Here is a 198878-nt window from a genome sequence, read left to right as displayed (position 1 = left end):
ACGCTCGTGAGCCGCGAACTCGTCAGTTTCATCAACTCCGCTCGCTCGTCCTCGGTCAAAACAATCTCGGGCGCAACTCGCATTCGATTCTCCGTCTTGCATGCATGAAGCATGATAACGGATGTCGTAAATTAAGTCTTTTCAAGAGCGCAGCACTACACTAGCAGCCGCTCGGCGCGCCCGAGGCGCCGCTGCAGCTCGCGGTGGCGACCGCCGCCGGGCTGGCGAGCTTCGTCGACAACCTCATGCGGCGGCCTGGTGCGGCATGAAGAAGCGTTGCCGCGCCTCGTCCGGGAGTTCCATGCCGGTGTTGCGCGCGCGCTGCAGCAGCTCCCAGTAGTAACGATACGAGGCGCGGTCGTGCAGGCGACCCTTGTGCTGGATCGGTCCCCAGGCGGCGTCCTGGGCGGCGACGAGGATCTCGGACGCTTCCTCGACCTCGGTGAAGTCGGGCTGCATCGCGGCGATGATCGGCAGGATCTGGTTGGGGTGGATGCTCCACATGCGCAGGTAGCCGAACTCGCGGCGGGCGCGCTCGGCGTCGTGGCGGATCACCGCGACGTCCTGCAGCTCGGTGGTGACGTTGTGCGAGGGCACGACGCCGTTGGCGAGCGCAGCGGCGGCGATGTCGGCCTTGGCGCGGACGATCAGCGGGTGCTCGAACTGTCCGGGGCTCTTCATCGCGCTGCCGGGGATGGCGCCGTGGTGGCCGGAGACGAAGTCCATCAGACCGAAGTCGAGCGACTCCACGCCGTCGAGCGCGGCGATCTCCCAGGCCTCGCGCAGCGCGCCGTGGGTCTCGATCAGCACGTGAACCGGCAGTGGACGCGCCAGGCTGCAGGCGGCCTCGACGCGGCGCAGTTCGCGGATCTGCTCGGCCGCGTCGGCTGCCGAGCGGACCTTGGGGATGGTCACGAAGGCGAGGCGATGTCCGGCGCCGCCGACCAGGATCTCCAGGTCGCGCTGCCAGTGCGGATGGGTGATGTCGTGGATGCGTGCGCCAACGCGGCCGAAGTGGTTCTCGGCGCCATTGACGACCTCGACCACCATGCGTGCGTGCTCCGCTTCGGCGCCCGCACGGGCACCGTCCTCGCAGTCGCAGGTGATGTCGAACACCGGCCCGAGTTCCTGCTGCAGCTTCAGTGCCTTAAGCATCAGCTTCTCGGCACCGGCGTAGTGGTCGACGGCGGGCAGGGCGGGGAAGGGCTTTTCGCCCGAGAACAGGACTTCGGCGGGGTGAAGGTGCATGTCGGACTCCTCGTTGGCGGCAGCGAGTGCCCCGGGCTGCCCCGCCGGACCTGGATCGCCGCGGAGGGCGAGGAAACGGGCGGGAAACAAGACGGGCGGGACAACATGAAAAAAGCCACGGGATTCTACCCCCGTGGCTTCTGGCGAAGGCGGCCGGCGGCCGCGCTTGCGCGTCGATTACTTCAGCATGTCGGCAACCGCCGCGCGCTCTTCCTCGAGCTCCTTGAGGGTGAGGTTGATCTTGCCCTGGGAGTACTCGTCGATCTCCAGGCCCTGGATGATCTTGAACTGGCCGTCCTTGCATTCGCAGGGGAAGCCGAACACGACGCCTTCGGGGATACCGTAGGAACCGTCGGAGGGCACGCCCATGGTGACCCAGTCATTCGAGCCGAGCACCCAGTCGCGCACGTGGTCGATGGCGGCGTTGGCAGCCGAGGCGGCCGACGACAGGCCACGGGCCTCGATGATGGCGGCGCCGCGCTTGCCGACGGTGGGCAGGAAGACGTCGTTGTTCCAGGCGTGGTCGTTGATCAGCGCCTTGACGCTGTCGCCGTTCGACTCGCAGAAGCGGTAGTCGGCGTACATCGAAGGCGAGTGGTTGCCCCACACGACCATCTTCTTGAGCGAGGACACTTCACGGCCGGATTTGGCGGCGAGCTGCGACAGCGCGCGGTTGTGGTCCAGGCGCAGCATGCCGTGGTAGTTGTTCGGGTTGGTGCGGCCGACCTTGATAGCGGCGGCGCGGGCGATGTAGGCGTTGGTGTTGCAGGGGTTGCCCACGACCAGCACGCGCACGTCTTCCTTGGCGTTCTCGGCGATGGCCTTGCCCTGGACGGTGAAGATGGCTCCGTTGGCGGTCAGCAGGTCGGCACGCTCCATGCCGGGGCCGCGCGGACGGGCACCGACCAGCAGGCAGACGTCGGCGTCCTTGAAGGCGACATTGGGGTCGTCGGTGGCGACCATGCCGGCCAGCAGCGGGAAGGCGCAGTCTTCCAGTTCCATCATGACGCCCTTGACGGCCTTCTGCGCCTGCGGCAGGTCGAGCAGTTGCAGGATGACGGGCTGGTCCTTGCCCAGCATTTCGCCGCTGGCGATGCGGAACAGCAGGCTGTAGCCGATCTGGCCGGCTGCGCCGGTGACAGCAACGCGCATGGGGGCTTTGCTCATGTGGATACTCCCTCAAGTAAGACGGTCTAGGTTGTCCAGAAATCCTGCCCGGTGCCTGCAGCGAAACCCGGGGTTCGCCGGCGGTCCTGGCGCCATGGAATTGCGCCAGGAGCGAGCGCGGGGATACTAATGCGAAGCGCCTGCACTGTCAAATGTGGTCTTATGTCTTATATAAGACATAAGACAGGGTATGGACGACTCGGAAATTTTGTGCTCAAATGCGCGCATGTCACACGAAGCGCCGACCTTCAGCCCGCTTTACCGCCAGATCAAGGCCCTGATCCTGCAGGCTCTTGAGGCTGGGGAATGGCGTCCCGGTCAGGCGATCCCGAGCGAGCAGGAGCTCGCCGCACGTTTCAGCGTGTCGCAGGGCACCGTGCGCAAGGCCATCGACGAGATGGCGGCCGAGAATCTGCTGGTGCGCAAGCAGGGCAAGGGGACTTTCGTTGCCTCCCATAACGACCCGCGTGCCTTGTTCCGTTTTCTTCGTCTCGCACCCATTGATGGTGACCTCGCGCCGCCGCAGAGCATACCGCTGGATTGCTGGCGGGCGAAGGCCGGCCAGGAAGCGTCGCGCATGCTCGGCATCGAGCCGGGGGCGCCGATCATCATCGTGCGCCGCTTGCTGAAGTTCGCGGCCAAGCCGGTCGTGATCGACGAGATCTATCTTCCCGGCGAGATCTTCCAGGGGCTCACGGCTGAGGTGCTGCAGGGCTGGAACGGCTCGCTCTACAGCCTGTTCGAGACCCGATTCGGCTTGCGCATGATTCGTGCGCAGGAGCGCATCCGCGCGGTTGCTGCCGATCGCGGCGCAAGCGAGGCGCTCAAGGTGCCCGAAGGCACGCCGCTGCTGTCGGTCGAGCGCGTGACCTACACCTACGGGGACAAGCCGGTCGAATGGCGACGCGGCCTGTATTCGACGGCGGAGCATTTCTATCTTAATGAACTGAGTTGAGGCCGCCGAAGGCGGAATGTCGGCGTCCTGCAGCGCTATAATTACGTGCTTTTTTTTCGGAGTCAGCGACGGCCGTTCGTCGCACATGCAAGAGGGGAGTCTTCATGTCAGAAGTGACAGTGCGCAAGCCGAGGCCGAAGCATCTGGCCTTGAATCAAATAAAGCAGCCCTTGCCGGCCATCGTCTCGATCCTTCACCGGATCAGCGGCGCAGGGCTGTTCCTGCTGCTGCCGTTCCTGCTGTATCTGCTCGATCGTAGCCTGGGTTCGCCCGAAACCTTCGAGACCTTCAGCGCGGTCGTTGGTCATCCGCTCGTCAAGTTGCTTCTGATCGGCTTGCTGTGGGCCTACCTGCATCACTTCTGTGCGGGCATCCGCTTCCTGCTGCTCGACATGCACAAGGGCGGGGATCTGCCGGCCGCCCGCATGTCTTCCAAAATCGTTCTCGGCGTGAGTATCGCGCTGACCTTGATCATCGGGGTGACACTATGGTGAAACAGCGTATCGCAGTCGGCGCGCACTACGGCCTGAAGGACTGGATTGCCCAGCGTGCGACCGCCGTCTTCATGGCGATCTACACGGTCATCTTCGCCTTCGCCGCGCTCGGATTGTCCGAGCTGAGCTATGAGGCGTGGTCGGGTCTGTTCTCGGGCGGTCTGTTCCGCTTCCTCAGCTTCCTGTTCTTCCTGTCGCTGTTCTATCACGCCTGGATCGGCGTTCGCGACATCTGGATGGACTACGTCAAGCCGACCGGCGTGCGCCTGGCACTGCACCTGGTCACCCTCTTCCTGCTCGTCGGCTACGCCGGCTGGGCTGCCCAGATCCTGTGGAGGCTCTAAGCGTGAATGTCGCGAAGCGTACCTTTGATGCTGTCATCGTCGGCGCGGGTGGCGCCGGCCTGCGTGCGGCACTGCAACTGTCCGAGGCCGGCCTCAAGACCGCCGTGCTGACCAAGGTCTTCCCGACCCGCTCGCACACGGTTGCTGCGCAGGGCGGGGTGGCAGCCTCGCTCGGCAACTCCACTGAGGACAACTGGCACTGGCACATGTACGACACCGTGAAGGGGTCGGACTGGCTGGGCGACCAGGATGCCATCGAGTTCATGTGCAAGAAGGCGAACGAAGTCGTCATCGAGCTCGAGCACTACGGCATGCCCTTCGACCGTACCGACAACGGCAAGATCTACCAGCGCCCGTTCGGCGGTCACTCCATGAATTACGGCCAGGCCCCGGTGATGCGCTCCTGTGCCGCCGCCGACCGCACCGGCCACGCCATGCTGCACGCGCTCTACCAGCGTAACGTGCGCGCCAACACCCAGTTCTTCGTCGAATGGATGGCGCTCGACCTGATCCGCGACGCCGACGGCGACGTGCTCGGCGTCACCGCGATGGAAATGGAGACCGGCGAGGTCTCGATCTTCCATGCCAAGGCCACCATCTTCGCCACCGGCGGTGCCGGCCGCATCTACTATTCCTCGACCAACGCCTTCATCAACACCGGCGACGGCGTCGGCATGGCGGCGCGTGCCGGCATTCCGCTCGAAGACATGGAGTTCTGGCAGTTCCACCCGACCGGCGTGGCCGGCGCGGGCGTGCTGATTACCGAGGGTGTGCGCGGCGAGGGCGGCATCCTGCGCAACGCCTCGGGCGAGCGCTTCATGGAGCGTTACGCGCCGAACCTCAAGGACCTCGCCTCGCGCGACGTCGTCTCCCGTGCGATGACCACCGAGATCAACGAAGGTCGTGGTTGCGGTCCCGACAAGGATCACGTGCTGCTCGACATCACGCACCTGTCGCCCGATACCATCATGAAGCGCCTGCCGGGCATTCGCGAGATCGCGATCCAGTTCGCCGGCGTCGATCCGATCAAGGCGCCGATCCCGGTCGTGCCGACCTGCCACTACCAGATGGGCGGTATTCCGACCAACTACAAGGGCCAGGTCGTGGTGCCCAAGGACGGCAACCCGAACAGCCCGGTCGCCGGCTTCTATGCCGCGGGCGAGTGTGCCTGCGCCTCGGTGCACGGCGCCAACCGCCTTGGCACCAATTCGCTGCTCGACCTGCTGGTGTTCGGCAAGTCGGCGGGCGAGACGGTGGTCGAGGACTTCCAGTCCGGCCAGCTCAAGCTCAAGCCGCTGCCGGCCGATGCCGCCGACGTGTCGCTGGCCCGCCTGGCCCGCCTCGACGGCCAGACCAAGGGCGAGAGCGTGTTCGATGTCGGCCTCGAGATGCGCCGCACGATGCAGAAGCACGCCGGCGTGTTCCGCTTCGACAGCCTGCTGCGCGAAGGCGTGCAGAAGATCGGCGAGGTCGCCGAGCGTGCCAAGCGCACCGAGATCGCGGACAAGTCCAAGGTCTGGAACGTGGCCCGCATGGAAGCCCTCGAGCTCGACAACCTGATCGAAGTCGCGCGCGCCACCATGGTGTCGGCCGAAGCCCGCAAGGAATCGCGTGGCGCCCACGTGCGTGATGACGCGCCGGATACGCCGGAGAATCCGAACGGCCGTGACGACGCCAACTGGCTGAAGCACACCCTGTGGTACAGCGAAGGCGACCGACTCGACTACAAGCCGGTCAACCTGAAGCCGCTGTCCGACGATGTCGAGCCGATCGCGCTCGCCAAGCGCACTTATTGATCAGCGTGATGAGCGCACGGGAGAAACACACATGACCAAGCGTACCGTTCAATTCAAGATCTACCGCTACGATCCGGACAAGGACGAGAAGCCCTACATGCAGGACATCTCGGTCGAACTCGAACCGTCCGACAAGAAGCTGCTCGACGCGCTGGTCCGCCTGCGCGCCAAGGACGATTCGATGTCCTTCCGTCGTTCCTGCCGCGAAGGCGTGTGCGGTTCGGATGCGATGAACATCAACGGCAAGAACGGCCTGGCCTGTCTGACCGATGTCGACAGCCTGCAGCAGCCGATCACGCTGCGTCCGCTGCCCGGCCTGCCTGTCATTCGCGACCTGATCGTCGACATGACGCAGTTCTTCAAGCAGTACCACTCGATCAAGCCCTACCTGGTCAATAACGACCCGGCGCCCGAGCGCGAGCGCCTGCAGTCGCCCGAGGAGCGCGAGGAGCTCAACGGGCTCTACGAATGCATCCTGTGCGCGTGCTGCTCGACCTCCTGCCCGTCGTTCTGGTGGAACCCGGACAAGTTCGTCGGCCCCGCGGGCCTGCTGGCGGCCTATCGCTTCCTCGCCGATACCCGCGACCAGGACACCAATGCGCGCCTCGACAACCTCGAGGACCCGTATCGGCTGTTCCGCTGCCATTCCATCATGAACTGCGTCGACGTCTGTCCGAAGGGGCTGAATCCGACCCGCGCGATCGGCAAGATCAAGGACATGATGGTGCGGCGTGCAGTATAAATCTGGACGAGGGGCGTGATCATGAACAGAGGGCGTGTGCGCTGGCAGTGCCGGAGGGCGCTGCTGGAACTCGATCTGGTGTTCACGCGCTTTCTGGAGCGGCATTTCGATCGTCTCACGGACGATCAGGTGGCGGACCTGGACGATCTGCTGCGCTGCGACGACTACGACATCTGGGCGATGGTCAACGGCAGCAAGGCATGTGAAGTGGACCGCTGGAAGGAGATGATCGGTCTGCTGCGTCAGCCCTGACGCGGCGGCCCCGATCACAACACGACAAGCAGTTAAACCGGCAAGTAGAAGGGACGATCTATGAGCACTGAACGCACTGCAACGCTAACCGTCGATGGCAAGACCGTCGAATTTCCGGTGATGGTCGGCACCCACGGGCAGGATGTCATCGACATCCGCACCCTGGGTGGCAAGACCGGTCTCTTCACGTACGACTCGGGTTTCCTGTCGACTGCGAGCTGCAAGTCGAAGATCACCTTCATCGACGGCGACAAGGGTGAGCTGCTGTATCGCGGCTATCCGATCGAGCAGCTTGCCGAGAAGTGCAACTTCCTCGAGGTCGCCTACCTGCTCAAGAACGGTGAGCTGCCGAACGCGCAGCAGCGCGTCGAGTTCGAGAACGTGATCAAGAACCACACCATGGTTCATGACCAGCTCACCCGCTTCTATAACGGCTTCCGCCGTGACGCCCATCCGATGGCGATCATGGTGGGTGTTGTCGGCGCGCTGTCGGCGTTCTACCACGACGCGATGGACTTCTCCGACGAGGCGCATCGCAACGTCTCGGTCAATCGCCTGATCGCGAAGCTGCCGACCATTGTGGCGATGGCCTACAAGTACAACACCGGCCAGCCCTTCATGTACCCGCGCAACGACCTCGGCTACACCGCCAACTTCATGCACATGATGTTCGGCACGCCGTGCGAGAAGTACGAGCCGAACCCGGTGCTGGTGCGTGCCCTCGACGTCATCTTCACCCTGCATGCCGACCACGAGCAGAACGCCTCGACCTCGACCGTGCGTCTGGCGGGTTCCTCGGGTGCCAACCCGTTCGCCTGCATCTCGGCCGGCATCGCCTGCCTGTGGGGTCCGGCGCACGGCGGTGCGAACGAAGCCTGCCTGAACATGCTGGAAGAGATCGGCGACGTGTCGCGCGTCGGCGAGTACATCAAGCGCGCCAAGGACAAGAACGACAGCTTCAAGCTGATGGGCTTCGGCCACCGCGTGTACAAGAACTTCGATCCGCGCGCGAAGCTGATGGGCAAGGTCTGCGCCGAGGTGCTGGGCGAGCTCGGGCTCGAGAACGACCGTCTGTTCAAGCTGGCGAAGGAACTCGAGCGCATCGCGCTGGAAGACGAGTACTTCGTCGAGAAGAAGCTCTATCCCAACGTCGACTTCTACTCGGGCATCGTGCAGAAGGCGCTGGGCATCCCGACCTCCATGTTCACCTGCATCTTCGCGCTCGCGCGCACGGTGGGCTGGATCACCCAGTGGGAAGAGATGATCACCGACCCGGAGTACAAGATCGGCCGTCCGCGCCAGCTCTACATCGGCGCTGCGCGACGCGACGTTCCGGCAGTCGAACAGCGTCCCTAAGAGGCGATGGAGAGAGGGGGGAGGCTTCGCCCACTCTGAGGATTACGGGGTGGCTGCGCGTGCGCGGTCATCCCGTTTTTCCATCCGGAGCAGGCGCGAGCCTTACCGAATACCGCAGTAGCTGAACGCATCACAACAGAACACAACAGGTGGCCTTCATCATGATGAAGCAACTCGAACAGACTTCGCATTTGTTCGGCTCCAACGCGCCGTTCATCGAAGAACAATACGAAAATTACCTTGCCGACCCGGGTTCGGTGTCCGAAGAATGGCGCGAGTATTTCGACAAGCTGCAGAACCAGGTCGGCGCTGCGTCGCGTGACGTCGCCCACGGCCCGATCATCGCGGCCTTCGAGCAGATGGCCAAGCGTGGTCCGGTGCGTACCGTGGTCGCCGCCGGTGGCGAAGACAAGCAGCAGGTATCGGTGCTGCAGCTGATCAACGCCTACCGCTTCCTCGGCAACCGCTGGGCGAACCTCGACCCGCTCAAGCGCACCGAACGGCCGCAGATCGCCGAGCTCGAGCCCTCTTACTACGGCTTTACCGAGGCCGACCTGTCGAAGAGCTTCAACGTCGGCTCCTTCCATGGCTTCTCGACCGATCACGCCAGCCTGCGTGAGATCCTCGAGGCGCTGCGCCAGACCTACTGCGGCTCGATCGGCGCCGAGTACATGTACCTGACGGACATCGCACAGAAGCGCTGGATCCAGAGTCGTCTGGAGAGCGTGCGCGGGACGCCGAAGTTCTCCGTCGACATGAAGAAGCGCATCCTCGAGCGCACCACCGCGGCCGAGACGCTCGAGCGCTACCTGCACACCAAGTACGTCGGCCAGAAGCGCTTCTCGCTCGAGGGCGGCGAGACCGCGATCGTTGCCATGGACGAGATCATCCGCGTCGCCGGTGGCCTGGGCGTGGCCGAGACCGTGATCGGCATGGCTCACCGCGGTCGCCTCAACGTGCTGGTCAACACCCTGGGCAAGTCGCCTTCGATGCTGTTCTCCGAGTTCGAGGGCAAGGCTGCGGCCGACCTCACCGCGGGCGACGTCAAGTACCACATGGGCTTCTCCAGCGACGTCATGACGCCGGGCGGCCCGATGCACCTGACGCTCGCGTTCAACCCCTCGCACCTCGAGATCATCAACCCGGTGGTGGCGGGCTCGGTGTATGCGCGCCAGGTGCGCCGCGGCGACGTCGACAAGCGCGAAGTGCTGCCGGTGCTGATCCACGGTGACGCCGCCGTCGCCGGCCAGGGCGTCAACCAGGAGATGCTGAACTTCTCCCAGACCCGCGGCTACGGCACGGGCGGGACGATGCACATCGTCATCAACAACCAGATCGGCTTCACGACCTCCGATCCGCGCGACTACCGCTCCTCGCTGTACTGCACCGACATCTTCAAGATGGTCGAGGCACCGATCTTCCATGTGAACGGCGACGACCCCGAGGCGGTGGCCTTCGTCACCGCGCTGGCGATCGAGTTCCGCCAGGAGTTCAAGAAGGACGTCGTGGTCGACATCATCTGCTTCCGCAAGCTCGGCCACAACGAGCAGGACGAGCCGATGGTGACCCAGCCGTTGATGTATCGCAGCATCCAGAAGCACCCGGGCACCCGCAAGCTCTACGCCGACCGCCTGGTCGCCGAGGGCAGCATCACCGCCGACGAGCCCGAGAAGATGATCGCCGAGTACCGCGAGCACCTCGACCGTGGCGAACTGCTGTACAACCCGGTGCTCTCGGGCCACAACCGCCAGCATGCGGTCGACTGGACCCCTTACCTCAAGCAGCCGTACACGGACGAGGCCGAGACCGCCATCCCGGCGCAGGAAGTCAAGCGCCTGGGCGAGCGTCTGAGCACGGTGCCGGAGGGCTTCTCGCTGCACTCGCGCGTCAAGAAGATCATCGACGATCGTGCCGCGATGGCGCGCGGCGAGCTGCCGCTCGACTGGGGCATGGGCGAGAACCTGGCCTATGCGAGCCTGGTCGCTCAGGGCTATGGCGTGCGCATCTCGGGCGAGGACGTCAACCGCGGCACCTTCTTCCACCGCCACGCCGCGCTGCACGACCAGAAGCGCGAGCGCTGGGACGAGGGCACCTACAAGCCGCTCGAGCACATCCAGGACGGCCAGGCGCCGTTCCAGTGCTACGACTCGGTGCTGTCCGAGGAAGCGCTGCTCGCCTTCGAGTACGGCTACTCCACCGCCGAGCCCAACGAGCTCGTCGTGTGGGAGGCGCAGTTCGGCGACTTCGTCAACGGCGCCCAGGTGGTGATCGACCAGTTCATCAGCTCGGGCGAGGCCAAGTGGGGCCGCCTGTCTGGCCTGGTGATGATGCTGCCGCACGGCTACGAAGGGCAGGGGCCGGAGCACTCCTCGGCGCGGCCCGAGCGCTTCATGAACATGGCGGCCGAACACAACTGGCAGATCTGCGTGCCGACCACGCCGGCGCAGATCTTCCACCTGCTGCGGCGCCAGATGGTGCGCCGCCTGCGCAAGCCGCTGATCATCATCACGCCGAAGTCGCTGCTGCGCCACAAGGAGGCGATCTCGTCCATCGAGGAGCTGGCCAATGGCCGCTTCCAGACCGTGATCCCCGAAGTCGAGAAGCTGGACCCGAAGAAGGTCAAGCGGGTGGTGCTGTGCCAGGGCAAGATCTACTACGAACTGCTGGCGCACCGGCGCGAGAACAAGATCACCGACACCGCCCTGGTGCGCGTGGAGCAGCTCTACCCCTTCCCGGCGGATGCGTTCGCGAAGGCGATCGAGCAGTTCCCCAACGCCAAGGAAGTGGTCTGGTGCCAGGAGGAGCCGCGCAACCAGGGTGCGTGGTACTGGCTCGCCTCGCGCCAGCACCTGGTCAACGTGCTCGGCACCAAGCGCAAGCTGCTTCTGGTCAGCCGCCCGGCGGCGGCCTCGCCGGCTGTCGGCTACTACGCCAAGCACAACCAGCAGCAGAAAGAAGTCATCGAAAACGCTTTCGGTCCGATCCAGGACACGACGCCGCAGTCCCCGAACTGACAAGAACCTAGGGAGAAACATTCATGCTGATCGAAGTCAAAGTACCGCAGCTTTCGGAGTCCGTGTCCGAGGCGACGCTCGTGTCCTGGCACAAGAAGGAGGGCGATGCCGTCTCGCGTGACGAGAACCTGATCGACATCGAGACCGACAAGGTCGTGCTCGAGACGCCGGCACCGGCCGATGGCGTGCTGGTGAAGATCATCAAGCAGAACGGTGACACCGTGACCTCGGGTGAGCTGATCGCCCAGATCGATACCGAGGCCAAGGCGGCGGGCGCCGCAGCGCCGGCCGCCGCGCCGGTGCAGGCGGTGACCCCGCCGCCGGCCAGCCCGGCGTCGGCTGCGGGCGCAGCCAGCCCGGCCGCGCGCAAGATCCTCGACGAGAAGGGCATCGCGGCCGCCGATGTCGCCGGCAGCGGCCGTGGTGGCCGCGTGACCAAGGAAGACGCCGTCGCCGCCCAGCCCAAGGCTGCCGCCGCTGCGCCCGCCCCGGCCGTGATCGCCGCCGTCGGCGACCGCCCGGAGGAGCGCGTGCCGATGACTCGCCTGCGTGCGCGGATCGCCGAGCGCCTGATCCAGTCGAAGAACGAGAACGCCATCCTGACCACCTTCAACGAGGTCAACATGGCGCCGGTGATGGCCCTGCGCAAGCAGTACGGCGACAAGTTCGAGAAGGCCCACGGCGTGCGTCTGGGCTTCATGGGCTTCTTCGTCAAGGCCGCCGTGGCCGCGCTGAAGAAGTTCCCGATCCTGAACGCCTCCGTCGACGGCAACGACATCGTCTACCACGGCTACATCGACATCGGTATCGCGGTCGGTTCGCCGCGCGGCCTGGTGGTGCCGATCCTGCGCAATGCCGAGTCGATGTCGATCGCCGAGATCGAACTGAAGATCGCCGAGTTCGGCCAGAAGGCCAAGGACGGCAAGCTGTCGCTCGACGACCTGTCGGGCGGCACCTTCTCGATCTCCAACGGTGGCGTGTTCGGCTCGATGATGTCGACGCCGATCATCAACCCGCCGCAGTCGGCCATTCTGGGCATCCACGCCACCAAGGATCGCCCGGTGGTCGAGAACGGCCAGATCGTGATCCGCCCGATCAACTACCTGGCCATGTCCTACGACCACCGCATCATCGATGGTCGCGAGGCGGTGCTCGGCCTGGTGACGATGAAGGAAGCGCTGGAAGATCCGGCTCGCCTGATCCTCGACGTCTGATCACAACGCACGAGGGCGCGTCACGCCGCACTGGGTCTCAAGGCCCGCGCGGCGGGGCAGCGCCCCGTTTTCCTGTAGGGAGAGAATAATGGCCAAAGAATTCGACGTCCTCGTCATCGGTGGCGGCCCCGGCGGCTATGTCGCCGCCATCCGCGCTGCGCAACTCGGCTTCAAGACCGCGTGCTGCGAATCCAACCCCTATGCCGACCCCAAGGGCGAGCCGCGCCTCGGCGGCACCTGCCTGAACGTGGGCTGCATCCCCTCCAAGGCGCTGCTGCACACCTCGCACCTGTTCGAGGAAGCCGGCCACAGCTTCGAGAGCCAGGGCATCGGCGTCGGCACGCCCAAAATCGACGTGGCCAAGATGATCGCGCGCAAGAGCGGCATCGTCGACCAGCTCACCGGCGGCATCAAGGGCTTGTTCAAGAAGAACAAGGTCACCTTGCTGAACGGCCACGGTGCCTTCGTCGGCAAGGGCGACGCTGGCTGGCATGTGAATGTGGGCGACGAGCTCGTCGTTGCCAAGCAGGTCATCATCGCCACGGGGTCATCCCCGCGTCACCTGCCGGGCATCCCGGTCGACAACAAGATCGTGTGCGACAACGTCGGCGCGCTCGACCTCGATGCGGTGCCGAAGAAGCTCGCCGTGATCGGCGCCGGCGTCATCGGCCTGGAGATGGGCTCGGTGTGGCGTCGCCTGGGTGCCGACGTGACCGTGCTCGAAGCCATGCCCGACTTCCTCGCCGCGGCCGACCAGGACGTCGCCAAGGAAGCGCTCAAGGTCTTCACCAAGCAGGGTCTCAAGATCACCCTCGGCGTGCAGATCGGTGAGGTCAAGGTCGGCAAGAAGGGCGTCACCATCAACTACAAGGACAAGGACGGGGCGGAGCAAAAGCTCGAGGCCGATCGCCTGATCGTGTCGGTGGGCCGCGTGCCCAACACCGAAGGACTCAACCCGGATGCCGTCGACCTCAAGATCACCGAGCGCGGCATGATCGAAGTCGACGAACACTGCCGCACCAACCTGCCCGGCGTGTGGGCGGTGGGCGATGTGGTGCGCGGCCCGATGCTGGCGCACAAGGCGATGGAAGAGGCGGTGATGGTCGCCGAGCTGATGGCCGGCCAGGCCGGCCACTGCAACTTCGACACCGTGCCGTGGGTGATCTACACCAGCCCCGAGATCGCCTGGGTCGGCAAGACCGAGCAGCAGCTGAAGGCGGCGGGCGTGGCCTACAAGGTCGGCAAGATCCCCTTCCTCGCCAACGGTCGCGCGCTCGGCATGGGCGACCCGACCGGCTTCGTCAAGATGCTGGCCGATGCCGCGACCGATCGCATCCTCGGCGTGCACATCATCGGCGCCAATGCCTCGGAGCTGATCTCCGAAGCGGTGGTGGCGATGGAGTTCGCCGGCTGCTCCGAAGACCTGGCGCGCATCTGCCATGCCCATCCGACGCTGTCGGAAGTGGTGCATGAAGCCGCACTGGCCTGCGACAAGCGCCCGCTGCACTTCTGATCGCTATCGACGCAGTGCCCGGGGTGAGGTGCGAGGGGGCTTCCCTCGCCACTCACCCCTTTTCCGTCCACCTCGTTCGAAACACCCACCATGCCCCATCGCATCCTGAACGTGGCCGAGCACGGCATGCTCGAGGCCTACGAGGCCGAACTCAAGGCCCGCGGCTACTCGTCCGATCCCGCCCAGCGTGCCGCTGCCAGCCGCCTGCAGAAGCTCTATACCGAACTCGTCGCGTTCAAGGCCGCCCGCCGGACCAGGCTGCGCAAGATGTTCGCGCGCCCGGCGATGCCACGCAGCGTCTATTTCTGGGGCGGGGTCGGGCGGGGCAAGAGCTTCCTGATGGACTGCTTCTTCGATGCCGTGCCCTACCAGCGCAAGCGTCGTGTCCATTTTCACGCCTTCATGCAGGAGGTGCAGAACGACCTCAGGCTGCACAATCACGAACCCGACCCCTTGCAGAAGGTGGCCGATCGCATCGCGGCCGAATCGCGACTGCTGTGCTTCGATGAGTTCCATGTGTCGGACATCGCCGATGCGATGATCCTCGGCCGCCTGCTCGAGGCCTTGTTCGCGCGCGGGGTGATCTTCGTGATGACCTCGAACTACCCGCCCGACGGGCTCTATCCGAACGGCTTGATGCGGGTGAACTTCCTGCCCACGATCGAGTTCATGAAGAAGCGCTTCGACGTCATCGAGGTCGATGACGGCACGGACTATCGGCTTCGCACGCTGGAAACGCTCGAGATCTATCTCGTGCCGCACGATGCCGTGGCCGAGCGCAAGCTGAGGGACGATTTCGTCCGTCTCGCCGGTGGCGAGGGCGAGGGCGAGGGTGGCGAGATCGTGGTGCTCGAGCGCCGCCTGCCGGTGATCCGCAAGGCGCTCGGCGTGATCTGGTTCGACTTCGACACCTTGTGCCGCGGTGCCCGCTCGCAGAACGATTACCTCGAGATCGCGCGCGAGCACCACACGCTCATCCTGTCGAACGTGCCCAGGATGCTGGTGGGCAACGCGGCCGAGGCCAGGCGCTTCACCTGGCTGATCGACGTGCTCTATGACTTCAGGGTGAAGCTCATCATGAGCGCCGAAGTGCCGGCCTACGAGCTCTACACCGAAGGACAGAACGCCCACGAGTTCGTGCGCACGGTCAGCCGCCTGATCGAGATGCGCACACGGGACTATCTGGCGCAGGCTCACCGCACCGACTAGCGAGGCTCCGGGCGGGGCGGCAGGGGGTTGCTGGAGGCATGTTACAATTGCGCAAATATGAATCCCGGCCTTCCTGCAGGTGCGCGACTGGACTGGCATGACTGAGGTACGGCTGCTCCATCCTGCCTGCGGGCGCATCGCCCCCGACCGACAACAAGGAGCCCTGTTTGAAGAACAAGATCACGGCCATTCTGTCTTTCGTCCTTGCCCTGACCCTGCTCGCGCTGGCGCCGACAGCGGCCCTGGCGGCCGAGTCGAACCCCGATCGCAGTGGGCATCAGCGTCTTGCCGATCTCCTCGAGGACGACGCCGCGCGCGCCGCGTTGATCGAGCAATTGCGGCAGTTCGGGGAAGAGGAGGCCGCCGCCTCCCTCGCCCCTGAGCCGCCTTCCGAGACCCTGGGCGGACGCATTGCCGCGTTCACCCAACTGATCGCTCAGGGCACGGTGCACGAGACCTCGTCCGCCTTCAGTGCCCTGGGCGAATCCTGGAGGCGGCTGGCGGCAGCCGACCCCGGCAGCCTGTTGTGGGACATCGGCGAGTTCGCGGCGCTCATCATCGCGACGCTTTTCATCTACCGCATGCTGTCCTTGGGCGCGCGCTTCATTCATCGCGCCCTCGACCGCGTCGCCACCGGTGGCGAAAGCTTCGCACTTGTCTGGCTGCGCCGCCTCGTCGCCGTACTGGCGGCCGGGGCGAGTGATCTGGCGACGATTGCGCTCACCTGGCTGGCCGGCTACGGCATCGCCCTGTTCGCATTCGGCGAGCTCGGCGTGATCCGCATGCAGGACTCCCTGTTCCTGAACGCCTTCCTGCTCGTCGAGTCGGTACGTGCGCTGCTGCGCCTCGTGCTGGCGCGACACGGCGAGCACCTGCGTCTGCTGCCCCTTGGCGGCGAGGAGGCCGCCTACTGGTACCTGTGGTCGTCACGCCTGGTGCTGTTCGTCGGCTACGGCTTGCTGCTGCTGGTGCCGGCGATCAACCATTACCTGAGCCCGGAGCTCGGCCGCGCGGCGGGGATCCTGATCCTGCTCACCGCCCTGCTCAAGGCGGCGGTGATCGTGATGCAGAATCGTAACCGGGTGCGCGCGGGCTTCGAGTCCCTTGCCGCGCGCATGCAGTCGCCCTTTGCGCGGGTCAGTCTCGGCATCGGCGGTCGCATCTGGCACATCATTGCGATCGTCTATCTGGCCGCGATCCTGGTGACGGCGATCCTGTACCCGGAGCAGGCGCTACCCTTCATGGTCGCCGCCACCGTGCAGACGCTGGTGGCGGTGGTGATCGGCATTGCGCTCGCCGCGTTGCTGACCACGGTGATCCTGCGCCGGATCCAGGTCGGTGACGAACTGCGCGCAAAGTTTCCCCTGCTCGAGGAACGGCTCAACGCCTACGTGCCGACGGCGCTCAAGATCGCCCGCTTCACCATCCTTGCCGTCGTCGTCGCCGTCATCGTGGATGCGTGGACGGTGTTCGATCTCGGTGCGTGGCTGACGTCCGATACCGGCACCGAGCTGGTTGGGCGTGCGCTGTCGGTAACCCTGATCATCGTCCTCGCGCTGGCGGTCTGGCTGGTGGTCGCGAGCTGGATCGAGTTCAGGTTGAGCCCGGATGGTGGCGGCGAGGCCAATGCGCGGGCGCGTACCTTGCTGACCATCTTCCGCAATGCGGTGGCGATCGCGCTCCTGGTGGTCACGGTGATGGTCGTGCTGGCCGAGATCGGCATCAACATCGCGCCGCTGCTCGCGGGTGCCGGCGTGCTCGGTCTGGCGATCGGCTTTGGCGCCCAGAAGCTGGTGCAGGACGTCATCACCGGTGTCTTCATCCAGCTCGAACGCGCGATCAACGTCGGTGACGTGGTGAGCGCGGGGGGCGTCACCGGTACGGTCGAACGCCTGACGATCCGTTCGCTCGGCTTGCGCGATCTGTCAGGCACCTATCACCTGATGCCCTTTTCCTCGGTCGATACCGTGGCGAACTTCAACCGCGATTTCGGCTATCACGTCGGCGAGTACGGCATTGGCTATCGTGAGGACACGGACGAGGCGATTGTGCACCTGCGCGCCGCATTCGACGAACTGCTGCAGGATCCGGCCTATCAGGGCCAGATCCTCAGCAGGGAGCTCGAGGTCCATGGCGTGACGGCGCTTGCCGACAGCTCGGTGAACCTGCGCGTGCGCATCAAGACCATCGCCGGGTCTCAGTTCCCGATCGGCCGTGCCTACAACCGCCTGGTCAAGCGTCACTTCGACGCAGCCGGTATCGAGATCCCGTTCCCCCACATGACGCTCTACTTCGGTGAGGACAAACAGGGAAGTGCGCCGCCGGCGAACCTGAGGCTGCTCGACGCCGGTGGCGGCAAGGTGGCGCAGGCGCGGGCGGGCGAGGTGCCGATGGACCTGAGCACCGCGCGATGAAACCGAGCCTGCCGCGGCCGGGAGGCAGGGGCAGGCTCGGTGGTTTCACGGCCGGCGCGGCCTGCGCGGACCCCCAACGGGAACGCGCAGGCCGCGCCGCATGTCGCCGGGCTCAGGTGCCGATCACGCCGCCGTCGTTCTTGGTGATGACGACGGTCGCCGAGCGCGGGCGGCCACCGGCGGCATCCGGCCAGCGGCTGAAAGCGAGCGGGTTGGCGGCGATGAAGTCATCCATCGATACCCCGGCCGGCGGCGTGGGGCGGTTGGGATGGCTGCCCACCTCGCCCGGGTGCTGGACGTTGATGAACATCGTCTTGCCGTCCGGGGTGAAGGTCAGGCCGGTGATTTCGCAGCCTGCCGGGCCGACCAGGAAGCGGCGGATCTCACCGGTTTCCGGGTTGGCGCACAGCATCTGGTTGTTGCCCTGGCCGGCATAGACCCCGGTGTCGCTGAAGTTGCCGTCGGTCTGGATCCACAGGCGACCGTCGGCGTCGAAGCCGATGCCATCGGGGCTGTTGAAGGTGTTGGCGCTGTTGATGGCCGACGAGCCGGCGTTGAGGTCGCCCGGCGCATACACGTTCGGGTTGCCGGCAATCACGAACAGGTCCCACTCGAAGCGCATCGCGGCGGCGTCATTGCCGGCCTCGCGCCAGCGCACGATCTGTCCGAAACGGTTCGCTGCACGCGGGTTGGCGTCGTCGACCTGGGCGGCACTGCGGCCGCTGTTGTTGGTGAGCGCGCAATAGACCTCGTTGGTCGCCGGATGAACGGCGATCCATTCCGGGCGGTCCATCTTGGTCGCGCCCACGGCGTCGGCGGCCTGGCGGGTCTTGATCAGCACCGCGGCCTGGTCGGCGAAGCTCGGGTTTGCGGCCAACACCGGGTTGGCCTGCTTGTCGAGCAGCACCCACTCGCCGGTACCAATGAAGTCGCCCGCCGTGGCGCCGTTGTCGAACTTGGCCACATAGAGCTTGCCGCTATCGAGCAGGCGGCGGTTGGCGGCGTCCTTGCCCGGCACGAAGCGGCCGTCGGAGACGAACTTGTAGATGTAGTCGTTGACCTGGTCGTCGCCCATGTACACCACGATGCGGCGGTCGGCGGTGAAGGCGTAGGCACAGTTCTCGTGCTTGAAGCGACCGAGCGCGGTGCGCTTGACCGGCATCGAGGTCGGGTCGAAGGGGTCGATCTCCACCACCCAGCCGAAGCGGTTCGACTCGTTGGGCTCCTTCGCGTAGTCGAAGCGCTCGTCGAACTCTTCCCAGCGGTAGCTCGTGCCGCGCGCGCTGATGCCGTAGCGGCGCATCGACGCGTCGCGTCCATCCACCCCGCTGGTGGTGCCGAAGTAGCCGTTGAAGTTCTCTTCACAGGTGAGATAGGTGCCCCAGGGCGTGAAGCCGTTGGCGCAGTTGTTCAGCGTGCCGAGCACACGGGTGCCGGTGGGGTCGGCCTTGGTCCGCATCAGCGCATGGCCGGCGGCCGGGCCGCTGATCCGCATCGGCGTGTTGCCGGTGATGCGGCGGTTGTACTTCGAATTGAGGACGATCTCCCACCTGTTGCGGTGCTGGCGGATGTGGATGACCGCGGCGCCGTGGGCGTTCTGGGCCTTCAACACCTTGTCGGCCGTCCACGGTTCCATGAACTCGGCACCGAACAGGTACTCGTAGTTGGTGTACTCGTGGTTCATCACCAGCAGGCCTTCCTTGCTCGACTTGCCGTGAATCGGGAAGAAGTGCATGCCGTCATGGTTGTCGCCGATCTGGCGGGCCTGATCGGCGCCGCTGTTGCTGCCATCCGGCTTCCACCGCGGCGAGTCGGCGAACAGCGCATCGCCCCAGGCCGCGAAGATCTGCGCGCTGTAGCCCGGCGGAACGACGATGGCGTCGCCACGCGAGGCCGCCACCGGGGCAAAGCCGATCTTCGGCGTCTTGCGCGGCCCATTGTTGCCATAGCCGGCGCCCATGTGCTGATGCGCTTTCTGGGCGGCCTGCGCGGCGAGCGGCGCCGCGAGGAAGGCGGCGACACCGAGACCGAGACCGCTCTTCAGGAAGCCGCGGCGCGACACCACGCGCTCCACGACGTTCTGAAAGTGCTCGTTGTCGGAAAGGTTGCTGGGCAGGTCGTCGAGGTCGAACTGACTCATTGCGGGCTCCACGGATCGGGTTGCTGAAAGGAAGCCGGATTCTCGCGAGTGCCTATTTCAGTCCCGTGACCGTGATATGAAGATGTCTCGCAGGCGCCTGAAAGTTCAGGACAAAGGAATGATCGCCGGTGTGCGGCGGTCTGGGCGGCGGGCGCTATACTCCCGGGTTTCAAAGTGCCTTCAGTGTCGATGTCCGACCCCACCCCGATCTTCGCCGCCGACGGCCCGCTCGCCGCCGCGATCCCCGGTTTTCGCGCCCGTCCGCAGCAGATCGAGATGGCGCAGAAGATCGCCGAGGCGTTGCGCGACAACCGGGTGCTGGTGGCCGAGGCCGGCACCGGCACCGGCAAGACCTTCGCCTACCTGGTGCCGGCGCTGCTGGGCGGTGGCAAGGTCATCATCTCCACCGGCACCAAGACCTTGCAGGACCAGCTCTTCAACCGCGACCTGCCCACCGTGCGTGCAGCGCTCAAGGTGCCGGTGTCGATCGCGTTGCTCAAGGGGCGCGCCAACTACGTCTGCCATTACCACCTCGAGCGCAATGCCCGCGACGGTCGCTTCCTGACCGCGCAGGATGCCGCCGATCTGCGCGCCATTGGCCGCTTTGCCAAGCTCACACAGACGGGCGACAAGGCCGAATGCACCGACGTGCGCGAGGACTCGCTGGCCTGGATCGCCGCCACCTCGACGCGGGACAACTGCCTCGGCCAGGACTGTCCGCACAAGGACGAATGCTTCGTGATGCAGGCGCGGCGCAACGCGATGGAGGCCGACGTGGTGGTGGTCAATCACCACCTGTTCTTCGCCGACGTGATGCTGCGTGACGAGGGCATGGGCGAGCTGCTGCCGGCCTGCAACGCGGTGATCTTCGACGAGGCGCACCAGTTGCCGGAGACCGCGAGCCTGTTCTTCGGCGACAGCGTATCCACCGCCCAGGTCCTGGAGCTGGCGCGCGACACGCGCTCCGAGACCGTGGCCGCGGCGCGCGACTGCGTGGCGATGATCGATCAGACGCGCAACCTGGAAAAAGCCGCGCGCGACCTGCGCCTGGTGTTCGGCACCGAGCCGGCGCGCCTGTCCGCCGCCCAGGCTGCCGAGCGCGAGGGCTTCGACGCCATGGTCGAGGCGCTCGAGAAGGCGCTGGCCGACTTCCAGGCCGTGCTCGACACCCAGGCCGAGCGCTCCGAAGGGCTGGCCAGCTGCCTGCGCCGCAGCGAGGAGATGGCCGAACGATTGGCGAACTGGCGCAACCCGGAAGCGAAGGAGCTGATTCGCTGGGTGGAGGTCTTCACCCAGTCGCTGGCACTCAACGCGACCCCGCTGCATGTGTCGGACGTATTCAAGCGCCAGCTCGAGGGGCACCCGCGCGCTTGGGTGTTCACTTCCGCCACGCTGGCCGTGGGCAAGGCCGATTTCGGCCACTATTGCCGCGAGCTGGGCCTGGCGTGGATGGATCCGCCGCCGCTCACCGCGGTGTGGGGCAGTCCCTTCGATTACGCCGAGCAGGCGCTGCTGTACGCGCCTGCCGGCATGCCCGAGCCCAACGCGCCCGACTACACCGAGCGCGTCGCCCGCGTCGCGCTACCGTTGATCCGCGCCGCGCGCGGCCGCGCCTTCGTGCTGTGCACCTCCCTGCGCGCGATGCGCCGCATCCACGAGCTCATCCTCGAGGGCCTCCAGCAGGGCGGCGACACGCTGCCGGTGCTGCTGCAGGGCGAGGGCTCGCGTACCGAACTGCTCGAACGCTTTCGGCGCCTTGGCAATGCGGTGTTGGTGGCGAGTCAGAGCTTCTGGGAAGGCGTGGACGTGCCGGGCGATGCACTGTCGCTGGTCGTCATCGACAAGCTGCCCTTCGCACCCCCTGACGACCCGGTGCTGGCCGCACGCGTCGAACACATGCAGAAGCAGGGCCTGAGCCCCTTCGTCCATCACCAGCTGCCCCGCACGGTGATCAACATGAAACAGGGCGCGGGGCGCCTCATCCGCACCGAGCGCGATCGTGGCGTGCTGTGCGTGTGCGATCCGCGCATGATCGAAAAGTCCTACGGCAAGGTCGTGTGGCGCAGCCTGCCGCCGATGCGGCGCACCCGGATGGAGGCCGACGCGGTGGCCTTCCTCGAGCGGCTGCCGCCGCCGCGACAGGGCGACTGAGGCCCGTCTGTTGTATCCTCTCGGGTCACGCAACCCGACCCCGACCGCGGCTTCTCGATGAACGTTTTCGGCTTCGCCGGCTGGTCCGGCTCCGGCAAGACCACCCTGGTGGAAAAGCTCATTCCCGAGTTCACCGGGCGCGGTCTGCGAGTGTCGGTGATCAAGCACGCCCACCACGGTTTCGATCTCGACAAACCCGGCAAGGACTCCTGGCGCCACCGCGAGGCCGGCGCCACCCAGGTCCTGATGCTGTCCAACGAGCGCTGGGTGCTGATGCACGAGCTGCGCGGCGCGCCCGAGCCGACGCTGGAGGCGCAGTTGCGCCTGCTCGAACCCTGCGACCTGGTGCTGATCGAAGGTTACAAGGCCGCCGCCGTGCCCAAGGTCGAGATCCACCGTCCGACGCACGGCAAGCCGCCGCTGTGGCCGGAGAACCCGCACGTGGTCGCGGTCGCCACCGATGATGCCGGCATCGACTGTCCGCTGCCGCGCCTGCCCCTCAACGAGCCGGCGCGCGTCGCCGAGTTCATCCTCGACTACTTGAAGATTCAATGAACGCCAACATGCTCTCCTTCGATGAGGCCTACGAGAAGCTGCTCGGCTTCGTCCGCCCGGTGCGCGAGATCGAGCAGGTGGACGCGATGTTCGCCACCGGCCGCGTCCTCGCCGTCGCCCAGCACGCCTCGATCAACCAGCCGCCAATGGACAACTCCGGCATGGACGGCTACGCGCTGCGTGCCGCAGACGTGCCGGCGGCCGGCACCCGGTTGCCGGTGAGCCAGCGCATCCCGGCCGGCAGCGTGGGGTACGAGCTCGCCCCGGGCACCGCCGCCCGCATCTTCACCGGCGCAGCGCTGCCGCCGGGTGCCGACGCCGTGGTGATGCAGGAGCTGTGCGAGCATGATGGCGAGCACGTCATCGTCAACACCATCCCCCAGGTCGGTGAAGCCGTGCGGCGCAGGGGCGAGGACATGGCGGTGGGCGAACTGGTGCTGCCGGCCGGCATCCGCCTGAGCCCGCAGGCGGTGGCGCTGGCAGCATCGATCGGTCTGGCGCAGCTGCCGGTCTTGAGGAGGGTGAAGGTGGCGATGTTCTCCACCGGGTCCGAACTCGTGATGCCGGGCGAGCCACTGCCGCCGGGCGCCATCTACAACTCCAACCGCTTCATGCTGCGCGGCCTGCTCGCCGAGCTGGGCTGCGAGATCGAGGACTTCGGCATCGTGCCCGACCGCCTCGACGCCACCCGCGAGGTCCTGCGCCGCGCCGCGCAGGGACACGACCTGATCCTCACCAGTGGCGGCGTGTCGGTAGGCGAGGAGGATCATGTCAAGCCCGCGGTCGAGGCCGAAGGCAGCCTCGACATGTGGAAGATCGCGATGAAGCCGGGCAAGCCGCTGGCCTACGGCAACGTGCATGGCGCGGCCTTCATCGGGCTGCCCGGCAACCCGGTGTCGAGCTTCGTGACCTTCCTGATGATGGTGCGTCCCTTCCTGCTCGCGACCCAGGGTGTGCGCGAGGTGGCGCCGACGGCGCTGATGCTGCGGGCCGATTTCGACTGGCCGAAACCCGACCGCCGCCGCGAATTCCTGCGCGCGCGCATGAATGCGCAGGGGGGCGTCGAGCTCTTCGCCAACCAGGGCTCGGCCGCCCTCAACTCCACGGTGTGGGCCAACGGCCTGGTCGATATTCCGGCCGCCACTGCGATCGCCCGCGGCGAGCCGGTCCGCTTCCTGCCCTACGGCGAGCTGCTGCATTGAACGAGTCCTCACGGACGAGCGAGACGATGACCATGACGATGAAGGTGAAGATTCTGTATTTTGCCAGCCTGCGCGAAGCCCTCGGCGCGTCTGGCGAGGAGCTGGCCCTGCCCGCCGGCGTCGATACGGTCGGTGCGTTGCGCGCCCACCTGGCCGCACGCGGCGAGGCCTGGCAGGCGATGGCGGGTGGCCGCAACCTGCGGGCGGCGGTGAATCAGCGCATGGCGGGCCTCGAGGCCGCGATCGCGGCCGGCGACGAAGTGGCCTTCTTCCCGCCGGTGACCGGAGGCTGAAGCATGAGCGCGCGCAATGAAGTGAGCGTTCAGGAGGAAGACTTCGATGTCGGTGCCGAGATCGCGGGCCTTGGCGAGGGGCGGCGTGATGTCGGTGCGGTGGCCAGCTTTGTCGGTCTGGTGCGCGACGTCAACGACGGCAGCGGCGTGTCGGCGATGACGCTGGAGCATTATCCGGGCATGACCGAGCGCGCCCTCGAGGACATCGTTGCCGACGCGCGTCGTCGCTGGTCGGTGCTGGGCGCCCGCGTCATTCATCGCTACGGCCGGCTCGAGCCGGCCGACCGCATCGTGTTCGTCGGCATCGCGAGTGCCCACCGCGGTGATGCATTCGCGGCCTGCGAATTCATCATGGACTACCTCAAGACGCGTGCGCCATTCTGGAAGCGGGAGGAGACGCCGCAGGGTGCGCGCTGGGTCGATGCACGCGAGGCCGATGACTCGGCCGCGGCGCGTTGGGAGGGAGCGGAGCAGGGCGCCCTCGGCACGGACAAGGGCATCGTCGAGAGCTGGGACGAGGTCGAGCAGCGACGCTGAGGCCGCGCGCAGCCAGTGACGAAAACGGCGCCTTGCGGCGCCGTTCTTGCAGATCGGGCGTGGCCCGAGACGGGCTGCTTACTTGCGGCCCTTGCTGCCCTGCTGGGTGAAGGCCTGGAAGGCTTCGGTCGAGGCGCGGGTCATCTGCTCGAAGGCGGCGCGGGTCGTGTCCATCGCCGTCTGCATCGCGCCGAGGGCGTTCTGGTCCGAGATCGGCATGCCCTTGAACATCTTCTGCATCGCCTCGAACATGTCGGTGCTGCCGCTGGTGAGCTGCTCGCCCACGAGCTTGCCGAACTCGGCCTGCGTGGTGGCGGAGATCTCGGCGATCTCACGGGCACACGCGAGCATCTTCTCGGTCGTGCTCTGCGCGTACTGCGCACGCAGTTCCATCATGCCTTTCGGGTCCTTGACGGTCGACAGCGCCTTGGCGTTCTCGACGCCTTCCTCGAACAGGCGCTTGGCGGTATTGACCTGGATTTCCATGATGCGCTGCGAGTTCTCGATCGACATCTGGGCCAGACGCATGGCGGCCTCGAGGTTCTTCTTCTGAAGTTCGTTGAACTGGTCTTGTTTGGTAGCCATAAGCAATCTCCACTCGCGCGACATTGGATTGATTAGAAGGTGGCGAGGCGTCCATTGCGCAATGCCGTGCCGATCTCCAATGCGACCGGCCGGCCGCGCCCTATCCCTGCGCCTCAGTCGCGACAATAGCACAGGCGCGCCGCGGCATCGGTTTCGGGCAAAGACAAAGACGCGAAACAGGGCGCCCGTGTTGCGTCGCGGAAACAATGCGCCGATGGCGGGGGGCGTCAGCGGATGCGGGCGCGGTTGTCAAGATTCCGGTCAGGGTCGCCGGGGGCATCGGCCGCGTGCAGCGGGAACCAGGTCTCGAGTTCGTGGCCCACGGCGTCGATCGCCGCCTCGAGCCCGGACTCCAGTCGCCCGCCCCGGCAGGCGGCGCCGAGCGGCTCGACGATGGCGTGCCAGTGCGCCGCATCGACGTGGCGCGCGAGGCCGCGGTCGGCGACGATCTCGATCAGGTGCTCGGCAAGCTGAACGTAGATCAGCACCCCATTGTTGTATTCGGTATCCCACACGCGCTGCTTGCCAAACACGGTGATTGCGCGGTCGCGAACGATGTCGCCGATCGCTTCGCCGTGACGCAGGTTGCGCCACAGGTAGCGCAGCGGCAGGCTGGCCTCGACGCACAGGCAGATCTGTCCGCTGTGGCGTCGCTCGCTCGCGCTCACACGTTGTTCGAGGCGATCGAGGCCGTCTTCGCCGAGTGCGCGGAAGGCGTCGTCGGCGTCCAGCCAGAGGTGGCGGGCGAGGCGGCTCAGGGCTTCCAGGCTCAGGACGCTCATCTACCAGCCCCCCGAGGCGCCGCCGCCACCGAAACTGCCGCCACCGCCCGAGCGAAAGCCTCCGCCGCCGCGCCCGCCGCCGCCCCGGCCACCGCCCCAGATCACCGGGCCGCTGCCGCGATGAAAGCCCCCGCTACCGCCGCCACGGCCGCCGGCACCGGTGGCGAGCACCAGCGCAAACACCGCGGCGATGACGCCGGCGATGCCCGCCAGCACGAGACTACCGGTGATGAGCTTGGCCACCACGCCGATGGCGCCGCCGGTGGCGATGGCGCCGAGTTTGCGGCCGAGCACGCCGATCAGGATGGAACCCAGCACTGGAACGGCGACGAAGAGGAAGGCGGCCAGATCCTCGAAGGCGAAATCGCCGCCGGTGTCCTGGCGGGCAGGCAGCGGCAGCTCCTCGCCGCGGATGAGGGCCATCAGGCCTTCGACACCGGCATCGAGCCCGCCGGCAAAGTCGCCGGTGCGAAAGGCTGGGGTGATCAGGCGATCGATGATGCGGTAGGCCGCGAGGTCGGGGACGGCGCCTTCGAGGGCACGTGCGACCTCGATGCGCACCTTGCGGTCGTCCTTGGCGACGATGAGCAGGATGCCGTCGCCGATCTCGGAGCGGCCGATCTTCCAGGTGTCGGCCACGCGCCACGCATAGGCCGCGATGTCCTCGGGGGCGGTGGTCGGCAGCAGCAGGACGACGATCTGGCTGCCGCGTTCGGCCTCGAAGGCGGCGAGCTTGCCCTCGAGTGCGCGCAGCTGGCTCGGATCCAGGGTCGCGCTGCGGTCGATCACCCGCGCCTGCAGTTCGGGCACCGGCTGCAGGTTCTGCGCCAGGGCCGCCGCCTGGACCAGCAGCGCCAGTGCGGGCAGCAGCAACAGCGCCAGCAGCCGATGCCAGCCGGCGCTGCGCCGCCGCGCCGCGGTCAAGGGTGCCGGCACGCCGGCAGGGTGGGGCGCAGCAGGCGAGGCGGGCAGCAGCGCCACCGTGAGGCCTGCGGACAGCGCGCTCACCGCGGTCAGCGCGCGCCGCCGCTGCCCTGGCCGCCGAAGTCCACGCGGGGCGGCGCAGCGATGTCGGCCTCGTTGGCGACCGTGAAGCCCGCCTTCGGCCTGTAGCCGAACACCATCGCGGTCAGGTTGGTGGGAAAGCTGCGCGCGAGCACGTTGTAGGCCTGCACCGACTCGATGTAGCGGTTGCGGGCCACGGTGACCCGGTTCTCGGTGCCTTCGAGCTGCACGCGAAGGTCCTGAAAGCCCTGGTTGGCGCGCAGGTTGGGGTAGTTCTCCGACACCGCGAGCAGGCGCGACAAGGCGCTGCCGAGCTGGCCCTGAGCTTGCTGGAAGCGCTCCATCGCCAGCGGATCATCGAGCATCTCGGGGGTGAGCTGTATCGCGGTCGCACGCGAGCGTGCCTCGATCACCCGGGTCAGGGTCTCCTGCTCGAAGTTCGCCTCGCCCTTGACCGTCTCCACCAGGTTCGGGATCAGGTCCGCGCGGCGCTGGTACTGGTTCAGGACCTCGGCCCAGCTGGACTTGGTCTGTTCATCCAGGCGCTGGAAATCGTTGTAGCCGCAGCCGCCCAGCAGCAGGCTGGCGCTGAGCACGGCAACGGCGCTGAAGTGACGCGCGCCGGTGTTGCGCTTTGCGGGGGGCGTCGTTGAACGTGCGGGCGTGGTGGCGGCAAGCATGGTGTGACTCCCTGGTCTGTTGATGCTGGCGTCGTCGAACTGTACCAGTGCGCGACCGTCACGGGGCCTGGCGGCCGAGCCCGAATTCTTGTTTTTCCTCAAGGCGGGCGCATTCCGGCCTGAATAGGATTCACCTCGCTGCGAGTCCGGCCGCAGGTCATGTCCGGATCCCAACCGATGGAAGAGATCACGATGTTCCAGAATGATGTTCACCCCTTCGATGCGCGTGGCGTCGCCAAGCGCTTCCGCCATGCGGCGATCTTCGGCGCCCTCGAGTCCCTGGAGGACGGCGAGGTCATGCGTTTCGTCAATGACCACGACCCCGTGCCTCTGCTGGGCCAGATCCAGCAGCGCTATGGCAACCAGGTCGGCATCAACTACGTCGCCCGCGAGCCGGGCAACATCGTCATCGATTTCACCATCCAGCTCGGCGCGCCCGCTGCAGCCGGCATTCCGGCCGCAGCGGCGGCAACGGGTAGCTGCGGCGGTGGCGGCCACGGCTGCGGCTGCTCGAGCAGCTAAGGCTTGCGGTACTTGCGGAAGATCGCGCGCGCATCGGCCTGCGCGCGCTCCAGCGTGCAGATCGACGGATCGTCGTCGTGCCCGCTGAAGAAGTCGTCGGCCTGGGCGGCCATCACCAGCTTGATGGCCGCCTCCTCACTCTGGTCGTAGCGCTCGTAGAGCAGGGTGGCGACCTCGTCGAGGTGCTGTTCGTAGCTCATCGGCATCGCGCGTTCTCCCTCAGCGCATCGTCACGAATTCTTCCGCACTGGTCGGGTGGATCGCGATCGTGTCGTCGAAATCCGCCTTGCGCGCCCCCATCTTCACCGCCACCGCAAAGCCCTGCAGCATCTCGTCGGCGCCGTCGCCGATGACGTGGGCGCCGACGATGCGCTCCTCGGGGCCGGCACACACCAGCTTCATCGCGGTCTTCGGCCGATGTTCGGTGAGGGCGTGATACATGCCGGTGAAGCGCGTCGTGTACACCTTGACGTCCGCGAGCCGGCTGCGGGCCTCGTCCTCGGTCAGTCCCACGGTGCCGATCGGCGGATGGCTGAAGATGACCGTCGGAATGGTGTCGTAGTCGAGCCGGCTGTCAGGCTGGTTCAGAAACAGTCGGGCCGCCAGCCGCCGCCCGGCGGCGATGGCCACCGGGGTCAGCTCGGCACGGCCAGTGATGTCGCCGATGGCGTAGATGCCGGGCACGGTGGTGTTCTGGAAGGCATCGGTGGCGATCACGCCCTTGTCGTCAGCGGCGAGACCGGCCGCCTCCAGTCGGAGCGCGCCGGTGTTCGCCCGGCGGCCGGTCGCCCACACGAGTGCGTCCACCTCCAGCATACCGCCATCGCCGCAATCGAGGCGGAGCGTGCCGTCGGCCTGGCGGCTGACACCCCGTAACTGGGTGCCGAAGTGCAGGCGCACGCCGTCCTCCTGCATCTGTGCCATCAGCTCGTCGCGCAGCATGGCGTCGAACGGCCGCAGCAGATGGGGCCCGCGCACGAGCATGCTGACCTCGCTGCCCAGGCCGTTGAACACGCCGGCCAGTTCGACCGCGATGTAGCCCGCACCGACCACGGCGACGCGGCGGGGCTGCTGTTCGAGCGCAAAGAAGCCGTCCGAGTCGATGCCCAGTTCGGCGCCCGGGATGTCGGGCACCAGCGGCCTGCCGCCGGTGGCAATGACGATGTGCGGGGCGCTGAAGCGCTCGCCGTCGACCTCGATCGTGCGGGGGTCCACGAAGCGGGCAAAGCCGCGCACGACATCGACGCCGGCCTTGTCGAGCATGCTGGCGTAGATGCCGTTCAGTCGCGTGATGTAGGCATCACGGTGCGCCTTCAGGGTGTTCCAGTCGAAATGCACCTCCCCCATGCTGAAACCGTAGCCGGGCGCGTCGCGCAGGGTCTGCGCGATGCCCGCAGCGTACCACATCACCTTCTTGGGCACGCAGCCCACATTGACGCAGGTGCCGCCGAGTCGGCCCGCCTCCACCACCAGCGCGCGGGCGCCGTATTCCGCCGCACGCCGTGCCGTCGCCACGCCGCCGCTGCCGCCGCCGATGGCGATGTAGTCGTAGTTCTTCATTGCTCACTCCGATCCTGTTGCGTCCGTGAAGCAGATCCCCTCGCCGGGCAGGGGTTCGCCAACGGCCGCATTTTCGCCCGGCTGCGCCGGTCTGGGGGCGTGATTTGGCGGCGGCGGGCGAGGGGCTCGCACGGCCTTGTCACCATCCTGGTCAAAGAGAATAAAAAGATAACTTTATATTCTTTTGAGATCTTTAAGGCCTCGGTTAAGGTGCTGCGATCTGAATTCTGCACCGCAACACCGAATCATGCCCCTTCCCGAAAGTGTTCATGCACTGATCGTCGGCGTCGTGTTGATCGGTCTGTTCGTCACTTTCGTGCGCGAATGGGTCAAGCCCGACGTCGCCGTCATTGCGGCGGTCGCGCTGCTGCTGGCGCTCGGCCTGCTCACGCCCGCGAAGGTGCTGAGCGTGTTCAGCAACAGCGCGCCGATCACCATCGTCTGCCTGTTCATCATCAGCGGCGCGCTCGGGCGCACCGGCTGCGTGGATCGACTCGGAGAATGGATCGGCAATCTCGCCGGCCACAGCGAGCGCCGCCTTCTCATTGCAATGCTGCTGGTCGGGGTGACGGTGTCGCCCTTCATCAACAACACGCCGGTGGTGATGGTGATGATTCCGGCCGTGATCGCCATGGCCGGACGCTTCGCGGTGGCGCCCTCGCGCCTGCTGATTCCCCTGTCCTACGCCACCATCCTCGGCGGCATGGTCACCATGGTCGGCACCTCGACCAACATCCTGGTCGACGGCGTTGCCCGCGACATGGGGCTGGCGCCCTTCTCGATGTTCGAGATCTCCGCGCCGGCGCTGGTGATGGCCTTGATCGGCTGCGCCTTCATGGCCGTTTTCGCGCAGCGCTTCCTGCCCGTGCGCGAGACCCTGACCCAGCAGTTCAGCGGCAGCAGTGACCGGCTGTTCATGACCGAGCTGTTCGTGCCCGAGAACTCGCGCCTGGCCGGTCGCACGCTCAAGGAGGCGCGGCTGTCGAACGGTGTCATCAAGGTGCTGAAGCTGTTCCGTGGCGAGGACGAGCTGTCGGCGCCGGCGCCGGAGACCCGCCTCGAGGTGGGCGACCGCCTGATCGTGCATACGCGCAGTAGCGCGATGGTGGACCTGCGCAGCACCGACCTCGTCGGACTCCGCGTGCACAGTCCGCCGGCGGCCGACCCGCATGACCTCGAGACCCTGCGCCGGCGCGACGTGGTGATCGTCGAAGCCCTGGTCGGGCAGACCTCGCGCTACGTGCAGCGCCCGATCCGCGACCTGGACCTCGCGGCGCGCTATGGCATCCATCTCATCGCCGTGCATCGCCGCAATGCCTCGATCCCGGATGTGGGCGACGACTTCCAGCTCCAGTTTGGCGACGTGTTGCTGGTCGAAGGCACGCCGACGCAGATCAAGCGCTTCTGCGACAACGGCGACCTGTTCGCGATCACCGACGGCAAGGTCAGCGCCACCCGCAGCACCAAGGCACCGGTCGCGCTCGCCACCATCGCCGGCGTGATGCTGCTGGCGGCCTTCAACGTAATGCCGATCGAGGGGCTGGCCATCATCGGCGCGGCGGTGGTGCTGATCACCGGCTGCATCCGCGCCGATGAGGCCTACAAGGCCGTGGAGTGGCCGATCATCGTGCTCATCTTCGGCATGCTCGCGATCAGCATCGCGATGCGTGACTCGGGGCTCGCGGCCCTGCTGGCGGGCAGCCTGGTGACGGTCGGGGAGGGACTGTCGCCGTGGATGATGCTCTCGCTGGTGATCCTGATGACCTCGATCGCCACCGAGTTCATCAGCAACAACGCGGTGGCGGTGCTGTTTACGCCGGTGGTCATCGGCGTTGCCCAGCACCTGGGGGTGGATCCGCGCCCCTTCGTGGTGGGGGTGATGTTCGCCGCGAGCGCGAGCTTCGCCACCCCGATCGGCTACCAGACCAATACGCTGGTCTACAGCGCGGGCAACTACCGCTTCGCCGACTTTGCCCGCCTCGGCATCCCGATGAACCTCATCGTGTGGGCCACGACCAGCGTGCTGATTCCGCTGTTCTGGCCGCTGCGCGCGCTGTGAGCGCGAGCGCTCACAGCGCCTGCTCGATGGCTTTCAGCACTTCCGGGGCGTCGGGCTTCACCCGGCTCGGGAAGGACGCGACGACGCGGCCGTTGCGGTCGATCACGTACTTGTGGAAATTCCAGCGCGGTGCCGAGGACTGGCGCGCGATCTCGCGGAACAGCGGATGGGCCTTGTCGCCGGTCACCGAGATCGGCGCGAACATGTCGAAGCTGACGCCGAAGTTGGTGAAGCAGACTTCGGCCGTCTCGGCCTCGTCGTCCGCCTCCTGGCGGAAGTCGTCGGACGGGAAGCCCGCCACCTTCAGTCCTCTGTCCTTGAATCTCTGGTGCACCGCCTCGAGCTCTCGGAACTGGCCGGTGAAGCCGCAATGGCTTGCGGTATTGACGACGAGCACCGCTTGCCCGCCGAAGCGCGCGGCCAGATCGACCACCTCGTCCGAATGCAGGCGCCGCATTTCATGGCCGAACATCGGACTGGCTGACGCCTCCTGATCGGCAAGCGCGGGGGCGCACAGCGCCGCCATGGCGGCAGGCAGAAACAGGCGGCGGAAGGTCTCGTGCAGCATGGTTTCATCTCCGGTTGGGGTGCCAGATAGACCACGGCCTGTGCTGCCGGTTCGCCCGCTCAGGCGATGCGGAAGCTGCCCACCGTCTGTGACAGTTCGCGCGCGGCATGCTCGAGGGTGTCCACCTCGCCGGCGACGAAACTTGCCGCAGCCTCGGTCTCGTCGGCGAGGCCGGCCACCGAGTCGACCGCCGCCGCAATGTGTCGCGCAGCGATGCTCTGCTCACCGAGACTGGCCGCGATCGCCCCAAATACCTGCTCGACACGGCTCGCGTCTTCGGTGATGCGCCCGATCGATGCACCCGCCTCGGCGGCGAGCTCGGTGCCCTTGCCGACGCGCTCGACGGCCGACTCGATGTTGGCCAGCGCCTGCGCCTTGCTCGCCTGGATGTCGTCGATCATGCTGGCGATCTCCTCGGTCGCGGCCGCGGTGCGTTCGGCGAGCTTGCGCACCTCGTCGGCGACGACCGCGAAGCCGCGGCCCTGTTCGCCGGCCCGCGCGGCCTCGATGGCGGCATTGAGGGCGAGCAGATTGGTCTGGCCAGCGATGTCCTTGATCAGGCCGACGACTTCGGCGACGCGGTCGGACTGGTTGCCCAGTTCCTCGACACTGTCGGCCGAATGCTGGATGGTGCCGGCGATGCCCGTGATCTGGTCGATTGCCGCCTGTACGATGCCGGCGCCGTTGCGCGCCGAGGCCCCCGACTCGGCGGCCAGGGTGCGCGCCTGCTCGGCATCGCTCGCGAGGCGGGCCATCTCGTTGGTGAGGGCGTCGACCGAGGCCGAGATGTCGCTGGTGGCGCCGCGCTGCTGGCGCATGCGTTCGGCGGCGACGCCCGAATGATGATCGAGCGCCTGCGCGCTGCTGGCGACCGCCTGCGCCTCGCGGTTGAAGCGCTCGAGCGTGGCGGCCAGCTTGCCCTGCATGTCGATGACCGAACGCAGCAGGCTGGAGTCGCTCGCATGCTTGTCGAGCGGGCGCAGGTCGCCTTCGCCGATCCGTACCGCGAACTCGCCGACCCGCGCGGCCTCGATGGCCTCGCGCTCCAGGCGCAGTGCCATGTACATCAGCATGCTGGCCTGCACCACGACGTAGGCCGCGTGCCCGAACACCCGCATCAGCGACGGACCGCTGTCGAACACATAGACGCCCCAGTTGAGGGCCTGCAGGGTGTTGAATGCAAGGTGATGGACCGCGATCAGCAGGGCGGCGAGCAGGATGGGGCGCCAGTCGCGGTAGTAGAGCAGGAAGGCGAGCAGCACGAAGATTCCGAAGTGAGCCTCGATCACGCCGCCGAACTGCTGGATCGTCAGCGCGGAGAACACCATGAAGGCCGCCGCGATCGCGCACCGCGACAGCAATGAGCCAGGGGCGAGCGAAGCCAGTGCGCTCGGCACCAGCAAGGCGGGCAGGCCGACGGCGATGCCGACCAGCCAGCTGTCGGTGTAGGCGGCGATGCCCAGCGTCAGGAGGAAATGCGCGCCGAGGAAGGCGAGCATCAGACGGTCGGCGGCAGCACGAAAGCTGTGCAGGACGTCGGGAGAGTCGGAGTGCGTGGACATGAGGATTTCCTGGATTGGGTCGTGTGCCGTTTCAGCGCACGATGCACGCATCGGCGGGCGGTGCGGTGAGGGCATGCCAGCCCAGCACCGCGCCGCTGTAGGCGATCCAGAACGCGAGTGCGACCCAGGCCAGGCGGCGGCGAACGACGCCGCCTGGCGCCGCCTGAGGGCGGTCGGGCCGGTGTCGATTCGAGGCGTGCTGCGTTCCAGCGCTAAACATGTCCGGCTTGAACGGCAGGCCCTGGCGAAACTTTAGGCGCTGAACGGCGGCGGGGCCGTCGGCGATCGAGGTCCCCGATCCGGAGCCGCGATCGCATCGACCCCCATGGCCGTGCCGATGGCGATAGGCTTGCTCTAGAGCAGCGCGACCGCGTCCTTCTCGCCACGCTCATAGACGACGTTCGCACGGCCCACCAGCAAGGGGTCGAGTGCGCCGATGCGGTCGAGGTCCTTGCTGGTGTAGGGCAGCCGGTGCAGCACGTAACGCAGGGCGTTGAGACGCGCGCGCTTCTTGCAGTCCGACTTCACCACCGTCCACGGCGAATCGGCGGTGTCGGTGTAGAAGAACATGGCCTCCTTGGCCTTGGTGTAGTCGTCCCACTTGTCCAGTGATGCGAGGTCGATGGGCGACAGCTTCCACTGCTTGAGCGGATGCGATTCGCGCTCCTGGAAGCGGCGCCGCTGCTCCTCGCGGCTCACCGAGAACCAGAACTTGATCAACTGGATGCCGCTGCGCACGAGGTTGCGCTCGAACTCCGGCACCTGGCGCATGAACTCGTTGTACTCGTCCGGCGAGCAGAAGCCCATCACGCGCTCGACACCGGCGCGGTTGTACCACGAGCGGTCGAACAGCACGATCTCGCCGGCGGTGGGCAGGTGCTGGATGTAGCGCTGGAAATACCACTGGCCGCGTTCCTGTTCCGAGGGCTTCTCGAGTGCGACCACGCGCGCGCCGCGCGGGTTGAGGTGTTCCATGAAGCGCTTGATGGTGCCGCCCTTGCCGGCCGCGTCGCGGCCTTCGAACAGGATCACCACGCGCTGGCCGGTTTCCTTGACCCAGGCCTGCAGCTTGAGCAGTTCGACCTGCAGGCGGTACTTCTGCTTCTCGTAGGCCTTGCGCGACATCAGGTTGCGGTAGGGGTAGCCGCCCTGGCGCCAGTCTTCGGCGAGCTCGTCGTCGGGGTGGGCGTCGGCTGCCGGCGTGCCACCGTCGGCGCGCATCAGGGCGCGCCGCAATGCATGGATGTCGTCCGGCGAGGCCCCGGCAAGGATCGCCTCGAGCGCGCGCGTGGCCTGTTTCGGGTCGCGCTGCACGGCGGTCTTCAGGATGTCCGTCACCGCGGTGAGTTTCGAGTCTTCTGCCGCTTCGGTCGCCTGCTCGATCTCGAACGCCTCGATTGCGGCCTTGGTCAGCGCTGGCGCAGTGTCGCCCTCGCTGACCTTGCGCACCGAGGGTCTGCGCCTGGGTTTGGCCGGCGCGGACGCGGCGGGCTTGTCCGAGGCGTATTTGTCGGGGGTGTGCACCGGGTCCTTCTGGTCCATGTGAATCCTCCTCTTACTATCTTGACATTCTATTCCTCACTGCCTGGTCACGGGTGTGGCAGGTTTGTCGGGCAATGAACGCTAGAATTGCGCCTCTTTCGCCATCCGGACCCGCGGCTGCCGTGCCGCGCCTGCTTCCATGCCGCTGACCCCCCAAGCCCGCTCCCTGCTCGACATGGCCTATCGTGTCGGCGCGCCGCGTTTTCACGACCTGGGCGAGGCCCAGGCGCGGCACTCGTTTCACAAGCTCCAGTTCGCGTTTCGCCCCGAGCCGCCGCCGGTGGCGTCCACGCTGGAGGTGCCCATGGCGCGGCCCGATGGCAGCGCGCTGCTTGGCCGCCTGTACCGACCGCTGTCCAGCCATGCAGAGGACCGCCTGCCGCTGCTGATCTACTTTCATGGCGGCGGCTGGTGTGTGGGCGACGTTCCCAGTTATGACGTGCTGTGCCGGCAACTGGCGAATGCGTCCGCCTGCGCGGTGCTGTCGGTCGAGTATCGGCTGGCGCCCGAGCATCCCTTTCCGGCGGCGGTGAACGATGCCGCGTTCGCCTTCGATTGGGCCGTCGAGCAGGCCGACCTGCTGGCCATCGACGCAGAGGCCATCGCCCTTGGTGGTGACAGCGCAGGTGGCAATCTGTCCATCGTCACCGCGCTCGCGTTGCGCGGCCAGGCGGTCCAGCCCGGCATGCTGTTGCTGATCTACCCGAGCACCGAGATCATCAGCACGCGCGCCTCGCGCGAGCGCTATGCCGACGGCTTCTTCCTCGATCGCGGCACGCTCGAGTGGTTCTTCGCGCGTTACCTGCCGGAGGGCAACACCGAGGACTGGCGGGCTTCGCCGATGCGCGCGGCCTCACTGGCCGGCTTGCCGCCGATGCTGCTGGTGAGCGCCGAGTTCGATCCGCTCGTCGATGACTGCGCCGCCTTTGCAGAGCGTGTGCGCGCGGAGGGTGGGGTGGTCGACTACGTCGAGATTCCCGGCGTGGTGCATGGCTTTCTCACCCTCGGCAAGGTCTTCCCCGAGGCCGGTGAGGTGATCGAGATGGCGGCACGAACGCTGCGCCGCCATCTGCTGCCGGGCGCCGGCTGAGCCTTGCGGATTGCGGCGGGGCTTCAGCCGCACACGGCGGCGATCATCTCCTGGCGCATCTCACGCGCCGCGGTCATCAACGCCCGAAAGGCGTCCTGGTCGAGGTCGCCGAGGCTGGCCTCGAGCAGCTCGGGGCGTCGCTGCACACCGAGCAGGGTGTCGAAGGGGTTGGGGGTCTCGGCCGCGAGGGTGGCGATGAAGATGACGTCGCCGAGCGCGGCCGGCGGCCATTCGGTGTGCGCGGTCGGGTCGGCCGCGCAGGCGTCCACGACGAGCTCGGGCAGGTCGAAGGCCTCCATCACGGCATTTCGCACGGGCTCGTCCCACAGCGAGACCACCTCGGCGAAGCGGTTCATGTTGCCTTCGATCGCCGGATAGCGCGCGGCACGGGCGAGCAGGTAGAACTGGCCGACATTCAGCATCAGGCCCGCAAGCAGGGCCGCGTCCGGTGTGTCGCGCTTGAGGTGGCGGGCAAAGGCGTAGGCCCAGGCGGCGACGTCGATGGAGTGCATCCACAGGCCGGTGGCGACCAGGCGCATCTGGCGCGAGCGGTGGTCACGCGCGAGCTGTTCGGCGGCGACCGCGTAGGCCAGGCAGCGCAGGGTGGATAGCCCGATGCGGCCAATGGCGTCGTCGACGCTGTTGATCTCGCCGCGGTAGGGGTTCAGCAGCAAGGTGTTGGCCATGCGGATGACCTTGGCCGCCAGCACCGGCTCGGTCTTGACCACGTGGGCAATGGCCGACAGCGAACTCTCGGGGTCGTCCGCGAGCTTCTTGATGCGCAGGGACAGGTCGAACACCGTCGGGAAGCTCAACACCCCGTCACGCAGTTCTTCCTCGATCTGCTGCGCGAAAGCCTCGGTCTGCGTTTCGAATTCTTCCATGTCGGGGTCGGTTCCTGCGAAGTTCGGTGGCGGTGTGCTCAGGCCGCGGCGGGCGAGATCGGCGCCTAGTCTAGCGGGCCCGCCATCGGCCGGGGCGTGCATATCCCACGGTCGCGCTCCGGTTCAGGGCTGGGTCAGACGCGCGCGTCCGTTCTCCAGTCCCTCGACCTGGGCCAGGGTGGCGACCGGCACGCCAAGCGCCTCGATTGCCGCATGCCCCTGCTTGAAGCGCTTCTCGACGATGAAGCTGGCGCACAGCACCTCGGCGCCGGCCTCGCGCGCCATCTCGATCAGCGCCACGGCGGTGCGGCCATTGGACAGGAAGTCGTCCACGATGACGACGCGATCGCTGCCCATGATGTAGCGCTGCGACAGCACCAGCTTGGTCTCGCCCCCTTTGGTCGGCGACGGGATCACACGGGAGATCGCCGGTGACTCGACCTGAGGGGCGTACTTCTTCGCATACACCAGGGGTACGCCGAGCGCCTGGGCCACGACCAGCCCGGGGGCAATGCCGCTGGCTTCGGCGGTGAGGATGACGCTGGGCTTGAAGTGGGCGACCCGACGCGCGAGTTCCTGGCCCATCTCGGTGATGAAGCCCGGTTCGATGCGATGGTTGAGGAAGTGGTCGATCTTGAGGATCTGGTCGCCGATGACCGTCGCTTCGGCTTCGATGCGACGCACCAGCGGGGCGTAGGGACGGAGGAGGGCGAGGTCGGCGTCGTTCATGCGCAGGTCCGCAAACAAAAGCGCCCCCGGGGCTCGAGGGCAGAGAGCCGCCATTCTAGCGCAGCAAGCAGATCACGCAGGCGCCCAATCCCGGGGCGCGGCGTCCGGTAGAATCGGCCCTCGATGAGGTCACCGGCAACGGACTCCGCGCCGGCGATCGAGGCCTCCAACCCAAGCGCCTTTACGACCAGTTGATGAACGAAGAAGACTACATGCGCGCCGCCCTCGAGCAGGCGCGCCAGGCCGGCGCCTGCGACGAAGTACCGGTGGGTGCGGTGGTCGTGCTCGATGGCGAGATCGTCGGTCGCGGTTTCAACCAGCCCATCCGTCGCCACGACCCCACCGCCCATGCCGAGGTGATGGCCTTGCGCGACGCTGCCGAGCGCCTGGGCAACTACCGGCTGCCGGGCTGCGAGCTGTACGTCACGCTCGAGCCCTGCGTCATGTGCTCGGGGGCGATCATGCACGCGCGCATCGCCCGCGTCGTGTTCGGTGCCCGCGACCCCAAGACCGGCGTCGCCGGCAGCGTGCTCGACCTGTTTGCCGAGACGCGCCTCAATCACCATGCGCGCATCGAGGGCGGGGTCCTCGCCGAGGAGTGCGGACGCGTGCTGTCGAATTTCTTTGCCGCGCGTCGCGGCCGGACCCTGGTGGCCTGAATGCGCATTCGTGTCGATCTTGCTGTGCAGTGCCTGTCGCTGTTCGGTGACGATGGCGCCTGCATCCGGCGCTACGTCGTGTCCACCGCCGCCAAGGGTGCGGGAGAGCAGAACGGCAGCGAGTGCACGCCGCGCGGCCGCCATCACATCCGCGCCAAGATCGGCGCGGAGGCGCCACGGGGGGCGGTGTTCCGCGGGCGGCGGCCGACCGGGGAGGTCTGGTCCATGCAGTTTGCCGCCGATCACCCGGGGCGCGACTGGGTCCTCAGCCGCATCCTCTGGCTCTGCGGCGACGAGCCCGGCCGCAACCGCGGTGGCAGCGTCGACTCGATGCGCCGCTACATCTACATCCACGGCACGGGCGACGACCAGCCGATGGGCGTGCCGCTGTCGCATGGCTGCATCCGCATGCGCAATCGCGAAGTGATGGAGCTTTTCGCGCTGGTCACAGCCGGCACACCGGTGGAGATCCACGAATGAGCACGACCGGCCTTCCTGCCATCGAGATCCACGACTGGGCGCACGCGGCGCCTTACGCCACGCCGCTGCGTACGCAGGTGTTCGTGCGCGAGCAGAGGGTACCGCTCGAGATCGAACTGGACGCGTTCGACGTGGTGAGCCGCCATGCGCTCGCCTTCGGGCCCGACGGCCGGGTGGTGGGCACCGGCCGGCTGCTGCCCGACGGCCACATTGGTCGCATGGCGGTGGATGCCGGCTGGCGCGGTCGCGGCGTGGGCGGCGCCGTGCTCGAGGCGCTGGTCGCCGAGGCGGTACGGCGCGGCTTCGAGCGGGTGGTGCTCAACGCCCAGGTCCCGGCGCTGGGCTTTTATCGTCGCCACGGCTTCGTCGAGGAGGGGGAGCCCTTCGTCGAGGCCGGCATCCTGCACCGCGCGATGTGGCGCGCGATTGGCCCGATGGAGGGGAAGCATGGCTGAAGGCGAGGCGGGCAGCGGGCTGTTCGTCGCCGAGCACGCCGGATTGCGCTCGCTGCAGTTCGACGGGCTGACCGTGCAGAGCGTGATGCTGCTGTCCGAGCCCGACCTGCTCGCCCTCGATTACACGCGGGCGATGATGGGGTTCCTGTTGTTCAGGCCGGCGCCGGAGCACATCGTCATGATCGGGCTTGGCGGCGGTTCGCTGGCCAAGTACTGCCTGCGCCACCTGCCGCAGACGCGCTTCACCGCGGTGGAGATCAACCCCGAGGTCATCGCCTTGCGCGATCGCTTCGGCGTACCGCCGGACAGCAAACGCTTTCGTGTGGTGTGCGCCGATGGCGCGGATTTCGTGCGCGAGACCGCCGAGGCGGCCGACGTGTTGCTGGTGGACGGTTTCGTTGCCGAAGGCCTGCCCGAGGGCCTCGGCAGCATCGCCTTCTACGCCGACTGCCGGCGCATGCTGGCCCCCGGCGGCGTGCTGGTGACCAACCACTGGGCGGGCGATGTGCGCTACTCCGTGTATGCGGCGCGGCTGCGCGCCGCCTTCGACGATCGGGTGCTCGCGATCGGCGCCGAGGACGGCGACAACCGCGTCAGCTTCGCGAGCAAGGACGGGCACTTTCCGCCCACGCGCAGTGAAGTGCTCGAACGCGCCCGCGCGCTGGCCCCCGGCCAGGGCTTTGACCTCGCCGCGATTGCGCGCCGCGTCGACGAGCGTCTCGTGCGTCAGCGCCGCTTCATGCCCGGCGTGCGACGTGGAAGCGGTGGCTGACCTCGCTGTACAGCTCGCCGTGGCTGTCCCAGGTCCATTCGGTGAAGCGCACGCGACCGTCCTGTCCGATCAGCAACACGCTGCTGCAGCGCGTGCCGTAACCGGGCGCACGGATGAAAGCCGGTGACAGCCAGCGCTCCCATTCCAGGCTGACGCCGGTCTCGGGCAGATGCGGGTCGGGCGCGGGGCGGGGGTCGCACAGCAGGCTGAGCAGGCGCTCGTTGAGGGCGTCCTCCTGCTGCGGCGCTGCCGATGTGCCGGCCGGCAGCGCACGAAGCGCCTCGGCGAGGCCCTGGCGTGCCTTCAGCAGCTTGGGCCAGGGGCTGTCGAGCAGGTGGTTGGAGAGCCCATACACCCCCGGCGCCAGCATGCGCACCCGGCCGGTGGTGCTCTCCAGCACGCCGAGGCTGTCTCCGTCACCGACGAGCAGATTGAAGGCCGCGTAGCGCTCGCTGGTGCCGGCCAGTTGCTGCAGCACCTCGTGTCCGCCCGCTTCGGCACTCAGTGCCTCGCGCACCAGCGCGCCGCGCGAGGGCGCGCCTTCGATGCGGCGGCTGGGGTCGCGATAATTGGTGAGGGCAGCGAAGCGGCCGGTGCGCGCCAGCCCCATCCAGCTGCCGCCCGCCTCGAGGTCGCGGCCGGCGAGCAGGTGGGGCGCATCGGTCCACCAGTGCGCCGGCACTGCGGGCCGCGCGAGGAATTCGTCGCGATTGGCCGCGACCACCAGCGGGTAGTCCGGGTGTGCCCGCCACGCAAAGACGATCAGGCACATGCGCGCCGGCGCCTTGCTTCAGCCGAGCGCATAGGGCAGGGGCAACAGCGCGAGTGCCGGGCCGTCGGGGGCGCCGAGATGCAGATTGCCGGTCTCGGCGCTGCTGCACTGGATCACCGCCAGGGCCTCGCTGCCGCCATCGGCCGTCGGTGCGGTATTCACCAGCTTGCCGGCGGACTGCTCGCCGAAGTCGGGCGCATACACATCCATGCCGGGGGAGGCGGCGGCGCCGGCCGGCAGGGCGACGCGGTACATGCGCTTCTTGAGCTTGCCGAGGTACTGCGTGCGGGCGACGATCTCCTGGCCCGGGTAGCAACCCTTGTGGAAGTTCACGCCGCCGATCAGCTCGTAGTTCAGCATCTGGGCGACGAACTCTTCCTGCGTGGGCGCGGTGATCAGCGGCAGTCCGGCGCGGATCATGCGCAACTGCCAGGCCGCGGTACCCGCCTTGACCGCGCCCTTGGCGAGCAGGGCGTCGTACACCGCCGGCGCCGACTCGGCCGGCACGGCCAGCACATGCGTCTGCGGGTCGAGGCGGATGCAGCGCACACCGGCGGCATTCACCGTCTGCCGCATGTCGGCGGCGGGCAGCTCGATGCCGGCCGCCTGCAGCGCGGCAGCAGTTTCCGGGCCGGCCACGCCGACCAGCGCCAGCGTCGCGCTGGCATCGGACAGCTTGACCTTGCTGCGCAGCACGTACATCGAGAACTTCTTGAGGAAGGCGGGCAGGATGTCGGCCGACAGCGCCATCGCATGGCCTTCGGCCTCCGCCCACATCAGGAAGCTGGCGATCATGCGGCCCTTGGGCGAATTGAAACTGTTCCATTCGGCGGCGTCGGCGGCGAGCTTCTTGACGTCGTTGGAGACCAGGTTGTGCAGGAACTCGGCCGAGTCCGGCCCCACCGAGCGGATCACGCCAAGGTGCAGCAGCGGCACGGCGATCGTGGCTTCGTCGGCGGCGCGCGCCTCGCTGGCCGGGGCGGAGAAGTGCAGGGCGGCATCAGCCAGATTGGCGCCCAGGCGGGCGAGGTGTTCGGTCCAGGCAGTCATAGGTCGGTTGTCGAGTGGGGTTGGAGCGGGAGGCGGGTTGGGGCGGGTGGTGTCGGGGCGGGTTGTCGGTTGTGGGGGTCTCGGGATCGGATGAGGGCAGGTGCAAAAGCCATGTGCGAGGCTGCATGGTGAGGCCCGGCGAAGGGTCCCGCGCACCGAGCTGCTTGCGCGATGCAGTATTATAGGCGCCCGCCGCACACCGGTCGCCCCTGCGGCCGACAGGGCCTTTACACCGTTGCAAGCGTCGATGAAGCGTCTCATCCTCCGCCTTTTCCTGCTGCTGCTCGTGCTTGCCGCCCTCGCCGCCGGCAGCATCGCGTGGTACGCGCATCGTCCGCTCGCGCTGCAGGGGGAAACCGTCGATTTCACCGTGCCACGCGGTGTCGGCATGCGCCAGGCGGCCACGCTCATCGAAAGTGCCGGGGTCGGCGTCGACGCCCGGCTGCTCACCCTGCTGGCGCGCATCACCGGGCGGGCGACCAGCATCAAGGCGGGCAGCTACGAGGTGCACGCCGGCCTCACGCCCTGGCAGCTCATCCTCAAGCTCTCCAGTGGTGACGTCACCATGGGCGAGTTGCTGCTGGTCGAGGGCTGGACGTTCCGCCAGGTGCGGCAAGCACTTGAATCGCACCCCGACCTCGAGCCCGACAGCGCAGGGCTTTCCGATGCCGAGATCCTTGCCCGCATCGGCGCTTCGGAGAAGCACCTCGAAGGCCTGTTCTTCCCTGACACCTACCTGTTCGACAAGCGCTCGGGGGCGCTCGCCTTGTTGCAGCGCGCCTACGAGGCGATGCAGGCCCGGCTCGAGCGCGCCTGGAGCGAGCGCGATCCCGCGGTGCCGCTGGCCTCGCCCTACGAGGCGCTGATCCTTGCCTCGATCATCGAGAAGGAGACCGGTCGGCCGCAGGACCGTGGCCTGGTGGCTTCGGTGTTCGCCAACCGCCTGCGCATCGGCATGCGCCTGCAGACCGATCCGACCGTGATCTACGGCCTCGGACCCGACTTCGACGGTCGCTTGCGTCGCATCCACCTCGACACCGATCACCCGTGGAACACTTATACGCGGGCGGGCTTGCCGCCGACGCCGATCGCGATGCCGGGCGAGGCCTCGCTGCGCGCGGCGCTGCAGCCGGACCAGAGTGAATTCTTCTACTTCGTCTCGCGCGGCGACGGCAGCAGCGAGTTCTCGCGCGACCTCGCCGAACACAACCGCGCGGTCAATCGTTTCATCCGCAACGGCGGCAGCCGATGAGCCTCATGCCGCCGCGCCTGCCCACCGATCTCCAGCCCATGACTGACACCCTGCTCGATCCTGCTGCAGGGCGTGCGCCCTTGCGCGCGCGCTTCATCACCTTCGAAGGCATCGATGGCGCCGGCAAGAGCAGCCAGATCGAGGCGGTGGTGGCGCTCCTGCGCGCCCGCGGCCTGGCCGTCGAGCAGTCGCGCGAGCCGGGCGGCACGCCGCTCGGCGAGCGCCTGCGCGAACTGCTCCTGCACGAGACCATGCACCTCGAGACCGAAGCGATGCTGATGTTCGCGGCCCGGCGCGAGCACCTGGCCACCCGTATCGAGCCGGCACTGGCTGGCGGACGCTGGGTCGTGTGCGATCGCTTCTCGGATGCGACCTTCGCCTATCAGGTCGGCGGCCGCGGGCTGGCGCGGGCCAAGTTCGATGCCCTCGAGCGCTGGGTCCATCCGGGCCTGCAGCCAGACCTGACCCTGCTCTTCGACCTCCCGCCCGCGGTCGCGGCCGCGCGTGTCGCCTCGACCGGCGTCGACCCCGACCGTTTCGAACGCGAGCAGCGCGACTTCTTCGAGCGCGTGCGCGCCGCCTACCTCGAGCGTGCGCAAGCGGCGCCCCAGCGCATCTGCGTCATCGACGCGGCGCGCCCGCCCGCGCTCATCCGCGCCGAGATCGAGCGCATCCTGTGCGAGCGCTTCTTTCCATGATCCAGCCCTGGCTGCAGCCGACCTGGGCGCGCCTGACCGAGCTCGGCGAGCGCCTACCGCACGCCTTGCTCTTCATGGGTCCTGCCGGCCTGGGCAAGCGCGAGCTGGCCGAGGCGCTGGCCGCGCGCCTGCTGTGCGATGCGCCGCGCGCCGACGGCCATGCCTGCGGCCAGTGCGAGCCCTGCGCCTGGCGCCTGGCCGGCAATCATCCCGACCTGTATCACGTGGTGCCGGCCGCCGAGGCGGCGGCTGCCGAGCGCACGGAAGGCGAGGGCGGAGAGGGGGGTGGGAGCGGCGGCGCGCGTGAAGCCGGCGGCAAGGCGGCGTCCGAGCAGATCGTGATCGAGCAGATCCGTGAGCTGCAGGCGGCCCTGAGCGTCACCGGCCACCACAGTGCACGCCGCGTGGTCGTGCTCGACCCCGCCGAAGCGATGAACGTGTTCACCGCCAATGCGCTGCTCAAGCTTCTCGAGGAGCCGCCGGCCGGTTGCGTCTTCCTGCTCGTGTCGTCGGCGCCGCGCCGGCTGCTGCCGACCATCCGCAGCCGCTGCCAGCAGTGGCCGTTCGGCCGTCCCGACGAGGGCGCGCTGGCGCACTGGAAGGCGCACAGCGATGCCGATGTGCAGGCGCTGCTCGCCCTCGGCGGCGGCATGCCGCTGGCGGCCGAACGCCTCGCCCTGGCTGGCGGCGGCGCCTTGCTGGCGCGCTTCGTGCGCGACCTCGGCGGCCTGCAGCCGGCCGAGGTGCTCAAGCTCGCGGCGCAGTGGGAGAGCTGGCTGAAGTCGAAGGAGGCGCTTGCGGCCGGTTTCGGCCTGCCAGAGTTGTGCGACTGGATGCAGCGCTGGGTCAGCGATCTCGCCGCCCTGCGCCTGGGGGGGCAAGTGCGCTTCTTCCCGGCGCAGGAGGGCGTGCTGTCGGCGCTGGCCAGCCGCATGAGCGTGGCCGCGGCGAGCGGCTGCTACAATGAACTCGCCCAGATTCGCAAGGTCTCCCGCCATCCGCTCAACCTGCGCCTGGTTCTCGAGGACATGTTGATGCGCTATGCCCGCGCCACTGCCGGAGCACGAGGATGAACGACACTGCCAGACCCGCGTCGGTGCGCCCCAGCGTGCTGTCGCTCAACATCAACTCGAAGTCCGCGCTCTATGCGGCCTACATGTCCTTCCTGAGCAACGGCGGCATCTTCGTGCCCACGCCCAAGAACTACAAGCTGGGCGACGAGGTCTTCATGCTGCTGCAGTTGATGGACGATGCCACCCGCCACCCGGTCGCCGGTACGGTGGTGTGGGTCACGCCGCACGGCGCACAGGGGGGCAAGACGCAGGGGATCGGCGTGCATTTCTCGGCCGACGAATCGAGCAAGGTGCTGCGCGGGCGCATCGAGCAGATCCTCGCCGGCCACCTCGGCTCGAACCGGCCGACGCATACCCTTTGAGCCATCCCCGCTGACCCATACTCCCTGACCCGCCCCCTCTGACCCTTCATTCATTCCGTCTGGCCCGTTCCGTCTGCTTGATTCCCGCAGCCGTCGGTCGGAGCCACTGGTTCAAGCGCAGCAATGTTCGTTGATTCCCACTGTCACCTCGATTTCCCCGACCTCGCCAGCCGCGAGGACGAAGTGCTCGCCAACATGGCGCGCAATGCCGTTGGCTGCGCGCTGTGCATCAGCGTCAAGCTCGAGGATTTCCCGCGCGTGCGCAGCCTGGCCGAACGCCATGCTCACCTGTGGGCCTCGGTCGGCGTGCACCCCGACAACGATGGCGTCGAGGAGCCGGACGTGGCCCGCCTGGTCGCGCTCGCCGATCATCCCAAGGTGGTCGCGATCGGCGAGACCGGGCTCGACTACTACTGGCAGAAGGATGCACCCGAGTGGCAGCGCGAGCGTTTTCGCACCCATATCCGCGCCGCGCGCGAGACCGGCAAGCCGCTCATCATCCATACCCGCAGCGCCGCCGAGGACACCTTGCGCCTGATGCGCGAGGAGCGGGCGGGCGAGGCGGGCGGCGTCATGCACTGCTTCACCGAGAGCTGGGAGGTGGCGCAAGGGGCGCTGGAGCAGGGCTTCCACATCTCGTTCTCGGGCATCGTCACCTTCCGCAATGCCAAGGAGCTCAAGGAGGTGGCGCGCCGCGTGCCGCTCGATCGCCTGCTGATCGAGACCGACTCACCCTATCTCGCCCCGGTGCCGCACCGTGGCAGGACCAACGAACCCGCATGGGTCGTGCATGTGGCCGAGGAGATCGCCCGCCTGCGCGACGAACCGCTGGAGCGCATCGCGCAGGCCAGCACCGACAACTTCTTCCGCCTCTTCCGCCATGCACAAAGACCTGCCTGACAACCGACTCGCGCCGCTTTCCCTGTCCCTTGCGCGCCGCGCCCTGCTGGCGGGCCTGGTCGCCGCCTGCGGACTGTTGGCGAGCCCGGCGTTCGCCAACAGCTACGAGGACGCGCTGAGCTCGGCACGCCTGGGTGACACGCGCCAGCTCGTCGGTCTGCTCAATCGCGGCATCGACCCCAATACCGTCGACGCCAACGGCAACACCTTGCTGATCCTGGCCGCGCGCGAAGGCCAGCTTGCCACCGTCGAAGCCCTGCTGCAGTACCGGGTGCGCCTCGACTATCGCAACCTCGCCGGCGACTCCGCGCTGATGCTCGCCGTGCTGCGCGGTCACGACGCGGTGGTCGAGGTCCTGCTCAAGGCCGGGGCAGCGGTGAATCATGACGGCTGGGCGCCGCTGCATTACGCGGCCTTCGAGGGGCGCGAGGCGGCGCTCGAGGCCTTGATCGCAAAGGGGGCCGACGTCAATGCGCCGGCGCCGAATCAGGCCACGGCGCTGATGCTGGCCGCGCGCAACGGTCATGTCGGGGTGGTGCGCCGCCTGCTCGCCCTGCCGCAGACCGATCTCAATGCCCTCAACGAGGCGGGCCTGTCGGCCGACGCCTGGGCCTCGCAGAACCGCAACACGGACATCGCCGACCTCATCGCCGCCGAACGCCAGCGCCGCGGCCTGCGCCCGCCAGCGATGAAGGTCACCATCGACTGAAAGCGCCTTGCGCCCGCGGCAGGCCGTGCCTGCGCGGGGCAAGGCGGCGGACTACAGCTGCGCGGCGAGTTCGGTGCCCTGCTTGATCGCGCGCTTGGCGTCGAGCTCGGCGGCGACGTCGGCGCCACCGATGAGGTGCACCCGCATGCCGGCTTCGAGCAGCGCGGCCTGCAGCGCCCGCTGTGGCTCCTGGCCGGTGCACAGGATCACGTTGTCGACCGCCAGCACCGTGTCCTTGCCGCCGATCGTCACATGCAGGCCGGCGTCGTCGATGCGGCGGTAGCTGACGCCGGCAATCATCTTCACGCCACGGTTCTTCAGTGCCGTGCGGTGGATCCAGCCGGTGGTCTTGCCCAGACCTTCGCCAACCTTGCTGGTCTTGCGCTGCAGCAACACGATCTCGCGCGGCGCGGTCTCCAGATGGGGCTTCATGAGGCCGCCGCGGCGCGCGTAGCGGGCGTCGATGCCCCATTCGGCATAGAACTTCGCCGGCTCAAGGCTGGGGCTGACGCCCTCGTGGCTCAGGTATTCCGCGACGTCGAAGCCGATTCCGCCGGCGCCGAGAATCGCCACCCGGCGGCCGACCGGCTTCCTGTCGCGCAGCACGTCCAGGTAGCCGAGCACCTTGGGGTGGTCCACCCCGTCGATGTCGGGTATGCGCGGCACGATGCCGCTGGCGAGCACGACCTCGTCGAAGCGGCCGGCGAGCTCGGCGGCGCCGACGCGGGTGTTCAGCTTCAGCGCGACGCCCGTCTGCTCGATGCGGCGGCCGAAGTAGCGCAGGGTCTCGGCGAACTCTTCCTTGCCCGGGATCTGCATGGCGATGTTGAACTGCCCGCCGATGCGCGCGCCGGCCTCGAACAGCGTGACCTGGTGGCCGCGTTCGGCAGCGGTGGTGGCAAAGGCCAGGCCCGCCGGGCCGGCACCGACCACCGCGATGCTGCGCGGCGCCCTGGTGGGCTCGATCACCAGTTCGGTCTCGTGGCAGGCGCGCGGGTTCACCAGGCAGGAGGTGATCCTGCCGGCGAAGGTGTGGTCCAGGCAGGCCTGGTTGCAGGCGATGCAGGTGTTGATGTCGGCGCCGCGGCCTTCTGCCGCCTTGTTGATGAACTCCGGGTCGGCGAGGAAGGGCCGCGCCATCGACACCATGTCGGCCTTGCCCTCGGCCAGCAGCGCCTCGGCGATCTCGGGCGTGTTGATGCGGTTGGTGGCGATCAGCGGGATGCCGACATGGTCCTTCAACTTCTGCGTCACCCAGGCGAAGCCGGCGCGCGGTACGCAGGTGGCGATGGTGGGGATGCGCGCCTCGTGCCAGCCAATGCCGCTGTTGATCAGCGTGGCGCCGGCGGCCTCGATCGCCTGCGCGAGCTGGACCACTTCCTCGAAGCTGGAGCCGTCCTCGATCAGGTCGAGCATCGACAGCCGGTAGATGATGATGAAGTCGCGCCCGATGCGCTCGCGGGTGCGGCGCACGATCTCGGTGGCGAAGCGGATGCGGTTGGCGTAGGCGCCGCCCCATTCGTCCGTGCGCTTGTTGGTGTGGGCGACGATGAACTCGTTGATCAGGTAGCCCTCGGAACCCATGATCTCGACGCCGTCGTAGCCGCCTTCGCGGGCGAGCTCGGCGCAGCGCACGAAGTCTTCTATGGTGCGCTCGACGTCGGTGGGGGACAGCTCGCGCGGTGCGAAGGGCGCGATTGGCGCCTGGATCGGGCTGGGCGCGACCAGCTCGCGGTGATAGGCGTAGCGGCCGAAGTGCAGGATCTGCATCGCGATCCTGCCCCCTTCGCGATGCACCGCATCGGTGATCACGCGGTGGTGCGCCGCTTCTTCCCGTGTGGTCAGCGTGGCGCCGCCGCTCCACGGCCGCCCCTCGGCGTTGGGTGCGATGCCGCCGGTCACGATGAGCCCGACGCCGCCGCGCACGCGCTCGGCGTAGAAGGCGGCCATGCGCTCGAAGCCCCCTTCGGCCTCTTCCAGGCCGACGTGCATCGAGCCCATCAGGAAGCGGTTGGGCAGGGTGGTGAAACCGAGATCCAGGGGGCGGAACAGGTTCGGGTAGGTGGGCATCGTCTCGCTCGCGTTCTTATTTGATTGGGCATGGCGCAGCGTGCGCCGGCCCCGCGGAGTGTACCCCGCAGGAGCCGGTCAAGCGCCTCGATCAGCGCGCCGAATAGCGCTCCAGCCAGTGCGCATAGGGCGCCGGCAGCACCCAGGTGGGACGCTCGATGCCGAGTGCGCGTGCGGTCTGCATCGGCCAGTGCGGGTTGGCGAGGTGGGCGCGGCCCACCATCACCAGGTCGAGCTGGCCGTCGCGCACGCAGGCGTCGGCGATCGCCGGGTTGTCGATGCCCCAGGCCGCGGCCACCGGCAATTCCGCCTCGCGCCGCACGCGCTCGGCGATCGGGGCGAGGAAGGCAGGGCCCCAGGGCACCCTGGCCTCGAGGGTCGAGAAGCCGACGCTGACGCTGAGCAGGTCCAGCCCCTCGCGCTTGAAGTTGCGCGCGAGCTCGATGGATTCGGCCAGCGTCTGCTCGTCGCGGCCGTCGTATTCGATGACGCCGAAGCGCGCCGTCAGCGGCAGGTGCTCCGGCCACACCTTGCGCACCGCCTGCAGGGTCTCGAGCAGGAAGCGGCTGCGGTTGTCGAAGCTGCCGCCATAGGCGTCGTTGCGCTGGTTGGCGTGCACCGAGAAGAAGCTCTGGCCGAGGTAACCGTGGGCGAAGTGCAGCTCCAGCCACTCGAAGCCGGCCTCGAGCGCGCGCCGCGCCGCGGCGACGAAGTCTGCGCGCACGCGGGCGATGTCTTCCACCGTCATCGCGCGCGGCACCCTGGGCAGGTTGGCGCCGAAGGCCGTCGCCGAGGGCGAGATCGTCTGCCAGCCGCGCGCATCGTCGGCGGCGATGTGGTCGTCGCCCTCCCACGGCCGGTTGGCGCTGGCCTTGCGGCCGGCGTGGCCGATCTGGATGCCGGGCACCGCACCCGCCGCCTTGATCGAGGCGGCGATCGGCGCCAGCGCCTCGGCCTGGGTGTTGTTCCACAAGCCGGTGCAGTTGGGCGTGATGCGGCCTTCGGGCGACACCGCGGTGGCCTCGACGATGACCAGGCCGGCGCCGCCGCGCGCGATCGCGGGGTAGTGCACGCGGTGCCAGTCATTGACCACGCCGTCGGTGGCCATGTACTGGCACATCGGCGGCACGGCGATGCGGTTGCGCAGGGTGATGTCCTTGAGCTTGAGGGGCTCGAAAAGTGCGGTCATGTGGGGTTTCCTTGTGGGGTGTTCGGGAAGTGAGAGAGGTTCAGAGGCAGGCTTCGAGGATGCGGCGGCTGGTGGCGAGGTCGAGGTCGCGGTGTTCGCCGAGCGCGGTCATGCCGTGGGCCTCGAGCTGGGCGACCAGCGCGTCGATGGCGTCGGCGCCGATGCCGTAGTCCGCGAGGCGCGTCTTCACGCCGAGCGACTCGAAGAATTCACGGGTGCGCGCGATCGCGGCATCGATGCGTGCGTCCTCGTCGCCGTCGCGGATGTTCCACACCCGCTCGGCGTACTGCAGCAGCTTGGCGCGCTTGGGCGCGCGGCGCTCGGCGAGCAGGGCGGGTAGCACGATGGCCAGCGTCTGCGCGTGGTCCAGGCCGTGCAGCGCGGTGATCTCGTGGCCGATCATGTGGGTCGCCCAGTCCTGCGGCACGCCGGCGCCGACCGGGCCGCTCAGCGCCTGCGTCGCCGCCCACATCAGGTTGGCGCGCACGTCGTAGTCCTGCGGCGTGGCCAGCGCCCGCGGGCCGAGCTCGATCAGGGTCTGCAGCAGGCTCTCGGCGTAGCGGTCCTGCACGGCGGCGTTCACCGGATAGGTGAGGTACTGCTCGGCGACGTGCACAAAGGCGTCGACCACGCCGTTGGCGATCTGGCGCGGGGGCAGGGTGTAGGTCTTCACCGGGTCGAGCACCGAGAAGCGCGGGAACACCTGCCGGCTGAAGAAGCCGAGCTTGGCGTTGAGGGACTTGCGCGTCACGACCGAGGCGCAGTTCATCTCGGAGCCGGTCGCGGGCAGGGTCAGCACGCAGCCGAAGGGCAGGGCGCTGGAGACGCACTTGCCCCGGGTCTGCAGGATTTCCCACGGGTCGCCCGCGTGCTTGACCGCCGCGGCGACGAACTTGGTGCCGTCGATCACCGAGCCGCCACCCACCGCGAGCAGGAAGTCGATGCCCTCGCGATGGATCAGCTCGACCGCCTTCATGAGCGTCTCATAGCTCGGGTTGGGCTCGATGCCGCCGAAGCGCTGCACGCTGCGCTGCCCGAGCGCCGCCTGGACCTCGGCCAGCGTGCCGGTGCGCTCGGCACTGCCACCGCCGTAGAGCACCAGCACGCGCGCATCGGCGGGCACCAACTCGTCCAGGCGGGCGATCGTGCCTTCGCCGAAGACGACGCGGGTAGGGTTGTAGAAGTCGAAGTTCAGCATGGGAAGGTCCTTGGTTCGTGGCGTCCGGCGACAGTGGCTGGACGGGGATGCGTTGCGATTGGATGGGTCGTCTGGCGGTCCGACAGGGCGGAATGCGGCACCGCGGTTCCTGCGGGTTTCGTTGTGGTGCGCTCGCTGCAGGATCAGTCCGCCAGCACGCGCAGGCTTGCCGTCCATGCCTGCTCGAGCGGGTCGGCGTTGCGGTGAAGCTTGGCCAGCAGGTTCGCGCCCAGCCACAGCGAGTAGAGCGTGCGTGCCGTCGGCAGGGGCTCGACCGCCGCGAGCGAGCCGTCCGCGACACCGTCCGCCACGCACTGCGCAAGCCGCGCCATGACACGCTCGGTGCCGTCACGCAGCGTCAGCCGCATCGCCTCGGACAGGTCCGAGACCTCGGCGCTGAGCTTGACCACCAGGCATTTCTGCTCGACGCATTCGTCCGCCTGGGTCGTGCGCCACTGCTGGAAATAGCGCAGCAGTCGCTCCCGCCCGGACAGGCCCGGGGTTTGCAGCAGCGTGTCGAGCTGGGCGAGGTAGTCGGTGAAGTAGTCCTCGAGCAGCGCCTGGCCGAAGAGCTCCTTGGACTTGAAGTAGTGATAGAACGAGCCTTTGGGCACTTCGGATGCCTGCAGCAGCTCGGCGAGGCCCACGCAGGAGAAGCCCTTGGCCGCGATGATGTGCTTGCCGGTGGCGAGGATGTGCTGGCGGGTGTCGGTGTGGCGGGCGGTCATGGGCAGGCAGTGTAGGCAGGAATAGACTGGTCGTCTAGATGGCGGCCGAAGTCCTTCCTTGCCTGCGCTGGCGGACAGGCCCGGCGGGTAAGGCGGGTCGTTCCTGGTCGGCGAGCCTAGGCCCGGACAGCGAGCTTCGGTGCCTGACAATTTCCGCTTGCGTGCAATCAGCCATCCGCTAGGGTGAAGTGAGGCGCTCGGGGTGCGAGGTCTGCGGCCGTCGAACATCACGGTCGATCCTGCGGGGGCAGTGTTCCTGGCTTCATTACCGAGGCCGCCGACCTGCTCGATTCCGGGAATGTGTGGGCCGGAGGAGTTGGGAAGCATGGAAGCATCGACGCGCTACCGCATCGGCTCGGCAGTCTTCGACTCGACGCGCGGCCTGCTGCTGGACGGGACGGGTCGAACGGTCGCCTTGCGTGCTCAGGCCCTGAAGGTGCTGGAACTGCTGGTCGCCCACAATCACGAGGTCGTGACCCGCGAAACACTGCATCAGATGGTGTGGCCGAATGTGGTCGTCACCGACGACTCGCTCGTTCAGTGCATCAGCGAGATCCGGCGGGCCGTGGGCGACAGCGCGCACGAGGTGCTGCGCACACTTCCGCGGCGCGGTTATTCGATCGATGCCGAGCCCGTCGCCGAGCGCATCGTCGCGCAGCGATCCGAGGTGCAGACGGTGTCGTTGAGCGGCACGTTGGAGACGGCGGAGACGGCGGAGACGGCGGAGACGGCGGAGAGGGCGGAGAGGGCGGAGAGGGCGGAGAGGGCGGAGAGGGCGGAGAGGGCGGAGAGGGCGGAGACGGCGGAGAGGGCGGAGAGGGCGGAGAGGGGGGCGCGGACGGTGTCGGCGCGCGTTCGCTTCATCGGCAGAGTCGCCGCTGCGGGGCTTGTCCTGGTCCTTCTGGCCGTGGCCGGCACGGTCTTCTGGCGTGCCTCGCCCCCCGCACAGACCGACGCCTTCGGTGCCAGGCCTGCGCTGGCGGTGCTGGCATTCCGTACCGAGCCAGTCGGTGACCCCAGCGGCCTGGGGACCAGCTTCGCGGAGGAGTTGATTGGCGACCTGGCGCGTGACGTCGACCTGCCGGTGGTGTCCGGTCGGTCCAGCTTCACGCTTGATCCCGCCCAGATGACGATCCAGGACATCGCCGCCAGGCTCGGCGTGCGCTACCTCGTGGACGGGGTCGTGCGCCGCGACGGCGACACGCTCGCGATCCGGGTCGAACTGGTTGACGGTGCCGACGGGCGCATCGTGTGGACGAGTCACAGCACCGCCGACGTGTCCCAACTGTCGCTGCAGCGTCACGAGCTGATCGAGCGCATCGTCGGCAGCCTGTCGGCGACGATGCGCTCGACGCAGCAGCGCAAGGCGCTGGCGCGCCCGGCGGCGAACCTCGATGTTTACTGGCTCACGCTGCGCGGCTACGCCGGCAAGCACCGCTTCACCGCGGATGCCTATCGCGCTGCACGCGCCGACCTGCACGAGGCCTTGCGCCTCGACCCGCAGCACGCCCCGGCGTGGGCGGTGCTGGGTTACCTGAACCTGATCGATATCGTGCTCCACATCACCGGCGAGCTGTCGCGCAATCAGCTCGACGAGGCGCTGGCCCAGGTCAACCGCGCCATCGAACTCGATCCGGTGCTGCCGATTGCCCACCAGGCGCGGTCCGTCGTACTGGGCGCAACCGGTCGACCGGCCGAGGCGCTCGTTGCGGCCGAGACTGCCGTGCGGCTCGCGCCCGGCGATGCGGACAATCGCGCCGTGCTCGCGAAGGCGCAGGTCGAAGCGGGCAGGCTGCACGAAGGGGCGGCGTCGATGGACCGGGCACTGCTCCTGTACCCGATCATGCCCACCTACATCAGTTACTGGAACTCGAACATCCGCTGGAGCGTCGGCGATCTCGATGCGGCCCTGGCGAGCGCCGACTACTGCCTGCAGCGGGCGCCGCGATACCTGCAATGCCGCATCACCCGAGCCGTGACCCTGCTCGAGCTGGGCCGCAGCGAAGAAGCCTACGAGGAAGCGAAAACGCTGCTCAGCACGTATCCGGGGCTGCCCCAGGTCGCGTTCCTGAGCTCGCTCGGGGGCGTCGCCGAGCTGAGGGAACGCCGACTTCGCGCGGCCGCAGCGCTCGGATTTGCTTCGGACGACTGAGCCGAACGAACGACTCCCCAAACCCCGGCGATCGTTCGCCGAAGAAATCCCGATAAAGGTTGCCGGCGGTCCCGCCGCGCTGGCCTCACCCCTATATTGGAATCGCGCGCCGCATCGAGCGGGCCGCCTCCGGACAAGGTCTTCCGACCAGCTCGTCCGGCCGTCGACCCGCTGCGCACCATGCTCAGCCCTGTCGAGGTGGCGAACATGGGCGCTCCCTGGAGCGCGTGCCCGCCCATCGCGGACGTGTCATCAGTCAGTCAGGAGGTCACCATGAAATCGATCTTGTTCGCCGCCCTCGCGGCCGCCTTGAGCCTGAGCTTCGGGCTGCCCGCACATGCCGGGGATGATTGTGCCGATGTGAGCATGGAGCGGACGCTGCAAGGCCAGTGGATCAATCCCTGGATGCCGGGTGCCACCGGCAACGAGCCTGCATCGACTGCGGTCTTGAGATCCGCAGCGTGTACGTGCTCGACGCCTTCGGACGCTGCATCGCAGTTGTCCATTCCGGTTCGGGGCCCGGACGGCAAGGCACTTCGCCTCGACCTGAGGTCCGGCAATGGCTGGCGATTCGCCGGGGCTCCGGGCGTCGGCGCCACCGCGCTCGATGTCGACACCGAGATACCCGAGGCGCTCGAGGCGGAGCACCAAGTGCTCGTCGAGCACCCATTGAGCGTGACCGTGGACGGACCCACCGGCTTTGTGTTCGGATGGATGCACGAAACCGCCAGCTGGGAGTTCATCGGACGCGTGGGCGCCCCCCCTGTGGCGGCCGGGCAGGACGCCAGGGCACGAGAGTAGCCATGTCTCGCGGGCCACCCCCGGCGGTCGATTGCGTTCAACGCGCGCTCCTGGTGCCCGGTATGCGGGCGTTCCCGGCCGTCGACGAGCGGTCGGGCGCGGCGTCCCGCGCCTGGCGAGGACGGCTCTTGCCGACGATCGCGCTGGCGCTATCCATCGCCGCGCACGCGGGGGACCGCCCTGACTGCGCCACGGCGCTGGCGGAAGACCCCGGACTAGCCACAGCCTGGCAAACCCTGCGTATCGTCGATTGCGCGCGTTGTCACGGCAAGCACTACACCGGGCTCGCCGCGCCCTCGATCATCGACTATGTCCGCGCCCAGGGTCGCGAGCAATTCGATCACATCGTGCTGGCGGGCGATGCGCCTCGCGGGATGCCGGGCTATCGGAGCAACGTGCTGATTGCGGAGATGATCGACGAGCTGTATCGCTACTTCCGCAGCCGTGCCGAGGGCAGCGTTTGCGCCGACGCGCGGCCGCCAGCGAGCACATGGAGCCTCGGAGACCGGGGCGCACCTGGGGGCGCGGGCTTGCCTGGCAGGTCCCGATCGGAGTCCGGCATTCCGTCGCCCTGACCGATGGTCCTGAAGTCCGGTGCGCGCACCGAACACGTCGGGCTGATCACCGCCGTTCGGCCGCCCGGCCTGATCGGGTTCGCATGATGAGACAGTGATGTTGCGCTTGAGAATGCGAACGGCGCGGTAACGAGAGGTCGTGCAGCCAGCCGACGATAAGGCGAGTCGTCAGGGATTGAGCCCTCTCAGCAAACTGGCTGGCGACGAACGTAGCTGTCGCATCAGGTACCGGGCCCCCTGGCCCAATGCAACGCCACTGACCACGACTGCCACTAGGCCGCCAATCCACCACGCGTTGCCGAGATCAAGCTCCAGGCGGTATTGCAGGAGCAGGCTTGCCAGTGCGCCGCCCGTCCCGGCGGCGAACACCGTCGTCACCCCGGCCAGCAGCAGGTATTCGAGGCGCAAGGCATGCTCGATCGCGGAGACGCGCGCGCCCAGGGTGTACAGCACGGTTGCCAGATAGATCTGCCGCACCCGGCTCGCCGTGACCACGCTGACCAGGACCAGAAGGCTTGAGAGCAGCGTGATTGCACCAACGGCGGCAAGTGCGGCCGCGGCGCGGCTGAGGATGGCACGGGCCTCATCGAGCAGCATCGAGGTGCGCACCGTGACCACGCTGGGCTGGACCGAAGCGATCCGGTTCTGGGTGGCGACGGCCTCGGCGGCGTCCATGTAGGCCAGGCCGACGTAGCGCGTGATGAAGGGGTCGAGCACGCCGTCCGAGAAGATGGCCTCGAGCCACAGGCGCGACTGCAGGCGCTTCTGCGCGTAGATCGCGACCAGCTCGGCGCTGATGCGCTGGCCGTGGATCTCGAACTCGAGCAGGTCGCCAAGCCGCAGCCCGAGCTGGTCGGCCTCACGGTCTTCCATCGCGACCTGCGGCGGCCCCTGGTAGCCCGCCGGCCACCACTGGCCGCGCGTGACGACGACCTGGTCGAAGTTGTTCTGCAGGGCGCTCATCTTGTGCTCGTCGCGCGCCTCGATCCGCCGCCGGACATCGGCGCTGTCGCGCAGGGATTCCTCCCCGACGCCCACCAGCCGGCCGAGCACCAGGGGCGCGAGCTCGAGCTGAGTCAGGCTCGGCGCGGCCCTGACCAGGGCTTCGAAGTCGGCCTTCCGCGTCGCCTCGATGTCGTAGAACACCAGCGCCGGTGCGCGCTCGGGCACCGTCTCCTCGATGGTCAGCAGCAAGGCGTGCACGACCAGCGTGGAGGCGACCAGCAGGGTGAGCGCGGAGCCGAGCGACAGCAGGGTCGGCCGCAGCGCCGAGTCCGGCCGGTAGAGGCCGGACAGGGCGATCCGCAATGCAAAGCGCCCGGCCAGGCGAGGATGATCGGCGGCACGGCGGGCCGTCTTTTGCAACAGGCGCACCAGGCCCTCGAGCAGGCCGATCACCAGTAGCAGGGCGAGGATGAAGACGAGCCCGAACATGCGGTCGGGCATCACCGTCAGCATCAGGACGACGGTGATCGTCGCGCACAGGATCGTGAGCCACCAGGCCTTGGCCGGGATGGGGGTCCCGCTGCCGAGTGCGCCCCGGAACAGGGCCGCCGGGCTCACCGTGAGGGCACGCCCGAGGGCAGGCAGGGCGAACAGCAGTGCGATCGCCACGCCGCACGCCCAGGCCAGCAGGAGCGGGCCGAGCAGGAGGCGGCCGTCGGCCGCCACCGGCAGGCGCTCGCCGGCCATGGCCGTGCCGACCAGCGCCAGCGCGCCGCCCAGAACGGCGCCTGCCAGGGCGGAGGCGCCGGCCAGGATCAGGATCTGCAGCAGATACACGGCCGCGAGCCGGCCGTCTCGCAGGCCGAGCGCGCGCAGCGTGGCCAGGGTGCCGAGCTTGCCCTGCAGGTAGGCCTGCACACTGTTGAACACGCCCATGCCGCCGATGAAGAGTGCGCTGAAGCCGATCAGGAGCACGCCCGAGCCGATCTGTCCGAGCACCTCGCCCAGCCGTGCGTTGCGCTCGATGAAGGTGCGGACCTCGGCCTCGTGATCGGGAAAGGCCGCCATGAAGGCCTCGCGCCAGGCCTGCGGATCGAGCTCGGTGCGCACGCGATAGCGAAACGCAGGGCGGCTGCCGGGTTGCAGCAGGGCGGTCTCGGTCAGCGCCGCGGTCGAGATGAGGACCGGCGGCCCGCTCCAGTCTGCGCGCAGGCTGCGGTCCGGCTGGCGGACGGTGAGTGCGCGCACCTCGAGTGCGATCGCCCCCAGTTCGACGAGGTCGCCGACCTTAAGCCCCATCCGCCCGGCGAGCACCGGATCGAGCGCCACGCCATGCCGGCCGGCAACGGCCGCGGTCGCCTCGGCGATCGATTGCGGCGGGTCGAGCAGCAGCTCGCCGTACAAGGGGTAGCGCTCATCGATGCTCTGGAGTTCGACGAGGTGCGTGTCTTCGGCCGCGCTCATCAACATGGTGCGCACTTCGACCAGCCGCGAGACCGTGCCGCGTGACTCGACCCAGGTCCGCACCTCGTCGGCGAGCGGCGCACGCGTGCGCAGCTCCACATCGCCGCCGAACAGGGCACGCGTGTCGGCCAGCAGGCTGGCACTGACCTGACGGTACAGGCCGCCGCTGGCCGCGATCAGGGCCACGCCCAGCATCAGGCAGGCGCAGAACACCCACAACGTGCGCCCGCTGCCGCGCAGGTCCCGCCACGCCAGGCTAAGCAGGCTGCGCATGGGAGGGCTCCTGTTCGGACTGCAGCTCGGCCAGGCGACCGCCGGACAGGCGCAGCACGCGGTCGCAGCGGCGGGCGAAGGCCATGTCGTGCGTGACCAGGACGAGGGTGGTGTTCGACTCGGCATTCAGATGCAGCAGCAGCTCGCCGATGGCCGCGCCGGTGCGATCGTCGAGGTTGCCCGTCGGCTCATCGGCCAGGACCAGCTTGGGTTGGTGGACCAGCGCGCGGGCAATCGCCACCCGCTGCTGCTCGCCCCCGGACAACTGACCGGGATAGTGATCCAGGCGCGCGCCGAGGCCAATCCTGTCGAGGAGGGCACGCGCGCGCTCGCGGGCGTCGCGGCGGCCGGCGATCTCGAGCGGCAGCGCCGCGTTGTCGAGCGCAGTCAGGCTCGGCACCAGGTGGAAGGACTGGAAAACGATGCCCATGTGGTCGCGGCGCAGGTCGGCGAGCTGGTCGCGGTCGAGTGTCTCCAGCGCCTGTCCGTCGACCGCCACCGACCCGCTTGCGGGCCGTTCGAGTCCGGCCAGCAGCAGCAGCAGCGAGGTCTTCCCTGTCCCCGATGGGCCGGCAATCGCGACGCGCTCGCCGGCGGCGATCTCCAGGTCGACTTCGCGCAGGATGTCGATGCGGCTGTCGCCCAGCGTGTAATGCATGCTGAGTTGATTCAGGCGGACCATGGCGGGCTCGTGTCGTCACAGAGTCAAGAGGACTGCGGGAGGCGACTGGAGTTCTGCCGGTCGATCACGTCCGGTGCCGCCCGGGCCGACCCGAGGCGGCTAAACTGTTCGAGCACGTCGCGGCCGCCGCTATCGAGCCGCGCCCCGCCTGACGGGTTCTGCGGAGACGAACTTGGACACGAGCACCCCTTCCCTTGCCGCCCCGTCGCATGCGCGAGCCGGCGAGATTGTGTGTCGCGAGCTGGATGTTGTCCCGGCTGCCGGCCTGTCGCAGGCCGACATCGCCTCGCGCCTGCAGCGCCATGGCCCCAACCGCCTGGCGGAAACGCCCCCGCGCCCCCTGTGGCTGAAGTTCCTCGATCAATTCAGGAGCGTGCTGATCGGCATCCTGATCGGCGCCGCGCTGCTCGCCGGACTGATCGGCGACATCAAGGATGCGGCGGTGATTGCGGTCGTGGTGCTGCTCAACGCCACCCTGGGCTTCTTCCAGGAGCGTCGTGCGGAGAACGCCCTGGCCGCCTTGCGCGGCATGCTGGCGCCGAGCGCAAGGGTTCGGCGCGACGGGGAAGCCCGGATCGTGCCGGCCCAAGAGCTCGTGCCCGGCGACATCCTGTTGCTGGAGGCGGGTGATCGGGTGCCGGCCGATGCCCGGGTGCTGCAGGCGCATGGGGCCGAGGTGGCCGAGGCGGCGCTGACCGGCGAATCGCAGGCGGTCGGCAAGACCGCCGAGGCGGTGGCGGCCGAGGCCGCCCTGGCCGAACGCATCGGCATGGTGTTCATGAATACCGTGATCACCCGCGGCCGCATCGAGGCCGTGGTGACCGCGACCGGCATGCAAACGGAAATGGGGCGCCTGGCTGGGCTGCTCGCACAGACGGTCGAGTCGGCAACGCCCCTGCAGGTCCAGCTCGACGCGCTGGGCAAGCGCCTGGCGCTCATTGCGGCCGTCGTCGTCGGCCTGATGTTCGTGGCCGGGCTGCTGCGTGGGGACGACCTGGTCACCACGGCGATGACCGCGATCGCCCTTGCCGTCGCCGCGATTCCTGAAGGCTTGCCCGCCGTGGTCACGGTGACGCTGGCGCTCGGCATGCACCGCATGGCCAGACGCCACGTGATCGTGAAGAAGCTGGCGGCGGTCGAGACGCTCGGGTGCACTACGGTGATCTGTTCGGACAAGACCGGCACGCTGACGCTGAACCAGATGACGGCCCGCGCGCTGCGCGCCGCAGGGCGCAGTTACACCGTGGAGGGCGAAGGCTATGCCGCCGCCGGCCGCATCCTGGACGAGAAGGGGCGCGCGGCCGGCGCCGAGCTTCACCCGCTCCTGCTGCCGGCCGCCCTGTGCGCCGACGCCCGCCTGCAGGCGGGCCTGCTCATCGGCGACCCCACCGAAGGGGCCTTGCTTGCGCTTGCTGTCAAGGCGGGGGTGGATCCTGACCTGCAGGCCGAACGTACGCCCCGCGTCGCCGAACTGCCATTCGACTCGGCACACAAGTTCATGGCGACCTTCCACCAGGATGGCGACATGGTGCAGGTCTGGGTGAAGGGCGCGCCCGACGTGCTGATCGGCCGCGCCACGCGGATGCAGGGCGCGGACGGCGAGGTCGCGCTCGACGCCGAGCTCCGCGCCCTGCTGCTGCAGGCCAATCAGGAGCTCGCCGAGGGCGCGATGCGGGTGCTCGCGCTCGCCGGGCGCCGGATTCCGGCGCGCGAGTTCGATCCCGCCGGCGACTTGATGGCCTGGGTGAGCGAACTGAGCCTGTGCGGCCTGGTGGGCATCATCGATCCGCCGCGCCCCGAGGCGCGCGAGTCGATCGCGCAATGCAACGCGGCAGGGATCCGGGTGAAGATGATCACCGGCGATCATCCGGTGACGGCCGCCGCCATTGCGCGCGAGCTCGGCCTGGTCGGCGAGGTGCATGAGGGGCGCGAACTCGATGGCCTGGGCGAGGAGGCCACCACCGCCCTGGTCGAGCGCAGCGCGGTTTTCGCCCGGGTGGCGCCGGAGCACAAGATGCGCATCGTGGAATCGCTGCAGCGGCAGGGGCAGGTCGTGGCGATGACCGGCGATGGCGTCAATGACGCGCCTGCGCTCAAGCGCGCGGACATTGGCGTGGCGATGGGCATCACCGGCACCGAAGTCACCAAGGAAGCCGCCACCCTGGTGCTCACCGACGACAACTTCGCGTCCATCGTGCGTGCAGTGCGCGAGGGACGAACCATCTACGAGAACATCGTCAAGTTCGTCCGCTTCCAGCTGTCGACCAACATCGGCGCCATCCTCACCGTGCTCGGGGCGCCTTTCATGGGCCTGGCGACACCCTTCACCGCGGTGCAGATCCTGTGGGTGAACGTCATCATGGACGGGCCACCGGCGATGACGCTCGGGGTGGAGCCGGCCCGCCCCGGGATCATGGACCAGCCGCCGCGCGCCGACGATGCCGCCATCCTGTCGCCGCAGCGCATGTGGCGCATCGCGCTGTACGGCCTGACCATGGCGGTCGGCACGCTTGGCGTCTACGCCTGGGCCATGGCCTCGGGCGACACCGCCCGCGCGATGACGCTGGCCTTCACCACCTTCGTGCTGTTCCAGTTCTTCAACATCTTCAACGCCCGCACCGAGCACGGCAGTGCGTTCAACCGCCAATTCTTCAGCAACGGCAAGCTGTGGCTCGCCTTGCTGGGCGTGGTCCTGCTGCAGGTCGTCGTCGTTCATTGGGCGCCCGCGCAGGCCGTGTTCGACACGGTTGATCTAGGCGCGAAGGATTGGCTGATCGCCACCGCGGTCGCCTCCACCACGCTGCTCCTCGAAGAATCACGCAAGGCGCTGTGCAGGCTGGCGAGCTGAGCTCCGCCTGCATCCCAGGCATCGCTCAGCGCTCCCCAGGGTCGGCAGCACGAGGCGCAGTGGTCTGGGCGGTGGCGCGTTCGGCGCCGACTTCAAGGCCCAGGGCGCGGGCTCGCTTCGACCAGCGTCACCTGGCAAGGTGCTGCATGTCGTCCACCGTGTCGCCTTCGCTTTGCGTGAGTATCGCTGCCCTGGAACGAACGCCAAGCTTTCATGACGAAAGGAGGGGTGGGCAATGGCTGGCAGCGGGCAGGCGCAGCCTTGCCGGCATGCTCAGCGATAAGGCCGTCCCGTCTGGGCGTTTCGTCTTGTTACCATCAACAAGGGTTCGCGATATCGCATGATGGAAAGTCGCCTTGGGGAACATGCATGACGATGCCAGTGAGGCAGCGGGGAATGGGAGGGGCATGCAGGCAGATCGGCTCATGGGTGTTGGCCTGCATCGCCATAGCGGCGAATGCACAATCGCCGCGGGTGGTGCTGGCTGAGGTCGAACGCGGTCCGATGATCGAGGAGATCGCCCTGAACGGCACGGTGGTGGCGCGGCGGAACGTCGATATCTCGGTATCGATTGGCGGGCTGGTGCGCGAACGCCTGGTCGATACCGGTGCACTGGTTGCCAAGGGTGAGCCCTTGCTGCGGATGGACGACGAACTCGCACGGCTCGAGCATGACCGCATCACGGCGGAACTCCGTGAGACCGAGAAGCGCCTGATGGAGGCCCAGCGGCTGCTGGAGCAGGCGCGCAGCGTGAGCGGCGGACGGGTGATCCCGGCGACCGAACAGGCGCGGCGCGCGAGCGAGGTCGGCATCGCCGAAGCGGCCGTCGGACGAGCCCGTGCTGCCCAGCGCCTTCAGGCTGCGAGGCTGAGTCGCCATGTACTGCATGCGCCCTTCGACGCCCTCGTCAGCGCCCGCGCGGCGGATGTCGGGCAGTGGCTGGAGCCTGGCGATCCGGTCTTCACCCTGGTCGATTCAGCTGACCTGTTGATCGATTTCCAGGTGCCGCAGCAGGCTTTCAATCTCCTCGGGCCCGATTCCACCGTCCTGGTCGATATCCCCGGCGATGGCAAGCGCCCCGCAGCCGTTGAAACCCGGCTACCGATCACCGACGTCCAGGCGCGCACCTTCCTGCTGCGCGCGCGCGCACCGAAAGGCGCACCGCTGGTGCCGGGCATGGCGGTCTCGGCGACACTGAGGTTGATACGGGATGTCGCGGCCTTGTCGGTCGTGCGTGACGCCATCAATCGCTACCCGGATGGGCGTATCACGGTGTGGGTGGCGGAGCCGATGGAAGACAAGGGGCTGCATCGGGTTCGTGAACAAGCTGTTCGGATTGCCGCCTCGCTAGGAGACCAAGTGTTCGTCACCGATGGCCTCATCGGCGGTGAGCGCGTCGTGACGCGAGGTAACGAGGCATTGCGCGAAGGCCTCGAAGTCAGCGCAGTGGGCGGCTAGTCCAGTGTTTGCCTACATTGTCCGCCATGGCACGCTGGTGGCCGTGATCGCGCTCATCGTGCTGGTTCTCGGCATCGTGACCGCCTTGCGCATTCCGGTGCAGATGATCCCTGATCTGGAGGTGCGGACGGTAAGCGTGGAGACGCGCTGGCCCGGAGCCACGCCACAGGACGTGGAGAAGGACATCCTGATCGAGCAGGAACGCTATCTGCGCAGCCTGCCCAACCTGCAGCGCATGACGGCGACGGCCGGCAATGGGGTTGCGGAGATCGAGCTCGAGTTTCCCTTCGGCGTCGATCTGACGCAGTCGCTCATCGAGGTCAACAACGCGCTGAGCCGGGTGAGCGGCTACCCGCGCAATGTGGATCAGCCGCGCGTCGTCGCCAGCTCCTTCTCTGCCAACGCTTTCATGCACTTCGGACTCGGACCGCTGGAGGGCGATGCCAGACGGGTCGACGTTCGGCTGCTGCAGGACTTCGCCGAGGACCGCGTGCGGCCGCGCATGGAGAGCGTTGCCGGGGTTTCCGAAGTGCGCGTCAGTGGCGGTCTGGAGCGCCAGTTGCAGGTGCTGGTCGACGCCGAGGCGCTGGCCCAGCGCGGCCTGGCCCTGACGGATATCCGCGACGTCATCCAGGCGCGCAATCAGGACATTTCCGGTGGCGAGGTCACCGCCGGCAAGCGCCGATACCTGTTGCGCACGGTAGGGCGTTTCCAGACGCCTGCCGAGCTGGCTGACCTCGTGCTCCGCCGCGATGGCGACAGCGTGGTACGCCTGGGCGATGTCGCCGAAGTGCGCCAAGGGCATGCACGTCCGAGCTTTGTCAGTCGTCAGAACGGTGACCCCCGGCTCGCCCTGCAGGTACGCCGCCAGGCCGGCTCCAACGTCATCGACATCAAGCGCGCAATGCTCGCCGAGGTGGAGGCGATCAACGCCGAGGTCCTGAATCCAGCGGGAATGCATCTGGCGTTGAATTCGGACGACGTCCGCTATGTCGAGGCCTCCATCGGCAATGTGTGGACAAACCTGGCGCTTGGCGGCGTGTTCGCCACCCTGGTGATGTTTGCCTTCTTGCGTTCGGGCCGGGCCACCGTGGTGGGGGTGATCGGCATCCCGCTGTGCGCGGTCGCCGCCTTCATCGCACTGATGCTGAGCGGGCGCACGATCAACGTGATCTCGCTCGCTGGCGTGGCCTTTGCGCTCGGCATGACCATCGACAACAGCATCGTCGTGCTCGAGAACATCGAACGCTACCGTCGTCGCGGGCTGGACCGTATCGAGTCCGCGCTCCAGGGCGTTCGCGAGGTGTGGCCGGCGGTGCTGGCTTCGACGATGACCACCGTGCTGGTCTTCCTGCCCATCCTATTCATCGTCGAGGAGGCCGGGCAGCTCTACTCCGATGTTGCGATCGCGATCTCGGGCGCAATCCTGGCCTCGATGCTGGTCGCGATCACCCTGATCCCGACTCTGTGCGCACGGGTGGATTTCGGTCATCGTGCTGGCGACGCGGGAGAGTTCCCGCGCCTGAACCGCGCCCTGCGCTGGCTGCTCGATACGTCACTGCGACGCACTGCGGTCATGCTCGGAACCGTTGCCGGCGCGGCATTGATCATTGCGCTGCTCACGCCGCCTGCCGAGTATCTACCCGAGGGAGAGGAGCCCAAGACCTTCGCCGTCATGAACGCGCCGCCCGGCTATAACCTGGAAACCATGGGCGAGATCGCTCGCCAGGTCGAGGCCCATTTCCTGCCCCACGTGGGGGCCCAGCCCGACGCCTTTCTGCGCGGCGAGACATCCGTACCCCCCGTGCGCTACATCAACCTCGGCTACGACCCGACGCGACTGCGCATCATCTCGGAGACCATCGATCCGGCCCACATCGACGCCTTGATGGATGCGATCACGGCACATTACGAGAGCTACCCTGGCATGCGCGCCTTTGCGGCGAGGGGGTCCATCATCTCGAGCAACGATGGCGGAACGCGCAGCATCAGCCTGGACATTTCAGGGCCGGATCTGCCGAGCATCTTCGACACCGCGCGTGCGATCGAACGCCGCGCACGCGACCTGTTTGACGGGCCACGCATCCAGAGCCAGCCTTCCAGTCTCACCCTCGCCCAGCCGCTGGTGCAGATCCGTCCAGACTGGGATCGCGCCGCCGAGTTGGGCCTGTCCACTGACGCCATCGGCTTCAGCGTCGCCGCCCTGACCCAGGGTGCCTATGTGGATGACTTCTTCCTCGGCGACGACAAGATCGACATCTACCTGTACGGCGCCGACGCGGCCGAGCCCCAGCTTGCGCAGGTGCCCGGCTTGCTGCTACGTACGCCCGGCGGGGCGACGCTGCCATTGTCGGCGTTGGCCGACATCGAGGAGTTGGCCGACACCATCTCGATCCGTCGTGTGAATGGGCGCCGGACCGTGACGCTCAACATCATCCCGCCCGAGGAGGTGGCGCTGGAAACCGGGGTGGCACGGGTGAGGCAGGACCTGCTCGGCGCCATGCAGGCTGGCGGCGAACTTGGCAGCGATATTTCGATCGGGCTTTCCGGTGCGAGCGACGCGCTCGAGCGAACGCGTGCGGCGCTGAGCGGCAACTTCATCATCGCGCTACTCATCGTGTACCTCCTGCTGGTGGCGATCTTCACCCACTGGGGCTACCCCCTGCTCATCATGACCACCATCCCGCTCGGCATTGCGGGCGGCATCGTCGGCCTCGCGCTGATGAACGGCATCGGTGCGCTGCTGCCTGCGCTGGGTTTGGCGCCCATTTCCCAGCCCTTCGACATGATCACCATGCTGGGCTTCCTGATCCTGATGGGCACGGTGGTCAACAACCCCATCCTCATCGTCGATCAGGCGCGGCGCAATCTGGAACATGGACAGCACTCGCTGCGCGAGGCGATTGCGGCGGCCATCGAGGCGCGCCTGCGGCCGATCGCCATGACCACGCTGACCACGCTTTGCGGCATCGCGCCACTGGTGCTGATTCCCGGCGAGGGCACCGAGCTGTACCGCGGCGTGGGGGCGATCGTGTTGTTCGGTCTGCTCGGGGCAGCTGTCGTCACGCTCACCTTCCTGCCCGCCTTGCTCGTCCTCGTGCTCGGCCTGGCGCGCCGGCTCGGTGTCGGAGGGGGCGCTTCGGGGCCAGCAACCGCAGCTTGAGCGGGACACGCTCCGGTGGCGCGCCGAGCCAGACCTTGGCTGTGTCCCGACCGTCATTGCCGGGCCGCCCCCCGCAGCAACCGATCGAGCCGGTTCGCGAAGGCCTGCCGGTCGGCGGTGCTGAATGGCGCGGGTCCGCCGGTGTCGACGCCGGTGCTGCGCAGGGTGTCCATGAAGTTGCGCAGGTCGAGCAGTTCGCGGATGTTGTCCTTCCCGTACAGCTCGCCCTTGGGCGACAAGGCGTGGGCGTCGCGGGCGACGACGTCGGCGGCGAGCGGGATGTCGGCGGTGATCACCAGGTCGCCGGCCTGCAGGTGGGCGGCGATGTACTTGTCGGCCTCGTCGAAGCCGCCGGGCACCTGGATCATCCGGATGTTGGGGGCGGCGGGCACGCGCAGGTACTGGTTGGCGACCAGGGTGAGCGGATGTCCGGTGCGCGCGGCGGCGCGGAACAGGATGTCCTTGATGACGCCGGGGCAGGCGTCGGCGTCGACCCAGATGTGCACGGGGCACCTCTCGTGATGAGTTGGCAGAAGGTGAGTTGGAAGAAGGCCGCCACCGCACGCGGGCGGGAGACGAACGGCCGGGCCGCATTGTGGCGGGTCGGGCGCCACACTGGTGTGCCGCTCAGGCCTCTTCGCCGAGGTAGGCCGCGCGCACCTTGGGGTCCTCGAGCAGGGCGCTGCCGCTGCCGGTGAGGGTGATCTGGCCCGATTCCATGACGTAGCCGCGCTGGGCGAATTCGAGCGCGAGGTTGGCGTTCTGCTCGACGAGCAGGATGGTCACCCCTTCGCGCGCCACCGATTGCACGACCTCGAAGATCTTCTCCACCACCAGCGGCGCCAGGCCCATCGAGGGTTCATCCAGCAGCAGCAGCCGCGGGCGCGACAGCAGGGCGCGGCCGATCGCCAGCATCTGCTGCTCGCCGCCCGACAGCGTGCCGGCGACCTGCGGCAGGCGCTCCTTGATGCGCGGCAGCATGGTGTAGACGCGCTCGAGGTCGGCCTCGATGCCGGCGTGGTCGCGGCGGCTGTAGGCGCCCATGCGCAGGTTCTCTTCCACCGTCAGGCGGGTGAAGATGCCGCGCCCCTCGGGCACCAGGGCGACGCCGGCGCGCAGGCGGCGGTGGGCGGGCAGGGCGTTGATGCGCTCGCCCTTGTAGTGGATGTCGCCGCCGGCGATCGGCAGCACGCCGGCGATGGCATTCAAGGTGGTGGTCTTGCCGGCGCCGTTGGCGCCGATCAGGCACACGGTTTCGCCGGCGTGGAGTTCGAGGTCGATGCCCTTGACCGCCTGGATGCCGCCGTAGGCGATCTTGAGGCCCTGCAGCCGCAGCAGCGGCGAGCCCGGATCGGTATGCAGATCAGTGCGCATGCTTGCCCCCGCCGAGGTAGGCGGCGATCACCGCGTCGTCCTTCTGCACCACGGCCGGCACGTCCTCGGCGATCTTCTTGCCGAAGTCGAGGACCGCGACGCGGTCGCACAGGCCCATCACCAGCTTCACATCGTGCTCGATCAGCATCACGGTGATGCCGTCATTGCGGATTTGCTGGATCAGCAGCTTGAGCTGTCCGGTCTCGGTGGCATTCATGCCGGCGGCGGGTTCGTCGAGCGCCAGCAGTTGCGGCTCGGTGGCGAGCGCACGGGCAATCTCGAGCCGGCGCTGGTCGCCGTAGGACAGGTTCTTCGACACCACGTCGGCGAAGCGCTGGATGCCCACGTAGCGCAGCAACTCGTAGGCGCGCTCGGTGGTCAGGCGCTCCTCCTCGCGGGTGAAGCGGCTCTGGGTCAGTACCCCCCAAACGCCGGCCCGGGTGCGGACGTGATGGCCGGCCATGACGTTCTCGAGCGCGGTGAGATCGCGGAACAGCCGGATGTTCTGGAAGGTGCGGGCGATGCCGCGGCCGACGACCTTGTGCGGCTTGCCGGTGGGCAGCAGGCTGCCGTTGAACACGAACTCGCCGCCGTCGGGCGTGTAGGCGCCGGTGAGCACGTTGAAGAAGGTGGTCTTGCCGGCACCGTTGGGGCCGATCAGGCCATAGACCTCGCCCTTGCGGATGGTCAGCGAGACATCGGACAGCGCCTGCAGGCCGCCGAAGCGCTTGCCGATGTTGCGGGCCTCGAGCAGGGTGATCACTTCGCCGCCTCCTGCTTCTGCGCCTTGCTCAGGTGATGGCTCAGGTGATGGCCATGGCAGTAGCGCGCGCGCGCCGGGATCATGCCGGCCGGGCGCAGCAGCATCATCAGGATCATCGCCAGCGACAGCAGCAGCATGCGCAGCACCTCGGGGTCGAGCAGCACGTGGCCGAACAGCGTCTGCTGCAGGGGCACGGCGACGTCGCGCAGGATCTCGGGCAGCAGCGCGAGCGCGAAGGCGCCCACCACCGCACCGGCGATGTTGCCCATGCCGCCGAACACGACCATGGTCAGCACCGCGATCGACTCCATCAGGCTGAAGCTCTCGGGGCTGACGAAGCCCTGGAAGGCGCCGAACAAGGCGCCCGCCACGCCGCCGAAGGTGGCGCCGAGCGCGAAGGCGAGCAGCTTCATGTTGCGCGTGTTGATGCCGATCGCCTTGGCGGCGAGCTCGTCGTCGCGCATCGCCGCCCACGCCCGGCCGATGCGAGAGATCTGCAGGCGCTGGATGAAGAGGATGGAGGCGGCCACCGCGGCGAGGAAGAAGTAGTAGTAGAGGAACAGCGAGTTGATGGTGAAGTCCTCGCTGAGGCGGATGTTGCGTGACAGGTCCCAGCCGAACAGCACGATCGGGTCGATCATGTTGATGCCCTGCGGCCCGTTGGTGATGTTGACCGGGTAGTTCAGGTTGAGCATGAAGATGCGCACGATCTCGCCAAAGCCCAATGTCACGATGGCGAGGTAGTCGCCGCGCAATCGCAGCACTGGAAAGCCGAGCATGATGCCGGCGAGCGCGGCGAAGGCGGCCCCCAGCGGCAGGATCAGCCAGAACGGCAGATGGATGCCGAAGTGCGGCGAGGCCAGGAAGGCGAAGGTGTAGGCGCCCACCGCATAGAAGGCGATGTAGCCGAGGTCGAGCAGGCCGGCGAAGCCCACCACCAGGTTGAGGCCGAGCGCCAGCATCATGTAGAGCAGCGCGAAGTCGAGGATGCGCACCCAGCTGCGGCCGAACTGCCAGGCGATGAAGGGCGCGGCGATGGCGATGAGGATGATCAACCAGCGCGCGGCGGTGGGGTTGCGCTTGCCCAGCCAGGGGACGGCGGCGACGAGTTCGTTCATGTGCGTGCTCGCTCAGGCCCGGTCCGAGACGCGTTCGCCGAGCAGGCCGGTGGGGCGGAAGATCAGCACCAGGCCGAGGATGATGAAGGCGAAGATGTCCTGGTAGGACGAGTTGAGGAAGCCGAAGGTGACATGCTCGATGTAGCCCGCGCCGAAGGATTCGACCAGGCCGAGCACGATGCCGCCGAGCATGGCACCGCCGAGGTTGCCGATGCCGCCCAGCACCGCCGCGGTGAAGGCCTTCAGCCCGGGCATGAAGCCCATGCCGTAGTGGGCGATGCCGTAGTTGCTGGCGAACATCACCCCGGCCACGGCGGCGAGCGCGGCACCGATGACGAAGGTGAGCGCGATCACCGCATTGGTGTCCACGCCCATCAGGCTGGCGACGCGGTGGTTCTCGGCGGTGGCGCGCATCGCGCGGCCGATCCGCGTGCGATTGACGAGCAGCAGCAGGCCGGTCATCAGCAGCGCCGACACGACGACGATGGTGACCTGCACCGGGGTGACGAACACGCCAGGGATCGGCTGCAGCGGGGTGGTCGAGATGAGCTGCGGGAAGGTGTGGTAGTTGCGGCCCCAGATGATCATGGCCAGGGTCTGCAGCAGGAAGGAGACGCCGATCGCGGTGATCAGCGGTGCCAGCCGCGGCGCGTTGCGCAATCGCCGGTAGGCGAGCCGCTCCATCGTGAAGCCGAGCAGCATGCAGATCGCCATCGCCACCGCGAGCGCGATCGCCAGCATCACCAGCGGCGACATGCCGGGCGCGATGCCCATCATGAACAGCATGGTCTGCAGCGCGACCAGCGCGCCGACCATCAGCACGTCGCCATGGGCGAAATTGATCAGCCCCAGGATGCCGTAGACCATCGTGTAGCCGAGCGCGATCAGCGCGTAGACGCTGCCGATCACCAGCCCGTTGATGAATTGCTGGATCAGGGTTTCCATGCTGCCTTCCAGAAATCTGCGGACGTGCGCCCGCCGAGCCGGCGAACCGGGCGCACGCCGCTGCGCCCGTAGGGGAGAAAGAGGAACAGGCGGAGGGGCGCCGCCCGCGCGCCGTGATCAGGGGCGAGGGCGGCGGTTCAGAGGCTTACAGTGGCACCCAGGCGCCGTCCCTGAAGTTGTAGATCGTCACCGCGCCTTCCTTGATGTCGCCGTTGGCGTCGAAGGCGACATTGCCGATCACGCCCGGGAAGTTGCTGTTCCTGAGCTCGGGCAGGTATTTGGCCGGCTCGACCGAGTCGGCCTTCTGCATCGCGTTGATGATTGCCATCGCGGCGTCGTAGGCGTAGGGGGAATAGATCTGCACGTCGGTGTTGAAGCGCTTCTTGTAGCGCTCGCGGAAGTCGGCACCGCCCGGCATCTTCTCGAGCGGCAGACCGGGCAGCGAGCAGTAGGCGCTGGACGACATGCCATCGCCGGCGAGCTTGATCATCTCGGGGCTGCAGCCGCCGTCGCCGGTGAGGAACTTGGCGGTGATGCCCAGTTGCTTCATCTGGCGCACCATCGGTCCGGCCTGGGCGTCCATGCCGCCGTAGAAGATCACCTCGGGGTTGGTGGCGCGGATCTTGGTCAGGATGGCATTGAAGTCGGTCGCCTTGTCGGTGGTGAACTCGCGCGCCACCACTTCGCCGCCTCCTTCCTTGACCGCCTTCGCGGTCTCGTCGGCCAGGCCCTGGCCATACGCGGTACGGTCGTCGATGATCGCCACCCGCTTGGCGCCGAGCGCGCCGGTGGCGTACTTGCCCAGCCCGGTGCCCTGCTGCACGTCGTTGGCGATGGTGCGGAACACGCCGGAGAAGCCCTGCAGCGTCAGCTTCGGGTTGGTCGAGGCCGGCGACACCTGCGGAATGCCGGCCTGGTCGTAGATGCGCGAGGCCGGAATCGAGGTGCCCGAGTTCAGGTGGCCGATCACCCCCTTCACCCCGGCATCGACCAGGCGCTGTGCCACCGTGGTGCCGGTGCGCGGGTCGGCCTGGTCGTCCTCGCCGATCAGCTCGAACTTGACCTGCTTGCCACCGATCGTGATGCCCTTGGCGTTGGCTTCCTCGATCGCGAGGCGGGTACCGTTTTCGAGATCCTTGCCGAGGTGGGACTGGTTGCCGGTGAGCGGGGCGGCCCCGCCCAGCTTGACCACCATTTCCTGCGCGTGGGCGGCGCTGAGGCCGATGCTCATCAGTGCGACTGCGACGACGGTTCTCTTCATGCTCTGGATCTCCGGGGTGATCAGGGATGTTGTTTGGGTGAGGCCGAAACGCGCAGCTATTGTGCCCAAAATCCGGTCCTGTGCATGCGGGATTTGAATGACCGGATAAGGCTCTGGCCTGGAAAGCTCAGCGCCGCCCCGGGGGCGAGCGCCGGCGCACCGGGCATGGACGATGTTGCGCCGCCGCAAACGTCGGTTGTCAGGGTCAGATGTTGCAGTGCAATATATCGCATGTCGCATCCATGCTTACCCCGAACCGAGGCCGAAATTGGGTTTTCGCCTGTCCCTGGCACGCGTCCGTGCCGCGCTCTCTCGCATCTTCGGCGGCAAGGCCGCCGTGCCGGCGACCTTGCCGCCGCCGCCCGCGGTCGCGGCTGCGGAGGCGGTTGTGGTCGCGGCTGTGGATGGACCGCCGGTCGCCCACGTGCCGATCGAAGTGAAGGCGTCACCTGCCGTGGCTGAGCCTGAGACCACGCCAGGCCTGGAGGTCGAGCCGGCCGCCATCGCCGCCGCGCCTGATCCGGACGCCGAACGGCTGCTCGCCCGCTGTGCCCGTCTGGAAGGGCAAAGGCTCGAGCTCACGACCCGTCTTGCCGACATGCAGCAGCAGCTGCGCCGCTACGAGCAGCAGCAATACCTGGCCCTCGGCGAGATCGTGGGCGAGTGCCTGCGCCTGCGCCAGGAATACCTCAGTCTCAAGGCCGCGCGTTCGGGCACGGCGGCCGATCGTGAACAGGCGCGCCAGGCGGACGAGGACTTCGACGCCTACCGCCGCAGCACCGAGCACACGGCCGCGCCGCTGCCCGAACTCGATGAGGATGAGCAGGACGAACTGCGCCGGCTCTACCGGGCAGCGGCGATGCGTTGCCATCCAGACCGCGCGGCGGAGGCCGAGCGCGCCCAGGCCCACGAGATCTTCCTGCGCGTGCAGGCGGCGTATCAGGCCTGCGACCTGGCGGGCTTGCGCGGCATCACCGCCGAGCTCGCCGGCTTGGCGCGGCACGCGCAGGACACGGGTGCCGCGCTGGAAGGCGCTGCACTCGCGGGCAGCGGGGTCAGGCGCCGGGTAGCCGAGCTGCAGACCCAGGTCGCCGATCTGATCCTTGCCGTGCAGACCCTGCAACTGGATGCCAATTACCGCCAGGCCGTTCAGGTCGATTGCTGGGACTCGAACTTTGCCGAGGCGCGCGCGGGCTTCGAGGCCGAATGCGAAGCCTTGCGCAGGCAGATTGCGAGCCTGGAGCCCGTGCCAGCCTGAGGCGGAGGGGACGGGGGGCGAGGCTCAGTCGCCGCCCTCGGCCTCTCGTGTCACACCTCCAGCGCGCGCACGTTCACCTTCCTGCCCTTGAGCTTGCCCGCCGACAGGCGGCGTACCGCGTCGCGCGCGATCGCGTGTTGGACCGCGACGTAGGTGAGCTGGTCGGTGACGGTGATCTTGCCGACCTGCTCGCGCTTGAAGCCGGCCTCGCCGGTGAGCGCGCCGAGCACGTCCGCCGGGCGGATCTTGTCCTTGCGTCCGCCGAGGATCAGCAGGCTCACCATCGGCGCCTGCAACGGCTGCCCTTCCTCCGCGGTCAGCTCGTCGAGCGCGTGCCACTCGGGTTCGAAGCCCATCATCTGGGCGATGCTGGCGACGCGGCGCTTGTCCGCGCTGCTGCACAGGCTCAGCGCCCAGCCGTCCTCGTCGCCGCGGCCGGTGCGGCCGATGCGGTGGATGTGGATCTCCGGGTCGGGGGTGACGTCGACGTTGATCACCGCCTCGAGCTGGGCGATGTCCAGCCCGCGCGCGGCGACGTCGGTGGCGACCAGCACCGAGCAGCTGCGGTTGGCGAACTGGATCAGCACCTGGTCGCGCTCGCGCTGCTCGAGTTCGCCACTGAGGGCGAGCGCGGCGAAGCCCTCGGCGCGCAACTGCTCGACCAGATCGCGGCATTGCTGGCGCGTGTTGCAGAAGGCCAGCGTGCTGGCCGGGCGGTAGTGGCGCAGCAGCTTGCCGACCGCCTGCAGCCGCGCCGGGTGGTCGACCTCGTAGAAGCGCTGGCGGATCTTGCTGCCGGCGTGCTGCTCGAGCAGCTTCACCTCCTGCGGTGTACGCAGGAAGCGCGCGGCCAGGCTGGCGATGCCCTCGGGATAGGTGGCGGAGAACAGCAGGGTCTGGCGGGCCGACGGACAACGGCTGGCGACGTAGGCGATGTCGTCGTGAAAGCCCATGTCCAGCATGCGGTCGGCTTCGTCCAGCACCAGGGTGTTGAGGGCGTCGAGCTTGAGGCTGCCGCGTTCGAGGTGGTCCATGATGCGCCCGGGCGTGCCGACCACGACATGGGCACCATGCTCCAGGCTGTCGCGCTGCGGCCGCATCGGCGTGCCGCCGCACAGCGACAGCACCTTGATGTTGGCCTCGAAGCGCGCCAGGCGGCGGATCTCCTGCGTGACCTGGTCGGCCAGCTCGCGGGTCGGGCACAGCACCATGGCCTGGACGGCGAGCCTGCGCACGTCGAGCCGGGTCAGCAGCGGCAGGGCGAAGGCCGCGGTCTTGCCACTGCCGGTCTTGGCCTGGGCGATGAGGTCGTGTCCGGCGAGCGCCAGCGGCAGGCTGGCGGCCTGGATCGGGGTCATCGATCGATAGTCGAGCTGGCGCAGGATGTCCAGCATCGCCAGCGGCAGGGGCAGGCCGTCGAAGGGCAGGCCCGGGTCTGCGGCAGGGGACTGCGAGGAGGGGCCGCTCGGGCTGTCTGCGGGGTGTTCGGATGAGGTGTCGTTGAGCGTGGTCATGCGCGATTATCGGCCCTGATCCGGCACGGTCGGCAGAAAACTTGCCGGCGCCCCTGCAGCCGCACCCGGTGTCAGGCGCCGGCGATCCAGCCCTCGAGCGCATCCATCGCTGGCGGCAGGCCGAACTGGGGCGGTCCGTGGCGGGCGCAGGCGGCGGCCTGGAAGAGGGCGAGCACCGCATCGAGGCGGTCACCGCTGGCGTCGTCGACCAGGCTGGCGCGCAGCGCGGCATCAATGTGCAGGGCCAGCGCCGGCTCGACCAGGCCGGCGCACAGGGCGTCGACCAGGGTTTCGCGCGCCAGCCGCCGCGCGGCGGTGTGCCTGCGCTTGTCGTCGCTCTTGTATGAATGAGGCGTGATGCGGCGGGCCAGTAGCCCGGGGTAGGCTTCGACCGCGACCCGCTGGGGGTCGCCCGCGTGCACGCCGGCGACGCTGACGTGTGCGTCCAGCAGGCGCGGCGCGCCTGCCAGAAACATCAGCCCGACGGGTGGATTCACCAGCTTGAGCGGGCTGTGCGAGCGCGCCGGCAGGTCGGTGGCGCGGTGGGCGTAGCGCCGGCCGATCGGGCGGGTCTGGCGATAGGCGTCGAGCGCGGCGCGAAAGCCGGCCTTGCCGAGTGCGGCGCAGTGGCGCACCAGTGCGGCCCAGGACTGCGGCCAGGCGAGATCGACCACGGCCTCGCGCGGCAGGCCGAAGGGAAAGTCGAAGGCCCCCAGCCAGGGGCCGGGCCGCGCCAGCAGGGCGTCGAAGGAGGCCCAGTCGGGGCAGGCCTCGATCGCCTCCAGCCTCAGGCAATCCGCCTCGAGTCGGCCGACGGCCACGGTGATCGGTTTTGCCCGCCGCGGTGCGGAGGTGAAATCCACGCCGAGGAGCTGCCAGTCCTGCGGGCTCGTCACGGCGAGACCGGGCACGGCGGCATCACCGGGCCCATGATGCGGGCGGCCGTGGTCACGGTGTTGAAGTGGATGGTGACGGTGTCGTCGATCGGCTGCGCATAGCCCCCCGCCATGGCGACCGCGACCGGCACGCCGGCGGCGCGGCAGCTGCCGAGCACCCGTTCGTCGCGGGCGGCGAGGCCCGCGATGCTCAGAGCCAGCCGCCCGAGGCGGTCGCCGGCGTAGGGGTCGGCGCCGGCGAGGTAGATCACCAGCTCCGGCCGGGCGCGGCTGAACACGATGTCGAGCGCCTCGTCAAGCGCGGCGAGGTAGGCCTCGTCGCCGGTGTCGTCGGGCAGCTCGATGTCGAGGTCGCTCGCCTGTTTGCGGAAGGGGAAGTTCCGGGCGCCGTGCAGGCTGCAGGTGAACACCTCGGACGCACCGGCCAGGATGGTCGCGCTGCCGTCGCCCTGGTGCACATCGCAGTCGATGATGGCGATGCGGCCGGCGCGCCCCTCGGCCTGCATCGCCAGCGCGGCGATGGCGGCATCGTTGAAGACGCAGAAGCCGGAGCCGAAGTCGCGATGGGCGTGGTGGGTGCCGCCCGCCAGATTGGCGGCACAGGCGCGGCCGCCTTCGCGCGCCAGCGCGCTGCGGCAGGCGGCCAGCGTGGCCCCGGCCGAGCGGCGTGAGCGCTCGACCATCGCCGCGCTCCACGGAAAGCCGATGCGGCGCACCTCGGCCGCCGCCAGCGTGCCGTCGATGACCCGCTGCAGGTAGCCGGCGTCGTGCGCGCGCAGGATCTCGGCATCGCTCGCCGCGGCCGGGACGTGGAAGTCGTCGGCGCCGAACAGCCCGCAATCGAGCAGGCGTGCGCGCAGGCGCGAGTACTTTTCCATCGGGAAACGGTGGCCCGCGGGCAGGGGCAGGACGAAATGGTCGGCGTAATACAGTTTCACGGCGGATGGCTTCCGGTTGAGCTCGCTGGGGCGGCACGGCGCGGGCGGGAACTTCGTCCCGGCGCCGGCTTCAGACCCCGCAGGCGGCAGAAAGTGCGCGAAGCATAAACCCCCGCCCGCCGCCTTGCGCCGCTGTAATACACTCGAACTCCCTGCCACACATCACAACAACACGGTGCAGCCATGAGCCTCATCGAAAGCGTCCGCCCCCTCAAGGACAAGCTGACCGCCATCCGGCGCGACATCCACGCCCATCCCGAGCTCGCCTTTGCCGAGCACCGCACCGCCGAGCTGGTGGTGCGCCAGCTCGAAGCCCTCGGCATCGAGACCCACCGCGGCATCGGCGGTACCGGGGTGGTCGGCGTGGTGCGCGGCGGGCGTGGCCTGCGCGCGATTGGCCTGCGCGCCGACATGGATGCGCTGCCGATCACCGAGCGCAACGAATTCGCCCACAAGTCCACCGTGCCGGGCTGCATGCACGCCTGCGGCCATGATGGCCATACCACCATGCTGCTGGGTGCCGCCGAGACCCTGGCCGCGCGGCGCGACTTCGATGGCACGGTGTACCTGATCTTCCAGCCCGCCGAGGAAGGCGAGGGCGGCGCGCCGGCGATGATCGCCGACGGCCTCTTCGATCGCTTCCCGATGGAGGCGGTGTTCGGCATGCACAACTGGCCGGGCATGGAGGCGGGCAGCTTCGCCATCCACAGCGGGCCGGTGATGGCGAGCGCGGACCGCTTCGACATCCGCTTCACCGGCGTCGGCGCCCATGCGGCGATGCCGCACCTGGGGGTGGACCCGGTGGTTGCCGGCGCCGCCTTCGTGCAGGCGGCGCAGACCCTGGTCAGCCGGGTGCTCGACCCGATCGACGCTGGCGTGGTGTCGATCACCCAGTTCCATGCCGGCGAGGCCTACAACGTGATCCCCGATCGCGCCGAGCTGTGCGGCACGGTGCGCACCTTCTCGGCCGAGGTGCGTGACCGCCTCGAGCGCGGCCTGCGCCAGGTGGCCGAAGGCATCGCCCGGAGCCACGGTGTGGACTTGAGCTTCGAGTTCCGCCGCGGCTATCCCCCGACCATCAATACCGTGGCCGAAGCTGCGCTGTGCGCCGAGGCCGCGCGTGCGGTGGCGGGGCCGGAGCGCGTGTTCACCGACCGTCGCCCGAGCATGGGGGCGGAGGATTTCGCCTATTTCCTGCAGGAAAAGCCGGGCGCCTACATCTGGATCGGCAATGGCCCGGGCGAGGGCGGCTGCATGCTGCACAACCCTACCTACGACTTCAACGACGAGGTGATGCCGGCCGGCGTGGCCTACTGGTGCGCGCTCGTGCGCCGTCTGCTCGGCCACGCGAACTGAGGCCGGCGACATGATGCGAACCCTGCGCCTGGCCTTTCGCATGATGCTGCGCGACCTGCGCGCGGGCGAACTGCACCTGCTCGGGCTGGCGATCGTGATTGCAGTGGCGAGCCTGACCAGCGTCGGCTTTCTGGCCGACCGCGTCGGCCGTGCCCTCGACCGCGAGGCCAACCAGTTGCTCGGCGGCGACCTCTTGCTGCGTGCCGACCGTCCCTGGCCGGCGGCCTTTGCCGACGAGGCCCGCGACCGTGGCCTGCAGACGGCGACGACGGTGCTCTTCACCAGTATGGCGAGCACCGAGGAGGGCGCTGCGCTCGCCGGCGTGAAGGTGGTCGAGGACGGCTACCCGCTGCGCGGCGCGATCCGCATCGCGCCCGGGCCGAACCAGCAGGACGAGGCCGCCGCGCGCGTGCCGGCAAGCGGCGAGCTGTGGCTGGACGAGCGCCTGTTCGCCGAACTGGGCGTCGCCGTGGGCGACAGCGTGGGCATGGGCGAGGTCGAGTTTCGTGTCGGCGCCATGGTCAGCTTCGAGTCGGACCGCGGGGCGAACTTCTTCAGCCTGCTGCCGCGGGCGATTTTCAGTCTCGCCGATCTCGAGCGTACCGGCCTGATCGCCGAGGGCAGCCGCGCCACCTGGCGCCTGCACGTGGCCGGGCCGCAGCCGGCGGTCGAGGCCTACGAGCGCTGGGCACGTGCCAAGCTCGGTCGTGGCCAGACGGTGGAGACGGTGGAGAACGCGCGCCCCGAGGTGCGCGCCGCGCTCGACCAGGCGCAGCGCTTCCTGCGCCTGGCGGCGCTGCTGGCGGTGATCCTCGCCGCGGTGGCGGTCGGCTTGTCGGCGCGCCGCTTCATGGCGCGCCACCTCGACGGCTGCGCGGTCATGCGGGTGCTGGGGGCGCGCCAGGCGCAGGTGCTCGGCATCGTGGTGGGCGAGTTCCTGCTCTTCGGCCTGGCGGCGGCGCTGGTCGGCACCGCGCTCGGCTGGAGCGTGCAGTGGGGGCTGGCCGGTGGCCTGCGCGAGATCCTCGCCACCGAGCTGCCGGCGCCCTCGCTGCTGCCGCTGGCGCATGGGCTGGTGGTGGGCATGGCGCTGCTGGCCGGCTTCGTGCTGCCGCAGCTCCTACGCCTGCACAAGGTCAGCACGCTGCGGGTGCTGCGGCGCGAGTTCGAGCTTACCGAGCCCTTGTCGGGCGCGGCCTGGGCCTTCGGCCTGGCGGCGTTGCTCGGGCTGATCTTCTGGATCGCCGCCGATGCCCGCCTGGGTGTGATGGTGGCGCTCGGCTTTGCGGTCGCGCTCGGCGTGTTCGCGCTGGCGGCGTGGTGGGTGCTGCATCTGGCCGGACGCATGAAGGGGCAGGGCAGCCTGCGCGGGGGCGGCTGGCGTTACGGGGTGGCGGCGCTGGGCCGGCGCATGGGCGGCAGCGTGGTCCAGGCGGCAGCCCTGGGCCTGGGCATGACGGCGCTGCTGCTGTTGACCCTGGTGCGCGGCGATCTGCTCGACAACTGGCGCGGCATGGCGCCAGCCGACGCGCCCAACCGCTTCGTCATCAACATCCAGCCCGACCAGCGCGCCGGCGTGGCCGCGCTGTTCCAGGCCGAAGGCCTGCCCGAGCCGACCATCCAGCCCATGATCCGTGGCCGCATGGTGAGCATCAACGGCACGCCGATCGACCCCGAGGCCTATGAGGACCGACGCACGCGGCGGCTTGCGGAGCGCGAATTCAACCTGTCGTATGCGGCCGCGCTGCCGGGCGGCAACCTGATCGAGGCCGGACGCTGGCATGGCAGCGAGCGCGCGCCGCAGCTCTCGGTCGAGAGCGGGCTGGCGCAGACCTTCGGCCTCAAGCTGGGCGACCGTGTGAGCTTCGAGATTGCCGGCGAGCGCGTGGAGGCGCCGATCACCAGCGTGCGCAAGCTGGAATGGGACTCGATGCGGGTGAACTTCTTCTTCATCGCCTCCGAAGGCCTGCTCGAAGCCTATCCGGCTAGCCTGATCACCAGCTTCCACCTGCCGCCCACGAACCACGACTTCACTACCCGCCTGGTCAGCGCCTTCCCCAACCTGACGGTGATCGACATCGCCGCCGTGATTGCCCAGGTGCAGGCGATGACCGACAAGCTGATCGTGATCGTGCAGTTCGTGTTCGGCTTTGCGGTGCTCGCCGGGCTGGTGGTGCTGTATGCGGCGCTGCAATCCACCCACGACGAGCGCGAGTACGAGCTCGCCATGCTGCGCACCCTGGGGGCGCGCAACCGCCAGGTGCGCCAGGCCCTGCTCGCCGAGTTCCTGGTGCTGGGCGGCGTGGCGGGCGTGCTCGCCGGTGTCGGCGCGAGCGCGATCGGCTGGCTGCTCGCCGAGCATGTGTTCCGCATGGCCTATGTCCCTGCGCTGCTGCCGGTGGTGGTGGCGGTGCTGCTCGGCATGGCCGGCGTGGTGGGCGGCGGCTGGCTGGGCACGCGCAAGCTGTTGTCGCGGCCGCCCCTGGCGAGCCTGCGCGCGCTGGCCTGAGGTGGGCGAATTGCAGATCGGTCCGATGCCGCTGAGTCAGGCGGAGATGTTGCTTGCGGGCTTGCTCGCCGCGATCCTGATTGCGCTAGTGTGGCTGCTGGTGCGCAGCTTTGGCACCGAGCGCCGGCTGCAGTCGGAGCTGACCGAGGCCCTGGCCGATCAGCTCGAGCACCAGCTCGGCGCCCAGCATCGCGAGATCCTGCGTGACCTGCACGAGGGCTTGGCGCGCCAGACCGACCGCATCGGCGAGCATGCGCGCGCCGACCGCGAGCTCTTGCAGCGCGGGCTCACGGCGGCCTCGGTGCAGCTGTCGCGCGGCATGCAGGCGCTGACGCAGAGCGTGGACGGCCGGCTCGACACCTTGTCCGGCCAGGTCAGCCAGCGCCTCGACGAGGGCTTTCGCAAGACCAACGAGACCTTCGCCAGCGTGATGGCGCGCCTGGCCACGATCGACGAGGCGCAGAAGAAGATCGACGGCCTCACCACTAATGTGGTGAGCCTGCAGGAGCTGCTCGGCGACAAGCGCGCCCGTGGCGCCTTCGGCGAGGTCCAGCTCGAGGCCCTGGTGCAGAACGTGCTGCCGCCCGACGCCTACGCCTTCCAGGCGGTGCTGCCCAACGGCACGCGGGTGGATTGCCTTTTGAGCCTGCCGGCGCCGACCGGCAAGGTGGCGGTCGATGCCAAGTTTCCGCTCGAGAACTACCACCGCATGTTCGACGGCGAGGCCGGCGGGCTGGAACGCCGTGCCGCGCAGACGGCCTTTCGTGCCGACGTCCGCCGCCACATCGATGCGATTGCGAGCAAGTACCTGCTGCCGGGCGTCACTTCGGACGGGGCGGTGATGTTCCTGCCCGCGGAGGCGGTGTTCGCCGAGATCCACGCCTACCACCCCGAGCTCGTCGCCTACGCGCAGCAGCGGCGGGTGTGGCTGGTGTCGCCGACCACGCTGATGGCGGTGCTCAACACCGCGCGCGCGGTGCTCAAGGACGTCGAGACGCGCAAGCAGATCCACGTCATCCAGGATGCGCTCGGCAAGCTGGCGAAGGATTTTCACCGCTTCGACGAACGCATGGCGGCGCTCGCCCGCCACATCGAGCAGGCCAGCCGCGACGTGCAGGACGTGCAGACTTCGAGCCGCAAGATCAGCGCCCATTTCCACAAGATCGAGTCGGTGCAGCTGGAAGACGGTGAAGCCGTGGAGCGGGGCTGAACTTGACCTTGAACAGGGAATGCAGGCGGCCCTTGGGTTAAGGTCGGAGCGCTCACTCACCCGCATGGATTGCCCCGACGATGTCTTCCGTTTCCCTGCCGATCCTTTTCATCATGGCCGTGTTCTTCACCATGTGGATGATCCTGCGCAGCTTTCATCGCCAGGAAGGTGCCAAGCGCGCACTGCCCGAGCGCGGTGCCTACCTGCAGGCGCATGGGCTCGAGGATCCGTCCTGCCATGCCTGCGGCGCGGCCGAACTCAAGGAGGACGGGCTCAGCCATGGCAAGGACGTGCATCGCGTCGTGTCCTGCGGCAAGTGCAAGGCCTTGCTGTACCACTTCGAGCAGCCACGGGCCGCGGAAGAGGGCGAGGTGGTGCCGGTGGATGCGCACTGGCGTCCGCTTGATTCGGCGGAGCGTCGCGAGTAAGACCGTCGCGACCCGGGCCGCGCGAGCGCGGCCTGCGCTGTATTAACATGCCGCTTTCCGGTCGCCCGAAGCTGCGCAGGGCGGGTTCATCGCCCGCTCCTTGTCGGCTCCGGCGCCGTCCCACACGACAAGGAGAGCCTGCATGGACCTGGGTACCCCGCTTTCACCCTGCGCGTTGCGCGTGATGCTGCTCGGCGCCGGCGAGCTCGGCAAGGAAGTGATCATCGCCCTGCAACGCCTGGGGGTCGAAGTGATCGCGGTCGATCGCTACCCGAACGCACCGGGCCATCAGCTGGCCCACCGCGCCCACGTGATCCCGATGACCGACGGCGCCGCCCTGCGCGCGCTGATCGAGCAGGAGCGCCCGCATCTGGTCGTGCCCGAGATCGAGGCCATCGCCACCGACATGCTGGCCGAGATCGAGGCCGCCGGCCTCGCCGAGGTCATCCCCACCGCACGTGCGACCCAGCTCACGATGAACCGCGAGGGCATCCGCCGCCTGGCGGCCGAGACGCTCGGCCTGCCCACCTCGCCCTACCGCTTCGCCGACTCGCTGGCGGAGCTGCAGGCGGCGATCGACGGCGGCATCGGCTATCCCTGCATCGTCAAGCCGGTGATGTCGTCCTCGGGCAAGGGCCAGTCGCTGCTGCGCGGGCCGGACGACGTGAACAAGGCCTGGGACTATGCCGCGGCCGGCGGGCGGGTGAATCAGGGGCGGGTCATCGTCGAGGGTTTCATCGATTTCGACTACGAGATCACGCTGCTGACGGTGCGCGCGTGCGATGCCGCGGGTGAGGTACGGACCTACTTCTGCGAGCCGATCGGCCATGTGCAGGTGTCGGGCGACTACGTCGAATCCTGGCAGCCGCAGCGGATGAGCCCGGCGGCGCTGGCGCGTTCGCAGGAGATCGCGGCGGCGGTGACCGGCAATCTCGGCGGGCGCGGCCTGTTCGGCGTCGAGCTCTTCGTCAGCGGCGACGAGGTGTGGTTCTCCGAGGTCAGCCCGCGTCCGCATGACACCGGCCTGGTCACGCTGTGCTCGCAGCGCTTCTCCGAGTTCGAGCTGCACGCCCGCGCCATCCTCGGCCTGCCGGTCGATACCGCCTTGCGCGAGCCGGGTGCGTCGGCGGTGATCTACGGCGGGGTCGATGCGCAGGCGATGCGCTTCGAGGGCGTGGCCGAGGCGCTGGCCGTGCCGCGTAGCGACCTGCGCCTGTTCGGCAAGCCCGAAGCCTTCGTCAAGCGCCGCATGGGCGTGGCCGTGGCCAATGGCGCCGATGTCGATGAGGCGCGCGAGCGCGCCAAGCTGGCGGCGAGCAGGGTGAGGCCGGTCGCCGCCTGAGTCGCTGGGCTGGGCACCGCGGGCGCGACTGCAGCGCCGGGCCGGCAGGTGCCGCGGGTGGGTTCAGGACCCGCGCCGGAAAGCCTCGATCAGCAGCGGCGTCACGTCGTGCATCGGCCCGAGCGGCGTGTCGGGCGGAACCAGCCCCGGCACGAAGCCGGCGGCCTCGAAGCGCGCGAGCAGGCTGCGGTCGTGGCTGACGATGTGGATGGGCACGTCCCACGGCTGGCCCGGCCCGGTGACCGAGCCGATCGGCTGGTGATCACCGACGATGATCGTGAACAGGTCGGCCGGCGCGTGCTGGCCGAGGTAATCGGCGAGCCAGTCGAACTGATAGCGCATCGCGGCCAGGTAGGCCGGCGTCGGGTCGGACCAGCGCACCGGCACGCCCTCGGCGGCGGCGAGCTCGTCCGCACTGTAGGCGTCGTGGCCGAGCAGGCGCGACCAGTCGTCGGTGAAGGGCGCGATGGCGCGGAAGGGGGCATGGGTGGTGACGGTCGGAAACACCACCAGCCGTGGCCGGCGCTCGCGCGATGCGCGCGCCGCCTCGATGCGCTCGGCCAGGCTGGCCGGTGAGGCGTCCACCGAGGCGGCCATTGCGGCGGCCATCGAGGCGGCATCAGCGTCGGATGGGCGCGCTCGGTCGGGATGGTAGGTCGCGAGCCGAATGCGGACGGCGGCCTCGCCGGCAATCACCGCGGCGTCGTCTGCCGCGTCCTCCGCTCCGCCTTTCGCGCCGTCCTGCGCATTGCCCGCCCCGGCCTGTTGCGGACCCTCCCTTGCCGGAAAACGCTTGCCGAACTCCTGGTGGTGAATGAGCGCCATCGAGGCCTGGTCCGGAATGCGCCAGAAGCCGAAGTGCGGCCCGAGGTAGCCGATGCGATCGGCGTCGGCGATGCGGTGGAAGCCATAGAAGGCGCCCTCCGGCCAGGCGCGCTGGATGCCCGGCGTCCACACCACGGTGTGGTAGCCATTGGCGGCAAAGTGGCTTACCAGGGTGGGGCGCCGGGTGGTGAGCAGCAACGGGTAGTCGCCGGGGTCGCGGGTGTCGATGCCGGCGAGCAGGCTGCCATGCGCGAGCCAGGAGGCGCCACCGAAGGTGGGCGAGATCAGCCGCGCCGACACCACATGGCGACCGCTGGCGGCGATGCCGGCGGCGAGCCGCGCCCGCGAGGCTGCCAGCGGCTCGGCGATGTCCGGCTTGTCGAGCGTGACCGCGCCATAGGCCTCGGCGAACACGATGAGTACATCCGAGCCCTCGAGCGCATCCACGTCGCCGGCGAAAGCCGGGCTCGGGCCCAGCTGTTCCCCGTGGGCGCTGCGCGACAGTGCGAGCGACAGCAAGCGGGATTGCTCGGCGAGCAGGCTGCTGACCGGTGGCGCGATCAGCGGGCGCAGCACCTCGCCCTGCCAGGGCTGGGCCGCCCACAGCGCGCAGCCGAGTGCGCCAAGCCCGAGCAGCGTGCGACGGGGCGCCGTGTGCTCGGCCGCGTGGGCCAGACCCTGCAGGCACAGGCGCACGATGGCGTAGAGCAGGCCCACGGCGACCATGGCAAGCAACAGGCTCAGTGCCAGACGGAGGTAGGCGCCACCGGCGGCGCCTTCGCCACTCATGCGGAGCACGGCCCACAGGTGCTGGCCGTCCCAGTAGGCATTGAGTCTGCGGCCGAAGATCGAGGGGACGGTGACGTTGATGTAGTGCAGCACCACCCAGGCCGTGCCCAGCATCGACAGCCCTGCCAGCAGGCGCCCGGCGCGTCCGCGCCAGCCGACCCAGGCGGCCAGCGCCACCACGAGCACCGCCAGTTCTGCCGAGAAGCGCCATTCCAGCCGCGGCCACAAGGTGGGCCAGTGGTTGCCGAAGCCGAGCAGCAGGTTGAGCACCAGCAGCGGCAGCAGCACGAGTGCGAGCACGCGCAGGCTGCTGGCGAGCACCGTCGCCGGCAGGCCGCGCGGGTTGCGGGCGTGGTGACGCGGGCCGGGCGTCATGGCCTTCTCGCCGCCGGACGGGCTATGATCGGCGCCTCGCCCCGCATCGTCTGGAAACCGCCGCCATGGACATCCCCGCCGCAGTCTCCTACTGGCAGGACCTGAGCCCGCAGCAGATCGCCCGCCTTGCGGCCGAGGACACGGTGGCCGTGCTGCCGCTGGCGGCGGTCGAACAGCATGGCGAGCATCTGCCGCTGTCGACCGACCTCGACATTGCCCACGGCCTGCTGCATGCCGCCCTGCCGCGCCTGCGCGCGGACGTTCAGGTGTGCGTGCTGCCCGCGCTCGCGGTCGGTCTCAGCCTCGAACATGCGGACTTTGCCGGCACCCTGAGCCTGAGTCCGGAAACCGCGCTCGCGGTGCTCCAGCAAGTGGGCGCGTGCGTGGCGCGGGCCGGCCTGCGGCGGCTGGTGCTGTTCAACACCCACGGCGGCAACAAGGCGATCGTGGATCTGGCCGCGCTGCAGTTGCGCGCCGCGCACCGCATGCTGGTGGTGCGCGCCAACTACTTTCGCTTCGCGCCGCCCGCTGAGGCCCTGCCCGCGGCCGAGCTGCGCCACGGCCTGCATGGCGGGGCGCTGGAAACCGCGATGATGCTGCATCTGGCGCCGCACAAGGTGCGGCGCGAGGCGCTGGCGAACTTCGCGTCCCTTGGCGAGCGCATGGCCGCCGACGGCCGTCGTCTCGGCCCCGAGGGCGAGGCCGGCTTTGCCTGGATGGCGCAGGATCTCAATGGCGGGGGCGCGACGGGTAACGCGACGCTCGCCAATGCGGCACTCGGCGCGCGCCTGGTCGAACACTTTGCCGGCGTGCTGGCGGGCGTGATCGAGGATGCGCAGGACTTCGATCTTGGCCACCTGCGCGACGTGCCCGCCTAGCGGCGCAGCGCGCTGCCGTGCCCGGTGTCGATGTGCGGGCGGTGGCAGGTCGCACATGGGCGCGCCTTGAAGCGTCGGTTTGCGGGGCTCAGGCGCCGCCGGCCGTGCCCGGGGCAGGCAGGCGCTCGGGTTCGTCGCTGGCGGGCTCGTCCTGCTCGGTCAACAGCTCATGCAGCCAGTGACCGTGGCGGTGCGCCTTGGTCTGCAGGTAGCGCTCGTTCTGGCGCGTGACCTCGCCATAGATCGCCTGGCGCGCCACGACGTTGATGCCGGCGCGTTGCAGGGCCTCGACCTTGCTGGGGTTGTTGGTGAGTAGCAGCACCTTGGAGACGCCGAGCTGGTCGAGCATCTCGTGGGCGACGCGAAAGTCGCGCTCGTCCTTGGAGAAGCCGATCACCTGGTCGGCATCGATGGTGTCCAGGCCCTGGTCCTGCAGGCCGTAGGCGCGCAGCTTGTTGGCCAGCCCGATGCCGCGCCCTTCCTGCGACAGGTAGAGCAGGATGCCGCCGCCCTGGGCGTTGATCGCGGCGACGCCGCGGCGCAATTGCTCGCCGCAGTCGCAACGCAGGCTGCCAAAGAGGTCGCCCGTGAGGCAGGACGAATGCAGGCGCACCGGCACGGCCTCGGGCCAGTGCGCGGCGTCGCCGATGACGATGGCGACGTGCTCGTGCACGCCATCGGCTTCGCGGAAGAGCACGAAGCGGCTGTCCTCGGCTTCGGCCAGCGGCACCTTGGCCTCGCTGATGCGGGTCAGGGTGCCGGGCCCGCTGTTGCACAGGCGCAGGGCCTCGCCGGCCTCGACGGCCAGCACCTGGCCGCGTTCGATCTCGTTGGCGACGACCGCCGCTTGTGATTCGGACACCGCGAAGGATAGCGCGGCGGGGACCAGCTGGGCGCGGCCGAGCAGGCGCAGGGCGGCGTGTTCGGCCTGGCTGGCCGCGCGCGCGCGGGTGCCCGCGGGCAGGGTGGCACCGTGCATCCAGGCCAAGTCACGCAGCGCGCGCGCGTCGGGCAGGGGCTCGAGTGCGAGCGCGACGGCGTCGGTCGCGTCGGCCTGCCCCAGCGCCGCCATGCGATGGCGGCTCAACACGAGCTGTGCCGCGGCGCCGCTCAGTTGCAGGGCGTCGTCCAGGCTGCGCCCGGTCAGGCCCTCGACGGCGAGGACCAGCGTCTGCCTGCCATGGTCACGCAGCACGATGGGGAGGCCGCGACGCAGATCGAAAATGGCACGCTCGGCTTGGCGCATTACTGTGTTCTCCGTTGGGGGTTCTGGTTCACCATCACGCAAGCCGTCCCCGGGGCGGGCAGACGCCGATGCAAACCGTGTGTGAAGGAAGGATGAATGTCAGACGAGCTTGTATCAGATTGGGGCTGGAGGTGCATATTGCAAGCGCGTGATGCCGATTGGGCCGCATGCAAGGCAACAAGTTTCACGGTGCAGGGCGTGGATATCGCGATCCGGCGCGGTGGCGCCTGGCACTGCGCGCGCGATATGGACCGGCCGACGCGGGATCTGCTCGATCTCTTCCTGCCATGGGTGGCCACCGCCGCGCCGGTGGTGATCGCGCAGATCGGCCAGAGCCTGGACGGACGCATCGCCACCGCCAGCGGGGCCTCGCACTATATCAACGGGGAGGCGGCGCGCACGCATCTGCACCGCCTGCGCGCGCTCGTGGATGCGGTCGTGGTGGGCGTGGGCACGGTCAATGCCGACGACCCGCAGCTCACCGTGCGCCACGTGGCCGGGCGCAATCCGGTGCGTGTGGTGCTCGATCCGCGCGGCCGCGCCAAGCCGTCGGCGCGGCTGTTCGGCGATGGGCTCGCGCCCACGCTGCATCTGGTCGCCGCCGGCCTGCCCGCGGCCGAGGCTGCGCCGGCGGCGGAGCCCTGCGGCCCAGGTGGCGCAGGCGCTGCGGTGTTGCGGATTGAGCTGGCGAGCGGTGAAGCCGGCTTCGAGCCGGCCGAGGTGCTGGCCCGGCTGGGCCGGCGCGGCTGGCGGCGCGTGCTGGTCGAGGGTGGCGGGGTGACGGTGTCGCGCTTCCTGCAGGCGGGGGTGCTCGACCGCCTCCATGTCATGGTTGCGCCGATGCTGATCGGCGCTGGCCCCGCAGGCCTGGTGCTGCCGCCGATCGACCGCCTGGACGAGGCCATTCGGCCGCCCTGTCGGCACTTTGCCTGCGGCGAGGATGTGGTGTTCGATCTCGCGCTGCGCCCCCTGCGGGACCCGTCGTGAGCGTTCCCGGCCGGCGGGCGCACAGGCCTTGCTAGCGCCGGCGCGGTAGCAGGAGCAGGGCGCCGGGCAGGCTGGAGAGCAGGACGACGAGGCCATAGCTGACCGAGATCGCGACGCCTTCGGCCGCATTCAGGCCGGCCAGCGACCACACCAGCGCGGCCGCGCCTTCACGGATGCCCCAGCCTGCGATCGACAAGGGGATCGCCATCGCCAGCAGCACCCAGGGCACCAGCGGCACGACCTCGCCAACCGGCGTCGTGATGCCGAGCATGCGCATGCAGCACAGGTAGACGGCCAGGTAGCTGGCGACGATCAGCAGCGAGGCGAACAACTGGCGGACGAACACCTCGCGGGCGAGCAGGGCACGGCGCACGGCGCGACCGAGGCGGCCGATCACCGTTGGCCACCGCCACGCTGCGAGGCCGACGAGCAGGGCGGCGGCCAGCAGCAGCCAGGATGTGGCGCCCGCCGCTTGCGCACCGGCCGCGCCGTCGAGCCCGAGCAGGCGGGCCGGCACGGCTTGCAGCGCCGGGGACCAGGCCAGCGTCAGCAGCGCCACCAGCAGCAGGGCAAGCTGGCCGGAGGCGCGCTCAATCAGCACGGCATGCCAGGCGCTCCCGCGCTGGCCGGCTGCCGCCTCGCTGCGCGCATGGCGCCAGGCGCGCCCGGCATCGCCCATGACGCCGCCCGGCAGCAGCTGGTTGAGGAAGGTGGCGAGGTAGTACTCGGCCACCGCATGACGCAGGCCCAGCGGCACGCCGAGCTGGTGCGCCGTGAGGCGCCAGCGCCAGGCCGACAGCAGGATCTGCGGCAGGCTCAGGCCGAGGGCGAGCAGCAGCCAGCCCGGGTGGGGCGCGGCAAAGGCCTGCGCCAGCGCGGCGGGGTCGAGCCACAGTAGCACGAGGGCGAGCAGGCCGAGGCTCAATGCGAGGCGCAGCGCCGGCAGCAGCAGGGCGCGCACACGAGACGGCTGGCGCATTTGGGTGAGCGTGCGCGACATCGGCAGCGGGCGCCGATCCTCAGCCGGCGTTGCGCACGGGGTGGGTGCGGGGGGCGGCGAAGAGGTCGACATGCCCCACCACGAGCCGGCCCGGCGAAGCCCCGCACAGCGCGCTGCGGCGCCCGTGCCAGGCCTCGATGCGTGCAGCCGCCTGCGGGCACTGCGCGCGGGCGGCGTCGCGCCAGCCGTCGATCAGCGCGCGCGCCAGGGCGGCATCGCCGGCTTCGGCGAGGTTCAGCTCCCAGGGGCTGGGGGCGAGCTCGAGCTCGAAGCCCCGCGCATCGAGCGCGGCGGCCAGCGCCGGTGCCGCGTCGGGGCCGAGCGCTGCGCCTAACCCCTTGTCGCGGCGCTGATGCGCGTTGAAGGCCTCGCGCACGAGGGCGTCGTCGGCATCGCCCGCCACTTCGCCGGGGCCCTCGAAGCGCCACTGACCGTCGACGCTGAGGGTCACGAGCACGGCGCAACGCAGCTCGGCACACAGCTCGGCGAGTCGCGCCAGCCAGCTCGTATCGACGAGGTCGAGCAGGGCCGATGCGCACACCAGGTCCGTCTCGCCAAGCGCCATGCCGCTTGGGGCGGCCAGATCGAGCTGCCGTGTCTCGATCCGGACGTGGCCGCCATCGTAGTCGTGCAACTCGGCGCAGCTCGAGCGGGCTCGGTCGAGCAGGGCCGGGTCGTGGTCGATCAGCGTCCAGTGCTGGGGGCCGGGCAGGCGCGGGGCGAGGTAACGCGGGTTGGCCCCGCTGCCGCTGCCGAGGTCGGCCAGCATGAAGGGGTGCTCGTCGTCGGCGGCAGGGCGGCGGGCTCGCAGCCAGTCAGCGGCGCGCAGGTTGAGGTGGGCGGCGCGCGCTGCACTGTCGGCCGCGGCGCGCAGCGCCAGCCAGTCTGCATCGAAGAGCGCATCGGGGTGGGCATCCCGAGGGGCATCGGCGGGGAGCGGGCTTGCGGGCGTGGGTGCGAGCATGGCGGAAGTCTCGGGCGAGGCGATCGGTCGGGCTCAGGGCCGCGCCGGGGCCGTGCGGATGCTGGCCAGCGCGGCGGCAAACTCGTCGGCGGCCTGTGTCCAGGTGCGCAGCTGCAGGCGCGCCCGGCGCGCGCCATCGCGCAAGCGCAGGCGTCGGTCGCGGTCCTGCAGCAGCGCCTGCAGGGCGCTGGCCAGTGCCGCGGCGTCATCGGGCGGCACGCTCACGCCCGCGTCGGGCGGCAGCGTGTCGGCCAGTGCACCACCGCGGGTCGTGAGCACCGGCAGGCCGGCGGCGAGGGCTTCGTCGATCACCATGCCATAGCCTTCGTAGCGCGAGGCAAGCACGAACAGGTCGGCGCTGGCATAGGCCTCGCGCACCACCCGTTCGGGGCATTCGCCGAGCAGGCGCACGCGCTCACCCAGGCCGGCGCGGCGGATGCCGTCGGCGATGGCGGCGGCGTGCTGCGGTGCACGCGTGAGGCTGCCGATGCAGTCGCAGGTCCAGGGCAGGTGCCTGACTGATTGCAGCGCGGCAAGCAGCAGGTCGTGGCCCTTGCGCGGCGTCAGCGAGGCCACGCACAGCAGGCGCGGTGCGATGTTGTCCGTGGCGGCGAGTGCGTTTGGTTCGGTGCCGGGGGCGACGACGCGCAGGCGGGCGGGACGCACGCCGAAATCGGCCAGGCGGCGGGCGGTAAAGCGGCTGGTGCCGATGACGAGGCGCGCCGCCGACAGCACAGCGCGTTCGCTGGCGAGCAGGCAGCGACGGCGGCTGGCGTGGAGTCCGCTCTCGTCCGCGAGCGGATGGTGCATCAGGACGACGAGCGCCAGCCGAGCGGCGTGGGCAAGCGCCACTTCGGGGAGTCCCCCCGCTGCCAGACCGTCGACGACGACCTGGTGCCCGGCTGGCAGGGCCGCGAGGGTGCGTGCGAGCGCCGCGCGTGCTTCATCGTCGGGCTCCGGAAAGCGCCCGGGCAGGCCATGCACCTCCACCGTCCAGCCGTGACGGCGCAGCCCGGCGACGATGCGCGCATCGTAGAGGTAACCGCCGGTGAGCTGGCCGGGGTCGCCAGGCACGATGAAGCTGAGCTGCCGCGTCATGCGCCGGTTCTCGAGGAGCGGCGGGCAGCCGCGGTCAAAGCGCGCCCTCGTAGCTGGCCCAGGCGATGTGCGATTCGTGCAGCGTGACCTTCAGCCGCTGCAGGCCCTGGCCGCCTGCCCCCAGGCGACCGCTACGGATCGCGCCGGCCATGCGGTCGAACACCACGCGCGCCATGAACTCGGTGGTGGTGTTCTGGCCGCGGAAGGCGAGCTCGTCGTCGAGGTTGCGGAAGTTGAGATCGGCGAGCAGCGTCTTGAGGGTTTCGCTGGCGAGCCCGATGTCCACCACCAGGCCGTCGGCATCGAGCTCGGCACGCTGAAAGCACACATCGACCACATAGGTCGCGCCGTGCAGGCGTTGCGCGGGGCCGAAGATGGCGCCCTGGAAGCTGTGCGCAATCATGATGTGGTCGCGGACGGTGAGGCTGTACATGGGCTGTCTCCGGGTGGGGTCAGGGGTAGCGGATGCGTTCGCACAGCGCGCCGCGGGGCTCGCGCGCGAGCCGGGCCATCAGCTGCGGCAGGTCCGCAAAGGGGCTCTCGCCGCTGATCAGCACGTCGAGCCGCTCGTCGACGAGCAGCGCAAGCGCAAGTTCCATGCGCCGGCGGAAATCCCAGCGTGGCGTGTGCGAGGGCGGCAAGTGGCCGACCTGGCTGGATTTGAGCGACAGGCGTCGGGCGTGAAAGGCGCCGCCGAGCGCGAGCGGCACGCTGCGCAGCCCGTACCAGCTCATCTCGACGATGCGGGCCTCTTGGCCGGCGAGCTCGAGCGCGCGCGCGAGTCCGGCCGGGTTGCCGCTGGCGTGCACCACGAGGTCGCATTCGGCGCTGGCCTGGTCGGGCAGCCGATGCCTGAGCCCGAGCGCGGTGGCGAGTGCCGCCCGGCCAGGATCGACGTCGACGAGCTCGACCTGGGTGCCCGGGATGCGCCCGCACAGCCAGGCCACCAGCGCACCGACGACGCCGGCGCCGATCACCGCGATGCGCTCGCCCACCGTGGGCGCAGCGTCCCAAACGGCATTGATCGCCGTCTCCATGTTGGCTGCGAGCACGGCGCGCGCGGCGGGCAGGCCGGCCGGCAGGGGCACGACCGCGGAGGCCGGCACGATGTAGCGCTGCTGGTGCGGGTGGAGGCAGAACACCGTCTTGCCGACCAGCGCCCGGGCCGCGCTGCCGCCGCCGTCCTCGACCACGCCGACGCTGATGTAGCCGTACTTGACCGGGCCGGGAAACTCGCCCTGCTGGAAGGGCGCGCGCATGCGCTGGTACTCGGAGGCGGGGACCTCGCCGCGAAACACCAGGCACTCGGTGCCGCGGCTGATGCCGCTGTACAGGCTGCGCACGCATACGTCACCATCGCCTGGCGGGGGCAGCGGCGCCGGGCGCAGTTCGCCGCGATCCGGCGGCAGGCTCCAGAAGGCGAGGTTGGCTTGGGACATGACTTGGAGGGCCGCCGCGGCGAACCCTGGCGGCTGCTTGGTGATCGAAGCTCGCATGGTAGCAGGCGGCACGGGCCGGACCGGGAGCGACAACGGCGGGAGGTTGGGGTGCGATCGATGAAGCGGCAGGACAGGACGACGGCGGGCACGGGCTGGCCGCGGGCCGGACTCGAGCTTGGCCTCGGCCTGGCCGGCGTGGTGCTCCTGGCCGGTGGGCTGTCTGCGCTCGTCGGTCTGCCCGTGATGGCGCAGCTTGCCGCACTCGGGGTGCAGGGCACGCTTTCGGCGCTGCTGTGGCGGCACTGGTCCGACCCCGGGCGCAGCCTGGGGCCGGCCAACCACGTCACGCTGGGCCGCGCGGCGTTCGTGTCGCTGCTTGCAGGGGCAGTGCTGGTCCCATCGTGGGTGCAGCAGCACGCCTGGCTGGTGGCCGGCATCGCGGGTACGGCCTTGCTGCTGGACGGCGTCGACGGCTGGGTGGCGCGGCGCTGGCGATGCGCGAGCGCGTTCGGCGCGCGCTTCGACATGGAACTCGACGCCTTTTTGATGCTCGTCTTGTGCATGCACTTGCTGTCGATGGGCAAGGCGGGGCCGTGGGTGCTGGCGATCGGCCTGATGCGCTACGGCTTCGTCCTTGCCATGCTGCGCTGGCCCTGGCTCGACGCGCCGCTGCCCGACAGCCTTCGGCGCAAGCTGGTATGCGTGTGGCAGGTGGCGAGTCTGCTGCTGTGTCTTGTGCCCCCTGTCGGTCCGGCGCTGGCCACTGGCTTGCTGGGGCTTGCGCTCGGCCTGCTCGCCGGCTCGTTCGCCATCGATGTGCGCTGGCTTTACCGTTCCGCCGCAAGGCTGCGGGTCGCCCGGCCCTGAAGAGGACGGCCGGGACCCCCACAAGGATCCAACCACCAAAGGAGACGCAAGCATGAGAGCCGAAACGAGACCTGCCACGCTGCGCGCGCTGATCAGCAGCGGGGCGCTGGCGGCCGCGCTGGCGGCCAGCCCGGTGCTGGCCGAGCCGCACACCTACCGCATCGACCCGGACCATTTCGCGATCGCCTTCCAGGTTGACCACGTCGGTTACGCAAACGTGATCGGCCTGTTCCTGAAGGCGAGTGGCAGCTTCGTGTATGACGAGGACGCGCGCACGCTCAGCTCGGGGCGGGTGGTGGTGGTGGCCGACAGCGTGTTCAGCAACCACGGCGCACGCGATCGTCACGTGCGCGACAGCGACTTCCTGGATGCGAAGCGCTTTCCCGAGATCGTGTTCGAGGCCACCGCGCTGGAACTCGGCGCGGACAACACCGGCAAGCTTGCGGGCAATCTGACCCTGCTCGGCCAGACCCACCCGGTGACGCTCGACGTGTCGCTCAACAAGGCGGCGGCCTATCCCTTCGGCCATCGCAAGCACACGCTGGGCATCTCGGCGAGCACGACGCTGCAGCGCAGCCAGTGGGGCATGAACTACGGCGTCGACCGCGGCATGGTGGGCGACGCGGTGGCGCTGAGCTTCGAGCTCGAGGCCATCCGCGACTGAACGCGGCCGGGCGCACCCGGCGCCGTGCTCAGCCGCCGATGTAGGACATTTCGATCTTGCGTAGCGCGGCGGTTTCGGCGGTGCGGATCTCGGAGTAGCGGTCGCTGCGTTGTTGCCATACATGCGCGATTGCGGCGTCGATCCCGGCGTCGTCGGCGCCGCCGCGCAGCAGGCCGCGCAGATCGTGGCCGTGCTGGGCAAACAGGCAGGTGTAGAGCTTGCCCTCGGTCGACAGGCGGATACGGGTGCAGGTGGCGCAGAAGGCCTGAGTTACCGACGAGATCACGCCGATCTCGCCCGCGCCGTCCTTGTAGCGCCAGCGTTCGGCGACCTCGCCCTCGTAGTTGGGGTCGATCGGCTCGAGCGGGTAGAGGCGATCGATGCGTGCGATCACATCGCGCGAGGGCAGCACCTCGTCCATCTTCCAGCCGTTCGAGGCGCCCACGTCCATGAACTCGATGAAGCGCAGGATGTGGCCGCTGTGGCGAAAGTGGCCCGCCATCCCCTCGATGTCGCTGTCATTGGTGCCGCGCTTGACCACCATGTTGACCTTGATCGGCCCGAGGCCGACGGCGCTGGCCGCAGCGATGCCCTCGAGCACCTTGTCGACCGGATAGTCGGCATCGTTCATGCGCCGGAACAGTGCATCGTCGAGCGCATCCAGGCTGACGGTGACGCGATGCAGGCCGGCATCCTTGAGCCGTCGGGCGAGCTTGGGCAGCAGCACGCCGTTGGTGGTGAGCGTGATCTCGACGCCGTCGAGCCGGGCGAGCATCGCGATCAGGCGCTCGATGTCCTTGCGCAGCAGAGGTTCGCCACCGGTGATGCGAAGCTTGCGCACGCCGCGTTCGACGAACAGGCGCGCGACGCGGACGATCTCCTCGAAGGACAGCAGCTCGCTACGCGGCAGGAACTTGTACTGGTCGTCGAACACCTCTCGCGGCATGCAGTAAACGCAACGGAAGTTGCAGCGATCGGTCACCGAGATGCGCAGATCGCGCACGCTGCGTCCGCGCTGATCGAGCAGCGGCGCGCCCGCAGCGGGGCGCAGCGCGGGATCGGCCGGCAGGAGCGGGGCCGCAGCCTCGTGGATTGGAATGACTTTCATGGTAGGCCAGCGGGCGAGAGCAGTGATTATCAGTACAGGGACAGCGCCATGCAAGGCATGGTTCAAGCAGCTTCCTCGCGCGTCTGCGCATGCTGCACTGCAGCGTGCGTGCGTGCGTCCGCGTCGAGGGCCCGATCCCGAGTGCCATGGGCGAGCGGTGTATCATGGCGCGCCGGAGCGATTCCGGCATCAGGAGAACAATCAGACATGGCCGAACTCGTGCCACTGCCCGCCACGGCACTGCGCAGTTATTGCGACCCCGCCTGTTTCAATTTCGACACGACCGAATCCCTCGCCGATCACGCCGGCGACCTTGGCCAGGAGCGCGCCGTGGAGGCGATCCGCTTCGGCCTCGCCATGGGGCATAGCGGCTATCACGTGTTCGTGCTGGGCGAGGCCGGCAGCGGCAAGCATGCGACCACCTTCCGGCTGCTGCGCGATCGCGCCGCCGGCGAGCCGGTGCCGCCCGACCTGTGCTACCTGCACAACTTCGACGAGTCGCTCAAGCCGCGCCTGCTCACCCTGCCGGCCGGCCGCGGCGCGGCCTTGCGCGGATACATGCAGACCTTCATCCGCGACCTCGGCCCGGCGCTGGAGGCTGCGCTCGACAGCGACGCGCACAGCGACCGCGTCGAATCCCTGCAAAGCGCGCACAAGGCGCGCGAGGAGGGTGCCTTGCGCGAGCTCGGCCAGTCCTGTGCCGAGGAGGGCATCTCGCTGCTGCAGACTCCCGAGGGTTTCGTGTTCGCGCCGATGCGCGACGGCGAGGTGATGTCGCCCGAGGCCTTCGAGGCCTTGCCCGAGGAGGAGCGCAAGACCATCGAGAGCCGCGTCACCGCCTGGAGCGAGCGGCTGGAGGACCTGCTCAACGAATTTCCGGGCTGGCGCAAGGCGGTGCGCGAGTCGATCGAGCGTGCCGAGCATGAGGTGCTGGGGCCGGCCGTGTCTCACTTGCTGCGCGAGGTGCGCGAGGCGCACACCGACCTGCCCGAGGTGCTCGCCTTTGTCGACGCGGTCGCACATGACGTGCTCGACAGCGCGATCAGGGGCACGATGCTCGAGGAGGAGGAGGACGACGTCGCCGAACCCGAGGAGAACACGCGCTACCACCGCTACCAGGTCAAGCTGCTGGTCGATCACTCGGCGTCGCACGGCGCGCCGGTGGTGTTCGAGAACAACCCCGGCTACGGCAACCTGATCGGGCGTATCGAGCACGTCGTGCAGCAGGGCAACCAGGTCAGCCACTTCAACCTCATCCGCGCCGGTGCCCTGCATCGGGCCAATGGCGGCTACCTGGTGCTCGACGCCGAGCGCCTGCTGTCCCAGCCCTTTGCCTGGGAAGGCCTCAAGCGCTGCCTGCGCGCCGGCGAGATCCGCATCGAGCCGCCGGCCGAGGCCCAGGGCTGGAGCGGCGCGCTGACGCTGGAGCCGCAGGCGGTGCCGAGCGCGCTGAAGGTGGTGCTGATCGGTGATCGCGACGTGTATTACCTGCTGATGGAGCACGACCCCGAGTTCGCCGACCTGTTCAAGGTGGCGGCCGACTTCAATGACGACCTGCCGCGCACGCCCGAGAACGAGTGCGAATACGCCCGCCTGATGGCGCTGCTGGCGCGCGGGGCGAAGCTGCTGCCCTTCGATCGCAGTGGCGTTGCCCGCCTGGTCGAGGAGGCCTCGCGTCTGGCCGAGGACGCGGGCCGCCTGTCGCTCAATACGCGCGCCCTGTCCGACCTGATGCGCGAGGCCGACCACCACGCCCGCCTGAAGGGGCGCAGCGCCACCGGCCGTGATGAGGTCGAGGATGCGCTCGCGGCGCGTGTGCGGCGCTGCAATCGCTACCCGACGCGGGTGCGCGAGTCCATTCTCGACGGCACCACACTGATCTCCACCGACGGCCAGCGTGCCGGCCAGATCAACGGCCTGGTGGTGGTCGAGCTTGCCGGCGAGCGCTTCGGCCATCCGGTGCGCATCACCGCCACCGTGCGCATGGGCGAGGGCGACGTGGTCGACATCGAGCGCGAGACCGAGCTCGGTGGCGCGATCCACTCCAAGGGCGTGCTGATCCTGTCCGCCTTCCTCGCGGCGCGCTATGCCCGCCACCAGCCCCTGTCACTGTCGGCCAGCCTGGTGTTCGAGCAATCCTATGCACCGGTCGAGGGCGACTCGGCCTCGCTGGCCGAGCTGTGCGCACTGCTGTCGGCGCTGACGCAGATCCCCATCCAGCAGCGCTTTGCGATCACCGGATCGGTGAACCAGTTCGGCGAGGTGCAGGTGATCGGCGGCGTGAACGAGAAGATCGAGGGCTTCTTCGATCTGTGCAGCGCGCGCGGGCTGGATGGCTCGCACGGCGTCGTGATCCCGGCCGCCAGCGTGCGTCACCTGATGCTGCGCGAGGATGTGGTGCAGGCCGCGGCGCAGGGCCGCTTCCACATTCATGCGGTGACCACGGTCGACGAGGCGATGACGGTGCTCACCGGCGTCAATGCGGGTGAGCCCGATGCCAAGGGGGTGATCCCCAGGGGCACGCTCAACCACAAGGTGGCGACCGTGCTCGCAGAGATGACCGCAGCGCGTCACGCCTTCTCGGACACCGAGGGCTCGGCGGGCGCCCGCCAGCACCGGCGCCGTCACGGCGTCTGAGCAGCGCCCGCCCTCGCGGGCGGGCGGTAGCAGGCGCCAGCGTCGTTCAGCGCAGGCCCACGATCATGCTCAGCAGCAGGGCGAGCACCACCATCAGCGCAAGCCAGGCGACGACGCCGGTGGTGAGCACGAAGCTGCCCAGCAGGCGCGAGCGGGCGTGGTCGTCGAGCTTGAACAGCGGTTCGATGCCGTGATAGATGAGCGCGGCCGAAGCCACCCAGGCCAGGGACATCGCAGCCACCGCGACCCAGGCCGACGGCACGAACAGCACCAGCGCGCAGATCCACAGCGGCGTCGGCGCCACCGCGGCGAGCATGAAGGCGTCGTGGAAGTCGGGGCGGGCGTTCGCAACCTCGCCGAGCTGCTGGATGATGGAGGCCATCAGCGGCACCATCACCAGTTGCGCGGCGTAGAAGCAGACGAACAACAGGGCCGCCTCGAAGCCCGTGATCTGTGGCACCGCCGCCGGGAAGACGGCGCCGGGCGTGACGTACATCGAATACAGGAACATGGCCGGCGGAATCAGCGACATCGGCATCACGAACATCGTGAACATCTTCCTGACCGACGGATGAATGCTGACCAGGTCGGACCAGCCTTCCTTGTACGAGTACAGCATCTTGGGGAGGTTATGCACATGCATGATCGTCTCCTTGAGTCTCGTTTCTCCTCATTGCAGCGGCTGGGCCCAGTCGCAGGCACGCCGTGAGCAAGTAGACCGGCGCGAGCCGGATTCGTGCCGGACATTGTGTGCCGTTGATGGCGAGGATCCGCGCCCGACAAGGAAACGAGGGCGGATCCGGTCGAGCCGGTCCGCCCTCGGATGCCCGCCTTCGGGCGGCCGAGTGCCTTCAGTGCAGGACTTGATTCACGTCGTCGATGATCGGGCCGAGCGCGCCCGCGATGCGCTGGAACTGCGCCGCGTCGATCATGCTCCCCAGCACGGCCTGGAAGCGTTCGCCCTGCACGCCCGAGACGATGTACTGCCAGCGGTAGGCGCGCAGGATGGTGGCGTGCACCTGTGCCGCCTCTTCCGCGCTGTGGCTGCGTCCGCTGGTGGTGATGAAGTACTCGGCGTCGGCGCGGGCCTGCGCCTGCAGGATGCCGTCGACCGCGGCCACCAGGCCGATGAGGTCATCGACGGCACGGTCGCGTTCCGCCGGGCTCAGGCCTGCGTCCTCGCGCACCCACTCGAGCTCGTCGAGGATGGCGTGCTGTGATTCCTCGCGCGCATGGTGCAGGAAGACGTCCTTCCACAGCTCGGACAGGTTGTCGTCCGGCTCGATGCTGCTGTGGTAGTGCAGCAGTACGAAGATCTCGATGTGGCAGATCAGGCCGAGCACGGCCCATTTCGAGGCTGACAGCACCGCCCGTGCGACCTCGTTGGGGTCGGGCACGAAGACGTAGCCCGCGGGCATGCCTGCGGCGGCCATGCGCTCGAGGCGGCGGAACATCTCCTGGTGCTTGATCTCCTCGTCGGTGAAGCGCACCAGGGCCTCGAGCGCGACCTGGTCGCCGAACCAGTGGTCACGACTCAGGTCGAGCACCTGGGCGCTGATGAAGCGCTCGACGAGGCCGAAGATGTTGGCGTAGGAGCGGCCCTGGATCTGCGACAGGAAGCGGCGCTCGGCCGGCAGCAGGAAGGGCAGCGCGTCGATGCGCGACAGGCCGTCGGGCAGGAACTTCTTGTTGAAGTCGAACTGGCGGCCGCGGATGACGTCGCGATCGATGTCGAAGCGCACGCGCTTCGAGACTTCGACAGCCTTGGCGTAACGCTGGGCGGGGTGCAGGGTGTGGAGGGTGACTTCCATGGTGAGGCTCCTTGCGGGGTGGGGTGATGGCTTCAGTACAGCGGGGCGACGGAGTTCTTTGGGCCGTGGCGGCGGCTGGGTTCAGCCAGTCCCTCGAGCTCGGCCGTCAGCGAGTCGATCTCGGCGCGGTGCACGCCAATGTCCTTCAGGGTGCGCTCGTCGAGCTCGGCGAGCAGGCGGCGCTGGGCGCGCAGGGCACGGGCGGCGCGGCGGTGCATCGCCGCTTCGCGCAGCGCGGTCGCAACGTAGCCGGCGAGCTGGGCGATATCGTCGAGGGCGCGGCGGATGCGGCGGGCGGGCTTGCCTGGCAGCGTGGTCGATGCGCTCAGGTGGCGGTCGGTCAGGGCTTTCATGTTGCGGTCTCCTCGTGGGGGCGATGGCTCGGCGACGGTCGGCTGGCAGTCCGGGCCCGGTCGTCGATGGCTGCATGCTGGTGCGTCCGGGTATCGCGCTTCTTTCGCTTTCGCGTGTGGTGGTATCAGTTTGTATTCGGCCTGTATCGCGGCCGATCACGCGCCCCGGCCGCAGGAATCGGTCCTTGATCGGGGCGCGCGTGGCGTCCACACTGGGATCAGCGCTGCGGCATGAGCGAGGAGGAGTCGGGCATGGAAGCAATCGGCCGCGTCCTGCTGGTGGACGACGATCCCGATGTCAGGGCAATGCTCTCGGAGTACCTGTCGACCCATGGACTGGAGGTGGCGGTCGCCGAAGGCGGCGCGGCGATGCTCGATGCCTTGGCGCAGGCGGTCCCGGATGTGGTGTTGCTGGATCTGCGCCTGCCCGGGGAGGACGGCCTGAGCCTGCTGCGCTACCTGCGCCAGCACCATGCGGTGGGGGTGCTGATCGTGACCGGCGCGGGCGAGGTGGTCGACCGCGTGGTCGGGCTGGAGATGGGCGCCGATGACTACATCGCCAAGCCTTTCGAGCCGCGCGAGCTGCTCGCCCGGGTCAAGAGCGTGATGCGCAGGCTGGCGCCGGCCGCCGCCGCGCCCGCAGTGGAGGCTGCGCGGCCGCCGTCGGCCGTGCAGCGCGACGAGCAGAGGGTCGCGGTCGGCGACTGTCGGCTGGATCTGCGCGCGCACCGGCTGTTCGACGCCGCGGGCGAGGAGCTGATGCTTACCGCGATGGAGTTCGAACTGCTGAAGGCCTTCGTCGAGCGCCCCAATCAGGTGCTGTCGCGCGACCAGCTGCTGACCCTCACCCGCAACCGCGAGTGGGAGCCCTTCGATCGCTCGATCGACATCCGCATCGCCCGCCTGCGACGCAAGGTCGAGCCCGACCCGGAGCGTCCGCGGCTGATCCGCACCGTGCGCGGCGCCGGCTACATGTACGTGCCGGCGTGAGGGGCGCACGGCGGTCGGTCGTGTAACCGGCGTGTTTCCGTGGTAACCCTGCGGTAACGGACGATGACGCATCGCGGCCGCCGGCTACATTGGAAGGAACAATCCAGGCGACGGGGCAGGCCATGAAACACAAGGATCGACGCCGCTCATCGCTGCGCGCGCGCCACGGGGTGCAGGCAGGGGCCGCAGCACAGGGCACGCCCGCGTTTGCGCGCGGCGACGCCACCGCCGGGCGCCTGCAGCAGGCCGAGCGCTCGCTGCGCGCCTCGGAGCTGCGACTGCGCCAGGTGCTGGACCAGAGCAAGGCGGTCGTGTTCTGGAAGGATCTCGACGGGCGCTACCTGTTCGTCAATCGCGAATTCTGTCGCCTGGTGGCCAGGCCGGCCGAGCAGGTGATCGGCCGTTGCGACGGCGACGTGATGCCGCTCGAGGTGGCCGCCCGCCTGCGCGCCAACGACGGCCAGGTAGTGCAGTCGAGGCAGACCATCACCTTCGAGGAACAGGTCGTGTTCGGTGGCCGGCCGCGGACCTATCTGGTGGACAAGTTCCCGCTCCTCGATGCCGCCGGCGCACCCTATGCGGTGTGCGGCATCGCCACCGACATCACGGCGCGCAAGCGGGTCGAGGAAGCCTTGCAGGGAGCCTCCCTCGCGGTTTCCGGGGCCGGCGGCGGCAGCATCTTTCAGGCGCTGGCGCGCTATCTGGCGACCATCATCCGCAGCGACTGGATCTTCATTGCGGTGCGCGACTCGGAGCGGGCGCACTGGATGCACGTCCTGGCGCTGTGGTGCGACGGCGAGCTGGCCGAGAACTTCGACTACGACGTGCGCGGCACGCCGTGCGAGACCGTGATCGGTCAGCAGTTCCGCATCTATCCGCAGGGTCTGGGCCAGCTTTTTCCGCTCGACGCGGACTTCGCCCAATACGGCATGGAAAGCTACGCGGGCTATCCGCTGGCCGACACGCGCGGCGAGCCGCTGGGCCTGATCGCCGCGGTGTCGCGGCGGCCGATCTCCGACCCCGGCTTCGTCGAGTCGGTGATGAAGATCTTTGCGGTGCGCGCCGCGGCGGAACTCGAGCGCGATCGCATGGATCGCGCTTTGCGCGCCTCCGAGGCGAGCTACCGCGCCATCTTCGAGGCCTCGGAGGACTGCATCTTCATCCACGACATCGACAGCGGCGCGCTGGTGGACGTCAATCAGCGCGCCTGCACCGTGTACGGCTACGACCACGACACCTTGCTCGCGATGCGGGTCGGCGACCTCGGCCCGGGCGTGGAGCCCTACACCGAGGCCGATGCGCGACGTCTGATGCAGCGTGCGCGCGATGGCGAGGTGGTGCGCGCGGAATGGCGCCGACGCAATGCCGACGGCAGCCTGCATTGGGATGAGGTCTGCCTCAAGCGCATCTGCCTCGCCGGCGTGGATCGCATCCTGGCGGTGACGCGCGACATCACCGCGGCCAAGGAATCCGCCGAGGCGATCGCCCGCAGCGAGGCGCAACTCCGGCAGGCGCAGAAGATGGAAGCGATCGGCCATCTGGCCGGCGGCATCGCGCACGACTTCAACAACATCCTGACCAGCATCAATGGTTACCTGGCGCTGGCCGAGGACCGCCAGGCCGAACTCGGTGACGCCCGGCTCGGGCGCTACCTCGAGCAGGCGCGCCTGTCGACGCGGCGCGCGCGCGACCTGATCCGCCAGTTGCTGACCTTCAGTCGCGGTCAGCGCGGCATGCCGCGCCCGCTTGCGCTGCAGCCACTGATCGAGGAGCTGGCCTTCTTTCTCGCCCCGATGCTGCCGCCCACGGTGGCCTTCGAGGTGCAGCCGCCCGGCCTCGAGGCCAGCGTGATGGCCGATCCGGTGCAGCTCGAGCAGGTGCTGATGAACCTGTGCATCAACGCCCGCGATGCGGTCGAAGGGCGCGGCCGGATACGCATCGGTGTCGAAGCAGCGCCGCCGGGCGAGGCCGTGTGCGCGTCCTGTCGGGCGTCGATGGTGACCGACGGTCAGGTGGCGCTGGTGGTGGCCGACGATGGCCCGGGGATCCCGCCGGACACGCTGGAGCGGATGTTCGAGCCCTTCTTCAGCACCAAGCCGGTGGGCAAGGGCAGCGGCATGGGGCTGGCCACCGTGCATGGCATCGTGCACGAGCACGGCGGACACATCCTGATCGACACCGCAGCGGCTGCGGGGACGCGCTTTCGCGTACTGCTGCCGATCCTGTCGCAGCCGGCCGCGCAGGTCGGTAGCCGTGGCCCGGAGCCTGATCGACCTGTCCCGGCGCGGCTCGCGGGGCGCATCCTGCTGGCTGATGACGAGGACATGGTGCGCGGCTTTCTGCGCGAGCTGCTCGAGGGCTGGGGGCTCGCGGTCGAGGCGGCGGCCGACGGCCGCGAAGGGCGCGCGCTGTTCGCGGCCGATCCGGCGGCCTTCGACGTCGTGCTCACCGACCTCACCATGCCGCACATGACCGGGCTCGAGCTTGCGCAGGAGATCCGGCGCCTGTCGCCGGCGACGCCGGTGCTGCTGTTCTCGGGCTATGCCGACGGCGTCGGCGCCGAGGCGCTGCACGACGCCGGCGTGCTTGCCGTGTTGCCCAAGCCGGTCGAGCCGACAAGCCTGTACGCGGCGCTGACACAGGCCCTCAGCCCGCGCCCGCCGGCCTGAGGACGGCTGCCGCGGCCGCGGCCGGGGTGGCCGACGGCGCCGACTGCGCCGCGGGGCGCTCGACCAGTGGCAGGTGGATCGCCACGGCGAGCAGCGCCAGCGCGATGTCGGCATGCCACATCCAGTCGTAGCTGCCGGTGACGGTCAGCACGATGCCGCCCAGCCAGACGCCGAGAAAGGCGCCGATCTGATGCACCAGCATCACCACGCCGACGAGCGTCGCCATATGGCGCAGGCCGAACAGCTTGCCGACCAGACCGACCGTCGGCGGCAGGGTGGCCATGTAGGTGAGGCCCATCCAGGCGGCAAAGCCGAGCATGACCCATTCGGTCTTCGGCAGGGCAAGGAAGGAGGCGACGCCAAGCGCACGCAAGCCGTACAACACCATCAGCACCCGCCGCATCGATCCGCGACGGATGGCGGCGCCGGCGAGGAGGCTGCCGATGACGTTGCACAAGCCGACAACGGCGATCCACCAGCCCGCCAGGCTCGCCGGCAGGCCGCAATCGGCGATCACGCCAGGCATGTGCGAGATCAGGAAGGAGACGTGAAAGCCGCACACGAAGAAGCCGCCGGTGACGAGCCAGAAGGCCGGACTCGTCAGGGCATCGCGCACCGGCATCGACGCGCTTTCCTGAGCGGACAGGGCGGGCCTGCCGGCCGACGCTCTGAACATCAGCGCCAGCGGCAGGGCCAGCAGCGCGAGTGCGGCCAGACCGAGCATTGCCTGCTGCCAGCCGGCAGCGGTGATCATGCCCTGGCTGGTCGGCCCGAGCAGCAGCTGTCCGGCCGAGCCGCCGGCGCTGACGATGCCCACGGCGAGCCCGCGGCGTTGCGCGCTCACCCGCCGGCTGACCTCGCCCAGCAGCAGACCATTGCTCCCTGCCGCCGCGCCGGCGAAGGCGAGCAGCGCGAGGGCGAGCACCAGCTCTGCCGCGCTGCCGACGAAGGGCAGCAGGGCACTTCCGGTCGCCAGTCCCAGCCCGCCGACGGCGATGACGCGGGCACCGCCATGACGGTCGGCGATCAGGCCGACGAAGGGCTGGGCCACACCCCACAGCAACTGGTTCAAGGCGACCGCGAAGCTGATGGTCACCAGGCCGAGTCCGGTGGCGGTATTGAGCGGCGCGACGAAGAGCCCGAACGACGAGCGCGAACCCATCGTGATCGCCATCAGCGCCGCCGCGGCAAGGGCGATGCTGAGACCGTGAAGGGGGCGTGAGGGATGCATGGCAGGCTCCGTGCTGTGGCGGGATCACGGAGCCGATGCTGGCGGCGGCGGGTATTCGCGGAATTTCGCAATGGCGCGCGAATGTTGCGGCTTTGTATCGGGGCGGGACCCGATTGTGCGTCTCCACTTTTCATCGCCTGCCTGGCGCGCTAACGTTGCAGGCGTGCGTCCGGATGTTTCGAGGAGATGCGGCGATGGACAGGAGCGGGACCGACGACCCCTTTGGCCTGCGGGAGAGACCCGGCGTCTACGACACGGGGACGGGTGCGATCAAGATCATCGAGACCAATCGCGGTATCCCGGGGGTGGAGCGCGTGATCATTCGCAGCTACTGCGGCCGAATCCAGGACAATCGCGTGTTCTACCGCCTGAGCAGCGATCGCCGCCGGGTCTTCGATACCCTGGAGCAGGCACTCGCGGCGCGCGAGGTGCGACTGACCTGAGCCTGGCTGGAACAGCCGCCAGCTCGGCGCCCGGCGGCGGTCTCAGCCGGCCTCGGGCGGACGCGCCGGCAGATCGGAGGGCGGCTGCGCTGCCAGGCAGTAGCGATTCTTGCCGAGTGCCTTGGCGGCATACATCGCCTTGTCGGCGGCGTATACGAGCGCTTCCTCATCGGCGCCGTGTTGCGGAAAGAGGGCGACACCGATGCTGGCCGAGACGACGACCCTGTGTTCGCCGATGGCGATGGGCTGCGAGATCGCGCTCAGGCAGCGCTCGAGCAGTGGCAGCAGATCCTCGCCGACGTCGGCGGCGTCCTCGATGAGCAGGGCGAACTCGTCACCGCCGATGCGGGCGACACTGTCCGCACCGCGCAGCGTCCGCCGCAGGCGCTCGCCGGTTTCAATCAGCACGCGGTCGCCGGCCTCATGCCCGAGGCGATCGTTGATCGGCTTGAAGGCGTCGAGATCGATGAAGCACACCGCGAGTCTCGCCCCGCCGCGGACGGCCCTGGCCAGGGCGTGGCGCAGGCGGTCGGAGAACAGTCGGCGGTTCGGCAACTGGGTCAGGGGGTCGAGATGGGCGAGGCTGTGCAGCGCACTCTCCTGTTCCTTCAGGCGCTGGATGTCGGTGTGCGTGCCGACCATGCGCAAGGGCTTGCCTGCGCGGTCACGTTCGACAATCCGGCCGCGGTCCAGTACCCAGCGCCATGAACCATCGCGGCGATGCAGGCGGTATTCGCATTCGTAGTGGTCGATGTCGCCGTCGAGGTGACGGCGCAACGCCGCCTCGGCCCGAATGAGGTCCTCGGGATGGACGAAGCGCCGCCAGGTCTCGATCGTGGTCGGCAGCAGCTCGTCGAGGCGATGGCCGACAAAGTTCGCCCAGCGCTCGTTCATCCGTACCGTGGCGGTCGCGATATCCCATTCCCAGGAACATGCGCCCGTGCCCCAGATGATGTTGTCGAGGCGCGTGCGTTCGCTCTCGAGCTCGGCCAGCGTCTGCGCCAGCGTCGTGAGGGTTTCACGGTTGCGCTGGTCGCTGAGCGCAAGGGCCTGCCGGGCTTGCTCGAGGGTCAGCTTTTCCGCCCGCAGGCGGACATTGATCCGCCCCAGCGCGAGCGCGAGCCCGGCGATGGCAATGATGCTCGCGCCACCGAGCAGGATCGCCGGGCGGTGGCGCGCCCACACGTCTGCCAGGCTGAAGGCGGGGGTGAGGTCGTAAGGCGGCAGGCGCAGGCTGCGCAGCAGGTTCTCGACCGGCGAGTAGTCGGCCGCCGGTTCGAAGCCGGCGATGCCGGCGGCGACTGCAGCAGCCTGGTCGGGCTCGAGCGTCATCAGGGCGGCAGCGATGCGGCGCGCGAGTTCGGGCTTCAGATGCGCGGCAGCGAAAACCGGCCATTCCGGGTACAGGCGGGTCGACAATGCATAGGGATAGCTCGGCAGACCCTGTGCGTTGAGGACCTTCAGCGCGCCCGCTTCCAGCCGACCCTCGGCGATCAGCGCCTCGAGCAGGCCGCTGCGGGCGAAGCCGACGTCCGCCTCGCCTGCGAGGACGGCGTCGACGACCTGGTCGTGCGCGCCACCCACAAAGCGCACCGGCCCCAGTGTCTCGCGAGCGATGCCCGCCTGCGCAAGGCTCATCAACTGGGCCTGATAGCCGCCCAGCGAGGCCGGATGAACGGCCGCGATCCGCTTGCCGGGGAGCTGCGCAAGGCCGCCGATGTCATCGCGCGCGCTGCGGGCGAAGATGACGCCACCCGAGCCGATCATCCGCTTGCCCTGGTACTGGGGCACCCGCGTGGCCAGCAATGCGGTGAGCGGATTGCGGTTGCGCAGCATGACGTAGTCGCTCGCCTCGGTGATCACCACATCCACGGTCTGGCGCGCCAATCGGTCGCGGATCTCGTCATGGGACAAGGCCAGCAGCACGACCTGGGGGCCATTGAGCTTTTCCGTGAGGTAGTCGGCCAGGGGCTGCCACTGATGCACGTTGTGTTCGGGCGGGCGGTAGGTCGCGACCGCCAGCACCAGCGTCTGCGCCGCGCTTGCCGTGCCCGCAGCCAGGCAGCACAGCAGGAGCATGGCAGCACGCAAAAAACAGGCAGGGCCCGGCAGACAGGCAGTGCGCAGCACGGGTGCGCAGCACGGGTGCGCAGCCGGACCATCGAGGACTCATCGGGAAAGCTCCTCCGGGCGCGGCAGCAGGCGGTCATCGACGAGGCGGTCGAGCGCAGGGCGGCGTTCGATATGGCCCCACTCGAACATCAGCCGCGACAGGCTGTCGGCGACCTCGAGCAGGCGGCCATTGCGACGCAGGAGGTGACCGTTCTCGTGCTCGTCGGGTAGCAGCAGTCCGCGGAAGCTCCGCAAGGCATTGGGGCCGCTTTCGCCGAGCCGGGGTGCCAGGCGGTAGGCGGCGTCGGCCGGGTTGGAGCGCAGGTGGTGGAGGGCGAGAAAGTGGCCCTTGACGAGGGCCTGGAGCGCACGGCGCTTGTGCGCGTCCTCCAGCGCGCGCTCGGTCACGGCGAGCACGTCGATGATCGTGTCGGGCAGCGCGGTGCTGTCGAAGAGCATCTGGCCGTGCGCAGCCAGCAGCATGCCGACGACCGGCTCGAAACTGACGACGGCGTCGACCTCGTCCCTCTCCCAGGCGGCGAGGTGCTGATCGACGGTCATCGGCACCACCTGCACATCCTGCGGCTTCAGTGCGACGCTGTTCAGGGCCGACTGCAGCATCAAGGCGCCGACCGCGGTGTTCTCCATGCCGACGCGCTTGCCGGCGAGTGCGCGCAGGTCCGCAACCTGCGGCTTGGCGACGAGCGCGTCGGCGCCCGATGACAGGTTGAAGACGAGCACGACCTGCAGGCGCAAGCCCTGGGCGAGGAGGCTGAGTGTCTCGTCGAGGGTCAGCGCGGCGGCGTCGATCTCGCCCGCCGTGAGGCGCTGCATGGATTCGGTGGCCGAGGCCGTCTCGACCAGCCGCACCGCATCGGAGCCGATCCAGCCCTCGCCGGCGGCGAGGAACATCAGCGCGTAACCGGGCCAGGGATGGGCCGCGACCGACAAGGGCTCGCGCTGCGAGCTACAGGAGAGCGCGGCGGGGAGAAGGAGCAGCGAAAGCAGGGTCCGCACGCTGTCGCGTCGGCTCATGGTCAGGTGCGACATGTGGAAGGGCGCGCGGTCTGGGCGACTGGTTATCCTCGATCCGAGCCGAAAGTCTAGATCGGGCGCCCCGCGGCCGTAAGTGAATTGGTGCGCGACTGTAAGCGGAAAGCGGCCGTTCGATATTGATGGCCGTCAAGGGGCTGGACCGGGGGTATCGCCGCATGGCAGCGTGCTACGGCCAACAAAAAAGCCAACCCCGAAGGATTGGCCTTTTTGCTTGGTGATGCTGGCTCCCCGACCTGGGCTCGAACCAGGGACCTACGGATTAACAGTCCGGCGCTCTACCGACTGAGCTATCGGGGAATTACCTCTTTGCAGCTTGCGCTGCGAAAGCACTCCTGCAGACTTTGCTGCCGCTTGCTGTTCCCTTGGGAAACACCAAGTCTTCAAACTTGGCTCCCCGACCTGGGCTCGAACCAGGGACCTACGGATTAACAGTCCGGCGCTCTACCGACTGAGCTATCGGGGAACAGAGGCGCGCATTTTAGGCAGGGAACGCGCTTGCGTCAAGGCGGAGATGTGTTTTTGTCGGTGCCATCCGCCTCGACGCGGCCGGGCGTCAGCCCTTGACCACCTGCGCGATCGCCTTGGCGACGTAGCCGATGTTCTTGGAGTTGAGCGCGGCCAGGCAGATGCGGCCGGTCGACACGGCGTAGATGCCGAAATCCGACTTCAGCTGCTCGACCTGGGCGGCGGTGAGCCCGGTGTAGGAGAACATGCCGCGCTGCTTGATCACGAAAGAGAAGTCCTGCGGCACGCCTTCGGCCTTCAACTGCTCGACCAGGCCGGTGCGCATGGCACGGATGCGCTCGCGCATGCCGCCCAGCTCGTCTTCCCACATCTGGCGCAGCTCGGGCGAGGACAGCACCGCGGCGACGATGGCGCCACCGTGAATCGGCGGGTTGGAGTAGTTGGTGCGGATCACGCGCTTGACCTGCGACAGCACGCGGCCGGCTTCTTCCTTGCTGGCGGTGACGATGGACAGCGCGCCGACGCGCTCGCCGTAGAGCGAGAAGCTCTTCGAGAACGAGCTCGACACGAAGAACTGCAGGCCGCTGGCCGACAGCGCGCGCACGGCCACGGCGTCGGCGTCGATGCCCTCGGCGAAGCCCTGGTAGGCCATGTCGAGGAAGGGGATCAGGCCGCGCTCGCGGCACACCGCGACGACTTCGTCCCACTGTGCGTCCGACAGGTCGGCGCCGGTCGGGTTGTGGCAGCAGGCGTGCAGCACGATGATCGAGCCGGGCTGCAGGCTGTCGAGCTTGGCCTTCATGCCGGCCAAGTTAACGCCACGGGTGGCGGCGTCGTAGTAGGGGTAGTTCTCGACCGGGAAACCGGCGGACTCGAACAGCGCGCGGTGGTTTTCCCAGCTCGGGTCGGAGATGTACACGGTGGCGCCGGGCAGCAGGCGCTTGAGGTAGTCGGCGCCGACCTTGAGCGCGCCGGTGCCGCCCAGGGCCTCGATGGTGACGGTCTGGCCGCTGGTGGCGAGCAGCGAGTCCTTGCCGAAGAGCAGGCCCTGCACCGCGTTGTTGTAGGCGGCGGGGCCTTCGATCGGCTGGTAGCCGCGCGGCGGCATCGCTTCGAGGCGGGCCTTCTCGGCGGCGCGCACGGCGGCGAGCAGCGGGATCTTGCCGTTGTCGTCGTAGTACACGCCGACACCGAGGTTGACCTTCTCGGCGCGGGTGTCGGCGGCGAAGGCCTCGTTCAGGCCAAGGATCGGGTCACGGGGCGCCATCTCGACGGCGGCGAAGATCGAAGCGGACATGAGGACTCCAGTTGTTCCGGTAGGGCAGCAGTGGATGCGCGTGGCGGGAACGGCGGTGCACCGTGCCTTGTCACGCGATTTGGGAAATAATCGGCGTTTTCGTCCGGTGCCGCCGGGTGGCGATGCACCGGAATGGAGCGGAAATTTTAGCATGACGAGTCAAGGCAATAGCGGCGGAAACGATGCGCTGCAGCAAGGCGGGACGGTGCTCACTTACGAGGGCAGCCCCTTCCGCCTGCACCAGCCCTTTCCGCCCGCCGGCGACCAGCCCGAGGCGATCCGCCTGCTGTGCGAGGGGGTGGAGGACGGCCTGATGTACCAGACCCTGCTCGGCGTGACCGGCTCGGGCAAGACCTACACCATGGCCAACGTGATCGCCCGCATGGGCCGCCCGGCCCTGGTGCTGGCGCCGAACAAGACGCTGGCGGCGCAGCTGTATGCCGAGTTCAAGGAGTTCCTGCCCGAGAACGCGGTCGAGTACTTCGTCAGCTACTACGACTACTACCAGCCCGAGGCCTACGTACCCTCGCGCGACCTCTTCATCGAGAAGGACTCGTCGATCAACGAGCACATCGAGCAGATGCGGCTGTCGGCGACCAAGAGCCTGATGGAGCGCCGCGACGTGGTGATCGTGGCCACTGTGTCGTGCATCTACGGCATCGGCGACCCGGTCGATTACCACGCCATGATCCTGCACCTGCGCGAGGGCGAGCGCCTGGCGCACCGCGACCTCATCCAGCGCCTGGCGGCGATGCAATACACCCGCGCCGACATCGACTTTCGCCGCGGCACCTTCCGCGTGCGCGGCGACGTCATCGACGTGTTCCCCGCGGAGAACGCCGAGCTCGCGGTGCGCATCGAGATGTTCGATGACGAGATCGAGCACCTGACCCTGTTCGACCCGCTCACCGGCCACCTCAAGCACAAGCTGGCGCGCTTCACCGTGTATCCGTCGAGCCACTACGTGACCCCGCGCGCCACGGTGCTGCAGGCGATCGAGGCGATCAAGGAGGAGCTGAAGGAGCGCGTGGCCTTCTTTCAGCGCGAGGGCAAGCTGGTGGAGGCGCAGCGCATCGAGCAGCGCACCCGCTTCGACCTCGAGATGTTGAACGAGATGGGCTTCTGCAAGGGCATCGAGAACTATTCACGGCACTTGTCGGGGCGCGGCCCGGGCGAGCCGCCGCCGACCCTGATCGACTATCTGCCGCCCGATGCGCTGCTGTTCATCGACGAGTCGCACGTGGCCATCGGTCAGGTGGGCGGCATGTACAAGGGCGACCGCTCGCGCAAGGAGAACCTGGTCGGCTACGGCTTCCGCCTGCCGTCGGCGCTCGACAACCGGCCGCTGAAGTTCGACGAGTTCGAGCGCCTGATGCCGCAGACCGTCTTCGTGTCGGCGACGCCGGCGAAGTACGAGGAAGAGCATCAGGGCCAGGTGGTGGAGCAGGTGGTGCGCCCGACCGGCCTGATCGACCCGATGGTCGAGGTGCGCCCGGCGATGACGCAGGTGGACGACCTGCTCGGCGAGATCAAGAAGCGCCTGGCGGTGAACGAGCGCGTGCTGGTCACCGTGCTGACCAAGCGCATGGCCGAGGACCTCACCGACTACCTCGCCGACAACGGCATCCGCGTGCGCTACCTGCACTCGGACATCGACACCGTGGAGCGCGTGGAAATCATCCGCGACCTGCGCCTGGGCGAGTTCGACGTGCTGGTGGGCATCAACCTGCTGCGTGAGGGCCTGGACATCCCGGAGGTGTCGCTGGTGGCCATCCTCGATGCGGACAAGGAGGGCTTCCTGCGCTCGGAGCGCTCGCTGATCCAGACCATCGGTCGCGCCGCGCGCCATCTGCACGGCACCGCCATCCTCTACGCCGACCGCATCACCGACTCGATGAAGGCGGCGATCGGCGAGACCGAACGGCGGCGGCACAAGCAGATCGCCTTCAACGAGGCCAACGGCATCGTCCCGAAGTCGGTGACGAAACGGATCAAGGACATCATCGACGGGGTCTATGATTCGGATGGGGCCAAGCGCGATGCCGCACGCGTGGCCGACAAGGGCAGCGACTATGCGGTGATGGACGAGAAGGCGCTGGCGCGGGCGATCAAGCGCCTGGAAAAGGAGATGCAGGAGCACGCCCGCAACCTGGAGTTCGAGAAGGCCGCTGCGGCGCGCGACGAGCTGTTCAAGCTGCGCCAGCGCGCGTTTGGCGCAGACCAGCACGGCAGCGTTTGAGAGGTCGACAAGAGGAGACAACAATGACCCGGATTCTCTTTGTGTGTACGGGCAACATCTGCCGCTCGCCCACGGCTGAGGGAGTGGCGCGGCATTTCATCCAGAGCAACGGGCTGGGGGGGCGGGTGGAGGTCGACTCGGCCGGCACGCACGGTTATCACGTTGGCGAGGCGCCCGACCCGCGCACGCAGAAGGCGGCCAGGCAGCGTGGCTACGACCTGTCGGCACTGCGCGCGCGCAAGCTGGAGTTGCGCGACTTCCAGGAGTTCGACCTGCTGCTGGCGATGGATCGCGGCCATCTGGACATCATGCAGCGCAAGTGCCCCGAGGTTTATCAGCCGCGGCTGGGGCTGTTCATGGCCTTTGCCGGCGAGGATCGCCTGGCCGACGAGGTGCCCGATCCCTATTACGGCGGGCCGAGAGGCTTCGACGTGGTGCTCGACATGTGCGAGGACGCGGTGCGCGGCCTGCTCGATTCCGTGTCGTCGCGCGTCTGAGGGCGACCTGCCGCCGGGTGTGCCGCAGGCAGGGGCAGGGACAGCAAAAAGGCCATCCGCGGGATGGCCTTTTTGCTGGTCGGGTCCTTCAGCGGCGCTTACTTGTGCGTCTCGACCTGCTGCAGGGGTTCGTCCACGATCACCGGCGCGGGGCGCGGCTTGCGGCCGAGCCGGACCGAGGGCTCGACGGCGCCGCTGCCGAACTGCGACAGCTTGGCCGGGTCGGTCTCGATCTTGATCAGCCCGCTGTCGCCCACCGCGGGCGACAGCGTGATCGGCGCAGAGGCGTCCGCGCTGCGACGCCCTTCCTCGGCGGCCGCCTCCGGCGCGACGATGCCGGGCTCGGCTGCGACCAAGGTGGCAGGCTCGTGCTCGACGACGGCAGGCGCCTCGGGCTCGGTGGTGGCCGGGGCAGCAGGCGCTGCCACCTGTTCCGCGACCTGCTCGGTAGCGACGACAGGCGCGCTGGATGTGGCGGCTGCCTGCGCGATCGCGCCTGCTGGCTCGGTTGCATCCACGGCGCCAGCGTCGGCCTCGGGGCTGCTGATCGATTCGCTGCCCGCCTCGCTGAGGGCGGGCTCGACGCGGACCGGGGCGGGCGCGAGCTCGACAGCGCTGGCGAGGACGGCGTCTTCGACCGTGACCGGCTCGGAAGCCGGCACCGGCAGTTCGGCTGCGGATGCGGCCACGCTGACCGGCGTCGCCTCAACAGCCTCCGCGGCCGCGGCAATCACCGCAGCAGCGGGCGCTTGATCGGCCGCGCCAGCGGTCGAAGCGCTGGCTTCGGGCTGCTCGGCGGCCGGGACTTCGCCTGGCGCTGCAGCCACAGGCATGCTGGTGGCAGCGCCGGCCAAGACCTCGGGCTGTTCCGGCTGCGCGGCGGCGCCGGCATCGCCGATTTCCGCGCTTTCGACGCCCTCGGTGGCGGCCTGCGGCTCACCGGAACGGCGACCGCGACCGCGACCGCGACGGCGGCGCTTTTCGGCCGGCGCACCTTCTTCGGAACCCGGCTCGGTTGCAGGCGCGTCGCTTGCGGACAAATCGGCCTCGGACAGCGCCGCCTCCGCCACCGGGGCGAGGGCGGCCGCTGCGGCGACGCCCTTCAGTTGCTCCTCCTCGCCCGCCGCGCTGCGCAGCTCGGTGGCCTTGTCGGCGCGCTCGCCGGCTTCTTCGCTGCGGCTGCCACGCTGGCCACGTGTGCGGCCGCGGCCCCCTTCGGCGCGCTCGGGGCGCTCGCCTCGTTCGGCCCTGTCAGCGGGGGCAGCGTTGCGCTGGGGCTTGTCGCCGCCCTCGCCGCGTTCGCCGCGTTCGGGTCGGGCGGCACGCGTGCCGTCGCCATCACGCTCGCTGCGGCGTCCGCGGTTGCCGTTGCCGCGACGGCCGTCGGCGCTGCGCTCGCCACGCGGGCGCGGCTCGCGCTTGGGCGTGGCTTCGACAGCCGGCGCCGGCTCGGCGGCCGGTGCGGGCTTGCTGCCCGAGAACCAGGCCATGATGCGCGCGATCAGGCCCTTCGACTCGGGCTCCACGGGTGCGGCAGCGGCAGGCTGCTCGGCCACGGGCGCAGCCACCGGCGCCGGTTGTGCCGGCGAGATGCCCTTCACCGCGGCCTCGGGGCGAGCGGGGCGCTCGTTGCCCTTGGACGGCAGGCGGGTGTCTTCCTCGGCGGGCTTCTGCACCATCTGGTAGCTCGCGAGCGCGATGTCCTCGGCGTTGAGCTGGTCGTGGCGCAGGCGGATGATCTCGTGCGCGGGGGTCTCGAGGTGGCGGTTCGGGACGATGATGAGCTGCACCTTGTGGCGCATCTCGATGCGGGCGATATCGACGCGCTTCTCGTTGAGCAGGAAGGTGGCGACATCGACCGGCACCTGCAGGTGCACCGCGCCGGTGTTGTCCTTCATGGCCTCTTCCTCGAGGATGCGGACGATGTGCAGCGCGGACGATTCGGTGCTGCGGATGTGGCCGGTGCCGTTGCAGCGCGGGCAGGTGATGTAGCTCGTTTCCGCCAATGCCGGACGCAGGCGCTGGCGCGACAGCTCGAGCAGGCCGAAGCGGCTGATCTTGCCGGTCTGCACGCGGGCGCGGTCGTGGCGCAGGGCGTCACGCAGGCGGTTCTCCACCTCGCGCTGGTTCTTCGCCGACTCCATGTCGATGAAGTCGATCACGATCAGGCCGCCGAGGTCGCGCAGGCGCAACTGGCGGGCGATTTCGTCGGCCGCCTCGCAGTTGGTGCGGAAGGCGGTCTCCTCGATGTCCGAGCCCTTGGTGGCGCGGCCCGAGTTGACGTCGATCGAGACCAGCGCCTCGGTGTGGTCGATGACCACGGCGCCGCCCGAGGGCAGATTGACCTGGCGCGAATAGGCCGATTCGATCTGGTGCTCGATCTGGAAGCGCGAGAACAGCGGCACGTCGTCGCTGTAGCGCTTCACCCGCGACACGTTGGCGGGCATCACGTGCGCCATGAACTGCGTGGCCTGCTCGTAGATGTCGTCGGTGTCGATCAGGATCTCACCGATGTCGGGCTGGAAGTAGTCGCGGATCGCGCGGATCACGAGGCTGCCTTCCTGGTAGATCAGGAAGGCACCTTTCTGGCTCTGGGCCGCCCCCTCGATCGCACGCCACAGCTGCATCAGGTAGTTGAGGTCCCACTGCAGCTCTTCGGCGCTGCGGCCGATGGCGGCGGTGCGGGCGATCAGGCTCATGCCGCCCGGCACTTCGAGCTGATCCATGTTTTCGCGCAGCTCGGCGCGCTCATCGCCCTCGATGCGGCGCGACACGCCGCCGCCGCGCGGGTTGTTGGGCATCAGCACCAGATAGCGGCCGGCGAGCGAGATGTAGGTGGTGAGCGCGGCACCCTTATTGCCGCGCTCGTCCTTCTCGACCTGGACGATGAGTTCCTGGCCTTCGCGCAGGGCCTCCTTGATCGACGCCTTGCTCGCATCGACGCCGGGCTGGAAGTAGGAGCGGGAGATTTCCTTGAACGGCAGGAAGCCATGGCGCTCTGCGCCATAGTCGACGAACGCCGCTTCGAGGCTGGGCTCGATGCGGGTGATGACCGCCTTGTAGATGTTGCTCTTGCGTTCTTCTTTTGCGGCCGATTCGATATCGAGGTCGATCAGTTTCTGACCGTCCACGATCGCGACGCGCAGTTCCTCGGCCTGCGTCGCATTGAAAAGCATGCGCTTCATTTGGATCGTTCTCCCGCGCAGAACACACGGGCAGGACGAACGGCGCGCACCATCGCGCTTTCCGGGATCAGGAGCGATTGGGTAGGTCTGCTGCTTTCATCCGGTGGGTTTGTCGGGCTGTGATGGGTCGGCTGGTCGATATTCTCTTGCACCGGCCGGGTCGGCCGTGTGGGCCGCCGGGCCGGCGCATTTGATCCTGCGTGTGCGCTGTGCGCATCAAAATCCAACCCGGGGGCTGGATGGGTATGTCGAAGTGGATCTGTTGCGTTACCATCGGCGCCTTTTCGGCCTTGGATGGCGGGCAACGGTCAAGCCGGGAGCGCTCTTCAGGGCTCATTGCCAGCAGTCTGCGCACGTCCCGATGCAGATGTTTCGACCTGCATGAAATGGCGACGCGTCGCACTTGGGTGGCAGCGACCGGGTTAACCGCGCAGAAGTATATTTCATGACGACTATCGATGGCAAAGCGATCGCGGTTCGGCACGAACGCATCGATGATGCGGCGGCCGGCCAGCGCATCGACAACTACCTGCTGCGCATCGCCAAGGGCGTGCCCAAGAGCCACGTCTATCGCATCCTGCGCAGCGGCGAGGTACGCGTGAACGGGCGCCGCGTGCAGCAGACCTACCGTCTCGTCGAAGGGGACGAGGTGCGCATTCCGCCGCTGCGTGTGGCCGAACCGGCGCGCGCGCGCGCGGCGCCGGCGGGGCAGCCGCTGCCGGTGGTGTACGAGGACGACGCCTTGCTGGTGATCGACAAGCCCTCGGGCAAGGCCGTGCATGGGGGCAGTGGTGTCAGCTACGGGGTGATCGAGCAGTTGCGGGCGCAGCGCCCCGAGCTGAGGATGCTCGAACTTGCCCACCGGCTCGATCGCGAGACCTCGGGCCTGCTGATCGTGGCCAAGAAGCGGTCGGCCCTCACCGCGCTGCACGACATGTTGCGCGAGGGCAAGGTCGAGAAGCGTTACCTGACTCTGGTGCCCGGTCGCTGGGCCAACCCTTTGCAGCATGTGAAAGCCCCGCTGCACAAGTACCTCACCGCCGAGGGCGAGCGGCGGGTGCGGGTGAGCGAGGAGGGCAAGGCGGCGCACAGCGTGATGCGGCTCATCCGGCGCTGGCGTGATTTCAGTCTGCTCGAGGTGGAACTCAAGACCGGGCGCACGCATCAGATCCGCGTCCATCTGGCCCACCTTGGCTTTCCGCTGTGCGGTGACGACAAGTACGGCGACTTCGCGCTCAACAAGCGGCTCGAGGGAGAGGGGCTCAAGCGCATGTTCCTGCATGCGGCGCAGCTCAGTTTCAAGCATCCGATCAGCGGCGAGACCCTCGCTTTCGCGTCGCCGCTGCCGCCGGACCTGAAGGGTTTCGTCGATCATCTCGACGCTGCGGAGAAGGCGCACACGCATGACTGAACGATTCGACCTCATCGTCTTCGACTGGGACGGGACGCTGATGGATTCGGCGGGCGCCATCGTGCGTGCCATGCAGGCCGCCGCACGTGACCTCGGCCTGCCGGCGCCGTCGGACGAGCGGGCGCGCTACGTGATCGGGCTCGGCCTGGCTGACGCCTTGCAGCACGCCGTGCCCGAGCTGCCCGCCGCGGACCATGCCCGAATGGTCGAGCGCTATCGGCATCACTATCTGTCGACGGATCGCGAGCTGAGTCTCTTCGAGGGTGTCGAGGCGCTTATCGGCACGCTCGCCGGGCGCGGCTTCATGCTCGGCGTGGCGACCGGCAAGAGTCGGCTCGGCCTCAATCGCGTGCTTCAACATACCGGTCTGGCGCCTTACTTCCATGCAACGCGGTGTGCGGACGAATGCTTTTCCAAGCCGCATCCGGCGATGCTGGAGGAGCTCATGGATGAGCTCGGCGTGCGGCCCGAGCGCACGCTGATGGTTGGTGACACGACGCACGACCTGCAGATGGCGCGCAATGCGGGGACCGCAGCGCTGGCGGTGAGCTTCGGCGCCCATTCGCGCGCCGCGCTCGAAGCCGAGCAGCCGCTCGATTGCCTGGATTCCCCGTCCGCGCTGTCGCGCTGGCTGCTCGACGCGGTCTGAGGCGAGGCCTCGGCGCGGCTGCGCCTCAGAGGCGTGTGTCAGCCCAGCAGCAGGAACAGCGCCGGGCGCTTGGCGAGGGCAGGACGGTTGGCCTTTTTCCACTCGCGCACGCTGCGCGTGTGCAGGAATTCGTTGTCGGTGTTGAGCTCGCAGCCGATGCAAAGGCGTGTTTCGGGTCGGAGCAGCTTCAGCAGCGCGTCGAACATGCGCTCGTTGCGGTAGGGCGTCTCGATGAAGATCTGGGTGCGTCCGAGTCGGCGCGATTCGTCCTCAATTGCGCGCAGCGCCGAGTCGCGCTCGGTTTCGCCGACCGGCAGGTAGCCGTGGAAGCAGAAGCTCTGGCCGTTGAGGCCCGAGCCCATCAGTCCGAGCAGGATCGACGAAGGTCCGACCAGGGGTATGACGCGAATGCCGAGCGCATGGGCGCGTGCCACCAGGCGGGCGCCCGGGTCGGCGACGGCCGGGCAGCCGGCATCCGACATCAGGCCGATGTCTTCTCCTGCCAGTGTCGGCGCGAGCAGCGCGTCGAGCGCCGTATTGGCGTCGTGCCCGGTCCCTGGCGGGAGTTCGCGAATGTCGGTGTCGCGCAGCGGGTGTGGGTAGTCGAGCTGCTTGAGATGGGCGCGCGCCGCGCGTGCGGTTTCGACGACGAAATGCCGAAGCTGGGCGGCGATGTGCTGCGCCTGTTGGGGTAGGAAGCTCGCCCACGGCGTCGACTCGCCGAGGGCGACCGGAACCAGGTAAAGCGCTCCCGGCGTTGGCGATGTCCTGTCCGGGCCCGTGCTCACGGCAGCTCCAGCCCTTCGGCACGCAGCATGCGCGACAGCGCGATGAGAGGCAGGCCGATGAGGGCGGTCGGGTCATCGCCCGGCATGGCGTCGAGCAGGGCGATGCCGAGCCCTTCGGACTTGGCGCTGCCGGCGCAGTCGAGCGGCCGCTCCTTGGCGACGTAGCGCCGGATCTCGTCGTCGCTGAGGTCGCGAAAGCGCACCTGGGTGGGGACGCCTTCCACCTGGAGATGGTCGCTACGGGTGTTGAGCAGCGCGAGTGCGGTGTGAAAGGTGACCGTCCTTCCCCGCATGCGCTGCAACTGGGCGACCGCGCGTGCCTCGGTGCCGGGTTTGCCGAACACCTCGTCGTCGAGGTAGGCGACCTGGTCGCTGCCGATGATGAGTGCATCGGGCCAGCGTCCCGCGACGGCGCGTGCCTTTTCGGCGGCGAGACGTTCTGCCGTCGCCGGCGGCGCCTCGCCGGGCAGGGGGGTTTCGTCCGTTTCGGGGCGGTCGGTGTCGAAGGGGATGCAGAGCCGCTCGAGCAGCATCTTGCGATAGGCGGACGTCGAGGCGAGGACGAGCTTCATCGGGTTTCCAGGTGGTACGCGCCGGCGTGGGCGGGGCGGCTGTCCCGCATGGGCGTGTGGATGTGCGACCGGATCTGCGAGCGGCCGAGGGCATGGCGGGTGCTCGCGCTCCCGTTCTGCATGCACAGGCTTTACACAAAGGCCGGAAAAATAATATCATGCGCGGCTTATGTCGCAACAAGGCATCCCGTCCAGGCTCATCCCGGACCCTTTCAGGTTTGCCGCAGAGGCGCGCTCCATCGGGGGTGAGGTCGCTGTGGCCGATCTTTTGCGTCTGTCCGACGTGCTGGCCTCCTCCGAAGGCCAGCTTGTATGGCAGATCGAGGGGCTGATGGTGCAGGGGGTCGCCGGCATGGAGCCACGGCTCAGGTTGACCGCAAGCGGTCAGCTCGTGCTCGGATGTCAGCGCTGCCTCGGCGGCCTGCCCTGGGTACTCAAGGTCGATACCCTGCTTCATCCTGTTCGGGTCGGGCAGCCGATCGCCGAGGAGGAGCTGGAAGACGACGAGGTCGATGCGATCGAGGTCGATGGTGAGCTCGATGCGCTGGCGCTCGTCGAGGACGAGATCCTGCTGGCCTTGCCGATTGCACCGCGACACGAAAACTGTGAGTCGCCGCAGGTCGTGGGCGGCTCGACGAAAGAATCGCCTTTCGCTGCGCTGGCGTCGCTGCGAGGCAGTCCCAGCGCGAAATAGGCGCGATATTTTGCATTAGGAGTTTTTCTCATGGCCGTTCAGCAGAACAAGAAGTCCCCCTCCAAGCGCGGCATGCACCGCTCGCACGATTTCCTCACCGGCCCGGCGCTGGCTGTCGAGCCCACCACCGGTGAAGTGCACCTGCGCCACCACATCAGCCCGAACGGTTTCTACCGTGGCAAGAAGGTGCTGAAGGTCAAGGGCGAGTAATCCGCTGCCCGCAAGATCGAGGGCGGCGCACGGCGCTAGGCGCCTGCGCCGCTTTTTTTCCGACATCAATTACTGAACATCACGCGAGATGCCGATGGGTGTCACCATTGCAATCGACTGCATGGGTGGCGATCACGGCCCGGCCGTGACCGTGCCTGCTGCGCTCTCCTTTCTGCGCAGCCACCCCGACGCGCATGCAGTCCTCGTCGGTCGCGAGGAGGCGATTGCGCCCCAGCTCGGCGCGGCGCTGACAGAATTCGCCGGCCGCCTGCGGGTGCGACCCGCAGCTGAGGTGGTGACCATGGACGACCCGCCCGCGATCGCCATGCGCACCAAGAAGGACTCCTCGATGCGTGTGGCGATCGACCTCGTCAAGGCAGGCGAGGCCGATGCCGCGGTTTCGGCGGGCAACACGGGCGCCCTGATGGCGATCTCCCGCTTCGTCCTCAAGACCTTGCCGGGCATCGATCGCCCGGCCATCGCCACCGTCCTGCCGTCGCTGAAGGGGCACACCTATGTCCTCGATCTCGGCGCCAATGTCGATTGCACCGCCGAGCACCTGCTCCAGTTCGGCATCATGGGGGCAATGCTGGTGGCGGCGATCGAGCACAAGGATCGCCCATTGGTCGGCCTGCTCAACATCGGCGAGGAGGCGATCAAGGGCAATGACGTGGTCAAGGAGGCGGGCGAGCTGCTGCGCGAGAGCGGGCTCAACTTCTACGGCAACGTCGAGGGCAACGACATCTATGAAGGGACGGTGGATGTGGTCGTCTGCGACGGCTTCGTCGGCAACGTGGCGCTGAAGACCTCCGAGGGTCTGGCGCAGATGCTGGGCGCCTTCCTCAAGCAGGAGTTCGGCCGCTCGCTGCTGACCAAGTTGATGGCCGTACTGGCGCTGCCGGTGCTCAAGCGCTTCAAGAACCGGGTCGATCATCGCCTGTACAACGGCGCGCCCCTGCTAGGATTGCGCGGCGTGGTACTCAAGAGCCATGGATCGGCAGATGCGCTCGCCTTCGGCAATGCGCTGGCGCGAGCTGCCGAGGCGGCGTCCAACCGGTTGATCGAACGCATTTCCGACCGCATGGCGAGCATGAACGAGGTGAAGGCATGATCTACGCACGGATCGCGGGTACCGGCAGCTGTCTGCCGGGCAAGCCGGTGAGCAACGACGACCTGGTCGGTCGCGGGATCGACACATCCGACGAATGGATTGTCAGCCGCTCGGGGATCCGCAGCCGCCATCTCGCCAGCGCCGACGTGGGCGCGAGTGACCTCGCGCGCGAGGCGGCCGAGCGGGCGATCGAGGCGGCGGGTTGCGAGGCGGAGGACATCGACCTCATCATCGTCGCCACCTCGACGCCCGACTACATCTTTCCGAGCACCGCGGCCCTCGTGCAGTCCAAGCTCGGCATCCGCAACGGCGGCCCCGCGTTCGATGTGCAGGCCGTGTGCACCGGCTTTGTCTATGCGCTCGCGGTCGCGGAAAAGTTCATCCGTTCGGGCAGTCACACGCGCGCCCTCGTGATCGGCGCCGAGGTCTTCTCCCGCATCCTCGACTGGTCCGATCGCGCCACCTGTGTGCTGTTCGGCGATGGCGCCGGCGCGGTGGTGCTCGAGGCTTCGGCCGAGCCCGGTATTCGTGCCAGTGCGCTGCACGCCGATGGCAGCCATCACCCGATCCTGTGCGTGCCCGGTGGTGTCGCATCCGGACAGGTCATCGGTGATCCCTTCCTGCGCATGGATGGCCAGGCGGTGTTCAAGTTCGCCGTCAAGGTGCTCGGCGATGTGGCGCACGAGGTGATCGAGCAGGCTGGTGTGGGCGCCGATTCGGTCGACTGGCTGATTCCGCACCAGGCAAACATCCGCATCATCCAGGCCACGGCCAAGCGCCTCGGGCTGCCGATGGAGCGGGTGATCACGACCCTCGATCACCATGGCAACACCTCGGCGGCATCCATTCCGCTGGCACTCGACGAGGCGGTGCGCAACGGCCACATCCAGCGCGGGCAGCGCCTGGTGCTGGAAGGTGTGGGCGGCGGCTTCACCTGGGGCGCAGCCCTGATCGATTTCTGATTCCACCCAATTTCTGACAACAGCGGAGAACAGCATGGCATTTGCGCTGGTTTTTCCCGGCCAGGGTTCGCAGGCGGTCGGCATGATGGCCGCCTACGGCGAGTCGGTCGTGATTCGTGACACCTTCACGGAAGCATCGGATGCGCTCGGCGAGGATCTGTGGTCGATGGTGTGCGACGGCCCGGCCGAGCGCCTGGCGCTGACGGTGAACACGCAGCCGCTGATGCTGACCGCCGGCGTGGCCGCCTATCGCGCCTGGCTGGCGGCGGGCGGCCCCAAGCCGGCCATGGTGGCCGGCCACAGCCTGGGCGAGTATTCCGCACTCGTCGCGGCGGGCGCACTCGCCTTTGCCGATGCCGTGCCGCTGGTGCGCTTTCGCGCCCAGGCGATGCAGGAAGCGGTACCGGCGGGCGAGGGCGCGATGGCTGCGGTGATGGGGCTGGAAGCCGATGCCGTGCGCGAGGCCTGTGCTGAAGCCGCGCAGGGCCAAGTCGTCGAGGCCGCCAATCTCAATGCCCCCGGCCAGATCGTGATCGCCGGTGCCAAAGCCGCGGTCGAACGTGCGGGTGAGATCGCCAAGGCCAAGGGCGCGAAGCGGGCCGTGCTGCTACCGGTGTCCGCCCCCTTCCATTGCGCACTCATGCGTCCTGCGGCCGAGCGTCTGGCCGAGCGTCTGGCGACGCTGACGATTTCGCGCCCGGCGATCGACGTCATCAACAATGTCGACGTCGCCGTCTATGATGAGCCAGAGAAGATTCGCGATGCGCTGGTGCGCCAGGCCTATTCGCCGGTGCGCTGGATCGAACTGGTGCAGGCGATGGCGGCTCGCGGCATGAGCCACGTCATTGAATGCGGCCCCGGCAAGGTGCTGGCCGGCATGACCAAGCGCATCGCCAAGGATGTCGAAGGGGGCTCGGCGCATGACGCCGCCAGTCTCGAGCAAGCCATTGCGGCAGTGGGGTGAGACATGAGCTTTTCGCTTGAAGGGCAGGTTGCGCTGGTCACCGGTGCATCGCGCGGCATCGGGCGTGCGGTGGCGCTCGAACTCGGTCGCCTCGGTGCAATCGTCGCCGGCACTGCGACCTCTGAATCGGGCGCGGCCGACATCGACAAGGCACTGGCCGATGCGGGCATCAAGGGCGCTGGGCTGGCGCTCAACGTCACCGATGGCGCTGCCTGCGAGGCGCTCGTGGGCGAGATCGAGAAGCGCTTCGGCGCCATCGGCATCCTGGTAAACAACGCCGGCATCACGCGTGACAACCTGGCCATGCGCATGAAGGACGATGAATGGGATGCCGTCATCGACACCAACCTGCGCGCGGTCTTCCGCATGAGCAAGCTCGTCATGCGCGGCATGATGAAGGCGCGCACGGGCCGCATCATCAACATCACCTCGGTAGTCGCCAGTGCCGGCAACCCGGGCCAGGCCAACTATGCCGCGGCCAAGGCCGGCGTGGCGGGCATGACACGGGCGCTGGCGCGCGAGCTGGGCAGCCGCAACATCACGGTGAACTGCGTCGCCCCCGGCTTCATCGACACCGACATGACGCGTGCATTGCCCGAGGCGGCCCGCGACGCTCTCCTCGGCAACATCGCCCTGGGGCGGCTCGGCCGGCCGGAAGAGATCGCCGGCGCGGTTGCGTTCCTTGCCTCACCTGCCGCTGCTTACGTGACGGGGACCACCCTGCATGTTAATGGCGGTATGTATATGTCCTGATCGCGGATCAGGATAGCGGTTCCGCGGCGTTTTGGTAGAATACGCCGTCTTTTTTCAATACACCTGTCACCCTCAGGAAGGAGTTGGTTCATGGAGAACATCGAACAGCGCGTCAAGAAGATCGTCGCTGAGCAACTTGGCGTGAACGAATCGGAGATCAAGACCGAGTCTTCGTTCGTCGATGATCTGGGCGCGGATTCGCTGGACACCGTGGAGCTGGTCATGGCACTGGAAGAAGAATTCGAGTGCGAGATTCCGGATGAAGAGGCCGAGAAAATCACCACCGTCCAGCAGGCGATCGACTACGTCAACGCCCACCTCAAGAAGTAAGCATTTCCAACGCTTTCCTAGCGTCTCCTGTCCGGCCGCTGCAGCACTTCGCAGGCCCGGGCAGGCCCCCATTCTCATTCATTGATTCCAACGGAGTTGCCTGTGTCGCGTCGCAGAGTCGTCGTCACCGGTCTGGGCGTCATTTCGCCGGTCGGCAATACGGTCCCCGAGGCTTGGGAAAACGTGCTTGCCGGCAAGAGCGGCATCGGTCCGATCACCCGCTTCGATGCCAGCGGGTTTGCCGCACGCATCGCTGGCGAGGTGAAGGACTTCGACGTATCGGCCTACCTCTCGCCCAAGGAAGCACGCCGCATGGACGTGTTCATCCACTACGGCATGGCGGCCGGCATCCAGGCCATCCGCGACTCCGGTATCGAGGTCAATGAAAGCAACGCCGATCGCATCGGCGTCAATATCGGCTCGGGCATCGGCGGCCTGCCGATGATCGAGGATACGCACGACGACTACCTGAAGGGCGGGGCGCGCAAGATCTCGCCCTTCTTCATCCCGGGCACGATCATCAACATGATCTCGGGCAACCTGTCGATCATGTACGGCATGAAGGGGCCCAATCTCGCCGTGGTCACCGCGTGTACCACCGGTCTTCATGCAATTGGCATGAGCGCGCGCATGATCGCGTATGGCGATGCCGACGTGATGGTGTGCGGGGGGGCGGAGTCGACCGTGACCCACCTCGCCATCGGCGGCTTCGGCTCGGCCAAGGCCTTGTCCACCCGCAACGATGATCCGGCGACCGCGAGCCGCCCTTGGGACAAGGAGCGCGACGGCTTTGTCCTCGGCGAGGGTGCTGGCGTGATGGTGCTCGAGGAGTACGAGCACGCGGTCAAGCGCGGCGCCAGGATCTACGCCGAACTGGCCGGCTTCGGCATGAGTGGCGATGCCTTTCACATGACGGCGCCGGACACCGACGGGCCGCGCCGCAGCATGGTCAACGCAATGCGCGATGCGGGCGTCAATGGCGACGAGGTTCGCTACCTCAACGCCCACGGCACGTCCACGCCGCTCGGGGACAAGAACGAGACCGATGCCATCAAGCTCGCCTTCGGCCTGGATGTCGCGAAGACCCTGGTGGTCAATTCGACCAAGTCGATGACCGGCCACCTCCTCGGCGGTGCCGGCGGGCTGGAGTCGGTGTTCACCGTGCTTGCGATCCACAACCAGATCTCGCCCCCCACGACCAATATCTTCGAACAGGATCCGGAGTGTGACCTGGACTACTGCGCCAACGTCGCGCGACCGATGAAGATCGACGTGGCCTTGAAGAACAACTTCGGCTTCGGCGGCACGAACGGAACGCTGGTTTTCCGCCGCGTCTGAGCGCTGTCGGCATGGCAGTCCATGCCCGATTCGCTGATCATTGAATTGCGCCCCTCGCGGGCCTTGCTGGCGTCAGTGCTGGTCGCTCATCTGGCGGCTGCACTGGCGCTTCTTCATGTGCCCGCGCTAGGCATCGGCAGCTTGGACGCCGCGCCCCAGACGCCTGCCGCCGCGGCGCTCCCGATGGCTGTGTGGGGCTTGCTGGCAGCATCCCTGCTACGCGCCCTCGTCGTCGAGTTGGGTAAGCGCGACATGCGCCTGGTGTTCGAGGACGACGGCCATGTCGAGCTGTCGCTGCCCGGCCGCGACGCGCACGTGTGGTGCGAGGTGCAGCTGGGGTCGGCGGTCGATCTCGAGTGGGGAATCTGGTTCGCGCTGGCGCCGGTGGGCGGCGAACCGTCGCGCTGGAGCGCGTGCCGCAGGCGGCGGCTGATGCTGCTGCGGGGCAATCTGGATCGTTCCGCCGAGCAATCCTGGCGCAAGCTCAGGGTCTGGCTGCGGCACAAGTCGGGCCAGACTTCGGCAGCCGTTCCGACCCGGCCCTGAACGCCGCGGCGGTGCGACGGGCGTCGGCACCGCTTGCGGGACGGTTGGCGGTTCAGTGGCCGGTGGTCTTGGGCACGCGGCATGGGCGCAGGATCGTGTCGCGGGCGCGCGCAAGCGTGTCAGGGAAATCGCGCGAGTGATGCAGGCCGCGGCTCTCCTTGCGCTGGAGGGCGCAACGCACGATCAGTTCGGCCGTGACCACGAGGTTGCGCAGCTCGATCAGGTCGTTGCTGACGCGGAAGTTGCTGTAGAACTCGTGGATCTCGCGTTCGAGCAGGCGGATCCGATGCTGCGCACGCAGCAGGCGCTTGGTCGTGCGCACGATGCCGACGTAGTCCCACATCGCGCGGCGCAGCTCGGCCCAGTTGTGCGAGATCACCACCTCCTCGTCGGCGTCGGTCACCCGGCTCTCGTCCCAGTCCGGCAGCACGGGGGGCGTGCTCAGCGGCTTCGACAGGATGTCATCGGCTGCCGCTTCGCCGAACACCAGGCATTCGAGCAGCGAGTTGCTCGCGAGGCGGTTGGCGCCGTGCAGGCCGGTAAAGGCGGACTCGCCAACGGCATACAGACCGGGCACGTCGGTGCGCGCGGCAAGATCCGTGACGATGCCGCCGCAGGAGTAATGCGCGGCGGGAACGACCGGAATCGGCTCGCGCGTGATGTCGATGCCCAGTTCGAGGCAGCGCGCGTAGATGTTGGGAAAGTGGCCACGCAGCCAGTCTGCCGGCTTGTGGCTGATGTCGAGGTAGACGCAGTCGAGGCCGCGCTTCTTCATCTCGAAATCGATCGCGCGCGCGACGATATCGCGTGGCGCGAGCTCCTCGCGTGGATCGTGCTCGGGCATGAAGCGCGAGCCGTCGGGCAGCCGGAGCAGGCCGCCTTCGCCGCGAACCGCCTCTGAAATCAGGAAGGACTTGGCCTGCGGGTGGTAGAGGCAGGTGGGGTGGAACTGGATGAACTCCATGTTGCCGACCCTGCAGCCTGCTCGCCAGGCCATGGCCACGCCGTCGCCGGTCGCCACGTCGGGATTGGTGGTGTAGAGGTACACCTTGCCCGTGCCGCCGGTGGCGAGCACCGTGTTGCGCGCGGCAAAGGTGAGCACCTCGTCGGCGTCAATGTCGAGCACGTAGGCACCCAGGCAGCCGGCGGCAGGCTGGCCCACCTTGTCGCCGATGACCAGGTCGACCGCGATGTGGTGCTCGTAGACATCGATGTTGGGATGGCTGCGAACCTGGGCGCCCAGCGTGGTCTGCACGGCCGCGCCTGTGGCGTCGGCGGCATGGATGATGCGGCGGTGGGAATGCCCGCCCTCGCGCGTAAGGTGGTAGCCGAGCTGCGAGTCGGCCTCGCGGGTGAAGGGGACGCCGCGGTCGATCAGCCATTCGATGGCGCGCTTGCCGTTTTCCACCACCAGACGGGTGGAGCGCGGATTGCATAAGCCGGCGCCGGCGACAAAGGTGTCCTGGATGTGCGCTTCGACGCTGTCGGTGGTATCCAGGACAGCGGCAATTCCGCCTTGTGCCCAGTTGCTCGCGCTGTCGGACAACTCACGCTTGGTGACGAGTGCAACGCGCAGTCTGTCGGCCAGGCGCAGTGCCATGGATTGGCCGGCCGTGCCGCTGCCAAGAATGAGTACGTCGTACTGTTTCAGCAAGATGTCGCTCGGGCTCGTGGGAACGGCGGAAATATAGCACGCGTGGTGACACCCCGCGCCTGTCCCGCCTTGCATTGCAGGGCCCTGCCAAGGCTGAAGATCGGCGGCAAAGACCACGGCGACGGCTGAACTATTTTCTAGCCCCCCTGTCTGTTTCGGTGTCTTCGATTTGTGCTGAACCTGAACGCGGTCGCTTATAATCCGGACGTTTTGTCATTCGAATATCCGGAAGAAACCATACCCCATGAGCGATCGTGAGCTCGATCAGCAACTCGTCGAGCGCGTACAGCGCGGCGATAAACAGGCGTTCGGCTTGCTGGTCTCAAAGTACCAGCGCAAGCTCAACCGTCTGCTGTCCAGGCTGATCCGCGATTCCGCCGAAGTCGAGGATGTGGCGCAGGAGACCTTCATCAAGGCCTACCGTGCGCTGGGTTCCTTTCGCGGAGACAGTGCATTCTATACCTGGCTTTATCGCATCGGCATCAACACGGCGAAGAACTACCTTGTCTCCCAGGGACGCAGGGCGCCGACCTCGACCAGTTTCGACTCGGAAGAGGCGGAGACTTTCGAGGACGGTGATCAGTTGCGTGACATCAACACGCCAGAGCGGCTGATGATGACGCGAGAGATCGGTGAGACCGTCGATGATGCGATGGCTGATCTTCCTGAGGAGTTGAGGACCGCCATCATGTTGCGCGAGCTGGAGGGGCTGAGCTACGAAGAGATCGCCAACATCATGGAATGCCCGATTGGTACGGTGCGCTCGCGAATCTTTCGTGCGCGTGAAGCAATTGCAGAACGTCTGCGGCCCTTGCTCGATACGGCCCCGGACAAACGTTGGTAGGTGGCAAACATGAAGGACAAGTTATCGGCGCTGCTCGATGGAGATCTGGAAGAACAGGCGAGCCGTCCTGTTTTCGAGCGACTGCGAAGCGATGCCGAGTTGAGGCGGCAGTGGGATGCATACTGCATGATCGGCGACGCCCTTCGCGGCGATCGGCATGGCTCGAACGACTTCGTCACGCGCGTGATGGCAGGTCTCGACCAGGAGCCGACGCTGCTTGCGCCCAAGGGCGCGGCTCGCAGCGGCGTCCGACAAACCGTGTGGCAATCGCTGATGCCGATCGCGGCGTCGGTGATGGGGGTGGCGGCCGTCGGGCTCGTCGCCGCAACCCTTTATTCGCAGGACGAGCCGGCGTCTCCGCGCCTGGCTGCCGGGTCGCCTGCGGTACAGGTCGTCAGTGCGCCGGTCGAGCGCACGGCCTTGGTGCCGGTCGCGCATGATCCGCATCGCGAGTACGTCTTCGCCCATCAAGGACTGAGTGGTGGAGGCCCGCTGCCGGCAGGCGTGCAATATGTCCGCACCGTTTCCGAACAACGTCAGGGTGCGGGTCGATGAGGTTTTTCTCCGCAGTGCTGGGGTTGTGCGCCTTGCTGGCGCAGACCCCCGCGTATGCCGAGGCGCCTTCGGATCCGCTGTCCTGGCTCGGCAGGATCGCCTCTGCAAGTCAGCGGCTCAATTACGTCGGCACGTTCGTCTATCAGTCCGGTGATCACGTCGAGACCTCGCGCATCGCGCATCGGGTGGATGCCAGCGGCGAGTACGAGCGTCTCGAGGTGCTTGACGGCAGCCCGCGGGAGATCATCCGGCGCGGCAACGAAGTGCGTTGTGTGCTGCCTGACGAACGGACCGTGATCATCGACCAGGCGGGCGGGCGGCGGGCTTTTCCCGCGCGCCTGCCGGCCTCGCTCAACGGTCTTGCCGAAAGCTACCGCATCCGCAAGGGCGAACTGGGGCGGGTGGCCGGCTATGAGGCCCAGGCGGTCGTGCTCGAGCCGCGTGATGATCTGCGCTATGGCCACACCCTCTGGGCTGAAATGCAGACCGGGCTGCTGCTGAAATCACGCACCGTGGACGAGCATGGCGGACTGATCGAGCAGTTCAGTTTCAGCGACCTGCGCATCGGTGGCGACGTCGACATGGACCTGCTCGAGTCGCGCTTCACGCCGGATGACGATTGGCGCATGGTCAATGCGCGTGGCAATGACATGCCCAGGAACGAGATCGGCTGGGTGCTGGCTCAGGCCTTGCCGGGCTATAGCCTGAGTTCGGTGATGCGTCGTCCCCTCGGCCGGGACCGCGGGCAGGCCGTCCATATGGTTTTCAGTGATGGCCTTGCGGCAATTTCGGTCTTCATCGAGCCGATCGGCGAGGGGTCCAGCGTCGGCCTTGGGCCGGTATCGAATGGTGCAATCAACATCTACAAGCGCACCCTCAACGGCCACTTGGTGACTGCGCTCGGCGAGGCGCCGGAGCGGGCGGTGCGTCTGATCGGTGACAACATCCAGGCGGTCGCGCAGTGATGCAGGCGCGCGCCCAGGTGCTGCGTGTCGAGGGTGGGCAGGTCTGGCTCAAGGTGGCCGATGTCGGCGGCGGCTGTGGACGTTGCGACGAGCCCGGTGGTTGTCGTTCGCTTCAGATCACGCAAGCCTTCGGTGCGCCCAAGGGCGAATTCGTACTGCCTTTGAGCGTACCGGTGCAGGTCGGTGACCGCGTGCTGATCACCATTCCCGATGGCGCGCCGCTCAGCGCGGCGCTCGCCAGTTACGGGCTGGCCACCGTGCTGCTGGTGCTCGGTGCAGCCATTGGCAACGGGTTTGCCGGCTCGGGCGAGGGTGATCTGTTCGCCCTGGTCGGGGCAGGGGCGGGCCTGGCCGTGGCCTGGGTGCTGAATCGGCTGTTGGCGCGCAGCCGCAACTGGCGTTACCGCTTGCGCATGGAGTTGGCGCCGGCCACTGCCTGCGTTCACACGCTGCAGGCATCGAGATGAGCCGCTGCGGGTCGGGTGTGCCGGTGCTCAGGCCGCGTCGCTTAGCCTGCTGTGCGCAGACCGCGTGGGTTGCGGCCTTGTTGTTGATCTTTTTCGTGTGGTCGGGTGTCGCACGCGGCGCGAGCGTGGTCTTGCCCGATTTCACCGAGCTCGTTGCCCGCCAGGGGGCGGCGGTGGTGAACATCAGTACCACCCAGGTTCGCAAGGCGCCTGCCAGGCTGCCCTTCCAGATCCCCGAACTCGACGAGTCGGACCCGATGTTCGACTTCTTCCGCAAGTTCATTCCGCGTATTCCCGAGGCCCCGGGCGCCGATCCGGACAATCAGTCGCTCGGGTCGGGCTTCATCATCAGCGCGGACGGCTACATCCTCACCAATGCGCATGTCGTGGAGGAGGCCGAGGAGATCCTCGTGCGACTCGCCGACAAGCGCGAGTTCAACGCCGTCGTGATCGGCGCCGACGCGCGCAGCGATGTCGCCCTGATCCGTATCGAGGCGAGCGATCTGCCGCATGTGGTGCTGGGCGACCCTGATCAGCTCAAGGTGGGTGAGTGGGTACTCGCCATCGGCTCGCCCTTCGGCTTCGAGCAGTCGGTCACCGCCGGTATCGTCAGCGCCAAGGGGCGCAGTCTGCCCGACGAGAACTTCGTCCCCTTCATCCAGACCGACGTCGCGATCAATCCGGGTAACTCGGGCGGGCCGCTCTTCAACCTGCGCGGCGAGGTGGTGGGCATCAACTCGCAGATCTACAGCCGCACCGGCGGCTTCATGGGACTGTCGTTCTCGATCCCGATCGATGTGGCGATGGATGTGCAGAATCAGCTGCGCACCAAGGGACGCGTGCAGCGTGGCCGCATCGGTGTCTCCATCCAGGAGATCACCCGCGATCTTGCCGACAGCTTTGGTCTGCCACGTGCAGCGGGCGCACTGGTGAGCGCAGTCGAGCCCGACAGCCCGGCGGCGGACGGCGGGATCGAACAGGGCGACGTGATCGTACGCTTCAATGCGCGCGGGATCGAGAGCTCGGCCGACCTGCCACGCATCGTTGCGGCGGCCCGGCCCGGAAGCGAGGTCGATGTCGAGATCTACCGCGATGGCGAGGCACGCAGTCTTCGACTCACGGTCGGTGAATGGGAGGACCCGGAAGCCGAACCGCTGGCCAGCGGCGGGTCAAGCGCAGGGCCAGCCCCGAATCGACTGGGGCTGGAGCTGACCTTGCCGACTCCAGTGCAGCGTCGCGAACGTGGAATCGACCACGGCCTGGTGGTTCTGCGTGCGCAGGGCGCAGCGGCGCGCGCCGAAATCGTGCCCGGCGACCTGGTGCTGGCGATGGTCGTTGCCGGGCGACAGGTGCAACTCGCCAGGACCGAGGACTTCGAGGGCATGGTGACGGCGCTCGAGCCGGGCCAGCAGGTCACGCTCCTGGTGCAGCGTGGCGAGCTCAGCTCCTACGTCAGCCTGCGGGCGGCGAAATGAGCATGGGCGGCGAGCGCAAGGTGTTTACGGTCATGAGCCGGGAGTGGTGCCACCTCTGCCATGAACTCATCGACGCGCTCGAGCCGATCGCCAGCGAGTTCGGGTGGACGATCGAGGTCTTCGACGTCGATCAGGATCCGGCCCTCGAGGCGCGCTGGGACGAGTTGGTGCCGGTGCTGTTGCATGGCGATCACGAACTCTGCCACTACCACCTTGACGAAGCGCGGGTACGCGCTTATTGCCTTGGTTTTCCGCTAGAATCGCGGGCTTGACGACGCCAACCATTCCGAAAACGGGTGCTGCAAGGCACCCTTTTCGTTTCGCATGAACCATATCCGCAACTTCTCCATCATCGCCCATATCGACCACGGCAAATCGACCCTGGCCGATCGACTCATCCACTTCTGCGGCGGACTCTCCGAACGCGAGATGGAGGCGCAAGTGCTCGACTCGATGGACATCGAGCGCGAGCGCGGCATCACCATCAAGGCGCAGACGGCCGCCTTGCACTACAAGGCCAAGGACGGGCAGGTCTACAACCTGAACCTGATCGACACGCCGGGACACGTCGACTTTTCCTACGAGGTGAGCCGCTCGCTTGCCGCCTGCGAGGGCGCGCTGCTGGTGGTCGACGCTTCCCAGGGGGTCGAGGCGCAGACGGTGGCCAACTGCTACACCGCGCTCGATCTCGATGTCGAGGTGGTGCCGGTGCTCAACAAGATCGACCTGCCCGCCGCTGATCCCGACAACGCCCGTGGCGAGATCGAGGACGTGATCGGCGTCGATGCTTCCGAGGCGATCCTGTGCTCGGCCAAGACCGGCCTGGGCGTCGAGGACGTGCTCGAGGCGATCGTTGCCCGCATCCCGCCGCCCAAGGGCGAGCCCGAAGGGCCGCTGAAGGCGCTGATCATCGACTCCTGGTTCGACAACTATGTCGGCGTGGTGATGCTGGTGCGGGTGGTCGATGGCGTGCTCAAGCCCAAGGACCGCATCCTGCTGATGTCGAACGGCCTGCAGTATCCGTGCGACCAGGTGGGGGTGTTCACGCCACGCTCGGTGGCGCGTGAGCAACTGCGTGCCGGCGAGGTGGGCTTCATCATCGCCGGCATCAAGGAGATCGAAGCCGCCAAGGTCGGCGATACGGTGACGCTCGCCAACCGGCCTGCGGCCGAGGCGCTGCCCGGCTTCAAGGAGATCAAGCCGCAGGTGTTCGCCGGCCTGTATCCGGTCGAATCCTCCGAGTACGACCAGTTGCGCGACTCGCTCGAGAAGCTGCGCCTGAACGACGCCTCGCTGCAGTTCGAGCCGGAAGTCTCGCAGGCGCTCGGCTTCGGCTTCCGCTGCGGCTTCCTTGGCCTGCTGCACATGGACATCGTGCAGGAGCGCCTCGAGCGCGAGTTCGACATGGACCTGATCACCACCGCGCCAACGGTGGTGTACGAGGTGGTGTTGAACGACAACTCGATCATCCGCATCGAGAATCCGGCCAAGCTGCCCGACCCCGGCAAGTACCAGGAGATCCGCGAGCCGATCATCACCGCGACCATCTTCCTGCCGCAGGACTATGTCGGTCCGGTGATCACGCTGTGCAATCAGAAGCGCGGCAACCAGATCGACATGCGTTACCACGGTCGCCAGGTGCAGCTGATCTACGAGCTGCCGATGAACGAAGTGGTGATGGACTTCTTCGACAAGCTCAAGTCGGTGTCGCGCGGCTATGCGTCGCTGGACTACGACTTCAAGGAATACCGCACGGCCGACCTGGTCAAGCTCGACCTGATGGTGGGCGGCGAGAAGGTCGATGCGCTGTCGGTGATCGTGCACCGTGCCAGTGCGCAGTACCGCGGCCGCGAACTCGCCAGCAAGCTGCGCGGCCTGATCCCGCGCCAGATGTTCGACGTGCCGGTGCAGGCGGCGATCGGCGCCCACATCATCGCGCGCGAGACGATCAAGGCGCTGCGCAAGAACGTGCTCGCCAAGTGCTACGGCGGCGACATCAGCCGCAAGAAGAAGCTGCTCGAGAAGCAAAAGGAAGGCAAGAAGCGCATGAAGCAGGTGGGCAACGTCGAGATCCCGCAGGAAGCTTTCCTCGCGGTGCTGCGGACCGACGAAGGCAAGTGACGGCAGCCGCATGAATTTCGCCCTGATCCTTTTCCTGCTCCTGGTCGCCACCGGCGCCCTGTGGTTCCTCGACCGTTTCCATGCCCGCAAGCGGCGCCCGGCCAACGCCCCGGCGCCGTGGTGGGTGGAATACGGCGCGAGCTTCTTTCCGGTGATCCTGATCGTCTTCGGCCTGCGCTCCTTCGTCGTCGAGCCGTTCAAGATCCCGTCCGGCTCGATGATCCCGACCCTGCTGGTCGGCGACTTCATCCTGGTCAACAAGTGGACCTATGGCATCCGGCTGCCGGTGATCAACCACAAGATCCTCGACGTCAATGAGCCGCAGCGCGGCGACGTGATGGTGTTCCGCTACCCGGCGGATCCGTCGCTGGACTACATCAAGCGCGTGGTCGGCCTGCCCGGCGATCGAGTGGAATACCTCAACAAGCGCCTACGCATCAATGGCGAGGTCGTCGCCATCGAGGAGTCGGGCACCTATCTGCATCCCGACCGGCTGTACTACTCGCCGCAGTACACCGAGAAGCTGGGCGAGGTCGAGCACTCGGTGCTGATCGAGCGTGACGCACCGGCCTTCGTGCCCCAGGTGCTCAACTTCCCCGCTCGTGAAAATTGCACCTACACAAGCGCTGGCGTGAGTTGTACGGTTCCGGCCAATCACTATTTCGTCCTCGGCGACAACCGCGACGCCAGCAGCGACAGCAGGGTGTGGGGCTTCGTGCCCGAAGAGAACATCGTCGGCAGGGCCTTCTTCATCTGGTTCAACTTCAGTGACATGAAGCGGATCGGCAGCTTCCACTGATCGAGGAGCGACAATCGTGCGCATGAAAACCCAAAGCGGTCTGAGCCTGCTCGGCGTGCTGGTCGTCGGCGCGCTGGCCTCCTTCGTGCTCATCATCGGCTTCCGCACCGTGCCCGTGTTCACCGAGTACATGGCGGTCAAGCGCATCATGAATGTGCTTGCCGACGAGTCCGACAAGGGCGCGACCCTGGTCGAGGTGCGCCGCAGCTTTGACACCCGGCGTCAGATCGACGACGTGTCGAGCGTCACCGGCGCCGACCTGATCATCAACAAGACCGGCCCGCGCACCGTGATCGAGGCGCGTTATGAGCGCACCGTGCCGCTGGTCGCAAACGTCAGCCTGCTCTTCGACCTCAATCCGAGCAGCGCGGAACAGTGAGTCGATGACGGCCGATCGACTCCAGGCCAGCCTTGGGCATGTGTTCGCCGATGCGAGACTGCTCGAGGAGGCGCTGACCCACCGCAGCTTCGGCCAGCCGAACAACGAACGCTTCGAGTTTCTTGGCGACAGCATCCTCAACTGCGTGATGTCGATCGCGCTGTTCGAGCGCTTTGGCGAACTGCGCGAGGGCGAACTCTCGCGCGTGCGTGCCTCGCTTGTGCGTCAGGATGCGCTGTATCGCATCGCGCTCGGCCTGCAACTCGGTGACTGCCTGCGCCTGGGCGAAGGTGAGCTCAAGTCCGGCGGCAACCGCCGCCCCTCCATCCTCGCCGATGCGGTCGAAGCCCTGTTTGCCGCCGTCTTCCTCGATGCGGGCTTCGCCCGTGCCAAGGAGGTCATCGACCGCCTGTACGCGCCGCTGCTCGCCGAGGTGGATCCGCGCAAGCCGAGCAAGGATCCGAAGACGGCCTTGCAGGAGTGGCTGCAGGCGCGCAGGATGGCGGTGCCAACGTACTCGATGGTGCAGGTGCTGGGCGAGGCCCACGCGCAGGAGTTCGAGGTGGCCTGCGAGATCCCCAAGATGGGCGTGCGGACCCTGGGGCGCGGCCCGTCCCGGCGCATCGCCGAACAGCAGTCGGCCGAGCTTGCGCTGGCCGCCCTGAGGAAGACATGAACGAACTGCCCCCCAATGCCGCTGCGCCGGCCACTGCCGCGTCCGCTGGCGAGGACTATCGCGCCGGCTTCGTTGCCATCGTCGGTCGCCCCAACGTCGGCAAGTCGACCCTGCTCAACCGCCTGATCGGGCAGAAGATCAGCATTGTCTCCAGCAAGGCGCAGACCACCCGCCACCGCGTCACCGGCATCCTGACCGAGCCTGGCGCCCAGTTCGTCTTCGTCGACACGCCGGGCTTCCAGACCCACCACCGGAATGCGCTCAACCGCTCGATGAACCGCACCGTGTCGCAGGTGCTGGCCGACGTCGATCTGGTGTTCTTCGTCATCGAGGCAGGCCGTTTCAGCGAGGACGACCGCAAGGTGCTTTCGGTAATCCCCGAGTCGTCGAAGGTGATCCTGGTCATCAACAAGGTCGACCAGCTGAAGGACAAGTCGCGTCTGCTACCCTTCATCGACCAGGTGCGCCAGGCGCGTGACTTCACCGAAATCGTGCCGCTGTCGGCCGAGAAGGGGCGTAACGTCGACGAGCTGATCAAGACCGCGACGCCGCTGCTGCCGGTGGGCACGCCGATGTTCGAGGAGGACGAGATCACCGACCGCAGCGAACGCTTCCTGGCCTCCGAATTCCTGCGCGAGAAGCTCTTCCGTTTGCTCGGCGACGAATTGCCCTACGGCATTGCGGTCGAGATCGAGAAGTTCGAGCTGGAGGGCAACCTGCGCCGCATCCACGCCGCTGTGGTCGTGGACAAGCCGGGCCACAAGGCCATGGTGATCGGTCGCGGCGGCGAGAAGCTCAAACGCATCTCCAGCGAGGCCCGCGTCGAGCTCGAGAAGCTCTTCGACGGCAAGGTCTTCCTCGAGGTCTGGGTCAAGGTCAAGAGCGGCTGGGCCGACGACGAGCGCGCCTTGAAGAGCCTCGGCTACGAGTAAGCCCGCGGGCGAGCCATGGCGGGCCCCAAGCAGCGCATCGAGCAGCAGCCTGCGTGGGTGCTGCACACCCATCCCTGGCGCGAGACCAGCCTGATCGTCGAGGCCTGGTCGCGCGACCATGGACGCGTTGCGCTGGTTGCCAAGGGCGCGCGGCGGCCGCATTCGCAGCTGCGTGGCGTGCTGATGGCCTTTCAGCCCTTGTCGATGGACTGGTCCGGCGGCGGCGAGGTGAAGACCCTGGTGCGCGCCGAATGGCTGGGCGGGCAGCCCTTGCTGACCGGGCGCGCGCTGATCTGCGGCTATTACCTCAACGAGCTGCTGGTGCGCCTGACCGCGCGCGAGGACCCGCATCCGCACCTCTTCTCGGCCTATGGCGAGGCGGTGCGTGCGCTTGGCCGCGGCGAATCCGAATCGCCCATCCTGCGCCGCTTCGAACTCGCCTTGCTGCAGGATCTCGGCTACGAGGCCGGGCTCGCGCATGAGGCGGAGAGCGGCGACACGGTGCGGCCCGAGGGGCGCTACCTTTATATAATCGAACGCGGTCCGGTGCGGCTGGAGACGCTCGAGCACGAGGGGGCGTCGGTGGATGCAGCCGCGCTCGGCGACCGGCCGCTGCTGTCCGGACAGACGCTGCTCGATATGGCGGCCGACGATTTTTCGCGCGCAGAGACGCTGGCCCAGTCCAAGCAGCTGCTGCGCATGCTGATCAACCACACCCTGGGCGGCCAGCCGCTGCAGTCGCGCCGGGTGCTGAAGGAATTGCAGGAGCTGTGATGATCGAACTCGGCGTCAATATCGACCACGTCGCCACGCTGCGCCAGGCGCGCCGCACCTGGGAACCCGACCCGGTGTGGGCCGCGGCGGAAGCGCACCTGGGCGGAGCCGACGGCATCACCATTCACCTGCGCGAGGATCGCCGCCACATCAACGACGAGGATGTGCGCCGGCTCGCCGAACTCACCCAGGTCAAGCTCAACCTCGAGATGGCCGCCACCGACGAGATGGTCGCCATCGCCTGCCGCACCCGGCCGCAGATGGCGATGCTGGTGCCCGAGGGCCGCCACGAGATCACCACCGAGGGCGGCCTCGACGTGTTGGCTCAGGAAGCGCGCTTGAAGGGGGTGATCGCGCGCCTGGCCGACGCCGGCATCGTCACCAGCGTGTTCATCGACGCCGAGCTCGAGCAGATCGAAGCCGCCGCGCGCATCGGCGCGCGCGTGTGCGAGATTCACACCGGCCCCTATGCCCACGCCTTCCATGCCGCCGGCCGCGACGCCGAGGCGCCGGCCGTGGTGGCCGAACTGGACAAGATCCGCCTCGCCGGTGAGGCGGTGCGCCGCCTGGGCATGCGCTTCAACGCCGGCCACGCGCTCAACTACTACAACGTGCAGCCGATCGCCCGCCTGCACGGCATCCGCGAGCTGCACATCGGCCACTCCATCGTCAGCCGTGCGGTCTTCGTCGGCCTGCGTGCGGCGGTGGCCGAGATGAAGCGGCTGATGCGCGAAGCGGCGCAGACGGCCTGACGAGCGTGCAAGGAACGCAGGCGATGAACGGCCGCCAGGGAGCGGGGCAGGGCGAGGCATGATCCACGGTATCGGTACCGATCTCGTGCAACTGCCGCGAATGCGCGCGGCGCTCGAGCGTCACGGCGAGCGCTTCGCGCTGCGCATCCTGGCCGCGAGCGAGGTCGAGGCCTGGCGCGCCCACCGCGACCCGGCGCGCTTCCTCGCCAAGCGCTTCGCTGCCAAGGAAGCCTTCGGCAAAGCGCTCGGCACCGGCGTCGCCGTGCCGGCCACGCTGCACGCGGTCGCGGTCGGCCACGACGCGCGCGGCAAGCCCGAGTACCGCTATGACGAGCGCCTCGCCGCGCACATGCGCGACAACGGGCTGCGCGCCCACCTCAGCATCAGCGACGAGGACGAGCACATCGTTGCGTTCGCACTGATCGAACAGGGCTGAGCCCCGGAACTTCGAGCATATGAATTCCCCCCTCCGCCGCCCCCGCGGCCCTGTCATGATCGACGTCGCCGGCACCGCGCTGACCGACGAGGAGCGTGAACGCCTGCTCGACCCGCTGGTCGGCGGCGTCATCCTGTTCGCGCGCAACTTCAGCGCATCGGATCAGCTGCGCGCGCTCACCGCCGACATCCGCGCGCTGCGCGACCCGGCGCTGATCATCGCGGTCGACCACGAAGGGGGCAGGGTGCAGCGCTTCCGCAGCGACGGCTTTACCCGGCTGCCGTCGATGCGCAGCCTGGGCGCGCGGTGGGAACGGGATCACCTCGTCGCCCTCGAGGCCGCGCGCGCGACCGGCTTCGTGCTGGCTGCCGAGCTGCGCGCACATGGCGTTGATCTCAGCTTCACCCCGGTGCTCGACATCGACTACGGCTGCTGCCGCGCGATCGGCAACCGCGCCTTCCACCGCAACCCGCAGGCAGTGGCGGCGCTCGCCCAGGCGTTGGTTGCCGGCATGGCGGAGGCCGGCATGGGCGCGGTCGGCAAGCACTTTCCCGGCCACGGCTTTGTCGAGGCCGACTCGCACCACGACGTGCCGGTGGATGAGCGCGATTTCGACACCGTGTGGAACGAGGACATCGCCCCTTACCGGCACCGCCTCGGCCGTCAGCTCGCCGGCGTGATGCCGGCGCATGTGATCTACCCGAATGCCGACCCCAGCCCGGAACCGCAACCCGCGGGTTTTTCGCCCTTCTGGCTCAAGGACGTCCTGCGCGGCCGGCTCGGCTTCCAGGGCGTGATCTTCAGCGACGACCTCAACATGGAAGGCGCCCGCGTCGCCGGCGACATCGTCGGCCGTACCAAGGCCGCGTATGCTGCCGGCTGCGACATGCTGCTGGTGTGCAACCGCCCGGACCTCGCCGCCGAACTGCTCGACCGCTGGGCCCCCGTCCCCGACCCCGACAATCTCGCCCGCCTCGCCGCCATCGTGCCGACCGCCCACCAGCCCGCCTGGCTCGCCGACCCCTTCGCGCTCGAACTCCACGCCGTCTACGTTCAGGCGCGCGACCGCGTCGCCGCCATCCCCGACGACAGCAACACCGCGCCGACCATGACGGCCGCCACCATCGGCGAGCACCGCAGCGAAGACCTGAGCAAGCGCGGATAATCACTGGGCGAGCACCACAAACCCTACAGAACGGATTCCCGGTCGCAACGCATCGATCTTGATCACACCGTTGAGCACCATTGGCGCCACAAGCGGTTGAGAACCGACTGCGCAGGAGTGGATGTGGGGCGTTCCTGGAATGGGCGAGGACTGTCCGAGCGAGGAATCGAGCGAGTTCCGCAGCCCATGGAAGGAATGCCCCGCGTCCGCTCCGGATCAGCGATGGTTTTATCCCAACCCCGCACCCCGAACGCACCTGAAGCCCTCGCCAAGTGACGCGAGGCTTCGAATGACGCAGAGCAAGCGCATGACCGACCCACAGCCAACCGACGCCCAAGCCTTCGACCCCAAGCCCTTCCTGCGCACCCTCACCGAGGAGCCCGGCGTCTATCGCATGATCGGCGCCAACGACAAGGTGCTCTACGTCGGCAAGGCCAAGAACCTCAAGCGCCGCGTCTCCAGCTATTTCCAGAAGACCGTCTCCAGCCCGCGCATCGCGATGATGGTGGCCCAGGTGCTGCGCGTGGACATCACCGCCACCCGCTCCGAGGCCGAGGCCCTGATCCTCGAGAACAACCTCATCAAGAGCCTGGCGCCGCGCTACAACATCCTCTTTCGCGACGACAAGACCTACCCCTACATCGAGCTCTCGGCCGACGAATTCCCGCGCCTGGCCTATCACCGCGGCGCCTTCACCAAGGGCGCGCGCTACTTCGGACCGTTTCCCAACGCCTGGGCGGTGCGCGAGAGTATCCACCTGCTGCAGAAGACCTTCCAGCTGCGCACCTGCGAGAACACCGTCTTCGCCAACCGCTCGCGCCCTTGCCTGCTGCACCAGATCAAGCGCTGCACCGCGCCCTGCGTCGGCCTCGTCGAGCCCGAGGCCTACGCCGCGGATGTGAAGCTCGCCACCCGCTTCCTCGACGGTCAGGCGAGCGAGGTCATTGACGACCTGACGGCGCGCATGCAGTCCGCCGCCGAGCGCCTCGCCTTTGAGGAAGCCGCTGCCTGCCGCGACCAGGTGCGCGTGCTGCAGGCGGTGCTGCACAAGCAGTTCGTCGACAGCCGCAAGGACGAGGACGTGGACGTGCTCGCCGCGATCGAGGCCGACGGCCTGACCTGCGTGAACATCGCCATGGTGCGCGGCGGCCGCCACCTCGGCGACCGCCCGCAGTTCCCCAGCGGCGCGGCGGTGTCGGGGGCGATGGACAGCCTGCTCGCCTTCGTCGAGCAGCACTACAGCCAGCACCCGATCCCGGCAAGGATCCTGGTGAACCTGCCACCGGAGGCGGTCAAGGAGACGCTGGCCGAGATCACGGATCGCCCGCCCGGCGTGGTGTCGCCGCGCTTCGAAGCGGACAAGGCCTGGATGGAGATGGCGGAGAAGAACGCCCATCTCGCCATCCAGGCGCGGGCGCGCGACACCGGCCGCATCGAGCAGCGCCTGGAAGCGCTGCGCGCCGCGCTCGACATGGACGAGGCGCCGCAGCGCATCGAATGCTTCGACATCAGCCACACCATGGGCGAGGCCACCGTGGCCTCCTGCGTGGTGTGCGAGGCGGGTGCGATGAAGCGCGCCGAATACCGCCGCTACAACATCACCGGCATCACCGGCGGCGACGATTTCGCGGCGATGCGCCAGGCGCTGGAGCGCCGCTATGGCAAGGTCGCGGCGGGCGAGGGCGTGTGCCCCGACCTGATCCTGATCGACGGCGGCAAGGGCCAGGTCAGCGCCGCGCGCGCGATCCTCGCCGACGTGGGCCTGGAGGCGGTGGCGATGGTGGGCGTCGCGAAAGGGGAAGGGCGCAAGGCCGGGCTGGAGACGCTGATCTTCCCCGACGGCCGCGAGGGCCTGGCGCTCGGCGGCGAATCGGCCGCGCTGCACCTGATCGTGGAGATCCGCGACGAAGCCCACCGCTTCGCCATCACCGGCCACCGCGTCAAGCGCGGCAAGGCACGGGTGGGCTCGAAGCTGGAGGACATCCCCGGCGTCGGCCCCTCGCGCCGCCGCAACCTGCTCGCCGCCTTCGGCGGGCTGGACGGCGTGCGCGAGGCGACGGTGGAGGACCTGTGCCGCGTCGAGGGCGTCAGCCGCAAGCTTGCGGAGCAGATCCACGCGGCGCTGCGCTGAGCGGCGAGGGACGTTTGATGGGTGCGGGCAGCACCCGCGCCGCTGCCTCGTAGCGGAGTTTCAACGAGCAGGCGCCGCGCCGATCAGCTCAGCGCGTCCTTCACCCAGGCGTTGGCCTGTTTGGCGTCGAAGCTGCTGCCGTACTTCGCCTTCAGCGCGCCCATCACCACGCCCATCTGCTTCGGCCCCCGTTCGGCGAGGCCGGCCACGGTGTCGGCGATGAAGGCCTTGACCTCGGCTTCGCTGGCCATCGGCGGCAGGTAGGCGGTGAGGATGGCGGATTCCTGCTCCAGCACCGCGCGGCGTTCGGCGTCCTTGATCACGCTCAGCGCTTCCTGGTTGTTCTTCAGGAACTTGCGGATGGTTTGCTGCACTTCGTCGTCGGTGCTTTCGCGGTTGCCGGCGTTCTTGCCGACCATCTCGGCTTCGCCGATCAGGGTGCTGAGCAAGGTCGCGCGCACGCCGTCGGCGGCCTTGCGGGCGAGCAGGGAATCCTTCTTCAGTTGGGCCATCAGGCTCATGGGTGACTCCATCGGGTTCGGTGGGGGCGCGGTGGGCGGAAGGTGGGCCCGGCACGCGCTGGCAGGCGGCCGAGTTTACCGCAGGGGCGGCATGGCCCGAACACCGGCACGCCATTCAGGCACCTGCAGGGAGGTGCGTCAGTTGCAGGGGGCGTTCGACCCGCAGCTGAAAGCAGCCGCGGGTGGTCTTCTCGATGCGGATCGGCGCATTGCGTTCGACGAGCCGGCGGCCAAGCAGGATCAGGCGAGCCTCGAGGTTGTCACTGATGTCGGGCAGCCGGATGCGTGGATCCAGGCGCAGTTCGCGGTTGCTGAAGGCGGTGCGGCCGGTGTCGGCATGGTCGCGCAGCAGTGCCCACAGGATGGAGCCTGCGACGCCCTTTATCAGGTAGTCGGTGTCGAGGAAGATGCTGTCGTTCTCGGCAAAATGGCGCACCTGCAGCGGGGGGCCCGAGGCCGAGGGCTGTGCCGGTGGCGCGCGGGAGGCGGCGCGCGGCTCGTCGCGGTGATCGGCCGGGCCATGGTGCAGGAGCTGGATGGCCGCGCCCAGGCCGCCGGCGAGCGAGACCATGACGTCCTCGTCGTCGTAGCCGAAGCGCTGCTCCTGGGCGCTCTCGAGGTAGAGCACGCCCAGCACGCGCGAGCCGGCACGGATCGGCACGGCGAGCTGGCTGTTGGCGCCGGGCAGGCCGGGCAGCGGGATTTCCGTGTCCATCTGGAGGGCCATTCCACTGCGTTCGAGGTTCTCGCGGATGGCCTTGCCGTAGCTGTACTCGGCGGCGAAGTGGCCGATGCGAATGGGGGTGCGCTCGCGCGCGGCCACCCCGATCACGCCGTCACCGAGCGCGATTTCCGAGCCGATCCCCGAGGCCTCGTAGCCACGGCTGGCGATGGTGTACAGGCGGCCGGCTGACGCATCGAGCAGCAGGATCATCGCGTGATGGACGTCGAAGTGGCGCTCGAGGCAGTCCAGCGTGCGGCACAGCAGGGCGTCGAGGTCCATGCACAGGCACAGCTCCTCCACGCTCGCGCGCAGGGCCGCGAGCAGGTTGGCGCGCGGCAGGGCAGGCGCCAGCATCCGGCTGGGCACCTGGTCGATCTCGAGCACGCGATAGACGTCGGCGCCGAGCAGGCGGAAGACGCCCGCCATGCCGGCATGCGAGGCGATTCCGGCGAGCTTGGCCTTCATGATCTCGAACAGCGGTCCTTCCTCCTCGGTGCGCAGGTAGTGCAGCAACAGCCGGTAATGGCCGGCCGTGGTCGGATCGATGAGGGCCACGCGGGCCAGCGGATTGGCCAGGATGTTGCGGCGCGTGGTGTTGAAGAACTGCCACGACAGGGCCACATGCTCGGCGTCCACATACTGGACCTGAGACAGGTAGGCCGCATTGGGCACGCCGTCCGCCGCACAGGTGGCGATCGTGCCGGGGATCGCGCCATCGAGACAGGCGCGGATGGCGTCGAGCTTGAGCTTCATGATCGCAGCACGTGGCCGGCCTCGGGCCCGGGCGTCTGCAGACTGCCGAAGGTGGGCGTGAAGCGCACTGCGACCAGTTCGGTGCCATCGGCATGCAGCACGCCGCGGATCACTGCGCCGGAGTAACCGAGCGCCTCCAGGCCGGTGGCGAAGCGGTCGACGTATTGGGCAGCCAGCTCGGGGTCGCCGGCTTCAATGCCGGTGATGACCGCGTCCGTACCCTTGAACTGCAGGGTGCGGTGCGTGCGTGGCAGGCTGAACACCACCGCGATGCGTGCGTTGCGGCCGATGTCGGCGAGCACCTCGGCGCTTGCCGGTGCGGCGAGCAGCACATTGAGCTGACGCTGGTCGGCCGAGACGCGGCATCCCGTGCCGCGGGCCAGGTGGGGGGTGCGATCGTCGTCGCACGTCGCGACCGTGATCGACACCTCGCTGCGCACGAAGTCGGCGAGGGTGTCATCAATCAGTGGGGCAGCGGAGACGTCCATGGTGTCTTGATCATAGACACCATGGACCAGATCTCAACGCCTTCGGGGGCGGGCGGCCTGCGCTCAGTGTTGATCGGCGGGAAAGACGACGGCCATCCCCTGCGGCTGCGCACCGGGCGGAACGTAGGCCGGCGCGGGCTCGCCGGCCGGGCCGAGGGCACGCACGAAGCGGTAGAAGGCACGCAGGTCCGCTTCGTCCATGTCGCGCAGGGCAAACCAGGGCATGGGCGGGCGATAGCTGATCGTGCGCGCGTTGCGCACCCAGTCGTCCTCGCTCAGCCGAGCGAGCGCCAGGCGCAGGTTGCTGGGGTAGGTCGTGCCCCAGGCGCCACTCCAGCCGAGTCGGTCGCCGGTCAGCCACTGCTGCTCGGGGACCGCGCCGCCCGTCATCGCGTAGTTGGGCGTATGGCAGTCGTTGCAGCCTGCGATGCGGGCGATGTAGCGGCCGCGCTCGATCATCGCCTGTTCGGCGGCCGGCTCGGCGGCGCTGGTCACCGTGGCGGCGGTGGCGAGGAGGAGGGTGGCAAGGATGGGGGTGCGCGCTCGTTTCATGGTCGTTCGTCTCCTGCTGGTGGAAGCCCGCTGCGGGAAGCGTCTCCAGCGCGGGCAACTGCAGTGTGGCGACAAGGCTGAAACCGCGTTCCTAAAAAGCCGCTGCGAAGATCCTAAGTTTTTCCTAAGCGGGCGCGCACGGCAGCGCTAGGCCAGGCTGGTGGCGATGTAGTCGACCAGGCGGCGGGTCGCCTCGCTTTCGGTTTCGGTGCGCGTGTGCAGGCGCAGGTCGAGCTCGCCCATGGACGGGAAGCCGTCCCGCTCCTCGAGCACACGCACGCCCTCGGGAACCGTGGTCGCGGCAAGCAGCGTCACGCCGAGTCCGGCGCGCACCGCGGCGATGATGCCGCTGTAGCTGGAGCTCGTGTAGGTGATGCGCCAGCCCCGCTCGAGCCGGCCCAGGGTCTGGAGCACGCGGTTGCGATAGATGCAGGGTGCCGGGGCCAGCACCAGCGCGAGCGGCTGTTGCTGGTGGCGCGCGTGGTCCGGGCTGGTGATCCACAGCAGGGGTTCGGTCAGTACCTTGGTGCCGCTGCTTGCCGTCGGATCGTCGTGCAGTGCGATGACGAGGTCGAACTCGCCCTTCTCTTGCCGCAGGAGCAGGTTCTTGCTGAGATCGCAGGTCACTTCCAGCATCACGCCCGGGTGGGCCTGGGCGAACTTGCCGAGCACGACGGGCAGCAGCGAGGCGGTGTATTCATGCGGTGCGCCAAGGCGCACGCTGCCTGCGACCTTGGGCCGGCGGATGCTGCTCACCGCCTCGTCGTTGAGCGCGAGTATGCGCCGCGCGTAGCCGAGCAGCGTCGTGCCCTCGTCGGTGAGCTTGACGCGGTGGCTGCCGCGCACGAAGAGCTCGGCTCCCAGCAGTTCTTCCAGCCGTCGCACCTGCAGGCTGACGGCCGACTGCGTACGCCCGACCGCATCGCCGGCGCGGGTGAAGCTGCCCAGGTCCACGGCCTTGACGAAGGTTCGCAGCAGTTCGGTCGGGATGTTGCTCATCGGGATGGGGTATTTAGGGTTTAAATAATTTCATTTCAACTATCAAATCTACAAATGTCAAGGCAGCGCTAACATGCATCCCGTCATGCCTTCCCGGCCTCGCCACAACCCGCCCCACACCAAGGAGACATCATGAGCATTGTCAAATTCACCGAAGATCACGAATGGCTGCGCGTTGACGGCGACATCGTCACCGTCGGCATCACCGACTATGCGCAGAACGCGCTCGGCGACATCGTCTTCGTCCAGCTTCCCGACGTGGATACCCACTTCGATGCCGGCGACGAGGCCGCGGTGATCGAGTCCGTGAAGGCGGCGGGCGAGCTCAAGATGCCGCTCGCCGGCACCGTGGTCGAGGTTAACCCGGTGCTGACCGAGGCGCCTGCGACGGTCAACGAGGATCCGCTGGGCACGGGCTGGTTCATCCGCATCCGCCTCGACGATCCGGCTGCGCTGGATGGCCTGCTCGACCAGGCTGCCTACGACAAGCTGACCACCTGACCGACCTGCCTCCGGATTTCGCCGCCATCATGAACATGAACGACACCCGCCTGTCCGCGACGCTCGCACAGCTCGAGCAGCGCGATGATTTCGTCGGCCGCCACGTCGGCCCGGACCAGGCCGAGACCCAGGCGATGCTCGCCGCCCTCGGCCTCGACTCGCTCGATCAACTGATCGAGAGGGTCATCCCTGCCTCCATCCTGTCGGCCGTGCCGCTGGCCTTGCCCGAAGGCCGCAGCGAGCCCGAGGCGCTGGCAATGCTGCGCGCGATCGCGGACAAGAACAGGGTGCTGCGCTCGTTCATCGGCACGGGCTACCACGACACCTTCACGCCGACGGTGATCCTGCGCAACGTGCTCGAGAACCCGGCCTGGTACACCGCCTACACGCCCTACCAGCCCGAGATCTCGCAGGGCCGCCTGGAGGCGCTGCTGAACTTCCAGACCATGGTCACCGACCTCACCGGCCTGGAGATCGCCAACGCCTCGCTGCTCGACGAGGCCACCGCCGCGGCCGAGGCGATGGCCTTCTGCCAGCGCCTGTCGAAGAGCAAGGCCAAGGCCTTCTTCGTCTCGCGCGACTGCCACCCGCAGACCATCGAGGTGGTGCGCACCCGCGCCGAGCCGCTCGGCTTCGAGGTCATCGTCGGCGACGCCGCGACCGATCTGGCCGCGCACGAGGTCTTCGGCGTGCTGCTGCAGTATCCGGCGAGCACCGGCGAGGTGGTGGATTACGCCGCCATCGTCGCCGCCGCCCACGACAAGAAGGCGCTGGTGGTGGTCGCCGCCGACCTGCTGGCGCTGACCCTGCTCAAGCCCCCGGGCGAGTTCGGCGCCGACGTCGCCATCGGCTCGACCCAGCGCTTCGGCATCCCGATGGGCTTCGGCGGCCCGCACGCCGCCTACTTCGCCACCCGCGACGAGCACAAGCGCGTGATGCCCGGCCGCGTGGTGGGCGTGTCGATCGACAGCCACGGCAAGAAGGCCTACCGCCTGGCGATGCAGACCCGCGAGCAGCACATCCGCCGCGAGAAGGCCACCTCCAACATCTGCACCGCGCAGGCGCTGCTCGCCATCATGGCCAGCATGTACGCCTGCTACCACGGCCCGGCCGGCCTGACCACGATCGCGCGCCGCGTGCATCGCCTGACCGCGACCCTGGCCGCCGGCCTGCGCCGCCTCGGCGCCGACGTGCCGACTCAGGCCTTCTTCGACACGATCACCGTGCGCGTCGACGCGGCCAAGGTGCACGCCGCCGCGCGCGCCGCGGGCATGAACCTGCGCGAGATCGACGCCACCACGGTCGGCATCGCGCTCGACGAGACCACCCGCCGCGCCGACGTCGAGGCGCTGTGGAAGGTGTTTGGCGCGGGCGCCGCGGCGCTCGATTTCGATGCCGTCGAAGCCCAGGTGCAGGAGGGGCTGCCGGCCGCGCAACGGCGCAGCTCCGCCTTCCTGACCCACCCGGTGTTCAGTGCCCACCAGTCCGAGACCAAGATGCTGCGCTACCTGCGCAGCCTGGCCGACAAGGACCTCGCGCTCGATCGCACGATGATCCCGCTCGGCTCGTGCACGATGAAGCTCAACGCCACCACCGAGATGATACCGGTGACCTGGCCCGAGTTCGGCGGCCTGCACCCCTTCGCACCCGCCGACCAGACGCAGGGCTACGCCCAGCTCACCGCCGAGCTCGAGCAGATGCTGTGCGCCTGCACCGGCTACGACGCGGTGTCGCTGCAGCCCAACGCCGGCTCGCAGGGCGAATACGCCGGCCTGCTGGCGATCCGCGCCTACCACGCCAGCCGCGGCGAGGGCCACCGCGACGTGTGCCTGATCCCGAGCTCGGCGCACGGCACCAACCCGGCCACCGCGCAGATGGCCGGCATGCGCGTGGTCGTCGTCGCCTGCGATGCCAACGGCAACGTCGACGTCGCCGACCTCAAGGCCAAGGCCGCGCAGCACGCCGACCAGCTCGCCGCGATCATGATCACCTACCCGTCGACCCACGGCGTGTTCGAGACCGCGGTGCGCGAGATCACCGACATCGTGCACGCCCACGGCGGCCAGGTGTACATCGACGGCGCCAACCTCAACGCCATGGTCGGCCTGTGCGGCCCCGGCCACTTCGGCGGCGACGTCTCGCACCTGAACCTGCACAAGACCTTCTGCATCCCGCACGGCGGCGGCGGCCCGGGCGTCGGCCCGATCGGCGTCAAGGCGCACCTCGCGCCCTTTCTGCCGGGTCACGCGGCGGTCGGTCTCAAGGGCATCGGCGCGGTGGCGGCGGCGCCCTGGGGCAGCGCCAGCATCCTGCCGATCACCTGGACCTACATCACGCTGATGGGCCGCGACGGGCTGCGCCACGCCACGTTGATGGCGATCCTCAACGCCAACTACATCGCCAGGCGCCTCGAAGCGCACTACCCGGTGCTCTATCGCGGCGAGCACGGCATGGTGGCGCATGAGTGCATCCTCGACCTGCGCCCGCTCAAGGACCGCACCGGCATCACGGTCGATGACGTCGCCAAGCGCCTGATCGACTTCGGCTTCCATGCGCCGACGATGTCCTTCCCGGTGCCGGGCACGCTGATGATCGAGCCCACCGAGAGCGAGTCGAAGGCCGAGCTCGACCGCTTCTGCGACGCGATGATCGCGATCCGCGAGGAGATCGCCAAGGTTGCCAGCGGCGAGTACGACGCCAAGGACAACCCGCTGGTCAACGCCCCGCACACCGCCGAGGCCATGGTCGGCGACTGGACCCACCCCTACAGCCGCGCGCAGGCCGTCTATCCGCTCGCCAGCCTGCGCGCGAACAAGTACTGGTCGCCGGTCGGCCGGGTGGACAACGTGTATGGCGACCGCAACCTGGTGTGCGCCTGCCCGCCGCTGTCCGATTACGAAGAAATCTGAGGAGTCCCGCACATGAACGTCTCTTTCATCGTCACCCTGGTCGGCGAGGATCGCCCGGGCCTGGTCAATGCGCTCGCCGAGCGCGCGGCCGCGAACGGTGCCAACTGGCTCGACAGCAGCATGGCCCACCTGGCCGGCAGGTTCGCGGGCATCGTGCGGCTCGACGTGGCCGAAGCGAACGCCGAACGTCTTGAGGCAGCACTCCGCGGGCTGTCGTCGGCCGGTCTCAGCCTGAGCATCGAGCGCGGCAGCGCCGCGGCGGGCGCGGCCGGCGGCGCGCTGATCCGCATGGCGCTCCTCGCCCACGACCGGCCCGGCATCGTGCGCGACATTTCCTCGGTGCTGGCGCAGCACGGGGCGAGCGTCGAGCGCATGGACAGCGCCTGCGAGAGCGCGTCCTTCAGCGGCGAGGCGATGTTCCGCGCCGAGCTCGAGGTCCGCGTGCCGGCCAGCGTGCGGCCCGCCGAGCTGCAGGCAGCGCTCGAGGCGCTCGCCAACGAGCTGATGGTCGACCTCAAGCTGGAGGCCGGCGTCTGAGCTGAACCAACACGCCGGCACGCGCCGGCCTGATGCACCACCGGGGGACGGAAGACGCAGCAAGCGCGCTGTCCCGCCGGTTCCATAACGACAAGGAAGCAGGAGACGCCATGCAGCTCATCAACGATTTCTTCAACTGGCTCAACGGCATCGTGTGGGGCGTGCCCATGATCGTGCTGATCCTGGGCACCGGCCTGTACCTGCAGCTGCGCCTCGGCTTCATGCCGATCCTGAGGATTCCGCAGGGCTTTCGCATGATCTGGGGCAGCCGGGGCGTCGGCACGCGCGCCGAGGGCGAGATCTCGCCTTTCGCCGCGCTGATGACCGCGCTGTCAGCGACGGTGGGCACGGGCAACATCGCCGGCGTGGCCACCGCGATCGCGGTCGGCGGCCCGGGCGCGTTGTTCTGGATGTGGATGACGGCCTTAGTCGGCATGGCGACCAAGTACGCCGAGGTCGTGGTCGCGGTGAAGTACCGCGTGGTCGATGACAAGGGCGAGCACGCCGGCGGCCCGATGTACGCCATCCGCAACGGCCTGGGCAAGCGCTGGGGCTGGCTGGCCGGTGCGTTCGCGATCTTCGGCGGGCTGGCGGGCTTCGGCATCGGCAACATGGTCCAGGCCAACGGCATCGCCAGTGCGATGGAGAACGCCTTTGGTCTCGATCCCTGGATCACCGGCGCGGTGCTGATGCTGCTCACCGGCGCGGTCGTGCTCGGCGGCATCAAGCGCATCGGCGCGGTCGCGGAGAAGCTCGTGCCGGCGATGTGCATCGGCTACATCGTGTGCTGCGGCGTCGTCCTGATCACCTTCGCGGACCAGATCCCGGCCGCCTTCGATCTCATCTTCACCCATGCCTTCACGCCGATCTCGGCGGCCGGCGGCTTCGTCGGCGCGACCGTGATGATGGCGATCCAGCGTGGCGTGGCGCGCGGCATCTTCTCCAACGAGGCTGGCCTCGGTACCGCAGGCATCGCGCAGGCGGCGGGAACTACCAGCAACGCGGTGTATTCCGGCCTGATCGGCATGATGGGCACCTTCATCGACACCATCATCGTGTGCACGATGACCGGCGTGGCGATCATCGTCAGCGGCGTGTGGACTTCGGGCGCATCCGGCGCCGTGCTGACCTCGGCCAGCTTCGAGGCCGCGATGCCGGGTGTGGGCAAGTACCTGCTCGCGATCTCGCTGGCGGTGTTCGCCTTCACCACCATCCTCGGCTGGGCCTACTACGGCGAGAAGTGCTGGGAATACCTGCTCGGCACGGCGAGCGAGAAGCCCTTCCGCGTGCTGTGGATCCTGTGCGTCCCGGTGGGCGCGGTCACCAGCCTGGACTTCGCGTGGCTGGTTGCCGACACGCTGAACGCGCTGATGGCGATCCCCAACCTCATCTCGCTGCTGCTGCTCACGCCGGTCGTCGTCACACTGACCCGCGAGTACTTCGCCAACGGCGGTGCCGACGGCGGCGAAGCCCGGAAATCGGCCGCGCGCCCGAGCCGTTGAGCTTCCCCCGTTGAACGTCCTCCGCTGAACCTCACCTGTCGCACCCAACCAATTCAGGAGTCCCCCATGTTCGACAAGCACATGCAGATCGACGGCTACGACGCCGAACTCTGGACCGCCATCGAGGCCGAGCGCGCACGCCAGGAAGACCACATCGAGCTGATCGCGTCCGAGAACTACGCCAGCCCGCGCGTGATGCAGGCGCAGGGCACGGTACTCACCAACAAGTACGCCGAAGGCTATCCGGGCAAGCGCTACTACGGCGGCTGCGAGCATGTCGACGTGGTCGAGCAGCTTGCGATCGACCGCGCCAGGCAACTCTTTGGCGCCGACTGGGCGAACGTGCAGCCGCACTCGGGCTCGCAGGCCAATGCCGCGGTGTATCTCGCGCTGCTGCAGCCGCACGACACCATCCTGGGCATGAGCCTGGCCCATGGCGGTCACCTGACCCACGGCGCCAGGGTGAACTTCTCCGGCAAGATCTTCAACGCCGTGCAGTACGGCGTCACCGACGACGGCGTGATCGACTACGACGCCCTCGAGGCTCAGGCGCTCGAGTGCACGCCCAAGATGATCGTTGCCGGCTTCTCCGCCTACGCCCGCCACCTCGACTTCGCGCGCTTTCGCGCCATCGCCGACAAGGTCGGCGCGCTGCTGTTCGTCGACATGGCCCACGTCGCCGGCCTGGTGGCCGCCGGGCTGTACCCCAACCCGGTGCCCTTCGCCGACATCGTCACCAGCACCACGCACAAGACCCTGCGCGGCCCGCGTGGCGGCATCATCGTCGGCCGCGCCAACCCCGAGATCGAGAAGAAGATCGCCTCGATGGTGTTCCCCGGCACCCAGGGCGGCCCGCTGATGCACGTCATCGCCGCCAAGGCGGTGGCCTTCAAGGAGGCGCTCGAGCCGGCTTTCAAGGACTACCAGAAGCAGGTGATCGCCAACGCGCGCGCGATGGCGGCGGTGTTTGTCGAGCGCGGCTACCGGGTCGTGTCCGGCGGCACCGACGACCACCTGTTCCTGGTCGACCTGATCGCCAAGGGCATCACCGGCAAGGCCGCCGACGCCGCGCTGGGCTCGGCGCACATCACCGTCAACAAGAACACCGTGCCCAACGACCCGCAGTCGCCCTTCGTCACCAGCGGCATCCGCATCGGCACGCCGGCGGCGACCACGCGCGGCTTCGGCATCGACGAGGTCAGCGCGCTCGCCGGCTGGATCTGCGACATCCTCGATGACATCGACAACGCGGCGGTGGTCGACGCGGTGCGCGCCAAGGTCGCCGCGCTATGCGCACGCTTCCCGGTGTACGGGGGCTGAGCGGTGAGCGCCGCGCGCGCTCGCGCAGGGTCTCGAGCCGTTCGAGTCCCTGCGTGACCCCGGCGCCGACATGAAACTGCTATACAGGGAAGGCGGGCGCGGTGGTCTCGCCGCGAACGTCTCCGAATGCTGAAGGCCCTTCCGCTAATCGACAAGGAACCAAGATGAGCGACATTCAATCCGACGCCCCCTTGCTGCAAACCCCGCTTCACGATCTGCACGTGTCGCTCGGCGCCAAGATGGTGCCGTTCGCCGGCTACGCGATGCCGGTGCAGTACCCGGCGGGCATCCTCAAGGAACACCTCCATACCCGCAGCCAGGCCGGCCTGTTCGACGTCTCGCACATGGGGCAGGTGATGCTGCTTGGCCCCGACGCCGCGGCTGCACTGGAGACCCTGGTGCCGGTCGACATCATCGACCTGCCGCCGGGCATGCAGCGCTACGCCCTGTTCCTCAACGACAAGGGCGGTGTAATGGACGACCTGATGGTCGCCAACTTTGGCGACGGTCGGCTGTTCGTGGTCGTCAACGCCGCCTGCAAGGCACAGGACATCGCGCACATGCAGCAGCACCTGTCCGCGCGCTGCAAGGTCGAGGTGCTGGCCGATCGCGCCCTGCTCGCCCTGCAGGGGCCGGCGGCCGGCGCGGTGCTGGCGCGCCTTGCGCCCGAGACGGCGAAGATGGTGTTCATGAACGTCGCCACCGTGACCCTGCTTGGCGCCGAGTGCTACGTCAGCCGGTCGGGCTACACCGGCGAGGACGGCTTCGAGATCTCGGTGCCGGCCGACAAGGCCGAGGGGCTCGCCAAGGAACTGCTCAGCCACCCCGAAGTCGCGCCGATCGGCCTCGGTGCGCGTGACTCGCTGCGCCTGGAAGCTGGCCTGTGCCTGTACGGCCACGACCTCGATCAGCACACCTCCCCGGTCGAGAGCAGCCTGCTGTGGGCGCTGTCCAAGGTGCGCCGCGCCGATGGTGCCCGTCCCGGTGGCTACCCGGGCGCCGACGTGGTCTTCGAGCACATCGCCAAGGGCGTGGCGCGCAAGCGCGTGGGCCTGCGCCCGAACGCACGCGTGCCGGTGCGCGAGGGCGCGGAGCTGGTGGATGCCGACGGTCGCAAGGTCGGCATGGTCACCAGCGGCGGCTTCGGCCCGACGCTGGAGGCGCCGGTGGCGATGGGCTACGTCGATACCGCGCTGGCCAAGGTCGGCACCCCGCTGTCGGCGATGGTGCGCGGCAAGGCGGTGCCGATCGAAGTGGCCAGCACCCCCTTCGTGCCGCAACGCTACTACCGCGGCTGACGTACGACGGGACGGCCCGGCCCTTGCGGGCCCTGAGCGGCCGTCCCTCGATCAGGGGCGATCGACGCGATGAATCTTCTCCGGGTTCATCTTCGGCGACCACGGCAGGCCACTGTTCTGCCAGCCGTTCTGCAGGCGGAAGCCGGCTTGAGGCCCTTCCTTGATGGCGTCGCCCTGGAAGCCATGGATGACGTAGCGCGCATTCGGGAAGCCGTTCTCGCGCAGGAAGTCGGCGCTCGGCTTTCCTCGCTCGCTGCCCGAGCGGCACAGGGTGATGATCTCGGCGTCTGCGCTCAGGCCGCGCCTGGCCAGTTCCAGCTTCACCTGATTGATGAAGTCGGGATTGCGGTACAGGCGGAACACGCCGCGCTCGGCGTTCCACTGCGTGCGATCGACCAGCATGAACGGCACGTTGGCATGGGCGGCGTCGGTTGAGCCGACGAACATGATCTCGACCGGGTCGCGGACGTCGAGGAACAGCACGTTCTGCTCGGCCTGCTGGATCTTGGCGTAGGTCTCCTTGGCCGAGATGCCGATGTCGGCGGCGTGGGCGGCGAGGCTGGCGAAGCCAATGGCGGCGGCGATCAGGAGTCTTTTCATCTTGCGTGTTCTCCGGTGATGGATCGGGGGGTCAGGCCTGGCGGCGCAGGCTTGCGGCGATCGGCCAGGCCAGCGCCGCGGCCACGGCGCCGAAGGCCGCTGCGTAGAAGAACAGGTTCATCCAGTCCACCCAGTAGCCCATGTTGGCGAAGGACGACTGGGTCATGGCCGGGGTGATGAAGAAAGTGATCGCCGTGGCGATGACGCCGATGACAAAGGCCGGCGCGATCGCCTTCTTCCAGCCGGCGCCCGGGCGGGTGGCGGCGAAGACCATCAGGGCCAGCCACAGCACCGCGGTGCCGATGACGGCGGGCAGGGACTGCAGCCCGAGTTCGAACAGGATGTTCAGGGTCAGCCAGATCTCGTACATGTCGTCTCTCCCCTCAGACCCGGCCCTTGGCCACGGCCATGTAGGCGGGCTTGAGCAGGCGGTATTTCATGACCCAGGCGAAGTAGCTGTCCTGCAGCGGGTCGATCATCGGCAGCGAGGGCGTCAGGTTGTTCTCGTAGTCGAACTCGATCAGCAGCGCCGAGCCCTCGCGCAGCAGCAGCGGGCATGAGGTGTAGCCGTCGAAGACCTGCGAGGGCTCGCGGCCGGCGATCACCTCGATCAGGTGCTGCGCCACGATCGGCGCGCTCTTCTTGACCGTGGCGGCGGTCTTCCCCTTGGCGGTGCCGTTGATGTCGCCGATGCCGAACACGTTGGGGAAGCGGCGGTGGCGCAGGGTCTTGGGGTCGACTTCCAGCCAGCCGCCAGCGGCAAAGCCACCTTCCTTCCACGACAGCGGGCTGTTCTTCACCGAGTCGGGTGCGCGCATCGGCGGCACGACGTGGATGAAGTCGTAGTCGATCTCGGTGCGTTCGCCTTCCGGGCTGCTCACGGTGGCGCGGCGGGCGCCGATGTCCACCGCCACCAGCATGCTGTTGAAGGTGACCGGGATGTCCAGCCCCGCCCAGCGGCGCAGGACCTCCTCGTTGATGCGCGGCACGCTGAAGATGTTGCCCAGCGCGGAGTGGAAGTCGATCGTCGAGGCTTTGCGCGTGCCAGCTTGCTGCAGGCGGTCCGCGAGCATGAAGGTCATCTTCAGTGGCGCGCCAGCGCACTTCAACGGCGTCGCGGGCAGCGTCATCAGGGCGCGCCCGCCTTTCTGGCGGAACGTGTCCATCGCCTGCCAGGTCGCTTCGGCCGCCGCCGGGCTGGGATAGACGCAGCCCAGGCCGTGGGTGCCGATCGCGTCGACGTCCATGCCTTCGATCTGGGCGAAGTCCAGATGCAGGCCGGTGGCCACCACCAGGTAGTCGTACTCGATGCGCATGCCGCTGTCGGTGACGACCGCGTTGGCCTCGGGATCGAACTCCGCCACCATCTCGCGCACCCACTCCACACCGGCGGGCACCAGGTCGACATTGCGGTCGCTGACCTTGCCGACCGGCCAGATGCCGGTCGCCACCAGGGTGTAGCCGGGCTGGTAGTTGTGGATCTCCTTGCGGTCGATGATCGTGATCCTGGCGCCGTCCAGCTCGCGCGACAGGCGGCTCGCAAGGGCGAGGCCACCCAGACCGCTGCCGGCGATGACGATGCGCGCCGAAGTGCTCAGGGAAGCCTGGGCCGGACGGGCGCCCACGGCGAGGCCGCTGCCGGCGACCACCGGCAGCACGGATGCGCCGAACAGAAGGCGACGTCGGGTGGCATCGACGTCGGGCGTTGCGCAGGGGGATTCAGGCGTATCGGACATGTGTCTCTCCTTCCCGGTCGGGGATCTGTGCCATGCGCGCAGCCCCGTTTCTATCGTCGCTTCTTTTCCAATCATATAAGTATTTGATCAAATGGCCATGTTGTGATCAGGGCTATGTGACCGAGGTCACAGAGCGCCGCCCTGCAAGGAAGCGAGGCGGCCGACCGCCAGGCTGCCCGGACCCTGGCGCGCGAACTTCACCATCAGAACCATCTCGACGATCAGCAGCAGGGTGTAGAAGCCGACGAAGCCGGCGAGCGAGCCGTAAAGACTTTCCACCGTCAGCGTGGACACCGACAGGTGGGTGGGCAGCACGCCGTAGATCGTCCACGGTTGGCGGCCGTACTCGGCTACGAACCAGCCCATCTCGCATGCCAGCCACGGGATGGGCAGAAACCACAGGGCCCACTTGAGCAGCCAGCGACGCTCGGCGAAATCGCCCTTGATCGAGGACCACAGCGCCAGTCCGAACAGCGCCAGCATTGCGAAGCCCAGCGCCACCATGACCCAGGGAATGTGGATCAAGACTCGTGCCAGGGCCGCGAAATCGGCTGGATATGAGACGAATCAAGGCGCTGGCGGGCCAGTGGGCGGCTCGGGCGGCGTTTCCCGCCTCTGCGGTGTGCTGCAGGAATGGCAGAAAAGTGCCGAAATAATGCCAAGTTGGCAGTAAAGTGGGGCGCCTCGCTGAGGGAGGTGCTCCGAACCCAGTCCGGTGAAGCGCCGCAACAATGCCGCTGTGACCCGCGCGGATCGTGGGCTTTCGGGGCGCGAGGGCTTTCTGGCCGGCCCTTGGTACAGTCCTCCGCGGAAGTGGGCACAGAGTTTGCTTATATAGGCCCAGAGGCGGGGTCGAGTCGTGCACACCAGCTGGATCGTTCCCCTCTGCGATCACCCCCCCGGTGGTGGCGGCCGACGTTTTCCCCCGGCCCCGCTTCTCTTTTCAGCGCGCAAGCCTGCGCCAAGACATCGACCCCCGGAGACGCAGACCATGTCCGATACTCTCAAGGAGCGCCGCCGACTCCTCATCGCCACCTCCAGTGCTGGAGCGGTTGCCGCCGCCGCGACCGCCGTCCCCTTCGTCGCCAGCCTGACGCCGTCCGAGCGTGCCCGCGCGGCCGGTGCCCCGGTCGAGGCCGAGGTCGGCAAGCTCGCCCCCGGCGAGATGATGACCGTGGAGTGGCGCGGCAAGCCGGTGTGGATCCTGCGCCGCACGCCGGAGATGATTGCCGGCCTCGAAGCGCACGAGGCACGGCTCGCCGACCCCGCGTCGGGCGAGCAGCAGCAGCCCGGCTATGCAGCCAATCGCCACCGTTCGATCAATCCCGAGTACCTGGTGGTGATCGGCATCTGCACCCACCTTGGCTGCTCGCCATCGGAGAAGTTCGCCTCAGGCGCGGCCAGCGGCATCGGCGCGGACTGGCCTGGCGGCTTCCTGTGCCCGTGCCACGGTTCGATCTTCGATCTGGCCGGCCGCGTGTTCCTCAGCCAGCCGGCACCGACCAACCTCGAGATCCCGCCGCACAAGTGGCTGTCCGGCAGCCTGGTGCTGATCGGCGAGGACGACTCGACCACCGCCTGAGCCGGTGGCGGCCCGTCGTAAGCTGCCAACCCCTGGCGCGCGCCGCATTGCGCGAGGCGAAGTCAGCCAGCGCTGCGGCATTCCGCGGCGAGGGCGTTGAAGGCGTCGGCCTGGGTCATGAAGATGCGCCCGGACAGCCACGCTGTCACCTCGGTCCGGTCCAGACGGTCGCGCACCGGACCTTTCAGTTCCGAGAGATGCAGCTGCAGGCCCTTGGCGCGCAGTTCGCGGTCGAGCTGCATCAGGACCTCGAGGCCGGTGAGGTCGATGCCATTGACCCCGCTCATCATCAGCACCACGTGGCGCAGGTTCGGGCGGCGCGCCAGGGCCGACGACAGGGTCTCGGAGATCCAGCGTGAGTTGGTGAACACCAGGCTCTCATCGACACGGATGGATAACACTTCCGGCAGCGTCTCGACCTCGAAGCGATTGACGTTGCGGAACACGTCGGTGCCGGCCAGGCGCCCGACCTCGGTCCAGTGCGGGCGGGCGGTGCGCTGCAGCAGCAGGCCGATGGCAGCGACCACACCGGCGAGCAAGGCCTCCTTCACGCCCACCGTCAGCGTCAGCACCGCCACCATCAGCATCAGCGCGAACTCGGTGCGCGAGTAGCGCCACGCCAGCACGAAGGGCGCGAAATCCACCAGCGACAGCACGGCAATGACGATCGTCGCCGCAAGCACCGCGCGCGGCAGGTCGTGCAGCACGTCGCCCAGCAGCGCGATCGCCACCGCGAGGAAGAGCGCGGTCCATACGCCGGCCATGCGCGTGCGCGCGCCGGCGTCGAAGTTGACGATGCTGCGCGCGAAGCCGCCGGTGACCGGCATGCCGCCGGACACGCTGGCCGCGGCGTTGGCCGCTGCCAGGCCGAAGAGTTCGCGTCGGGGCGACATCTTCTCGCCGCGGCGTGCGCCGAGGGCCTCGGCCACGGCGAGGCTCTCGACATACGCCACCAGTCCCAGCAGCACCGCCGGAGCGAGCAGTTCACGCCACACCGGCAAGGGCGCCGTCCACGGCATCGGGAAGGCCAGGCCCTCGCCGAGGCTGATGCCGCCCGACAGGACGACTCCCTCATTCAGGTGCGGGAAGCCGGCGACCCAGGCGATCGCAGCCGCGACCACGACGATGGGCGCGGTACGCGCCAGCAACTGCGCGGTCCGGGGCCTGAAGCCCAGGGCTTGCAGCACGGGGTTGCCGTGCCGGCGCAGGGCCCACAGCAGCGCGAGCGCCAGCAGGCCGATGAGTGCGGTGGTCGCATGGGGCAAAGGGTGACTGGCGCCGGCGAGCGACTCCCACAGTGCGACTACCGTGCTGCCGCCAGCCTGCACCCCCAGCAGTGCTGGCAACTGGCCGATCGCGATCACCAGCGCAGCACCGGTGATGAAGCCGTGCAGCACCGGGGCGCCGAGCAGCGCCGCCAGCGTCTCGAGGCGGAACAGCGCGGCGACCAGGAACACCGCCGCCATCTCCAGCGCCAGCACCAGCGCCGCCAGGTGCGGCGTGACCTGATGCGCGGCGGCGACGCCGCCGACCGCCTGCGCCGTCATCATCGCCAGCACCGCGACCGGCCCCACGGCGAGGCTGGTGCTGGAGCCGAAGGCGGCGTAGGCGACGATCGGCAGCAGGCTCGCCATCACGCCCACCACCGGCGGCAGGCCGGCGAGCATGGCGTAGGCCAGGCTCTGCGGTACCAGCAGGATGGTGACGATCGCCGCCGCGATCAGGTCGTCGGTCAGTGCGCTGCGTCGGTAGTCGTGCCAGCGCGCGAGCAGGGTGCGGGGGGCGGCGGCCGTCGTCGCGGGCATCGGGTGGCGCGCCTACAGCAGGTCGATCGGGATCTTCAGGTACTGCACGCCGTTATCCTCGGCCGGTGGCAGGTTGCCGGCGCGCACATTGACCTGGATCGCCGGCAGGATGAGCGTCGGCATGGCCAGCGTGCGGTCGCGCGCGGTGCGCATGGCGACGAAGTCGGCCTCGGTCACGCCGTCATGGACGTGGATGTTCTTCGCCCGCTGCTCGGCCACCGTGGTTTCCCACACCGGGGCGCGGTCGTCGGGCGGATAGTCGTGGCACAGGTGCAGGCGCGTGTCGGGCGGTTGCGACAGCACCTTGCGGATCGAGCGGAACAGCGTGGCCGCATCCCCGCCGGGGAAGTCGCAGCGCGCGGTGCCGTAGTCGGGCATGAACAGGGTGTCGCCGACGAAGGCGTCCTGCCCGACGATGTAGGTGAGGCAGGCCGGCGTATGGCCGGGGGTGTGCATCACCTCGACCTCCAGCTCACCAATGCGGAAGTGCTCGCCGTCTTCGAACAGGTGGTCGAACTCGGCGCCGTAGGTGTTCATGTCCTTGGCGTTGAAGATGTCCTTGAACACGCCCTGCACCTGGCGGATATGCGCGCCGATGCCGATCGTGCCGCCGAGCTGCTGCTTGAGGTAGGGCGCGGCCGAAAGGTGGTCGGCGTGGGCGTGGGTCTCGAGCAGCCAGTCGACTTGAAGCCCGGCGTCGCGCACGTGGGTGATGACGGCGTCGGCCGAGGCGCGCGACGTGCGTCCCGACTTGGGGTCGTAGTCGAGCACGCTGTCGATGATCGCGGCGCGTGCTGTCGCCGGGTCGGACACCACGTGGGTGACGGTGTTGGTGGCGGCGTCGAAGAAGGACCGGATGTCTGCCTGGGGCATGGGAAATCTCCTCATGTCGGTTCGTGGCTGAGTGGGCGTCTCACTCGGGCACGCAGATCTGGCCGCGGCTGGCGGCCCGCAGGGTCTTGAAGGCCAGCAGCGCGACGACGGCGCTCAGCACCGCGAGCATCAGCCAGGACAGCCCTGCATAGAAGGCCTGACCGCTGCGCGCACTCATCTCGAAGGTGGCGATCGTCATGGCCCCCAGCGGGAAGGAATAGGCCCACGCCGAGATGAAGAAGGGCAGGCGGAAGAAGCGCAGCGCGTTGCTCGCCAGCCAACGCAGCGCAACGCCGATCTCGACCGGCCCGCCGCCGGTGTGATGGGCCTTGAACCAGGCAATGGTGAGGCCCGCAATGCCCATCACGGTGGAGAGCAGGGCGACCGGGAAATGCGCAAGCCGCCCGCAATGAGCGTCGTGCGCAGCGGCGGGCGTGGTGGAGGAGGCGGGGGCGTTCATCGGTCTTCCTCGCAGTGATACAGCCCCACGCGCAGGCTCCCGCGATCGTGCTGGATTCCAGTCAGGCTGACTTCAAGCGCGGACGCTTGCGCCAGCACCGTGGTGGCGGTTGTGGCAGAGAGGAGGAATGCGAGCAGATGGGAGCTCATGGCGTGGGGCATCCGTTGATGATCAAGTGCGGTAGATCATCAGAATCCGATGACCTTGCGGTTCGGCTCCAGCAGAGCGGCGCCCATGTCGGCCGGCTTGGCCGGCTTGATGCCGTCCTTCAGGTCTTCGGCTTGCTTACCGCTGTTGGGCAGGTAGAGCGCGCACACCGAGGCGGTGGCGCCCTTCTTTAGCGCGCCGTCGAGCAGTTGCGCCGGTGTCACGTTGTTGGGCTTGAGCGCTTGGCCGCCGGCCCCCTTGAGGGCGAGGTCGCCGGCGTGATCGCAAAGCAGGATGTCGACCTGCGCGCCCTGTTCCTGCATCTGGTTGGCCAGCACCATGGCCATGCCCTGGGTCATCGGGCTCTGGGCGTTGAGGACAACGGTGACGGCGGGCTTGTCGGCGAGCGCGGCGGTGGAACCGAGGGCGATGGCGAGGGCAACGAGGGTTTTGTTCATGGTGGGATTCCTGTGGTGAGTCGGAAGGCGCCCGCAGGCCGGCGGCTACGAGTGGGTTTGCGGACGGGGTCCGGGCCGATCGGGATCAGCGGGCGAGTCATGCTGCAGGGCAGGGTGCTTACAGCGACCTGGTGGAGAAGTACCAGTCGACCGTGTTGTAGCCCTCGGTGGCGCGCTTGTCGGCCGCCTCGGCGGTCTTGGGCGGGGAGACGATCACGTCCTTGCCCGGGCACCAGTTTTCGGGCGTGGCCACACCGTGCGTGTCCGAGGTCTGCAGCGCCTGCAGCAGGCGGACGAACTCGTCGATGCTGCGGCCGTTGCTCATCGGGTAATACACCATGGCGCGCAGAACGCCGTTGGGGTCGATGAAGAAGGTCGCGCGCACGGCCTGGGTGTCGGCGGCGCCCGGATGGACCATGCCGTAGGCGCGGGCGACGTCCATCTTGATGTCCTCGATGATCGGGAACGGGATGTCGACGCCGAATTTCTCCTTGATGTTGCGCGTCCAGGCCAGGTGTGAGAACAGGCTGTCGATCGACAGGCCGAGCAGTTCGCAATTCATCTCGGCGAACTTGGGCGCGGCATTGGCGAAACCGATGAACTCGGTGGTGCACACCGGGGTGAAGTCGGCAGGGTGCGAGAACAGGATCAGCCACTTGCCGCGATAGTCCTCGAGCGAACGCTCACCGTGGGTGGTGCGGACACTGAAGGCAGGGGCCGGTTCGTTCAGGCGGGGGAAGCTGAATTGCGGTGCGTTTTCCATGATCGTGCTCCGTAGTGGTCTGGCTGAGGTATGGCAACGAAAGAATAAGTGAACTCTAATATTTGAGGGAAATTTGATTCCGAGATCTTCGGCATAGCAATTTCCAATGACGGTTCGATCCTGGAGTCATTGCTGTCAATCGATAACAGCAATTGACGTGCCACGAAGCACCGCCCAGTGCCTTTGCCGGCAGCCAGTGCATTACGGGGCCATCGCCCCGCGTCGGTGGTGTGGGCAGGTCTGCCAAGCTGTGACATGAATGGCGGCAGTGGCCGGGAATGGCAGTCATGGCCGTGGGTTCGGGCGCGCCCGGCGTGAAGTCCTGCGCGATCGCCGCCGCTGCCGCGGACCTGGCATGCGACTTGATAGGGAAGGGCTGACGGGCGTGGGCGGCTTCCTGCGCGAGCGCCCTTCAGTCCTTCCCGGAATCCGCGACATGCATCCAGACGACTTCCCGCAGGGCCCCGCCGCTGGGCTCGTTTTCATCCCCGTCGAAGGCCGGAGGAGCTCACTGATCGGCTATCTGCTAATGGCGACCGGATGTGGTGATGCACTCGTCATCGATCCGCCGCGCGGGGCGCGCCGAGCTCGACCAGATCGGTACGCAGTTTTCCCGGCTCGGCGTGCCTTACTCGAGGATCATCAGCAGCCCCTTCTGCCGTGCGCGGGAGAGTGCACGTCGGGTGTTCGGAGAGCCCGTCGAGGTCGACGCGCTGCTGATGTACACCGCGACGATGTCGGCGGCGGACAAGGCGCCGGCGGTTGCCCGCACGCGCGAGTGGCTGTCGACGCCCCTTGCGGCGGTGGGCGATAACCGGGGCGTGGTGGCGCACGGTCCGAACATTGCCGAGATCATGGATTACCTGCCGCGCGAGGCGACCCTGGTGATCTTCAGGCCGCAGGGTGCCGCCAATGAGGACGGTTTCGAGTACGTGGCGAGCATCGAACCGGAGCACTGGGCCGAGCTGTTGCAGGCACTGGGGCTGGAGCGGTGAGCATGGGACACCACGGCGGCGTGCGAGTTGGCGGGTCGTCTGTGGTCACGGCTTGGCATCGGAGGCGGCGGTCATGAAGGCCGGACGCAGCCTGCAGCTTCTGCTGCTGTTGCCGGTCAGCGTCGTGCTACTGGTGGCGCTGCTGGTGAACTACGGCGCGCTGTCCAGCGTGCGCGAGCAGTTCGACCTGTCCACCGGGGCGCAGGACAGCGATCTGGTCGTGATCGAGGAGGCGGCGCGATTCTCGCGTGACATGGGCCTCATCCAGCGCCAGATGGCGATTGCCTTCGATGGGGCAAGAACGGAGATGCTCGATGAGCTGCAGCTCTATCGCATGCACACGCGTATCGTCGAGGAGCTCGACGCCCTGGGCGAGCGGGTTCGCCATCTGGCCGAGTCAGGGCTGGTCATCGACGCCAATCATGACAGTGCGCGCCGGCTGATGGCGTCGATTGGCGAGTACAGGGGCTTCATCGCCATGACGACCGACGTGCTTGCCGTCAACCCCGCGGTCGCGGCCGATTTTCTCGAACAGGCACAGGCCCAGCACCGGGAGTTCTCGATCTTCTCGAGCCAGATCGTATCCCTGCTCGCCGAGCGCGCGCGCGATCGGAATGCGGCGCAGACCGCTCGCTTCGAGGGCGCCTTCCGTGGCGCGCTGCTGAGCGGGCTGATCCTGATGATCGGCCTGTTCGTGGTCGCGAGCCTGCTCGGTCGTCGCACGGGTGCGCGCATGGTCGATATCGCCGATGCATTGAGCACGCTCGCGCGCAGTGCCGAGGCGAGGATCCCGCTGCCGCGCATCGAGGCGATGTACGCGGGTGGGCAGGGCGAGTTCGCGCGCATCGCCGGTACGCTGCTCAGTTTTCGCAATGCCATCGAGCGCCAGCGTAGCGCCGAGGAGCAGGCCTTTCAGCTCGCCTTCTACGATCCGCTGACCCGCTTGCCCAACCGGCGGCTGCTGCGCGAGCGCATGCGCAGCGTGCTGCTCGCCTGCGAGCAGCTATCGGGCCACGCAGGTATCGTCGTCCTCGACCTGGACGGCTTCAAGCGCATCAACGACGCCTATGGCCACGGTGTTGGCGACAAGCTGCTCGTTGAAGTGGCCGCCCGCCTGGCGCAGGTCGTCGGCGAGGGCAATACCCTCGCGCACCTGGGGGGCGACGAGTTTGCCATCCTGCTCGGACCGCTCAGCATGGATGCGGGCACCGCGGTGGGCGAGGTCGAGTCCTGCGCCGAACGGGTCTCTGCCGCACTCGAGCAGGCGTTCGAGATCGATGGCGTGCCCTTGTACGTGACGGCCAGCATTGGCGGCAGCCTGTTCGGCGCCGTCCTCGCCAACCTGGATGATCCGCTCAAGCATGCAGAGAACGCGATGTACCAGGCCAAGAGCGAAGGCCGCGGCAACCTGCGCTTCTTCGATCCGGTCATCCAGGCACAGCTCGAGGAGCGGGTCACGCTCGAGTCCGAGCTCAGCTCGGCGATCGAGCGTGACCAGCTCGAGCTCTTCTACCAGGTGCAGGTCGGCGAGCATGACCGGCTGCAGGGGGTCGAGGCCTTGCTGCGGTGGCGGCATCCGCTGCGGGGACTGGTGCCGCCCGCTGCCTTCATCGGCCTTGCCGAGGAGTCGGGCCTGATCCTGCCGATCGGCCATTGGGTGCTCGAGACGGCCTGCGCGCAGCTCCTTGCCTGGGCCAGGGATGCGCGAACCGCGCAATTGAGCATCGCGGTCAATGTCAGCGCCCGGCAGTTCCGCCAGGACGATTTCGTGCAGCAGGTCCGTGCGGTGCTCGAGCGCACTGGGGCGCCGCCCCGCAGGCTGAAGCTCGAGCTGACCGAGAGCACCGTGCTCGAGGACATCGAGGCGACGATCGTCAAGATGAAAGCCCTGCGCGCGCTCGGGGTGCGCTTCTCGATGGACGATTTCGGCACCGGCTACTCCTCGCTGCAGTACCTCAAGCGCCTGCCGCTCGATCAGCTGAAGATCGATCAGGCCTTCGTGCGCGACATCATCGATGACCCGGACGATGCCGTCATCGTGCAGGCAATCATCGCGATGAGCCACGCGCTCGGGCTCGAGGTCATCGCCGAAGGCGTGGAGACGCGCGACCAGCAGCAACTGCTCGGGCAGCAAGGCTGCAGGTTCTTCCAGGGCTACCTGTTCGGCAAGCCTGTTCCGCTCGACGAACTGGCGCTGCGGCTGCGTTGAGGCGTGGGGTGACGCCGCTGTCCGGCGCCCCACACGACGGTGTTCAATCCCAGGCCAGCGCGCCGCCCGTCTGATACTCCGTGACCCGCGTCTCGAAGAAGTTCTTCTCCTTGCGCAGGTTGGCCTGCTCGTCCAGCCAGGGCAGCAGGTTCTGCGCGCCGGGGAAGGGCTCGGCCAGGCCGAGCTGGCGGGCGCGGCGGTTGGCGATGTAGTGGAACTGGCCCATGTGCTGCGCGGCCGAGTAGCCGAGGATGGGCTCGCGCAGCAGATAGCCGGCGTAGGCGGCTTCGGCGGCCTCGGCTTCTTCCCACAGGCGGGCGAGCGCCGCGGGATCGAGCTGCAGGTTTTCCTCGGCGATGAGTGTGCGCACGGTGCGGATGCCGAAGGCGCAGTGCAGCACCTCGTCGCGCATGATGTACTGCAACTGCTCGGCCGTGCCCTTCATCAGCCCGCGCCGCTGCAGCGCGAAGATGGGGGTGAAGCCGTTGTAGAACCAGCAGCCCTCGAAGATGGCGGCGAAGAAGAGGTAGGAGAGCGCGAATTCGTGCAGCTTGTCGCGGTCGGTGAGGTCGAAGTCGGCCCGCATCACGCGCTCGAGCCGGCGGTTGGCGAGCGCGATCTTGCCGTGGATCTCGGGCACGACGCGGTAGCGGTTGTAGATCTCCTGCTGGTCCAGACCCAGGCTTTCGATGCAGTGCTGATAGGTCCAGGTATGCAGGGCTTCCTCATACACCTGGCGGGCCTGGTAGATCTGCAGTTCGGGCGCGCTCATCTTTTCCATGACCGCGAGGCCGATGTTGCGCATGGCGAGGATGTCCGAGGTGGTCAGATAGGACAGCACGTTCTCGAACACATGGCGCTCGGCCGGGGTCAGGCGATGGTGGTAGTCGTGCACGTCCTGCGCCATGGAGATTTCCAGCGGCGTCCAGTGGTTCTTGTTGGCGTTGAGGAAGAACTCCCACGCCCAGGGGTACTTGAAGGGCGCGAGCTGGTTGATGTCACCCTTGCCATTGACGATGCGCTTGTCGGCAGCACGCACCGGCGCCAGTGCGCCCGGCCGGGCGTCGGCGGCGGACAGGGCGGGGCTGCGTGCGGCGCGGGCGTCCACACCGGAGGGGGCCGTGGTGGCGGTGGGCTCTGGTGTCGTGGCGGGCTTGGGGGCGCTGAGGACCGGGGCATCCCAGTCGTCGAAGAAGGCGGTCATTGGCAGGCCTCGCAGTCGGGGTCGAGGATGGAGCAGGCTTTGGGCGCCGGGTCGGCGCTGGCGGTGGCCGGCGTGGTGGTGCCGGTCTTCTCCATGGCGGTGGCGCCCAGGGTGCGCAGGTAGTAGGTGGTCTTGAGCCCGCGCAGCCAGGCCAGGCGGTAGAGCTCGTCGAGCTTGCGGCCCGACGCGGCGGCGACGTAGAGATTCAGCGACTGCGCCTGGTCGATCCACTTCTGCCGGCGCGAGGCGGCTTCCACCAGCCAGTGCGGCTCGATCTCGAAGGCGGTGGCGTAACGCGCCTTGAGTTCGGCGGGAATGCGCTCGATCGGGGCGAGCGAGCCGTCGAAGTACTTGAGGTCGGCCACCATCACTTCGTCCCACAGGCCGAGTGCCTTCAGCTCGCGCACCAGATGCGCGTTGACCACGGTGAACTCGCCCGACAGGTTGGACTTGACGTACAGGTTCTGGTAGTCCGGCTCGATCGAGGCGGACACGCCGACGATGTTGGAGATGGTCGCGGTCGGCGCGATGGCGACGCAGTTCGAGTTGCGCATGCCATGGCGGGCGATGCGTTCGCGTAGCGGGCCCCAGTCGAGCGCGGAGGAGCGGTCCACTTCGAGCAGGGCGCCGCCGCCCCCGTTGACACCCGTGTTGCTGAGTCGACCACGGCCCTCGGCCAGCAGCGCGAGGCTGTCCTGCGGCAGGATGCCCCGGTCCCACAGGCTGCCGCGGAAGCTGGAATACGGCCCGCGTGCCTCGGCCAGCTCGGTCGAGGCCCAGTAGGCGGCGTGGCAGACGGCTTCCATGGAACGATCGGCAAACTCGACCGCGGCATCCGATGCGTAGGCCAGGCCCATCATGTGCAAGGCGTCGGCGAAGCCCATGACGCCCAGGCCCACCGGGCGGTGGCGCAGGTTGGCGGCGCGTGCCTTGGGGGTGGCGTAGTAGTTGAGGTCGATGACGTTGTCGAGCAGGCGCATCGCGACGCGCACGGTGTGCTGCAGCTTGCCGTGGTCGAGCGTCCAGCGGCCGTCGCCGTCGCGCACCAGATGGGCGGGCAGGTTCACCGAGCCGAGGTTGCACACCGCGGTCTCGTCGGCCGAGGTGTTGAGCGTGATCTCGGTGCACAGGTTCGAGCCATGCACCACGCCCACGTGCTGCTGCGGCGAGCGCAGGTTGCAGGCGTCCTTGAAGGTGATCCACGGATGGCCGGTCTCGAACAGCATGGTCAGCATCTTGCGCCACAGCTGGATGGCCGGCAGGCGCTTGAAGAGGCGGATCTCGCCGCGCTCGGCCTTGTCCTCGTAGGCGCGGTAGGCCGCCTCGAAGTCCTGGCCGTAGCGCTCGTGCAGGTCGGGCACGTCGGCCGGCGAGAACAGCGTCCATTCGGCGTTCTCCAGCACGCGCTTGATGAACAGGTCGGGGATCCAGTTCGCGGTGTTCATGTCGTGGGTGCGGCGGCGCTCGTCGCCGGTGTTCTTGCGCAGCTCGAGGAACTCCTCGATGTCGAGGTGCCAGGTCTCGAGGTAGGCGCACACCGCGCCCTTGCGCTTGCCGCCCTGGTTCACCGCCACCGCGGTGTCGTTGACCACCTTGAGGAAGGGGATCACGCCCTGGCTCTGGCCGTTGGTGCCCTTGATGCGGCTGCCGAGCGCACGCACCGGCGTCCAGTCGTTGCCCAGACCGCCGGCGAACTTCTGCAGCAGGGCGTTTTCCTTGATCGACTGGTAGATGTCCTCGAGGCTGTCGGCCACCGTCGTCAGGTAGCAGGATGACAGCTGCGCATGGCGGGTGCCGCTGTTGAACAGCGTCGGCGTGCTGCTCATGAAGTCGAAGCACGACAGCAGCTCGTAGAACGCGATGGCCTGCGCCTCGCGGTCGATCTCGTTGATCGCGAGGCCCATCGCCACCCGCATGAAGAAGGTCTGCGGCAGCTCGATGCGGCGGCCGTCGATATGCAGGAAGTAGCGGTCGTAAAGGGTCTGCAGGCCGAGGTAGTCGAACTGCAGGTCGCGCTCGGGCCGGATCGCCGCAGCCAGGCGGGCGAGGTCGAAGTCGGCCAGGCGCGGATCGAGCAGCTCCGCCTCGATGCCCTGGCGGATGAAGGCGGGCAGGCAGGCGGCATAGCCGTGCTCGGGGTCGGCCATGTCGGCCTGCGCGGTTTCGCGCCCGATGACCTCGACGCGGATCGCCGACAGCAGCAGGCGGGCGGCGACGCGGCCGTAGTCCGGCTCGCGCTCGATCAGCGTGCGCGCGGCCAGCACCAGGGCCTGGCGCACGGCGGCGACCGGCACGCCGTCGTAGAGGTTGTGCAGGGCGTGTTCGAGCACGGTGTCGGCGGACACCCCGTCCAGTCCCGCGCAGGCCTCGCGGCACACGGTGAGCAGGGCGGCGCGGTCGAGCGGGCGGCGCGCTTCGCCATCGACGACGTGCAGCACGGGGCCGGCGCCGCCCGCCTGCGCGTCGGCGTCCTTCTGCGCCGCGCGTTCGGCAGCGCGGCGTTCGCGGTAGAGCACGTAGGCGCGCGCGACGTCGTGCTCGCCCGAGCGCATCAGCGCCAGCTCGACCTGGTCCTGGATGTCCTCGATGTGCAGCATGCCGCCGTCGGGCAGGCGACGGGTGAGGGCGCCGACCACGGTATCGGTGAGTCGGGCCACGATGTCGCGCACGCGCGAGGACGCTGCGCCCTGGCGGCCCTCGACGGCGAGAAAGGCCTTGGTCATGGCGACGGCGATCTTGTTCGGATCGAAGGCAACGACGGCGCCATTGCGGCGGATGATCTGGAAGGCGGCGAGTTGCATGGCGCTATCACGTGCTTCGGCGGGAAGTCGGTCCACGGGTGGTCCTCGTCTGGGTGAGTGCGGATGAAACGGGTTACTGAGGGAAGGCGAGCTTCAGGCGGCCGCGAGGCTGATTGCGCTGGGGGCCGGGCAAGAGTGGGCGTCGTCGCCGGCGTGGGACTCGGCCCGCAGATCCAGCGTCAGGGGGGCGGTGTGGCTGCCGCCAGGCCGACGGAAGCCGCCGGCGGCAGCCATGTGGAGTACCGCCGGGCTGACGCTGTGACACACGATCCGGCCTGCGCCGTGCAGGCGGGCCAGTGCAATGACGTGGTTGAACATTGCTCGGCCCAGTCCGCGCTGGCGATGAGTTGCGGTGACGCTGAGCCCGAAGTCGACCTCCCCATCGCGCACCGCGACATGGGCGAGGGCGACGATGTCGCCTTGTGCGGTGCCCAGACCATGCACATGGTCGCGTGCGAAATCGAGCGTGGCGACGTAGGCGGCGATGCCTTCGTCGCGGATGCCGTGGCTGAAGCGCAGCAGGCGGTCATCGGCATCCAGCGCAAGAAGGTGTTCGAGGATGCGGGGGGCGTCGGCGGGGCCGAAGCGGAACATCGGCCTCAGAACGGCGCCCGTGGAATCGGTCGGCGGTGTCAGCGTTGCAGCGGGGCGGTCGACGGTGGACATGGCGGAGATCCGGTGCGGGCAGGGCGGATCTCCGACGCACGGGCGTGATGCGTCACGCGCATGGCAATGCCATGCGGTGCTGCCGTGCCATCAGGAAAACGAGCAAGTGAAATGGTGTGAGCCATGCCTCTTGTCAGGGACACCCCGCCCCAAACTGTTGAAGGTGATGTGCATGGCAGGTCTCCTGGCTCACGGGTCATCGCCTTGCGCCAGCCTTCCCGGAAAGATTCCAGTGGCAGAGAGGGCGCAGGACTCGCCGATTACAGTTGCGGGGGCAGCTCCGGGTTGGGCGCGCAGGGCGCCGCACCGGATTCCCTTTTCATGCCTGCCGATGACGGCAGACAACCATGAACGGGGCGCAGGGTAGCGCTGGCGCGCAGGGAATGTCAAACAGCTCGGCCACCGCGGCGGTGGATGTCGGCACCCCGCCATTGACCCGCACTCTGCCAGCGCGGCAGACTCCTGCCATCCGCACCGCCGCAAGTGACACATCATGCCGATCGATCCGCGTTCCAGTCCGCGTCCCCTCCCCGAGCTGGTGTCCTTTCTCGAGACCCTCGCCGAGCCACACATCCTGTGTGACCGCGACTACCGCATCATCGCGGCCAACGCGGCCTACCGGCGCGCCTTCTCGGAAGGGCGCAGCGTCGTCGGCAGGTCCTGCTACGACGTCAGCCACCACTACAGCGTGCCCTGTGATCACGCCGGCGAGTCCTGCCCGCTGGCGCGCAGCCTGAAGTCGGGCCAGCGCGAGCGCGTGCTGCATCTGCATCACACGCCGCGCGGGGAGGAGTACGTCAACATCGAGCTGTCGCCGGTGCGGGATTCGAGCGGTGAGATCGCCTGGTTCATCGAGAAGATGGAGCCCATGCATGTCGCGCGCGGGGTGTCCGACCACCGCGGCCTCATCGGCCGCTCGCCCGCCTTCCAGCGCATGCTCGAGTTGATCGCGCGCGTGGCCCCGTCGGATGCCAGCGTGTTGCTACAGGGCGAATCGGGGACGGGCAAGGAGCTGCTGGCGAGCGCGGTACACGAGGCCAGCCGGCGCGCCGAAGGCCCCTTCGTGGTGGTCGATTGCTCGGGCCTGCCCGAGACCCTGTTCGAGAGCGAGGTGTTCGGCCATGAGCGCGGGGCCTTCACCGGCGCCACGGCGCGCAAGCCAGGACTGGTCGAGGCCGCCAGCGGCGGCACGCTGTTCCTCGACGAGGTGGGCGACATTCCGCTCAGCATGCAGGTGAAGCTGTTGCGGCTGCTCGAGACCGGCACCTATCGTCGCGTCGGTTCCACCGAGTTGCGCCGGGCCGACATACGCCTCGTGTCGGCCACGCATCGGCCACTCAAGCGGATGATCGCCGAGGGCAGCTTCCGGCAGGATTTGTACTTTCGCATCAACACCTTTCCGATCGCGGTGCCGGCCCTGCGCGAGCGCGAGGGCGACCTGGCGCTGCTGGTCGACTCCCTGCTCGAGCGCGTCGCGCCGAAACGTCGGCTGCGCCTGTCAGCCGCGGCCTTGCGGGTGCTGCAGGCCTATCCCTTCCCGGGCAACGTGCGCGAACTGCGCAATGTGCTCGAACGCGCCAGCCTGATGTGTGACGGCGAAACGATCGGTGTCGAGCACTTGCCCGAGGAGGTGCTGGTTCCCGAGGACCCGCATGCGCCCGCACAGGGAGACACGAGCGCAGCACCCGCCAGCAGCGCGACGCGGGCAGACCTGGACCTGGCGGAGGTGCAGCGACAGGCGCTGCTGCGCGCGGTGCGAAATCATCGCGGCAGCCGAAGCGAGCTTGCCCGGCGGCTGGGTCTCAGCGAACGGACCTTGTACCGGCGCCTGAAGGAACTGGACCTTACGGGGGGTGAGCCCTGAAGTGGGCGACTTCCGTGCAAGGACCCCGCCTGCCATGGGCGGGACTGCCATAGAGGGTGGGGCAAGCACACGCACGCGCGCCTGGCGCAGGTGCCGGCTCGAGGACTCAGCGACGGAAGTCTCGGTGGCAGGCCTTGCAGCTGTCCTGAACCGCTTCGTACGCGCGGCGCACCTCGGCCGCGTTGCGCCCTTCGGCCGCCTCGAACAGGCCGTCGGTGGTGGCGATGAAGTGCTCCCGCCGCTGTTCGAACTCTGCCGTCTTCTGCCACACCGCCGGCCTGGCCTTGGTCGGCGGGTAGTTGGTGTCGGCGCCGAAGTGCGCCCAGGGCTTGTCGCGCAAGGCCTTCAGCTCCAGCGCCATGCGCGCGAAGGTGTCGGCATCGTAGCGATCGGTGCGCAGCATCGTGCCCATCGGTTCGAAGGTGCGCAGCATGGCCTTGAAGGCCTCCTGGCGCTGCGTCACCGGCTTGTCGGGGTGGGTGTCCTCGACCTGCTGGGAGCAGGCGGCGAGGGCGAGCGTCGACAGGACGAGGAGGGCGAGGCGGGCAGGGGTGGTCATGGTGGGCATCAGCAATATCCGCAGAAGTAGGGGGCGCCGGCGTTGAGCGAACGGATTCTAAGGGATGCTGCTGTGCAAGAAAGTTCCCGGCGTTGCGCTCGCAGCCCTGGCTTGGGATCGATCCATCCCGCTGCGGCTGCGCATCGGCCTTGTTCAACGAGGGGGCGCACGCTAGGGTTCAGCCATGAGCCCATCCCGTTCTGACGCGCCCAGCGCCTTCGCCCCGACCACCGGCCTGCCGGGCCTCGATACCGTGCTCAGCGGCGTCGCCCGCGGCGACAACATCGTCTGGCAGGTTCAGTCGCTCGATGACTACCAGGCCCTCGTGACCCCCTACGCCGAGGCGGCGCGGGCACAACGGCGGCGGCTGATCTATTTCCGCTTCGCCTCCCACCGCGCCTTGCTCCAAGCCGACGGCGGTGCCGAGATCCACCACCCGCAGCCGCAGGCGGGCTTCGATGCTTTCGTCGACCAGGTGCATTCGGTGATCGAGGCGGCCGGTCCCGAGACCATGTACATCTTCGACTGCCTGTCGGAACTGGCCGATGCCTGGCAGTCGGACCGGATGATGGGCAACTTCTTCCGCCTGACCTGCCCGCGCCTGTTCGACCTTGATACCGTCACCTACTTTGCCGTGCTGCGCAACCGCCATGCCCGCGCCGGCATGGGCATGATCACCGACACCACGCAGTACCTGCTCGATGTCTTTCGCTGCCGCGATCGGCTCTACATCCGCCCGATCAAGGTGCAGCACCGTTCGGCGGCGGTGATGAACCTGATCCATGCGTGGGAGCCGGGTGACCATTTCCGCGCGGTGGCCGACAGCGGCACGGTGGCCGAGATCCTCGCCGGGTCAGGATGGCCGGGGCTGGAGGACGAACAGATCCGCAGCCACTGGCAGCATCTGTTCGATGCCGCGCGCACGGTCGCCGCCCTGCGCCACGCCGACGCACCGGATACCGGGGCGGAGGCGCAAGCCTTCGCGCGCCTTGCGCGCATGCTGTTTCCCGACGAGACCGGCCTGCAGAGGCTGATCGAGCGCTACCTCACGCTCGACGACCTGCTCGCGGTGCGTGCGCGCATGATCGGCATCGGCACCATCGGCGGCAAGGCGGCCGGCATGCTGGTGGCCCGCGCCGTGCTGCGCCGCGACGCGCCCGAGCTGCAGGGGCGGATGGAGGCCCACGACTCCTTCTACGTCGGCACCGAGGTGTTCGACACCTTCTTCGTGCAGAACGGCCTGTGGTGGGTGCGCCGTCGCCAGCGTGAGGCGGCTGGCTTCCTGCAGGGGCTGGCGGGCGAGGAGGGCGCCCGCGCCCGCATCCGGCGGGGCTTCTTTCCCGACAGCACGGTACGCCAGTTCGAGGCCATGCTGGATTACTTCGGCGAATGGCCCTTCATCGTGCGCTCGAGTTCGCGCCTCGAGGACCGCTACGGCAATGCCTTTGCCGGCCAGTACGACAGCGTGTTCTGCGTCAATCAGGGGCCGCGCGAGAAGCGGCTTGCCGATCTGCTGGACGCGGTGCGGGAGGTCTACGCCAGCACGCTGTCCGAGCAGGCGCTTCGCTACCGCCGCCGCCGCGGGCTGCTCGACGAGCACGAGCAGATGGCGCTGCTGATCATGCGCGTGTCGGGCACCGCCGGCGGGCGTTACTTCCATCCGCATGCCGCGGGCGTCGGCCTGTCGGTGAACCCCTATCCATGGAACCCGCGCATCGACATGAAGGCCGGCGTCGTGCGCCTGGTGGCCGGCCTCGGCACCCGCGCAGTGGATCGCAGCGATGACGATTACACGCGGCTGGTGGCGCTCAATGAACCGGATCTGCGCCCCGAGACCAACTTCGGCGCCATCGCCCGCCATGCCCAGCGGCGCATGGATACGCTCGATCTGGAGCGCAACGCGGTGATCAGCGGGCCCTTTGCCGAGCTGGTGCACGGCCAGCCGGATTTTCCCTTCGAGCTCTTCACCAGCCGTGAGGATCACGACCGCCCGGCCTTTCTCACCTTCGATGGTCTGATCGCGCGCACGCGCTTCGTCGATGACCTGCGCACCCTGCTCGCGGCGCTGCATGCGGCCTATGCCCATCCGGTGGAGATCGAGTTCGCGCTCAACTTCACGGCCGATGGCGGCTACCGCATCAACCTGCTGCAATGCCGGCCGATGCAGGTGCGCAGCGTGGAAGGCGTGCCCGATGCCGAGCCGCCGCCCGATGCACCGAAACTGCTCGCGGCCCGCGGCGCGGTGATCGGGCCGAGCCGGGTGATCCATCCGGATCGCGTCATCCATGTGCGGCCAGCGGCCTTCGGCGTCCTGAATCAGGCCCAGCGCCTGGCCGTGACGCGGGTGATCGGCCGCCTGAATGCGCGCTGCGACGGACGCTGCGTGCTGATGCTGGGGCCCGGGCGGTGGGGCTCGAAGGACCCCTTCCTCGGCCTGCCGGTGATGTTCTCCGAGATCAATCACGTCGCGGCGCTGTGCGAGATCGTCGCCATGCACGACAACCTGGTGCCCGACGTCTCCCTGGGCACGCACTTCCTGAACGAACTGATCGAGGCCGACCTGCTGTACTTCGCGCTGTTTCCGAAGCTGCCCGGCAACGAGCTGGACGAAGCCGCGATCCTGGCCTGGCCGAACCAGCTGGCGCTGCTGTCGCCCGCCGACGCCGAATGGGAGGCGGTGGTGCACGTGGCGGATCTGGCTGCGGGCGAACTGACGCTGTACGCCGACGCACTCGGACAGCGCCTGGCCGTCACCCGAGCGCCTGCGGCGGGCGAGGCGGCGCGCGCCTGAGCTGGGGTCAGGATGGGGCAAGGCGAGGGGGGCAAGACGAGAGGGGCGAGGCGAGGGTGTTCGCCGGCCTGACCGCGCGGGCGGCAAGAGGAAATTTCGCTGAGGGGCGTCGGCGCTTGATTCAGTTCAAGCCGAAACCGTGGATGAGTCGATAGCATGAGCGGCACTCGATTTTCCTCGGAGAAGTCCGCATGCGTTCCAAGCTCTCACTCGCCATGCTCCTGGCCGCCGTACTGGCCGGTCCCGCGCCCGTTCTCGCGGCCGACGCAGAACGCGCGGCGCCCAAGCTCGCAGACCCCGCCGACGAACTGCCCCGGCCCACCGACGAGCGTCTGCGCGCGGACATGAACACCTTGCGCAACACGATCGAGCAGCGTGTGCAGGCCCTGGGGCTGCAGGCGATGGTCGAGGCCGACTATGTCGAGCTTGCTGCCGAGATCGAGCGCCAGGTCGCGGCGATCAGCGCAGGCCGCGATTTCCACAACCGCGCCGGGCGCCACCTGCAGTGGCTGCTGGGCGACCTCGTCGATGGCGCCGGGCTGATGCGTGACGCACCGCGTGCGCCGGCCAAGCGCCTGGGCCTGATGCGGGTCGTCGAGACGCTCAATTTCTATGGGCGTGAGTACGACCATCCCGACTGGGCAAGCTTGAAGCTCTGAGCGGCTTGTCCGCTGAGGGCGCCAGCCCTTGCGAGCGGACTGGCAATCGATGGGCGCTGATATACTCCGACTTCTCCATTCACGCGAGTTGCCCGTCGGCATGCCGCTCAACATTCCGAATGCCCTGACCTGGGCACGCATCGTGCTGATTCCGATCTTTGTCGGCATCTTCTACCTGTCCGACAACCTGATGCCGGTGGCCACCAAGAACCTGGTGGCGACCGTCATCTTCGTCGTCGCGGCGGTGACGGACTGGTTCGACGGTTATCTCGCGCGCGCCCTGGGGCAGACCTCGGCCTTCGGCGCCTTTCTCGACCCCGTGGCCGACAAGCTGATGGTCGCCGCAGCGCTCATCCTGCTGGTCCAGTTGTCCCGTGTTGACGCGCTCATCGCGGTGGTCATCATCGGCCGCGAGATCACGATCTCGGCGCTGCGCGAATGGATGGCGCGGGTGGGGCAGTCGGCCAGCGTCGCGGTCGCCTACGTCGGCAAGCTCAAGACTGCCGCCCAGATGATCGCCATTCCCATGCTGCTCTTCAATGCGCCGCTCCTCGGTATCGACATCCGGCTCATCGGCAACATCCTGATCTACGTGGCTGCCGCCCTCACGCTGTGGTCCATGGGCTACTACCTGCATCGCGCGATGCCGCTGCTGCTCGACAAGCGTAGCGATCGAGGTTGACGAATACAAATTTTTGCCTATAATGGCGGTCTTTCCCGAGCGGGAATAGCTCAGTTGGTAGAGCGCAACCTTGCCAAGGTTGAGGTCGCGAGTTCGAGACTCGTTTCCCGCTCCAAGAATTCGCCGGCCAGGTGCTTGCCTGGCACGGAGGCCCCGGCAGGATCGGGAGCAGCCGGCCGAAACGGTCGTGGCGCGATGGCAGAGTGGTTATGCAGCGGCCTGCAAAGCCGTGTACCCCGGTTCGATTCCGAGTCGCGCCTCCAGCAGTAAAGTGGTTTTTTGTAGTGGTTGCGATGCGGTTCGGAAGTTGATATATTTCGCGCCCTGTCGTCAAAGCGGGAATAGCTCAGTTGGTAGAGCGCAACCTTGCCAAGGTTGAGGTCGCGAGTTCGAGACTCGTTTCCCGCTCCAGTATCCGAAGCCGGATGAGTACAATGTGCTCATCCGGCTTTTCCGTTCTGGGGTCCCGCTCCGTGCCCTCGCACGCCCCCGCTTTTCCCCTTCCGGCCGACGCCGTGCTGCCCGACTACGGGGCAGGTGGCATCTACGGCCTCGCCAGCAGCCTGCGCGCCTGGCTGCACGACCGCCACGCGGGCTGGGAGGTGGGCGAGGTCGCCGCAGGCGAACGGGCGGTGGTCCTGCTGCTGGTGCTCGATGGGCTCGGCGATCGCTTCCTGACTACGCTCGGCGCCGGTTCGCTGCTGCAGGCGCATCGCCGAGCGTGCCTGAGTTCGGTCTTCCCCAGCACGACCGCCAGTGCGCTCACCACCTTGCTCACCGGGGTGTCGCCGGCGGTGCATGGGCTCAACGGCTGGTTCATCCACGACCGCCGTTTTGGCGGGGTGATTGCGCCGCTCCCGTTGATGCAGCGCGGCGGTGAGGAACTGGCCGCCCTTTGCCTGATGTCGCGCCTGTGTCCGACGCCGCCGATGTTTCATCACGCCTGCCGCCCGGTCAATCTGGTGTCGCCGGCCGACATCGCCTTCTCGCGCTTCTCGCGCCATCACGCCCGCGGCGCCCACGTCGAGCCCTACCAGGGCCTCGAGGACTTTGGATATACGATCCTGGCCATGGTCGATGCGCTGTCGGCCAGCGGCGGCCTGGTCCACGCGTACTACCCGAAGTTCGATGCCTTGAGCCACCATCACGGCTGTCGCTCGATCGAGGCCCGGCGCTGCTTCGCGCGCCTCGACGCCCTTTTCGGTTGGCTGCTGGATCGTCTGGCCGGTCGTGACGTGCGTGTGGTCGTGACCGCGGACCACGGCTTCATCGACAGCCCGGTCGAGCGGCGCATCGATCTCGCGCCCGATGGCGAGGTGGCCGACATGCTGGCGGCGCCGCTGTTCGGCGAGCGCAGGCTGGCCTTCTGCGAGGTGCGCGACGGCGCCGAGCGCGATTTCGAGGCCTGGGCGCGCACGAGCCTCACCGGCAAGGCGGTGATGATCAGGGGGGCGGAATGTCTGGCCTCGGGGCTGCTCGGCCCGGGCAAGCCGAACGCGCGCCTTGCCGAGCGGGTGGGCACCCATGTGCTGTTAATGGAGCCGGGCTGGACGATCGTCGATCAGGTCGAGGGCGAGGACCCGTTCGAGCTCATCGGCGTGCATGGCGGGCTGACAGCGGACGAAATGCGGGTGCCGCTGATCACGGCGCGCACCTGAACCTGCGCGGCGCCTGACGAGGGCGCCGGCGAGTCTCAGTGCAGGTCTTCCTCGGGGGGCAGCACCGGCAACACCATGATGCCCTCCTCGAGCAGGGCGTCGACCTCGTCGCGCGATGCCGCGCCGCGGATGTTGCGCACCTCGGCTTCGCCGTAATGAATCCGGCGCGCTTCCTCGGGCAGGCGCTCGCCCACGTCTTCCGCGCTGCGGGCGAGCTGGCGCAGGGTGGTGAGGGCTTGCGCCAGTGCCTCGGGAAGACCCGGTGTGGCACCGGCGGGGACGCTGGCGCGGGGCGCTGCAGGCGCCGGGGCCGAGCCCTGGTTCGTCGTCTCGGTGCGCCTTGGCGAAGATCGCTCACGCGCCGCTGCGCCGGTCTGGACGTAGGGGGCGCTGGGCAGGCGCCGGATGTGCGTGCTCGAACAGACCGGACAGCTCACCAGTCCACGAACGAGTTGTTCCTCGAAGCTGGCGCTGGTCGCAAACCAGCCCTCGAAGACATGCTCTTCGGGACAGGAGAGGTCTAGAACGATCACGGTTGACTGCCCCCTGAACGGGTCTGCATGCACGGGTGCAGGCTTGCACATGCCTGCAGCCGATGGACAGTCAGCGTTGGCAAATGGTGCCCGGAGCGGGGGTCGAACCCGCACGCCTTGCGGCGAGGGATTTTAAGTCCCTTGTGTCTACCAATTTCACCATCCGGGCACATTGTCGTCAGCGGCCCTGCTCCGGCAGCACGATGTTGACTTCGAGCACTTCCATGTTGTCCTGCTTGTCGAGATGCACCTTGATGTCGTCGGGATTGACGGCGACGTACTTCGAGATGACCTCGATCAGCTCACGCTGCAGGGCTGGCAGGAAATCGGCGGTGGCGCTGCCGCCGGCGCGCTCGTGGGCGATCAGCAGCGACAGGCGGTTCTTGGCGATCTCGGCGGTCTTCTTCTTTTCGCCGAAGAGGCGGGCGAGGAAGGACATGTCACTTGCCTCCGAACAGACGCTTCATCAGCCCCGGCTTTTCGTAATTGACAAAGCGAAGGGGGCGATCCTCGCCCAGGAAACGGCCGACGACGTCGGAATAGGCTTCGGCGACGTCGGTACCCTTGAGATGAATCGCAGGCGTGCCCTGGTTGGAGGCATGGAGTACGGACTCGGACTCCGGGATGACACCGATCAGCGGCACGCGCAGCAGCTCCTGCACGTCCTTGTAGGACAGCATCTCGCCGTCCTCGACGCGCTTGGGCGAGTAGCGGGTGATGAGCAGGTGCTCCTTCACCGGCTCGCCGCCGTCGCGCGCGCGCTTCGACTTGGACTGCAGGATGCCCAGGATGCGGTCGGAGTCGCGCACCGAGGACACCTCGGGGTTGGTGGTGACGATGGCCTCGTCGGCAAAGGTCAGGGCCATCACCGCACCGCGCTCGATGCCGGCCGGGGAGTCGGCTACCACGTAGTCGAAGGCCATGTGCTCGAGCTCGCCCAACACCTTCTCGACACCTTCCTCGGTCAGCGCGTCCTTGTCGCGCGTCTGCGAGGCGGGAAGGATGAAAAGATTCTCGCAGTGCCTGTCCTTGATCAGCGCCTGGTTCAGGCGCGCCTCGCCGTTGACCACGTTCACAAGGTCATACACCACGCGCCGCTCGCAGCCCATGATGAGGTCCAGGTTGCGCAGGCCGACGTCGAAGTCGATCACGGCGGTCTTGAAGCCGCGCAGGGCGAGCCCGGACGCAAAGGCTGCACTGGTGGTGGTCTTGCCGACGCCGCCCTTGCCTGACGTTACAACGATGACTCTCACGATATCCCCTTGTTGATGCAGTGCGCTGGCTCAGTCGAGCTTGAGCGCTTCGATGTTGAGTGTGTGTTCTGTGCCGCTCAGTCGAACCATGGTGGGTCGGGCGGCAAGCGTCTCGGGTATGCCGCGTTCGAAGGTGCGGAACACGCCGGCGATGGAGACCAGTTCGGGGCCGAAGTTGCTGGCAAGGATGCGGGCGCTGTGGTCGCCCTGCGCGCCGGCGATGGCCCGGCCGCGCAGCGGGCCGTAGCAGTGGATGCTGCCGTCGGCGATGACTTCGGCACCCGGGCTGACGCCGCCGAGCAAAACCAGGTCGGCACCGCGCGCATAGACCTGCTGACCGGAACGCAAGGGACGGTCCACGAACATCGTCGGCGCCACCGTGGCGGCTGCGGGCGGCGGCGCGACTGGCGCTGCTGCCGGTGCGGGGGCTGCCGGGACGGGCTTCGGGGTATCTGCAGCGGCGGGACGATCGCCGAGCATGGCGCCGTCGAGCAGTGCCAACCCAGCCTGGCGCGCGCCGGCGTGGAAGGCCTCGGGCAGGCGGCAGACGCCGATCGGCTGCAGGCGGTAGCGCCTCAGCAGGGATTGCAGCCCCGCCCAGTCGATGCGCTCGGGGGTGTCGCGCAGCGCCGCGAAATCAAGGATGACCGCCTCGCCGTTGAAGAAGTCAGGCATGCCGCCGAGCATCTTGTGCAGGGCGTCGGCGAGCACATTGGGCTCGGCCGCCTGCAGCACGGCAACGGTGGCCCCCAGCGTCGTACTGCGGAATTCGATCGGGCGGGCAGGCGCAGAGGCTGGCATGGACGGTGAGGGCTTCAAAACTCGAGGAGTGTACTGATGGCCACGCGTTCGGGCAAGCAGACCCGCCCCCGTGCGCCCGATCAGTGCAGCGTGGGCGGACGGAAGAGGGCGTCGACGTCGGCCGCATCGAGGCAGTAGGTGTGGTTCGACAGATCATCGTGCACCACGACCTCGCCGTGCTCGGCGAGCAGGGCGCGGATCTCGTCCTCGCCAAGCGCGCGCAGCATGCTGGCGACCTTCTCGGGATCGGCAGGCCAATCGTGCGTGACCGGTCTGGCATCGAACAGGCGCACGTTCTCCTCGGCGAACAGGCGGCGCAGGATCTCCTGCGCGTCCAGGCCGAGCAGTTCGTCGTCGCGCACGGTTTGGGCGAGCTGCTGTATCCGCGACCAGCCATCGGCATCCCTCGCGTCGGCGCCGGGCAGCTTCTGCACGAAGAGGGCGACCGCGGCGTCTGCGCTGCAGGCCAGCCACAGGCCGGCGGGTTGTTGCTCGGACTGCGCGAGGTAGTGCTCGAAGGTGGCGGCGATGCTCGTGCCCTCGAGCGGGACCAGGCTCTGATAGGGCTGGTCCAGCCCGGGAATGTCGAGCGAGAGCTGCAGCCTGCCATCGCCGACCAGCGCCCCGAGTTCGCCGCCGGCCGCGGCGGCGGCGGGAATGGCGTCGGCCTTGGCGTAGCCGCGCAGGTTGAGCGTCTCGGCGCAGTCGACCACGAGCAGGCTCACCGGACCATGGCCGCTGATCTGGAAGGTCAGGCGCCCGGGCTGCTTCAGGTTGCCGGCAATGACCGCGGACACGGCGCTCATCTCGCCCAGCAGGCGGGCGACGGCGGGGGCGTAGGAACGGCCCTGCTGCATCGCCTGCCAGACATCGGTCAGGCGCACGACGGCGCCGCGGATGTCCAGGTCTTCAAGCAGGAAGCGCTGGACGTAGCTGGGGGGGAGGGAGTCGCTCATGGAGTGGGGTCCGGGTGGAGTGCGGTCCGTGTCGAGTGGGGGCCGGGTGGAGTGGGGGCCGGGTGGAGTGGGCGCCGGGTGGAGTGGGCGCCGGCTGTAAGCGCGGTGCCCACCGGGCGGTCGGGCAGGTGTCAGGCCAGGGTCTTCCGGTCGAGGGCCTCGGGGTCGAAGCCGACGAGGAGCTCGCCGTCCGCGAACTCGATCACCGGGCGACGGATGAGGCTGGGCTGGGCCTGCATCAGCGCGATCGCGGCGGTCGTGTCGGTGATCGCCTGCTGCTCGGGCGAGAGCTTGCGCCAGGTCGTGCCGCGCCGATTCACCAACGCCTCCCAGCCGCCGAGGCGCTCGCACCAGCGCTGCAGGGTCGCCGCGTCGATGCCCGCCTTCTTGTAGTCGTGGAAGAGATAGGCGAGGCCGGCGCCTTCGCACCAGGCGAAGGTCTTCTTCATGGTGTCGCAGTTCTTGATGCCATGGATAACGGGGCGCATCGGGGCAGGACTCCTACTTTGTGCCGCGGGCGCGGGCGAAGGCATCGGCCAGCGCGCCGCCGGCGGCCGGCTGACGGTCGGTCTGCGTGCGACCACCAGCCGGCTTCGGGCGCTGCGCGTCGCGGCCGGCTGGCGCTGGGCGGCGGTTGTCCGGGCGCGCGCCGCCGCGTGCGTCGCGCGCGTCCTGGCGGGCGGGTTCGCCACGGCGGGGTGCGGCCTCGTCGCCGAGGCGCATCGTCAGGGCGATGCGGTGGCGCGCAATGTCGACTTCAAGCACCTTCACCTTCACCACCTGGCCAGCCTTGACCACGCTGTGCGGGTCCTTGACGAAGGTGCTGGACAAGGCCGAGATATGCACGAGGCCGTCCTGATGCACGCCGATGTCGACGAAGGCGCCGAAGTTGGTGACGTTGGTGACGACGCCCTCGAGCAGCATGCCCGGCTGCAGGTCCTTGAGCGTCTCCACCCCTTCGCGAAAGCTGGCGGTGCGAAACTCGGGGCGCGGGTCGCGGCCGGGCTTCTCGAGCTCGGCGAGGATGTCCTGCACGGTGGGCAGGCCGAAGCGCTCGTCGGTGAATTCCGCCGGCTTCAGGCTCTTGAGGAAGCTGCCGTTGCCCATCAGCTCGCGCACGCTCTTGTGCACCCTGGCGAGGATGCGCTCGACCACCGGATAGGCCTCCGGGTGCACCGAGGAGGCGTCGAGCGGATTGTCGCCGCTGGGGATGCGCAGGAAGCCCGCCGCCTGCTCGAAGGTCTTGGGGCCGAGGCGGGGCACGTCCTTGAGCGCGCTGCGGCTGCGGAAGGGGCCCTTGGTGTTGCGGTAGTCGACGATGTTGCCGGCGAGGGTGGCGTTCAGGCCCGAGATGCGCGCCAGCAGCGGCGCCGAGGCGGTGTTCACATCCACCCCGACCGCGTTCACGCAGTCTTCCACCACCGCGTCCAGGCTCTTCGCCAGGCGGCCCTGGTTGACGTCGTGCTGGTACTGGCCGACGCCGATCGACTTGGGGTCGATCTTGACCAGCTCGGCGAGCGGGTCCTGCAGGCGGCGGGCGATCGACACCGCGCCGCGCAGGCTGACGTCGACGTCAGGGAACTCCCTTGCCGCCAGCTCGGACGCCGAATACACCGAGGCGCCGGCCTCCGACACCATGACCTTGGTCAGATGCAGCTCGGGATGGCGCTTGATCAGCTCGGCCACCAGCGCGTCGGTTTCGCGCGAGGCGGTGCCGTTGCCGATCGCGATCAGCTCGGCGTCGTGCTTCTTCGCCAGCGCGGCGATGGTGGCGATCGAGGATTCCCGGTCGCGGCGCGGCTCGAAGGGGTACACGGTGGCGGTGTCGACCAGCTTGCCGGTGGCGTCGACCACCGCCACCTTGACGCCGGTGCGGATGCCCGGATCGAGGCCGATGGTGGCGCGCGTGCCGGCGGGGGCGGCGAGCAAGAGGTCCTTGAGGTTGCGCGCGAAGACACGGATCGCCTCTTCCTCGGCGCGCTCGCGCAGCTCGCCCATCAGCTCGAGCTCGAGGTGGATCGAGATCTTCACGCTCCAGGCCCAGCGGGCGGTCTCGGCCAGCCAGCGGTCGGCCGGGCGGCCCTGGTTGTGGATGCCGAAGCGCACCGCGATGCGGCCCTCGCAGGGGTGAGGAGCGTCCGGGTCGGGGCGCTCGACTTCCAGCGTCAGGCGCAGCACGCCCTCGTTGCGCCCGCGCAGCAGCGCCAGCGCGCGGTGCGAAGGCATGGTGGCGATCGGCTCGGCGAAGTCGAACCAGTCGCGGAACTTGGCGCCTTCGGCCTCCTTGCCCTCGATCACGGCCGAGTGCACCTGGCCGTGTTCGTGCAGGTAGGCACGCAGTTCGCCCAGCAGCGTGGCGTCCTCGGCGAAATGCTCCATCAGGATCTGGCGTGCGCCATCGAGCACCGCCTTGGTGTCGGCAAAGCCCGCGTCGGCATTGAGGTACTTTGCCGCCTCGGTCTCCGGCTCCAGCGTCGGATCGGCGAGCAGCGCCTCGGCCAGCGGGCCGATGCCGGCCTCGCGCGCGATCTGCGCCTTGGTGCGGCGCTTGGGCTTGAAGGGCAGGTAGAGGTCTTCCAGGCGCTGCTTGGTGTCGGCGTGTTCGATCTCGGCGCGCAGCTCGGCGGTCAGCTTGCCCTGTTCGTCGATCGAGGCGAGCACGGTGGCGCGGCGGTCCTCGAGTTCGCGCAGGTAGCCCAGGCGTTCTTCCAGGGTGCGCAACTGGGTGTCGTCCAGCCCGCCGGTGACCTCCTTGCGGTAGCGGGCGATGAAGGGCACGGTGGCGCCGTCATCGAGCAGCTGGACGGCAGCGATGACCTGGCGCGGCGAGACGCCGAGTTCATCGGCGATGCGGTGTTCGATCGGGGGGAGCATGGGCGGGCGAGGGCGTTGGCTGAAACGAAGGGCGGGATGGTGCAGCAAGCGTCCGCAGGGGGCAAGGGCTGCGTCCCGATCGCCAGGTCGGGACGGCGCGCGGGCAGGCTACAGCGCGACCAGGGTCTGGCGACCCCACCAGGTCTCGCCCGCGGCCAGTCGAACCGGCGCGTGCGCCGCCGCGGCCTCGACGCACAGCATGTGGCGAAAGCCGTCGGCAGGCAGATCGGGCAGCGCGGCGCTGCGCTCGAGCCAGGGGTTCCACACCACGACGTCGGTAAAGCCGTCGGCGTTGATGCCCAGGCTGCGGTCGTATTCGCGCAGCAGCAGCGGACGCTTGACGTCGCGATAGATGCGGTCGGTCTCGGCTTCGACCAGCAGCACGTCGCCGCTGTCGCGCTTGACCCGGTCGGCATCGGTCTTGTCGCTGTAGTGATAGCCGTGCAGGCCTTCGAGGCGCGACTCCTCGACCTCGCGCACGGCAAGGTAGCTGTGCAGCGCAGCGGTGAATTCCAGTGCGGCGCTGCCGGTGTTCTCGACCTCCAGCTCGAGCTCGAGGCGGCTGTCCTCGATCAGGATGCTGAGCTCGGCATGGAAGGCGTGGGGCCACCGCGTGCGCGTGGCGTCCGAGTCGGCAAGGCCGAGCGTGACCAGGGCGTACTCCTTGCTGCTGCGCTCGGTCTCCACCGTCCACGTCGCCGTGCGCGCAAAGCCGTGCTTGGGCAGGCTGCCCTGATCGGCGAACTGCGGAAAGCACACCGGCACCCCGCCACGAATCGGCGCGCTCGCGTCCAGCACCGCTGTGGGGCTCAGGTAGAGTCGCTCACCGCCGCCCGGCGGCGTCCACGACAGCACCTGGGCGCCGAACAGGCTCACCACCGCCTGCGCACCCGTCGCCGTCTGCAGCCGCAGGGCGGGCAGGCCGTGAAAGTCGATGCGCTCGATCGCGGAGGTCATCGCCTCAGTCCTGCAGCGGCAGCACGCCGAGCTTCACCGAGCTGTCTTCCGGGTCGTTGCTGAGCACGAAGCCGAGGCGCTGCACGAACTTGAGCATGCGCTCGTTGTTGGCGAGGAAGACGCCATTCATGTAGCCGATGCCGCGGCTGCGCGCGGTCTCGATCAGTACGCCCATCAGCTTGCGCGCCAGGCCGCGGTGCTGCCAGTCGTCGGCCACCACCACGGCAAACTCGCAGGACTCACCGTCCGGGTTCACCGCGTAGCGGCACACGCCGATCTCCTGCTCGACGCCGTCGACGTCGAGCGTGGCGACGAAGGCCATCTCGCGGTCGTAGTCGATCTGGGTCAGGCGCGCGACCATCGCCGGCGGCAGCTCGCGCATCGTGTTCATGAAGCGGTAGTACTTGGTCTCGGCCGACAGCCTGCGCACGAAGTCGATCTCGAGCTCGGCGTCCTCGGGCTTGATCGGGCGGATGGTGACGACGGTGCCGTCGGGCACGACCCAGGTGCTGATCAGGTGCGAGGGGTAGGGGTGGATCGCCATGTGGTCATAGCGATCGGCCGTCGGCGAGACGTTGTCGACGATGATGCTGGCGTCGACCGCGACCGCGCCGTGCTCATCGACGATCAGCGGGTTGATCTCCATCTCGGTGATCCACGGCAGCTCGCACACCATTTCCGACACGCGCAGCAGGATGAGCTCGAGCGCGTTCATGTCCACCGCGGGCATGTTGCGGAACTCGCCCAGGCGCGAGGCGATGCGCGTCGAACGGATCATGTCGCGCACCAGGAAGCTGTTGAGCGGCGGCAGCGCCACGGCGATGTCGCGGTTGGCCTCGACCAGGTTGCCGCCCTCGCCGAAGGTGATCGCGGGGCCGAACACCGGGTCGCGCTTGACGCCGACGACCAGCTCGCGGCCATTTCGCTTCTGGATCATCGGCTCGATGGCGATGCCGTTGATCGAGGCGTCGGGCTTGACCCGCTTCACCTCGTCGAGGATCTCCTGGTAGGTCGAGCGCACCGCGGCCAGGCTGCGGATGTTCAGGCGCACGCCGCCGACGTCCGACTTGTGGGCGATGCTGGGCGAGTCGATCTTCATCACGATCGGCAGGCCGATCTCGGCCGCCAGCACCATCGCCTCGGCGGCCGAGCGTGCCACCACCGTCTGCGCGATGGGAATGCGGAAGGCTGCCAGGAGCGCCTTCGATTCCATCTCGTTGAGCTTCTTGCGCCGCTCGGACAAGGCCATCTCGATCACCAGGCGCGCGCTTTCGATCGACGGCGCGGGCAGGTGCGACAGCGAGGACGGCGTCTGCATCAGCAGCTTCTGGTTCTGGTAGTAGGCCGAGATGTGGCTGAAGAGCTCGACCGCGGGCTCGGGCGTACGGAAATGCGGGATGCCGGCGACGCTGAACTTGCGCCGTGCCTCGCCGACCAGTTCCTCGCCCATCCAGCAGGTCACGACCGGCTTGTCGGCGGTCTTCTCGAGCTCGATCACCGCCTCGGCGACGCCGGTCGGGTTGCTCATCGCCTGCGGCGTCAGCATCACCAACACGCCATCGACATTGGGGCCTTCGAGCACGGCCTTCAAGGCCTTGCCGTAGCGCTCGGGGTCGGCGTCGCCGAGGATATCGACCGGGTTGCCGCGCGACCAGCCGGCAGGCAGCGCGGCGTTGAGCTTCTCCATCGTGCCTTCGGAGAACTCGGACAGGGGAATGCCGATGTCCGAGGCGCGGTCGGCCGCCATCACGCCCGGCCCGCCGCCGTTGGTGATGATCGCCAGGCGGTTGCCGCGCGGGCGGAAATGCGAGAACAGCGCATTGGCCGCGGCGAACAGCTGGCCCATGTTGTAGAGGCGGATCACGCCGGCACGACGCAGCGCGGCGTCGAAGATGGCGTCGTCGCCCATCGGCGCGCTGGTGTGCGACAGGATGGCGCGCGAGGCCTCGGGATGGCGACCGGCCTTGATCAGCAGCACCGGCTTGACGCGCGCCGCGCCGCGCAGCGCGCTCATGAAGCGGCGGGCGTCGCGGATGCCCTCGACGTAGAGGAAGATGCTCTCGGTGCGCGGGTCCGAGATCATGTATTCGAGCACTTCGCCAAAGTCGATGTCCGACGACGAACCCAGCGACACCACGGCCGAGAAGCCGACGTTGTTCGGCTTGGCCCAGTCGAGGATGGCCGCGCACAGCGCGCCCGACTGTGAGATCAGGCCGATGCTGCCCTTGAGCGCGGTGGCGTGGGCGAAGGTGGCGTTGACGCCGAGCTGCGGGCGCATGACGCCGAGGCAGTTCGGGCCGAGCAGACGGATCTTGTGGCGGTGGGCAGCGTCGATCACCTGGCGCTCGAGCAGCGCGCCGCGCGGGCCGGCCTCGGAGAAACCGGCCGACAGCAGGATGGCGGCCTTGACGCCGGCGCGACCGCAACTCTCGACGATCGCCGGTGCCTTCTCGGCACGCACCGCGATCACGACCAGGTCGAGGCGCTGCGGCACCTCTTCCACCGACTTGTAGCAGGTGATGCCGTGCACCTGGTCGTGCTTGGGGTTGATCGCGAACAGCTTGCCCTTGTAGCCCGCGTCGAGCATGTTGCGCAACAGCACGTTGCCGAGCGACGCCTCGCGCTCGCTGGCGCCGATGATGCCGACCGAGCGCGGCTCGATCAGCGGTGACAGATAGTGCTTCTCTTTCATGATTGAGACCCGCAAGTGGGTTGAATTCGGATGCGCGAGGGACAGGGCGCGGCGGCGCGCGTCAGCCTGTGGCTTTGCTCGATTATACTGCGGTGCACAATACCGCCTCCGGCACGCTGTTGCATTTTGCGCACTATGTCATGCTTGCGCAGCATCTTAGACAGGTTCCACTCAATGGCCGAGGGTGAAATGAAAGCGCGCGCCTTCGCCCGGGCGGGCGTCGACCCAGATGCGCCCCTCGTGGCGGGTGACGATGCGCTTGACCGTCGCCAGCCCGATCCCCGTCCCCGGGTAATCCTCGCTGGCATGAAGGCGGGTGAAGGGCTCGAACAGGCGTTCCGCGTAGCGCATGTCGAACCCTGCGCCGTTGTCTTCGACGCAGAACACGGTGCGGCTGCCCTCGCGTTCGGCGCGGAAGGCGATGCGCGGCGCGGCCGCCGCGGCACAGAACTTCCAGGCATTGCGCAGCAGGTTGTCGAGCAGCACGTGCATCAAGGCAGGATCGGCATTGACGCTGAGCCCACGGGTGATCACGACTTCGACGCTGCGCGTCGGGTCCTCGGCGTGCAGATCGCGGATCACCGATTCGGCCAGTTGCGACAGGTCCACCGTCTCGCGCTGCAGCGCCTGGCGGGTGAGGGTGGCGAGGCCGATCAGTGCGTCGATGAGGATGGCCATGCGCTCGGCCGCCTTGCGGATGCGGCCGAGGTGCTCGCGCTGGCGGTCGTCGAGCAGCGCGCCGGTCTCGTCGGCCAGAATGCGCGAGAAGCCGTCGATCGCGCGCAAGGGCGCACGCAGGTCGTGCGACACGGAATAGGAAAAGGCTTCGAGTTCGCGGTTGGCCGCTTCCAGCTCGGCCGTGCGTGCGCGCACCCGCGCCTCGAGCTCCTGGTTGAGGTTGCGCAGCGTCAGCTCGGCGATCTTGCGTGAAGAGATGTCGTCGATGGTGCCGGCGATCCAGGCTGGTGCGGTGTCCGTCGCGCTCACCAGGCGGCCGCTTACGCCGACCCAGCGGATCTCGCCGCCCAGGGTCCGCAGGCGCAGCTCGTCCGCCCACTCGCGCTGCGCCCCGGCGAGCAGCTGATCGAAGGCGGCTTGGGCGCGGGCGCGATCGTCCGGGTGCAGGAAGTCGGTCAGCGGACGGTTCAGGCTCTGCGCGACGTTGAAGCCCGACAGCACATGCCAGTAGTCGTTGAGAAAGCTCAGGTGACCGTCGTCGCCGGTGCGGAACAGCACCTCCTGGACCGAGTGCAGCATCTCGAGGCAAAACGGGTCACCCTGCGCTGCAAGCAGACGTGTGGTCGCGGAGGGCGCGGCCGGCGATGGGCGCTCGGTGGACTCCCTCGGGTTCGAATCGCTGGATGGCGGTCGAGCGGTCACGGTGGCAATGACGTGTTGGGCGGGAGGTGTTCGCCGGCCGGGCCGGACGAAACGACCTCCTGTATAGCACAGTTCGCGCGCCGCGGTCCGCAAGCTGCGTGCGCCCGCATAGAATCGGCAGCCACGGCGATCGACGACTGACACGGTGCTGCATTCCTCCGTGCCGCAGGGCGTACCGCCTTGTCTTCGTCGCCTGCTGCCCTTGCGTCCCATCCATTCTGCCGAGCCTTCGCCCCATGACTCTTACCCCGCATGCCCCCCTCCCCGCAGCCTCGAACTGGGTGCTGCGCTTTGCCTCGCTCATTGCCGCTGGCGGGTCGGTGCTCGACTACGCCTGCGGCAGCGGTCGCCATGCGCGCTGGCTGGCGGCGCAGGGCTGGCGCGTCGAGGCGGTCGACCGCGACCCCGCGGCCTTGCAGGCGCTGCAGGGTGTCGCCGGCGTGAGCACGCTGGCCCTTGATCTCGAAGACGAGCACTGGCCCCTGGGCGGTCGCAGCTACGATGGCCTGGTGGTGACCAACTACCTCTATCGGCCGCGCTTCGACGACATGCTGGCGCTGCTCGCGCCGGGCGGCGTGCTGATCTACGAGACCTTCATGACCGGCAACGAGCGCTTCGGCAAGCCGTCGCGCCCGGACTTCCTGCTGCAGCCCAACGAGCTGCTCGAGCGGCTGCGCGGCGACTGGACCCTGATCGCCTTCGAGCAGGGCGAAGTGCAGGGCGCCCGCCCCGCCGTGCTGCAGCGTGTGTGCGCGGTAAAGGGGCAGGCCGCCCCGCGCCTGCCCGCGCCACGCCAGCCCTGAGGCCGAGCGGATCAGCCGAGGGCGATGATGCGCCGCGCCAGCTCGCGCACGCCGTTGGGGCCGAGATCGTCCGTGTGCAGGCGCGGGGCCTTGGCGTAGCCGGCGTAGTTGCCGTCCTGCGAGCGGCGATAGAGTGGGTCGTAGTGCAGGTCGATGAGCTCGCCGAACAGCGCCGGCAGGGCGCCGGCGGCGGCGAGCGCGTGCCAGCGCGCCAGGGTCTCCTTGCTCTGCAGCTCCCGCAGTCGCAGCAGGTTGCGCTGCAAGCCGGCGACGTCGTCGCCCAGATAGGCGTAGTCGCGAATCAGGAACTCGAGGCGGGCCTCGCGCGTGGCGTCGATCATCACGCAGGGTGCGGCGCGCATGCGCATGATCAGCGGTTCGGGCACGAAGACCAGGCCGATCTTGCGGCTTTCGGCCTCGACGTACACCGGGCGCGTCGGGTCGAGCGCCTCGAGTCGTGCGTTCAGCATTGTCTCGAAGTGCTTCTGCGCGGGTTGGGGGCGGTCGGGCAGGGCGCCGAGCACCGAGCCCTTGTGGGCGGCGAGCGCTTCCAGGTCGAGCGTCTGTGCGCCCAGCTCGGCGAGCGCCTCGAGCACGCGCGTCTTGGCGCTGCCGGTCGGGCCGCACACCACGCGCAGGTCCAGCGTCGGCGTGATGTGCTCGATGCGGGCGATGACGTGGTGGCGGAAAGCCTTGTAGCCGCCTTCGAGCTGGCAGGCATCCCAGCCCACCATGCGCAGCCAGGTGGTGAACGAGCCGCTGCGCTGGCCGCCGCGCCAGCAATAGATCAGCGGCCGCCAGGTCCGCGGTTTGTCGCGCAGGGCGGTGCCCAGATGGTGGGCGATGTTGGCCGCGACCATCGCAGCGCCGATCCGCCGCGCGTCGAAGGCGGATTGCTGCTTGTAGATCGTGCCGACGATGACGCGCTGGGCGTTGTCGAGCACCGGCAGGTTGATCGCGCCCGGCAGGTGGTCCTCGGCGAACTCCGCTGGCGTGCGCGCATCGATGATCTCGTCAAACCCGGACAGCTGTGCTACGGTCGCGACGCCTTTCTGCATGGTCAATGCGGCCTCATCCGACGCCTGCGCCGGCCTGCCGCCACTCCTTACACAAGATGAATGAAATCAAACTGACCCAATTCTCCCACGGCGGCGGATGCGGCTGCAAAATCGCGCCCGGCGTGCTGTCCGAACTGCTTGCCGCGATGCCCGCCGGCCTGGTCCCGGCCGACCTGCTGGTCGGCACCGACACGGCCGACGACGCGGCCGTCTACCGCCTCAACGACCGCCAGGCGATCGTCGCCACCACCGATTTCTTCACCCCCATCGTCGATGACCCGCGTGACTTTGGCCGCATCGCGGCGACCAATGCGTTGTCCGACGTCTATGCCATGGGCGCCACGCCGCTGTTCGCCCTTGCGGTGGTCGGCATGCCGCTCGACAAGCTGCCGCGCGAGGTGATCGGCGAGATCCTGCAGGGCGGCGCCGAAGTCTGCCGCGAGGCGGGCATCCCGATTGCGGGCGGGCATTCGATCGACGTGCTCGAGCCGATCTACGGCCTGGTCGGCGTGGGCGTGGTCGACCCGGCGCGGGTGCGCACCAATGCCGGCGCGCAGGCCGGCGACGTGCTGATCCTGTCGAAGCCGCTCGGCATCGGCATCCTGTCGGCAGGGCTGAAGAAGGGCCTGCTGTCGGACGATGGCTATGCGCAGATGCTGCGCTGGACGACGACGCTCAACCGCGCCGGGGCGCGCCTGGCCGACATCGACGGGGTGCACGCGGTGACCGACGTCACCGGCTTTGGCCTCGCCGGCCACCTGCTCGAGATGTGCCGCGGCGCGAAGCTGGGCGCCACGCTGGACTTCGACACCCTGCCGGTGATCACCGAGGCGCTGGCCCTGGTGCGCGACGGCACCGCCACCGGGGCATCGGCGCGCAACTGGGCGAGCTACGGCGACAGCATCGCGCTTGCGGACGGGGCGCCGGAGTGGCAACGCAAGCTGCTGACCGATCCGCAGACCTCGGGCGGGCTGCTGATCGCCTGCGCGCCGGAGGCGGTGGAGGCCGTTCAGGCCGCCATTCGTGCCGAGCAGGGCGAGGCCGGCAGCGTGGTCGGGACGATGGTGGCGGGGCCGGCGCGGGTGCAGGTCGCTTGAGCGCCCCGCGCCCTGAGCCGCGCACGGTCCATCGCTGTTACTCCTTGCGGGCCTGCGCGCGCTGCGTCTGAGTCAACAGCGGCGCCAGACCCTTCCACACCGTGTCCAGCACCAGGGGCTGTGCCTCGGCGCTGGGGTGGATGCCGTCGGGCAGGAACAGCTCGGGTTGGTCGGCGAAGCCCTCCAGCAGGAAGGGCACCAGCGCTACCCCCGTGTCCTCGGCGAGGTCCGCGAAGGTCTGGGCAAAGCGACGCGTATAGGCCGCGCCGTAGTTCGGCGGCATCTGCATGCCGACCAGCAGCACGCGGGCGCCCGCGGCCTGGGCCTCGGTGATCATCGCCTTCAGGTTGTCGGCCATCAGCTGCGGACGCAGGCCGCGCAGGCCGTCGTTGGCGCCGAGCTCGAGGATCAGGATGTCGGGCCGGTGGCGCTCGAGCGCGGCGGGCAGGCGGGTGCGCCCACCGGACGAGGTTTCACCCGACACGCTGCCGTTGATGACCTCGTGCTGGAACCCTTTGTGCTGCAGGCGCGTCTGCAACAGGGTGGGCCAGTCCTCGCCGGGCTTGAGGCCGTAGCCGGCCGACAGGCTGTCGCCCCAGACCAGGATGGTCGACGCGGCGTGTGCCATGCCGGCGAACAACAACATGACGAAGAAGGTAGCGATGGATCGTAGCGGCATAGAGATCTCCAGTCCGGTCATCGAGGTCGATGGCCTGTCCAAACAGGTGCGGCTGGCCGACGGCCAGGGCGATCTGCACATTCTGCAGGACGTGAGTTTTGCGGTGGGGGCGGGGGAGTCGGTGGCCATCGTCGGCGCATCCGGCTCGGGAAAATCGACGCTGCTGGGATTGCTCGCCGGGCTGGATGTTCCCGCGCGCGGCACGGTGCGGCTGCAGGGCACCGATCTGTTTGCCCTCGACGAGGACGCGCGCGCGGCACTGCGCGGCGAGTCGATCGGCTTTGTGTTCCAGTCCTTCCAGTTGCTGCCGGCGCTCACCGCACTCGAGAACGTGATGCTGCCGCTGGAGCTGGCCGGCGTGGCCGACGAAAAGGCGGTGGCGACGCAGTGGCTGCAGCGCGTCGGACTGGGCAGCCGGCTGCGCCACTACCCCAAGCACCTGTCGGGCGGAGAGCAGCAGCGCGTGGCGCTGGCGCGCGCCTTCGCCCCCAATCCGCGCCTGCTGCTGGCGGACGAGCCGACCGGCAACCTGGATGCGGAAACCGGCCAGGCGATCATCGAGCTGATGTTCAGCCTCAACCGCGAGGCCGGCACGACCCTGATCCTGGTCACGCATGACGAATCGCTTGCCCGCCGCTGCGGGCGGGTGCTGCGCATGCAGGCCGGCCGCCTGAGCGAGCCGCTGCGGGCCTGAGCACGCCGGCCCTCAGGCCGACGCGGGACCGAAGATGTCGAGGATACCGTCCAGGCCGCAGTGATCGAGGCAGCAGTGCGCCACGTCGCGCAGCACCGGCTTGGCATGAAAGGCGACGCCGAACCCGGCGGCACGCAGCATCGGGATGTCGTTGGCACCGTCGCCAGCGGCGATGACCTGCTCCGCCTTGAGGCCGAGCTCGTCGCGTGCGCGCTCAAGGTGCGCCGCCTTGCCCTCGCCGTCGACGATGTCGCCGATCACCTTGCCGGTGAGCTTGCCGTCGACCACTTCCAGCTCGTTGGCCCAGGCGTAGTCGAAGCCCAGGCGAGTCTTCAGCCGCTCAGTGAAATAGGTGAAGCCGCCCGACACCAGCATGCTGCGGATGCCGGCGCGCTGCAGGCCCTGCAGCAGGCGCTCGGCGCCGGGGTTCAGTTGCAGGCGGTGATCGAAGACCTCGGCCAGCGCGCTCTCGTCCAGGCCGGCGAGCAGGGCGACGCGACGCGTCAGCGATTCGCGGAAATCGATCTCGCCCTGCATCGCCGCCTCGGTAATCGCCGCCACCTCGCGCTTGAGGCCCTGCATGTCGGCGATCTCGTCGATGCACTCGATGTTGATCAGGGTCGAGTCCATGTCGGTGACGAACAGGCCGAAGTCCGTCAGCTTGCGCCCTTCGGGCAGCCACACATGGTCGAGCCCGCCGGCATTGCAGGTGGCGACCAGGGCCTCGTGCGGCTTGGCGCCCACGAGCCGGAACGAGCGCGGCGTGATCTGCTCGATCTCGCGCGCCTCGGTGAGCTTGGCGACGTTCTTGAGCGCGATGCTGTCGACGTCGCTGGCCAGCACGACCAGGTTCATGCGCGCCGCTCCGCCCGCGGCAGTACCTCACGCAGCAGCGCCGCGGACTTGCGGATCATGTCCTCGGTGGTGTCCCAGCCGACGCAGGCGTCGGTGACCGAGCAGCCGTACTTGAGCTGCGACAGATCGTCCGGAATCGGCTGGTTGCCGGCTTCGATGTTGCTTTCGATCATCAGGCCGACGATCGACTGGTTGCCTTCGCGGATCTGGTGCATCACGTCCTTCATGACCAGCGGCTGGTACTCGGGCTTCTTCCACGAGTTGGCGTGCGAGCAGTCGACCACGACGTTGTTGGGCAGCTTGGCCTTGGTCAGTGCCTGTTCGGCCAGCGAGACCGACACGGTGTCGTAGTTGGGACGACCGCCGCCGCCGCGCAGCACGACATGGCCGTAGCGGTTGCCACGGGTACGCGTGATCGCCGACTGGCCCTGGCTGTTGATGCCGAGGAAGCTGTGCGGGCTGGCCGCCGAGATGATGGCGTTGATCGCCACCTCGAGGTCGCCGTCAGTGGCGTTCTTGAAGCCGACCGGCGTGGACAGGCCCGAGGCCATCTCGCGGTGGGTCTGCGACTCGGAGGTGCGCGCGCCGATCGCGGTCCAGGAAATGAGGTCGCCGTAATACTGCGGCGCGATCGGGTCGAGCGCCTCGGTGGCGGTGGGCAGGCCGATCTCGCACACGTCGAGCAGGAACTTGCGCGCGCGCTCCATGCCGACGTCGATGCGGAAGGAATCGTCCATGAACGGGTCGTTGATGAAACCCTTCCAGCCGGTCGAGGTGCGCGGCTTCTCGAAATAGACGCGCATCACCAGCAGCATCGTGTCGGAGACCTCGTCGGCCAGCGCCTTCAGGCGGCGCGCATAGTCCAGCCCGGCCACCGGATCGTGGATCGAGCACGGCCCGACCACCACGAACACGCGCGGGTCCTTGCGGTCGAGGATGTTCATGACCGCCTTGCGGCCCGCGACCACCGAAGCCGCCGCGCGCTCGGTCAGCGGCACGCGCGCCTTGATCTCCTCGGGCGAGGGCATGTGGTCGAAGGCGAGGACGTTGAGGTTTTCGGTCTGGGTGAGCGGCATTGCTGGGGGCTCCGGTTGCGGCCTGGGAAGCTCGCAATTGTAACGCCCACGCTCGGCGCTGTCGTGGCGGATTTGGTGGCGGCCGCACAGGGCAGGGCGGCTAGACGGCGCTCGGCGGTGGGTCCGCCGTTTCGATACCGATCGCGCGGATCGCAAGGGCGAAGGGGCCCGCCTGCCGGTCCGCAATCAGCAGGCCGGCCTGCCGCACGCGGGCGGGATCGAGTGCCGGCGCGTCGGCCATCACGCGGCCGCGCCAGGTCGGCAGGAAGTCGGCGCAGGCCAGCCGGCAGACCGTCCACCGCTCGGCAGGTGGATGAAATCGGCACTGGTAGTTGACGCCATCGAAGCCGTCGTCGGTGCGTAGATTGAGCTTGTAGGCCTTGCCGTCCCCGCAGACCTCGAGCAAGTAGGCGAGCACGTGATCCCTGCCCAGCGTGTCGGGCGCGCGACGCACTGAGGCAAAGCCCCCGTTGTTCTCGAAAGAGACGCAGCCCGAAAAGAGGGCATGGCCTGTCGGGTCGAAGGCCAGCCGACTGCGGGACTTGCCGCCCATCACCACATCATCGACGGGCGTCCAGTGGACGAGCTCGGCGGGGTCGGAGAAGTCGATGAGCGTGATCATGGGGCGTAGTCCTGATGGCGGGGGAGCGGCCGGTGGCAGCGGAGGTGTCGAGTCGACATACTCACGCGGGGCGATCGGCGCCACATGGCTTCAGGCTACGCCTACACGGTGCTGTGCGACATGAGGCAGGCGCTTGGAGGCGGCTTGCTGATCGTCAAGCGGTCGGTCACTTCTGCGAGTTGGCCGTCGTGACCTCGGCCGAAGCGGTCGTTCGGCCCCCTCAGGCCGAATGGCTGCAATCAGCTATGCTGCCGTCGTTTAGCCCCCAGCAGGCCTGAACGGCAGGTTTCGCTCTTGCGGAACTACGGTAGCACCCGACGCCATTCGAGCTATGAAGCGGAGGCGGAGCCGGCATTCGACAATGCCCGTGGTGCCTAGTGTAGTGCTGCATTTTGTTTGGAACTTAAGCGGCTGTTTGCGCGGATGACCTTCTGCAGGATGTCGCGAGCG

At 68.2% G+C, this 198878-nt stretch carries 181 protein-coding genes, 6 tRNA genes and 1 riboswitch; of the genes, 99 read left to right on the top strand and 88 right to left on the bottom strand.

Annotated features, from left to right (window positions below; genetic code table 11):
• Positions 1-243: 243 nt before the first annotated feature.
• Together ACMV5O_RS09695 and ACMV5O_RS09690 are read right to left on the bottom strand one after the other, a co-directional pair.
• On the bottom strand, positions 244-1248 hold the full coding sequence (locus ACMV5O_RS09695) for an HpcH/HpaI aldolase/citrate lyase family protein (protein WP_416163254.1): 1005 nt from the start codon (positions 1246-1248) through the stop codon (positions 244-246).
• A 177-nt stretch (positions 1249-1425) separates the two neighbouring features.
• Positions 1426-2415, bottom strand: a complete 990-nt coding sequence (locus tag ACMV5O_RS09690) for a malate dehydrogenase (RefSeq protein WP_416163253.1) — start codon at positions 2413-2415, stop codon at positions 1426-1428.
• Positions 2416-2641: 226 nt separating this feature from the next.
• Between ACMV5O_RS09690 and ACMV5O_RS09685 the strand changes: the two genes are divergently transcribed.
• From ACMV5O_RS09685 to ACMV5O_RS09630, 12 genes are all read left to right on the top strand, one after another.
• Entirely contained in the window at positions 2642-3370 is a 729-nt protein-coding gene (locus ACMV5O_RS09685; RefSeq protein WP_416163260.1) for a GntR family transcriptional regulator, read from the top strand.
• Positions 3371-3474: 104 nt separating this feature from the next.
• Positions 3475-3864, top strand: a complete 390-nt coding sequence (gene sdhC, locus ACMV5O_RS09680; protein ID WP_416163252.1) for a succinate dehydrogenase, cytochrome b556 subunit — start codon at positions 3475-3477, stop codon at positions 3862-3864.
• Positions 3858-4208 (top strand): succinate dehydrogenase, hydrophobic membrane anchor protein, encoded by a 351-nt coding sequence (gene sdhD / locus ACMV5O_RS09675; protein WP_416163251.1) that lies wholly within the window; start codon positions 3858-3860, stop codon positions 4206-4208. Before sdhC ends, sdhD begins: the two co-directional genes overlap by 7 nt.
• 2 nt (positions 4209-4210) lie before the next feature.
• Complete coding sequence (gene sdhA / locus ACMV5O_RS09670; RefSeq protein WP_416163250.1) at positions 4211-6004, top strand: succinate dehydrogenase flavoprotein subunit; 1794 nt, start codon at positions 4211-4213, stop codon at positions 6002-6004.
• Positions 6005-6035: 31 nt separating this feature from the next.
• Positions 6036-6746, top strand: a complete 711-nt coding sequence (locus ACMV5O_RS09665; protein WP_324540564.1) for a succinate dehydrogenase iron-sulfur subunit — start codon at positions 6036-6038, stop codon at positions 6744-6746.
• A gap of 15 nt (positions 6747-6761) precedes the next feature.
• Entirely contained in the window at positions 6762-6998 is a 237-nt protein-coding gene (locus ACMV5O_RS09660; protein WP_416163249.1) for a succinate dehydrogenase assembly factor 2, read from the top strand.
• 60 nt (positions 6999-7058) lie between these two features.
• A complete protein-coding gene (gene gltA, locus ACMV5O_RS09655; protein WP_324540567.1) occupies positions 7059-8354 on the top strand; it encodes a citrate synthase in 1296 nt (431 codons plus the stop codon).
• A gap of 161 nt (positions 8355-8515) precedes the next feature.
• A complete protein-coding gene (locus ACMV5O_RS09650) occupies positions 8516-11368 on the top strand; it encodes a 2-oxoglutarate dehydrogenase E1 component (protein ID WP_416163248.1) in 2853 nt (950 codons plus the stop codon).
• 23 nt (positions 11369-11391) lie between these two features.
• Complete coding sequence (gene odhB / locus ACMV5O_RS09645; RefSeq protein WP_416163247.1) at positions 11392-12582, top strand: 2-oxoglutarate dehydrogenase complex dihydrolipoyllysine-residue succinyltransferase; 1191 nt, start codon at positions 11392-11394, stop codon at positions 12580-12582.
• 88 nt (positions 12583-12670) lie between these two features.
• On the top strand, positions 12671-14095 hold the full coding sequence (lpdA, locus tag ACMV5O_RS09640; protein ID WP_416163246.1) for a dihydrolipoyl dehydrogenase: 1425 nt from the start codon (positions 12671-12673) through the stop codon (positions 14093-14095).
• A gap of 90 nt (positions 14096-14185) precedes the next feature.
• Positions 14186-15304, top strand: coding sequence for a cell division protein ZapE (zapE, locus tag ACMV5O_RS09635; RefSeq protein WP_416163245.1), 1119 nt, complete (start codon positions 14186-14188; stop codon positions 15302-15304).
• A 167-nt stretch (positions 15305-15471) separates the two neighbouring features.
• Positions 15472-17718 (top strand): mechanosensitive ion channel domain-containing protein, encoded by a 2247-nt coding sequence (locus ACMV5O_RS09630; RefSeq protein ID WP_416163244.1) that lies wholly within the window; start codon positions 15472-15474, stop codon positions 17716-17718.
• 112 nt (positions 17719-17830) lie between these two features.
• On the opposite strand, the gene ACMV5O_RS09625 is transcribed toward ACMV5O_RS09630, so the two are convergent.
• Positions 17831-19858, bottom strand: a complete 2028-nt coding sequence (locus tag ACMV5O_RS09625) for a PhoX family protein (RefSeq protein ID WP_416163243.1) — start codon at positions 19856-19858, stop codon at positions 17831-17833.
• A 189-nt stretch (positions 19859-20047) separates the two neighbouring features.
• Here ACMV5O_RS09625 and ACMV5O_RS09620 point away from each other — a divergent pair, with 189 nt between their 5' ends.
• Genes ACMV5O_RS09620 through moaE form a run of 5 tightly spaced genes read left to right on the top strand, consistent with a single transcriptional unit; the run spans position 20048 to position 24596 of the window.
• A complete protein-coding gene (locus ACMV5O_RS09620; protein ID WP_416163242.1) occupies positions 20048-22009 on the top strand; it encodes an ATP-dependent DNA helicase in 1962 nt (653 codons plus the stop codon).
• 57 nt (positions 22010-22066) lie between these two features.
• Positions 22067-22564: a molybdopterin-guanine dinucleotide biosynthesis protein B gene (gene mobB / locus ACMV5O_RS09615; RefSeq protein WP_416163241.1), complete on the top strand. Its 498-nt coding sequence runs from the start codon at positions 22067-22069 to the stop codon at positions 22562-22564.
• A complete protein-coding gene (glp, locus tag ACMV5O_RS09610; protein WP_416163240.1) occupies positions 22561-23766 on the top strand; it encodes a gephyrin-like molybdotransferase Glp in 1206 nt (401 codons plus the stop codon). Before mobB ends, glp begins: the two co-directional genes overlap by 4 nt.
• A gap of 32 nt (positions 23767-23798) precedes the next feature.
• Positions 23799-24059, top strand: coding sequence for a molybdopterin converting factor subunit 1 (gene moaD, locus ACMV5O_RS09605; RefSeq protein ID WP_416163259.1), 261 nt, complete (start codon positions 23799-23801; stop codon positions 24057-24059).
• A gap of 3 nt (positions 24060-24062) precedes the next feature.
• Positions 24063-24596, top strand: coding sequence for a molybdopterin synthase catalytic subunit MoaE (gene moaE / locus ACMV5O_RS09600; protein WP_416163239.1), 534 nt, complete (start codon positions 24063-24065; stop codon positions 24594-24596).
• Positions 24597-24674: 78 nt separating this feature from the next.
• On the opposite strand, the gene ACMV5O_RS09595 is transcribed toward moaE, so the two are convergent.
• From ACMV5O_RS09595 to ACMV5O_RS09580, 4 genes are all read right to left on the bottom strand, one after another.
• A complete protein-coding gene (locus ACMV5O_RS09595) occupies positions 24675-25181 on the bottom strand; it encodes a phasin family protein (RefSeq protein ID WP_416163238.1) in 507 nt (168 codons plus the stop codon).
• Positions 25182-25408: 227 nt separating this feature from the next.
• The gene (locus tag ACMV5O_RS09590) at positions 25409-25963 is read right to left on the bottom strand and encodes a TPM domain-containing protein (protein ID WP_416163237.1); all 555 of its coding nucleotides are present in this window, start codon (positions 25961-25963) and stop codon (positions 25409-25411) included.
• Entirely contained in the window at positions 25964-26971 is a 1008-nt protein-coding gene (locus ACMV5O_RS09585) for a TPM domain-containing protein (protein WP_416163236.1), read from the bottom strand.
• A gap of 5 nt (positions 26972-26976) precedes the next feature.
• Entirely contained in the window at positions 26977-27648 is a 672-nt protein-coding gene (locus ACMV5O_RS09580) for a LemA family protein (protein ID WP_416163235.1), read from the bottom strand.
• 192 nt (positions 27649-27840) lie between these two features.
• On the opposite strand from ACMV5O_RS09580, the gene ACMV5O_RS09575 reads away from it, so the two are divergent.
• Positions 27841-28170 carry a DUF2249 domain-containing protein gene (locus ACMV5O_RS09575; protein ID WP_416163234.1) on the top strand — a complete coding sequence of 110 codons (330 nt, stop codon included), beginning with the start codon at positions 27841-27843 and terminating at the stop codon, positions 28168-28170.
• Here ACMV5O_RS09575 and ACMV5O_RS09570 read toward each other — a convergent pair.
• Entirely contained in the window at positions 28167-28376 is a 210-nt protein-coding gene (locus ACMV5O_RS09570) for a hypothetical protein (RefSeq protein ID WP_416163233.1), read from the bottom strand. The genes ACMV5O_RS09575 and ACMV5O_RS09570 overlap by 4 nt on opposite strands.
• A 13-nt stretch (positions 28377-28389) precedes the next feature.
• Positions 28390-29730 carry a glutathione-disulfide reductase gene (gene gorA, locus ACMV5O_RS09565; protein WP_416163232.1) on the bottom strand — a complete coding sequence of 447 codons (1341 nt, stop codon included), beginning with the start codon at positions 29728-29730 and terminating at the stop codon, positions 28390-28392.
• A gap of 247 nt (positions 29731-29977) precedes the next feature.
• Here gorA and ACMV5O_RS09560 point away from each other — a divergent pair, with 247 nt between their 5' ends.
• Positions 29978-31789 carry an SLC13 family permease gene (locus ACMV5O_RS09560; protein WP_416163231.1) on the top strand — a complete coding sequence of 604 codons (1812 nt, stop codon included), beginning with the start codon at positions 29978-29980 and terminating at the stop codon, positions 31787-31789.
• 10 nt (positions 31790-31799) lie between these two features.
• On the opposite strand, the gene ACMV5O_RS09555 is transcribed toward ACMV5O_RS09560, so the two are convergent.
• The 4 genes from ACMV5O_RS09555 to ppk2 form a co-directional block, all read right to left on the bottom strand.
• Entirely contained in the window at positions 31800-32357 is a 558-nt protein-coding gene (locus ACMV5O_RS09555) for a glutathione peroxidase (RefSeq protein WP_416163230.1), read from the bottom strand.
• A gap of 59 nt (positions 32358-32416) precedes the next feature.
• The gene (locus ACMV5O_RS09550) at positions 32417-33919 is read right to left on the bottom strand and encodes a methyl-accepting chemotaxis protein (protein WP_416163229.1); all 1503 of its coding nucleotides are present in this window, start codon (positions 33917-33919) and stop codon (positions 32417-32419) included.
• A 31-nt stretch (positions 33920-33950) separates the two neighbouring features.
• Positions 33951-34139 (bottom strand): hypothetical protein, encoded by a 189-nt coding sequence (locus ACMV5O_RS09545; protein WP_416163228.1) that lies wholly within the window; start codon positions 34137-34139, stop codon positions 33951-33953.
• A gap of 134 nt (positions 34140-34273) precedes the next feature.
• On the bottom strand, positions 34274-35461 hold the full coding sequence (gene ppk2, locus ACMV5O_RS09540) for a polyphosphate kinase 2 (protein ID WP_416163227.1): 1188 nt from the start codon (positions 35459-35461) through the stop codon (positions 34274-34276).
• Positions 35462-35600: 139 nt separating this feature from the next.
• On the opposite strand from ppk2, the gene ACMV5O_RS09535 reads away from it, so the two are divergent.
• On the top strand, positions 35601-36551 hold the full coding sequence (locus ACMV5O_RS09535) for an alpha/beta hydrolase (RefSeq protein WP_416163226.1): 951 nt from the start codon (positions 35601-35603) through the stop codon (positions 36549-36551).
• 23 nt (positions 36552-36574) lie between these two features.
• Here ACMV5O_RS09535 and ACMV5O_RS09530 read toward each other — a convergent pair whose 3' ends face one another.
• Complete coding sequence (locus tag ACMV5O_RS09530; RefSeq protein ID WP_416163225.1) at positions 36575-37435, bottom strand: HDOD domain-containing protein; 861 nt, start codon at positions 37433-37435, stop codon at positions 36575-36577.
• A 123-nt stretch (positions 37436-37558) separates the two neighbouring features.
• Positions 37559-38164, bottom strand: coding sequence for a xanthine phosphoribosyltransferase (gene xpt, locus ACMV5O_RS09525; protein ID WP_416163224.1), 606 nt, complete (start codon positions 38162-38164; stop codon positions 37559-37561).
• Positions 38165-38358: 194 nt separating this feature from the next.
• Between xpt and tadA the strand changes: the two genes are divergently transcribed.
• Genes tadA through ACMV5O_RS09505 form a run of 4 tightly spaced genes read left to right on the top strand, consistent with a single transcriptional unit; the run spans position 38359 to position 40530 of the window.
• A complete protein-coding gene (gene tadA, locus ACMV5O_RS09520; RefSeq protein ID WP_416163223.1) occupies positions 38359-38823 on the top strand; it encodes a tRNA adenosine(34) deaminase TadA in 465 nt (154 codons plus the stop codon).
• On the top strand, positions 38824-39303 hold the full coding sequence (locus ACMV5O_RS09515; RefSeq protein ID WP_416163222.1) for a L,D-transpeptidase family protein: 480 nt from the start codon (positions 38824-38826) through the stop codon (positions 39301-39303).
• On the top strand, positions 39300-39758 hold the full coding sequence (locus tag ACMV5O_RS09510) for a GNAT family N-acetyltransferase (RefSeq protein WP_416163221.1): 459 nt from the start codon (positions 39300-39302) through the stop codon (positions 39756-39758). Before ACMV5O_RS09515 ends, ACMV5O_RS09510 begins: the two co-directional genes overlap by 4 nt.
• Entirely contained in the window at positions 39751-40530 is a 780-nt protein-coding gene (locus tag ACMV5O_RS09505; protein WP_416163220.1) for a methyltransferase domain-containing protein, read from the top strand. Before ACMV5O_RS09510 ends, ACMV5O_RS09505 begins: the two co-directional genes overlap by 8 nt.
• On the opposite strand, the gene ACMV5O_RS09500 is transcribed toward ACMV5O_RS09505, so the two are convergent.
• The gene (locus ACMV5O_RS09500; RefSeq protein ID WP_416163219.1) at positions 40496-41302 is read right to left on the bottom strand and encodes an NRDE family protein; all 807 of its coding nucleotides are present in this window, start codon (positions 41300-41302) and stop codon (positions 40496-40498) included. The genes ACMV5O_RS09505 and ACMV5O_RS09500 overlap by 35 nt on opposite strands.
• Positions 41303-41320: 18 nt before the next feature.
• On the bottom strand, positions 41321-42352 hold the full coding sequence (locus tag ACMV5O_RS09495; protein WP_416163218.1) for a YgfZ/GcvT domain-containing protein: 1032 nt from the start codon (positions 42350-42352) through the stop codon (positions 41321-41323).
• A 247-nt stretch (positions 42353-42599) separates the two neighbouring features.
• Here ACMV5O_RS09495 and mltG point away from each other — a divergent pair, with 247 nt between their 5' ends.
• From mltG to ACMV5O_RS09465, 6 genes are all read left to right on the top strand, one after another.
• Entirely contained in the window at positions 42600-43604 is a 1005-nt protein-coding gene (mltG, locus tag ACMV5O_RS09490; protein WP_416163217.1) for an endolytic transglycosylase MltG, read from the top strand.
• A 38-nt stretch (positions 43605-43642) separates the two neighbouring features.
• On the top strand, positions 43643-44302 hold the full coding sequence (gene tmk / locus ACMV5O_RS09485) for a dTMP kinase (RefSeq protein ID WP_416163216.1): 660 nt from the start codon (positions 43643-43645) through the stop codon (positions 44300-44302).
• The gene (holB, locus tag ACMV5O_RS09480; protein WP_416163215.1) at positions 44299-45375 is read left to right on the top strand and encodes a DNA polymerase III subunit delta'; all 1077 of its coding nucleotides are present in this window, start codon (positions 44299-44301) and stop codon (positions 45373-45375) included. Before tmk ends, holB begins: the two co-directional genes overlap by 4 nt.
• A complete protein-coding gene (locus ACMV5O_RS09475; protein WP_324540626.1) occupies positions 45372-45737 on the top strand; it encodes a PilZ domain-containing protein in 366 nt (121 codons plus the stop codon). Before holB ends, ACMV5O_RS09475 begins: the two co-directional genes overlap by 4 nt.
• Positions 45738-45860: 123 nt before the next feature.
• Positions 45861-46637 carry a TatD family hydrolase gene (locus tag ACMV5O_RS09470; RefSeq protein ID WP_416163214.1) on the top strand — a complete coding sequence of 259 codons (777 nt, stop codon included), beginning with the start codon at positions 45861-45863 and terminating at the stop codon, positions 46635-46637.
• Positions 46618-47346, top strand: a complete 729-nt coding sequence (locus ACMV5O_RS09465) for an ankyrin repeat domain-containing protein (protein ID WP_416163213.1) — start codon at positions 46618-46620, stop codon at positions 47344-47346. Before ACMV5O_RS09470 ends, ACMV5O_RS09465 begins: the two co-directional genes overlap by 20 nt.
• Before the next feature lie 51 nt (positions 47347-47397).
• On the opposite strand, the gene ACMV5O_RS09460 is transcribed toward ACMV5O_RS09465, so the two are convergent.
• The 4 genes from ACMV5O_RS09460 to ACMV5O_RS09445 form a co-directional block, all read right to left on the bottom strand.
• Positions 47398-49416: an FAD-dependent oxidoreductase gene (locus ACMV5O_RS09460; protein WP_416163212.1), complete on the bottom strand. Its 2019-nt coding sequence runs from the start codon at positions 49414-49416 to the stop codon at positions 47398-47400.
• Between the two features lie 91 nt (positions 49417-49507).
• Positions 49508-50605 carry an NADH:flavin oxidoreductase/NADH oxidase gene (locus ACMV5O_RS09455; RefSeq protein WP_416163211.1) on the bottom strand — a complete coding sequence of 366 codons (1098 nt, stop codon included), beginning with the start codon at positions 50603-50605 and terminating at the stop codon, positions 49508-49510.
• 40 nt (positions 50606-50645) lie between these two features.
• The gene (locus ACMV5O_RS09450) at positions 50646-51803 is read right to left on the bottom strand and encodes an iron-containing alcohol dehydrogenase (protein ID WP_416163210.1); all 1158 of its coding nucleotides are present in this window, start codon (positions 51801-51803) and stop codon (positions 50646-50648) included.
• A 143-nt stretch (positions 51804-51946) separates the two neighbouring features.
• The gene (locus ACMV5O_RS09445) at positions 51947-52531 is read right to left on the bottom strand and encodes a TetR/AcrR family transcriptional regulator (protein ID WP_416163209.1); all 585 of its coding nucleotides are present in this window, start codon (positions 52529-52531) and stop codon (positions 51947-51949) included.
• A gap of 325 nt (positions 52532-52856) precedes the next feature.
• Between ACMV5O_RS09445 and ACMV5O_RS09440 the strand changes: the two genes are divergently transcribed.
• The 3 genes from ACMV5O_RS09440 (at position 52857) to ACMV5O_RS09430 (ending at position 56059) form a co-directional block, all read left to right on the top strand.
• The gene (locus ACMV5O_RS09440; protein WP_416163208.1) at positions 52857-54683 is read left to right on the top strand and encodes a winged helix-turn-helix domain-containing tetratricopeptide repeat protein; all 1827 of its coding nucleotides are present in this window, start codon (positions 52857-52859) and stop codon (positions 54681-54683) included.
• 273 nt (positions 54684-54956) lie between these two features.
• Positions 54957-55484, top strand: a complete 528-nt coding sequence (locus ACMV5O_RS09435) for a hypothetical protein (protein ID WP_416163207.1) — start codon at positions 54957-54959, stop codon at positions 55482-55484.
• Positions 55485-55612: 128 nt separating this feature from the next.
• The gene (locus tag ACMV5O_RS09430) at positions 55613-56059 is read left to right on the top strand and encodes a hypothetical protein (protein ID WP_324540644.1); all 447 of its coding nucleotides are present in this window, start codon (positions 55613-55615) and stop codon (positions 56057-56059) included.
• A gap of 168 nt (positions 56060-56227) precedes the next feature.
• Here ACMV5O_RS09430 and ACMV5O_RS09425 read toward each other — a convergent pair whose 3' ends face one another.
• Together ACMV5O_RS09425 and ACMV5O_RS09420 are read right to left on the bottom strand one after the other, a co-directional pair.
• Positions 56228-58741 (bottom strand): ABC transporter permease, encoded by a 2514-nt coding sequence (locus ACMV5O_RS09425; protein ID WP_416163206.1) that lies wholly within the window; start codon positions 58739-58741, stop codon positions 56228-56230.
• A complete protein-coding gene (locus ACMV5O_RS09420; protein ID WP_416163205.1) occupies positions 58725-59423 on the bottom strand; it encodes an ABC transporter ATP-binding protein in 699 nt (232 codons plus the stop codon). The genes ACMV5O_RS09425 and ACMV5O_RS09420 overlap by 17 nt, the downstream gene beginning before the upstream one ends.
• 172 nt (positions 59424-59595) lie before the next feature.
• On the opposite strand from ACMV5O_RS09420, the gene ACMV5O_RS09415 reads away from it, so the two are divergent.
• The 3 genes from ACMV5O_RS09415 (at position 59596) to ACMV5O_RS09405 (ending at position 66892) form a co-directional block, all read left to right on the top strand.
• Entirely contained in the window at positions 59596-62271 is a 2676-nt protein-coding gene (locus ACMV5O_RS09415) for a cation-translocating P-type ATPase (protein ID WP_416163204.1), read from the top strand.
• Positions 62272-62484: 213 nt separating this feature from the next.
• Positions 62485-63729 (top strand): efflux RND transporter periplasmic adaptor subunit, encoded by a 1245-nt coding sequence (locus ACMV5O_RS09410; RefSeq protein ID WP_416163203.1) that lies wholly within the window; start codon positions 62485-62487, stop codon positions 63727-63729.
• A gap of 4 nt (positions 63730-63733) precedes the next feature.
• Entirely contained in the window at positions 63734-66892 is a 3159-nt protein-coding gene (locus ACMV5O_RS09405) for an efflux RND transporter permease subunit (RefSeq protein ID WP_416163202.1), read from the top strand.
• 53 nt (positions 66893-66945) lie between these two features.
• On the opposite strand, the gene ACMV5O_RS09400 is transcribed toward ACMV5O_RS09405, so the two are convergent.
• The 6 genes from ACMV5O_RS09400 to ACMV5O_RS09375 form a co-directional block, all read right to left on the bottom strand.
• Entirely contained in the window at positions 66946-67398 is a 453-nt protein-coding gene (locus tag ACMV5O_RS09400) for a YaiI/YqxD family protein (protein WP_416163201.1), read from the bottom strand.
• A 121-nt stretch (positions 67399-67519) separates the two neighbouring features.
• Positions 67520-68254 (bottom strand): ABC transporter ATP-binding protein, encoded by a 735-nt coding sequence (locus tag ACMV5O_RS09395; RefSeq protein WP_416163258.1) that lies wholly within the window; start codon positions 68252-68254, stop codon positions 67520-67522.
• A gap of 1 nt (position 68255) precedes the next feature.
• Positions 68256-69029, bottom strand: coding sequence for an ABC transporter ATP-binding protein (locus ACMV5O_RS09390; protein ID WP_416163200.1), 774 nt, complete (start codon positions 69027-69029; stop codon positions 68256-68258).
• On the bottom strand, positions 69026-70147 hold the full coding sequence (locus tag ACMV5O_RS09385) for an ABC transporter permease subunit (protein WP_416163199.1): 1122 nt from the start codon (positions 70145-70147) through the stop codon (positions 69026-69028). The genes ACMV5O_RS09390 and ACMV5O_RS09385 overlap by 4 nt, the downstream gene beginning before the upstream one ends.
• A gap of 12 nt (positions 70148-70159) precedes the next feature.
• The gene (locus ACMV5O_RS09380) at positions 70160-71092 is read right to left on the bottom strand and encodes a branched-chain amino acid ABC transporter permease (protein WP_416163198.1); all 933 of its coding nucleotides are present in this window, start codon (positions 71090-71092) and stop codon (positions 70160-70162) included.
• Positions 71093-71237: 145 nt separating this feature from the next.
• Positions 71238-72353, bottom strand: a complete 1116-nt coding sequence (locus ACMV5O_RS09375; RefSeq protein WP_416163197.1) for a branched-chain amino acid ABC transporter substrate-binding protein — start codon at positions 72351-72353, stop codon at positions 71238-71240.
• 268 nt (positions 72354-72621) lie between these two features.
• On the opposite strand from ACMV5O_RS09375, the gene ACMV5O_RS09370 reads away from it, so the two are divergent.
• Positions 72622-73611 carry a DnaJ domain-containing protein gene (locus tag ACMV5O_RS09370; protein ID WP_416163196.1) on the top strand — a complete coding sequence of 330 codons (990 nt, stop codon included), beginning with the start codon at positions 72622-72624 and terminating at the stop codon, positions 73609-73611.
• A 50-nt stretch (positions 73612-73661) separates the two neighbouring features.
• Here the strand turns inward: ACMV5O_RS09370 and dbpA are convergent, their stop codons facing one another.
• From dbpA to ACMV5O_RS09355, 3 genes are all read right to left on the bottom strand, one after another.
• Positions 73662-75125, bottom strand: a complete 1464-nt coding sequence (gene dbpA, locus ACMV5O_RS09365; protein ID WP_416163195.1) for an ATP-dependent RNA helicase DbpA — start codon at positions 75123-75125, stop codon at positions 73662-73664.
• Between the two features lie 71 nt (positions 75126-75196).
• Positions 75197-76036, bottom strand: a complete 840-nt coding sequence (locus ACMV5O_RS09360; protein ID WP_416163194.1) for a DUF429 domain-containing protein — start codon at positions 76034-76036, stop codon at positions 75197-75199.
• Positions 76018-76959, bottom strand: coding sequence for a histone deacetylase (locus ACMV5O_RS09355; RefSeq protein WP_416163193.1), 942 nt, complete (start codon positions 76957-76959; stop codon positions 76018-76020). The genes ACMV5O_RS09360 and ACMV5O_RS09355 overlap by 19 nt, the downstream gene beginning before the upstream one ends.
• 183 nt (positions 76960-77142) lie before the next feature.
• On the opposite strand from ACMV5O_RS09355, the gene ACMV5O_RS09350 reads away from it, so the two are divergent.
• The 5 genes from ACMV5O_RS09350 to purT all read left to right on the top strand — a co-directional run bounded on the left by ACMV5O_RS09350 (position 77143) and on the right by purT (position 83804).
• On the top strand, positions 77143-78315 hold the full coding sequence (locus tag ACMV5O_RS09350; RefSeq protein WP_416163192.1) for a M20 aminoacylase family protein: 1173 nt from the start codon (positions 77143-77145) through the stop codon (positions 78313-78315).
• 10 nt (positions 78316-78325) lie between these two features.
• Complete coding sequence (locus ACMV5O_RS09345) at positions 78326-80824, top strand: ABC transporter permease (protein WP_416163191.1); 2499 nt, start codon at positions 78326-78328, stop codon at positions 80822-80824.
• Between the two features lie 25 nt (positions 80825-80849).
• The gene (locus ACMV5O_RS09340; RefSeq protein WP_416163190.1) at positions 80850-82034 is read left to right on the top strand and encodes a DNA recombination protein RmuC; all 1185 of its coding nucleotides are present in this window, start codon (positions 80850-80852) and stop codon (positions 82032-82034) included.
• Between the two features lie 80 nt (positions 82035-82114).
• The gene (locus tag ACMV5O_RS09335; RefSeq protein WP_416163189.1) at positions 82115-82462 is read left to right on the top strand and encodes a hypothetical protein; all 348 of its coding nucleotides are present in this window, start codon (positions 82115-82117) and stop codon (positions 82460-82462) included.
• Positions 82463-82604: 142 nt separating this feature from the next.
• Positions 82605-83804 carry a formate-dependent phosphoribosylglycinamide formyltransferase gene (purT, locus tag ACMV5O_RS09330; protein ID WP_416163188.1) on the top strand — a complete coding sequence of 400 codons (1200 nt, stop codon included), beginning with the start codon at positions 82605-82607 and terminating at the stop codon, positions 83802-83804.
• Between the two features lie 63 nt (positions 83805-83867).
• Here purT and ACMV5O_RS09325 read toward each other — a convergent pair whose 3' ends face one another.
• Entirely contained in the window at positions 83868-85793 is a 1926-nt protein-coding gene (locus ACMV5O_RS09325; RefSeq protein WP_416163187.1) for a hypothetical protein, read from the bottom strand.
• Between the two features lie 65 nt (positions 85794-85858).
• Here ACMV5O_RS09325 and ACMV5O_RS09320 point away from each other — a divergent pair, with 65 nt between their 5' ends.
• Positions 85859-86671 (top strand): creatininase family protein, encoded by an 813-nt coding sequence (locus ACMV5O_RS09320; RefSeq protein ID WP_416163186.1) that lies wholly within the window; start codon positions 85859-85861, stop codon positions 86669-86671.
• An 88-nt stretch (positions 86672-86759) separates the two neighbouring features.
• Here the strand turns inward: ACMV5O_RS09320 and ribA are convergent, their stop codons facing one another.
• Positions 86760-87917 (bottom strand): GTP cyclohydrolase II, encoded by a 1158-nt coding sequence (gene ribA / locus ACMV5O_RS09315; protein ID WP_416163185.1) that lies wholly within the window; start codon positions 87915-87917, stop codon positions 86760-86762.
• Between the two features lie 198 nt (positions 87918-88115).
• Between ribA and ACMV5O_RS09310 the strand changes: the two genes are divergently transcribed.
• Positions 88116-88904 carry a RibD family protein gene (locus ACMV5O_RS09310; protein ID WP_416163184.1) on the top strand — a complete coding sequence of 263 codons (789 nt, stop codon included), beginning with the start codon at positions 88116-88118 and terminating at the stop codon, positions 88902-88904.
• Between the two features lie 31 nt (positions 88905-88935).
• On the opposite strand, the gene ACMV5O_RS09305 is transcribed toward ACMV5O_RS09310, so the two are convergent.
• From ACMV5O_RS09305 to ACMV5O_RS09285, 5 genes are read right to left on the bottom strand one after another with little or no spacing between them, the layout of a single operon-like run.
• Positions 88936-89883 (bottom strand): lysylphosphatidylglycerol synthase transmembrane domain-containing protein, encoded by a 948-nt coding sequence (locus tag ACMV5O_RS09305; protein WP_416163183.1) that lies wholly within the window; start codon positions 89881-89883, stop codon positions 88936-88938.
• A gap of 40 nt (positions 89884-89923) precedes the next feature.
• The gene (locus tag ACMV5O_RS09300) at positions 89924-90868 is read right to left on the bottom strand and encodes a methyltransferase domain-containing protein (RefSeq protein ID WP_416163182.1); all 945 of its coding nucleotides are present in this window, start codon (positions 90866-90868) and stop codon (positions 89924-89926) included.
• Between the two features lie 33 nt (positions 90869-90901).
• Positions 90902-91966, bottom strand: a complete 1065-nt coding sequence (locus ACMV5O_RS09295) for a glycosyltransferase family 4 protein (RefSeq protein WP_416163181.1) — start codon at positions 91964-91966, stop codon at positions 90902-90904.
• 34 nt (positions 91967-92000) lie between these two features.
• On the bottom strand, positions 92001-92399 hold the full coding sequence (locus ACMV5O_RS09290; RefSeq protein ID WP_416163180.1) for a 6-pyruvoyl trahydropterin synthase family protein: 399 nt from the start codon (positions 92397-92399) through the stop codon (positions 92001-92003).
• Positions 92400-92418: 19 nt separating this feature from the next.
• A complete protein-coding gene (locus ACMV5O_RS09285) occupies positions 92419-93405 on the bottom strand; it encodes a zinc-dependent alcohol dehydrogenase (RefSeq protein ID WP_416163179.1) in 987 nt (328 codons plus the stop codon).
• Positions 93406-93522: 117 nt separating this feature from the next.
• Here ACMV5O_RS09285 and ACMV5O_RS09280 point away from each other — a divergent pair, with 117 nt between their 5' ends.
• Together ACMV5O_RS09280 and ACMV5O_RS09275 are read left to right on the top strand one after the other, a co-directional pair.
• Positions 93523-94272 carry a CDP-alcohol phosphatidyltransferase family protein gene (locus ACMV5O_RS09280; RefSeq protein ID WP_416163178.1) on the top strand — a complete coding sequence of 250 codons (750 nt, stop codon included), beginning with the start codon at positions 93523-93525 and terminating at the stop codon, positions 94270-94272.
• Positions 94273-94324: 52 nt separating this feature from the next.
• Positions 94325-94936, top strand: coding sequence for a YceI family protein (locus ACMV5O_RS09275; protein ID WP_416163177.1), 612 nt, complete (start codon positions 94325-94327; stop codon positions 94934-94936).
• A 28-nt stretch (positions 94937-94964) separates the two neighbouring features.
• On the opposite strand, the gene moaA is transcribed toward ACMV5O_RS09275, so the two are convergent.
• Positions 94965-96044 (bottom strand): GTP 3',8-cyclase MoaA, encoded by a 1080-nt coding sequence (gene moaA / locus ACMV5O_RS09270; RefSeq protein WP_416163176.1) that lies wholly within the window; start codon positions 96042-96044, stop codon positions 94965-94967.
• A 207-nt stretch (positions 96045-96251) separates the two neighbouring features.
• On the opposite strand from moaA, the gene ACMV5O_RS09265 reads away from it, so the two are divergent.
• Entirely contained in the window at positions 96252-98681 is a 2430-nt protein-coding gene (locus ACMV5O_RS09265) for a Lon protease family protein (protein ID WP_416163175.1), read from the top strand.
• A 46-nt stretch (positions 98682-98727) separates the two neighbouring features.
• Here the strand turns inward: ACMV5O_RS09265 and ACMV5O_RS09260 are convergent, their stop codons facing one another.
• The 3 genes from ACMV5O_RS09260 to ACMV5O_RS09250 form a co-directional block, all read right to left on the bottom strand.
• The gene (locus ACMV5O_RS09260) at positions 98728-99324 is read right to left on the bottom strand and encodes a Yip1 family protein (RefSeq protein WP_416163174.1); all 597 of its coding nucleotides are present in this window, start codon (positions 99322-99324) and stop codon (positions 98728-98730) included.
• Between the two features lie 208 nt (positions 99325-99532).
• Positions 99533-100492 carry a hypothetical protein gene (locus ACMV5O_RS09255; RefSeq protein ID WP_416163173.1) on the bottom strand — a complete coding sequence of 320 codons (960 nt, stop codon included), beginning with the start codon at positions 100490-100492 and terminating at the stop codon, positions 99533-99535.
• A 32-nt stretch (positions 100493-100524) separates the two neighbouring features.
• On the bottom strand, positions 100525-100845 hold the full coding sequence (locus ACMV5O_RS09250) for a DUF1127 domain-containing protein (protein ID WP_416163172.1): 321 nt from the start codon (positions 100843-100845) through the stop codon (positions 100525-100527).
• 252 nt (positions 100846-101097) lie between these two features.
• Here ACMV5O_RS09250 and ACMV5O_RS09245 point away from each other — a divergent pair, with 252 nt between their 5' ends.
• Both ACMV5O_RS09245 and ACMV5O_RS09240 read left to right on the top strand, forming a co-directional pair.
• On the top strand, positions 101098-101835 hold the full coding sequence (locus ACMV5O_RS09245; RefSeq protein ID WP_416163171.1) for a response regulator: 738 nt from the start codon (positions 101098-101100) through the stop codon (positions 101833-101835).
• A gap of 122 nt (positions 101836-101957) precedes the next feature.
• The gene (locus tag ACMV5O_RS09240) at positions 101958-104504 is read left to right on the top strand and encodes a PAS domain-containing protein (protein WP_416163170.1); all 2547 of its coding nucleotides are present in this window, start codon (positions 101958-101960) and stop codon (positions 104502-104504) included.
• Here the strand turns inward: ACMV5O_RS09240 and ACMV5O_RS09235 are convergent.
• Complete coding sequence (locus ACMV5O_RS09235) at positions 104482-105735, bottom strand: MFS transporter (RefSeq protein ID WP_416163169.1); 1254 nt, start codon at positions 105733-105735, stop codon at positions 104482-104484. The two genes, ACMV5O_RS09240 and ACMV5O_RS09235, sit on opposite strands and share 23 nt — an antisense overlap.
• 194 nt (positions 105736-105929) lie before the next feature.
• On the opposite strand from ACMV5O_RS09235, the gene ACMV5O_RS09230 reads away from it, so the two are divergent.
• Complete coding sequence (locus ACMV5O_RS09230; RefSeq protein WP_416163168.1) at positions 105930-106178, top strand: hypothetical protein; 249 nt, start codon at positions 105930-105932, stop codon at positions 106176-106178.
• Between the two features lie 42 nt (positions 106179-106220).
• Here ACMV5O_RS09230 and ACMV5O_RS09225 read toward each other — a convergent pair whose 3' ends face one another.
• The 5 genes from ACMV5O_RS09225 to ACMV5O_RS09205 form a co-directional block, all read right to left on the bottom strand.
• Complete coding sequence (locus ACMV5O_RS09225) at positions 106221-108257, bottom strand: diguanylate cyclase domain-containing protein (protein ID WP_416163167.1); 2037 nt, start codon at positions 108255-108257, stop codon at positions 106221-106223.
• 90 nt (positions 108258-108347) lie between these two features.
• Positions 108348-109325 (bottom strand): ABC transporter substrate-binding protein, encoded by a 978-nt coding sequence (locus tag ACMV5O_RS09220; RefSeq protein WP_416163166.1) that lies wholly within the window; start codon positions 109323-109325, stop codon positions 108348-108350.
• A 242-nt stretch (positions 109326-109567) separates the two neighbouring features.
• Positions 109568-109643 (bottom strand) — tRNA-Asn (locus ACMV5O_RS09215).
• A 90-nt stretch (positions 109644-109733) separates the two neighbouring features.
• A tRNA-Asn gene (locus tag ACMV5O_RS09210) sits at positions 109734-109809 on the bottom strand.
• Between the two features lie 90 nt (positions 109810-109899).
• The gene (locus tag ACMV5O_RS09205; protein WP_416163165.1) at positions 109900-111108 is read right to left on the bottom strand and encodes an amino acid aminotransferase; all 1209 of its coding nucleotides are present in this window, start codon (positions 111106-111108) and stop codon (positions 109900-109902) included.
• Between the two features lie 151 nt (positions 111109-111259).
• Between ACMV5O_RS09205 and uvrB the strand changes: the two genes are divergently transcribed.
• Positions 111260-113347, top strand: a complete 2088-nt coding sequence (uvrB, locus tag ACMV5O_RS09200; RefSeq protein ID WP_416163164.1) for an excinuclease ABC subunit UvrB — start codon at positions 111260-111262, stop codon at positions 113345-113347.
• Between the two features lie 23 nt (positions 113348-113370).
• Entirely contained in the window at positions 113371-113844 is a 474-nt protein-coding gene (locus ACMV5O_RS09195) for a low molecular weight protein-tyrosine-phosphatase (RefSeq protein ID WP_416163163.1), read from the top strand.
• A 98-nt stretch (positions 113845-113942) separates the two neighbouring features.
• Here the strand turns inward: ACMV5O_RS09195 and ACMV5O_RS09190 are convergent, their stop codons facing one another.
• Entirely contained in the window at positions 113943-117029 is a 3087-nt protein-coding gene (locus tag ACMV5O_RS09190) for an Rne/Rng family ribonuclease (RefSeq protein ID WP_416163162.1), read from the bottom strand.
• A 445-nt stretch (positions 117030-117474) separates the two neighbouring features.
• Here ACMV5O_RS09190 and ACMV5O_RS09185 point away from each other — a divergent pair, with 445 nt between their 5' ends.
• Together ACMV5O_RS09185 and ACMV5O_RS09180 are read left to right on the top strand one after the other, a co-directional pair.
• Positions 117475-118440 (top strand): RluA family pseudouridine synthase, encoded by a 966-nt coding sequence (locus ACMV5O_RS09185; protein WP_416163161.1) that lies wholly within the window; start codon positions 117475-117477, stop codon positions 118438-118440.
• On the top strand, positions 118433-119089 hold the full coding sequence (locus ACMV5O_RS09180) for an HAD-IA family hydrolase (protein WP_416163160.1): 657 nt from the start codon (positions 118433-118435) through the stop codon (positions 119087-119089). The genes ACMV5O_RS09185 and ACMV5O_RS09180 overlap by 8 nt, the downstream gene beginning before the upstream one ends.
• 38 nt (positions 119090-119127) lie before the next feature.
• Here ACMV5O_RS09180 and ACMV5O_RS09175 read toward each other — a convergent pair whose 3' ends face one another.
• Both ACMV5O_RS09175 and ACMV5O_RS09170 read right to left on the bottom strand, forming a co-directional pair.
• Positions 119128-119877 (bottom strand): SAM-dependent methyltransferase, encoded by a 750-nt coding sequence (locus tag ACMV5O_RS09175; RefSeq protein WP_416163159.1) that lies wholly within the window; start codon positions 119875-119877, stop codon positions 119128-119130.
• Positions 119874-120449 carry a Maf family protein gene (locus ACMV5O_RS09170; protein ID WP_416163158.1) on the bottom strand — a complete coding sequence of 192 codons (576 nt, stop codon included), beginning with the start codon at positions 120447-120449 and terminating at the stop codon, positions 119874-119876. The genes ACMV5O_RS09175 and ACMV5O_RS09170 overlap by 4 nt, the downstream gene beginning before the upstream one ends.
• Positions 120450-120618: 169 nt before the next feature.
• Here ACMV5O_RS09170 and ACMV5O_RS09165 point away from each other — a divergent pair, with 169 nt between their 5' ends.
• The 9 genes from ACMV5O_RS09165 to ACMV5O_RS09125 all read left to right on the top strand — a co-directional run bounded on the left by ACMV5O_RS09165 (position 120619) and on the right by ACMV5O_RS09125 (position 127357).
• Positions 120619-121143, top strand: a complete 525-nt coding sequence (locus ACMV5O_RS09165; RefSeq protein ID WP_416163157.1) for a YceD family protein — start codon at positions 120619-120621, stop codon at positions 121141-121143.
• Between the two features lie 30 nt (positions 121144-121173).
• Positions 121174-121353 (top strand): 50S ribosomal protein L32, encoded by a 180-nt coding sequence (rpmF, locus tag ACMV5O_RS09160; RefSeq protein ID WP_324538188.1) that lies wholly within the window; start codon positions 121174-121176, stop codon positions 121351-121353.
• A 94-nt stretch (positions 121354-121447) separates the two neighbouring features.
• Positions 121448-122464, top strand: a complete 1017-nt coding sequence (gene plsX / locus ACMV5O_RS09155; RefSeq protein WP_324538187.1) for a phosphate acyltransferase PlsX — start codon at positions 121448-121450, stop codon at positions 122462-122464.
• Positions 122461-123426 carry a beta-ketoacyl-ACP synthase III gene (locus tag ACMV5O_RS09150; RefSeq protein WP_416163156.1) on the top strand — a complete coding sequence of 322 codons (966 nt, stop codon included), beginning with the start codon at positions 122461-122463 and terminating at the stop codon, positions 123424-123426. The genes plsX and ACMV5O_RS09150 overlap by 4 nt, the downstream gene beginning before the upstream one ends.
• A gap of 34 nt (positions 123427-123460) precedes the next feature.
• Positions 123461-124390, top strand: a complete 930-nt coding sequence (gene fabD, locus ACMV5O_RS09145) for an ACP S-malonyltransferase (protein ID WP_416163155.1) — start codon at positions 123461-123463, stop codon at positions 124388-124390.
• 3 nt (positions 124391-124393) lie between these two features.
• Positions 124394-125143 carry a 3-oxoacyl-ACP reductase FabG gene (gene fabG, locus ACMV5O_RS09140; protein ID WP_416163154.1) on the top strand — a complete coding sequence of 250 codons (750 nt, stop codon included), beginning with the start codon at positions 124394-124396 and terminating at the stop codon, positions 125141-125143.
• A 90-nt stretch (positions 125144-125233) separates the two neighbouring features.
• Entirely contained in the window at positions 125234-125473 is a 240-nt protein-coding gene (gene acpP, locus ACMV5O_RS09135) for an acyl carrier protein (RefSeq protein ID WP_002930040.1), read from the top strand.
• 102 nt (positions 125474-125575) lie between these two features.
• Positions 125576-126811: a beta-ketoacyl-ACP synthase II gene (gene fabF / locus ACMV5O_RS09130; RefSeq protein ID WP_416163153.1), complete on the top strand. Its 1236-nt coding sequence runs from the start codon at positions 125576-125578 to the stop codon at positions 126809-126811.
• Between the two features lie 21 nt (positions 126812-126832).
• Entirely contained in the window at positions 126833-127357 is a 525-nt protein-coding gene (locus tag ACMV5O_RS09125) for a protein YgfX (protein WP_416163152.1), read from the top strand.
• A gap of 52 nt (positions 127358-127409) precedes the next feature.
• Here ACMV5O_RS09125 and nadB read toward each other — a convergent pair whose 3' ends face one another.
• A complete protein-coding gene (gene nadB / locus ACMV5O_RS09120; RefSeq protein WP_416163151.1) occupies positions 127410-129011 on the bottom strand; it encodes an L-aspartate oxidase in 1602 nt (533 codons plus the stop codon).
• 244 nt (positions 129012-129255) lie between these two features.
• Between nadB and rpoE the strand changes: the two genes are divergently transcribed.
• The 16 genes from rpoE to uvrC all read left to right on the top strand — a co-directional run bounded on the left by rpoE (position 129256) and on the right by uvrC (position 143482).
• Positions 129256-129855, top strand: coding sequence for an RNA polymerase sigma factor RpoE (gene rpoE, locus ACMV5O_RS09115; protein ID WP_416163150.1), 600 nt, complete (start codon positions 129256-129258; stop codon positions 129853-129855).
• Positions 129856-129864: 9 nt separating this feature from the next.
• The gene (locus ACMV5O_RS09110; RefSeq protein ID WP_416163149.1) at positions 129865-130410 is read left to right on the top strand and encodes a sigma-E factor negative regulatory protein; all 546 of its coding nucleotides are present in this window, start codon (positions 129865-129867) and stop codon (positions 130408-130410) included.
• The gene (locus tag ACMV5O_RS09105; RefSeq protein ID WP_416163148.1) at positions 130407-131375 is read left to right on the top strand and encodes a MucB/RseB C-terminal domain-containing protein; all 969 of its coding nucleotides are present in this window, start codon (positions 130407-130409) and stop codon (positions 131373-131375) included. Before ACMV5O_RS09110 ends, ACMV5O_RS09105 begins: the two co-directional genes overlap by 4 nt.
• Positions 131375-131842, top strand: a complete 468-nt coding sequence (locus tag ACMV5O_RS09100; RefSeq protein WP_416163257.1) for a SoxR reducing system RseC family protein — start codon at positions 131375-131377, stop codon at positions 131840-131842. Before ACMV5O_RS09105 ends, ACMV5O_RS09100 begins: the two co-directional genes overlap by 1 nt.
• A gap of 77 nt (positions 131843-131919) precedes the next feature.
• The gene (locus ACMV5O_RS09095) at positions 131920-133317 is read left to right on the top strand and encodes a Do family serine endopeptidase (protein ID WP_416163147.1); all 1398 of its coding nucleotides are present in this window, start codon (positions 131920-131922) and stop codon (positions 133315-133317) included.
• Positions 133314-133589 (top strand): glutaredoxin family protein, encoded by a 276-nt coding sequence (locus ACMV5O_RS09090; RefSeq protein WP_416163146.1) that lies wholly within the window; start codon positions 133314-133316, stop codon positions 133587-133589. The genes ACMV5O_RS09095 and ACMV5O_RS09090 overlap by 4 nt, the downstream gene beginning before the upstream one ends.
• A 52-nt stretch (positions 133590-133641) precedes the next feature.
• On the top strand, positions 133642-135438 hold the full coding sequence (gene lepA, locus ACMV5O_RS09085) for a translation elongation factor 4 (RefSeq protein ID WP_416163145.1): 1797 nt from the start codon (positions 133642-133644) through the stop codon (positions 135436-135438).
• Between the two features lie 10 nt (positions 135439-135448).
• Entirely contained in the window at positions 135449-136237 is a 789-nt protein-coding gene (lepB, locus tag ACMV5O_RS09080; protein ID WP_416163144.1) for a signal peptidase I, read from the top strand.
• A 22-nt stretch (positions 136238-136259) separates the two neighbouring features.
• On the top strand, positions 136260-136616 hold the full coding sequence (locus ACMV5O_RS09075) for a DUF4845 domain-containing protein (protein ID WP_416163143.1): 357 nt from the start codon (positions 136260-136262) through the stop codon (positions 136614-136616).
• 4 nt (positions 136617-136620) lie between these two features.
• Positions 136621-137292, top strand: coding sequence for a ribonuclease III (gene rnc, locus ACMV5O_RS09070; protein WP_416163142.1), 672 nt, complete (start codon positions 136621-136623; stop codon positions 137290-137292).
• Positions 137289-138224 (top strand): GTPase Era, encoded by a 936-nt coding sequence (gene era, locus ACMV5O_RS09065; RefSeq protein ID WP_416163141.1) that lies wholly within the window; start codon positions 137289-137291, stop codon positions 138222-138224. Before rnc ends, era begins: the two co-directional genes overlap by 4 nt.
• A gap of 15 nt (positions 138225-138239) precedes the next feature.
• Positions 138240-138998, top strand: coding sequence for a DNA repair protein RecO (gene recO, locus ACMV5O_RS09060; RefSeq protein ID WP_416163140.1), 759 nt, complete (start codon positions 138240-138242; stop codon positions 138996-138998).
• On the top strand, positions 138998-139750 hold the full coding sequence (locus ACMV5O_RS09055) for a pyridoxine 5'-phosphate synthase (RefSeq protein WP_416163139.1): 753 nt from the start codon (positions 138998-139000) through the stop codon (positions 139748-139750). Before recO ends, ACMV5O_RS09055 begins: the two co-directional genes overlap by 1 nt.
• Before the next feature lie 58 nt (positions 139751-139808).
• Positions 139809-140186 (top strand): holo-ACP synthase, encoded by a 378-nt coding sequence (gene acpS, locus ACMV5O_RS09050; RefSeq protein ID WP_416163138.1) that lies wholly within the window; start codon positions 139809-139811, stop codon positions 140184-140186.
• 19 nt (positions 140187-140205) lie between these two features.
• Entirely contained in the window at positions 140206-141351 is a 1146-nt protein-coding gene (gene nagZ / locus ACMV5O_RS09045) for a beta-N-acetylhexosaminidase (RefSeq protein ID WP_416163137.1), read from the top strand.
• 307 nt (positions 141352-141658) lie between these two features.
• Positions 141659-143482 (top strand): excinuclease ABC subunit UvrC, encoded by a 1824-nt coding sequence (gene uvrC, locus ACMV5O_RS09040; RefSeq protein WP_416163256.1) that lies wholly within the window; start codon positions 141659-141661, stop codon positions 143480-143482.
• A gap of 83 nt (positions 143483-143565) precedes the next feature.
• Here the strand turns inward: uvrC and ACMV5O_RS09035 are convergent, their stop codons facing one another.
• The 5 genes from ACMV5O_RS09035 to ACMV5O_RS09015 form a co-directional block, all read right to left on the bottom strand.
• On the bottom strand, positions 143566-144003 hold the full coding sequence (locus ACMV5O_RS09035; protein WP_416163136.1) for a GatB/YqeY domain-containing protein: 438 nt from the start codon (positions 144001-144003) through the stop codon (positions 143566-143568).
• 115 nt (positions 144004-144118) lie between these two features.
• Positions 144119-145480 (bottom strand): GAF domain-containing protein, encoded by a 1362-nt coding sequence (locus ACMV5O_RS09030; protein ID WP_416163135.1) that lies wholly within the window; start codon positions 145478-145480, stop codon positions 144119-144121.
• Positions 145477-145968, bottom strand: coding sequence for a pyridoxamine 5'-phosphate oxidase family protein (locus tag ACMV5O_RS09025; RefSeq protein ID WP_416163134.1), 492 nt, complete (start codon positions 145966-145968; stop codon positions 145477-145479). The genes ACMV5O_RS09030 and ACMV5O_RS09025 overlap by 4 nt, the downstream gene beginning before the upstream one ends.
• Positions 145969-146031: 63 nt before the next feature.
• On the bottom strand, positions 146032-146520 hold the full coding sequence (locus tag ACMV5O_RS09020; protein ID WP_324538162.1) for a cytochrome C: 489 nt from the start codon (positions 146518-146520) through the stop codon (positions 146032-146034).
• Between the two features lie 147 nt (positions 146521-146667).
• Positions 146668-147519 carry a LysR substrate-binding domain-containing protein gene (locus tag ACMV5O_RS09015; RefSeq protein ID WP_324538161.1) on the bottom strand — a complete coding sequence of 284 codons (852 nt, stop codon included), beginning with the start codon at positions 147517-147519 and terminating at the stop codon, positions 146668-146670.
• 132 nt (positions 147520-147651) lie between these two features.
• Here ACMV5O_RS09015 and gcvH point away from each other — a divergent pair, with 132 nt between their 5' ends.
• From gcvH to gcvT, 6 genes are all read left to right on the top strand, one after another.
• Positions 147652-148020, top strand: coding sequence for a glycine cleavage system protein GcvH (gene gcvH / locus ACMV5O_RS09010; RefSeq protein ID WP_416163133.1), 369 nt, complete (start codon positions 147652-147654; stop codon positions 148018-148020).
• 29 nt (positions 148021-148049) lie between these two features.
• On the top strand, positions 148050-150929 hold the full coding sequence (gene gcvP / locus ACMV5O_RS09005; RefSeq protein ID WP_416163132.1) for an aminomethyl-transferring glycine dehydrogenase: 2880 nt from the start codon (positions 148050-148052) through the stop codon (positions 150927-150929).
• 12 nt (positions 150930-150941) lie between these two features.
• On the top strand, positions 150942-151466 hold the full coding sequence (locus ACMV5O_RS09000; protein ID WP_416163131.1) for a glycine cleavage system protein R: 525 nt from the start codon (positions 150942-150944) through the stop codon (positions 151464-151466).
• Between the two features lie 110 nt (positions 151467-151576).
• Positions 151577-152968 carry an alanine/glycine:cation symporter family protein gene (locus ACMV5O_RS08995; protein WP_416163130.1) on the top strand — a complete coding sequence of 464 codons (1392 nt, stop codon included), beginning with the start codon at positions 151577-151579 and terminating at the stop codon, positions 152966-152968.
• 66 nt (positions 152969-153034) lie between these two features.
• Positions 153035-154288, top strand: coding sequence for a serine hydroxymethyltransferase (glyA, locus tag ACMV5O_RS08990; protein ID WP_416163129.1), 1254 nt, complete (start codon positions 153035-153037; stop codon positions 154286-154288).
• A 164-nt stretch (positions 154289-154452) separates the two neighbouring features.
• A complete protein-coding gene (gene gcvT / locus ACMV5O_RS08985) occupies positions 154453-155586 on the top strand; it encodes a glycine cleavage system aminomethyltransferase GcvT (RefSeq protein WP_416163128.1) in 1134 nt (377 codons plus the stop codon).
• A gap of 51 nt (positions 155587-155637) precedes the next feature.
• Here the strand turns inward: gcvT and ACMV5O_RS08980 are convergent, their stop codons facing one another.
• The 4 genes from ACMV5O_RS08980 to ACMV5O_RS08965 all read right to left on the bottom strand — a co-directional run bounded on the left by ACMV5O_RS08980 (position 155638) and on the right by ACMV5O_RS08965 (position 158447).
• Positions 155638-156186, bottom strand: coding sequence for a sulfurtransferase (locus ACMV5O_RS08980; RefSeq protein ID WP_416163127.1), 549 nt, complete (start codon positions 156184-156186; stop codon positions 155638-155640).
• Between the two features lie 31 nt (positions 156187-156217).
• The gene (locus tag ACMV5O_RS08975) at positions 156218-156556 is read right to left on the bottom strand and encodes a hypothetical protein (RefSeq protein WP_324538153.1); all 339 of its coding nucleotides are present in this window, start codon (positions 156554-156556) and stop codon (positions 156218-156220) included.
• Positions 156557-156569: 13 nt separating this feature from the next.
• Complete coding sequence (locus tag ACMV5O_RS08970) at positions 156570-157922, bottom strand: NAD(P)/FAD-dependent oxidoreductase (protein WP_416163126.1); 1353 nt, start codon at positions 157920-157922, stop codon at positions 156570-156572.
• Positions 157923-158048: 126 nt separating this feature from the next.
• Complete coding sequence (locus tag ACMV5O_RS08965; protein ID WP_416163125.1) at positions 158049-158447, bottom strand: cytochrome ubiquinol oxidase subunit I; 399 nt, start codon at positions 158445-158447, stop codon at positions 158049-158051.
• 466 nt (positions 158448-158913) lie between these two features.
• On the opposite strand from ACMV5O_RS08965, the gene petA reads away from it, so the two are divergent.
• A complete protein-coding gene (gene petA / locus ACMV5O_RS08960; RefSeq protein WP_416163124.1) occupies positions 158914-159504 on the top strand; it encodes a ubiquinol-cytochrome c reductase iron-sulfur subunit in 591 nt (196 codons plus the stop codon).
• Positions 159505-159566: 62 nt separating this feature from the next.
• Here the strand turns inward: petA and ACMV5O_RS08955 are convergent, their stop codons facing one another.
• The 6 genes from ACMV5O_RS08955 to ACMV5O_RS08930 all read right to left on the bottom strand — a co-directional run bounded on the left by ACMV5O_RS08955 (position 159567) and on the right by ACMV5O_RS08930 (position 164010).
• Positions 159567-161309, bottom strand: coding sequence for a SulP family inorganic anion transporter (locus ACMV5O_RS08955; protein WP_416163123.1), 1743 nt, complete (start codon positions 161307-161309; stop codon positions 159567-159569).
• Between the two features lie 12 nt (positions 161310-161321).
• Positions 161322-162182 carry an MBL fold metallo-hydrolase gene (locus ACMV5O_RS08950; RefSeq protein ID WP_416163122.1) on the bottom strand — a complete coding sequence of 287 codons (861 nt, stop codon included), beginning with the start codon at positions 162180-162182 and terminating at the stop codon, positions 161322-161324.
• Positions 162183-162222: 40 nt separating this feature from the next.
• Positions 162223-162642: a hypothetical protein gene (locus tag ACMV5O_RS08945; protein WP_416163121.1), complete on the bottom strand. Its 420-nt coding sequence runs from the start codon at positions 162640-162642 to the stop codon at positions 162223-162225.
• On the bottom strand, positions 162639-162791 hold the full coding sequence (locus tag ACMV5O_RS08940) for a hypothetical protein (RefSeq protein WP_324538146.1): 153 nt from the start codon (positions 162789-162791) through the stop codon (positions 162639-162641). The genes ACMV5O_RS08945 and ACMV5O_RS08940 overlap by 4 nt, the downstream gene beginning before the upstream one ends.
• A 39-nt stretch (positions 162792-162830) precedes the next feature.
• Complete coding sequence (locus ACMV5O_RS08935) at positions 162831-163247, bottom strand: hypothetical protein (protein ID WP_324538145.1); 417 nt, start codon at positions 163245-163247, stop codon at positions 162831-162833.
• 118 nt (positions 163248-163365) lie between these two features.
• Complete coding sequence (locus ACMV5O_RS08930) at positions 163366-164010, bottom strand: peroxiredoxin (RefSeq protein WP_324538144.1); 645 nt, start codon at positions 164008-164010, stop codon at positions 163366-163368.
• 548 nt (positions 164011-164558) lie between these two features.
• Here ACMV5O_RS08930 and ACMV5O_RS08925 point away from each other — a divergent pair.
• Positions 164559-165005, top strand: coding sequence for a hypothetical protein (locus ACMV5O_RS08925; RefSeq protein WP_416163120.1), 447 nt, complete (start codon positions 164559-164561; stop codon positions 165003-165005).
• A gap of 73 nt (positions 165006-165078) precedes the next feature.
• The gene (locus ACMV5O_RS08920; RefSeq protein ID WP_416163119.1) at positions 165079-167214 is read left to right on the top strand and encodes a putative bifunctional diguanylate cyclase/phosphodiesterase; all 2136 of its coding nucleotides are present in this window, start codon (positions 165079-165081) and stop codon (positions 167212-167214) included.
• Between the two features lie 43 nt (positions 167215-167257).
• Here the strand turns inward: ACMV5O_RS08920 and ACMV5O_RS08915 are convergent, their stop codons facing one another.
• Genes ACMV5O_RS08915 through ACMV5O_RS08905 form a run of 3 tightly spaced genes read right to left on the bottom strand, consistent with a single transcriptional unit; the run spans position 167258 to position 171885 of the window.
• Complete coding sequence (locus ACMV5O_RS08915; protein ID WP_416163118.1) at positions 167258-168418, bottom strand: ribonucleotide-diphosphate reductase subunit beta; 1161 nt, start codon at positions 168416-168418, stop codon at positions 167258-167260.
• Positions 168415-171255 carry a ribonucleoside-diphosphate reductase subunit alpha gene (locus ACMV5O_RS08910; RefSeq protein WP_416163117.1) on the bottom strand — a complete coding sequence of 947 codons (2841 nt, stop codon included), beginning with the start codon at positions 171253-171255 and terminating at the stop codon, positions 168415-168417. Before ACMV5O_RS08910 ends, ACMV5O_RS08915 begins: the two co-directional genes overlap by 4 nt.
• 57 nt (positions 171256-171312) lie before the next feature.
• Positions 171313-171885, bottom strand: a complete 573-nt coding sequence (locus tag ACMV5O_RS08905) for a GNAT family N-acetyltransferase (protein WP_324538139.1) — start codon at positions 171883-171885, stop codon at positions 171313-171315.
• Between the two features lie 156 nt (positions 171886-172041).
• Positions 172042-172250, bottom strand: a riboswitch (cobalamin riboswitch).
• 128 nt (positions 172251-172378) lie between these two features.
• Here ACMV5O_RS08905 and ACMV5O_RS08900 point away from each other — a divergent pair.
• Complete coding sequence (locus ACMV5O_RS08900) at positions 172379-173749, top strand: sigma-54-dependent Fis family transcriptional regulator (protein WP_324538138.1); 1371 nt, start codon at positions 172379-172381, stop codon at positions 173747-173749.
• Between the two features lie 106 nt (positions 173750-173855).
• Here the strand turns inward: ACMV5O_RS08900 and ACMV5O_RS08895 are convergent, their stop codons facing one another.
• Positions 173856-174317, bottom strand: a complete 462-nt coding sequence (locus ACMV5O_RS08895; protein WP_324538137.1) for a cytochrome c — start codon at positions 174315-174317, stop codon at positions 173856-173858.
• A gap of 175 nt (positions 174318-174492) precedes the next feature.
• On the opposite strand from ACMV5O_RS08895, the gene ACMV5O_RS08890 reads away from it, so the two are divergent.
• The 7 genes from ACMV5O_RS08890 (at position 174493) to ACMV5O_RS08860 (ending at position 180098) form a co-directional block, all read left to right on the top strand.
• Positions 174493-177099: a PEP/pyruvate-binding domain-containing protein gene (locus tag ACMV5O_RS08890; RefSeq protein WP_416163116.1), complete on the top strand. Its 2607-nt coding sequence runs from the start codon at positions 174493-174495 to the stop codon at positions 177097-177099.
• Between the two features lie 191 nt (positions 177100-177290).
• Positions 177291-177758, top strand: coding sequence for a hypothetical protein (locus ACMV5O_RS08885; RefSeq protein ID WP_324538135.1), 468 nt, complete (start codon positions 177291-177293; stop codon positions 177756-177758).
• A 100-nt stretch (positions 177759-177858) separates the two neighbouring features.
• Positions 177859-178440 (top strand): CDP-diacylglycerol--glycerol-3-phosphate 3-phosphatidyltransferase, encoded by a 582-nt coding sequence (gene pgsA / locus ACMV5O_RS08880; RefSeq protein WP_324538134.1) that lies wholly within the window; start codon positions 177859-177861, stop codon positions 178438-178440.
• A 39-nt stretch (positions 178441-178479) separates the two neighbouring features.
• A tRNA-Gly gene (locus tag ACMV5O_RS08875) sits at positions 178480-178555 on the top strand.
• Between the two features lie 74 nt (positions 178556-178629).
• Positions 178630-178703, top strand: a tRNA-Cys gene (locus ACMV5O_RS08870).
• A 72-nt stretch (positions 178704-178775) separates the two neighbouring features.
• Positions 178776-178851: transfer RNA gene (locus tag ACMV5O_RS08865), tRNA-Gly, on the top strand.
• Positions 178852-178874: 23 nt separating this feature from the next.
• Positions 178875-180098, top strand: a complete 1224-nt coding sequence (locus ACMV5O_RS08860; protein ID WP_416163255.1) for an alkaline phosphatase family protein — start codon at positions 178875-178877, stop codon at positions 180096-180098.
• A 35-nt stretch (positions 180099-180133) separates the two neighbouring features.
• Here the strand turns inward: ACMV5O_RS08860 and ACMV5O_RS08855 are convergent, their stop codons facing one another.
• From ACMV5O_RS08855 to ACMV5O_RS08805, 11 genes are all read right to left on the bottom strand, one after another.
• Positions 180134-180631 carry a DUF1178 family protein gene (locus tag ACMV5O_RS08855; protein WP_416163115.1) on the bottom strand — a complete coding sequence of 166 codons (498 nt, stop codon included), beginning with the start codon at positions 180629-180631 and terminating at the stop codon, positions 180134-180136.
• A gap of 84 nt (positions 180632-180715) precedes the next feature.
• Positions 180716-180800 (bottom strand) — tRNA-Leu (locus tag ACMV5O_RS08850).
• Positions 180801-180809: 9 nt separating this feature from the next.
• The gene (minE, locus tag ACMV5O_RS08845; protein ID WP_324538131.1) at positions 180810-181070 is read right to left on the bottom strand and encodes a cell division topological specificity factor MinE; all 261 of its coding nucleotides are present in this window, start codon (positions 181068-181070) and stop codon (positions 180810-180812) included.
• A gap of 1 nt (position 181071) precedes the next feature.
• Positions 181072-181887: a septum site-determining protein MinD gene (gene minD / locus ACMV5O_RS08840; RefSeq protein WP_349769688.1), complete on the bottom strand. Its 816-nt coding sequence runs from the start codon at positions 181885-181887 to the stop codon at positions 181072-181074.
• 27 nt (positions 181888-181914) lie between these two features.
• Positions 181915-182685 (bottom strand): septum site-determining protein MinC, encoded by a 771-nt coding sequence (gene minC, locus ACMV5O_RS08835; protein ID WP_324538129.1) that lies wholly within the window; start codon positions 182683-182685, stop codon positions 181915-181917.
• Positions 182686-182765: 80 nt separating this feature from the next.
• Positions 182766-183641, bottom strand: coding sequence for an Hsp33 family molecular chaperone HslO (locus ACMV5O_RS08830; protein ID WP_416163114.1), 876 nt, complete (start codon positions 183639-183641; stop codon positions 182766-182768).
• Between the two features lie 131 nt (positions 183642-183772).
• On the bottom strand, positions 183773-184129 hold the full coding sequence (locus ACMV5O_RS08825) for an ArsC family reductase (RefSeq protein WP_416163113.1): 357 nt from the start codon (positions 184127-184129) through the stop codon (positions 183773-183775).
• A gap of 13 nt (positions 184130-184142) precedes the next feature.
• The gene (locus tag ACMV5O_RS08820) at positions 184143-186515 is read right to left on the bottom strand and encodes a Tex family protein (protein WP_416163112.1); all 2373 of its coding nucleotides are present in this window, start codon (positions 186513-186515) and stop codon (positions 184143-184145) included.
• 108 nt (positions 186516-186623) lie between these two features.
• Positions 186624-187472, bottom strand: coding sequence for a D-hexose-6-phosphate mutarotase (locus tag ACMV5O_RS08815; RefSeq protein ID WP_416163111.1), 849 nt, complete (start codon positions 187470-187472; stop codon positions 186624-186626).
• Positions 187473-187476: 4 nt separating this feature from the next.
• Positions 187477-190164, bottom strand: coding sequence for a GNAT family N-acetyltransferase (locus ACMV5O_RS08810; protein ID WP_416163110.1), 2688 nt, complete (start codon positions 190162-190164; stop codon positions 187477-187479).
• A 171-nt stretch (positions 190165-190335) separates the two neighbouring features.
• A complete protein-coding gene (locus ACMV5O_RS08805) occupies positions 190336-191421 on the bottom strand; it encodes a sensor histidine kinase (protein WP_416163109.1) in 1086 nt (361 codons plus the stop codon).
• A gap of 359 nt (positions 191422-191780) precedes the next feature.
• Here ACMV5O_RS08805 and ACMV5O_RS08800 point away from each other — a divergent pair, with 359 nt between their 5' ends.
• On the top strand, positions 191781-192347 hold the full coding sequence (locus tag ACMV5O_RS08800; RefSeq protein WP_416163108.1) for a class I SAM-dependent methyltransferase: 567 nt from the start codon (positions 191781-191783) through the stop codon (positions 192345-192347).
• Positions 192348-192358: 11 nt separating this feature from the next.
• On the opposite strand, the gene mnmH is transcribed toward ACMV5O_RS08800, so the two are convergent.
• Positions 192359-193405: a tRNA 2-selenouridine(34) synthase MnmH gene (gene mnmH, locus ACMV5O_RS08795; protein WP_416163107.1), complete on the bottom strand. Its 1047-nt coding sequence runs from the start codon at positions 193403-193405 to the stop codon at positions 192359-192361.
• Between the two features lie 56 nt (positions 193406-193461).
• On the opposite strand from mnmH, the gene selD reads away from it, so the two are divergent.
• Positions 193462-194502, top strand: a complete 1041-nt coding sequence (gene selD / locus ACMV5O_RS08790; RefSeq protein WP_416163106.1) for a selenide, water dikinase SelD — start codon at positions 193462-193464, stop codon at positions 194500-194502.
• Positions 194503-194539: 37 nt separating this feature from the next.
• Here selD and ACMV5O_RS08785 read toward each other — a convergent pair whose 3' ends face one another.
• Complete coding sequence (locus tag ACMV5O_RS08785; protein ID WP_416163105.1) at positions 194540-195181, bottom strand: arylesterase; 642 nt, start codon at positions 195179-195181, stop codon at positions 194540-194542.
• Between ACMV5O_RS08785 and ACMV5O_RS08780 the strand changes: the two genes are divergently transcribed.
• The gene (locus ACMV5O_RS08780; RefSeq protein ID WP_324538241.1) at positions 195165-195875 is read left to right on the top strand and encodes an ABC transporter ATP-binding protein; all 711 of its coding nucleotides are present in this window, start codon (positions 195165-195167) and stop codon (positions 195873-195875) included. The two genes, ACMV5O_RS08785 and ACMV5O_RS08780, sit on opposite strands and share 17 nt — an antisense overlap.
• A 12-nt stretch (positions 195876-195887) precedes the next feature.
• Here the strand turns inward: ACMV5O_RS08780 and serB are convergent, their stop codons facing one another.
• The 3 genes from serB to ACMV5O_RS08765 all read right to left on the bottom strand — a co-directional run bounded on the left by serB (position 195888) and on the right by ACMV5O_RS08765 (position 198428).
• The gene (gene serB / locus ACMV5O_RS08775) at positions 195888-196730 is read right to left on the bottom strand and encodes a phosphoserine phosphatase SerB (RefSeq protein ID WP_416163104.1); all 843 of its coding nucleotides are present in this window, start codon (positions 196728-196730) and stop codon (positions 195888-195890) included.
• The gene (locus tag ACMV5O_RS08770; RefSeq protein ID WP_416163103.1) at positions 196727-197806 is read right to left on the bottom strand and encodes a 3-deoxy-7-phosphoheptulonate synthase; all 1080 of its coding nucleotides are present in this window, start codon (positions 197804-197806) and stop codon (positions 196727-196729) included. The genes serB and ACMV5O_RS08770 overlap by 4 nt, the downstream gene beginning before the upstream one ends.
• A 100-nt stretch (positions 197807-197906) precedes the next feature.
• Positions 197907-198428, bottom strand: coding sequence for a CIA30 family protein (locus tag ACMV5O_RS08765; RefSeq protein WP_416163102.1), 522 nt, complete (start codon positions 198426-198428; stop codon positions 197907-197909).
• Positions 198429-198878 lie beyond the last annotated feature (450 nt).

Origin of the sequence: Thauera sp. WH-1 (genome assembly GCF_047806685.1) — a bacterium.
Taxonomy (GTDB): Bacteria; Pseudomonadota; Gammaproteobacteria; order Burkholderiales; family Rhodocyclaceae; genus Thauera.
Note: the sequence above shows the minus strand (reverse complement) of the source record. Positions and strands in the feature narration are given on the sequence as shown.

Coding starts and splice junctions, on each gene's coding strand:
- ACMV5O_RS09280 (WP_416163178.1), top strand. CDS start 93,523: ATGAAGCGGCAGGACAGGACGACGGCGGGCACGGGCTGGCCGCGGGCC.
- ACMV5O_RS09450 (WP_416163210.1), bottom strand. CDS start 51,803: ATGCTGAACTTCGACTTCTACAACCCTACCCGCGTCGTCTTCGGCGAA.
- ACMV5O_RS09375 (WP_416163197.1), bottom strand. CDS start 72,353: ATGAAGAGAACCGTCGTCGCAGTCGCACTGATGAGCATCGGCCTCAGC.
- ACMV5O_RS08860 (WP_416163255.1), top strand. CDS start 178,875: ATGTGCTCATCCGGCTTTTCCGTTCTGGGGTCCCGCTCCGTGCCCTCG.
- ACMV5O_RS09460 (WP_416163212.1), bottom strand. CDS start 49,416: ATGCCCACCTACCCGAACCTGTTCCGCCCCCTGGATCTCGGTTTCACC.
- ACMV5O_RS09575 (WP_416163234.1), top strand. CDS start 27,841: ATGTTCCAGAATGATGTTCACCCCTTCGATGCGCGTGGCGTCGCCAAG.
- ACMV5O_RS09205 (WP_416163165.1), bottom strand. CDS start 111,108: ATGTCCGCTTCGATCTTCGCCGCCGTCGAGATGGCGCCCCGTGACCCG.
- ACMV5O_RS09000 (WP_416163131.1), top strand. CDS start 150,942: ATGAACGTCTCTTTCATCGTCACCCTGGTCGGCGAGGATCGCCCGGGC.
- ACMV5O_RS09305 (WP_416163183.1), bottom strand. CDS start 89,883: ATGCGCCAGCCGTCTCGTGTGCGCGCCCTGCTGCTGCCGGCGCTGCGC.
- ACMV5O_RS08950 (WP_416163122.1), bottom strand. CDS start 162,182: ATGCCCCAGGCAGACATCCGGTCCTTCTTCGACGCCGCCACCAACACC.
- ACMV5O_RS08955 (WP_416163123.1), bottom strand. CDS start 161,309: ATGCCCGCGACGACGGCCGCCGCCCCCCGCACCCTGCTCGCGCGCTGG.
- ACMV5O_RS08915 (WP_416163118.1), bottom strand. CDS start 168,418: ATGACCGCCTTCTTCGACGACTGGGATGCCCCGGTCCTCAGCGCCCCC.
- ACMV5O_RS09025 (WP_416163134.1), bottom strand. CDS start 145,968: ATGGACGTCTCCGCTGCCCCACTGATTGATGACACCCTCGCCGACTTC.
- gcvT (WP_416163128.1), top strand. CDS start 154,453: ATGAGCGACATTCAATCCGACGCCCCCTTGCTGCAAACCCCGCTTCAC.
- sdhD (WP_416163251.1), top strand. CDS start 3,858: ATGGTGAAACAGCGTATCGCAGTCGGCGCGCACTACGGCCTGAAGGAC.
- ACMV5O_RS09385 (WP_416163199.1), bottom strand. CDS start 70,147: ATGAACGAACTCGTCGCCGCCGTCCCCTGGCTGGGCAAGCGCAACCCC.
- ACMV5O_RS08945 (WP_416163121.1), bottom strand. CDS start 162,642: ATGAACGCCCCCGCCTCCTCCACCACGCCCGCCGCTGCGCACGACGCT.
- ACMV5O_RS09535 (WP_416163226.1), top strand. CDS start 35,601: ATGCCGCTGACCCCCCAAGCCCGCTCCCTGCTCGACATGGCCTATCGT.
- purT (WP_416163188.1), top strand. CDS start 82,605: ATGGACCTGGGTACCCCGCTTTCACCCTGCGCGTTGCGCGTGATGCTG.
- ACMV5O_RS09580 (WP_416163235.1), bottom strand. CDS start 27,648: ATGCTTGCCGCCACCACGCCCGCACGTTCAACGACGCCCCCCGCAAAG.
- ppk2 (WP_416163227.1), bottom strand. CDS start 35,461: ATGGACCAGAAGGACCCGGTGCACACCCCCGACAAATACGCCTCGGAC.
- tadA (WP_416163223.1), top strand. CDS start 38,359: ATGAACGAAGAAGACTACATGCGCGCCGCCCTCGAGCAGGCGCGCCAG.
- ACMV5O_RS09625 (WP_416163243.1), bottom strand. CDS start 19,858: ATGAGTCAGTTCGACCTCGACGACCTGCCCAGCAACCTTTCCGACAAC.
- minE (WP_324538131.1), bottom strand. CDS start 181,070: ATGTCCTTCCTCGCCCGCCTCTTCGGCGAAAAGAAGAAGACCGCCGAG.
- uvrC (WP_416163256.1), top strand. CDS start 141,659: ATGACCGACCCACAGCCAACCGACGCCCAAGCCTTCGACCCCAAGCCC.
- ACMV5O_RS09195 (WP_416163163.1), top strand. CDS start 113,371: ATGACCCGGATTCTCTTTGTGTGTACGGGCAACATCTGCCGCTCGCCC.
- ACMV5O_RS09340 (WP_416163190.1), top strand. CDS start 80,850: ATGCCGCTGAGTCAGGCGGAGATGTTGCTTGCGGGCTTGCTCGCCGCG.
- nagZ (WP_416163137.1), top strand. CDS start 140,206: ATGAATTCCCCCCTCCGCCGCCCCCGCGGCCCTGTCATGATCGACGTC.
- serB (WP_416163104.1), bottom strand. CDS start 196,730: ATGAACCTGGTCGTGCTGGCCAGCGACGTCGACAGCATCGCGCTCAAG.
- tmk (WP_416163216.1), top strand. CDS start 43,643: ATGACTGACACCCTGCTCGATCCTGCTGCAGGGCGTGCGCCCTTGCGC.
- gorA (WP_416163232.1), bottom strand. CDS start 29,730: ATGAAGAACTACGACTACATCGCCATCGGCGGCGGCAGCGGCGGCGTG.
- era (WP_416163141.1), top strand. CDS start 137,289: ATGAACGAACTGCCCCCCAATGCCGCTGCGCCGGCCACTGCCGCGTCC.
- ACMV5O_RS09410 (WP_416163203.1), top strand. CDS start 62,485: ATGACGAAAGGAGGGGTGGGCAATGGCTGGCAGCGGGCAGGCGCAGCC.
- ACMV5O_RS08785 (WP_416163105.1), bottom strand. CDS start 195,181: ATGCCGCTACGATCCATCGCTACCTTCTTCGTCATGTTGTTGTTCGCC.
- ACMV5O_RS09275 (WP_416163177.1), top strand. CDS start 94,325: ATGAGAGCCGAAACGAGACCTGCCACGCTGCGCGCGCTGATCAGCAGC.
- ACMV5O_RS09595 (WP_416163238.1), bottom strand. CDS start 25,181: ATGGCTACCAAACAAGACCAGTTCAACGAACTTCAGAAGAAGAACCTC.
- ACMV5O_RS09665 (WP_324540564.1), top strand. CDS start 6,036: ATGACCAAGCGTACCGTTCAATTCAAGATCTACCGCTACGATCCGGAC.
- ACMV5O_RS09180 (WP_416163160.1), top strand. CDS start 118,433: ATGACTGAACGATTCGACCTCATCGTCTTCGACTGGGACGGGACGCTG.
- ACMV5O_RS09015 (WP_324538161.1), bottom strand. CDS start 147,519: ATGAGCAACATCCCGACCGAACTGCTGCGAACCTTCGTCAAGGCCGTG.
- ACMV5O_RS09190 (WP_416163162.1), bottom strand. CDS start 117,029: ATGAAGCGCATGCTTTTCAATGCGACGCAGGCCGAGGAACTGCGCGTC.
- ACMV5O_RS09285 (WP_416163179.1), bottom strand. CDS start 93,405: ATGTCCCAAGCCAACCTCGCCTTCTGGAGCCTGCCGCCGGATCGCGGC.
- mnmH (WP_416163107.1), bottom strand. CDS start 193,405: ATGCAGAAAGGCGTCGCGACCGTAGCACAGCTGTCCGGGTTTGACGAG.
- fabG (WP_416163154.1), top strand. CDS start 124,394: ATGAGCTTTTCGCTTGAAGGGCAGGTTGCGCTGGTCACCGGTGCATCG.
- moaD (WP_416163259.1), top strand. CDS start 23,799: ATGACGATGAAGGTGAAGATTCTGTATTTTGCCAGCCTGCGCGAAGCC.
- ACMV5O_RS08765 (WP_416163102.1), bottom strand. CDS start 198,428: ATGATCACGCTCATCGACTTCTCCGACCCCGCCGAGCTCGTCCACTGG.
- ACMV5O_RS09690 (WP_416163253.1), bottom strand. CDS start 2,415: ATGAGCAAAGCCCCCATGCGCGTTGCTGTCACCGGCGCAGCCGGCCAG.
- ACMV5O_RS08980 (WP_416163127.1), bottom strand. CDS start 156,186: ATGAAAAGACTCCTGATCGCCGCCGCCATTGGCTTCGCCAGCCTCGCC.
- ACMV5O_RS09030 (WP_416163135.1), bottom strand. CDS start 145,480: ATGAAGCTCAAGCTCGACGCCATCCGCGCCTGTCTCGATGGCGCGATC.
- gltA (WP_324540567.1), top strand. CDS start 7,059: ATGAGCACTGAACGCACTGCAACGCTAACCGTCGATGGCAAGACCGTC.
- ACMV5O_RS09380 (WP_416163198.1), bottom strand. CDS start 71,092: ATGGAAACCCTGATCCAGCAATTCATCAACGGGCTGGTGATCGGCAGC.
- ACMV5O_RS08815 (WP_416163111.1), bottom strand. CDS start 187,472: ATGACCTCCGCGATCGAGCGCATCGACTTTCACGGCCTGCCCGCCCTG.
- ACMV5O_RS09465 (WP_416163213.1), top strand. CDS start 46,618: ATGCACAAAGACCTGCCTGACAACCGACTCGCGCCGCTTTCCCTGTCC.
- ACMV5O_RS09100 (WP_416163257.1), top strand. CDS start 131,375: ATGCAGGCGCGCGCCCAGGTGCTGCGTGTCGAGGGTGGGCAGGTCTGG.
- uvrB (WP_416163164.1), top strand. CDS start 111,260: ATGACGAGTCAAGGCAATAGCGGCGGAAACGATGCGCTGCAGCAAGGC.
- ACMV5O_RS09075 (WP_416163143.1), top strand. CDS start 136,260: ATGAAAACCCAAAGCGGTCTGAGCCTGCTCGGCGTGCTGGTCGTCGGC.
- rpoE (WP_416163150.1), top strand. CDS start 129,256: ATGAGCGATCGTGAGCTCGATCAGCAACTCGTCGAGCGCGTACAGCGC.
- ACMV5O_RS09550 (WP_416163229.1), bottom strand. CDS start 33,919: ATGTCCACGCACTCCGACTCTCCCGACGTCCTGCACAGCTTTCGTGCT.
- ACMV5O_RS09165 (WP_416163157.1), top strand. CDS start 120,619: ATGTCGCAACAAGGCATCCCGTCCAGGCTCATCCCGGACCCTTTCAGG.
- ACMV5O_RS08890 (WP_416163116.1), top strand. CDS start 174,493: ATGAGCCCATCCCGTTCTGACGCGCCCAGCGCCTTCGCCCCGACCACC.
- gcvP (WP_416163132.1), top strand. CDS start 148,050: ATGAACATGAACGACACCCGCCTGTCCGCGACGCTCGCACAGCTCGAG.
- ACMV5O_RS08900 (WP_324538138.1), top strand. CDS start 172,379: ATGCCGATCGATCCGCGTTCCAGTCCGCGTCCCCTCCCCGAGCTGGTG.
- moaE (WP_416163239.1), top strand. CDS start 24,063: ATGAGCGCGCGCAATGAAGTGAGCGTTCAGGAGGAAGACTTCGATGTC.
- ACMV5O_RS08970 (WP_416163126.1), bottom strand. CDS start 157,922: ATGTCCGATACGCCTGAATCCCCCTGCGCAACGCCCGACGTCGATGCC.
- odhB (WP_416163247.1), top strand. CDS start 11,392: ATGCTGATCGAAGTCAAAGTACCGCAGCTTTCGGAGTCCGTGTCCGAG.
- ACMV5O_RS08905 (WP_324538139.1), bottom strand. CDS start 171,885: ATGTCCACCGTCGACCGCCCCGCTGCAACGCTGACACCGCCGACCGAT.
- ACMV5O_RS09435 (WP_416163207.1), top strand. CDS start 54,957: ATGAAATCGATCTTGTTCGCCGCCCTCGCGGCCGCCTTGAGCCTGAGC.
- lpdA (WP_416163246.1), top strand. CDS start 12,671: ATGGCCAAAGAATTCGACGTCCTCGTCATCGGTGGCGGCCCCGGCGGC.
- mobB (WP_416163241.1), top strand. CDS start 22,067: ATGAACGTTTTCGGCTTCGCCGGCTGGTCCGGCTCCGGCAAGACCACC.
- ACMV5O_RS09265 (WP_416163175.1), top strand. CDS start 96,252: ATGGCCGAACTCGTGCCACTGCCCGCCACGGCACTGCGCAGTTATTGC.
- ACMV5O_RS09570 (WP_416163233.1), bottom strand. CDS start 28,376: ATGCCGATGAGCTACGAACAGCACCTCGACGAGGTCGCCACCCTGCTC.
- ACMV5O_RS08810 (WP_416163110.1), bottom strand. CDS start 190,164: ATGAAAGAGAAGCACTATCTGTCACCGCTGATCGAGCCGCGCTCGGTC.
- ACMV5O_RS09560 (WP_416163231.1), top strand. CDS start 29,978: ATGCCCCTTCCCGAAAGTGTTCATGCACTGATCGTCGGCGTCGTGTTG.
- minC (WP_324538129.1), bottom strand. CDS start 182,685: ATGCCAGCCTCTGCGCCTGCCCGCCCGATCGAATTCCGCAGTACGACG.
- ACMV5O_RS09105 (WP_416163148.1), top strand. CDS start 130,407: ATGAGGTTTTTCTCCGCAGTGCTGGGGTTGTGCGCCTTGCTGGCGCAG.
- ACMV5O_RS09240 (WP_416163170.1), top strand. CDS start 101,958: ATGAAACACAAGGATCGACGCCGCTCATCGCTGCGCGCGCGCCACGGG.
- ACMV5O_RS09290 (WP_416163180.1), bottom strand. CDS start 92,399: ATGTACAGCCTCACCGTCCGCGACCACATCATGATTGCGCACAGCTTC.
- ACMV5O_RS09685 (WP_416163260.1), top strand. CDS start 2,642: ATGTCACACGAAGCGCCGACCTTCAGCCCGCTTTACCGCCAGATCAAG.
- ACMV5O_RS09055 (WP_416163139.1), top strand. CDS start 138,998: ATGATCGAACTCGGCGTCAATATCGACCACGTCGCCACGCTGCGCCAG.
- ACMV5O_RS08800 (WP_416163108.1), top strand. CDS start 191,781: ATGACTCTTACCCCGCATGCCCCCCTCCCCGCAGCCTCGAACTGGGTG.
- selD (WP_416163106.1), top strand. CDS start 193,462: ATGAATGAAATCAAACTGACCCAATTCTCCCACGGCGGCGGATGCGGC.
- ACMV5O_RS09335 (WP_416163189.1), top strand. CDS start 82,115: ATGTCTTCCGTTTCCCTGCCGATCCTTTTCATCATGGCCGTGTTCTTC.
- ACMV5O_RS09230 (WP_416163168.1), top strand. CDS start 105,930: ATGGACAGGAGCGGGACCGACGACCCCTTTGGCCTGCGGGAGAGACCC.
- ACMV5O_RS09545 (WP_416163228.1), bottom strand. CDS start 34,139: ATGTTTAGCGCTGGAACGCAGCACGCCTCGAATCGACACCGGCCCGAC.
- ACMV5O_RS09475 (WP_324540626.1), top strand. CDS start 45,372: ATGAACGACACTGCCAGACCCGCGTCGGTGCGCCCCAGCGTGCTGTCG.
- ACMV5O_RS09695 (WP_416163254.1), bottom strand. CDS start 1,248: ATGCACCTTCACCCCGCCGAAGTCCTGTTCTCGGGCGAAAAGCCCTTC.
- ACMV5O_RS09300 (WP_416163182.1), bottom strand. CDS start 90,868: ATGCTCGCACCCACGCCCGCAAGCCCGCTCCCCGCCGATGCCCCTCGG.
- ACMV5O_RS09455 (WP_416163211.1), bottom strand. CDS start 50,605: ATGACCGCACTTTTCGAGCCCCTCAAGCTCAAGGACATCACCCTGCGC.
- ACMV5O_RS08825 (WP_416163113.1), bottom strand. CDS start 184,129: ATGCGCCCCGTTATCCATGGCATCAAGAACTGCGACACCATGAAGAAG.
- ACMV5O_RS09220 (WP_416163166.1), bottom strand. CDS start 109,325: ATGAGCCGACGCGACAGCGTGCGGACCCTGCTTTCGCTGCTCCTTCTC.
- ACMV5O_RS08940 (WP_324538146.1), bottom strand. CDS start 162,791: ATGAGCTCCCATCTGCTCGCATTCCTCCTCTCTGCCACAACCGCCACC.
- mltG (WP_416163217.1), top strand. CDS start 42,600: ATGAAGCGTCTCATCCTCCGCCTTTTCCTGCTGCTGCTCGTGCTTGCC.
- ACMV5O_RS09250 (WP_416163172.1), bottom strand. CDS start 100,845: ATGAAAGCCCTGACCGACCGCCACCTGAGCGCATCGACCACGCTGCCA.
- ACMV5O_RS09620 (WP_416163242.1), top strand. CDS start 20,048: ATGTCCGACCCCACCCCGATCTTCGCCGCCGACGGCCCGCTCGCCGCC.
- ACMV5O_RS08995 (WP_416163130.1), top strand. CDS start 151,577: ATGCAGCTCATCAACGATTTCTTCAACTGGCTCAACGGCATCGTGTGG.
- ACMV5O_RS09505 (WP_416163220.1), top strand. CDS start 39,751: ATGGCTGAAGGCGAGGCGGGCAGCGGGCTGTTCGTCGCCGAGCACGCC.
- acpP (WP_002930040.1), top strand. CDS start 125,234: ATGGAGAACATCGAACAGCGCGTCAAGAAGATCGTCGCTGAGCAACTT.
- ACMV5O_RS09150 (WP_416163156.1), top strand. CDS start 122,461: ATGATCTACGCACGGATCGCGGGTACCGGCAGCTGTCTGCCGGGCAAG.
- ACMV5O_RS09425 (WP_416163206.1), bottom strand. CDS start 58,741: ATGCGCAGCCTGCTTAGCCTGGCGTGGCGGGACCTGCGCGGCAGCGGG.
- ACMV5O_RS09185 (WP_416163161.1), top strand. CDS start 117,475: ATGACGACTATCGATGGCAAAGCGATCGCGGTTCGGCACGAACGCATC.
- ACMV5O_RS09495 (WP_416163218.1), bottom strand. CDS start 42,352: ATGACTGCCTGGACCGAACACCTCGCCCGCCTGGGCGCCAATCTGGCT.
- fabD (WP_416163155.1), top strand. CDS start 123,461: ATGGCATTTGCGCTGGTTTTTCCCGGCCAGGGTTCGCAGGCGGTCGGC.
- plsX (WP_324538187.1), top strand. CDS start 121,448: ATGGGTGTCACCATTGCAATCGACTGCATGGGTGGCGATCACGGCCCG.
- ACMV5O_RS09255 (WP_416163173.1), bottom strand. CDS start 100,492: ATGGAAGTCACCCTCCACACCCTGCACCCCGCCCAGCGTTACGCCAAG.
- pgsA (WP_324538134.1), top strand. CDS start 177,859: ATGCCGCTCAACATTCCGAATGCCCTGACCTGGGCACGCATCGTGCTG.
- ACMV5O_RS08935 (WP_324538145.1), bottom strand. CDS start 163,247: ATGAACAAAACCCTCGTTGCCCTCGCCATCGCCCTCGGTTCCACCGCC.
- glyA (WP_416163129.1), top strand. CDS start 153,035: ATGTTCGACAAGCACATGCAGATCGACGGCTACGACGCCGAACTCTGG.
- ribA (WP_416163185.1), bottom strand. CDS start 87,917: ATGCGCCAAGCCGAGCGTGCCATTTTCGATCTGCGTCGCGGCCTCCCC.
- lepB (WP_416163144.1), top strand. CDS start 135,449: ATGAATTTCGCCCTGATCCTTTTCCTGCTCCTGGTCGCCACCGGCGCC.
- ACMV5O_RS09020 (WP_324538162.1), bottom strand. CDS start 146,520: ATGAAACGAGCGCGCACCCCCATCCTTGCCACCCTCCTCCTCGCCACC.
- ACMV5O_RS09325 (WP_416163187.1), bottom strand. CDS start 85,793: ATGACGCCCGGCCCGCGTCACCACGCCCGCAACCCGCGCGGCCTGCCG.
- ACMV5O_RS09345 (WP_416163191.1), top strand. CDS start 78,326: ATGATGCGAACCCTGCGCCTGGCCTTTCGCATGATGCTGCGCGACCTG.
- ACMV5O_RS08780 (WP_324538241.1), top strand. CDS start 195,165: ATGGATCGTAGCGGCATAGAGATCTCCAGTCCGGTCATCGAGGTCGAT.
- ACMV5O_RS09235 (WP_416163169.1), bottom strand. CDS start 105,735: ATGCATCCCTCACGCCCCCTTCACGGTCTCAGCATCGCCCTTGCCGCG.
- ACMV5O_RS09440 (WP_416163208.1), top strand. CDS start 52,857: ATGGAAGCATCGACGCGCTACCGCATCGGCTCGGCAGTCTTCGACTCG.
- rpmF (WP_324538188.1), top strand. CDS start 121,174: ATGGCCGTTCAGCAGAACAAGAAGTCCCCCTCCAAGCGCGGCATGCAC.
- ACMV5O_RS08975 (WP_324538153.1), bottom strand. CDS start 156,556: ATGTACGAGATCTGGCTGACCCTGAACATCCTGTTCGAACTCGGGCTG.
- ACMV5O_RS08895 (WP_324538137.1), bottom strand. CDS start 174,317: ATGCCCACCATGACCACCCCTGCCCGCCTCGCCCTCCTCGTCCTGTCG.
- ACMV5O_RS08830 (WP_416163114.1), bottom strand. CDS start 183,641: ATGAGCGACTCCCTCCCCCCCAGCTACGTCCAGCGCTTCCTGCTTGAA.
- ACMV5O_RS09510 (WP_416163221.1), top strand. CDS start 39,300: ATGAGCACGACCGGCCTTCCTGCCATCGAGATCCACGACTGGGCGCAC.
- ACMV5O_RS09320 (WP_416163186.1), top strand. CDS start 85,859: ATGGACATCCCCGCCGCAGTCTCCTACTGGCAGGACCTGAGCCCGCAG.
- ACMV5O_RS09350 (WP_416163192.1), top strand. CDS start 77,143: ATGAGCCTCATCGAAAGCGTCCGCCCCCTCAAGGACAAGCTGACCGCC.
- ACMV5O_RS09500 (WP_416163219.1), bottom strand. CDS start 41,302: ATGTGCCTGATCGTCTTTGCGTGGCGGGCACACCCGGACTACCCGCTG.
- glp (WP_416163240.1), top strand. CDS start 22,561: ATGAACGCCAACATGCTCTCCTTCGATGAGGCCTACGAGAAGCTGCTC.
- ACMV5O_RS09225 (WP_416163167.1), bottom strand. CDS start 108,257: ATGCTCCTGCTGTGCTGCCTGGCTGCGGGCACGGCAAGCGCGGCGCAG.
- rnc (WP_416163142.1), top strand. CDS start 136,621: ATGACGGCCGATCGACTCCAGGCCAGCCTTGGGCATGTGTTCGCCGAT.
- ACMV5O_RS08805 (WP_416163109.1), bottom strand. CDS start 191,421: ATGCTGCACTCGGTCCAGGAGGTGCTGTTCCGCACCGGCGACGACGGT.
- ACMV5O_RS09590 (WP_416163237.1), bottom strand. CDS start 25,963: ATGAGCGTCCTGAGCCTGGAAGCCCTGAGCCGCCTCGCCCGCCACCTC.
- ACMV5O_RS09470 (WP_416163214.1), top strand. CDS start 45,861: ATGTTCGTTGATTCCCACTGTCACCTCGATTTCCCCGACCTCGCCAGC.
- ACMV5O_RS08820 (WP_416163112.1), bottom strand. CDS start 186,515: ATGCTCCCCCCGATCGAACACCGCATCGCCGATGAACTCGGCGTCTCG.
- ACMV5O_RS09035 (WP_416163136.1), bottom strand. CDS start 144,003: ATGAGCCTGATGGCCCAACTGAAGAAGGATTCCCTGCTCGCCCGCAAG.
- lepA (WP_416163145.1), top strand. CDS start 133,642: ATGAACCATATCCGCAACTTCTCCATCATCGCCCATATCGACCACGGC.
- acpS (WP_416163138.1), top strand. CDS start 139,809: ATGATCCACGGTATCGGTACCGATCTCGTGCAACTGCCGCGAATGCGC.
- gcvH (WP_416163133.1), top strand. CDS start 147,652: ATGAGCATTGTCAAATTCACCGAAGATCACGAATGGCTGCGCGTTGAC.
- ACMV5O_RS09245 (WP_416163171.1), top strand. CDS start 101,098: ATGGAAGCAATCGGCCGCGTCCTGCTGGTGGACGACGATCCCGATGTC.
- ACMV5O_RS09530 (WP_416163225.1), bottom strand. CDS start 37,435: ATGGAAGAATTCGAAACGCAGACCGAGGCTTTCGCGCAGCAGATCGAG.
- recO (WP_416163140.1), top strand. CDS start 138,240: ATGGCGGGCCCCAAGCAGCGCATCGAGCAGCAGCCTGCGTGGGTGCTG.
- ACMV5O_RS08925 (WP_416163120.1), top strand. CDS start 164,559: ATGCACTCGTCATCGATCCGCCGCGCGGGGCGCGCCGAGCTCGACCAG.
- ACMV5O_RS09445 (WP_416163209.1), bottom strand. CDS start 52,531: ATGACCGCCCGCCACACCGACACCCGCCAGCACATCCTCGCCACCGGC.
- ACMV5O_RS08770 (WP_416163103.1), bottom strand. CDS start 197,806: ATGCCGCTCACCCAGACCGAAAACCTCAACGTCCTCGCCTTCGACCAC.
- ACMV5O_RS09420 (WP_416163205.1), bottom strand. CDS start 59,423: ATGGTCCGCCTGAATCAACTCAGCATGCATTACACGCTGGGCGACAGC.
- ACMV5O_RS09295 (WP_416163181.1), bottom strand. CDS start 91,966: ATGACGCGGCAGCTCAGCTTCATCGTGCCTGGCGACCCCGGCCAGCTC.
- xpt (WP_416163224.1), bottom strand. CDS start 38,164: ATGAACGACGCCGACCTCGCCCTCCTCCGTCCCTACGCCCCGCTGGTG.
- ACMV5O_RS09125 (WP_416163152.1), top strand. CDS start 126,833: ATGCCCGATTCGCTGATCATTGAATTGCGCCCCTCGCGGGCCTTGCTG.
- sdhC (WP_416163252.1), top strand. CDS start 3,475: ATGTCAGAAGTGACAGTGCGCAAGCCGAGGCCGAAGCATCTGGCCTTG.
- ACMV5O_RS09170 (WP_416163158.1), bottom strand. CDS start 120,449: ATGAAGCTCGTCCTCGCCTCGACGTCCGCCTATCGCAAGATGCTGCTC.
- petA (WP_416163124.1), top strand. CDS start 158,914: ATGTCCGATACTCTCAAGGAGCGCCGCCGACTCCTCATCGCCACCTCC.
- ACMV5O_RS09090 (WP_416163146.1), top strand. CDS start 133,314: ATGAGCATGGGCGGCGAGCGCAAGGTGTTTACGGTCATGAGCCGGGAG.
- ACMV5O_RS09555 (WP_416163230.1), bottom strand. CDS start 32,357: ATGCTGCACGAGACCTTCCGCCGCCTGTTTCTGCCTGCCGCCATGGCG.
- dbpA (WP_416163195.1), bottom strand. CDS start 75,125: ATGACCACGCTCAACGACACCTCATCCGAACACCCCGCAGACAGCCCG.
- ACMV5O_RS09260 (WP_416163174.1), bottom strand. CDS start 99,324: ATGCATGTGCATAACCTCCCCAAGATGCTGTACTCGTACAAGGAAGGC.
- ACMV5O_RS09110 (WP_416163149.1), top strand. CDS start 129,865: ATGAAGGACAAGTTATCGGCGCTGCTCGATGGAGATCTGGAAGAACAG.
- ACMV5O_RS08885 (WP_324538135.1), top strand. CDS start 177,291: ATGCGTTCCAAGCTCTCACTCGCCATGCTCCTGGCCGCCGTACTGGCC.
- moaA (WP_416163176.1), bottom strand. CDS start 96,044: ATGAAAGTCATTCCAATCCACGAGGCTGCGGCCCCGCTCCTGCCGGCC.
- ACMV5O_RS08930 (WP_324538144.1), bottom strand. CDS start 164,010: ATGGAAAACGCACCGCAATTCAGCTTCCCCCGCCTGAACGAACCGGCC.
- zapE (WP_416163245.1), top strand. CDS start 14,186: ATGCCCCATCGCATCCTGAACGTGGCCGAGCACGGCATGCTCGAGGCC.
- ACMV5O_RS09515 (WP_416163222.1), top strand. CDS start 38,824: ATGCGCATTCGTGTCGATCTTGCTGTGCAGTGCCTGTCGCTGTTCGGT.
- holB (WP_416163215.1), top strand. CDS start 44,299: ATGATCCAGCCCTGGCTGCAGCCGACCTGGGCGCGCCTGACCGAGCTC.
- ACMV5O_RS08920 (WP_416163119.1), top strand. CDS start 165,079: ATGAAGGCCGGACGCAGCCTGCAGCTTCTGCTGCTGTTGCCGGTCAGC.
- ACMV5O_RS09650 (WP_416163248.1), top strand. CDS start 8,516: ATGATGAAGCAACTCGAACAGACTTCGCATTTGTTCGGCTCCAACGCG.